At 68.4% G+C, this 225,264-nt stretch carries 214 protein-coding genes (2 of these 214 cut by a window edge); 92 read left to right on the forward strand and 122 right to left on the reverse strand.

Going from position 1 to position 225,264, the window contains the following annotated elements; genetic code table 11:
- The 5 genes from HDC34_RS10440 to dhaK all read right to left on the reverse strand — a co-directional run.
- Positions 1–1,137 carry the 5' portion of a flotillin family protein gene (locus HDC34_RS10440; RefSeq protein WP_104311870.1) on the reverse strand. It extends 342 nt beyond the left edge of the window, so the window shows 1,137 of its 1,479 coding nt (coding positions 1–1,137); the start codon lies at positions 1,135–1,137; its stop codon lies beyond the left edge, outside the window.
- Between the two features lie 87 nt (positions 1,138–1,224).
- Entirely contained in the window at positions 1,225–1,692 is a 468-nt protein-coding gene (locus HDC34_RS10445; RefSeq protein ID WP_104311869.1) for an NfeD family protein, read from the reverse strand.
- Between the two features lie 133 nt (positions 1,693–1,825).
- The gene (dhaM, locus tag HDC34_RS18220) at positions 1,826–2,539 is read right to left on the reverse strand and encodes a dihydroxyacetone kinase phosphoryl donor subunit DhaM (protein ID WP_179556797.1); all 714 of its coding nucleotides are present in this window, start codon (positions 2,537–2,539) and stop codon (positions 1,826–1,828) included.
- Entirely contained in the window at positions 2,536–3,168 is a 633-nt protein-coding gene (gene dhaL, locus HDC34_RS17825; protein WP_179556798.1) for a dihydroxyacetone kinase subunit DhaL, read from the reverse strand. The genes dhaM and dhaL overlap by 4 nt, the downstream gene beginning before the upstream one ends.
- A gap of 3 nt (positions 3,169–3,171) precedes the next feature.
- A complete protein-coding gene (gene dhaK / locus HDC34_RS10460) occupies positions 3,172–4,173 on the reverse strand; it encodes a dihydroxyacetone kinase subunit DhaK (RefSeq protein ID WP_179556799.1) in 1,002 nt (333 codons plus the stop codon).
- A 189-nt stretch (positions 4,174–4,362) separates the two neighbouring features.
- Between dhaK and HDC34_RS10465 the strand changes: the two genes are divergently transcribed.
- Both HDC34_RS10465 and glpK read left to right on the forward strand, forming a co-directional pair.
- Complete coding sequence (locus HDC34_RS10465) at positions 4,363–5,148, forward strand: MIP/aquaporin family protein (protein ID WP_179556800.1); 786 nt, start codon at positions 4,363–4,365, stop codon at positions 5,146–5,148.
- Between the two features lie 154 nt (positions 5,149–5,302).
- Complete coding sequence (glpK, locus tag HDC34_RS10470) at positions 5,303–6,817, forward strand: glycerol kinase GlpK (protein WP_104311865.1); 1,515 nt, start codon at positions 5,303–5,305, stop codon at positions 6,815–6,817.
- Positions 6,818–6,904: 87 nt separating this feature from the next.
- On the opposite strand, the gene trpD is transcribed toward glpK, so the two are convergent.
- On the reverse strand, positions 6,905–7,963 hold the full coding sequence (gene trpD, locus HDC34_RS10475) for an anthranilate phosphoribosyltransferase (RefSeq protein ID WP_179556801.1): 1,059 nt from the start codon (positions 7,961–7,963) through the stop codon (positions 6,905–6,907).
- A 106-nt stretch (positions 7,964–8,069) separates the two neighbouring features.
- Between trpD and HDC34_RS10480 the strand changes: the two genes are divergently transcribed.
- The 4 genes from HDC34_RS10480 to HDC34_RS10495 all read left to right on the forward strand — a co-directional run bounded on the left by HDC34_RS10480 (position 8,070) and on the right by HDC34_RS10495 (position 12,298).
- Entirely contained in the window at positions 8,070–8,702 is a 633-nt protein-coding gene (locus HDC34_RS10480; RefSeq protein WP_211890514.1) for a heme-copper oxidase subunit III, read from the forward strand.
- 22 nt (positions 8,703–8,724) lie between these two features.
- On the forward strand, positions 8,725–9,558 hold the full coding sequence (locus tag HDC34_RS10485) for a c-type cytochrome (RefSeq protein ID WP_104252851.1): 834 nt from the start codon (positions 8,725–8,727) through the stop codon (positions 9,556–9,558).
- A 72-nt stretch (positions 9,559–9,630) separates the two neighbouring features.
- On the forward strand, positions 9,631–10,710 hold the full coding sequence (locus tag HDC34_RS10490) for a ubiquinol-cytochrome c reductase iron-sulfur subunit (protein ID WP_104311862.1): 1,080 nt from the start codon (positions 9,631–9,633) through the stop codon (positions 10,708–10,710).
- Complete coding sequence (locus HDC34_RS10495) at positions 10,694–12,298, forward strand: cytochrome bc complex cytochrome b subunit (protein WP_104311861.1); 1,605 nt, start codon at positions 10,694–10,696, stop codon at positions 12,296–12,298. The genes HDC34_RS10490 and HDC34_RS10495 overlap by 17 nt, the downstream gene beginning before the upstream one ends.
- Positions 12,299–13,307: 1,009 nt before the next feature.
- Here HDC34_RS10495 and HDC34_RS10500 read toward each other — a convergent pair.
- From HDC34_RS10500 to HDC34_RS10520, 5 genes are all read right to left on the reverse strand, one after another.
- Positions 13,308–13,730: a cytochrome c oxidase subunit 4 gene (locus tag HDC34_RS10500; protein ID WP_104252848.1), complete on the reverse strand. Its 423-nt coding sequence runs from the start codon at positions 13,728–13,730 to the stop codon at positions 13,308–13,310.
- On the reverse strand, positions 13,727–15,448 hold the full coding sequence (gene ctaD, locus HDC34_RS10505) for a cytochrome c oxidase subunit I (RefSeq protein WP_104311859.1): 1,722 nt from the start codon (positions 15,446–15,448) through the stop codon (positions 13,727–13,729). The genes HDC34_RS10500 and ctaD overlap by 4 nt, the downstream gene beginning before the upstream one ends.
- Before the next feature lie 11 nt (positions 15,449–15,459).
- Positions 15,460–16,413: a cytochrome c oxidase subunit II gene (gene coxB, locus HDC34_RS10510; protein WP_104311858.1), complete on the reverse strand. Its 954-nt coding sequence runs from the start codon at positions 16,411–16,413 to the stop codon at positions 15,460–15,462.
- A gap of 128 nt (positions 16,414–16,541) precedes the next feature.
- Positions 16,542–16,907: an iron-sulfur cluster assembly accessory protein gene (locus HDC34_RS10515; RefSeq protein ID WP_068476349.1), complete on the reverse strand. Its 366-nt coding sequence runs from the start codon at positions 16,905–16,907 to the stop codon at positions 16,542–16,544.
- 100 nt (positions 16,908–17,007) lie between these two features.
- Entirely contained in the window at positions 17,008–18,426 is a 1,419-nt protein-coding gene (locus tag HDC34_RS10520) for a dipeptidase (RefSeq protein WP_179556802.1), read from the reverse strand.
- A 41-nt stretch (positions 18,427–18,467) separates the two neighbouring features.
- Here HDC34_RS10520 and HDC34_RS10525 point away from each other — a divergent pair, with 41 nt between their 5' ends.
- Positions 18,468–19,052 carry a DUF3043 domain-containing protein gene (locus HDC34_RS10525; RefSeq protein WP_104311856.1) on the forward strand — a complete coding sequence of 195 codons (585 nt, stop codon included), beginning with the start codon at positions 18,468–18,470 and terminating at the stop codon, positions 19,050–19,052.
- Positions 19,053–19,222: 170 nt separating this feature from the next.
- On the opposite strand, the gene HDC34_RS10530 is transcribed toward HDC34_RS10525, so the two are convergent.
- The 24 genes from HDC34_RS10530 to HDC34_RS10645 form a co-directional block, all read right to left on the reverse strand.
- Positions 19,223–20,254, reverse strand: coding sequence for a quinone-dependent dihydroorotate dehydrogenase (locus HDC34_RS10530; protein WP_179556803.1), 1,032 nt, complete (start codon positions 20,252–20,254; stop codon positions 19,223–19,225).
- On the reverse strand, positions 20,251–20,760 hold the full coding sequence (gene nrdR, locus HDC34_RS10535; RefSeq protein WP_179556804.1) for a transcriptional regulator NrdR: 510 nt from the start codon (positions 20,758–20,760) through the stop codon (positions 20,251–20,253). Before nrdR ends, HDC34_RS10530 begins: the two co-directional genes overlap by 4 nt.
- Complete coding sequence (gene hisD / locus HDC34_RS10540; RefSeq protein WP_179556805.1) at positions 20,760–22,064, reverse strand: histidinol dehydrogenase; 1,305 nt, start codon at positions 22,062–22,064, stop codon at positions 20,760–20,762. Before hisD ends, nrdR begins: the two co-directional genes overlap by 1 nt.
- Before the next feature lie 61 nt (positions 22,065–22,125).
- Entirely contained in the window at positions 22,126–25,635 is a 3,510-nt protein-coding gene (gene dnaE, locus HDC34_RS10545) for a DNA polymerase III subunit alpha (RefSeq protein WP_179556806.1), read from the reverse strand.
- Between the two features lie 76 nt (positions 25,636–25,711).
- Positions 25,712–26,638 carry an RluA family pseudouridine synthase gene (locus tag HDC34_RS10550; protein WP_104311851.1) on the reverse strand — a complete coding sequence of 309 codons (927 nt, stop codon included), beginning with the start codon at positions 26,636–26,638 and terminating at the stop codon, positions 25,712–25,714.
- Positions 26,638–27,189, reverse strand: coding sequence for a signal peptidase II (gene lspA / locus HDC34_RS10555; protein WP_308807307.1), 552 nt, complete (start codon positions 27,187–27,189; stop codon positions 26,638–26,640). The genes HDC34_RS10550 and lspA overlap by 1 nt, the downstream gene beginning before the upstream one ends.
- A gap of 10 nt (positions 27,190–27,199) precedes the next feature.
- Positions 27,200–27,946 carry a DivIVA domain-containing protein gene (locus HDC34_RS10560; protein WP_104252838.1) on the reverse strand — a complete coding sequence of 249 codons (747 nt, stop codon included), beginning with the start codon at positions 27,944–27,946 and terminating at the stop codon, positions 27,200–27,202.
- Positions 27,947–28,170: 224 nt separating this feature from the next.
- Complete coding sequence (locus tag HDC34_RS10565) at positions 28,171–28,455, reverse strand: YggT family protein (RefSeq protein WP_104252837.1); 285 nt, start codon at positions 28,453–28,455, stop codon at positions 28,171–28,173.
- A gap of 120 nt (positions 28,456–28,575) precedes the next feature.
- A complete protein-coding gene (locus HDC34_RS10570; protein ID WP_104311850.1) occupies positions 28,576–29,082 on the reverse strand; it encodes a cell division protein SepF in 507 nt (168 codons plus the stop codon).
- Between the two features lie 33 nt (positions 29,083–29,115).
- Positions 29,116–29,832 carry a YggS family pyridoxal phosphate-dependent enzyme gene (locus HDC34_RS10575; protein WP_179556807.1) on the reverse strand — a complete coding sequence of 239 codons (717 nt, stop codon included), beginning with the start codon at positions 29,830–29,832 and terminating at the stop codon, positions 29,116–29,118.
- A 7-nt stretch (positions 29,833–29,839) separates the two neighbouring features.
- On the reverse strand, positions 29,840–31,066 hold the full coding sequence (gene ftsZ / locus HDC34_RS10580) for a cell division protein FtsZ (protein WP_179556808.1): 1,227 nt from the start codon (positions 31,064–31,066) through the stop codon (positions 29,840–29,842).
- 263 nt (positions 31,067–31,329) lie between these two features.
- Complete coding sequence (locus HDC34_RS10585; protein WP_179556809.1) at positions 31,330–32,052, reverse strand: FtsQ-type POTRA domain-containing protein; 723 nt, start codon at positions 32,050–32,052, stop codon at positions 31,330–31,332.
- Positions 32,049–33,458 carry a UDP-N-acetylmuramate--L-alanine ligase gene (gene murC, locus HDC34_RS10590; RefSeq protein WP_179556810.1) on the reverse strand — a complete coding sequence of 470 codons (1,410 nt, stop codon included), beginning with the start codon at positions 33,456–33,458 and terminating at the stop codon, positions 32,049–32,051. The genes HDC34_RS10585 and murC overlap by 4 nt, the downstream gene beginning before the upstream one ends.
- Positions 33,459–33,547: 89 nt before the next feature.
- Entirely contained in the window at positions 33,548–34,633 is a 1,086-nt protein-coding gene (gene murG / locus HDC34_RS10595) for an undecaprenyldiphospho-muramoylpentapeptide beta-N-acetylglucosaminyltransferase (RefSeq protein ID WP_151423397.1), read from the reverse strand.
- Positions 34,630–35,877 carry a putative lipid II flippase FtsW gene (gene ftsW / locus HDC34_RS10600; protein ID WP_179556811.1) on the reverse strand — a complete coding sequence of 416 codons (1,248 nt, stop codon included), beginning with the start codon at positions 35,875–35,877 and terminating at the stop codon, positions 34,630–34,632. Before ftsW ends, murG begins: the two co-directional genes overlap by 4 nt.
- The gene (gene murD / locus HDC34_RS10605) at positions 35,819–37,363 is read right to left on the reverse strand and encodes a UDP-N-acetylmuramoyl-L-alanine--D-glutamate ligase (RefSeq protein ID WP_308807308.1); all 1,545 of its coding nucleotides are present in this window, start codon (positions 37,361–37,363) and stop codon (positions 35,819–35,821) included. The genes ftsW and murD overlap by 59 nt, the downstream gene beginning before the upstream one ends.
- Complete coding sequence (gene mraY / locus HDC34_RS10610) at positions 37,360–38,457, reverse strand: phospho-N-acetylmuramoyl-pentapeptide-transferase (protein ID WP_104311842.1); 1,098 nt, start codon at positions 38,455–38,457, stop codon at positions 37,360–37,362. Before mraY ends, murD begins: the two co-directional genes overlap by 4 nt.
- Positions 38,454–39,872, reverse strand: a complete 1,419-nt coding sequence (gene murF, locus HDC34_RS10615; protein ID WP_179556813.1) for a UDP-N-acetylmuramoyl-tripeptide--D-alanyl-D-alanine ligase — start codon at positions 39,870–39,872, stop codon at positions 38,454–38,456. Before murF ends, mraY begins: the two co-directional genes overlap by 4 nt.
- Before the next feature lie 4 nt (positions 39,873–39,876).
- Complete coding sequence (locus HDC34_RS10620) at positions 39,877–41,409, reverse strand: Mur ligase family protein (protein WP_104311840.1); 1,533 nt, start codon at positions 41,407–41,409, stop codon at positions 39,877–39,879.
- A 23-nt stretch (positions 41,410–41,432) separates the two neighbouring features.
- Entirely contained in the window at positions 41,433–43,202 is a 1,770-nt protein-coding gene (locus tag HDC34_RS10625; RefSeq protein ID WP_179556814.1) for a penicillin-binding protein 2, read from the reverse strand.
- Between the two features lie 71 nt (positions 43,203–43,273).
- A complete protein-coding gene (locus HDC34_RS10630; RefSeq protein WP_104311838.1) occupies positions 43,274–43,834 on the reverse strand; it encodes a hypothetical protein in 561 nt (186 codons plus the stop codon).
- Complete coding sequence (gene rsmH / locus HDC34_RS10635; protein ID WP_374757240.1) at positions 43,831–44,775, reverse strand: 16S rRNA (cytosine(1402)-N(4))-methyltransferase RsmH; 945 nt, start codon at positions 44,773–44,775, stop codon at positions 43,831–43,833. Before rsmH ends, HDC34_RS10630 begins: the two co-directional genes overlap by 4 nt.
- A 250-nt stretch (positions 44,776–45,025) precedes the next feature.
- Positions 45,026–45,457 carry a division/cell wall cluster transcriptional repressor MraZ gene (mraZ, locus tag HDC34_RS10640; RefSeq protein ID WP_104252823.1) on the reverse strand — a complete coding sequence of 144 codons (432 nt, stop codon included), beginning with the start codon at positions 45,455–45,457 and terminating at the stop codon, positions 45,026–45,028.
- A 272-nt stretch (positions 45,458–45,729) separates the two neighbouring features.
- The gene (locus HDC34_RS10645; RefSeq protein WP_104311835.1) at positions 45,730–46,110 is read right to left on the reverse strand and encodes a DUF3040 domain-containing protein; all 381 of its coding nucleotides are present in this window, start codon (positions 46,108–46,110) and stop codon (positions 45,730–45,732) included.
- Positions 46,111–46,198: 88 nt separating this feature from the next.
- On the opposite strand from HDC34_RS10645, the gene HDC34_RS10650 reads away from it, so the two are divergent.
- Positions 46,199–47,281: a polyprenyl synthetase family protein gene (locus HDC34_RS10650; protein ID WP_179556816.1), complete on the forward strand. Its 1,083-nt coding sequence runs from the start codon at positions 46,199–46,201 to the stop codon at positions 47,279–47,281.
- A gap of 79 nt (positions 47,282–47,360) precedes the next feature.
- Here the strand turns inward: HDC34_RS10650 and HDC34_RS10655 are convergent, their stop codons facing one another.
- Positions 47,361–47,705, reverse strand: a complete 345-nt coding sequence (locus HDC34_RS10655) for an Rv2175c family DNA-binding protein (protein ID WP_179556817.1) — start codon at positions 47,703–47,705, stop codon at positions 47,361–47,363.
- Between the two features lie 134 nt (positions 47,706–47,839).
- Between HDC34_RS10655 and pknB the strand changes: the two genes are divergently transcribed.
- Positions 47,840–49,855 (forward strand): Stk1 family PASTA domain-containing Ser/Thr kinase, encoded by a 2,016-nt coding sequence (pknB, locus tag HDC34_RS10660; protein ID WP_179557155.1) that lies wholly within the window; start codon positions 47,840–47,842, stop codon positions 49,853–49,855.
- 103 nt (positions 49,856–49,958) lie between these two features.
- Here the strand turns inward: pknB and HDC34_RS10665 are convergent, their stop codons facing one another.
- Positions 49,959–51,344: a class II 3-deoxy-7-phosphoheptulonate synthase gene (locus tag HDC34_RS10665; protein WP_104311831.1), complete on the reverse strand. Its 1,386-nt coding sequence runs from the start codon at positions 51,342–51,344 to the stop codon at positions 49,959–49,961.
- Positions 51,345–51,502: 158 nt separating this feature from the next.
- On the reverse strand, positions 51,503–52,222 hold the full coding sequence (locus HDC34_RS10670; RefSeq protein WP_104252817.1) for a 1-acyl-sn-glycerol-3-phosphate acyltransferase: 720 nt from the start codon (positions 52,220–52,222) through the stop codon (positions 51,503–51,505).
- Positions 52,223–52,397: 175 nt separating this feature from the next.
- On the opposite strand from HDC34_RS10670, the gene HDC34_RS10675 reads away from it, so the two are divergent.
- Positions 52,398–54,218, forward strand: a complete 1,821-nt coding sequence (locus tag HDC34_RS10675) for a long-chain fatty acid--CoA ligase (protein ID WP_179556818.1) — start codon at positions 52,398–52,400, stop codon at positions 54,216–54,218.
- Positions 54,219–54,257: 39 nt separating this feature from the next.
- Here the strand turns inward: HDC34_RS10675 and def are convergent, their stop codons facing one another.
- The 3 genes from def to HDC34_RS10690 are packed head-to-tail and all read right to left on the reverse strand — an operon-like array spanning position 54,258 to position 59,639.
- Complete coding sequence (def, locus tag HDC34_RS10680; RefSeq protein WP_179556819.1) at positions 54,258–54,821, reverse strand: peptide deformylase; 564 nt, start codon at positions 54,819–54,821, stop codon at positions 54,258–54,260.
- Entirely contained in the window at positions 54,818–56,224 is a 1,407-nt protein-coding gene (locus HDC34_RS10685) for a mycothione reductase (protein WP_179556820.1), read from the reverse strand. Before HDC34_RS10685 ends, def begins: the two co-directional genes overlap by 4 nt.
- Complete coding sequence (locus HDC34_RS10690) at positions 56,217–59,639, reverse strand: pyruvate carboxylase (protein ID WP_179556821.1); 3,423 nt, start codon at positions 59,637–59,639, stop codon at positions 56,217–56,219. The genes HDC34_RS10685 and HDC34_RS10690 overlap by 8 nt, the downstream gene beginning before the upstream one ends.
- Positions 59,640–59,716: 77 nt before the next feature.
- Between HDC34_RS10690 and HDC34_RS10695 the strand changes: the two genes are divergently transcribed.
- A complete protein-coding gene (locus tag HDC34_RS10695; protein WP_179556822.1) occupies positions 59,717–60,580 on the forward strand; it encodes a ParA family protein in 864 nt (287 codons plus the stop codon).
- Between the two features lie 16 nt (positions 60,581–60,596).
- Here the strand turns inward: HDC34_RS10695 and HDC34_RS10700 are convergent, their stop codons facing one another.
- The 3 genes from HDC34_RS10700 to HDC34_RS10710 all read right to left on the reverse strand — a co-directional run bounded on the left by HDC34_RS10700 (position 60,597) and on the right by HDC34_RS10710 (position 62,603).
- On the reverse strand, positions 60,597–61,139 hold the full coding sequence (locus HDC34_RS10700; protein ID WP_104252811.1) for a MerR family transcriptional regulator: 543 nt from the start codon (positions 61,137–61,139) through the stop codon (positions 60,597–60,599).
- Positions 61,140–61,410: 271 nt separating this feature from the next.
- Positions 61,411–62,058 (reverse strand): MerR family transcriptional regulator, encoded by a 648-nt coding sequence (locus HDC34_RS10705; protein ID WP_104311825.1) that lies wholly within the window; start codon positions 62,056–62,058, stop codon positions 61,411–61,413.
- 44 nt (positions 62,059–62,102) lie between these two features.
- Positions 62,103–62,603 carry an FHA domain-containing protein gene (locus HDC34_RS10710; protein ID WP_104252809.1) on the reverse strand — a complete coding sequence of 167 codons (501 nt, stop codon included), beginning with the start codon at positions 62,601–62,603 and terminating at the stop codon, positions 62,103–62,105.
- A gap of 236 nt (positions 62,604–62,839) precedes the next feature.
- Between HDC34_RS10710 and HDC34_RS10715 the strand changes: the two genes are divergently transcribed.
- Complete coding sequence (locus HDC34_RS10715) at positions 62,840–63,655, forward strand: DUF3097 family protein (protein WP_104252968.1); 816 nt, start codon at positions 62,840–62,842, stop codon at positions 63,653–63,655.
- Here the strand turns inward: HDC34_RS10715 and HDC34_RS10720 are convergent.
- Positions 63,627–64,199: a CDP-alcohol phosphatidyltransferase family protein gene (locus tag HDC34_RS10720; protein ID WP_179556823.1), complete on the reverse strand. Its 573-nt coding sequence runs from the start codon at positions 64,197–64,199 to the stop codon at positions 63,627–63,629. The two genes, HDC34_RS10715 and HDC34_RS10720, sit on opposite strands and share 29 nt — an antisense overlap.
- A gap of 126 nt (positions 64,200–64,325) precedes the next feature.
- On the opposite strand from HDC34_RS10720, the gene HDC34_RS10725 reads away from it, so the two are divergent.
- On the forward strand, positions 64,326–64,754 hold the full coding sequence (locus HDC34_RS10725; RefSeq protein WP_104311823.1) for an RNA-binding S4 domain-containing protein: 429 nt from the start codon (positions 64,326–64,328) through the stop codon (positions 64,752–64,754).
- A gap of 85 nt (positions 64,755–64,839) precedes the next feature.
- On the opposite strand, the gene HDC34_RS10730 is transcribed toward HDC34_RS10725, so the two are convergent.
- The 8 genes from HDC34_RS10730 to HDC34_RS10765 all read right to left on the reverse strand — a co-directional run bounded on the left by HDC34_RS10730 (position 64,840) and on the right by HDC34_RS10765 (position 74,536).
- On the reverse strand, positions 64,840–65,628 hold the full coding sequence (locus HDC34_RS10730) for a DUF1684 domain-containing protein (protein WP_179556824.1): 789 nt from the start codon (positions 65,626–65,628) through the stop codon (positions 64,840–64,842).
- Positions 65,555–67,597, reverse strand: a complete 2,043-nt coding sequence (locus HDC34_RS10735) for an FAD/NAD(P)-binding domain-containing protein (RefSeq protein ID WP_218854954.1) — start codon at positions 67,595–67,597, stop codon at positions 65,555–65,557. Before HDC34_RS10735 ends, HDC34_RS10730 begins: the two co-directional genes overlap by 74 nt.
- A complete protein-coding gene (locus HDC34_RS10740) occupies positions 67,594–69,258 on the reverse strand; it encodes an ABC transporter ATP-binding protein (protein ID WP_179556825.1) in 1,665 nt (554 codons plus the stop codon). Before HDC34_RS10740 ends, HDC34_RS10735 begins: the two co-directional genes overlap by 4 nt.
- Positions 69,255–70,250, reverse strand: coding sequence for an ABC transporter permease (locus HDC34_RS10745; protein ID WP_179556826.1), 996 nt, complete (start codon positions 70,248–70,250; stop codon positions 69,255–69,257). Before HDC34_RS10745 ends, HDC34_RS10740 begins: the two co-directional genes overlap by 4 nt.
- Entirely contained in the window at positions 70,247–71,284 is a 1,038-nt protein-coding gene (locus HDC34_RS10750; RefSeq protein ID WP_179556827.1) for an ABC transporter permease, read from the reverse strand. The genes HDC34_RS10745 and HDC34_RS10750 overlap by 4 nt, the downstream gene beginning before the upstream one ends.
- Before the next feature lie 3 nt (positions 71,285–71,287).
- Complete coding sequence (locus HDC34_RS10755; protein ID WP_104311818.1) at positions 71,288–72,889, reverse strand: ABC transporter substrate-binding protein; 1,602 nt, start codon at positions 72,887–72,889, stop codon at positions 71,288–71,290.
- A gap of 118 nt (positions 72,890–73,007) precedes the next feature.
- On the reverse strand, positions 73,008–73,655 hold the full coding sequence (locus tag HDC34_RS10760; protein ID WP_179556828.1) for an alpha/beta hydrolase: 648 nt from the start codon (positions 73,653–73,655) through the stop codon (positions 73,008–73,010).
- Complete coding sequence (locus tag HDC34_RS10765) at positions 73,652–74,536, reverse strand: VOC family protein (RefSeq protein ID WP_104311816.1); 885 nt, start codon at positions 74,534–74,536, stop codon at positions 73,652–73,654. The genes HDC34_RS10760 and HDC34_RS10765 overlap by 4 nt, the downstream gene beginning before the upstream one ends.
- 60 nt (positions 74,537–74,596) lie before the next feature.
- On the opposite strand from HDC34_RS10765, the gene HDC34_RS10770 reads away from it, so the two are divergent.
- The gene (locus HDC34_RS10770; protein ID WP_179556829.1) at positions 74,597–75,295 is read left to right on the forward strand and encodes a MarR family winged helix-turn-helix transcriptional regulator; all 699 of its coding nucleotides are present in this window, start codon (positions 74,597–74,599) and stop codon (positions 75,293–75,295) included.
- A gap of 42 nt (positions 75,296–75,337) precedes the next feature.
- On the opposite strand, the gene HDC34_RS10775 is transcribed toward HDC34_RS10770, so the two are convergent.
- Positions 75,338–76,735 carry an NtaA/DmoA family FMN-dependent monooxygenase gene (locus tag HDC34_RS10775; protein ID WP_179556830.1) on the reverse strand — a complete coding sequence of 466 codons (1,398 nt, stop codon included), beginning with the start codon at positions 76,733–76,735 and terminating at the stop codon, positions 75,338–75,340.
- On the reverse strand, positions 76,732–78,006 hold the full coding sequence (locus HDC34_RS10780) for an LLM class flavin-dependent oxidoreductase (RefSeq protein ID WP_179556831.1): 1,275 nt from the start codon (positions 78,004–78,006) through the stop codon (positions 76,732–76,734). Before HDC34_RS10780 ends, HDC34_RS10775 begins: the two co-directional genes overlap by 4 nt.
- Positions 78,007–78,198: 192 nt before the next feature.
- On the opposite strand from HDC34_RS10780, the gene HDC34_RS10785 reads away from it, so the two are divergent.
- A complete protein-coding gene (locus HDC34_RS10785) occupies positions 78,199–79,899 on the forward strand; it encodes a sodium:proton antiporter (RefSeq protein WP_179556832.1) in 1,701 nt (566 codons plus the stop codon).
- A gap of 70 nt (positions 79,900–79,969) precedes the next feature.
- Here the strand turns inward: HDC34_RS10785 and HDC34_RS10790 are convergent, their stop codons facing one another.
- A complete protein-coding gene (locus tag HDC34_RS10790; RefSeq protein ID WP_146080779.1) occupies positions 79,970–81,100 on the reverse strand; it encodes a hypothetical protein in 1,131 nt (376 codons plus the stop codon).
- 110 nt (positions 81,101–81,210) lie between these two features.
- On the opposite strand from HDC34_RS10790, the gene HDC34_RS10795 reads away from it, so the two are divergent.
- From HDC34_RS10795 to HDC34_RS10805, 3 genes are read left to right on the forward strand one after another with little or no spacing between them, the layout of a single operon-like run.
- The gene (locus tag HDC34_RS10795) at positions 81,211–82,233 is read left to right on the forward strand and encodes a 3-oxoacyl-ACP synthase III (RefSeq protein ID WP_104311810.1); all 1,023 of its coding nucleotides are present in this window, start codon (positions 81,211–81,213) and stop codon (positions 82,231–82,233) included.
- Positions 82,230–84,881, forward strand: coding sequence for an alpha/beta fold hydrolase (locus tag HDC34_RS10800; protein WP_308807309.1), 2,652 nt, complete (start codon positions 82,230–82,232; stop codon positions 84,879–84,881). The genes HDC34_RS10795 and HDC34_RS10800 overlap by 4 nt, the downstream gene beginning before the upstream one ends.
- Complete coding sequence (locus HDC34_RS10805) at positions 84,878–85,876, forward strand: NAD-dependent epimerase/dehydratase family protein (RefSeq protein WP_179556834.1); 999 nt, start codon at positions 84,878–84,880, stop codon at positions 85,874–85,876. Before HDC34_RS10800 ends, HDC34_RS10805 begins: the two co-directional genes overlap by 4 nt.
- Here HDC34_RS10805 and HDC34_RS10810 read toward each other — a convergent pair.
- Both HDC34_RS10810 and mgtE read right to left on the reverse strand, forming a co-directional pair.
- On the reverse strand, positions 85,873–88,362 hold the full coding sequence (locus tag HDC34_RS10810) for a LuxR C-terminal-related transcriptional regulator (protein WP_179556835.1): 2,490 nt from the start codon (positions 88,360–88,362) through the stop codon (positions 85,873–85,875). The genes HDC34_RS10805 and HDC34_RS10810 overlap by 4 nt on opposite strands.
- Before the next feature lie 303 nt (positions 88,363–88,665).
- Entirely contained in the window at positions 88,666–90,018 is a 1,353-nt protein-coding gene (gene mgtE / locus HDC34_RS10815) for a magnesium transporter (protein ID WP_179556836.1), read from the reverse strand.
- A 112-nt stretch (positions 90,019–90,130) separates the two neighbouring features.
- On the opposite strand from mgtE, the gene HDC34_RS10820 reads away from it, so the two are divergent.
- Positions 90,131–92,380 carry an excinuclease ABC subunit UvrA gene (locus tag HDC34_RS10820; protein WP_179556837.1) on the forward strand — a complete coding sequence of 750 codons (2,250 nt, stop codon included), beginning with the start codon at positions 90,131–90,133 and terminating at the stop codon, positions 92,378–92,380.
- Positions 92,381–92,445: 65 nt separating this feature from the next.
- Here HDC34_RS10820 and HDC34_RS10825 read toward each other — a convergent pair whose 3' ends face one another.
- Positions 92,446–93,381, reverse strand: a complete 936-nt coding sequence (locus HDC34_RS10825) for a DUF4031 domain-containing protein (RefSeq protein ID WP_179556838.1) — start codon at positions 93,379–93,381, stop codon at positions 92,446–92,448.
- A gap of 28 nt (positions 93,382–93,409) precedes the next feature.
- On the opposite strand from HDC34_RS10825, the gene HDC34_RS10830 reads away from it, so the two are divergent.
- The 3 genes from HDC34_RS10830 (at position 93,410) to HDC34_RS10840 (ending at position 96,559) form a co-directional block, all read left to right on the forward strand.
- Positions 93,410–94,495 (forward strand): S-(hydroxymethyl)mycothiol dehydrogenase, encoded by a 1,086-nt coding sequence (locus tag HDC34_RS10830; RefSeq protein ID WP_104311803.1) that lies wholly within the window; start codon positions 93,410–93,412, stop codon positions 94,493–94,495.
- A 65-nt stretch (positions 94,496–94,560) separates the two neighbouring features.
- Complete coding sequence (locus HDC34_RS10835) at positions 94,561–95,133, forward strand: MBL fold metallo-hydrolase (protein ID WP_179557158.1); 573 nt, start codon at positions 94,561–94,563, stop codon at positions 95,131–95,133.
- On the forward strand, positions 95,123–96,559 hold the full coding sequence (locus HDC34_RS10840; protein ID WP_179556839.1) for an NAD(P)/FAD-dependent oxidoreductase: 1,437 nt from the start codon (positions 95,123–95,125) through the stop codon (positions 96,557–96,559). The genes HDC34_RS10835 and HDC34_RS10840 overlap by 11 nt, the downstream gene beginning before the upstream one ends.
- Positions 96,560–96,978: 419 nt before the next feature.
- Here the strand turns inward: HDC34_RS10840 and HDC34_RS10845 are convergent, their stop codons facing one another.
- Together HDC34_RS10845 and HDC34_RS10850 are read right to left on the reverse strand one after the other, a co-directional pair.
- Positions 96,979–97,557, reverse strand: coding sequence for an MOSC domain-containing protein (locus tag HDC34_RS10845; RefSeq protein WP_104311801.1), 579 nt, complete (start codon positions 97,555–97,557; stop codon positions 96,979–96,981).
- 7 nt (positions 97,558–97,564) lie between these two features.
- Positions 97,565–97,921: a DUF5997 family protein gene (locus HDC34_RS10850; RefSeq protein WP_179557159.1), complete on the reverse strand. Its 357-nt coding sequence runs from the start codon at positions 97,919–97,921 to the stop codon at positions 97,565–97,567.
- Positions 97,922–98,035: 114 nt separating this feature from the next.
- Here HDC34_RS10850 and HDC34_RS10855 point away from each other — a divergent pair, with 114 nt between their 5' ends.
- On the forward strand, positions 98,036–98,845 hold the full coding sequence (locus HDC34_RS10855; RefSeq protein WP_179556840.1) for a LysR substrate-binding domain-containing protein: 810 nt from the start codon (positions 98,036–98,038) through the stop codon (positions 98,843–98,845).
- A gap of 268 nt (positions 98,846–99,113) precedes the next feature.
- On the opposite strand, the gene HDC34_RS10860 is transcribed toward HDC34_RS10855, so the two are convergent.
- Positions 99,114–100,976, reverse strand: coding sequence for an HNH endonuclease signature motif containing protein (locus HDC34_RS10860; protein ID WP_179556841.1), 1,863 nt, complete (start codon positions 100,974–100,976; stop codon positions 99,114–99,116).
- A 43-nt stretch (positions 100,977–101,019) separates the two neighbouring features.
- Between HDC34_RS10860 and HDC34_RS10865 the strand changes: the two genes are divergently transcribed.
- Positions 101,020–101,583, forward strand: a complete 564-nt coding sequence (locus tag HDC34_RS10865; RefSeq protein ID WP_179556842.1) for a dihydrofolate reductase family protein — start codon at positions 101,020–101,022, stop codon at positions 101,581–101,583.
- A gap of 30 nt (positions 101,584–101,613) precedes the next feature.
- Here the strand turns inward: HDC34_RS10865 and HDC34_RS10870 are convergent, their stop codons facing one another.
- On the reverse strand, positions 101,614–102,657 hold the full coding sequence (locus HDC34_RS10870) for an LLM class flavin-dependent oxidoreductase (RefSeq protein ID WP_179556843.1): 1,044 nt from the start codon (positions 102,655–102,657) through the stop codon (positions 101,614–101,616).
- Between the two features lie 84 nt (positions 102,658–102,741).
- On the opposite strand from HDC34_RS10870, the gene HDC34_RS10875 reads away from it, so the two are divergent.
- A complete protein-coding gene (locus tag HDC34_RS10875) occupies positions 102,742–103,305 on the forward strand; it encodes a dihydrofolate reductase family protein (protein WP_179556844.1) in 564 nt (187 codons plus the stop codon).
- Here HDC34_RS10875 and HDC34_RS10880 read toward each other — a convergent pair.
- The 3 genes from HDC34_RS10880 to HDC34_RS10890 all read right to left on the reverse strand — a co-directional run bounded on the left by HDC34_RS10880 (position 103,290) and on the right by HDC34_RS10890 (position 106,726).
- A complete protein-coding gene (locus HDC34_RS10880; protein WP_179556845.1) occupies positions 103,290–104,786 on the reverse strand; it encodes a hypothetical protein in 1,497 nt (498 codons plus the stop codon). The genes HDC34_RS10875 and HDC34_RS10880 overlap by 16 nt on opposite strands.
- Positions 104,740–105,441: an ABC transporter ATP-binding protein gene (locus HDC34_RS10885; protein WP_179556846.1), complete on the reverse strand. Its 702-nt coding sequence runs from the start codon at positions 105,439–105,441 to the stop codon at positions 104,740–104,742. The genes HDC34_RS10880 and HDC34_RS10885 overlap by 47 nt, the downstream gene beginning before the upstream one ends.
- A 106-nt stretch (positions 105,442–105,547) precedes the next feature.
- A complete protein-coding gene (locus HDC34_RS10890; RefSeq protein WP_179556847.1) occupies positions 105,548–106,726 on the reverse strand; it encodes an aminotransferase class I/II-fold pyridoxal phosphate-dependent enzyme in 1,179 nt (392 codons plus the stop codon).
- Positions 106,727–106,824: 98 nt separating this feature from the next.
- Between HDC34_RS10890 and HDC34_RS10895 the strand changes: the two genes are divergently transcribed.
- Positions 106,825–107,730 carry an NAD(P)-dependent oxidoreductase gene (locus HDC34_RS10895; RefSeq protein ID WP_179556848.1) on the forward strand — a complete coding sequence of 302 codons (906 nt, stop codon included), beginning with the start codon at positions 106,825–106,827 and terminating at the stop codon, positions 107,728–107,730.
- Here the strand turns inward: HDC34_RS10895 and HDC34_RS10900 are convergent.
- Positions 107,720–108,259, reverse strand: a complete 540-nt coding sequence (locus tag HDC34_RS10900) for a hypothetical protein (protein WP_179556849.1) — start codon at positions 108,257–108,259, stop codon at positions 107,720–107,722. The genes HDC34_RS10895 and HDC34_RS10900 overlap by 11 nt on opposite strands.
- A 191-nt stretch (positions 108,260–108,450) precedes the next feature.
- On the opposite strand from HDC34_RS10900, the gene HDC34_RS10905 reads away from it, so the two are divergent.
- The 5 genes from HDC34_RS10905 to HDC34_RS10925 all read left to right on the forward strand — a co-directional run bounded on the left by HDC34_RS10905 (position 108,451) and on the right by HDC34_RS10925 (position 114,521).
- Positions 108,451–109,266, forward strand: coding sequence for an AfsA-related hotdog domain-containing protein (locus tag HDC34_RS10905; protein WP_179556850.1), 816 nt, complete (start codon positions 108,451–108,453; stop codon positions 109,264–109,266).
- A gap of 73 nt (positions 109,267–109,339) precedes the next feature.
- Complete coding sequence (locus HDC34_RS10910; protein ID WP_104311789.1) at positions 109,340–110,014, forward strand: ScbR family autoregulator-binding transcription factor; 675 nt, start codon at positions 109,340–109,342, stop codon at positions 110,012–110,014.
- A gap of 111 nt (positions 110,015–110,125) precedes the next feature.
- Positions 110,126–111,232 carry a DNA alkylation repair protein gene (locus HDC34_RS10915; RefSeq protein ID WP_179556851.1) on the forward strand — a complete coding sequence of 369 codons (1,107 nt, stop codon included), beginning with the start codon at positions 110,126–110,128 and terminating at the stop codon, positions 111,230–111,232.
- A gap of 9 nt (positions 111,233–111,241) precedes the next feature.
- A complete protein-coding gene (locus HDC34_RS10920; RefSeq protein WP_179556852.1) occupies positions 111,242–111,721 on the forward strand; it encodes an SRPBCC domain-containing protein in 480 nt (159 codons plus the stop codon).
- Positions 111,722–111,818: 97 nt separating this feature from the next.
- A complete protein-coding gene (locus HDC34_RS10925) occupies positions 111,819–114,521 on the forward strand; it encodes a phosphoenolpyruvate carboxylase (RefSeq protein WP_179556853.1) in 2,703 nt (900 codons plus the stop codon).
- Positions 114,522–114,603: 82 nt separating this feature from the next.
- Here the strand turns inward: HDC34_RS10925 and HDC34_RS10930 are convergent, their stop codons facing one another.
- Positions 114,604–115,062 (reverse strand): YchJ family metal-binding protein, encoded by a 459-nt coding sequence (locus tag HDC34_RS10930; RefSeq protein ID WP_179556854.1) that lies wholly within the window; start codon positions 115,060–115,062, stop codon positions 114,604–114,606.
- A complete protein-coding gene (locus HDC34_RS10935) occupies positions 115,059–115,358 on the reverse strand; it encodes a DUF4287 domain-containing protein (protein ID WP_104312558.1) in 300 nt (99 codons plus the stop codon). The genes HDC34_RS10930 and HDC34_RS10935 overlap by 4 nt, the downstream gene beginning before the upstream one ends.
- Before the next feature lie 122 nt (positions 115,359–115,480).
- On the opposite strand from HDC34_RS10935, the gene HDC34_RS10940 reads away from it, so the two are divergent.
- Positions 115,481–116,746 (forward strand): S9 family peptidase, encoded by a 1,266-nt coding sequence (locus HDC34_RS10940; protein ID WP_179556855.1) that lies wholly within the window; start codon positions 115,481–115,483, stop codon positions 116,744–116,746.
- A 55-nt stretch (positions 116,747–116,801) separates the two neighbouring features.
- Here the strand turns inward: HDC34_RS10940 and HDC34_RS10945 are convergent, their stop codons facing one another.
- Positions 116,802–118,529, reverse strand: coding sequence for a long-chain-fatty-acid--CoA ligase (locus HDC34_RS10945; RefSeq protein WP_179556856.1), 1,728 nt, complete (start codon positions 118,527–118,529; stop codon positions 116,802–116,804).
- Positions 118,530–118,712: 183 nt separating this feature from the next.
- On the opposite strand from HDC34_RS10945, the gene HDC34_RS10950 reads away from it, so the two are divergent.
- Positions 118,713–119,414 (forward strand): YceI family protein, encoded by a 702-nt coding sequence (locus tag HDC34_RS10950; protein ID WP_179556857.1) that lies wholly within the window; start codon positions 118,713–118,715, stop codon positions 119,412–119,414.
- A 239-nt stretch (positions 119,415–119,653) separates the two neighbouring features.
- Here HDC34_RS10950 and HDC34_RS10955 read toward each other — a convergent pair whose 3' ends face one another.
- Complete coding sequence (locus tag HDC34_RS10955) at positions 119,654–120,970, reverse strand: RNA polymerase sigma factor (RefSeq protein WP_179556858.1); 1,317 nt, start codon at positions 120,968–120,970, stop codon at positions 119,654–119,656.
- 37 nt (positions 120,971–121,007) lie between these two features.
- Positions 121,008–121,436, reverse strand: coding sequence for a YciI family protein (locus HDC34_RS10960; RefSeq protein ID WP_104311782.1), 429 nt, complete (start codon positions 121,434–121,436; stop codon positions 121,008–121,010).
- A gap of 216 nt (positions 121,437–121,652) precedes the next feature.
- Between HDC34_RS10960 and HDC34_RS10965 the strand changes: the two genes are divergently transcribed.
- Both HDC34_RS10965 and HDC34_RS10970 read left to right on the forward strand, forming a co-directional pair.
- A complete protein-coding gene (locus tag HDC34_RS10965; protein WP_218854955.1) occupies positions 121,653–122,090 on the forward strand; it encodes an SRPBCC domain-containing protein in 438 nt (145 codons plus the stop codon).
- Positions 122,087–122,527 carry a VOC family protein gene (locus HDC34_RS10970; protein WP_151423333.1) on the forward strand — a complete coding sequence of 147 codons (441 nt, stop codon included), beginning with the start codon at positions 122,087–122,089 and terminating at the stop codon, positions 122,525–122,527. The genes HDC34_RS10965 and HDC34_RS10970 overlap by 4 nt, the downstream gene beginning before the upstream one ends.
- A 95-nt stretch (positions 122,528–122,622) precedes the next feature.
- On the opposite strand, the gene HDC34_RS10975 is transcribed toward HDC34_RS10970, so the two are convergent.
- Positions 122,623–123,471, reverse strand: a complete 849-nt coding sequence (locus HDC34_RS10975) for a hypothetical protein (protein ID WP_179556860.1) — start codon at positions 123,469–123,471, stop codon at positions 122,623–122,625.
- A gap of 14 nt (positions 123,472–123,485) precedes the next feature.
- Positions 123,486–124,067 (reverse strand): hypothetical protein, encoded by a 582-nt coding sequence (locus HDC34_RS10980; RefSeq protein WP_179556861.1) that lies wholly within the window; start codon positions 124,065–124,067, stop codon positions 123,486–123,488.
- An 87-nt stretch (positions 124,068–124,154) separates the two neighbouring features.
- On the opposite strand from HDC34_RS10980, the gene HDC34_RS10985 reads away from it, so the two are divergent.
- Entirely contained in the window at positions 124,155–124,523 is a 369-nt protein-coding gene (locus HDC34_RS10985; RefSeq protein WP_179556862.1) for a hypothetical protein, read from the forward strand.
- A gap of 31 nt (positions 124,524–124,554) precedes the next feature.
- On the opposite strand, the gene HDC34_RS10990 is transcribed toward HDC34_RS10985, so the two are convergent.
- The 8 genes from HDC34_RS10990 to HDC34_RS11025 form a co-directional block, all read right to left on the reverse strand.
- Positions 124,555–125,577, reverse strand: a complete 1,023-nt coding sequence (locus tag HDC34_RS10990) for a LacI family DNA-binding transcriptional regulator (RefSeq protein ID WP_179556863.1) — start codon at positions 125,575–125,577, stop codon at positions 124,555–124,557.
- Between the two features lie 11 nt (positions 125,578–125,588).
- Positions 125,589–125,870 carry a muconolactone Delta-isomerase gene (locus tag HDC34_RS10995; protein ID WP_179556864.1) on the reverse strand — a complete coding sequence of 94 codons (282 nt, stop codon included), beginning with the start codon at positions 125,868–125,870 and terminating at the stop codon, positions 125,589–125,591.
- Positions 125,867–127,450 (reverse strand): NAD(P)/FAD-dependent oxidoreductase, encoded by a 1,584-nt coding sequence (locus HDC34_RS11000; protein ID WP_179556865.1) that lies wholly within the window; start codon positions 127,448–127,450, stop codon positions 125,867–125,869. Before HDC34_RS11000 ends, HDC34_RS10995 begins: the two co-directional genes overlap by 4 nt.
- Positions 127,447–128,460, reverse strand: a complete 1,014-nt coding sequence (locus tag HDC34_RS11005) for a membrane dipeptidase (protein ID WP_179556866.1) — start codon at positions 128,458–128,460, stop codon at positions 127,447–127,449. The genes HDC34_RS11000 and HDC34_RS11005 overlap by 4 nt, the downstream gene beginning before the upstream one ends.
- Before the next feature lie 54 nt (positions 128,461–128,514).
- Positions 128,515–130,017, reverse strand: coding sequence for an aldehyde dehydrogenase family protein (locus tag HDC34_RS11010; protein ID WP_179556867.1), 1,503 nt, complete (start codon positions 130,015–130,017; stop codon positions 128,515–128,517).
- Positions 130,018–130,067: 50 nt separating this feature from the next.
- Positions 130,068–130,811 (reverse strand): ABC transporter permease, encoded by a 744-nt coding sequence (locus HDC34_RS11015; RefSeq protein WP_179556868.1) that lies wholly within the window; start codon positions 130,809–130,811, stop codon positions 130,068–130,070.
- A 103-nt stretch (positions 130,812–130,914) separates the two neighbouring features.
- Positions 130,915–131,715, reverse strand: coding sequence for an ABC transporter ATP-binding protein (locus HDC34_RS11020; RefSeq protein ID WP_179556869.1), 801 nt, complete (start codon positions 131,713–131,715; stop codon positions 130,915–130,917).
- Positions 131,716–131,723: 8 nt separating this feature from the next.
- Positions 131,724–132,758, reverse strand: coding sequence for an ABC transporter substrate-binding protein (locus HDC34_RS11025; RefSeq protein WP_179556870.1), 1,035 nt, complete (start codon positions 132,756–132,758; stop codon positions 131,724–131,726).
- 226 nt (positions 132,759–132,984) lie between these two features.
- Here HDC34_RS11025 and HDC34_RS11030 point away from each other — a divergent pair, with 226 nt between their 5' ends.
- Positions 132,985–133,476 (forward strand): histidine phosphatase family protein, encoded by a 492-nt coding sequence (locus HDC34_RS11030; protein ID WP_179556871.1) that lies wholly within the window; start codon positions 132,985–132,987, stop codon positions 133,474–133,476.
- Between the two features lie 99 nt (positions 133,477–133,575).
- On the opposite strand, the gene HDC34_RS11035 is transcribed toward HDC34_RS11030, so the two are convergent.
- Complete coding sequence (locus HDC34_RS11035) at positions 133,576–134,760, reverse strand: cation:proton antiporter (RefSeq protein ID WP_179556872.1); 1,185 nt, start codon at positions 134,758–134,760, stop codon at positions 133,576–133,578.
- 129 nt (positions 134,761–134,889) lie between these two features.
- Between HDC34_RS11035 and HDC34_RS11040 the strand changes: the two genes are divergently transcribed.
- The 7 genes from HDC34_RS11040 (at position 134,890) to HDC34_RS11070 (ending at position 140,235) form a co-directional block, all read left to right on the forward strand.
- Positions 134,890–135,621, forward strand: coding sequence for an alpha/beta hydrolase (locus tag HDC34_RS11040; protein ID WP_179556873.1), 732 nt, complete (start codon positions 134,890–134,892; stop codon positions 135,619–135,621).
- A gap of 124 nt (positions 135,622–135,745) precedes the next feature.
- Positions 135,746–136,312, forward strand: a complete 567-nt coding sequence (locus HDC34_RS11045; protein WP_179556874.1) for a hypothetical protein — start codon at positions 135,746–135,748, stop codon at positions 136,310–136,312.
- An 88-nt stretch (positions 136,313–136,400) separates the two neighbouring features.
- A complete protein-coding gene (locus HDC34_RS11050; protein WP_179556875.1) occupies positions 136,401–136,964 on the forward strand; it encodes a hypothetical protein in 564 nt (187 codons plus the stop codon).
- Positions 136,965–137,108: 144 nt separating this feature from the next.
- A complete protein-coding gene (locus HDC34_RS11055) occupies positions 137,109–138,527 on the forward strand; it encodes an FAD-dependent oxidoreductase (RefSeq protein WP_179556876.1) in 1,419 nt (472 codons plus the stop codon).
- 20 nt (positions 138,528–138,547) lie between these two features.
- Positions 138,548–138,907 carry a hypothetical protein gene (locus tag HDC34_RS11060; protein ID WP_179556877.1) on the forward strand — a complete coding sequence of 120 codons (360 nt, stop codon included), beginning with the start codon at positions 138,548–138,550 and terminating at the stop codon, positions 138,905–138,907.
- A gap of 31 nt (positions 138,908–138,938) precedes the next feature.
- A complete protein-coding gene (locus HDC34_RS11065) occupies positions 138,939–139,190 on the forward strand; it encodes a helix-turn-helix transcriptional regulator (RefSeq protein ID WP_179557160.1) in 252 nt (83 codons plus the stop codon).
- A gap of 97 nt (positions 139,191–139,287) precedes the next feature.
- A complete protein-coding gene (locus HDC34_RS11070; protein WP_308807310.1) occupies positions 139,288–140,235 on the forward strand; it encodes a HipA domain-containing protein in 948 nt (315 codons plus the stop codon).
- Positions 140,236–140,253: 18 nt separating this feature from the next.
- Here the strand turns inward: HDC34_RS11070 and HDC34_RS11075 are convergent, their stop codons facing one another.
- From HDC34_RS11075 to HDC34_RS11085, 3 genes are all read right to left on the reverse strand, one after another.
- Positions 140,254–140,679 carry a hypothetical protein gene (locus tag HDC34_RS11075; protein WP_179556878.1) on the reverse strand — a complete coding sequence of 142 codons (426 nt, stop codon included), beginning with the start codon at positions 140,677–140,679 and terminating at the stop codon, positions 140,254–140,256.
- 228 nt (positions 140,680–140,907) lie between these two features.
- Positions 140,908–141,786: a GIY-YIG nuclease family protein gene (locus HDC34_RS11080; RefSeq protein ID WP_179556879.1), complete on the reverse strand. Its 879-nt coding sequence runs from the start codon at positions 141,784–141,786 to the stop codon at positions 140,908–140,910.
- Between the two features lie 7 nt (positions 141,787–141,793).
- Positions 141,794–142,987, reverse strand: a complete 1,194-nt coding sequence (locus HDC34_RS11085; protein WP_179556880.1) for a DNA cytosine methyltransferase — start codon at positions 142,985–142,987, stop codon at positions 141,794–141,796.
- Between the two features lie 407 nt (positions 142,988–143,394).
- Here HDC34_RS11085 and HDC34_RS11090 point away from each other — a divergent pair, with 407 nt between their 5' ends.
- The gene (locus tag HDC34_RS11090; RefSeq protein WP_179556881.1) at positions 143,395–144,207 is read left to right on the forward strand and encodes an HNH endonuclease; all 813 of its coding nucleotides are present in this window, start codon (positions 143,395–143,397) and stop codon (positions 144,205–144,207) included.
- A 609-nt stretch (positions 144,208–144,816) separates the two neighbouring features.
- On the forward strand, positions 144,817–145,260 hold the full coding sequence (locus HDC34_RS11095; protein ID WP_179556882.1) for an excalibur calcium-binding domain-containing protein: 444 nt from the start codon (positions 144,817–144,819) through the stop codon (positions 145,258–145,260).
- A 33-nt stretch (positions 145,261–145,293) separates the two neighbouring features.
- Here the strand turns inward: HDC34_RS11095 and HDC34_RS11100 are convergent, their stop codons facing one another.
- Positions 145,294–145,854: a hypothetical protein gene (locus HDC34_RS11100; protein WP_308807311.1), complete on the reverse strand. Its 561-nt coding sequence runs from the start codon at positions 145,852–145,854 to the stop codon at positions 145,294–145,296.
- Between the two features lie 320 nt (positions 145,855–146,174).
- Here HDC34_RS11100 and HDC34_RS11105 point away from each other — a divergent pair, with 320 nt between their 5' ends.
- Positions 146,175–147,005, forward strand: a complete 831-nt coding sequence (locus HDC34_RS11105; RefSeq protein ID WP_179556883.1) for a DUF4190 domain-containing protein — start codon at positions 146,175–146,177, stop codon at positions 147,003–147,005.
- Positions 147,006–147,277: 272 nt separating this feature from the next.
- Positions 147,278–148,603 (forward strand): esterase family protein, encoded by a 1,326-nt coding sequence (locus HDC34_RS11110; RefSeq protein WP_179556884.1) that lies wholly within the window; start codon positions 147,278–147,280, stop codon positions 148,601–148,603.
- Positions 148,604–148,628: 25 nt separating this feature from the next.
- Here HDC34_RS11110 and HDC34_RS11115 read toward each other — a convergent pair whose 3' ends face one another.
- The 4 genes from HDC34_RS11115 to HDC34_RS11130 form a co-directional block, all read right to left on the reverse strand.
- Positions 148,629–150,080 (reverse strand): amino acid permease, encoded by a 1,452-nt coding sequence (locus HDC34_RS11115; protein ID WP_179556885.1) that lies wholly within the window; start codon positions 150,078–150,080, stop codon positions 148,629–148,631.
- A gap of 264 nt (positions 150,081–150,344) precedes the next feature.
- The gene (locus HDC34_RS11120) at positions 150,345–151,145 is read right to left on the reverse strand and encodes a tryptophan-rich sensory protein (RefSeq protein WP_179556886.1); all 801 of its coding nucleotides are present in this window, start codon (positions 151,143–151,145) and stop codon (positions 150,345–150,347) included.
- 124 nt (positions 151,146–151,269) lie between these two features.
- Complete coding sequence (locus HDC34_RS11125) at positions 151,270–151,794, reverse strand: pyridoxamine 5'-phosphate oxidase family protein (protein WP_179556887.1); 525 nt, start codon at positions 151,792–151,794, stop codon at positions 151,270–151,272.
- A gap of 181 nt (positions 151,795–151,975) precedes the next feature.
- Positions 151,976–153,007: an NUDIX domain-containing protein gene (locus HDC34_RS11130; protein WP_308807312.1), complete on the reverse strand. Its 1,032-nt coding sequence runs from the start codon at positions 153,005–153,007 to the stop codon at positions 151,976–151,978.
- Positions 153,008–153,236: 229 nt separating this feature from the next.
- Here HDC34_RS11130 and HDC34_RS11135 point away from each other — a divergent pair, with 229 nt between their 5' ends.
- Entirely contained in the window at positions 153,237–153,662 is a 426-nt protein-coding gene (locus tag HDC34_RS11135; protein ID WP_179556888.1) for a hypothetical protein, read from the forward strand.
- A gap of 35 nt (positions 153,663–153,697) precedes the next feature.
- On the opposite strand, the gene helR is transcribed toward HDC34_RS11135, so the two are convergent.
- The gene (helR, locus tag HDC34_RS11140) at positions 153,698–155,863 is read right to left on the reverse strand and encodes an RNA polymerase recycling motor ATPase HelR (protein ID WP_308807313.1); all 2,166 of its coding nucleotides are present in this window, start codon (positions 155,861–155,863) and stop codon (positions 153,698–153,700) included.
- Between the two features lie 52 nt (positions 155,864–155,915).
- Positions 155,916–157,121 carry an FUSC family protein gene (locus HDC34_RS11145; protein WP_179556889.1) on the reverse strand — a complete coding sequence of 402 codons (1,206 nt, stop codon included), beginning with the start codon at positions 157,119–157,121 and terminating at the stop codon, positions 155,916–155,918.
- A 256-nt stretch (positions 157,122–157,377) separates the two neighbouring features.
- Here HDC34_RS11145 and HDC34_RS11150 point away from each other — a divergent pair, with 256 nt between their 5' ends.
- From HDC34_RS11150 to HDC34_RS11165, 4 genes are all read left to right on the forward strand, one after another.
- The gene (locus tag HDC34_RS11150; RefSeq protein ID WP_179556890.1) at positions 157,378–158,394 is read left to right on the forward strand and encodes a siderophore ABC transporter substrate-binding protein; all 1,017 of its coding nucleotides are present in this window, start codon (positions 157,378–157,380) and stop codon (positions 158,392–158,394) included.
- A 166-nt stretch (positions 158,395–158,560) separates the two neighbouring features.
- Complete coding sequence (locus HDC34_RS11155; RefSeq protein WP_179556891.1) at positions 158,561–159,574, forward strand: ABC transporter permease; 1,014 nt, start codon at positions 158,561–158,563, stop codon at positions 159,572–159,574.
- Positions 159,567–160,616, forward strand: a complete 1,050-nt coding sequence (locus HDC34_RS11160; protein ID WP_179556892.1) for an iron chelate uptake ABC transporter family permease subunit — start codon at positions 159,567–159,569, stop codon at positions 160,614–160,616. The genes HDC34_RS11155 and HDC34_RS11160 overlap by 8 nt, the downstream gene beginning before the upstream one ends.
- A 34-nt stretch (positions 160,617–160,650) precedes the next feature.
- Positions 160,651–161,409 carry an ABC transporter ATP-binding protein gene (locus HDC34_RS11165; RefSeq protein ID WP_104311737.1) on the forward strand — a complete coding sequence of 253 codons (759 nt, stop codon included), beginning with the start codon at positions 160,651–160,653 and terminating at the stop codon, positions 161,407–161,409.
- Between the two features lie 30 nt (positions 161,410–161,439).
- On the opposite strand, the gene HDC34_RS11170 is transcribed toward HDC34_RS11165, so the two are convergent.
- Positions 161,440–162,141, reverse strand: a complete 702-nt coding sequence (locus tag HDC34_RS11170) for a glutamine amidotransferase (protein WP_179556893.1) — start codon at positions 162,139–162,141, stop codon at positions 161,440–161,442.
- A gap of 83 nt (positions 162,142–162,224) precedes the next feature.
- Positions 162,225–162,893, reverse strand: coding sequence for a GntR family transcriptional regulator (locus tag HDC34_RS11175; RefSeq protein ID WP_179556894.1), 669 nt, complete (start codon positions 162,891–162,893; stop codon positions 162,225–162,227).
- Positions 162,894–163,074: 181 nt separating this feature from the next.
- Here HDC34_RS11175 and HDC34_RS11180 point away from each other — a divergent pair, with 181 nt between their 5' ends.
- The 5 genes from HDC34_RS11180 (at position 163,075) to HDC34_RS11200 (ending at position 169,112) form a co-directional block, all read left to right on the forward strand.
- Positions 163,075–164,367, forward strand: a complete 1,293-nt coding sequence (locus HDC34_RS11180) for an NRAMP family divalent metal transporter (RefSeq protein ID WP_179556895.1) — start codon at positions 163,075–163,077, stop codon at positions 164,365–164,367.
- Positions 164,368–164,396: 29 nt separating this feature from the next.
- On the forward strand, positions 164,397–165,209 hold the full coding sequence (locus HDC34_RS11185; RefSeq protein ID WP_179556896.1) for a LamB/YcsF family protein: 813 nt from the start codon (positions 164,397–164,399) through the stop codon (positions 165,207–165,209).
- 9 nt (positions 165,210–165,218) lie between these two features.
- Positions 165,219–166,868 (forward strand): 5-oxoprolinase/urea amidolyase family protein, encoded by a 1,650-nt coding sequence (locus HDC34_RS11190; RefSeq protein WP_179556897.1) that lies wholly within the window; start codon positions 165,219–165,221, stop codon positions 166,866–166,868.
- Positions 166,865–168,652 carry a biotin carboxylase N-terminal domain-containing protein gene (locus HDC34_RS11195; RefSeq protein WP_218854959.1) on the forward strand — a complete coding sequence of 596 codons (1,788 nt, stop codon included), beginning with the start codon at positions 166,865–166,867 and terminating at the stop codon, positions 168,650–168,652. The genes HDC34_RS11190 and HDC34_RS11195 overlap by 4 nt, the downstream gene beginning before the upstream one ends.
- Positions 168,653–168,731: 79 nt before the next feature.
- Positions 168,732–169,112, forward strand: coding sequence for a VOC family protein (locus tag HDC34_RS11200; protein WP_104311730.1), 381 nt, complete (start codon positions 168,732–168,734; stop codon positions 169,110–169,112).
- A 51-nt stretch (positions 169,113–169,163) separates the two neighbouring features.
- Here the strand turns inward: HDC34_RS11200 and HDC34_RS11205 are convergent, their stop codons facing one another.
- Positions 169,164–170,159 carry a Gfo/Idh/MocA family protein gene (locus HDC34_RS11205; protein WP_179556898.1) on the reverse strand — a complete coding sequence of 332 codons (996 nt, stop codon included), beginning with the start codon at positions 170,157–170,159 and terminating at the stop codon, positions 169,164–169,166.
- 172 nt (positions 170,160–170,331) lie between these two features.
- Between HDC34_RS11205 and HDC34_RS11210 the strand changes: the two genes are divergently transcribed.
- Complete coding sequence (locus HDC34_RS11210) at positions 170,332–170,898, forward strand: dihydrofolate reductase family protein (RefSeq protein ID WP_104311728.1); 567 nt, start codon at positions 170,332–170,334, stop codon at positions 170,896–170,898.
- A 22-nt stretch (positions 170,899–170,920) separates the two neighbouring features.
- Here HDC34_RS11210 and HDC34_RS11215 read toward each other — a convergent pair whose 3' ends face one another.
- Together HDC34_RS11215 and HDC34_RS11220 are read right to left on the reverse strand one after the other, a co-directional pair.
- Positions 170,921–171,628, reverse strand: a complete 708-nt coding sequence (locus HDC34_RS11215) for a response regulator transcription factor (protein WP_308807314.1) — start codon at positions 171,626–171,628, stop codon at positions 170,921–170,923.
- Positions 171,629–171,651: 23 nt separating this feature from the next.
- The gene (locus HDC34_RS11220) at positions 171,652–172,857 is read right to left on the reverse strand and encodes a sensor histidine kinase (RefSeq protein WP_179556899.1); all 1,206 of its coding nucleotides are present in this window, start codon (positions 172,855–172,857) and stop codon (positions 171,652–171,654) included.
- Between the two features lie 117 nt (positions 172,858–172,974).
- On the opposite strand from HDC34_RS11220, the gene HDC34_RS11225 reads away from it, so the two are divergent.
- Complete coding sequence (locus HDC34_RS11225; RefSeq protein WP_179556900.1) at positions 172,975–173,772, forward strand: GAP family protein; 798 nt, start codon at positions 172,975–172,977, stop codon at positions 173,770–173,772.
- Positions 173,773–173,832: 60 nt separating this feature from the next.
- Here the strand turns inward: HDC34_RS11225 and HDC34_RS11230 are convergent, their stop codons facing one another.
- Genes HDC34_RS11230 through HDC34_RS11240 form a run of 3 tightly spaced genes read right to left on the reverse strand, consistent with a single transcriptional unit; the run spans position 173,833 to position 175,261 of the window.
- Entirely contained in the window at positions 173,833–174,273 is a 441-nt protein-coding gene (locus tag HDC34_RS11230; RefSeq protein ID WP_179556901.1) for a thioredoxin family protein, read from the reverse strand.
- 53 nt (positions 174,274–174,326) lie between these two features.
- Complete coding sequence (locus tag HDC34_RS11235; protein WP_179556902.1) at positions 174,327–174,758, reverse strand: thioredoxin family protein; 432 nt, start codon at positions 174,756–174,758, stop codon at positions 174,327–174,329.
- 11 nt (positions 174,759–174,769) lie between these two features.
- Complete coding sequence (locus HDC34_RS11240; protein ID WP_179556903.1) at positions 174,770–175,261, reverse strand: DUF4395 domain-containing protein; 492 nt, start codon at positions 175,259–175,261, stop codon at positions 174,770–174,772.
- Between the two features lie 195 nt (positions 175,262–175,456).
- Here HDC34_RS11240 and HDC34_RS11245 point away from each other — a divergent pair, with 195 nt between their 5' ends.
- Positions 175,457–176,386: an aldo/keto reductase family oxidoreductase gene (locus tag HDC34_RS11245; protein WP_179556904.1), complete on the forward strand. Its 930-nt coding sequence runs from the start codon at positions 175,457–175,459 to the stop codon at positions 176,384–176,386.
- Between the two features lie 204 nt (positions 176,387–176,590).
- Here HDC34_RS11245 and HDC34_RS11250 read toward each other — a convergent pair whose 3' ends face one another.
- Both HDC34_RS11250 and HDC34_RS11255 read right to left on the reverse strand, forming a co-directional pair.
- Positions 176,591–178,054: an FtsX-like permease family protein gene (locus HDC34_RS11250; RefSeq protein ID WP_257023106.1), complete on the reverse strand. Its 1,464-nt coding sequence runs from the start codon at positions 178,052–178,054 to the stop codon at positions 176,591–176,593.
- On the reverse strand, positions 178,051–178,800 hold the full coding sequence (locus HDC34_RS11255; protein WP_104252958.1) for an ABC transporter ATP-binding protein: 750 nt from the start codon (positions 178,798–178,800) through the stop codon (positions 178,051–178,053). The genes HDC34_RS11250 and HDC34_RS11255 overlap by 4 nt, the downstream gene beginning before the upstream one ends.
- A 130-nt stretch (positions 178,801–178,930) precedes the next feature.
- Here HDC34_RS11255 and HDC34_RS11260 point away from each other — a divergent pair, with 130 nt between their 5' ends.
- The 15 genes from HDC34_RS11260 (at position 178,931) to HDC34_RS11330 (ending at position 192,816) form a co-directional block, all read left to right on the forward strand.
- Positions 178,931–180,292 (forward strand): deoxyribodipyrimidine photo-lyase, encoded by a 1,362-nt coding sequence (locus tag HDC34_RS11260; RefSeq protein WP_179556905.1) that lies wholly within the window; start codon positions 178,931–178,933, stop codon positions 180,290–180,292.
- A gap of 123 nt (positions 180,293–180,415) precedes the next feature.
- The gene (locus tag HDC34_RS11265; RefSeq protein WP_179556906.1) at positions 180,416–180,835 is read left to right on the forward strand and encodes a VOC family protein; all 420 of its coding nucleotides are present in this window, start codon (positions 180,416–180,418) and stop codon (positions 180,833–180,835) included.
- A gap of 54 nt (positions 180,836–180,889) precedes the next feature.
- Positions 180,890–181,276 (forward strand): DUF4342 domain-containing protein, encoded by a 387-nt coding sequence (locus tag HDC34_RS11270; protein ID WP_179556907.1) that lies wholly within the window; start codon positions 180,890–180,892, stop codon positions 181,274–181,276.
- A 116-nt stretch (positions 181,277–181,392) separates the two neighbouring features.
- Positions 181,393–182,220, forward strand: coding sequence for an NAD-dependent epimerase/dehydratase family protein (locus HDC34_RS11275; protein WP_104312548.1), 828 nt, complete (start codon positions 181,393–181,395; stop codon positions 182,218–182,220).
- A 67-nt stretch (positions 182,221–182,287) separates the two neighbouring features.
- Positions 182,288–183,088: an AraC family transcriptional regulator gene (locus HDC34_RS11280; RefSeq protein WP_308807315.1), complete on the forward strand. Its 801-nt coding sequence runs from the start codon at positions 182,288–182,290 to the stop codon at positions 183,086–183,088.
- Positions 183,089–183,354: 266 nt separating this feature from the next.
- Positions 183,355–184,392: an iron-siderophore ABC transporter substrate-binding protein gene (locus HDC34_RS11285; protein WP_104311718.1), complete on the forward strand. Its 1,038-nt coding sequence runs from the start codon at positions 183,355–183,357 to the stop codon at positions 184,390–184,392.
- The gene (locus tag HDC34_RS11290) at positions 184,389–185,435 is read left to right on the forward strand and encodes an iron ABC transporter permease (RefSeq protein WP_104311717.1); all 1,047 of its coding nucleotides are present in this window, start codon (positions 184,389–184,391) and stop codon (positions 185,433–185,435) included. The genes HDC34_RS11285 and HDC34_RS11290 overlap by 4 nt, the downstream gene beginning before the upstream one ends.
- A gap of 50 nt (positions 185,436–185,485) precedes the next feature.
- The gene (locus tag HDC34_RS11295; RefSeq protein ID WP_257023271.1) at positions 185,486–186,544 is read left to right on the forward strand and encodes an iron chelate uptake ABC transporter family permease subunit; all 1,059 of its coding nucleotides are present in this window, start codon (positions 185,486–185,488) and stop codon (positions 186,542–186,544) included.
- Positions 186,541–187,401 (forward strand): ABC transporter ATP-binding protein, encoded by an 861-nt coding sequence (locus HDC34_RS11300; RefSeq protein WP_104311716.1) that lies wholly within the window; start codon positions 186,541–186,543, stop codon positions 187,399–187,401. Before HDC34_RS11295 ends, HDC34_RS11300 begins: the two co-directional genes overlap by 4 nt.
- 54 nt (positions 187,402–187,455) lie before the next feature.
- Positions 187,456–187,917 carry a LexA family transcriptional regulator gene (locus tag HDC34_RS11305; RefSeq protein WP_104311715.1) on the forward strand — a complete coding sequence of 154 codons (462 nt, stop codon included), beginning with the start codon at positions 187,456–187,458 and terminating at the stop codon, positions 187,915–187,917.
- Positions 187,910–189,214 carry a Y-family DNA polymerase gene (locus HDC34_RS11310; RefSeq protein ID WP_179556908.1) on the forward strand — a complete coding sequence of 435 codons (1,305 nt, stop codon included), beginning with the start codon at positions 187,910–187,912 and terminating at the stop codon, positions 189,212–189,214. The genes HDC34_RS11305 and HDC34_RS11310 overlap by 8 nt, the downstream gene beginning before the upstream one ends.
- A gap of 197 nt (positions 189,215–189,411) precedes the next feature.
- Positions 189,412–190,959 (forward strand): HNH endonuclease signature motif containing protein, encoded by a 1,548-nt coding sequence (locus HDC34_RS11315; protein WP_179556909.1) that lies wholly within the window; start codon positions 189,412–189,414, stop codon positions 190,957–190,959.
- 163 nt (positions 190,960–191,122) lie between these two features.
- On the forward strand, positions 191,123–191,845 hold the full coding sequence (locus HDC34_RS11320; protein WP_308807316.1) for a DsbA family oxidoreductase: 723 nt from the start codon (positions 191,123–191,125) through the stop codon (positions 191,843–191,845).
- A complete protein-coding gene (locus HDC34_RS11325; protein ID WP_104311710.1) occupies positions 191,842–192,030 on the forward strand; it encodes a hypothetical protein in 189 nt (62 codons plus the stop codon). Before HDC34_RS11320 ends, HDC34_RS11325 begins: the two co-directional genes overlap by 4 nt.
- 36 nt (positions 192,031–192,066) lie before the next feature.
- Positions 192,067–192,816, forward strand: coding sequence for an SGNH/GDSL hydrolase family protein (locus HDC34_RS11330; protein ID WP_104311709.1), 750 nt, complete (start codon positions 192,067–192,069; stop codon positions 192,814–192,816).
- Between the two features lie 61 nt (positions 192,817–192,877).
- Here HDC34_RS11330 and HDC34_RS11335 read toward each other — a convergent pair whose 3' ends face one another.
- Positions 192,878–193,396: an SRPBCC domain-containing protein gene (locus HDC34_RS11335; protein WP_179556910.1), complete on the reverse strand. Its 519-nt coding sequence runs from the start codon at positions 193,394–193,396 to the stop codon at positions 192,878–192,880.
- 360 nt (positions 193,397–193,756) lie between these two features.
- On the opposite strand from HDC34_RS11335, the gene HDC34_RS11340 reads away from it, so the two are divergent.
- Complete coding sequence (locus tag HDC34_RS11340) at positions 193,757–194,002, forward strand: hypothetical protein (protein ID WP_179556911.1); 246 nt, start codon at positions 193,757–193,759, stop codon at positions 194,000–194,002.
- Between the two features lie 167 nt (positions 194,003–194,169).
- Here HDC34_RS11340 and HDC34_RS11345 read toward each other — a convergent pair whose 3' ends face one another.
- From HDC34_RS11345 to HDC34_RS11360, 4 genes are all read right to left on the reverse strand, one after another.
- Positions 194,170–194,451: a hypothetical protein gene (locus tag HDC34_RS11345; RefSeq protein ID WP_179556912.1), complete on the reverse strand. Its 282-nt coding sequence runs from the start codon at positions 194,449–194,451 to the stop codon at positions 194,170–194,172.
- 154 nt (positions 194,452–194,605) lie between these two features.
- A complete protein-coding gene (locus tag HDC34_RS11350; protein WP_179556913.1) occupies positions 194,606–195,031 on the reverse strand; it encodes a hypothetical protein in 426 nt (141 codons plus the stop codon).
- Positions 195,031–196,335, reverse strand: a complete 1,305-nt coding sequence (locus HDC34_RS11355) for an alpha/beta fold hydrolase (RefSeq protein WP_179557171.1) — start codon at positions 196,333–196,335, stop codon at positions 195,031–195,033. The genes HDC34_RS11350 and HDC34_RS11355 overlap by 1 nt, the downstream gene beginning before the upstream one ends.
- Before the next feature lie 122 nt (positions 196,336–196,457).
- Positions 196,458–197,675 (reverse strand): MFS transporter, encoded by a 1,218-nt coding sequence (locus tag HDC34_RS11360; protein WP_179556914.1) that lies wholly within the window; start codon positions 197,673–197,675, stop codon positions 196,458–196,460.
- 121 nt (positions 197,676–197,796) lie between these two features.
- Here HDC34_RS11360 and HDC34_RS11365 point away from each other — a divergent pair, with 121 nt between their 5' ends.
- From HDC34_RS11365 to HDC34_RS11400, 8 genes are all read left to right on the forward strand, one after another.
- Complete coding sequence (locus HDC34_RS11365; RefSeq protein ID WP_104311703.1) at positions 197,797–198,243, forward strand: MarR family winged helix-turn-helix transcriptional regulator; 447 nt, start codon at positions 197,797–197,799, stop codon at positions 198,241–198,243.
- A gap of 135 nt (positions 198,244–198,378) precedes the next feature.
- Positions 198,379–200,028, forward strand: coding sequence for an ABC-F family ATP-binding cassette domain-containing protein (locus HDC34_RS11370; protein WP_179556915.1), 1,650 nt, complete (start codon positions 198,379–198,381; stop codon positions 200,026–200,028).
- 45 nt (positions 200,029–200,073) lie between these two features.
- The gene (locus HDC34_RS11375; protein WP_179556916.1) at positions 200,074–200,811 is read left to right on the forward strand and encodes an MSMEG_4193 family putative phosphomutase; all 738 of its coding nucleotides are present in this window, start codon (positions 200,074–200,076) and stop codon (positions 200,809–200,811) included.
- A 16-nt stretch (positions 200,812–200,827) separates the two neighbouring features.
- Positions 200,828–201,436: a DUF3090 domain-containing protein gene (locus tag HDC34_RS11380; RefSeq protein WP_179556917.1), complete on the forward strand. Its 609-nt coding sequence runs from the start codon at positions 200,828–200,830 to the stop codon at positions 201,434–201,436.
- Between the two features lie 146 nt (positions 201,437–201,582).
- The gene (locus HDC34_RS11385) at positions 201,583–202,350 is read left to right on the forward strand and encodes an SCO1664 family protein (protein WP_308807336.1); all 768 of its coding nucleotides are present in this window, start codon (positions 201,583–201,585) and stop codon (positions 202,348–202,350) included.
- Positions 202,351–202,562: 212 nt separating this feature from the next.
- Complete coding sequence (locus HDC34_RS11390; protein ID WP_179556918.1) at positions 202,563–203,027, forward strand: SRPBCC domain-containing protein; 465 nt, start codon at positions 202,563–202,565, stop codon at positions 203,025–203,027.
- Between the two features lie 124 nt (positions 203,028–203,151).
- Positions 203,152–203,637, forward strand: a complete 486-nt coding sequence (locus tag HDC34_RS11395; protein WP_104311698.1) for a DUF2975 domain-containing protein — start codon at positions 203,152–203,154, stop codon at positions 203,635–203,637.
- On the forward strand, positions 203,637–203,852 hold the full coding sequence (locus HDC34_RS11400; RefSeq protein WP_104311697.1) for a helix-turn-helix transcriptional regulator: 216 nt from the start codon (positions 203,637–203,639) through the stop codon (positions 203,850–203,852). The genes HDC34_RS11395 and HDC34_RS11400 overlap by 1 nt, the downstream gene beginning before the upstream one ends.
- Before the next feature lie 16 nt (positions 203,853–203,868).
- Here the strand turns inward: HDC34_RS11400 and HDC34_RS11405 are convergent, their stop codons facing one another.
- The gene (locus HDC34_RS11405) at positions 203,869–205,062 is read right to left on the reverse strand and encodes a zinc-dependent alcohol dehydrogenase (protein WP_179556919.1); all 1,194 of its coding nucleotides are present in this window, start codon (positions 205,060–205,062) and stop codon (positions 203,869–203,871) included.
- Positions 205,063–205,224: 162 nt separating this feature from the next.
- Between HDC34_RS11405 and HDC34_RS11410 the strand changes: the two genes are divergently transcribed.
- The 3 genes from HDC34_RS11410 (at position 205,225) to HDC34_RS11420 (ending at position 207,705) form a co-directional block, all read left to right on the forward strand.
- The gene (locus tag HDC34_RS11410; RefSeq protein ID WP_179556920.1) at positions 205,225–205,842 is read left to right on the forward strand and encodes a maleylpyruvate isomerase family mycothiol-dependent enzyme; all 618 of its coding nucleotides are present in this window, start codon (positions 205,225–205,227) and stop codon (positions 205,840–205,842) included.
- Positions 205,839–206,822: a carbohydrate kinase gene (locus HDC34_RS11415; protein WP_179556921.1), complete on the forward strand. Its 984-nt coding sequence runs from the start codon at positions 205,839–205,841 to the stop codon at positions 206,820–206,822. The genes HDC34_RS11410 and HDC34_RS11415 overlap by 4 nt, the downstream gene beginning before the upstream one ends.
- Positions 206,823–206,952: 130 nt before the next feature.
- Positions 206,953–207,705 (forward strand): sulfite exporter TauE/SafE family protein, encoded by a 753-nt coding sequence (locus HDC34_RS11420; RefSeq protein ID WP_308807317.1) that lies wholly within the window; start codon positions 206,953–206,955, stop codon positions 207,703–207,705.
- A gap of 64 nt (positions 207,706–207,769) precedes the next feature.
- On the opposite strand, the gene HDC34_RS11425 is transcribed toward HDC34_RS11420, so the two are convergent.
- The 9 genes from HDC34_RS11425 to HDC34_RS11465 all read right to left on the reverse strand — a co-directional run bounded on the left by HDC34_RS11425 (position 207,770) and on the right by HDC34_RS11465 (position 216,073).
- Positions 207,770–208,063, reverse strand: a complete 294-nt coding sequence (locus tag HDC34_RS11425; RefSeq protein ID WP_179556922.1) for a hypothetical protein — start codon at positions 208,061–208,063, stop codon at positions 207,770–207,772.
- A gap of 56 nt (positions 208,064–208,119) precedes the next feature.
- Complete coding sequence (locus HDC34_RS11430) at positions 208,120–209,151, reverse strand: DUF3445 domain-containing protein (protein WP_308807318.1); 1,032 nt, start codon at positions 209,149–209,151, stop codon at positions 208,120–208,122.
- Complete coding sequence (locus tag HDC34_RS11435; RefSeq protein ID WP_179556924.1) at positions 209,148–210,173, reverse strand: PDR/VanB family oxidoreductase; 1,026 nt, start codon at positions 210,171–210,173, stop codon at positions 209,148–209,150. Before HDC34_RS11435 ends, HDC34_RS11430 begins: the two co-directional genes overlap by 4 nt.
- Positions 210,170–210,886, reverse strand: coding sequence for a dimethylamine monooxygenase subunit DmmA family protein (locus HDC34_RS11440; protein ID WP_179556925.1), 717 nt, complete (start codon positions 210,884–210,886; stop codon positions 210,170–210,172). Before HDC34_RS11440 ends, HDC34_RS11435 begins: the two co-directional genes overlap by 4 nt.
- Positions 210,887–210,897: 11 nt before the next feature.
- Positions 210,898–211,299 (reverse strand): ethanolamine utilization protein, encoded by a 402-nt coding sequence (locus tag HDC34_RS11445; protein ID WP_218854962.1) that lies wholly within the window; start codon positions 211,297–211,299, stop codon positions 210,898–210,900.
- 87 nt (positions 211,300–211,386) lie between these two features.
- Positions 211,387–211,719 (reverse strand): biopolymer transporter Tol, encoded by a 333-nt coding sequence (locus HDC34_RS11450; RefSeq protein WP_179557175.1) that lies wholly within the window; start codon positions 211,717–211,719, stop codon positions 211,387–211,389.
- A 95-nt stretch (positions 211,720–211,814) separates the two neighbouring features.
- Positions 211,815–213,632, reverse strand: a complete 1,818-nt coding sequence (locus HDC34_RS11455; RefSeq protein ID WP_257023107.1) for an ABC transporter ATP-binding protein — start codon at positions 213,630–213,632, stop codon at positions 211,815–211,817.
- A 66-nt stretch (positions 213,633–213,698) separates the two neighbouring features.
- A complete protein-coding gene (locus HDC34_RS11460; protein WP_179556926.1) occupies positions 213,699–215,027 on the reverse strand; it encodes an enolase C-terminal domain-like protein in 1,329 nt (442 codons plus the stop codon).
- A 146-nt stretch (positions 215,028–215,173) separates the two neighbouring features.
- Positions 215,174–216,073 carry a LysR family transcriptional regulator gene (locus tag HDC34_RS11465; protein WP_104311687.1) on the reverse strand — a complete coding sequence of 300 codons (900 nt, stop codon included), beginning with the start codon at positions 216,071–216,073 and terminating at the stop codon, positions 215,174–215,176.
- Positions 216,074–216,220: 147 nt separating this feature from the next.
- Between HDC34_RS11465 and HDC34_RS11470 the strand changes: the two genes are divergently transcribed.
- From HDC34_RS11470 to HDC34_RS11480, 3 genes are all read left to right on the forward strand, one after another.
- Positions 216,221–217,180 (forward strand): 5-dehydro-4-deoxyglucarate dehydratase, encoded by a 960-nt coding sequence (locus tag HDC34_RS11470; RefSeq protein ID WP_104311686.1) that lies wholly within the window; start codon positions 216,221–216,223, stop codon positions 217,178–217,180.
- A gap of 97 nt (positions 217,181–217,277) precedes the next feature.
- Complete coding sequence (locus HDC34_RS11475; RefSeq protein WP_179556927.1) at positions 217,278–218,636, forward strand: enolase C-terminal domain-like protein; 1,359 nt, start codon at positions 217,278–217,280, stop codon at positions 218,634–218,636.
- Positions 218,637–218,698: 62 nt separating this feature from the next.
- Positions 218,699–219,673, forward strand: a complete 975-nt coding sequence (locus HDC34_RS11480; protein WP_179556928.1) for a 2-hydroxyacid dehydrogenase — start codon at positions 218,699–218,701, stop codon at positions 219,671–219,673.
- Positions 219,674–219,891: 218 nt separating this feature from the next.
- Here the strand turns inward: HDC34_RS11480 and HDC34_RS11485 are convergent, their stop codons facing one another.
- The 4 genes from HDC34_RS11485 to HDC34_RS11500 form a co-directional block, all read right to left on the reverse strand.
- The gene (locus tag HDC34_RS11485) at positions 219,892–220,620 is read right to left on the reverse strand and encodes a sulfite exporter TauE/SafE family protein (protein WP_179556929.1); all 729 of its coding nucleotides are present in this window, start codon (positions 220,618–220,620) and stop codon (positions 219,892–219,894) included.
- 70 nt (positions 220,621–220,690) lie between these two features.
- Positions 220,691–221,731: an ABC transporter permease gene (locus HDC34_RS11490; protein ID WP_104311682.1), complete on the reverse strand. Its 1,041-nt coding sequence runs from the start codon at positions 221,729–221,731 to the stop codon at positions 220,691–220,693.
- Positions 221,724–222,770, reverse strand: a complete 1,047-nt coding sequence (locus HDC34_RS11495; protein WP_104311681.1) for an ABC transporter permease — start codon at positions 222,768–222,770, stop codon at positions 221,724–221,726. Before HDC34_RS11495 ends, HDC34_RS11490 begins: the two co-directional genes overlap by 8 nt.
- Positions 222,771–222,804: 34 nt before the next feature.
- Positions 222,805–224,421: an ABC transporter substrate-binding protein gene (locus tag HDC34_RS11500; protein WP_179556930.1), complete on the reverse strand. Its 1,617-nt coding sequence runs from the start codon at positions 224,419–224,421 to the stop codon at positions 222,805–222,807.
- 276 nt (positions 224,422–224,697) lie between these two features.
- On the opposite strand from HDC34_RS11500, the gene HDC34_RS11505 reads away from it, so the two are divergent.
- Positions 224,698–225,264, forward strand: the 5' portion of a protein-coding gene (locus HDC34_RS11505; protein WP_179556931.1) for a 2-hydroxyacid dehydrogenase. The gene runs 462 nt beyond the window's last position; only the first 567 of its 1,029 coding nucleotides appear in the window; its start codon is at positions 224,698–224,700; the stop codon falls past the right edge of the window.

A 225,264-nucleotide genomic window follows, 5' to 3' on the forward strand; every position in this document is an offset into this window, starting at 1 on the left:
CGCGGCGGCGCGAGCGTCACCCTCTGCACGAATACCGGCTGCGAGCGCGATCTGGCGGTCACGGTCGGCCTCACCGGAGTATCGGACGGCGGCGGCCGCTGCTTCAGCGTCCTGGACGGCGGCCACCTTGTTGGCCTCTGCCGTGCGGGTGCGCTTGTAAACCTCGGCGTCGGTGGCCGCGTTCTCGGTGTCGCGGATGGCGTTTGCCTGCTGGACCTTCGCGTAGGCGTCCGCTTCGGCAGGCTTGCGGATCTCGATGTCGAGCCGCTCCTGCGTCACGAGCGCCTGCTCGATGAGCGCTTCGCGCTCCTGCTGTGCGACGAGGCGGTCCTGCTCGGCCCGTGCGAACTGGCCAGCGGCCTCGGCTTCCGCGTTTGCGCGGTCGGTCTCGGCCTTGATGGAGGCCTGACGGAGACGGAGTTCCTTCTCACGCTCTGCGATGCGCTCAGATGCCTCGATCTTCGCGAACTCGGACACGCGGGCCGCTTCGGCCTCGCTGACCTCCGCGACCTGACGGGCGCGAGCGGACTCGGAACGCCCGAGGTTCTGCAGGTAGTCGCTGCCGGGCGTGGAGATGTCGGAGATGTTGAGGAGGTCGACCTGCAGACCCTGCTCGATGAGGTCGGCCTTCGTCTCGGACACGACGCGGTCGGAGAGGCTCTTGCGGTCGGAGATGATCTGCTCGATCGTCATGTCTCCGACGATGGAACGAAGCGAGCCCTCGAGCGACTCGCGGATGATGTCGGTGAGCGCTTCCTGCTGGTCCAGGAATCGCTGGGCCGCGCGGCGCACGCCTTCCTCGGTGCCGGACACCTTGAAGTTGATGGACGCCTTGATGGCGATCTTGATGCGGTTCTTGTCGACACCCTCGACCTGGATGCCGATCTGGCGCTGCTCGAGCGAGAGCGCGAAGCCCTGCTGCAGAATCGGCCAGACGAACGTGCGGCCGCCGATCACGACGCGCTGTCCCGTCATGTCGCTCTGGGCCTTCTGCCCGGCGCCGCGGCCGACGATGATGAGGGCCTCGTTCGGTGGGACGCGGCGGATGCGGGATGCGATGAAGACACCGAGGGCGAGCAGCGCGATGATGATCGCGATGACGCCGATCACGGAGACGTTGGCAGTTATCAAGTCCATATGGTCGATTTCCTGTCGTGGAGGTCGTGGTTGGTCATGCTGTGGTCGTGCCGCGCCTGCCGCCTCGTCCGGTGAGCGCGACAGGGCTTAGTTCGATTCGCGTTCGACTTTGACGCGCGAGCCGAGGTGCTGCACGACGCGGATGCGCGTTCCCTGCTCAATGTCCCCGTCGGCGAAGGCGAGGCGTCGTTCGATCTCGTGGGAGCCGTCGAGCGCGACTTCGCCGCTGGCGTTCGTGATGCGGGACATCGCCGTTCCGGTATCCCCGGTCACGTCGCGCGGCACGCCGTCGCTGCTCTTCGAGAGGTTGCGCACGAGGAGGGCAGATCCGACGTAGGCGATCAGACCGATCACGATCGCGACGATGTAGGCCCAGAACTGCGGGAGTCCCATGCTGTCCGTGATCGCCCCGGAGGCGCCGAAGACGACGAGGGCGACCGCGAGGCCAGGTACCGAGAGCAGTCCACCGGCATCCACGTCGAGGATCTCTCCGAAGAACATCGAGAAGACGAGAAGTCCGAGGCCGATCGCTCCGATGATGATGAAGACGGTCATGACGGTGAGCTCCCTGGTGGCCGCGTGTGGCGGGGTGTGCCCCCGCCTGGCATTGATTCTACCGAAGGCGCGGACGCCGACGCGCGGGGACTTTTCCTCGGCGCCGGTGCCGCGTGCTGCGGTTGCGTGTTCCTCAGGCTTCGCCGAAACCGGAGCTGATGAGCTCGGCGAGTTCTCGCACGGCCTGGTCCGCGTCCCTGCCGGTCGCGGCGACCTCGATCTCCTGACCGTGTGATGCCCCGAGCGAGATGATGCGCAGGAGGCTGTCCGCGTCGGCCCCGCCGATCGTGATCTTCGCCTCGAATCTCGCCGCCGCCGCCGCGAGCTGCGCCGCCGGCCTCGCGTGGAGCCCCTGCTCGTTGACGATCGTGACGCGAGCGCTCGCGTCGGGCACCGTGGCATCCGACGCTGAATCCGCGGCGACCTCATGCGAAGCGCCCTCGCCGAGGCCGGTCGACTGCTCAGCTGGGCGCAGCCAAGCGGACTCTCCAGCAGCGACGACCTCGTCGAGAGAGGCACCGCCCGCCGCAGCGACGGCGGCCGCGACCGTGCCCTCGACCAGTGGCGCATCCACGAGCCGGACCTCGTCGGCATCGTCGTCGAGCATCTCGAGGACCGTCTCGGCGGTCATGACGGCCGAACCGAGGTCGGTGAAGACCGCGACTCCGTCGCCGTACCGTGCCTGTGCCACGGCGCTCTCGATCAGCTCGAAGCTCGTGCCGACGCGACCGTCCTCCGTGCCGCCGGCGGCGATGATCGCCACGTCAGCGGCCATCTGGCCGGCCAGCTCGACGAGCCCATCAGCGATGCGGGCCGAGTGAGAGACGACGACGATGCCGACTGTCACGAGGCGGCCTCGACCGCGGCCCCGAGGAGGTAGGCCGTCGACTGCGCTCCAGGGTCGCGGTGCCCCGCACTCCGCTCGCCCAGGTAGCTCGCCCGCCCCTTCCTCGCGACGAGCGGCTCCGTGGCCGCGGCGCCTTCGACGGCGGCGAACGCCGCGGCGCGCAGCACCGAGACGGCATCCTCGCCTGCGTCCGAGGCTTTCTGCGCCGCGGACGCGGCCGGGGACCATGCGTCCACCATCGTCTTGTCGCCTGGCTGCGCCTTGCCGCGCTGCTGGAGTCCGGCGCTCGCCGCCTCCACGAACACCGCGACGTCAGCCGGGTCGAGTTCCGCCTTGCCCTTGAGGGCAACCGCGCCCTTGAGGAAAGCTGTCCCGTACAGCGGCCCCGCAGCACCGCCGACGGTCGAGATGAGGGTCGTCGCGAGCAGCTTCAGCACATCCGCCGGCGTCGCGCCGTCCTCGAGCGTCGACAGCTTCCCGAGAGCCGCCTGGAATCCTCGGTCCATGTTCTCGCCGTGATCGCCGTCACCGATGTTCCTGTCGAGGTGGATCAGCTCAGTCCGATGCTCGGCCATAGAGGCCGCGGAGAGCTCCACCCATGTGCGAGCCCAGTTTCCGTCGAGTGCCATGTCCTACCTTCCCCACCGAAGCGCCGCCGTGTGGACGGGCGCATCCCATAATTCGGTCAATTCGTCGTCGAGTCTCAGCACGGTGATCGAGCATCCCTGCATCTCCAGCGAGGTCGTGAAGTTCCCGACGAGGTGACGAGCCACGGAGATCCCGTGCTCTGCGAGTACCGCCGCCGCCCTCCGGAACACGATGTAGAGCTCGATTTCCGGCGTGCCCCCCATTCCGTTCACAAAGAGAAGAACATTGTCGCCGGATGCAAAAGGGAGGTCCTCGAGAATCGGGGCCAAGAGGCGATCGACAATCGCATCCGCAGGCTCGATCCCGATTCGCGCGCGCCCGGGTTCCCCGTGAATGCCGATGCCGATCTCGATCTCATCGTCAGCGAGGTCGAAGCTCGGCTCCCCCGCGTGCGGAACCGTGCACGCCGTCAGGGCGACGCCCATCGATCGCGTCTGCGCGTTCACGCGCTCCGCGAGGCCCGCGACGGTGTCGAGGTCGTCGCCGCGCTCGGCCGAGGCACCCGCGATCTTCTCCACGAGCACCGTGCCTGCCACGCCTCGACGCCCCGCCGTGTACAGCGAGTCCTTGACGGCCACGTCGTCGTCGACGATGACGCTGCGCACCTCGATGTCCTCGGCGAGCGCGAGGTCGGATGCGGTCTCGAAGTTGAGGACGTCACCCGTGTAGTTCTTGACGATGTGGAGCACCCCGCGGCCTGCATCGACCGCCTTCGTCGCCTCCAGGATGGGGTCAGGCGTCGGGGAGGTGAACACGGGCCCAGGAACTGCCGCGTCGAGCATCCCGTACCCGACCAGGCCTCCGTGCATCGGCTCGTGACCAGAACCGCCACCGGACACGATGCCGACCTTGCCGGCCACCGGCGCGTCGTTGCGCACGAGGAACGCCGGCTCCGGAGCGACCCGGAGAATGTCGGCGTGTGCGAGCGCCATGCCTTCCAGCGCTTCTTTGACAACGTCCTTCGGATCGTTGATCAGCTTTTTCACGATCATCCTCTCGACGAGATATTGGCGGCAGCATTGCAACCAGGCCCAGCCTAGTGCCGCCGACTTGTCACGATTCGGGGAAATTCCCTCGTAACACGCGCGTATTAGTTCGCGCTGTGCCTAGGGTGAGGCACCGCTCAATCGCGGCACGGGCTCGCCCCGTATCGAACTTCCCAGAAAGGCAATCCCGTGGATCTAGGATCGATCTTCTTGGCCGAGCTGGTGGGCACCGCAGTGCTCGTCCTCCTCGGTTGCGGTGTCGTCGCCAACGTCGTCCTCAAAGGCACGAAGGGCAACGGCGGCGGCTGGCTCCTCATCAACTTCGGCTGGGGCTTCGCCGTCTTCATCGGCGTGCTCTCGTCTGCGGCCTCCGGCGGCCAGCTCAACCCAGCAGTGACGCTGGGCCTCGCGGCCAACGCCCTCGCGAACGGCGACCCGATCGACGGAGGAGAGATCGGGCTGCGCATTCTCGCCCAGCTGATCGGTGCCATCCTCGGAGCCGTCATCGTGTGGCTCGCCTACAAGCTGCACTTCGACGACGAACCCGACCCGGCCTCCAAGCTCGCGGTCTTCGCCACCGGCCCGGCGAAGCGCAGCCTCGGCTGGAACACCGTGACCGAGATCATCGCGACGTTCGTCCTCGTCCTCGCGGTCATCGCCTTCACGAACTTCCCGGGGATCCTCGGCAGCGACCTCGGATCGACCGCACCCGATTCGACGAGCCTCGGCAACCTCGCGCCGCTCGCCGTCGCGATCGTCGTGGTCTCCATCGGCGCGAGCCTCGGTGGCCCGACCGGATACGCCATCAACCCAGCACGTGACCTCGGGCCCCGCCTCGCGCACGCCTTCCTCCCCATCAAGGGCAAGGGTGGCAGCGACTGGAGCTACTCGTGGGTCCCCATCGTCGGACCGATCATCGGCGGCATCCTCGCGGGCCTCGTCGGCACCGCGATCCTGCCAGGCGTCACCGCCTAGCACCCGCGAGCACACCACCACGTCTTCGGGGCCGGACTCCTCACAGATCCGGCCCCGAAACTGTCTGCATGACACCACCCGCGATGCTCGCGCCAGGTCGGCATCGCTGTCACCACCACTGGCACATCACCATCTCTGACAAGGGAGTCATTCCGTGAGCAAGTACGTCATCGCCATCGACCAGGGCACCACCTCCTCTCGAGCCATCGTCTTCGACCACTCAGGGTCGATCGTGTCCACGGGGCAGCTCGAACACGAGCAGATCTTCCCGCAGGCCGGCTGGGTCGAGCACGACCCGAAGGAGATCTGGAACAACACGCGAGAGGTCATCGGCCAGGCGCTCTCGAAGGCGAACATCACCAGGCACGACATCGCCACGATCGGCATCACCAACCAGCGCGAGACGGCCGTGGTCTGGGACAAGACCACCGGCGAGCCGGTCTACAACGCGATCGTCTGGCAGGACACGCGCACTCAGGCCATCGTGGACCGCCTGGCGGCCGACGGCGGCGTCGAGCGGTTCAAGGACACCGTGGGCCTGCCCCTCGCCACCTACTTCTCCGGCACCAAGATCGTCTGGATCCTCGAGAACGTCGACGGAGCGCGCGAGCGAGCCGAGGCAGGCGACCTCATCTTCGGCACGACCGACAGCTGGGTGCTCTGGAACCTGACGGGCGGGGTGAATGGGGGCGTGCACGTCACCGACGTCACGAACGCCTCCCGAACGCTCTTCATGGACCTCGAGACGCTGGCCTGGGACCAGTCGATCCTGGACGCCTTCGGTGTTCCAGCGTCGATGCTCCCCGAGATCAAGTCCTCGTCCGAGGTCTACGGACACGCGAGCACGCAGTCGCTCCTCCGCGAAGTCCCGATCTCCGGCATCCTCGGCGACCAGCAGGCGGCGACGTTCGGGCAGACAGCCTTCACGTCCGGCGAGGCCAAGAACACCTACGGCACCGGGTCCTTCCTCATCTACAACACCGGCGAGAAGATCGTGAAGTCCGAGAACGGGCTCCTCACGACGCTCTGCTACAAGCTCGGCGACGCGGCTCCCGTCTACGCGCTCGAGGGCTCGATCGCCGTGACCGGCTCGCTGGTCCAGTGGCTCCGCGACAACCTGGGTCTCATCAACTCGGCACCGGAGATCGAAGAGCTGGCGAGCAAGGTCGAGGACAACGGCGGCACGTACATCGTCCCCGCGTTCTCGGGCCTCTTCGCGCCGTACTGGCGACCGGATGCACGAGGCGCCATCGTCGGTCTGACGCGCTTCGTCAACAAGAACCACATCGCGCGTGCAGCGCTGGAATCCACGGCGTACCAGACGCGCGACGTCCTCGAGGCGTCGAACGCTGACTCAGGCGTGCCCCTCGCCGAGCTCAAGGTCGACGGCGGCATGGTCGCCAACGACACGCTCATGCAGTTCCAGGCCGACATCCTCAACACCGATGTCGTTCGCCCCGTGGTCACGGAGACAACCGCACTCGGCGCCGCCTACGCGGCCGGCCTCGCAGTCGGGTTCTGGAAGGACCTCGACGAGGTGTCCGCCAACTGGCAGGAGGACAAGCGCTGGACCCCGCAGATGCCGGAAGAGGAGCGCGAGCGCCTCTACCGCAACTGGAAGAAGGCCGTCTCGAAGACGCTTGACTGGGTCGACGACGACGTCTCGTAGTCCGGGCAACGCAGAGAACACGTCGAGGCCCTCAGCAGCACCTGCTGAGGGCCTCGGCCGTTCTCCGTGGTCTGAGCTGCGTCGGGGTCAGGCGGCGCGTGTCGCGGCGACCCAGGCGTCGAGGGTCTCGATCGCCCGCCCGCTGTCGATGCTCGCCGCTGCATCCACGATCCTGGCTGACAGCCGCTCCCGGAGGGGCCGCTCGGCGGCCTCGGGATTCTGCGCGAGGTCGTAGGCGACGAGGCCAGCGGCGGCGTTGAGCAGCACGATGTCGCGGACGGCACCGTGTCGCTTCCCGGACAGGACGTCGCGGGCGATGGCGGCGTTCTCCTCTGGCAGGCCTCCGAGGAGCTCCTGCATGTCGTACGTGCCGAGGCCGACGTCGCGCGGATGAAGGTCGTGCTCCGTGATCGCGCCGTTCGAGACCTCCCAGATGTGGCTGTATCCCGTGACGCTCAACTCGTCGAGCCCGTCGTCTCCTCGGAAGACGAGTGCCGTCGCACCGCGCGTGCGGAACACGCCGGTGATGAGGGGGATCGCCGCCTGGCGTGCCACGCCGACCGCCGAAGCCTCCGGTCGTGCTGGGTTGGTGAGCGGGCCGAGCAGGTTGAACACGGTGGGGACGCCGAGCTCGCCGCGCACCTTCCGCGCGTGCCCGAAGCCCGGATGGAACTGCGCCGCGTACACGAACGTCAGGCCGACCTCCTCGAAGATCCGCTTCACGCGCACCGGATCGGCCGTGTGCACGGCGCCGAGCGCCGAGAGGACGTCGCTGGAGCCCGACTTCGCGCTGGACGCACCGCCGCCGTGCTTGACGACCGGCACCCCGGCCCCAGCGCAGACCATCGACGACATGGTCGACACGTTGACGGTTCCGACCATGTCACCGCCGGTGCCGACGATGTCGAGCGCCATCGGCGGCACATCGAGCGGCACCGCGTGCTCGAGGATCGCGTCCCGGAAGCCGACGACCTCCTCGACCGTCTCCCCCTTCGCACGGAGCGCCACGAGGAACGCCGCGAGCCGAGCCTCGCTCACCTCGCCCGCCATCACCTGGCGCATCGCCCACGTCGCCTGCGCGACGCTCAGGTCCTCACCGCCAAGCAGCTTCTCGAGCAGTCCGGGCCAGGTCTCGGTCGAAGTCATGCAGGAAACGATAGTCGTCCACCACCCAGGCACACCTAATCGGACGCGACCCGCCGGTCGGGCCCGCCTTGTCTCGGGAGCCTGGGAAATCGGTCATAATGGTCAGGTGACTGCTGCAACCTCCGCTCAGGCCGTGCACACGGTCCATCGCCCCAATACGACTGCCATCGGCGTCATCGTTTGGCTCGGTAGCGAAGTGATGTTCTTCGCTGGGCTCTTCGCGATCTTCTTCACACTGCGCTCAATGGCGCCGGAGCAGTTCGCCGAAGGCCACAGCGTGCTGAACGTCCCCTTCGCGACCATCAACACGCTCATCCTCGTGAGCTCGTCGTTCACGTGCCAGTTCGGCACGTTCGCGGCTGAGCGCGAGCAGGCGCGTGCGACCGGCAAGAGCCCCAAGCACTGGGGCGCCATCGAATGGTTCTACCTCACGGTCCTTCTCGGCGGCATCTTCGTCGCGGGCCAGGTCTGGGAGTACGCCACGCTCGTGAGCGAGGGCTACGTCCTCAACCTCAACGCGTACACGAGCGCCTTCTACATGACGACCGGCTTCCACGGCCTGCACGTGACCGGCGGACTCGTCACGTTCCTCCTCGTCATCGGCCGCATGTACTCGGCCAGGCGCATGGGCACCCGCGAGGTCAGCAGCGCGCTGGGCATCTCCTACTACTGGCACTTCGTCGACGTGGTCTGGGTTGCACTCTTCTTCGTCATCTACCTGCTGCCCTACTTCTCGTAGCCCGATCCTGGAGAACACCCAAATGTTCCGAACCACCAAGCCACGGACTGCGAAGACGGCGACCCGCAAGACGGCACGCCGCCGCACCCCTCTCGCCACCGCCGCACTCCTCGGAGCCGGCCTCCTCCTCACCGGAGGCGCGTACACCGCGATCGACTCCGCGACGACGGCGGCCGCAGCACAAGGTGCCGCCCCCGCCGCGGCGAGCGACATCGAGAACGGTGCTGCGCTCTTCGGCGCGAACTGCGCGACCTGCCATGGCATGAACGCCGCCGGTACGGAGAACGGTCCGAGCCTCATCGGCGTCGGAGCAGCCGCCGTCGACTTCCAGGTCGGAACCGGCCGCATGCCGATGCAGGCGAACGCCGCCCAGGCGCCCGCGAAGCCCGTCCAGTTCGACGAGCAGGGCATCAGCGACCTCGCGGACTACGTGGCATCGCTGGCTCCCGGCCCCGCTGTCCCGGACGAGCAGTACCTGCAGGCCGACGGCGACGCGGCACGCGGCGCCGAGCTCTTCCGCATCAACTGCGCGATGTGCCACAACGTGGCCGGCGCTGGCGGCGCCCTGACCGAGGGCAAGTTCGCTCCCGAGCTCATGACCGTCGAGCCGGTGCACCTCTACGAGGCCATGATCACCGGCCCGCAGAACATGCCCGTCTTCAACGACGCGAACCTCACCCCCCAGGACAAGGCCGACATCATCACGGCCATCCGCTGGCAGACCGAGGTCACGGGCACGATCGGCGGCAACAGCCTCGGATCGCTCGGACCCGTCTCCGAAGGCCTCTTCATCTGGATCTTCGGGATCGGTGCCGGCGTCGCCATGGCGGTCTGGATCGCCACTCGACCGAACTAGTGCTGGCTGAGACCTGGCACAGGCACCCAAGACATACTGCAGCTGAACAGACACACCCAGAAAGGGATCACCATGGCTGATGGCGAACACGGCGGAGAGCTTCGCACTGCTCCTTCGTCGGAGCGGGCGCCTCACATCGGGACCGCGATCCTTCCCAAGGACGGCTTCGAGAACCCTGGCATGCCGGCGCACCGCGACCGGATCACCGACGTAGACCCCGCACAGGCGAAGCGCACCGAGCGCATCCTCGTCGCGCTCTTCGTCTTTTCGGCGCTCGCCAGCATCTTCGCTGTCGTCGCCTACTTCGTGTGGCCTATCAGCCGCGAGGACATCTCCACGGTGCGGGCGAACAACATGTTCCTCGGCATCGGCATCGCCCTCGCCATGCTCGCCATCGGAATCGGCACGGTCGCCTGGTCGAAGTACCTCATGGCCGACCACGAGATGGCCGAAGCACGCCACCCCGGCAAGGGTTCGCCCGCGACACGCTCGCGCGCCGTCGAGATCTTCGCGCAGGCCAACGAGGAATCCGGCTTCAGCCGCCGCAAGCTGTTCCGCAACTCGCTCATCGGTGCGCTCGTCGCGATGCCGCTTCCCGGCATCGTCCTCTTCCGCGACCTCTACAACGGAAACAACCCGGACCCGGTCGAATCCCTCTCGCACACCATGTGGGAAGAAGGGACGCGCCTTGTCCGCGACCCTACGGGCACGCCGATCCGCGCAGCTGACGTCACGTACGGCTCCGCGTTCCACGTGATCCCGGACGGCCTCATCGACCTCGAGCACCACCTGCTCGAGGAGAAGGCCAAGGCCGTCGTCCTGCTGATGCGTCTCCCCGCAGACCAGCTCAACGAGCGCGAAGACCGAGCGGGGTGGTCGTACGACGGCATCGTCGCCTACTCCAAGGTCTGCACGCACGTCGGCTGCCCTGTCGCTCTGTACGAGCAGCAGACGCACCACCTGCTCTGCCCCTGCCACCAGTCGCAGTTCGACGTCAAGAACCACTGCGAGGTCATCTTCGGACCCGCTGGTCGTCCGCTCCCGCAGCTGCCGATCGCCGTCGACGACGAGGGCTACCTGATCGCGCAGAGCGACTTCACCGAACCTGTCGGACCGAGCTTCTGGGAGCGACGCCATGACTACAACGTATAAAGCTCCGGTCCGCGAAGGCGGCTTCATCGCTGGCGCCGCCAACTACCTCGACGAGCGCACCACGATCTCGGGCGCGGTCAAGGAGTTCGGCCGCAAGATCTTCCCGGACCACTGGTCTTTCATGCTCGGTGAGATCGCGCTCTACAGCTTCGTCGTCATCCTGCTTTCCGGCACGTTCCTGACGTTCTTCTTCGACCCGTCGATGGCGCACGTCGAATACGAAGGCTCCTACCTGCCCCTCAAGGGCATGGGCATGTCAGCCGCGATGGCATCCACGCTCGACATCTCGTTCGACATCCGCGGCGGCCTCCTCATGCGCCAGGTGCACCACTGGGCGGCCCTGCTGTTCGTGGCCTCCATCGGCCTGCACATGCTGCGCGTCTTCTTCACGGGCGCGTTCCGCAAGCCGCGCGAGCTCAACTGGGTCGTCGGCTTCGTGCTCTTCATCCTCGCGATGGCTGAGGGCTTCACGGGCTATTCGCTCCCCGACGATCTGCTCTCCGGCAACGGCCTGCGCATCATCGACGGCATCATGAAGGGCATCCCGCTCGTCGGAACGTGGGTCTCGTTCCTGTTCTTCGGCGGCGAGTTCCCCGGCACCGAGATCGTCGGCCGCCTGTACTCCTTGCACATCATGATCCTGCCCGCGATGGTCATCCTGTTCATCGCGCTGCACCTTGCCCTCATGGTGATCAACAAGCACACCCAGTGGCCTGGACCCGGCCGTACGAACGGCAATGTCGTCGGAAACCCGGTCCTGCCGGTCTTCGCCGGCAAGGCCGGAGGATTCTTCTTCCTCATCTTCGGCCTCATCTTCCTGATCGCGTCGTTCTTCTCGATCAACCCGGTCTGGAACTACGGCCCGTACGACCCGTCCCCCGTGTCCGCTGGAACCCAGCCTGACTGGTACATCGGCTTCGCCGACGGAATGCTCCGCCTCATCCCACCGGGCTGGGAGGTGTACTGGTTCAACCACACGTGGTCGTTCGCGATCCTGACACCGCTCATCGTCATCGGCATCTTCATCGTGCTGGTCGTCGTGTACCCCTTCATCGAGGCCTGGATCACGGGCGACAAGCGCGAGCACCACCTGCTTGACCGTCCGCGCAACGCTCCGACCCGTACCGCCATCGGTGCTGCCGGTGTCACGTTCTACGCGGTCATGTGGGCAGCGGCAAGCTCGGACCTCATGGCGACGCACTTCCACCTCGCGATGGAACATGTCATCCACTTCCTCCAGGTGATGCTCATCCTCGGCCCGATCATCGCGTACATCGCCACGAAGCGAATCTGCATCGGCCTGCAGAAGCGTGACCGTTCGCTCGCGCTCCACGGTGTGGAGTCGGGTCGTGTCCTTCGCCTCCCGCACGGTGAGTTCGTCGAGGTTGAGGTTCCTCTGGACAAGTACGACCGCTGGGAGCTGGTCTCCTACAACGAGCAGGCTCCGATCATGCTTCGTCCGAATTCGGATGGCAAGATCACGGCGCCTATGCGCGTGCGTGCCGCCCTGTCCCGATGGTTCTTCGAGGACCGTGTCGAGCCGGTCGCCAAAGGCGAGCTCGAGCAGGCACACCACGGCCACCACTAGGTCGTAGCCAACTCCTGTGGCAGCCTCCTGGGCTGCAAATGGGGCTGTCAGATCCGCACACATGCGGTCTGGCAGCCCCATTCTCGTCTGAGCTCGAAGCTCGAGCCAGGATGGAGCAGCTTGCCTCGTGGATGGAGGCGAGCGATACTTGCTTGGCCGTCGGCGTCACTGTCGGCTTCAGCGTCCGCCCCGACGTGGCCGAGGTCGAGGTCAGCACGGAGCCGGCCTGCTGCGGGCGCCCCGGGGCGCAGGGCGCAGAAGCAGCATGGCCAAATGTTGTCGACCGAGCAGTCCCAGAGCCCCGCCGCCTTTGGGGGTAGGAAACGACCGTGGACGCAGGCTCGGCGTTCCAGGGGCCACCTGTGGTCGCCTCTCCGCACGAAGGAGAGCTGCAACTGCTCCCCGATTCGAGCCGGTGCGTGTCATCGATGCGCGCGCACCCGTTGCGGACTGGATCTCGAGCACCCGGGCTCCCCCATCACTCGTGTTGACCGGCCGTAGGAGGCACCGCAGCCGCAGTCTCTGCATCGTCACGGGCGGGACGCTGTTCGTCCTCGCCCCGTGGCCCAGCGCTCGGCCCCTCGAGGGCTGAAATTCGACGTTCTTCGTGCAACGTCGACGGGGTTCAGGACTCCGCATAATCAGCAGCGAGGGGTTCGCCTGCCCCCGCTTCTCTGCACCGCTCCACCAGGCCGAGACGCGCTCATGGTCCCCTTGCGAGAAGTCTGTGCCCCCTCGGATGATGAGTGCCTGTCTCCTCTTCCTCCTGGCTCAGGTCGCGGACAACCCAGCCGCACGTGCCTGTCCCGCCGATGACCGGATACGGGCCGGGCAGACGCCGTGCACGCGCACGTGGGGCCCATGTCGAGGCCCATATCCCCCGGCCCTCACCAGCGCCACGCAAGCACTGGATGGCACTCCCCTACCGCGTGGACCCGGCGTGCGGGGAACACAGGCAAAAAGGCCCGCCCCTCGTGAGAGGGACGGGCCAGAAGCCTTAGGACAGCGCCTAGTGGGCGTAGCGTCCGCGGTAGTACTCGAACACCCAGCCGACGATCGCGATGATGAACAGCGGGGCCGCGAAGTACGCGAACCACCATCCACCGATCGACAGGCCCAGGAAGATCAGGCCGACGGCGAGGGCCAGCACGAACGGCCACCAGCTCTGCGGCGGGAAGAACCCGAGCTCGGGGTCGGCGTCAGCGATCTCCCCGTCGAGACGATCCTCCGGGAGGACGTGCACGCGGAAAGGCTTGGCGGAGCTGCCCAGGTAGAACGCGACGAACGCCACGAACAGACCAGACAGCGCCAGTGCGACGATGCCGACCCACTCGTAGTGGCCGAGAGCCGCACGAGTCCACAGGACGTAGATGACGGTCACAACCGCGTAGAAGACGGCGAGGACCCAGAGGAGGCGGGCTGAGGTCTTCACTCTCGTTCTCCGATCTTGTCGTTGACGGGCGTCAGGTCACGGTATCCGTGTGGTGCGACCTCGGGGTGGTTGAGGTCGAACGCGGGGCGCTCCGAACGGATGCGCGGGATGGACGTGAAGTTGTGTCGCGGCGGCGGGCAGCTGGTTGCCCACTCGAGCGAGGAGCCGTAGCCCCACGGGTCGTCGACCGTGACCTTCGGCGCATTGCGCGCGGTGAGGAAGATGTTCAAGAAGAACGGCAGGAGCGAGATGGCGAGCACGAACGCGCCGATCGTCGACAGCTGGTTCATCCACGTGAAGTTGTCCTCGGGCTGGTAGGTGGCGTACCTACGCGGCATGCCCATCACACCGAGCCAGTGCTGGATGAGGAACGTCATGTGGAAGCCGATGAACAGCAACCAGAACTGGATCTTGCCGAGGCGCTCGTTGAGCATCTTGCCGGTCCACTTCGGCCACCAGAAGAAGGCACCGGCGAACATCGCGAACACGATGGTGCCGAAGACCACGTAGTGGAAGTGCGCCACCACGAAGTAGGTGTCCGACACGTGGAAGTCAAGCATCGGCGAGGCCAGGATGACTCCGGTCAGGCCACCGAAGACGAACGTGACGAGGAAGCCGAGCGAGAAGAGCATGGGCGTCTCGAACGTCACCGAGCCTCGCCAGAGAGTTCCGATCCAGTTGAAGATCTTCACTCCGGTGGGCACGGCGATCAGCATCGTCATGAGCGCGAAGAACGGCAGGAGCACGGTGCCGGTCACGTACATGTGGTGCGCCCACACGGACGCTGACAGGGCGGCGATCGCGATCGTCGCGTAGACGAGGGTCTTGTAGCCGAAGATCGGCTTCCTGCTGAAGGCCGGGAAGATCTCGGAGACGATGCCGAAGAACGGCAGAGCGAGCACGTAGACCTCTGGATGCCCGAAGAACCAGAACAGGTGCTGATAGAGGATCGCACCACCGGCCTCGACGTCGTAGATGTGCGTGAGGAACACGCGATCCATGAGGAGACCGAACCAGGCGGCAGCGAGGACCGGGAAGGCGAAGAGAACGAGGATCGACGTGATCATCGCGTTCCAGGTAAAGATCGGCATGCGCCACATCGTCATGCCGGGCGCGCGCATGGTGATGATCGTCGTGATGAAGTTCACGGCACCGAAGATCGTCGCGAAGCCTGTCGCCGCGAGACCGGCCACCCAGAGGTTGCCGCCTACGCCTGGGGAATAGGTGGTCGTCGACAAGGGGACGTAGGCCGTCCAGCCGAAGGATGCCGCACCTCCTGGCGTGAGGAAGCCGCCGACCGCGATGAGCGCGCCGAAGGTGAAGAGCCAGAAGGCGAAGGCGTTGAGTCGCGGGAAGGCGACGTCGGCCGTGCCGATCTGCAGAGGCACGAGGACGTTCGCGAAGCCGGAGAACAGCGGCGTTCCGAACATGAGCAGCATGATCGTGCCGTGCATGGTGAAGAGCTGGTTGTACTGCTCTTTCGTGTCGATGATCTCCATGCCCGGCTCGAAGAGCTGGGTACGGATGACCAGCGCCATCACACCACCGATGCAGAACCAGACGAAGCTGGAGATCAGGTACATGTACCCGATGGTCTTGTGGTCCGTCGAGGTGATCCAGGAAACGAGGACATTGCCCTTGCGCTCGACTGAGCTGCTAGGAGCGGTGGTCGCCTCAGAGACCGGGGTGATGCCTGGACGGTTCAGCGTTGACGTCATATTCGTCGCCCCTATTCCGACTCGTGGTTGAACTCGGGAACATCAGTGCCCGGAAGGTTCTGGTTGCGGTTGTAGTCGTCTCCGTGGGAGCCGACGTTGCCCGCCGCGCGAAGCTCGGCGATGTAGGCGTTGTACTCGGCCTGCGAGACGACCTCGACCTGGAAGAGCATCATCGAGTGGTACTCGCCGCAGAGCTCGGCGCACTTGCCCATGTACGTTCCTTCACGCTCTGGGACGAACGACATGGTGTTGGTGTGGCCGGGGATGTTGTCGATCTTGTAGTGGAAGTCGACGATCCAGAAGGAGTGGATGACGTCGCGCGACTTGATGTCGAGCGTGACGTTCGCACCGACCGGGAGGACGAGCTTTGGCAACGCAGCCTCGTCGACCTCTCCGGTGGCGGCGCCGCGCTCGCCGCCCTCGGACGGCTCGCGGATCTCCTGCGCCTGGATTCCCTCGTAGTAGACACCGGAGTCGTACTCGGTGTTGCTCGTGGGCAGGTAGTTGAAGTCCCACGCCCACTGCTTGCCGTAGACCTCGATCTTCACGTCCTGCTCTTCTTCGGCGAAGTTGGAGACGACCGGGGCCTCCTCACGCACGGTGAAGGCGAAGAAGCCTGCGACCAGGATGACCGGGACCACGGTGAAGAGGATCTCGATGGGCATGTGGTAGCGCAGCTGCGCCGGCAGGCCCTTCTCGCCCTTGCGGCGGCGGAACAGAACTGACGCCCAGATGATGAGACCCCAGGTGATCCCTCCCACGACGAGGAGGATGATCCAGGAGTTCACCCAGAAGTTCGTGAAGGCGTCGGAATGGTTGGTGACACCAGGGTCACCGGGCATGTAGCCCCGTAGTTCTTGCGACGTGCAGCCAGCCAGGATCAGAATCAGGGCTGCTGCAATTGGAGCGGCGAACCACTTCACGCGGCGGGTGTCTCGCACGGCAAACCTTTCGAGGTGACGCATACAGGTTGCTGTCAGTCTAGTGCGAATCGGAAGGGTCGATGACCCGGGGCGCGCGGGGACGACAAAACGGCGCGGTCAGAGACCGCGCCGTTTCGGGTGTGTCGCGAAGGTGAGCCCCGCGTGTCGAGTCAGTGGAAGGAGTCGCCACAAGCACAGGAACCCTGCGCACTCGGGTTGTCGATCGTGAAGCCCTGCTTCTGGATCGTGTCCTCGAAGTCGATCTTCGCGTTGTCAAGGTAGGGAACGCTCATCGGATCGACGATGACTTCCACGCCATCGAAGTCGACCGTCGCGTCGCCGTCGAGGATGCGCTCGTCGAAGAACAGCTGGTAGATGAGGCCGGAGCATCCTCCTGGCTGGACGGCGATGCGCAGTCGCAGGCCACCCTCGCTCTCCTGGCCGATCAGGTTCTTGATCTTGTCAAGGGCCGCCTGGGTCAGGGTCACGGAGTGCGTGGCCTCGCTCACGGTGATGCCTTCAAGAACTGCGCTCATGGATTCTCCTCGTGCTGCTGGGCGGGACGTCCTGCTCCCGCGCTCTTCACCTCAGTAACGGCGTATGGCTCCAGGGTATTCCTCCTCAGCCGGAATCGCATCAGCTGATGTCGGCATCCGGCCGCGCGAAGCGGAGGAGGAAGAGGCCTTCGGCCGAGATCGCGCGACGCATCACGCCGAGGTCCTGCGACTCGTTGGGGCTGTGCGCCATCGTGGCCGGGTCCTCCACTCCGGTCACGAGGATCTCGGCGTCGGGGTACACCTCTGCGAGGGCGGCGATGAATGGGATCGACCCGCCGATGCCCGTCTCGGCAGGCTCCGCGCCCCACCCGTCGCGCATCGCGGACTTCATGAGGCCGACCGCGGGTCCCGCGGTATCGACGAGGAACGGCTGCCCGACGTCCGGCTGGGTGATCTCGATGTGCGCTCCGAATGGGGCGCGCTCGGTGAGGTGACGCTCGATGGCAGCGTAGGCCTCCGCTGCGTCGTCACCTGGGGCGATGCGGGCCGAGAGGCGGACCGACACGACAGGAAGGAGCGTGTTGGACGCTTCAGCGACGCTCGGCGCATCGATGCCGGTGATGGTGATCGCGGGCTGGTTCCAGAGCCGATCGTGCATGCTCCCCCGCCCGATCGTCGAGACCCCCTCGAGGAGCTCTGCGTCGCGCCGGACGTCCGCCTCATCCCCGCCTGCTGGTCCCGCGCTGCGCGTGCCGAGACCAGCGACGGCGACCGCGCCATCCGCATCCCAGAGCGTGTCGAGCAGGCGCACAGTCGCGAGCATCGCGTCCGGCACGGCACCCCCGAGCATCCCTGAGTGAGAGGCATGACCGAGCGTTCGAACGGTGACCTTCATCGTCACGTTGCCGCGCAGGGAGACGGTCAGACCAGGAGTGGTCGTGGAGGGGTTGTCGCTGTCGGCCACGATGATCGCGTCAGCCCCGAGAGTTGCCCGATGCTTGGCGAGGAAGTCCGAGAAGCTGCGCGAGCCGTTCTCCTCCTCGCCTTCGATGAACACGGAGATGCCGATTCTGGGTCTCCCTGACGTGGCCGTGCTGAGCGCCTCGAGAGCCGCGATATGCGTCATGACTCCCGCCTTGTCGTCACTCGCGCCGCGCCCGTAGAGCCGCCCCTCGCGCAGCGTCGGCTCGAACGGCGGGGTTCGCCAGTCGTCGGCACTCCCCTGCGGCTGCACATCGTGGTGCGCGTAGAGCAGGACGGTGGGCTGACCCGGTTCGGCCTGTCGCGTCGCGATCACGGCAGGCTGGCCCGCGTAGCCCTCGGACGTCTCGACGCCGTCGATCTCGACGGAGTCGAACAGCTCGAGCTCACGCAAGAGCTCCGCTGTGCGTTCGGCGCTGCGCTGCACGTGCGCTCGGTCGAAGGCGTCCCAGGAGACGGACGGGATGCGGACGAGGCCGGAAAGTCGGGCGATCGTGCTGGGAAAACGGTCCTCGACCGCTTCGAGGAGTCGCTGTTCCTGATCGTGTGCATCGAGTGGGGCTTCGGGGAGAGTCATAGCGGTTAGGCTAAATCACACCAGAGTTCTTGAGAGGCATCATGTCGAAGCACGAGTCCAAGAGCGCCGAGACAGCATCGCTTCCCGCGAAGTCTCCGGCGAAGAAGCAGCAGCCGACCCCCACGAGGCGCGAGCGCGAAGCGCAGAACCTGCGTCCCCTCGTCCCAGAGGACCGCAAGCAGGCCAAGCGCGAGATGCAGGCGAAGGTCCGTATCGAGCAGGCGAAGGCACGTGAGGGGCTCGCCAAGGGCGACGACCGCTACCTCCGTCCGACCGAGCGTGGTCCGCAGAAGCGCTTCATGCGCAACTACATCGACGCGAGGTACTCGATTGGCGAGCTGCTGCTGCCGATGATGTTCCTCGTGATCTTCGCGACGTTCATCCCGAGCCAGTCGATCGGCATCTGGGCGATGAGCTTCATCTGGGCGTTCCTCGCCGTGTGCATCCTCGAGGCCGTCATGGTCGCCAACATGATCAAGCGCCGCATCGCCGCGGTCGTCGGCAAGGACAAGGTCGAGAAGGGCATCATGATCGGCACGATCGCCCGCTGCCTGCAGCTGCGAGTCATGCGCATGCCCAAGTCGCAGGTCAAGCGCGGCGCGAAGATCGAGTTCACCGGCAAGTAGTCGCGTCAGGGGCGCGACCGGCTGCCCGCAGAAAAACTCGAAGGCCCGAACGGTATTCCGCTCGGGCCTTCGCTGTTTCACAATGTAGACCCGCAGGGGGGCCCGAAGGTGTCAGGCGGCTGGGAATCCGACATGGTGCCCAAACTGAGACCTTCGCGCGGAAGCGTTGGTCAGCGTGCGAGGCGTGCGAGTCCGCGATTGATGCTGGCAGCCCACATGGGACCCGCGTAGAGGAACTCGGTGTAGCCCTGGACGAGGGTTGCGCCCGCATCGAGGCGTCGGCGAACCTCGGCCGCGTCCGCGACCCCTCCGACGGAGATGATGCACAGCCGGTCCCCGGACGCCTCCTTGACGATGCGCAGGACCTCGAGTGAGCGCTCGGTCAGCGGACGACCGGACAGGCCTCCAGCGCCGAACGCCTCCACGATGCGTGCCGACGTGCGCAACCCCGAGCGCGAGATCGTCGTGTTGGCCGCGATGATTCCGGCCAGACCCTCGTCTATGGCCAGCTGAGTGACCTCCCTGATCTCCTCGTCGTCCAGGTCTGGAGCGATCTTGACCAGCAAGGGGACACCGGGTGCCGCATCCCGTGCCGCTCGAAGGATGGGCGTCAGCGATCCAAGGGACTGCAGGCTGCGCAGGCCGGGCGTGTTCGGCGAGGAGACGTTCACGACCAGATAGTCCGCGACATCCTTGACCGTGGCCGCGGCGGCCGCGTAGTCGAGATGAGCGTCGTCAGCCTCGGTCGTCTTGTTCTTGCCGATGTTGACGCCGACGATGACGGAGCGGTTGCGACGAGCCGCGATGTTGGCGGCTGCGAGTTCCGCTCCGCGATTGTTGAAGCCCATGCGGTTGATGAGCGCGCCGTCGGCCACGAGCCGGAAGAGCCGCGGGCCGGGGTTGCCCGGCTGCGGGCGGGGCGTCACGGTGCCGACCTCGACGTGGCCGAAGCCGAGCGAGGCGAGGCCGTCGATGTCCTCGGCGTCCTTGTCGAAACCGGCCGCGAGACCGAACGGCGACGCGAAGCTGAGGCCCATCGTCTCGACCCTGAGCGATTCGGCAGGCGCGGCGAGCGGCGAGAGCAGCGCAGCTGGGCCGCGACGACCGAGCGCCCGGATGACCCCGGAGGCGAGCGCGTGCGCGCGTTCCGGGTCCATCTTGGACAGGACGTGCCTGAACAGCAGACGATAGGCGGCGTTCATCGGGTCTCTCCCTTGACTGTCGACTCGCCGTCGGCTGACTCGGTGGCGTACTGGGCCCTGATGCCGTCCTCGTGCATTCGATCGATGGCGGCACGGAAGTCGTCAAGGCCGGCGAAGCCTTGGTAGACGCTCGCAAAGCGGAGGTAGGCGACGTCATCCAGCTCACGCAGCGGCGGCAGGATGGCCAGGCCGATGTCGTTGGCTTCGATCTGCGAGGCCCCGGTCGCGCGGATGCTCTCTTCCACGCGCTGCGCGAGGAGCGCCAGGTCGGTATCGGTCACGGGCCGTCCCTGGCAGGCCTTGCGGACACCCGCCACGACCTTGTCGCGTGAGAACGACTCGACGACGCCGTTGCGCTTGATGACCGTGAGGCTCGCCGTCTCGGTCGTGGAGAATCGGCGCCCGCATTCCGGGCACTGCCTCCTTCGACGGATCGCGAAACCGTCGTCGCTCGTGCGCGAGTCGATGACCCGTGAATCAGGGTGACGACAGAACGGGCAGTGCATCAGCTGAACCTCGCCGTCACTGCCTCACCGTGCGCCGGAAGGTCCTCGGCGTCTGCGAGCGCCACGACATGCTCGCTCACGGCGCGCAGGGCCTCCCTGTCGTAGCGGATGATCTGTTGCGGGCGGAGGAACGTGTGCGCCCCGAGACCGGGCGTGTGCGCGGCCTGGCCGCCCGTCGGCAGCACGTGGTTGGAGCCAGCGAGGTAGTCCCCGAGGCTCACTGGCGAGTTGGCGCCCATGAAGATGGCTCCAGCGTTGTGGAGCATCGCGAGTACCGCCTCCGGCTCGCGAGTCTGCACCTCGAGGTGCTCGGGCGCGTAGGCATTCGACACCCTGGCTGCTGCGGTGAGGTCGTCGACGAGGATGACGGCGGACTGGCGGCCGCCGAGCGAGACGCGCACGCGCTCGGCGTGCTTGGTCGCCGCTGCTCGGGCCTCGACGCGCTCGAGCACACGCTTCGCCCAGTCCGCGTCGGGGGTGACGAGAAGCGCCGACGCGAGCTCGTCGTGCTCGGCCTGGCTCACCAGGTCCGCGGCGACGTGGTCCGCATCTGCGGAGTCGTCGGCGATCACGAGGATCTCCGTCGGGCCCGCCTCGGAGTCGATGCCGACGAACGACTGCACGATGCGCTTCGCTGCAGCGACGTACACATTGCCCGGGCCCGTGATGACCTCGACCGGTTCGAGGCCGATGTCAGGGACCCCGTGCGCCAACGCGCCGATGGCGCCTGCCCCGCCCATGGCGTAGACCTCGGTGACCCCGAGGAGGCCAGCTGCGCCGAGGATCGTGGGGTGGACACCCCCACCGAACTCCCGCTGCGGCGGCGACGCGATCGCGATCGAGGAGACGCCCGCCGCCATCGCGGCGCAGACGTTCATGACGACGCTCGACGGATAGACGGCCTTCCCGCCAGGGACGTAGAGCCCGACGCGCTTCACCGGGTGCCAGCGGAGCTCGACGACGGCACCGTCGCCGAGAGTCGTGACCCTGGGGTCGGGAACCTGGGCAGCCGAGCCAGCGCGGACACGCTCGATCATGGCCTCCAGGCCAGCCCGGACCTGGGGGTCGAGACTCGCCGTGGCTTCGTCGATCGCCTCCTGCGGGACCCGCAGGTGCGGTGGCTCGACACCGTCGAGGCGCACCGCCTGCTCACGGAGCGCGAAAGCTCCCTGCTCGCGGACCGACGAGATGAGCTCGGCGGCCGTGCCGAGCGCACGCCCGACGTCGAGCTCGGCACGAGGGAGGATGTTCCGAAGCTCGGAGGCGCTGAGCGCAGAACCACGCAGATCGATGAGTTGCATCATGGTGTCTCCATCGTAGTCAGGCGGGAGTAGGGGCCGTCTCGTCCGCGACACGCGACCGGGACTACTCGAGGCAACTGGGCCCGAGCAGAGCCTTCAGCTCCCCGTAGAGGTCCTGGGTGATCCGCACACGGTGCGGCAGCTCGAAGCGGCGGATGACACCCGGCGTGCGAAGTCGGAGCCGCACCTCGCTCTCCCCCGAGTGGCGGCGCAGAACCTTGCCGAGCGCATCCACGACCGGCTCCGTTGCCCGAGTATCCGGGATGGTGAGCGTGAGCGTGCCCGCGTCCTCGGCCGCTGCGATCTTCGGCAGCGTGAGGCCCTGCGCGTGCAGGTTCATACCGTCGTCTCGCTTCGACACGCGACCCTTGACGGCCACGATGACATCGCCTTGGAGCTGTGTCTGGAACTCCTGGTACGTCTTGCCCATGAACATGACGGTCATGGTGCCGCCGAAGTCCTCGACCTCGATCATCCCGTAGGGATTGCCCGAGTTCCGGGCCACCCGATGCTGCACGCTCGTGATGAGGCCGGCGATCGTGACCTGCTGCCCGTCCTCCAGGTGCTCGGCCTGCGTCAGGTCGAGGATGCTGGTCGTCGCCAGCTTGGCGAGATCTCGCTCGAGCCCCGCAAGCGGGTGGTCGGAGACGTAGAGCCCGAGCATGTCCCGTTCGAAGGCGAGCTTGTCGCGGCGATTGAACTCGGGTCGGACGGGAACGTCGTCCTCCTCGGCTTCGAACTCGTCGAGACCCGCGAAGAGGTCGACCTGCCCGTGCGCCTCGTTCCGCTTGCGCGACACCGCGACGTCGATGGCGTTCTCGTGCACCTCGACGAGGGCGCGGCGAGTGTTGCCAAGCGAATCGAAGGCGCCGGCCTTGATGAGCGACTCCACGGTGCGCTTGTTGGCGACCGTCGTCGGCACCTTCTTCAGGAAGTCATGGAACGAGACGAACGCGGTCTTCGACTCGCGCGCTTTCTGGATCTCCTCGACGACGTTCGCTCCCACGTTCCTCACCGCGCCGAGACCGAAGCGGATGTCCTCCCCCACCGCGGTGAAGTTGACGAACGACTCGTTGACGTCGGGGGCGAGCACCGTGATGCCCATGCGGCGGCACTCGTTGAGGTACATCGCCAGCTTGTCGCGCGAGTCGCCGACGCTCGTGAGCAGAGCGGCCATGTACTCAGCGGGGAAATGGGCCTTCAGATACGCGGTCCAGTAGGAGACGACGCCGTAGGCGGCGGAGTGTGCCTTGTTGAAGGCGTAGTCGGAGAACGGCAGCAGGATGTCCCAGAGCATCTTCACGGCTTCATCGGAGTAGCCGTTGGCGTGCATTCCGCCCTGGAAGCCGGCGAACTGCTTGTCCAGCTCCGACTTCTTCTTCTTGCCCATGGCGCGGCGGAGGATGTCGGCCTGGCCGAGCGAGAATCCGGCGACCTTCTGCGCGATGGCCATGACCTGCTCCTGATAGATGATCAGGCCGTAGCTGGTCGAGAGGATCTCCTGGAGCGGCTCCTCGAGTTGCGGGTGAATCGGGGTGATCTCCTGCTCGCCGTTCTTGCGCAGCGCGTAGTTGATGTGGGAGTTGGCACCCATCGGCCCGGGACGGTACAGCGCGATGACCGCGGAGATGTCCTCGAAGTTGTCGGGCTTGAGGAGGCGCAGCAGGGAGCGCATAGGTCCACCGTCGAGCTGGAAGACCCCGAGCGTGTCACCCCGCGTCAGCAGCTCGTAGGCGCCGACGTCGTCCAGTTCGAGGTCCTCGAGGACGAGATCGATGCCGCGGTTCGCCTTGATGTTGACCACCGCGTCACTCACGATGGTGAGGTTGCGCAGTCCGAGGAAGTCCATCTTGATGAGCCCGAGGGACTCGCTCGCCGGATAGTCGAACTGGGTGACGATCTGGCCGTCCTGCTCCCGCTTCATGATCGGGATGATGTCGATGAGCGGGTCGCTCGACATGATGACGCCGGCCGCGTGCACGCCCCACTGGCGCTTCAGGTTCTCGAGCCCGCTCGCGGTGTCGAACACCTTCTTCGCGTCCGGGTTGCTCTCGATGAAGGCGCGCATCTCGGCGGCCTCCGAGTAGCGCTTGTGCTCCTTGTCGAAGATCCCGCTGAGCGGGATGTCCTTGCCCATGACGGCGGGAGGCATGGCCTTCGTGAGCTGGTCGCCCATCGAGAACGGGTAGCCGAGCACGCGCGAGGCATCCTTGAGCGCCTGCTTGGCCTTGATCGTGCCGTAGGTGACGATCTGGGCGACGCGCTCCGAGCCGTACTTCTCGGTGACGTACCGGATGACCTCCGACCTGCGGCGATCGTCGAAGTCGACGTCGAAGTCGGGCATCGAGACTCGGTCCGGGTTGAGGAAGCGCTCGAAGATGAGGCCGTGCCGCAGCGGGTCGAGGTCGGTGATGCCCATGGCGTAGGCCACCATGGACCCTGCACCGGAACCGCGACCTGGCCCGACGCGGATGCCGTTGTCCTTCGCCCAGTTGATGAAGTCGGCGACGACCAGGAAGTACCCCGGGAAGCCCATCTGGTTGATGACGCCGATCTCGTAGTCCGCCTGCTTGCGGACGTCGCTCGGGACCCCGGCCGGATACCGCTTGTCGAGACCCGCGTCGATCTCCTTGATGAACCAGGTGCTCTCCGTCTCGCCCTCCGGCACGGGGAAGCGAGGCATGTAGTTCGCGCTCTCGTCGAACTCGGCAGAGCACCGCTCGGCGATGAGCAGCGTGTTGTCGCACGCTTCCGGGTGGTCGCGGAAGATCCCGCGCATCTCGGCGGCGGACTTCAGGTAGTACCCCGTGCCGGAGAACTGGAAGCGGTTCGGGTCGTCCATCGTCGAACCGGACTGCACGCACAGCAGCGCCGAGTGGCTGTCGGCGTCGTGCGAGTGCGTGTAGTGGAGGTCGTTCGTCGCGACGAGGGGAAGGCCGAGGTCTTTGGCGAGCTTGAGCAGGTCGGGCATGACGCGCCGCTCGATGTCGATGCCGTGGTCCATGATCTCGCAGAAGTAGTTCTCTGCGCCGAAGATGTCGCGGAACTCAGCTGCCGCTGCTCTGGCCTCGTTGTACTGCCCGAGCCGAAGCCGCGTCTGCACCTCGCCCGAGGGGCATCCGGTCGTCGCGATGAGCCCCTTGGAATACGTGTTCAGCAGCTCGCGGTCCATACGCGGCTTGAAGTAGTACCCCTCCATGGAGGCCCGACTGGAGAGCCGGAAGAGGTTGTGCATGCCCTGCGTGGTCTCGCTGAGCATGGTGATGTGCGTGTACGCACCGGAGCCGGAGACATCATCGCCCCCGCCGTTGCCCCACTTCACGCGCGTGCGGTCACCGCGGTGCGTTCCCGGCGTGAGGTAGGCCTCTGTGCCGATGATCGGCTTGATGCCGTGCTCCTTGGCGGCCTTGGCGAACTCGTAGGCACCGAAGACGTTGCCGTGGTCGGTCATCGCGACCGCCGGCATGCCCTGCTCGACGGCGGCCTTCATGAGTTCGCCGATCCGGGCCGCCCCATCGAGCATCGAGTACTCGCTGTGGACGTGGAGGTGGGCGAACGAGTCTGCTGAAGGCAATGTCTCTCCGAGAAGATGGGTGGATCGGCGCACCCATCTTAGGTCGCCGGAGCGCCTCTGCGGACGAGCCTGTGGACTACAGCTCGCCTTCGCGGAGCAGCTCGAGCGAGTGCGCCAGGTCGTCTGGGTACTCGGTCGTGAAGCGCACGGGCTCGCCGGTCCGCGGGTGGGCGAACCCCAGCTCCTTGGCGTGCAGCCACTGGCGTCTCAGCCCGAGCTTGCCGGCCAGGGTCGGGTCGGAGCCGTAGAGGGGGTCGCCGACACACGGGTGCCGCTGGGCGGCCATGTGCACGCGGATCTGGTGCGTGCGTCCGGTCTCCAGGTGAACCTCGAGCAGCGCCCCGCGCCGGAAGGCCTCGAGGGTCTCGTAGTGCGTGACGGAGGGCTTCCCCTCGCTGGTGACGGCGAACTTCCAGGAGGAGCCTGGGTGGCGACCGATCGGCGCGTCGATCGTTCCCGAGAGCGGGTCCGGGTGTCCCTGCACGACCGCGTGGTAGACCTTCTCGACCTGACGATCGTGGAACGCCTTCTTGAGCTGCGCGTACGCGAGCTCGCTCTTCGCCACGACCATCAGGCCACTCGTGCCCGCATCCAGACGGTGCACGATTCCCTGGCGCTCCGACTGCCCGGAGGTCGAGATGGTGAACCCCGCGGCGGCGAGCGCGCCGAGCACCGTGGGGCCGTCCCAGCCGATCGAAGGATGGGCGGCAACGCCGACTGGCTTGTCGATGACAACGAAGTCGTCCTCGTCGTGCACGATCTTGAGGTCGGGCACGGCGATCGGGACGACCTCGACCGGTCCGGCCTGCTCCCACTCGACGGAGATGACGGCGCCGGCTGTCATCCGGTCGGATTTGCCGACGAGCTTTCCGTCGATCGTGATCCCGCCCGCCGCCGCGATATCGGCGACCTGTGTCCTGCTCAGACCGAGCAGCTTCGAGACGCCTGCGTCGACACGGGTGCCCTCGAGGCCGTCAGGGATCGGGATCGTCCTGGATTGCATTACGCGTCCTTCTTCGCCTTGGGTCGGCGCTTGCCGTCGAAACCGATGTCGAACAGGGTGAGCAGCACGAACGCCGACATCCCAACGACGATGCACATGTCGGCGACGTTGTAGATCGCCGGGAGCATCCACGGCGTGTAGATGAAGTCGATGACGTGGCCGACGCCGAAACCGGGCTCGCGGAAGAGCCGGTCAAAGAGGTTCCCGAGAGCGCCTCCGAGCACGAGCCCGAACACTGCGGCCCAGCGCTTCGACGCGAGCCTGCGAGCGATGACCAGGATGACGATGACCATGATCGTCGACACGCCCGTGAAGATCCACGTGGAGCCTGCGGCGAACGAGAATGCGGCGCCCGGGTTCCTCACGAAGTGCCACTGCAGGAAGCCGCCGAGCGCCTCGACGGTCTGGCCCTCGGTCATCGAGGAGACGACGAACGCCTTGGATATCTGGTCGAGCGCAAACGCGCCGACGGCGACCGCGGCGAGCATCGCAAGAATGCGGATGCTCGGACGCGATCGCCGTTCGGTGGTCTGCAGAGGTGTGTCCTCCACGTTCCGAGTGCTACTGGCCCGCTGGTGCGGAGCCTTCGAGGACGTCGCTGGCCTGACGGTTCAGGTCGTTGAGCTGGCCTTCGATGTAGGAGCGGAGGTTGTTGCGGTACTCGCGCTCGAAGATGCGGAGCTCCTCGATACGGGCCTCGAGCTTGGTCTTGGCCTCCTCGAGTCGACCGATGGTCTCGCGTTCCTTGGCCTCGGCCTCGGTGACGATCGTGCGGGCACGACCCTCGGACTCGACCGTGATCTCGCGGGCACGCTTCTCGCTGTCGCCTTCGATCTGGCGGGCGCGGGTCTCGGACTCGGCGATGATCTCGCGAGCACGGGTCTCACCCGTGGCGATGATCTCGTCGCGCTTGCGCGTTCCCTCTTCGACGTGCTCGTCGTGGAGGCGGCGGGCGAGGGCGATGAGCGAGCTGCTCGTCTCGGCCTCGTCTGCACCCTCTACGGCGACCGGAGCGGGAGCTGCAGGCTGCGCGAGCGGCGCGATGGGCTCAGGCTCGGGCTCAGGAGCTGCCTCAACCTCGACGCTGGGCTCTTCGACCGGGGCGGGAGCTGCGGCCGCAGGCGCGCTGCTGGCGCGTGCCTCTGCCTCTTCGAGCTGCTGACGAAGCTGCTCGTTCTCCCCCACGAGGCGGCGCATCTCTGCAACGACCTCGTCGAGGAAGTCGTCGACCTCGTCCTGGTCGTACCCCTCGCGGAACTTGGTCTGCTGGAAGCGTTTGTTGATGACGTCCTCAGGAGTGAGTGCCATGTCGGCCACCTTTCGACTCTCTCTGCGATTGGTCTGTATCTGGAAAAGACTCTGGGTCTGACGAGCAGACTCCGGGTCCGGCGTGACAACACTAGCGTTGCCCAGATGTGCACGCAGAACGTTGCTGTGCTGCGCAGCACATAAGTCACATTACGGCACTTGGGTCCCGCGCGTCACATTCTGTCGGGAAAGTCGCCATTCACCTAATGGAGAACGCTCGGCGCTTAGAGCAGGCGCACGAGATTCGATGTGATCACCAGCGCGAACATGACGATGATCCACGCGAGATCGAGGGCGATGTTGCCGATGCGGAGCGGGGGCACGACTTTCCGGACCGCACGAAGGGGCGGGTCGGTCAGCGAGTAGACGCCCTCGCAGAGGACGAGCACGAACCCCTTCGGCTTCCACCGAGGCGCGAACATGCGAGCGTAATCGAGGATCAGCCGACCCCACATCACCATGATGTAGAGGCCGATGACGAAGCCGAGGATCGCGCCGAGGATATTCATTCGTTTCCTGAGATGTTGTCGCGCAGACACGGCGACGGTGCACCCTCAGGATGCACCGTCTCACCGTTCGCGCGAAAGCGGGCCGCTCTGCTGCTCAGCAGAGTCAGGCTGGTTGGGGGTCTACTGGAAGAACGAGGCTTCCTTCTCCGCCTCAAGCTTGCTCGACTCGCCGTGGACGGCGATGTGCTGAGGCGAGAGCAGGAACACCCGGCTCGTCACGCGCTCGATCTTGCCATAGAGGCCCTGGGAGAGCCCGCTCGCGAAGTCGATGAGGCGACGCGCCTCGGCTTCGTCCATCTCGGAGAGGTTCATGATGACGGGGACGCCATCGCGGAAGTTCTCGGCGATGACCTGCGCGTCTTTGTTGTAGGCCTTCGGGTGGACCGTGAGGATCTCGTTCATTTCCGCCATCGCCGGGGTCGAAGTGTGCTTGGGTGCTTTGGTGATCGGGGTCACGGGTGCCGGCTTCGGGCGCTCGGTGACCACCGGAGAGAGCTGCGGCGAAGGTGCCGCGGCTGGCGACTGCCTCTGCTGCTGCTGCGCCTGTGGCGTCTCGTCGTGCAGATTCTGCTCGTCTTCGTCAGCAAGGCCCAGGTAGACCATGGCATTGCGCAGCGGGTTGGCCATTGTGCTCCTCCGTGTGTTCGGCGTGCACCCACGCTACGTCCGGTCGGGTCGCTTTCCCGTGATTGCCGCGCCGATTCTGAGGTGTGTCGCACCGTTTTCGATGGCGTCGGCGAAGTCGTTGGACATGCCCATCGACAGCGAGGTCGCGGAAGGCGCCAGCGATTGGATGCGCTGCCCGAGGGCCTGGAGTTCGGCGAAGGCCGCGCGCGGATCCCCCCCGAGTGGCGCCACGCACATGAGGCCCTGGAGTTCGAGGGATTCGGTGCGCAGCACCTGCTCGACAAGCGCCTCGAGCTCCGTCGGCTGAACGCCGCCTCTGGCAGGGTCCGGCGTCATGTTGACCTGCACGAACGCCCGCAGCGGGTGCGCCCGCTCGACGCCCGACAGCGCGTCGACGAGGCCTCCTCTGTCGATCGAATGGACGGCATCCACGTACTGGGCGATCTGGCGCGCCTTCTTGGTCTGGATCTGACCGACGAAGTGCCATTCGAGGTCGGCGCGCTCTGCGAACGCCGCCGCCTTGTCTCTGGCCTCCGGATGCCTGCTCTCGGCGAAGCGACGAACGCCGAGGTCGACCAGATCGGCGACGAGCTCGGGGCCGTGGAACTTCGTGACGGGGATGAGAGTGACGTCCGAGGGATCGCGTCCCGCGCTGACACAGCTCTGGTGGATGGCGGCCTGAACCGCCGAGAGGCGCTCGGCCAGCGTCTGATGACCCTGGCCGAGCGCCTCTCCAGCTTGCTCTGGCATGCGCGCTCTACTTGAGGAAGTCCGGGACGTCGAGGATGTCCTCGGCGTCGTCGTAGGCGGCTTCCGGCTCGCGGCGAGGTGCGATGGTGGGCGCCTCGGCCGTCGACCAGGCCGGAGCCTGCGCGACCGGTGCTGGCGCCTGGACGGGCTCGCGCTCCACGGGCACGGAGGGTGCGGAGGCGACTGCGGCTGCGGCTGCGCCGAGCCCGATGGCACCGGTGTTCGCCTGCTGGACAGGCGCGGCCGCGGGTGCCGGCACAGACTGCTGCTCCTGCAGCGTCTTGGGCTCTCCCCCGGCGAAGCCCGCTGCGATGACCGTGACGCGCACCTCGTCGCCGAGGGTGTCGTCGATGACCGCGCCGAAGATGATGTTGGCCTCCTGGTGGACGGCCTCCTGCACGAGCTTCGCAGCGTCGTTGATCTCGAAGATGCCGAGGTTCGATCCGCCCTGGATGGAGAGCAGGACGCCGTGGGCGCCCTCGATGCTCGCCTCGAGGAGCGGCGACGCGACGGCGAGTTCCGCCGCCTTGATCGCCCTGTCGGCGCCCCTGGACGAGCCGATGCCCATGAGCGCGGAACCAGCACCCTGCATGACCGACTTCACGTCGGCGAAGTCGAGGTTGATGAGACCCGGGGTCGTGATCAGGTCGGTGATGCCCTGCACACCGGCGAGCAGCACCTGGTCGGCCGTCGAGAACGCCTCGATCATCGAGATGCCGCGGTCGCTGATCTCGAGGAGGCGGTCGTTCGGGACGACGATGAGGGTGTCGACCTCTTCTTTCAGAGTGGCCACGCCCTGCTCGGCCTGCTGCATACGGCGGCGGCCCTCGAAGCTGAACGGCTTCGTGACGACACCGATGGTGAGCGCACCGATCGACTTCGCGATGCGCGCGACGACGGGAGCACCCCCTGTACCGGTTCCGCCACCCTCGCCAGCCGTGACGAAGACCATGTCGGCGCCGGCGAGCGCCTGCTCGATCTCCTCGGCGTGGTCCTCGGCTGCACGGCGGCCGACCTCGGGGTCGGCGCCTGCACCGAGACCGCGCGTCAGCTCGCGTCCGACGTCGAGCTTGACGTCGGCGTCGCTCATGAGCAGCGCCTGGGCGTCGGTGTTGATCGCGATGAACTCGACACCGCGGAGGCCGAGCTCGATCATTCGGTTGACTGCATTGACGCCGCCGCCGCCGATGCCGACGACCTTGATGACGGCGAGGTAGTTGTTGGTGTTCGACACGTGTCCGGCCCCTCGTTGGCGTGTGGTGTGGTGGAAGAACGGATGCACACCTCGACACGTCGCCGCTGGCGAATGTCTGCGAGCTTCAACCTCTACTTGAAGCTCAGAGATATGCTGTTTCCTGGTTGCTTGCTTCGACGCTAGGTCGCGAACGTCGCACGATCCGTGCAGTCAGCAGGTGTGTTGCGTTTTGCGCGCCGAATGTCGGCGAGTTGCTTCAACCGGAGCTTGAAGGTTGCCGCACCCGCCGGCCGAGGAACTCCTCAGCGGGTCACGGGGGTCTCGGGACTCGAGACGTCGTAGCTGGAGATGGACTGGTCGGCGGTGGCCGTGACGAGCGCGGCGAGCACCTCCGCCTTGCGGTCGGACTCCTCCGCGCTCCCCCATACGACCTCGGCACCGCTGCGCATCGTCAGACGCACATCGTCGATGCTCTTGGCCGTCACTGCAGCGACGCCAGCCCTGAAGTCGACCGGCAGGGCGAGCGACACGGCCGCCGCTGAGGCGAACGCCTCGGAGTCGACCCCCTCGCCGCCCAGTTCGAGAGTCGGGATGTCCCCTGCGGGCTCCGACTGCGTCCAGAGCACCACGCCGGCCGCATCCATGACGTCGTACCCGGATGGCACCGCGACCGCGCCGATCGGCGACCGCTCGACGATCGTGACGACAAGACGGCTCGGCGGCTCGACGCGGATCGAGTAGCTCTGCACCATCACGTAGGACTGGAGTCGACTCTCGACGTCGTCGTTCGTGACGAGCGCAAGCGGCTGTCCGTGCAGGTCGGCGAGCGATTCGTCGACCTGTGTCGCATCGACACGCTGGGTGCCGGCGACGACGATCTCACGCACGGACATGATCGGACTGTAGACGGCGACCGCGACGAACGCGACAAGTGCGGCCACCGCCGCCGCGACCCCGATCAGGATGCGGCGGCGTCGTCTGGCGCGCCAGGTGAATCGGCGCGCATCGTCGCCGAGCACGCTCACGGCTTGCCTGGCTCCTTCGCGCCGAGCGCCTCGAGGAGCTGGGGCACGATGAGGTTGACGTCGCCGCAGCCGAAGGTGATGACGAAATCGCCGTCCTGTGAGATCTCGGCGACCGTGTCGGCCGCATCCTGCCAGTCGGGGCGGTAGGCGACCTTGCTGCGGTCAGCGAACGCCTCCTCGACCAGCGCTCCCGTGACACCGGGGATCGGGTCCTCACGTGCGCCGCACACGTCGAGCACGACGGTCTCGTCGGCGAGACGCTCGTACACCGCCGCGAAGACGTCGCTCATGTCGCGCGTCCGCGAGTAGAGGTGCGGCTGGTGGACGGCGATGAGGCGGCCGGAGCCGACGACGGTGCGCGCAGCCGTGAGCGCCGCTTCGACCTCGGCAGGGTGATGGGCGTAGTCGTCGTAGACGCTGACGCCGCTCACCGTGCCGTGGAGCTCGAAGCGTCGCTTCGTGCCCCCGAACGTCGAGAGCGCGTCAAGGACGGCGGCGGGCTCGAAGCCGAGCTGGACGAGGACGACGAACGCGCCGGTCGCGTTGAGCGCGTTGTGGACGCCGGGAACGTGCAGGAGCGCCGGGTAGTCGACACCCTGCCAGGTGACGGTAAAGCGGGTCTCCCCTCCCTCCGACGCGATGTCGGAGACGCGCGCGTCGGCCGTCGGAGCCTGGCCGAAGGTCAGCACCCGCTTGTGGGTGAGCTTCCCGGTCAGCTCGACGGCAAGCGGGTCGTCGCTGGAGATGACCACGGCCTCGCTGGCCGCATCCGCGAACTGGACGAACGCGGCTTCGAAGGCCTCGACGCTGCCGTAGTGGTCGAGGTGGTCGTTGTCGACGTTCGTGATGAGGGCGATCGCCGTGTCGTAGAACAGGAAGGACCCGTCGGACTCGTCGGCCTCGACGACGAAGGCCTCGCCGCTTCCGACGGCGGAGCTCGTCCCCAGGGCCGAGATAATGCCGCCGTTGACGAAGCTCGGCGACGCGTCGAGGGCGTCGAGGGCCGTCACGACCATGCCGGTCGAGGTCGTCTTGCCGTGCGCTCCGGCGACGGAGACGAGGCGGCTCCCGCGCGTGAGCCAGACGAGCGCCTGCGAGCGGTGCAGGATGTTGAGCCCACGCTCCTTCGCCAGGACGAGTTCGGGGTTGTCGGGCCAGAGCGCGCTGGTGACGACGATGGTGTCCGCGTCGCCGAGGTGCTCTGCCGCGTGGCCGATCTCGACGCGGGCGCCGCGATCGCGCAGCTCTCGTGTCGCGTAGTTCTCTGTCCGGTCGCTTCCGGAGATCGTGAGGCCGCGGTCGAGCATCATGCGCGCGATGCCGCTCATGCCTGAGCCGCCGATGCCGATGAAGTGCACGTTCCCGATCTCGTCGGGAATCTGCGCGGTGGCGTCTGGATTGATCATTGCTGCTCCTGAGTTCGCTCGATCTGCGAGCTGCGCGGTCTCTTCCGCGTCGATGGTCGAGGGTACTCCGCCTTCACGTCCGAAGGCGCCTAGCCGGTCCGAGCGTCCTCGACCGCCTGGTCCAGCAGTGCAACGACCCGAGAGGCCCCGTCGCGCTGGGCTGATGCGCGAGTCGCCTGCTCCATGCGGGCTCGGCGGTCATCGTCGCGGGCGAGGGCGAGGAGCTCCTTCGACGCCCACTCGGGCGAGAAGTCCGCGTCGGCCACCCGTATGGCACCACCTGCGGACAGGACGGAGCGGATGTTGGTGGTCTGGTGGTCGCCGGTGGCGGCAGGGTACGGGATGTAGACGGCCGGGAGGCCGACGACACCGAGCTCGCTGACGGTGGATGCGCCCGCACGCGCGACGACCAGGTCGGCGGCGGCGAACGCGAGGTCCATGCGGTCGCAGTACTCGAGCACGTGGTAGCCCTCGACGTGGTCGTGCTCGAACTTCGAGAGCCCCCCGACGAGGTGAAGAACCTGCCAGCCCTCGGAGATGAGTTCGGGGACGACGGCTCGGACGGTCTCGTTGACGCGCCTCGCGCCGAGCGAGCCGCCGGTGACCAGCAGCGTGCGACGGTCGGGGGCCAGCCCGAAGAACTCGACAGCCTCGTCGCGCTTCGCGGCGCGGTCGAGGTGCTCGATCTCAGCCCGGAGCGGCATCCCGACGGTCACGGCGCCGCGGAGGGGCGTGCCGTCGAAGGCGACGCCCACGCGCTTCGCCCAGCGCGCCCCGAGCTTGTTGGCCATGCCGGGATGGGCGTTGGCCTCGTGGACGACGGTCGGCACGCGCCCCCTCGCGGCCAGGTAGGCGGGGGCTGCGGCATAGCCGCCGAAGCCGGCGACCGCGTCGATGCTGTGCTCGTCGAGCATGCGGCGCACGGAGGCAACCGTCTCACGGAGTCGAGGCAGGAAGGTCAGCACCTGCATGCCCGGGCGGCGCGGGAAGGGCAGCTTCGGAATCGTGAGGAGCTCGTAGCCGCGCGCGGGAACAAGCCGGGCCTCAAGGCCCTCCTTCGTGCCGAGCACGAGGATCTTCGAGTCGGGGTCGCGCTCGCGCAACGCATCCGCGACCGCGAGCAGCGGGTTGACGTGGCCGGCCGTGCCGCCTCCGGCGAGCAGGTAGTTGGTCACGTGCGGGACTCCGATCGCTTCGGGTTGCGGGCGATCGACAAGACTATGCCGATTGCGAAGAGGGTCGTGATGAGCGCCGATCCGCCGGAGGAGACGAGCGGCAATGGCACACCGAGGACCGGCAGGAAGCCGATGACGACGGCGATGTTCACGAACGCCTGGAAGATCAGCCAGGTGGTCACTGCACCGACGATGGTCTTCGCCGTCCAGTCTTCCGCCTCGTGGTAGATGCGGACGAGGACGACCGCGAGCAGGACGAAGACGCCGATGACGATGATCGCCCCGACGAGCCCGAGCTCCTCCCCGATGATCGCGAAGATGAAGTCGTTGTCGGCCTCCGGCAGCCAGGACCATTTGGCCTTCGAGTTGCCGAGCCCCGAGCCGAACAGGCCGCCAGCTGCGAGGGCGTAGAGCCCGTGCGCGCTCTGCCAGCCCCAAGTCTCGTAGTCGACGTCTCCGCCGAAGAAGTTCGTGATGCGGGCCATGCGGTTGTCGCTGAAGATCGACAGCAGGAGCGCGGCAGCCACGGCGATGAACCCGGCGAGCCACAGGAACTTGGATGCGACGCCGCCGAAGTAGAGCGCTCCGAGAACGAGCGCGCCGACGACGATCATCGTTCCCAGGTCCTTGCTGAGCGCCATGACGCCGAAGCTCAGGGCGAGGACGGGCAGGATCGGAACCGCGACCTCCTTGGCGACGTGCAGCTTGCCCTGCTTGCGCCCGAGGATGAGGCCGAGCCACAGCACGAGCGCAACCTTGAGCGCCTCCGCGGGCTGCATCGTCGTGAAGCCGAGGTCGATCCAGGCCCGGTTGCCGTTGACGTCGACACCGATGGGGGTGAAGACCAGCGCTTGGAGGATGACGGCGACGAAGAGGGCTGGCCAGGCGATCCGCTTCCAGAACCGCAGCGGCATCCGGGAAGCGAACAGCATGAGCGGGATGCCCAGCGCCGCGAACGTGGCTTGGCTGACGAACCGCGCCGAGACGGCGTTGCCACCCGCGAACTCCTCGACCGAGGAGCTCGAGAGCACCATCACGATGCCGAAGGCGACCAGGAAGAGCGTGATCGAGAGCAGGAGCACGAAGTTGCGGTTGACGCCGCGGATGCGCTTCCCGAGCGAGACGACGACGGCGCTCGAGGAGCTCTTGCGTGCGGAACCGCCAGCCGTCGCGCCCGTGCTTGGCCTATTCGGCGCTGGCGTCCGGCTCGGAGGTGCGGTCCTGGGAGCCTTCTGTCTCGGCATGCCGGCCCCCTTCAAGGTGCGACGCGACGGCGAGCGCGAAACGCTGGCCGCGGTCGCTGTAACTCACGAACTGATCCATGGAGGCGGCCGCCGGAGCGAGCAGCACGGTGTCGCCGTCCTGCGCGAGCCGCGCGGCTTCCGCCACGGCGCGTCCCATGATGGAGTCAGTGTCGCTCACGTCGATCTCGATGAACGCGACCTCCGGGGCGTGTTGCGCGAACGCGTCGGCCACTTCGGATCGAGATGTTCCAAGGGCCACCGCACCGCGGAGGCGCCCGGCGTGCTTGGCGACGAGCGGCGCGATGTCGACTCCCTTGAGGAGCCCTCCCACCAGCCAGACGACGCTGTGGTGCGCGGCCAGCGAGGCGTCGGCGGCGTGGACGTTCGTCGCCTTCGAGTCGTCGACCCAGAGGACCCCGGCGGCCTCAGCGACGATCTCGTGGCGGTGCCGATCGACCGAGAAGGTAGAGAGCGCCTCGGAGATCGCGGCGACGGGGACACCGACGGCCCGCACGAGGGCGGCCGCGGCGAGCACGTCCTCCACGAGGTGCTTCGAGGAGAGACCGCGCGGGCGCAGCTCCTCGAGCGTCGTCAGCTCGAGGGCGGTGCGGGCTCGGTCGTCGAGGAACGCACGATCGACCAGGATTCCGTCGACCACGCCGAAGTCGCTCGGCCCCGGCACATCGGTCCCGAACCCGATAGCGCGGCATCCTTCGACGACGTCGGCCGCCTCGACGAGGTCGAGTGTCGCCTCGTCGCCCTTGTTGTAGACGCACGCGATCTGGGCTCGCTCGTAGACGCGGCCCTTCGCTGCGCGGTAGGCCTCAGTGCCGCCGTGCCAGTCGAGGTGGTCGTCGGCGATGTTGAGGACGACCGCGGCGTGCGCCGACATGGAGTGCAGGGAGTGGAGCTGGAAGCTCGAGAGCTCGACCACGAGCAGTTGGAACTCGGCGGGGTCGCGGAGCACATCGAGGACGGGGACGCCGATGTTGCCGCAGGGGGCCGTGCGGATACCCGCGGCCAGTCCCATGCGCGCTGCGAGCTGGGTTGTCGTCGTCTTGCCGTTCGTCCCCGTGACGGCCAGCCAGGGGGCGGGGTCGCCGAACTTGTCGCGGAGCCGCCAGGCCAGCTCGACGTCACCCCACACCGGCGCGTCGAGGGCATCGGCGGCGACGATGAGCGGGTGGCTCGGGGCGAAACCAGGAGACGCGACGATGAGGTCGGCCTCCAGGGCCCTGAGCGCGTCGACGGCGGACTCGTCGCTGTCGGCGATCGTCACGGGAACGTCGAGCACCTCGAGGATGCGCTCACGCTCGTCATCGTGCGACTGCGCGATGACGTGCGGCTTGGCGCCGAGCTCAGCGAGGGTGTCCGCGACGGAGAACCCCGTCTTGCCCAGGCCGAGCACCGCGACCGACAGGCCGGTCCAGTCGTCGTGCCAGCTCCGGAGACCGTCGACCTCGCGGCCTGCTCCCCCGCGGGTCACGTCGTGACTCCCCACTCGGCGTAGAAGAGTCCGATGCCGAGCGCGGCGCAGAGTCCGGCGATGATCCAGAACCGGACGACGACCGTGGTCTCGGCCCAGCCCTTGAGCTCGAAGTGGTGGTGGATGGGGCTCATGAGGAAGATGCGCTTGCCCTTGGTGAGCTTGAAGTAGATGCGCTGCACGATCACGGAGCCGGTCGTCATGACGAAGAGGCCGCCGATGAGGACGAGCAGCAGCTCGGTGCGGGTGATGATGGCGAAGGCGGCGATCGCGCCGCCGAGACCGAGCGAACCCGTGTCTCCCATGAAGATCTGCGCAGGCGAGGTGTTCCACCAGAGGAACCCGATGAGCGCACCGGCGATGCCTGCCGCCACGATGGCGACGTCGAGGGGCGCGTATGCCGTGTAGCAGGCCGACTCGAGCGATTCGGCCAGGCGCTCCGTGCCGCAGGCCTGGTTGAACTGCCAGTAGGCGATGATGCCGTAGGAGCCGATCGAGATGATCGACGCACCGGTCGCGAGGCCGTCGAGGCCGTCCGTCACGTTCACCGCGTTCGACGTCGCCGTCGTGATGACGACGATCCAGACGATGAGGGCGATCGTTCCCGCGATGGCGCCGAGCGCCATGAAGTCGATCGGCAGGTCTCGGATGAACGAGATGTGCGTCGAGAGGACCGGGACGCCGTCGGGGTTGCGGTACTGCAGGCCGATGACGGCGAACAGCCCGGCGACGATCACCTGCCCGACGATCTTCGACCAGCCACCGAGACCGAGGGACTGCTGCTTGCGGACCTTCAGGAAGTCGTCGATGAAGCCGATGACACCGAGACCGACCATCATGCCGAGGATGAGGAGTCCGGCGGCCGTGACCTGGTCGCCCGTGGCCAGCGTCGCGATGAAGTACGCCAGCACGGAGCCGACGATGAAGACGATGCCGCCCATGGTCGCGGTTCCGCGCTTCGAGTGGTGGGCTTCCGGCCCATCTTCGCGGATGAACTGGCCCCACTCGAGCTTGTGGAACAGGCGGATGAAGAGCGGCGTCATGAACAGCGTGAACGCCAGCCCGACACCTCCGGCAATAAGGATCGCAATCACGCGAAGTGCCCCCTGAGGTGCTCGGCGAAACGGTCTCCAAGGTGTCGGAGGCCCGCTGAGTTCGAAGACTTGACGAGGACCAGGTCACCCGGGCGCGTCTCACGGACCAGCAGCTCGTACGCCTCGTCCATGGACTCGACGAAGATCGACTCCCCATCCCAGGAGCCCTGGGCGATCGCTCCGAGGTGCAGCGCGCGGGCGTCGCGGCCGACGACGATGAGCTGGTCGATGCCGAGGCGGACGGCGAGGAGTCCGAGGCGGTCGTGCTCCTCGATGGAGGCATCCCCGAGCTCGCTCATGGCGCCGAGCACCGCGACCGTGCGGGCGCCGCTCGGCGCGATCTGAGCGATCGTCTTGAGGGCGGCGGCCATGGAGTCTGGGCTCGCGTTGTAGGCATCGTTGATGAGGTGCACGGAGCCGGCGTGCTGGAGCTCCATGCGCCACTGCTCGGCGCGTGTCACGCGCTGGAGGGCGTCACGGATCTCCGTGGCCGGCACCGCCTGCGTGTGGGCGGCCGCCACCGCGGCGAGCGCGTTGGTGACGTGGTGCTCCCCGATCACGTTGAAGCGGACGACGACGGGTTCCTGCTCGGGAAGGTGCAGCGTGAACTCCGTCCCGTCGAGGCTCGTCGAGACCTCGCTCGCGCGAACGTCCGCTCGCTCGCCTCGACCGAACCACAGCACGTTCGCGTCGGTCTTGTCTGCCATCGAGGCGACGCGCGCATCGTCGGCGTTGAGCACGGCGGTGTCCCCCGCCACGAGCCCTTGCACCATCTCGGTCTTCGAGGTGAGCGTGACCTCGATGCCGCCGAACTCGCCCGCGTGCGCGAGGCCGACCGTCAGCACGATGCCGACGTCCGGCTTCGCCATCGAGATGAGCCTGCGGATCTCGCCCGGAGCGCTCGCGCCCATCTCGGCGATGAGGGTCTGCGTCTCCTCTGTGAGCTTCAGGAACGTCAGCGGGGCGCCCACCTCGTTGTTGAAGCTGGCGATGGGCGCGACCGTCTCGCCTCGGGCCGAGAAGATCTCGTTGAGGAGGTTCTTCGTCGTCGTCTTGCCGTTCGACCCGGTGACCGCGATCGTGACGAGCTGTCCGCGGGACTTCACGCGCGTCACGACCTCGGTTGCGAGGCGTCCGAGGGCGAGGACGGCGTCGTCGACGACGACCTGCGTGACGGGAAGGTCGAGGGCGCGCTCGACGATGAGGAGCGAGGCGCCGTTCTCGACAGCCTTCGGGGCGAACAGGTGCCCGTCGGTGACCTCGCCCGGCTTGGCGACGAAGATGTCGCCCGGACGGATGAGTCGGGAATCGGTGTCGACGGTGCCGCTGAACACGCTCTCGAGCGTGTCGTCACCCACGGGACGTGCCTCTCCCCCGGTGATGTCAGCGATCTCGCGAAGTCGGAGTTCGATCATCCGCTCACCACCCTGCTTCCCTGAGCGCCGCTCTGGCCTCGTCTCGTGCCGAATACTGGATCTTGGTGCCCGCGACCTCGGTGTAGCTCTCGTGGCCTGGGCCGGCAACGAGGATAGTGTCCTCCGGCCCTGCGAGCGAAACCGCCTTGCGGAGCCCGAGGCTCGCGTCGGCGATCTCGTGCAGCTCCCGGTCAGGGTGGCTCGCCTTCACGCTCTCGACGAGCACCTTCCTGATCTCGTCAGGGTCCTCGGTGCGCGGGTTGTAGTCGGTGATGATGACGACGTCGCTGCCAGCTGCCGCGACCCGTGCCATCTCCGGGCGCTTGGTGCGGTCACGGTCGCCATCGGCGCCGAAGACCATGAACAGGCGGCCGGTGGTCATCTCCCGGAGGGCGCCGAGCGTCTGCTCGAAGGCGTCGGGGGTGTGCCCGTAGTCCACGTAGAGGCGCGGCCCCTTGTCTCCGGAGACCAGCTCGAGTCGTCCGGGCACGAAGGCGTCGATGCCGCCGTCACGTTCGAGCACTTCCGCGATCTCGCCGAGGTCGTAGCCGGACTCGACGAGCATCGCGATCGCCAGCCCGGCGTTCGCCGCTGAGAACCAGCCGGGCATCGGGATGCTCGAGTGCAGCACCCGGTCGTCCGGGCTCGTGAGCGTGAAGCTCGTGCTGCCGCCTTCTGCGCCCGTGACGACGAGGTTCCAGTCGGCCTCGGTTCCGGGCTTGGAGGAGATCGTCGTGACGGGGATGCGGGAGTCCTCGACGACCCGCGCGCCCCACTCGGAGTCGAGCGAGACCACGCCGCGCCGCGCGCGCTCCGGGGTGAAGAGCTTGAGCTTCTCGCCGAAGTACTCCTCGAAGTCGACGTAGTCGTCGAGGTGGTCGTGCGAGAGGTTGATGAAGCCGACGACGTCGAACTCGATGCCGTCGACACGGTGACGCGTCACGGCCTGGGCGGACACCTCGATGCTCGCCGCGTGGACCCCGACTTCGCGCATGCGGGCGAGCAGAGCGTGGAGCTCGCTCGCCTCCGGGGTGGTCAGGTTCGCCTCGATGCGCTCCTCGCCGATGCGGCGTTCGACCGTGGTCGTGAGGCCCGTGACGACGCCGAGCTGCAGCAGGAGCCCGTCGAGGATGTAGACGACAGAGGTCTTGCCGTTGGTTCCTGTGACGCCGAAGAGCTTCGGCTGGTCGGGGTCGGTCCGGTAGATCCAGGCGGAGACGTCGCCGAGCGCCAGGCGGGGCTCCTCCGTGACGAGCACGGGAACGCCGAGCTCGCCGGCGAGTGCAGCACCGGCCGCGTCGGTGAGGATGGCGACGGCGCCGGCTTCCTCGGCCTTCGCGGCGTAGCTGGCGCCGTGCACTCGCGCGCCGGGCAGCCCCACGTAGAGGTCGCCGGACTCGACATCCATCGAGGAGATGGAGACGCCGGTCACCTCGACCTGGTCGACGCCTTCTGGGGCGTCGAGTCCGAAGTGCGCGCACAGCTCAGAGAGCGAGCGCGGCACTGGATGGGATGGACGGATGCTTGCTGCGGGCATGACTTCCTGTGCAGTAGTGCGGATCAGAACGTGGTCGGTATGGTCGGCCACGGACTCGGCGATGGTGCCACCCGGTTGGATTGGAGTACGTACGCCATGACATCGTGCCACGCTGGCGCGGTGGCGGCGCTGCCCCTCATCGTAGTTGGCTTCATGATCGAGACCGTCACGACGTACTTGGGGTCGTCGATCGGGGCGACGCCGGCCATCGACGTCATGAAGCTGCCTTCCACGTACTGCCCCTGGCCGTCAGAGACCTCCGCGGTGCCCGTCTTGATGCCGACACGGTAACCGGGGATCGCCACCTCGTTCGCGAGGCTCCCGCTCTGTGCCGTGGCCTCGAGCAGCGTGAGCGTGTCTGCCGCGGCTTCCGCGGACACGACCTGACGCGGCTCGCCCGGTTCCGTCTCCTCGAAGCCGTCCTCGGTCTCACAACCTTCGACGAGCTGGACCGGGAGCCGCTGCCCGCCGTTGGCGATCGTCTGGTACGCGCTCGCCATCTGAGGAGCGGTGACCTCGAGGCCCTGGCCGAACATCGTGGCGTAGTTGGTCTGCGGGTCCCACTCGTCATATGGGCGAACTGTGCCGGACTCCTCACCGAGGAAGTCGGCCTCGGTGTCGGCATTCAGGCCGAAGTCGAGCATGTAGTCGTAGCGGTCGGCGGCACTCAGACGCTGCCCCATCATGGCGATGCCGATGTTGGAGGAACGCGTCATGATGCCCGCGGCGGTCCAGCGCTCATCGCCGTGCGCCCAGTCGTCGCCGAAGCTGACATCCGTCTGCTCGAAGCGGCCGGGAACCGTGATCTGCTCGCCCGGCGTTGAGAGCCCCTTGTCGAAGACCATGGCTGCGGTGAGGGCCTTCATGGTCGAGCCCGGCTCGAAGGGCGCGGTGAAGGCGCGGGAGCCTCGGGCCTCGGTCGCGGTGGCCCCTGGGTCATTGGGGTCGACGGACGGCCAGTCCACGGCGGCGCGGATCTTGCCGGAGTCGACCTCGGTCACGACTATGTGCCCCCACTGGCCGCCCATCGCGGTGACCTGCTCGGCGAGCACCTGCAGGGCGTACCACTGCAGGTCGGCGTCGACCGTGAGCTTGAGCGTGCCGCCCTGCTTGGCCTCGGTGAGGGTGACCTCGGTACCGGGGATGCGCACGTTGTCCGCACTGCGCTCGTAGGTCTCCTCGCCGTCGATGCCGGCGAGGCACTGGTTCTCCGAGAGCTCGAGGCCGGCGAGGGGCTCGCCGTCTGCACCCAGGAAGCCGGTGAGGTTGCCCGCCACCTGCCCGTTCGGGTACACGCGGGCGGCTTCACGTTTCGGGTAGATCCATGGGATCTCGAGCGCACGGATCTTCTCGTAGGCCGCGAGCTCGAGGCCTCGGCTGAGGTACGCGAAGTTGCTGTTGGGGTCGATCGCGAGGGCCGCATCCACGACGCCGACGAGCTCTGCCTGCTGCTGGCCGGTGATCGCGGCGATCTCACCGAGCGCCTGCTCGCGCGAGACCTCGCTGGTCTTGCCATCGTCACCGGTGCGGTCGAACTCCTTGACGTTCACGGGAGCGACCGTGAGGTCGAAGCGGTCGGCGGAGTCGGCGAGGATCTCACCGTTCTTGTCGACGATCGACCCGCGCTCGCTGAAGATCGTGCTGGAGACGCCGCGCTTCGATTCGGCGTCGGCGTTGATGGTCGAGGCCGAGACGAGCTGCACGTCGATCAGGCGGACCCCGAAGGCGATGAGCACTGCGGTCACCAGGATGATGACGAGGCCAGCCCTGCGCCTGGACACTTTCGGTGACACGGTACTCCTCCCCCTTGTTCGGCTCTGCTCCCAGCTGAGTGGCCTCTCGGCGCCTCAGCCTCGTCGTGGTTCTACCTCGTCGAGGGAGAGCGCAGCTCGGTGACAGACGGTACTTCAGGCGCGGCTGCCTGCTGCGGTGAAACTCCGTCGGCGGCGGGAGCCGGTGCCGGCTGCGTCACCTCGTTGGTGACGAGACCCGTGTTGATGGGCGCGGATGTGCCGGTGGAGCTCGCGTCCGTCGCGAGTGAGGCACTCCCGACCTGCAGGAACGCCTGCGAGTCGGTGGGGACCATGCCCAGCTTCGTGGCCTCGACGGCGAGGTTCTGCGCCGAGGACATGGCGCTCAGCTCCTCGAGCGCGGCCGACTCCTCGCGCTGCAGCTCCGTCTGGGTCTGCTCGAGGCCGCTCACCTCGTAGGCCCCCTGCGAGATCGCGATGCTCAGGGCGAGCTGGGTGACGAACACGCCCGCGAGGATGCCGAGCGAGATCATGATCGAGCGCAGGCTCGGCAGGCGCCGAGCGCTCGGCGCCTCGACGAGGCGCAGCCGAGGAGACTGCGCCTGCTTCTTGGGGGCCGCCTTGGACCGACGGGGTGCCGTGGATCCTCGAAGGATGCTCGTTGCTGCCGTCATGCCCGTGGACTCCTTACTCGTTCAACCGCGCGCAGGCGCACGGGCAGTGCTCGTGGATTGATCTCGCCTTCTGCGGCACCGGCGCGCTCGGCTCCGCGCACGAGGCGCGAGAACTCGGGCTTGTGCTCGGGAAGCTCGACCGGCAGTCCGCTTGGCGCGGTCGACGTGGTCTTCGCCTCGAAGAGTCGCTTCACGAAGCGGTCCTCGAGCGACTGGTAGGCCTCGACGACGACGCGGCCGCCGACGACGACACGGTCGAGCGCCTGTGGCAGCGCGCGCTCGAGGGCGCCCAGTTCGGCGTTCACCTCGATGCGAAGCGCCTGGAAAACGCGCTTCGCCGGGTGACCCGCGTCGCGCTTGGCCGCCGGGGTCGCGCGCTGGAGCACATCGACGAGCTGCCCGGTGGTCTCGATCGGCGCCTGGGCGCGCTCTCGCACGATCCAGCTCGCGTACCGGGGCGCCAGCTTCTCGTCGCCGTAGCGGTAGAAGAGCTCCTTGAGCTCGTCCTCACCGTAGGACGCGACGATCTCGGCTGCCGTGACGCCCTTCGTGGCGTCCATGCGCATGTCGAGCGGCGCATCCTGGATGTACGAGAAGCCGCGACTGGCCTCGTCAAGCTGCAGCGAGGACACCCCGAGGTCGAACAAGACGGCGTCGACCGTGCCGATGCCGAGGTTGTCGAGTGACGACGCGAACTGGTCGTAGACGGCGTGCACCAGCGTGACGCGGTCGCCGAAGCGAGCGAGCCGACGGCCGGCGAGCCCAAGGGCCTCCGAGTCGCGGTCGAAGCCGACCAGCCGGGCATTCGGGCAGCGATCGAGGACGGCCTCGCTGTGCCCGCCCATGCCGAGTGTCGCGTCGACGTAGATGCTGCCGGGGTTCTGCAAGGCCGGCGCAAGGAGCTCAACGCATCGCTCGAGGAGCACCGGCGTGTGCAGCATCGCGGGGTCGCGCTCGCTGCCCCCACTGTCCTGGACGTTCTGGTTGTTCTCTGTCATGACGTTTCGGGTTCCTCCCTGATCACTGATTCCCATCCGTTCTCTCTCCCCGCCGGGGAGGGCGAGGGGAGCGAAGTGGAGATTCCATCTGCCGCCGGGGAAGTGGCTTCAGATGGGGCTCCTGCGGTACTGCTGTGCTCTGCTGCGAGGGAAGGCGCTTCAGAGCGGAACGGCTGAGAATCGGCGGTCAGGGTCAGAAGAGTCCCGGGATCACCTCCTCAGCGGTCTCGGAGAAGGCGGCCTCGTTGGCCTCGACGTAGGTGTTCCAGGCCTCGGCGTCCCAGATCTCGGCGCGCGTTCCGGCCCCGATGACGGCCAGTTCGCGGTCCAGTCCGGCGTACTGCCTGAGCTGCTGCGGGATCGTGACGCGGTTCTGGCGGTCTGGCGTCTCCGCGTGCGCGCCGGACAGCAGGAGGCGCAGGTAGTCGCGCGCCTGCTTGCTCGTGACGGGTGCCTGACGGATGCGGTTGTGGAGCTCCTCGAACTCGCTCGTCGAGAAGACGTAGACGCAGCGGTCCTGCCCACGGGTCAGCACGACGCCCTCCGCGAGCTCATCCCGGAACTTGGCCGGAAGGATGAGCCGCCCCTTCTCATCGAGCTTGGGCGAGTACGTGCCAAGGAACATGCACGCCTCCCTCCCCGTCGCTGAATCCCCACAAGCTCCACTTTACTCCACAACCAACCACCTAGCTACGCAAACACCCGATTTGCTCCCTGTGAATGCGAAAAGAGGCCAGTAAATTACTGGCCTCTGCATGGTGGAGGGAAGTGGAGCTAGTTGGCGCCATTCAGGGCGCAAAAAACGGGACCGGCCAGGTGGCCGGTCCCGATGGTGGTGCGAAGTGGTGATGGGTGACGGTGGTGGTGCGAGGTGGGGCCGCTGGGCGCCCGCTCCCGCTACTCCCCCTGCTGCCGCTTGTCCCAGCGATTGCCGAGCTTGTCCATGAAGGACCCATCCGAAGACTCGCCGCGCTTCGGCGACGGACGACCGGTCGGCAGCGGATCGGATTCCGAGGCGCCCTTCGGGGCCGCGAACGCGTAGACCACGCCCGCGAGCATCAGGACGAACCCGACGACCCCCAGGACAGGGATGTTGGTGGCGACGCCGGCGACGACGACGCCGATGCCGACCGCGACGGAAAGAAACGCGACGACGACGGCTCGCGTGGTGACCGCAGCACCGCTTCTCGGCGATGTGGAGACAACGTCCGCATCGTTCTGATAGAAGCTGCGCTCCATCTCATCAAGCAACCGCTGCTCTTGCTCAGATAGTGCCATGTTGACCTCGTGCTCAAGGGGGCGATCGGAGCCCCGCTCCGAAGTATTGCGCCCATTGTAGGCGCGCACACCTGGGTAGAGTGGTGTCGTGTCTGAGAGTTCCTCGCTGTCCTCCAAAGTCCAGCGTCGTCTGGACGCAACAATCGACGAGAACCTGCGAGTTCTCGGCCCGATCGGCGTCGACGTGCCCGCCTTCCTCGAGCAGGCCGCGAGCTTCACGACGGGCGGCAAGCGACTTCGCGCGTCCTTCTGCGCCGCAGGCTTCGGCAGCGCGACCGGCACGAGCGAGCACACTGAGGCCGTCGTCCGCGCCGCTGCCTCGATCGAGTTCTTCCACGCCGCCGCTCTCGTCCACGACGACATCATCGATCGCTCTGACACGCGGCGAGGCGCCCCCTCCACGCATCGCGCCTTCGCCCGCCATCACCGCGCGTCGGCCTGGGCAGGCGACGAGACGCACTTCGGCCTGAGCGCCGCGATCCTGCTCGGTGATCTCCTGCTCGTCTGGAGCGACCAGCTCTTCGTCGAGGCCTGCGCCCTCGTCTCCCCTGAGAACGCGGTTCGTGCACGGGCGGAGTTCAGCAAGATGCGCAGCGAGGTGACCGTCGGGCAGTACCTCGACCTCGTTGAAGAGGTCGCGTGGCCGGTTGTGCCCATCGATGCACGAGCCTTCCGAGCGAAGACCATCGCCATCTCGAAATCGGCGCGATACAGCGTCGAGGAGCCGCTCGTGCTCGGCGCGCTGCTCGGCGGGGCATCCGACTCGCACGTCGAGCAGATCCGGTCGTTCGGACTGCCGCTCGGACTCGCCTTCCAGCTCAGGGACGACGTCCTCGGCGTCTTCGGCGACGAGGCCGTGACCGGCAAGCCGAGCGGTGACGATCTGCGGGAGGGAAAGCGCACGCTCATGATCGCCGCGGCGCAGGAGCTGGCGGCACCGGATGATTCGGCGCGTCTCGACGAGCTCCTGGGCGACCCGGATCTGAGCGACGCCGACATCACGTGGATGCAGTCCCTCATCGCCGAGTCAGGTGGACTTCAGCGCACCGAGGATCTCATCAGCACGTCGTTGCGCGAGGCGCTCACCGGCCTGGCGGCGATCGAACTCGACAGCGAGTCGCGGCAGCTACTCGAGGACCTCGCGGAGCGCACCGCGCACCGCGCACACTGACAGGGCCGCAGACCCGCAGCGCAGCAGCCACGAGCGCCCAAGGACGTTCGGTCCCCGTCCATGCCGGCGCGCGGGCGCCTCAGATGGCGAGGAGCTGCACCGCGTGACGAACCTGCGTCTTGCGGCCCTCGACGAGCGCGTCCACGGGGGCGATGCCGAGCGTCTCGTCGACGCTCAGGAGCCAGACCATCTGCTCGTGTGCGCTCAGCCCCGCGTCCGCGAGCAGGAAGAGCGTGCCACGGAGGCCGACGAGCGGCTCCCCGTCCTTGATGAACTCTCGCGGGATGCGCGGCTCGCGTTCGATGCGGAACGAGAGCAGCTGCTTGTCCTCGATCAGGGTCGACACGCGCCCCGTCGAGACGCCGAGCTCGGCAGCGGCCTGGGGAATCGTGTACCACTCGCGGGTACTGAAGACGTCACTCACGTCTCACATCGTCGCAGACGCCGCCCGCGGATGCGAGCCGATGCGATTGATCGGCGGCGTCCGGTGTTTCATCCGGGGGCTGACCGCCTGCTCGGGCTATCCTGCACGACGTGAGTCCCGTTGGTCCCGACGACATGATCGGCCGTCTGATCGACGGCCGATATCAAGTGCGCTCTCTGATCGCCAAGGGCGGCATGGCTACGGTCTATGTCGCCACTGACCTGCGCCTGGAACGCCGCGTCGCCATCAAGGTGATGCACGATCACCTCGCTGCCGACGAGCGCTTCCGCGAGCGATTCATCCGCGAGGCTCGCTCCGCTGCGAAGATCACGCACCCGAACGTCGTGAACGTCTACGACCAGGGCGACGACGAGATCTTCGCGTACATGGTGATGGAGTACATCCCCGGCATCACGCTGCGGGACCTCCTGCACGACCACCACAAGCTCACCCCCGAGCAGTCCATCGATGTCATGGATGCCGTCCTGGCGGGCCTGCAGGCCGCGCACAAGCTCGGCATCGTCCACCGCGACCTCAAGCCGGAGAACGTGCTGCTGGCCGACGACGGCCGCATCAAGCTCAGCGACTTCGGGCTGGCCAGGGCGGCGAGCGCGAACACGGCGACGGGCCAGGTGCTCCTCGGAACGATCGCGTACCTGAGCCCGGAGCTCGTGACCAAGGGCACGGCGGATGTGCGCAGCGACATCTACTCGCTCGGCATCATGCTCTTCGAGATGCTCACCGGTGAGCAGCCGTACCGCGGCGATCAGCCCGTGAACATCGCGTACCGCCATGCGAACGAGACGGTGCCTGCGCCCAGCGAGGTGAACCCCAACGTCCCCCACGAGCTCGACGAGCTCGTCGCGTGGTCGACGGAGCGCGACCCGGAGCTGCGCCCCGCCGACGCTGGCGTCATGCTCGAGGCCCTCCGTCGTGCCGAGGCCGAGCTCGGGCAGTCCGCGCGTCCGCTCCCGCCGACGGCTGTGATCGCCCAGGCGGGCGACGAGGACATCGAGGACACCGACCCGACCGAGCTGGCGGCCATCACCAGCCAGCTCTCCTCGGCGTCCTCACCTCCCGACGCGTTCGATGGGCACGTCGAGCCCTTCACGCCGGGCTCGCCGCCTGTGATGGCCAGCCCTGCCCTCTTCCCCGAGGAGACAGCGACCGACCTCTCCCCCAAGCTCCCTCCGGCGACCACGACGGCAGAGTCGGGCGCGCGCAAGCGGCGCCGCTTCGGTGCCGTGATCGCCGTGATCGTCATCGCGCTGATCGCCGCCGCCGGCGGTGTCGGGTGGTGGTTCGGTCTCGGGCCGGGGTCGTACGACACGGTTCCCCAGGCGGTCTCCTTGACGCAGGCGGATGCCGAGGCGGCCATCACGGCCGCTGGTTTCACCGTCGGCGACGTGACGCAGGAGTTCTCGCTCGACGTCGCGGCGGGCACGGTCATGGATATGGACCCGCAGGCGGGCACTTCCCTCGCGCCGGAGACCCCGATCTCGCTGGTCGTGTCTGCTGGACCTGAGATGCTCGACGTGCCTGATCTCGAAGGGCTCACCCTCGACGAGGCCGAGGGTGCGATCACCGAGGCTGGGTTCACCTACGATCCCGCGACGACGCTGCGGCAGTTCTCCGATCAGGAGGCGGACATCGTCCTCTCCGCGACCGACAACAACGGGGCTCCGCTGCCCGCGACCCTCGCTGAAGGCCAGCCGATTCGACTGATCGCCTCAGCCGGCGTCGTTCCCGACGTCGCAGGCGAGACGGAAGCCAACGCGACCCAGCTGATCGAAGAGGCTGGCCTCGTGGTGAACGTCTCCAGCCGCGAGTACTCCGCATCGGTTGCGAGCGGCGTCGTCATCGCGTTCTCCACGACGACGGACCCGGTTGTCCCGGGAGACACGATCAACATCTCCGTCTCACGAGGTCCCGCACCCGTCACGCTCCCCGACGTCGTCGGGAAGCCGATCGCTGAGGCGATCTCGCAATTGGAGGGGCTCGGACTCACCGTGGGCCACAACGTGCCCCCTGGCATCGTCAACGACCCGAACCCGGTCATCAAGTTCGTGGTGTCCACACAGTCTCCAGCGGCCGGGGTCGAGGTTCCTGCGGGCTCGAACGTCACGCTGACCGCGACGGCGACGCTCTAGCGGCCGGGCTGCTGCTGAAGGCAGCAGGGCCGGCTGCGCCGCTCGAACAGAAGAGGCGCATCCCGTCTCCGGGATGCGCCTCTTCTGTTTGCTTCGACTCGGCTCAGCGCTTCGCGGCGCGGAGCTCCTCAGCGACCAGGAACGCGAGCTCGAGGGACTGCATGTGGTTGAGGCGTGGGTCGCAGAGCGACTCGTAGCGCGTCTCGAGCGTCTTCTCGTCGATCTGCTCGGATCCGCCCAGGCACTCCGTCACGTCATCGCCCGTGAGCTCCACGTGGATGCCGCCCGGGTGCGTCCCCGCGGCGCGGTGCGCCTCGAAGAAGCCCTTGACCTCGTCAACCACGTCGTCGAAGCGACGCGTCTTGTAGCCGTTCGGGGTCGTGATGCCGTTTCCGTGCATCGGGTCGGTGATCCACAGCGGCTGCGCGTCTGCGCCCTTGATGGCCTCGAGCAGGGGCGGAAGGGCGTCGCGGATCTTGCCGGCGCCCATGCGCGTGATGAAGGTCAGGCGCCCCGGCTCACGGTTCGGGTCAATCTTGTCGATGAGCCGCAGCATGGTGTCCGGAGTTGTCGAGGGCCCGAGCTTCACACCGATCGGGTTCTTGACGCGGCTGAAGAAGTCGACGTGCGCCTCGTCGAGGTCACGCGTCCGCTCGCCGATCCAGATGAAGTGACCGGAGGTGTCGTACGGCTGGCCGGTCCGCGAGTCGATGCGGGTCATGGGGCGCTCGTAGTCCATGAGGAGTCCCTCGTGGCCCACGAAGAACTCGACATCACGCAGCGCGTAGAAGTCGGCACCGGCGGCCGCCATGAAGCGAACGGCGCGATCGATCTCAGCGGCGAGCTGCTCGTAGCGCGCGTTGGCGGGGTTCGCGGCGAAGCCCTGGTTCCAGGAGTGCACCTCGCGGAGATCGGCGAACCCGCCGGTCGTGAAGGCGCGGACGAGGTTCAGCGTGGATGCCGCCGTGTGGTACCCGCGGAGCATGCGCTCGGGGTCCGGCGTCCGCCCCTCCGTCGTGAAGTCGAAGTCGTTGACGATGTCGCCGCGGTAGGCGGGCAGCGTCACGTCGCCGCGCGTCTCGTTGTCGCTCGAGCGGGGCTTCGCGAACTGCCCGGCCATCCGGCCCATCTTGACGACGGGCATCGAGGCACCGTAGGTCAGGACGACGGCCATCTGCAGGATCGTGCGGACGCGCGCTCGGATCTTGTCGGCGGTCGCCCCCGCGAAGGTCTCGGCGCAGTCGCCACCCTGGAGGACGAATGCCTGACCGGCCGCGGCCGTGGCGATACGATCGCGCAGCCTGTCGACCTCGCCCGCGAAGACGAGCGGCGGCAGGGACGCGAGCTCACCGGAGACGCTCGCGACCTTCGTCGCGTCGCCCCATTGCGGCTGCTGCCTGATCGGCAGCTCGCGCCACGCGTCGAGGCCCTCGAGCACGCCGGGAGGCGTCGGGATCGACTCTGTGCGGGTGGAGGTGAATTGGCTCATGCTCGCTTCTCTGATCTCATGTCTCGGATCTCACGCTGACAGCTCACGCGCTGCAGCACTGGTTGTTCTGAATCTCACGCCGGACGGCCCGACACTACCCGGGGCAGCGCGCGCTGTGCTCGTCTGATCGCTGACAGCAATCACCGGCTCTCGCGCGTTCAGGGCTTCTGCGCGGCGGCGAGCGCCTTGGCCTCTGCATCCATCTTGGTTCGGATGGACGAGGCGTAGATGTCGCGATAGTCCTGGTTGCTGAGGGCGTGCAGCTCGCTCATGATCTCGTCCGTGATGGAGCGGAGCACGAACCGGTCGGCCGCCATGCCCTCGTAGCGCGTGAAGGTGAGCGGCTCGCCGAAGACCATGCCGACCTTGCGCAGCCGCGGCACCTTCGCGCCGATGGGCAGGACACGCTCGGTGTCGACCATGACGACCGGTACGACGGTGACCGGCTTGTCCGCCTGCATGATCATGCGGGCGATGCCTGTCCGGCCGCGGAACATGCGCGCGTCCGGGCTGCGCGTTCCCTCCGGATAGATGCCGAGCACGCGGCCCTCGCTGAGGACGCGGAGCCCGGTCTGGAGGGACGCCTCGCTCGCGGCTCCGCCGCCTCGATCGATGGGGAGCATGCCGGTGGACTTGAAGAACTGCGCGGTCAGCCAGCCCTTGATGCCGGTGCCGGTGAAGTACTCCTTCTTCGCGAGGAAGTACACGCGGCGGTCGATCGAGAGCGGCATGAAGAACGAGTCGACGACCGAGAGATGGTTCGACGCCAGGATGACCGGCCCCTTCGCGGGGATGTTCTCGATTCCCCGCACCCACGGGCGGAACGTCGCGCGCACCAAGGGCCCTGCGAAGAGATGCTTGAGCACCCAATACAACATGCGTGGCCTCCCGATAGGCGATGGCACATCAGTGTACTCGGGACATGCCACGCACCGGTGCGCCGCTCGCCGTGTCCGGAACGGTAGGGTTGAAGGCCACTGGACGTGAAGCCGGATGACCCCGGCCGATGGACGTCCAGGCGGCTCACGACCAGGACCACACTCAGGAGTTGCAATGAAGCTATCCGAGACCCCCGCCGTAGTCAGCCCGGAGCCGAGCTGGAACACCACCGATCTGCTCCAGTACAGACTTCGAGAATCGCCGGATCTCGCCCTCTTCGGACTGCCGGACGGCGATCGCTGGCGCGATGTCTCCGTCAAGGAGTTCCACGCCAAGGTGAACGACCTCGCGAAGGGCTTCGTCGCCGCCGGCGTCGAGGTCGGCGAGCGCGTCGCGTTCCTGGCGAAGACGAACTACGAGTGGACGCTCGTCGATTTTGCCCTCTGGTACGCGGGCGCCGTCATGGTGCCGGTGTACGAGACGAGCTCGTCGGCGCAGATCGAGTGGATCCTCGAGGACTCGGAGGCGGTCGGCATCATCTCCGAGCTTCCCGAGCACGACGACAAGCTCGACGAGATCGCCGACACCGTCTCGAGCCTCCGCGTGCGCTACGCACTGCATGCAGGCGCCATCGATGAACTCGCCAGGCTCGGGGCCGACGTCGACGACGCTGAGATCGAGCGCAGGCGCGGCATCGCGAACGGCGACGACATCGCGACGCTCATCTACACGTCAGGATCCACGGGGCGCCCCAAGGGGTGCGTCATCATGCACTCGAACTTCGTCGAGCTCTGCCGGAACGTGAAGGACCCGCTGGGCGCGCTCATCTACCCTGGCGCATCCACCGTGCTGTTCATCACGCTCGCGCACGTGTTCGCGCGGTTCATCTCCGTGCTCTGCATCTACGGCGGCGTGAAGGTGGGACACCAGCACGACACCACGAAACTGGTCGAATCGCTCGGCACCTTCCACCCGACCTTCCTGCTCGCAGTTCCGCGCGTGTTCGAGAAGGTCTACAACTCTGCTGAGCAGAAGGCGGAAGCCGGTGGGCGCGGCAAGATCTTCCGGAAGGCGGCGGATGTCGCCGTGCGCTACTCGGAGTCGCAGGACGCCGGCCGCACGCCGCTCGTGCTCGGACTCCAGTACAAGCTCTTCGACAAGCTCGTCTACTCGAAGCTTCGCGAGGTGATGGGCGGCCGCGTGAAGCACGCCGTCTCCGGCTCGGCACCGCTCGGCTCGCGCCTCGGCCACTTCTACCGCGCCATCGGCGTGAACATCCTCGAAGGCTACGGCCTCACCGAGACCACGGCCCCGGCGTCCGTGAACCTCGCCGAGAAGTCCAAGATCGGGACCGTCGGCCCCGCGCTGCCCGGCGTCGCAGTCCGCACGGACGAGCACGGCGAGCTGCAGGTCAAGGGCATCAACGTCTTCCGCGAGTACTGGAAGAACCCCGAGGCGACGGCCGCGGCGTTCGACGGCGAGTGGTTCAAGACCGGCGACCTCGGCTCGATCGACGATGACGGCTACATCACGGTGACGGGTCGCATCAAGGAGATCATCGTCACCTCCGGCGGGAAGAACGTCTCCCCCGCGGCGCTCGAGGACCCGATTCGCGCCGACCCACTCGTCGGGCAGATCGTGGTCGTCGGGGACCAGCGTCCCTTCATCTCCGCGCTCGTGACGCTCGACCCGGAGATGCTGAAGACCTGGCTGAGCAACAACGGCGAGAATCCGGACCTCACGGTCGCTCAGGCGGCCGAGCACCCCAAGGTGCTCGCCGAGATCCAGCACGCGGTCGATCGGGCGAACACGCGCGTATCGCGGGCCGAGTCGATCCGGAAGTTCGTCGTGCTCGACGGGGAGTTCACCGAGGCCAACGGAACGCTCACGCCGAAGATGTCCATCAAGCGCCACGTGATCCTCGAGAAGTACAAGGGGATCATCGAGGGCATCTACAACGCGGCGCCAGCGACCCAGGGCATCACGCTCAAGTAGATCGGCAGAGCCTCGATCCTGCGCCTTCGGCCATGCCCCTCAGCGAGTCGGGCGGCCGAAGGCGCTTGCCGTGGTCCTGCCCGCCGTGGACGCACTGGCCGCCGTCGCGGGCGCGAACCACTCACTGCCACGGATCTCGCGCATGGCGGCCTTGCGGTGCTCAGCGGCAAGCGTGTCGATGTAGACGACGCCCTTGAGGTGGTCGGTCTCGTGCTGCAGCATCTGCGCCATGAGCCCGGCTCCCTCGAGCACCACGGGCTCGCCGTCCAGGTCGATGCCGGTCACACGCGCGTGCTCGTACCTCGGCGTCTTGTTCCAGAGGCCAGGAACCGACAGGCAGCCTTCGTCGATCTCCTCGAGCTCGCCCCACGTGCTCTCGAGAACCGGGTTGAGCACGTAGCCGGTCTCGCCATCGATGTTGTACGAGAACGCCGCGAGTCCCACGCCGATCTGCGGCGCGGCGACGCCTGCCCTTCCGTCGAGCGATGTCGTGTCCAGCAGGTCGGTGACGAGGCTGCGGATGCGGTCATCGACGACGGTGATCTGCTCTGCGGGCGTCCGGAGCACCGGGTCACCGTAGTAGCGGATGGGGCGAACGGTCACAGTTCCTCCTCGGCGCGCAGCAGCGCGTTCTCGACCACCTCGCTCGCTGCGGGGTGAGGCCAGTACTGGCCACGCGCGAGGCCCCTGATGGAATGCCCGAAGCTCGCCGCGAGGACGAGGGGCTGGAGCAGGACCGCCGCATCCGGACCCACGATGTGTGCCCCGAGGATGGTCGCGCTGCCCCGCGCGATGACGAGTTTACAGAAGCTCCGCTCGTCTTCGAGCGCCCACCCCCAGGCGGTCGAGCCATATTGGTGCGTCACCTCGAAGGCGTCGTAGCCCAGCTGCTCGGCGCGTTCGAGCGTCACTCCGAAGCTCGCGATCTGCGGCTCGGTGAAGACGACGTCCGGCACGGGGCCGAGCGTGTTCTTCATGAGACGGCGCCCGGGCTCGACCGCGATGTTGTGCGCGACGACTCTCGCCTCGTGGTTGGCGACGTGCTTGAGCTGGTGCTCCGAGTCGATGTCACCGAGCGCGAACACCCCGGAGACCGGGTGGCCGTCGCGCAGCACCCGCTGGTAGGCGTCCACCCGCAACCGGCCGTCATCGTGGTGGTCGAAGCCGACCTCGTAGGTGCCGAGCGTGTCCGTGTTGGGGATGCGTCCGATCGCCACCAGCACGGCGTCGACCTCGATCTGCTCCCCCGCGTCCGTCGTGAGCGTCGCGACTCGACCGTCTTCGGAGAAGCCGACGACCGAGGTGCCGGTCTCGACCCGCCACCGCTCACGGGCGGCCTCCGTGAACGTCGCGGCGACGTCCGCGTCGAGCGAGGAGAGCACGCGCCCACGCACGAGCTGCGTGACCTCGGAGCCGAAGGCGCTGAAGACATGGGCGAACTCCGATGCGATGGACCCGCCGCCGATGATCGCGAGGCGGCGCGGCACATCGTCGATGCGCATGATCGTGTCCGAGGTGTGCACGAGCGTGGAGTCGAGGGGCACCACATCGTGGTGGCGTGCCCGGCTGCCCGCGGCGATGACCAGCGTCTCGGCGCTCAGCCTCCGCCCGGAGGCGGTCAGCACCTCGCGGTCGCCGAGCATCTCGACGCGCTCGCGCACGAGCGTCACGCGCGGGTTCCCGTGCTCGCGGTAGCTCTCCCCGCCCTCGCTGATCTGGTCGATCCGCCCGAAGACACGGTCGCGCACCTCCGGCCAGGACGGACGCAGGCGGACGTCATGGACGCCCAGCCGCTGCGCATCCCGCGCGTTTCGAACCACGTCGGCGACGTGCACGAACATCTTCGTGGGAATGCACCCGACGTTGAGGCACGTGCCACCGAAGTGCGGTCCGTCGTCGACGATGGCCGTCCTCGGCCCGCCCTCGTCGCCGGGCGGGAGCGTGTTGCCGGAGCCTGCACCGATGATGAGCAGCTCGAAGTGCTCAGCGGCTGGGCGCTCAGTCATCTGCACGCTCAGCGCCAGGGCGGACGACGACGAGGAGGTCGCCGTTGCCGACCTCGAGCGGCGAGGAGATGGCGAGGCGCTCGACGACGCCCGCGACAGGTGCCGTGATGCCGGCCTCCATCTTCATAGCCTCGATGGTCGCGACGGTCTGCCCCTGCGCCACGCGTTCGCCGACCTCGACGCGGAGCGTCACGACGCCGGAGAACGGTGCGGCGACGTGCCCGGGGTTGCCGCTGTCCGCCTTCTCGCGTTCGATCGTGTCGACCTTGATGCTGCGATCGCGGACGAAGACCGGGCGCAGCTGTCCGTTGAGGGTCGCCATGACCGTGCGCATGCCGTCAGCGTCCGGCTCGCCGATGGCCTCGAGGCCCACGAAGAGCTGCACGCCCTTCCCGATGTGGATGACGTGCTCCTCTCCGGGTTCGAGCCCGTAGAGGTAGTCGAGGGTGTCGAGCACGGAGAGGTCGCCGAAGAGCCGGACGGTGTCCTCGTAGCTTGCCGTGGGCTGTGGGAACAGGAGGCGGTTCAGGGTCCGTCTGCGCTCGAGGCTGTCCCCCGCGAGCCCGGCTTCGTCGGTGTCGGAGAGCGGCGTGACTTCGATCTTGACGTCGCGCCCCTCGAGCACCTTGCTGCGGAACGGCTCCGGCCATCCGGCCGGCAGCTCGCCGAGCTCACCGGCCATGAAGCCGATGACCGAATCCGGGATGTCGTACTTTCCTGGGTTCTCGGCGAAATCGGCCGGGTCTGCGCCGACGGCCACGAGGTGCAGGGCCAAGTCGCCCACGACCTTCGAGGACGGCGTGACCTTCGGGATGCGGCCGAGGATCTTGTCGGCTGCGTCGTACATGTCCTCGATGCGCTCGAACTGGTCCGCGAGGCCGAGCGCGATGGCCTGCTGCCGGAGGTTCGACAGCTGACCTCCCGGGATCTCGTGCTTGTAGACGCGACCCGTCGGACCCGGGAGCCCGGATTCGAAGGGACGGTAGACGAGCCTGACCGCCTCCCAGTATGGCTCGAGGTCGGTGACGTTCGTGAGGCTGATGCCCGTGTCCCGCTCTGTGTGCTCGAGGGACGCGACAAGCGCCGAGAGGCTTGCCTGACTCGTTGTTCCCGACATGGGGGCGCTCGCGACGTCGACGGCGTCGACACCGGCCTCGCTGGCGGCGAGGAGTGTGGCGAGCTGTCCGCCCGCCGTGTCGTGCGTGTGCAGATGAACGGGCAGATCGAAGCGGTCGCGGAGCGCGGTGACCAGCTTCGAGGCTGCCTGCGGGCGGAGCAGCCCGGCCATGTCCTTGATGGCGATGATGTGCGCGCCCGCGTCGACGATCTGCTCCGCGAGGCGCAGGTAGTAGTCGAGCGTGTAGAACGGCTCGTTGGGGTCGGCGAGGTTGCCGGTGTAGCAGAGGGCGACCTCGGCGACCGCCGTTCCCGTCTCGAGAACCGCGTCGACGGCGGGTCGCATCTGGGAGACGTCGTTGAGGGCGTCGAAGATGCGGAAGATGTCGACCCCGGTCGCAGTCGCCTCGTGGACGAACGCCTTCGTCACGGCCTCCGGGTACGGCGTGTAGCCGACGGTGTTCCGGCCCCGCAGCAGCATCTGGAGTGGGATGTTGGGGACGGCTTCGCGGAGACTCGCGAGGCGCTCCCACGGCTCCTCGCCGAGGAAGCGGAGCGCGACGTCGTACGTCGCACCGCCCCAGGCCTCGATGGACAGCAGCTCGGGCGTGAGTCTCGCGAGGTAGGGCGCAGCCGTGACGAGGTCGCGGGTGCGGACGCGCGTCGCGAGCAGCGACTGGTGTGCGTCACGGAAGGTGGTGTCGGTGACCGCGAGGCGCTTCTCGGAACGCAGCTGGGCTGCGAACCCCGCGGGGCCGAGGTCCAAGAGCTCCTGGCGCCGCCCGGCGGGAAGCGGGACAGAGGTGTCGAGCGCGGGCAGCTTCGTCCGCGGCTCGACGGAGGTCGGGCGCACGCCGTGCGGTGCGTTGACCGTGACGTCGGCCAGCCAGTTCACGATCTTCGTGCCGCGGTCGCCCGGGCGACGGTATTCGAGCAGCCCCGGGCGCTTCTCGATGAAGTCGGTCGCGACGTCCCCGCGCTGGAAGTCGGGATCGTCGAGCACACCGAGGAGGAAGGGGATGTTCGTGGCGACGCCGCGGATGCGGAACTCGGACAGCGCGCGTCGAGCGCGCCGCACCGCGGCCGGGAAGTCGCGCCCGCGGGCCGTGAGCTTCATGAGCATCGAGTCGAAGTGCGGCAGGACCTCGGCTCCCGTGGCGATGGTGCCTCCGTCGATGCGGATGCCGGAGCCTCCCGCGGAGCGGTAGGTCGTGATGACCCCCGTGTCCGGGCGGAACCCCTGAGATGGGTCCTCGGTCGTGATCCTGCACTGCAGCGCGAAACCGTGCAGCTCCAGCTGGTGCTGCTCGAGCCCCATGTCGTCGAGGCGCTCGCCCGAGGCGACGCGCATCTGTGCCTGCACGAGGTCGACATCCGTCACCTCCTCGGTGACCGTGTGCTCGACCTGGATGCGCGGGTTCATCTCGATGAACACGTGCTGCCCGGCACGGGGGCCGGCCGTGTCGAGGAGGAACTCGACGGTGCCCGCGTTCACGTAGTCGATGGACTTGGCGAAGGCGACCGCGTCGGCGTAGAGCTGCTCCCGCACCTCCTGCGAGAGGTTGGGCGCAGGGGCGATCTCGACGACCTTCTGGTGGCGTCGCTGAACGCTGCAGTCGCGCTCGAAGAGGTGCACGACGTTGCCGTGCTCGTCGGCGAGGATCTGGACTTCGATGTGGCGTGGGCGGAGCACGGCCTGCTCGACGAACATCGTCGGGTCGCCGAAGGCGCTGTCCGCCTCCTTCATCGCAGACTCGAGCGCTTCACGCAGGTCCTCCGGGCGCTCGACGCGCCGCATACCCCGCCCGCCGCCGCCGGCGACCGCCTTGGCGAAGATCGGGAAGCCGATCTCCTCGGCGGCGGCGCACAGGGCGTCGAGGTCGGTGGAGGGCTGGCTCGAGGCGAGCACCGGCACCCCCGCGGCGATCGCCTGGTTCTTGGCCGTGACCTTGTTGCCCGCCGATTCAAGGACCCGAGGGGGCGGCCCGATGAAGGCGATTCCCGCGTCCTGGGCGGCCCGCGCGAGTTCTGGGTTCTCACTCAGGAAGCCGTAGCCGGGGTAGATCGCGTCGGCACCGGATTCCTTCGCGACGCGCAGGATCTCCGCGACGTCGAGGTAGGCCCGGACTGGCTGTCCCACGGTGCCGATCTGGTATGCCTCGTCAGCTTTCAGGCGGTGAAGCGAGTTGCGGTCCTCGTAGGGGTACACCGCGACCGTCCGTGCTCCGAGCTCCACAGCGGCACGGAATGCGCGAATGGCGATCTCGCCTCGATTGGCAACCAGGATCTTCTTGAACACCGGTGTTCCACCTTCCGACAACAACGACAGGGGCTTGCAGCAACGTGACGCCAGCCTAGTGAATGTAGCCTGGGCTGGTGTTCGTCCTCAGCATCAGTTCTCTCAAGGGCGGCGTCGGCAAGACCACGGTGACCCTGGGCCTCGCTTCCGCCGCCTGGGCCCGCGGGCTCAGAACCCTCGTCGTCGACCTGGATCCCCAGTCGGATGTCTCGACTGGGCTCGACGCGCGCGCGCAGGATGGCGCCACGATCGCCGACGTCCTCCGCTCTCCCAAGCCGAGCACCGTGCGTGCCGCGATCGCCCGCTCGTCATGGGGCGAAGGTGGCCACGGCGTCATCGACCTCATGGTCGGAAGCCCGGCAGCGCTGAGCTTCGACACCCCGAACCCGTCGATCCGCGAGATCTGGCGCCTCGAGGAGGCTCTGGCCATCGTCGAAGCCGACTACGACCTGGTGCTCATCGACTGCCCGCCGTCACTCAACGCCCTCACCAGGACAGCCTGGGCGGCCTCTGACCGTGTTGCCGTCGTGACGGAGCCGGGACTCTTCTCGGTGGCGGCGGCAGACCGCGCGCTCCGCGCGGTGGATGAGATCAGGCGCGAGCTCTCGCCGCGGCTGCAGCCGCTCGGCATCATCGTCAACCGGGCGAAGCATCAGTCGATCGAGCACCAGTTCAGGCTCGGCGAGCTGCGCGACATGTTCGGACCGCTTGTCCTCTCCCCCGCGTTGCCTGAGCGGACGTCGCTCCAGCAGGCCACGGGCGCGGCCAAGCCCGTGCACCTGTGGCCCGGGAGCTCCGCCGAGGAGATGGCCGCGAGCTTCGACACGCTCCTCGAGCGCATCATGCGTGCGGGACGCCTCGGCCCGTATGCCAACGCCGCAGGTACCGACGACGAAGCCCCGGTGACGCGTGGGCGTCAGCGGGGCCGGTCGAACAGCTAGCGAGCGGGGTCGGCGGCTAGCTCGCGCGACTCGCGCGACGAGCTGCGAGCTCGTCGACTGGGTCGATGGTCTGCTGCTCGAAGTCCACGAGCGTCGATTCGACCTCTCGGAGCACCTGGCCGACGAAGATGCCGAAGACGCCCTGACCGCGGTGCACGAGGTCGATGACCTGGTCGTTCGAGGTGCAGAGGTACACGCTCGCGCCGTCCGACATGAGGGTCGTCTGCGCGAGGTCGACGACGCCGGTCTCGTGCAGCTGGTCGACCGCGGTGCGGATCTGCTGGAGCGAGATGCCGGTCTCGAGCAGCCGCTTCACGAGCTTGAGGACGAGGATGTCCCGGAACGAGTAGAGACGCTGGGAGCCAGACCCCTTCGCACCGCGCACGGTCGGCTCGACGAGTCCCGTTCGAGCCCAATAGTCGAGCTGGCGGTAGGTGATGCCGGCGGCTCTCGCGGCAACGGCGCCGCGGTAGCCGGAACCCGGATCGAGGTCCGGAATGCCGTCGGTAAAGACCAACTCGCCGCCGGTTGGCGCGTCGCCCTGTCCCTGCTCGCTCATGCCTGCACCTTTCACACGTTTTCGACTGGCTCAGCTCCCAGGAGAACTGGGGCGGAAGCAGTGGGTCTTACCACAGGGGAACTTGAGGTAAGTCCCGAGCCGTCTGAGTTGATTCTATTGGAGCGCGTGCGACTCGGCTACTTCCGAACGACAACGATGTGATCCCGACCCGACTCGCCCTGTATCTCGGGCTTCGGGATGCGCGCAGCGGCGTGTCGCGGAGAGGGCTTGCGCCGTTCGAATCCACCTGACGTTCAAGTGGAGGGTGAAGCTACCTGCGACCGCGGACGGCCTGACGGATGAGCGACCGTCGGACGGACTCGAGGTGCTCAGCGAGCTCGTGCGCCCGCTCGTGCGCCTCGCCGCCCGAACGAGCCCGTCGAGTGCTGGTCGACAGGGCCTGCTCGATGAGACCGAACTCGTGGTGCGCGGCGGCGCGGAACGGTCGGAGGTGTCGCGGCTCGATGCCCACCTTCTCCAGTTCGACGAGTGTGCTCAGCATCGTGAGCTCGTCCTCCTGGTATCGGCTGGCCGCCGGAATCAACCCAGCGCTCACGGCCTGCTCGAGGAGTGCAGGCTTCGCGCCGGAGCGCTCGAGGAGCTGCGCGCGGTCGAGCACGGTGCCCGCGGCGAGCATCGTCTGCCGCTGCGGTGCCCTGGACCCCGGGAGTTCGGGCTCGAGCCCGCGGTCGAGCGCGTCGAAGTACTCAGCGATGACCTTGAGCGGCAGGTAGAGGTCCCGCTGCATGGTGAGCACTTCCCGCAGCCGAGCGACGTCGCCGGCGGAGAACTTGCGGTAGCCCTTGGGCGTGCGCTCGGGATGCACGAGCCCCTTGTCCTCGAGGAACCGCAGCTTCGACGGGCTCAGCTCGGGGAACTCGACGTTCAGCCGCTGGAGGACCTGTCCGATGCTGAGCATGCGGCCCTGTCCACTGGAAGAAGCCGCCGCGATAGCGGCCACCGTCAGTTCCCGGCAGACGCGGACGTCAGGCTCGTGTCGAGCGGCGAGCTGTAGAACGTGAGGCGGAACTTGCCGACCTGCACCTCTCCGCCGTTCGTGAGCACTGCAGAGTTGATGCGCTCGCCGTTGTAGTAGGTGCCGTTGAGCGAGCCGAGGTCGCGCATGTGGAATTCGCGGCCGTGCCTGGTGAACTCGGCGTGACGACGAGAGACGGTGACGTCGTCGAGGAAGATCTCGGCGTTCGGGTGGCGACCGGCGACCTGGAGGTCGGTGTCGAGCAGGAACCTGGCCCCGACGTTGGACCCCCTGCGCACGATCAGGAGCGCGGAGCCGGAGGGGAGAGCGCTGATCGACTCCATCTCCTCCTTCGAGACACCGCCGGCGATGAGCGCGGCGAGTTGCGCGCTGAAATCGCCAGTGAACGACATCGTCGACGATTGCGTCTGTTCATCGACGACGCCGTCGCCGTCAGGGGTTCGCGCCTCAGCGTCAGACCCAGCCATATTTGCCTCCTCGAGTCGGTGCTCAAGCGTAGCGGAATCGGGGGTGCCCGAATTCCGGTCGGTGAACTGCACAAGCACCGCCAGCCATTGTGCGTCAGACGACTGAGTGTTGTCGAAACGAGCGACCGAATCGTTGCCGGTTTTCACCCTCGGCGTACACTCCGTGGGTGGCAAACCTGTCTTCCTCTGACGAAAACGCGTTCGACGACCGCTACGGCGGTGATCCCGTCGCACAGATGCGGGCGCGCAAATCCGCCCCGCTGACGCGCAAGGTCCCCATGGCCAGCGGCATGTGGCTCGAGGACGCGGCCACCGGCTTCTACGGGCGCCTCGCCTCCGCCAACAAGCAGACCGTGACGCTGCTGGACTTCGACGGGCAGCGGAAGGCGTTCCCGGCGGATTCGATCTTCCTCCTCGAGGACGAGCCGGTCCTCCTCGGCCCTCCGGTCGCGAAGCAGCCGTCCGGGCGCGCGAGGAGCGCATCCGGGTCGTTCCACGTCGCCGACGCGAAAGCGCGCACCGCGAGGGCTGGTCGCATCTTCGTCGAGGGAAAGCACGACGCGGAGCTCGTCGAGAAGGTCTGGGGCCACGACCTCCGCATCGACGGCGTCGTCGTCGAGTTCCTGCAGGGAGCCGACCACCTCGCCGAGGTGCTCACCGTCTTCGGCCCGAGCCAGACGCGGCGCGTCGGCGTGCTGCTCGACCACCTCGTCAAGGGCTCCAAGGAGCAGCGCATCGCGGACGACATCACGAAGCGCTTCGGCGCCTCTCACGTCCGCGTCGTCGGGCACCCGTACGTCGACGTGTGGCAGTCGGTCAAGCCCGAGCGCCTCGGGCTCAAGGCCTGGCCGGTCATCCCCCGTGGGCAGGACTGGAAGAAGGGCATCTGCCGGGCGCTCGGCTGGCCAGCCGAGGAGCAGGCGGACACCGCGAGGGCGTGGCAGCGCATCCTCGAGCAGGTCCGCGACTACCGCGACCTGGAGCCGTCCCTGCTGGGCCGCGTCGAGGAGCTCATCGACTTCGTCACGGAGCCCGGCGGCGCAGGTACCTGACGGCGTAGACCGCGCCAGCGGCGACGTGCAGGACCGTGCCGATGGCGAGCATCCACCACGTGATGCCCCGCAGGGGCTCAGCGGGCACCTGAGCGGCGTAGGAGAGCAGGTGGAGCGGCATCGCGACCATGATGAACGCCGACCTGGCCTTGCCGAGCAGGTTGACTCTCCCCTCGCGGACGCGGTCGAGTCGGGTGAGCCCGATCACGAGCAGAGCCACGTCGCACACGAAGATCGTGATGAGGACGAACCACGGGAGATAACCCAGGAGGGCGAGCCCGAGGCCGATGGCGATGATGCCGAGTCGATCCGCGACCGGGTCGAGGATCTCCCCCACCCGTGAGACCTGGCCGAGCCGGCGAGCGAGGAACCCGTCGATCCAGTCGGTCGCGCCGAAGGCTGCGAGGCTCAGGGTCGCCGCGAGTGCTCTGCCATCGGCGGCGAGCCAGATGGTGAGCGGCACGAAGACGAGCAGCCGCGCCACCGAGATGGCATTCGGCAGCGTCGCCCACCGCATCGGGGCTTCCTGCTCTCTGCTCGCCATGCGCCCATTGTCTCAGCGGGCGCAGCCCAGCGACTGGGTGGCCCAGCGTGTCGCCGGGATGGTCGCGTCGTTCGCCGCCGGCGCACCGAGATCCGCGGACGGCCCCGGACTCGCTACGATCAGCGGATGGACCCCGACGAGCATGGCTCCCCCCAAGCCGGCCCCGCGTCCGTGCGCGTCGACGTGTGGCTCTGGGCCGTGCGCATCTTCAAGACGCGCAGCGCCGCCACAGCCGCCTGCAAGGCCGGGCACGTGAAGATCGACGGCGACCGGGCGAAGCCCGCCCAGCGCATCCACGTCGGCGACGAGGTTCGCGTGCGCACCGATCGTGATCGGATCCTCGTCGCGCAGCAGCTGCTCAAGAAGCGCGTGGGCGCACCGATCGCGGCGAAGGCGCTCATCGACAACTCACCGCCACCTCCCCCGCGCGAGTTCGCCGCGCCCATCGCGTTCCGCGACCGAGGTGCTGGCAGGCCGACGAAGCGCGAGCGGCGCGAGATCGATCGCATCCGCGGGCGCGACATCGAACCGGAGCCCTGGGACGCGGAGGACTGAGCCGGCGGCCGACGCGTGTCGGCCGCCCGCGGATGGTCCGAACCAGGCTCCGGCGGGACGAAGCTCCCGTCGGGAACGTCGAGTCCTACGCCGTGATCGCGTTGCGCTCCCCCGCTCGCACCGGCACCGTCAGGCGGTTGTCTGCGGCGGGCGTGGGGCAGACGAACTGGTCGCTGAAGGCGCACGGCGGGAGGTACGCGCGATTGAAGTCGATCGTGGTCGTCCCGTCGGCCTCCGGCGCCGGGACGGTGAGGAACCGGAACCGGTAGCTCTCGTCGCCGCTGGTCGCATCCGCGAAGACGACCTGCAGTCCAGCCTCTGCGTGGTCGGCGTCGATCGAGAACCGGGCTCCGCCGAGCGTGAAGTCGAGCTTCCCGCCGAGGTCCTTCCTGGACACGTAGCCGTCGGCCTGGAGCACATCGACCTGCTCGGTCGACGGTCGGAAGGTGGCGGAGACGACGTAGCCGTCACCGGGCGCGTAGCTGTCGATGCCGAGCAGCGCCGCGCGTCCGGGCGCGGCCGGGTCCAGTACGCGAAGTGCGCGCTGGTCGTCGCGAGCGAAGGCCCGAAGGATGCGCTCGCCGTCGCGGAGCTCCTCGCCCGCGGTGAGCGTGACCCGATCTCCGACTGCCTGACCGGATGCATCCGTGTATCCGCTCGAGGCGAGGCCAGTGCCGACGACAGCCCCGTCCTCGATCGTCCAGGCGCCCGCTACGGTGTCGAGCTCGAGCTCGACGCCGTCGGCGAGCCAGTTCGTGGCGACGAGTGCCGCCGGCCCATACGGGGCTCGGACCGCGCGTTCACGACTGTCGTGCCAGGCCGCCCAGCGCTTGCCGAACTGGTCTCCGGTGGTGGTGCTCTGCTGCGTGCTCATGCTGCTCCCGATCCTGGTTCTCTCTGCTGATGTCGCCGACAAGTCTCAAGGTACTCAGCGCGACGGCGTCGTTCTCGCGAAATGACACGGCATTCGTCCTCGGGCGCGAGAAGGCCCCCACGAACGGATTCGAGGTGTACGGCCCGACGGCGAACCGTCGCGGATGCGCCGTGCCGTCGCCCCGCACGATACGCGAGTCAGCGCGCCGCACCTCGATGACGCCGGTGGCGAGGCTGCCCTCCGGCGTGGCCGCGATCCGCTCGCGCCCCTCGCCGGATGCTATGAGCTGGCGCAGGGCGTCGTTGTCGGTGTGCGCGACGTCGGAGTCCGGGAGCCAGGCGTCGATGAGCGCGCGGGCCGAGACCCCCTGCTCGAGCGTGCTCCCCTTCGCGTGGAACACCCCGGTCTCCTCGTCTTCCCAGACCCGGAGGTCGCCTCCGAGGAAGTGCACGACACCGGCCTCGCTGAGCGCGAGGAGCTCGTCGAGGCGGTGCCCCGGTGGGCCGGAGGCGACATAGCTGAAGAAGCCCTTCCACCAGACGCGCACGTCGCCTGCGAGGGAAGCTGGTGACCAGTTGGGCGCGTCCTGGAACTCGACGAAGGTCATGAACGAGAAGAGCAGCGCCAGGAAGAGCCCCTGGCTCTCGCTGTGCTCCTGCCGGTTCCTGCGCCGCAGGTCCTCGCGAATGTACTCGTGCAGCGAGGCCGAGACCGACCCGACGTCCGTGGCGACGGCACCGCGGAGGGGGTGGTCGAAGGTCTCGATGTCGAGTTCGTCGCTGGGGTCGACGAGCGCCGCGACGACCGCGTCGTGGAGCTCCGGAGACTGCGCGCCGAAACGGTCGAGGTCAGCCCGGAACTCGACCCAGGAGATGCGGACGCGCTCCGGGTGGCCCGTGAACAGCTCCCGGTAGTAGCCGTGGAGCATCTCCTTCGCGAGCAGCGGCCAGAAGTGCGTGCGGAAGTCGAGGATCTCGTGCCCCGCGACGACCTCCCGTGCGATGTCCGGCGTGAAGTACCGCGTCTCGAAGGGCTCTCCCTGCAGCACGCTGGTGACCTTCGAGTGGTAGGGGACACCGCGCCTGGAGCCGACGAGGATGCGCGGCTCGCGCCCTGAGGGAAGGTACGTCAGACGTCCCTCGTCCACGCTCGGCACGAACGTTCCGCCCCGGCCCTCGGTGAGCAGCACGAGCAGGTCCACGGCGGCGAGTCCGAGTCCGCGGACGATGACGGGCTCCCCCGCTCGAACGGCGCTGAAGTCGGCGTCCGCCGTGAACGAGGGCGGCACGTACGCGAGCTCGTGGCGCGCCGCGAAGTCGCTGAGCTCGGCGGTCCTCGTCCCTTCATGCACTCGCGTTCCCGAGTGGCCCAGGGCGTAGACGACCACGTCGACCGTGAGCCCGTCACCCGTATCGAGCTCGACCCGCTGGGAGCCGTTCTCGAGCGTCGTGACGCCCGTCACCTGCGCGGTGTGCACCAGCACGGTCAGCCCTTCCGGCGCGGCGTCTGCGGCCTGCTCGAAGAACCAGCCGAGATACCGGCTCTGGAGCCGCCTGGTGGGGAAGCTCGCGGGACCCAGTGCCCGGATCTCCGCGGCGAGCTGCGGGTCTTCCGCGTCGAGCTCGTACCCGGGCAGGGCGCCGCGCGTCGCGAGCTGCGCCCACTCGACCAGCGATGGGCCCTCTCGGATTGGCCCCTCGATGGTGCTCGTCTCGTCGGTGAACATCGTGACGTCGGCCGCGAGCGAGTTGAGCTTGAGGAGCCCGGACTGCGCGTCGCGCCAGATGCGCCCGGCGCCCGGCGGGTGCGGGTCGATGAGGTGCACGACCAGCTGACCGGTGGCGTCGGCGTCGTAGTTGGCGACGATGCGCTCGAGCAGTCCGGCGCCGCGCGGGCCCGCGCCGAGCACGGCGATGCAGCGCGCCCCCTTGCTGCTGTCGCTGTCGATGAGCCTGGCGGCGGAGGTCATGCGATGGGCTCCAGGACGCGCTCGGCGGGCCGCCCGCCCGGGATCGCGTCGACGAGCGCCCGCGTGTAGTCGTTGGTGCTGCGCTCGAAGACCTCGTCGACCGTGCCCTCCTCGAGCAGCTCTCCCCCGCGGAGCACGCCGACCCTGTCCGCGATCTGCCTCACGACGCCGAGGTCGTGGGTGATGAAGAGGTAGCTCAGCGAGTGCTCTGCCTGGAGGTCGACGAGCAGTTGCAGGATCTGCGCCTGCACGGAGACGTCGAGCGCCGACACCGCCTCGTCGAGCACGATGAGCTCCGGTTTGAGCGCGAGCGCCCTGGCGATGGCGACGCGCTGGCGCTGCCCACCGGAGAGCTGCGCGGACCGCCGCTCGGCGAAGCTCGCGGGCAGCGCGACATCGTCGAGCAGCTCGAGCACGCGTGCCCGCCGTGAGGCCTTGTCGCCGACACCGAAGGCGCGCAGCGGCTGCTCGATGGACTCGGCAACGGTGAACCGCGGGTCGAGGGAGGAGTACGGATCCTGGTGCACCAGTCCCGTCCTACGACGGAATGCCCTGAGCGCGCCGCCTCGTGCTCCGGCGACCTCGACGCCGTCGAGGCGGATGCTGCCCTGGTCTGGCCGTTCGAGCAGCAGCGCGAGTCGCGCCGTCGTGCTCTTGCCTGAGCCCGATTCTCCGACGAGCGCGTAGCTCTCGCCGCGCGCGATCGAGAACGCGACGTCCTTCGTCGCATCCACGCGCGCCCCGCCGGGCAGCCGGAAGGTCTTGCTGAGGCCGGAGACCTCGAGCACTGGCCTGCTCCGGTCGATCGCGAGGGCGCCCTGCGCCGGCGCGAGCCGGGTCGAGGTCCTCGTCGGCGCGGCCGCGACGAGTCGCTTCGTATACGGATGCTGTGGGTCCTCGAGCACCTGCTCGGCAGGTCCCGCTTCGACGATCACGCCGTGCTGCATGACCAGGATGCGGTCCGCACGGTCGGCGGCGACGCCGAGGTCGTGGGTGATGAAGAGCACCGACGTGGAGGCGACGGCGGCGCGTTCCGCGATGAGGTCGAGGATCTGTCGCTGCACGGTCACGTCGAGGGCGCTGGTCGGCTCGTCCGCGATGATGAGGCCCGGTGAGGCGGCGAGCGCCGCCGCGATGAGGACACGCTGCCGCATGCCGCCGGAGAACTGGTGCGGGTACTGGGCTGCTCGCTTCGCAGCGTCCGGGATGCCCGCATCCGCCAGCAGCTCGACGGCTCGCGCGCGCGCATCCTTCTTCGTCGCGAGGCCGTGGATGAGCAGCACTTCGGCGACCTGCGAGCCGACCGTCTGCAGCGGGTTGAGTGACGCGGAGGGGTCCTGCGGGATGAGGCCGATGCGTGCGCCGCGCACGGCGCGCCACTCGAGCGGGGTGAGGGCGGTGAGGTCGAGCCCGTCGTAGCGGAGCGCGTCCGCGCGGACGTCGGTGCTCGACGGGAGGAGGTCGACGATGGACTTCGCGACGCTCGTCTTGCCGGAGCCGGACTCGCCGACGATCGCGACCTGCTCGCCCGGGTAGACGTCGAAGGAGACACCGGCGACGGCGAGCGTCGTGGCCCCCTTGTAGGCGAGCCGGAGGCCGCGCACGGAGAGCAGGGGCCCGGCGGGAGCTTCGCCGGGGACGGGTGACTGCGTTGACGTCATGAGCGGTCTCCTCGGTCTTGGAGCCAGCGGGAGAGGCGGGCGGTGGAGAGCACGACGGCGACGATCACGAGGCCGGGCAGCGTCGTGAGCCACCAGGCGGCCTGCAGGTAGTCGCGTCCCTCGGAGATGAGCGCGCCCCACTCGGGCTGGGGCGGCGGGGCGCCGAAGCCGAGGAAGCTGAGCGCGGAGATGGCGAGCACCGCTGCGCCGAACTCGATGGCGGCGAGGGCGAGCACCGGGGTGATCGCGGCGGGCAGCACCTGGCGGAAGATGATGCTGGGCCAGCGGGCGCCTGACAGCTTCGCCGCTTCGATGTACCCGGCCGTCGCGACCGAGAGCACCTGCGAGCGCATGATGCGCGCGAAGGCCGCGGTCGAGGCGAGGCCGACCGCGATGGCGATGTTGAGCGTCCCGAAGCCGAGCCCCGTGATGATGGTGAGCGAGAGCAGCAGCGCCGGGATCGCGAGGATGACGTCCATGAACCGCATGATCGCCTCGTCGACGAACCCGCGAAGGTAGCCCGCGAGGAGGCCGAGGAGCGCGCCGGTGCCGAGGGCGATGACCACGGCGAGGCCGGAGGCCAAGAGGGTGGTCTGCGATCCGTAGATGAAGCGAGCGAGGGTGTCCCGGCCGAGGTTGTCCGTACCGAAGGGGTGCGTGGCGCTCGGCGACTGCAGGCGGTCGAGGAGGGTTCCGTTGACGGCGTCGTACGGCGTGAAGACGGACGGGATGATCGCCCAGGCGATGACCGTGGCGAGCACGACGAGCGCGAGGATGAGGGACGGGAGGCGCAGGAGGCCGCTGAAGCGTGCGAACGACGACGGCTTGACCGGCTCCGGCACCGGCTGCGGCGTCCGCTCGGCGGTCCCGTGCCCTCGCCCTTCCGGGTTGTCGCGGAAATCCGGGTTGTCGAGGCCGCTGGGTGCGACGTAGCGTTCCGTGCGGCTGAGCGGGGTGACGCCCGGCACGGTCTCGAGAAGAGCCTCGCTCATGCTGGGACCCCCTTCTTGCTTGCGTCGGCTGGTTCGCTCGGGGCGAGCCCGGGTGTCAGCGTCGGCGTCGTGCGGCGCCTCGATGAGGGTCGCTGCTGTCTGGTGGAATGCGTCAGGCGCGGGTCGATGAGCGGGTAGAGCGCGTCGACGATGAGGTTGGTCACGACGAACACGACCGCGGCGAAGACGACGGCGATCATGACGAGCGGGATATCGCGGTTCGCGACGGCGGTCACGATCATGCGGCCGACGCCGTCGCGGGAGAAGACGGTCTCGGTGACGACGGTGCCGGCGAGGAGCTGGCCCACGAGCACACCGCCGATCGTGAGGGTCGGAAGGGCTGCGTTGCGAAGAGCGTGGCGGACGAGGATGCGCGTGTCGCCCGCGCCCTTCGCCTTGGCCTGCTCGATGAACGGACGCGCGAGCGTCTCGTGGAGGCTGCGCGTCAGCACCTGCGCGAGGTAGGCCCCCGTCGGGATGGACAGCGTGAGCGCGGGCAGGATGAGCCCCACGAATCCGGTGCTCCCGAAGGCGGGCACCCAGCCGAGCTGGAAGGAGAAGACCTGCAGGAGGAGCAGGCCCAGCCAGAACGTCGGGACGGCGATGGCGAGCGACGGCAGCGATTGGAGGATGCCGCGCAGCCAGGTTGATCGGACGAGGTTGCTGACGATCGCGAGGCCGACGCCGCCGACGACGGAGAGGACAAGCGCCGCCCCGGCGAGCGTCGCCGTGGACGGGAGGGCACGGGCAAGCACCTCGGTCGCGGGAATGCCGTTCTGCACGGAGCTTCCGAAGTCGAGGACGAGCGCGCCGCCGAGGGCCGCGAGGTACTGCTCGTGGAACGGGGCGTCGAGCCCGAGCTCCGCTCGCAGCGCCTCGACGGCCGCAGGATCGGCCGCGCCCTCACCTCCGCCGGCCGCGGCCACTGCGGCCGCGTCACCGGGAAGCAGGTAGAGCAGGAGGAACGACAGCGTGAAGGCCGCCCAGAGGACCAAGATCCCCAGGGCGAGCCTGGCGGCGAAGTAGCGGACCATGAACTACTCCGCGGCCTTCCAGGCTGCCGAGAAGTCGAGCCGGCTGGAGGCTTCGAACTGCGTGCCCTGGACTCCGGGTGCCTGGACGAGGTTCGTCGAGAGCTGGATGACGGGAACCGCGTAGCCCTCCTCGAGCAGCTGCGTGACGGCGGCGTCGACCGAGGTCTGGCGCGCATCCGCGTCGATGACGGCTGCCTGCGAGTTGAGGACCTCGTCGATCGGGCCCACCTCGCGGTAGTTGTACTTGTTGCCGCCCTCGGCTGAGAAGAAGATGCGGAGCGCGTCTGGGTCGGCTCGCGTGATGTTGGCCCAGGTGAACGGCTGCGTGCCGTCGTTGATGGCGGTGACGTCGGCAATGGGCGCCTCGCGGAGCTGCAGGTCGATGCCGACGGCCGCCAGCTGCACCTGCACCTGCTCGAGCACGTTCGTCGTCGGCTGCCAGTAGGCGAGCTCGAAGCTCAGCTTCTGCCCGTCCTTCTCGCGCACGCCGTCCGCTCCTTCGGTCCAGCCCGCCTCGTCGAGCAGCTTGGCGGCTTCCTCGGTGTTGAACTCGAGGATGTCGCTCTTGTCGCTGTAGTACGGGGTCGACGTTGCGAGCACGCTGGTCGCCGGGCTGTCCTCCGGCGTCAGGAGCGCGAGGAGCTCCTCGCGGTTGATGCTCTTCTGCACGGCGAGACGCACCTTCTCGTCCGACAGGATCGGATGAGATGCGTTCGGGATGAGGTTGTACACGACACCGGGGTTCGCGCGGTTCTCGACGCTTGCTCCTGCGCTCTTGAGCGGGTCGAGGTCGACGAAGGAGACGTCGGTCGACACGTCGAGCTGGCCGGACTGGAGCGAGCCGGTGAGCGTCGATGCCTCGGGGATGACGGAGTACGTGATGGTGTCGAGGTACGGGCGCCCGGTGTTGCCCGTCGTGGATGCTCCCCAGGCGTAATCCTCACGCGCTGAGAGCACCGTCTCGGCGTTCGGCGTGTAGGACTCGACGGAGAAGGGGCCGGAGCCGACGAGGTCGCCGGCGCACCGATCCTCCTGGCTGAGCTTGCTGCTCTCCGTGGAGACGAGCCCGAGCGTGAAGGTCGAGGTCGCCTGCAGGAACTGCGCGGAGGGCTCGGCGAACGTGTAGGTGACGGTCTGCGGGTCAACGACTGTTACCGATTCGAGGCCGGCCAGGTAGAGATTGCCCAGCGGCGACTTCGCGCCGAGCGCCTGGATCCCCTCCGCGTTCGCCTTGACGGCCTCCGCGTCGATGGGGGTTCCGTCGGCGAAGGTCGGGCCTTCGGCGAGGGTGAAGGTGAACTCCTTGGCGTCGTCGGAGATCTCCCACGACTCGGCGAGCCACGGAAGCACCTCACCGGTCTCGACGTCCTGCGTCGTGAGCGACGCGACGGTCTGGCGGGCGATGTTGACGTTGTTGTTGTTGCCGACCTGCGCCGGGTCGATGCATCCGATGTCGCTGAGGATGCCGACGCGGAGGTTGCCGCCCTGCACGGGGTCCGCATCCGCCGCCGGAGTCGCCCCAGACTGCCCGGCGCACGACGCCAGGGCCATCATGCCGACTGCAGCGAGGGCGGCAGCGGAGAGGGATCTGGTCGAGCGGGTCATCTGGACTCCTTCGTGGTGGGGATGTCCAGAGACTAGGAAGACGGCCGCCCGCGGAAGCGGGCGGCCGAAATCTCGAGTACCAGGGGGACACGCGGGGTCACATTCCGCGCGGCGGCCTTCAGGCGAGGAAGGCCGCGAGGTCCTGGAGTTCCCGCGGCGAGATGCCGTGCGCGAGCCCCGGGTAGACCTTCTCAGTCGGGGTGGCGTGGTCCGCGAGCCAGCCCGTGGTGCGCTCGAACGTCTCGTCGCTGATGATCTGGTCCCGGTCTCCGCGGCCGAAGAACACCGGCGGGCGGAGGCGCGCGAGCTCAGCGTCACCGGGTTGCTCGCCCTGGAGGGAGAAGCCGGAGAGCACGGCGCCGCGCGCGAAGCGCTGCGGGTCGCGTCGAAGGAGCTGCGTCACCATGAGCCCGCCCTGGGAGAACCCGATGGGGATGATGCTCGCGGTGGGCGCGGTGTGCTCGTCGAGCCAGGCCGTCACCGCGTCGGTCGCGGCCGCGGCCTGCCCCGGGTCCGGCAGTCCAGGACGATCGATGGGGACCCACGCGTAGGAGCCGACCTCGGCGGGCGTCTGCTGGCGGAGGACGAGCGGCGCGCGAAGCGAGGCCCAGGCGAAACGGTCGCCGAGCGACGGGAGCAGGCTGGTGAGGTCGTCCTCGTGCGAGCCGTAGCCGTGCATGAGCAGCAGGATCGGACGGTCGGCCGCATCGTCCTGGAGGCTTCCCCCGGCGGAGGTGAGGGCCGTCGTGATGGCGAGGTGGCTCACGCGGCGACCGCCTGGTCGCGTGTTCGGAGCACCACTTCGGAGCGCCACGGGTCCAGCACGGTGATGGAGGCGCCGTCGTCGGCGAACTGCAGGCCTGCGCCGCGCAGCCGCTCGGCGACCGCGTCGAGCTCATCCCGCGCTGGCACCTCGATGGTGAGCTGGCCGAGTCCGAGGGTTGCCGCGCGGGGGCCGGCCCCTGCGCTGTTCCACACGTTGAGAGCGACGTGGTGGTGGTAGCCGCCCGCGCTCACGAAGAGGGCACCCGGATAGGTTGTGGTCGTCTCGAAGCCGAGGGTGTCGACGTAGAACCCCTTGGCGGTGTCGACGTCGCCGACCTGCAGGTGCACGTGGCCCACGTCGGCAGCCGCCGTGTGCGGCGCATCCGCGGTCGCCTCGACGAGGTTGGCGCGCAGGTAGGCGTTCGGGTCCAGGAACTCGGTCGACATGGCGATGCGGCCGGAGGCGTCGAGCCACGTGTCGCGGGGCCGGTCGGTGTAGAGCTCGATGCCGTTGCCCTCTGGATCGGTGAAGTAGAACGCCTCGCTCACGTGGTGGTCGGAGGAGCCGACGAACTGCGAGCGCTGGTGCTGCGCGGCTCGGTAGACGGTCGCGGCGAGGTCGCTCGGCGTCTCGAAGAGGAGCGCGGTGTGGAAGAGTCCCGCGGCACGGCGCGAAGGAATGGGGAGGCCTGGGGTGTGGCGCAGGCGCACGAGCGGCACCCGTCCACGGCCGAGCGTGATCTCGCCGTCGGCCTCGGCCATGGGCTCGAGCGCGAGGGCCGTTCGGTAGTACTCGGATTGCGCGGCGAGGTCGCCGACGTGGAGGGAGACGAGGCCCATGCCGGTGCCTGCGTCGAGCTTGTCGCCGTCTGTTGTCGTCATGCCTGGAACCGTAGCACTCAAAAACTTGCATCTACAAGTAAAAGTCGGGAGAATGGGGCCATGAGCGAACCGAGATGGCTGACCGCAGACGAGCAGCACTCGTGGCTGCACTTCATCGGGGTCGTCGAGCTCCTCCCAGGGGCACTCGACACTCAGCTCGGCAACGACGCCAGCGTCACGCACTACGAGTATCTCGTGATGGCCGTCCTCTCAGAGTCGCCCGGGCGCAGCCTGCGGATGACCGACCTCGCCACACGCACCAACGCGACGCTCCCCCGCCTGTCCAGGGTCGTCCTCGGCCTTGAGCAGCGAGGCTACGTGGAGCGCACGAGCCACCCAGACGATCGACGGGCGAAGATCGCCAAGCTCAGCGACGAGGGGATGTCGTTCCTCGAGGAGACCGCGCCAGGGCACGTCGCCAAGGTGCGCGAGCTCATCGTCGACGCGCTCACCCCGGAGGAGTTCAGCACGCTCGGCCGTCTCTCCCAGAAGCTGCTCGGCCGGATCGACCCAGAGGACCGTTTCGGCGTGCACCGGGTCCCGGCCGAGCCGTCGGCCGCCGACACGGAGCCGCTCGCGCGCCTCGGGATCGGCGCACCGGCAGCGCGCGCGCTTGCCGAGGCGGGTCAGACGATGCTCGGAGATGTCGCTGGCGCGAGCCGCGAGCACCTCCTGTCGCTGCACGGCGTGGGACCGAGGGCCGTCGGTCTCCTGGAGACCGCGCTCGACGCGCGAGGCCTCGCGCCGCTGCGGCGCTGACATCCGGCCGCCCGCGGGATGCTCATCGCCGCACCCTGACCTTCAGGCCCCGACGGCCCCTCCAGCGCCGAGCAGCTGGCCGCTCGGGGCCTCTGCCGATGGCGGCTCGGATGGCAGGCCGAGGGTTTCCCGCAGGGTCGCACCCGGCGTGTACTCCTCGCGATAGACGCCGCGCTCCTGCAGCTCGGGAATGACCTCGTCCACGAACCGGTCGAGCCCGTTCGGGATGAGCGAGGGGACGATCACGAAGCCGTCGGCGGCACCACCCTGCACGTAGCGGGAGATCTCTTCGGCGATGTGCGCGCCGGTTCCGACGAACGTGTGGCGCGTGTTGAGCTTCAGCATGAGCTCTCGGACACTGAGCGACTCGCGCTCCGCGATCTCCCGGAACTTCGAGATCTGGGCGCGCTGCTTGGAGAGGTCGTTGGCCTGGCCTGCACGGATGAGCTCGTCACCCGGCTCGAGGTCGGGAAGCGGGCCGTCCGGGTCGACGCCTGACAGGTCCCTCCCCCAGACCTGCTCGAGCATCGCGATCGCCGTCTGCGGGCTGATCTGGGCGAGCGCTTCCGCGCGGGACCGCTCGCGTGCATCCGCCTCGGAGTCACCCACGACGAACGTGGCGGCGGGCATGATGAGGAGCGAGTCCTTCGACCGCCCGACGGCGGGGAGGCGAGACTTGACGTCGTCGAAGAAGCGCTTGCCGTCCTCGAAGGCCGCGTGCAGCGAGAAGATGATCTCGGCGTTCGCGGAGGCGAAGTCGCGCCCGGCCGGTGAGTCGCCGGCCTGCACGATGACCGGGTACCGCTGCGGGCTTCGCGGCACGTTCGAGATGGTCTCGATGTCGAAGTGCTTGCCGACGTGGTTGACGCGGTGCACGCCGTCCTGGCGCAGGTACTCCCCTCGGCCGGGGTTCGCGGCGATCGCGTCGGACTCCCAGGAGTCCCAGAGTCGCTTCGAGAGCCGCACGAACTCCTCGGCCCGCTCGTAGCGTTCCGCGTACTCGAGGAAGCCTCCGCGGCGGAAGTTCTGGCCGTGGAAGGCGTCGCTTGAGGTCACGACGTTCCAGCCCGCCCTCCCACCGGAGAGGTGGTCGAGCGTCGCGAGCTGCCGTGCGAGGTCCGCCGGCTCGTTGAAGGTGGAGGAGAGCGTGCCGACGAGGCCGATGTGCGTGGTGAGGCTCGCGAGGGCGGCGAGGATCACGAGCGTGTTGGGGCGACCGACGACGTCGAGCTCGTGGATGCGCCCCTTGTGCTCGCGGAGCCGCAGCCCTTCCGCGAGGAAGAGGTAGTCGAATCGGCCGCGCTCCGCTGTCTCCGCGAAGGCGCGGAAGGAGGCGAGGTCGATCTGGCTCCCGGCGTCCGGGTCGGTCCAGATGGTCGTGTTGTTGACGCCGGGGAAATGCGCGGCGAGGTGGACCTGCTTGAGCGCTGGGCTGGTCATGCGCGGTGTGCCTTTCGTGCGGATGCCGGCTGTGCGGAGCTCCTGGCATCTCGAGTCGATGCAGAGCCAGCTGTTCCGGGCCGCTCCGCGTGGGAGGCCGCGAACCGGTTTGCCGGGCGCGGGACGAGGCCGAACGTCTTGCGCAAGCTCGGCGACTTCTCGCGCGGATTGGGAGGTGCGACGATGCCCCTCGCCTCGAGCATCGGCCGAACGCGGTCGACGAACTCGGCGACGTCGCCGTGGGTGAGCGGGCGGACGCGGACGCCGTCGAGGCCGGCATCCGCGTACTTGGCGATGAGCTCTGCCGTGATGACGTTCGAGCGCACGACGACCCTCGTGTCGCTGCGATACCCGGAGTCCGCGCGGACGCGCTCGTCGAGGGCGCGGAAGTGCTCTTCGGTGGAGCCGTCCTCGTCGCCGAGGAAGATCTCCAGGTCGGCGACGATGCGCAGCGGCTCCCCTGTGCGGCCCACACGCAGCTCGGCGTCCCGGATGGCCGCCACCAGCTCGGCGACCGTCGAGCGACCCGGCGTGATGAACACGACGTCTGCCTGCCGAGCCGCGAAGTCGAACGACTCCTGGGCCTGCGCGAGCGCGAAGACGGGAGGCTGGCCCTGCGGCGAGCGGGGCACGATCGACGGCCCCTTGACGCTGAAGTGCTCCCCCTCGAAGTCGGCGTAGTGCAGGCGGTCGGCGTCGATGAAGCGGCCGGTGCTCGCGTCGCGGATGACGGCGTCGTCTTCCCAGCTGTCCCAGAGCCGGCGGATGGCCTCGATGGAGTCGGTGCCCTCGGCGAAGATCGCGTCGAGACCGAGTGAGCTCTTGCGGCCGAAGCTCGCGGCCTCGGCCGCGCTCGCGCTCAGTTTCGCGCGCAGGCCGGCACGGCCGAGGGAGACGAAGTCGAGGGTCTGGATGCTCGTGGCCGCGTGGAAGGGCTCCGCGTGCGTCAGACCGATGGTCGGGACCAGCCCGATGCGCATCGTGAGCGGCGCGAGCGACGCTGCCAGGAGGGTCGCGTCGAGCGACACCTCGGCGAGGTCGCGGGGGGCCTCCCAGTCCGGTGCGCTCCCCTCGATCTGGTAGGCGTCCTCGAAGGTGACGTAGTCGATGCCGGCTCGCTCGGCGTGCTGCACGAGGTCGCGCCAGTAGCCGAGCTCGGTGAGCCTGGTGCCGTCGCCGCGCGGCAGGACCGTCCAGGCGGCGGGGTGCCAGCCCGCTCCCTGGAGGGCGAGTCCGACCGTGAATCGTCCGGGTCCTTGGCGTCTCGACATGGTGCCTCTCTCACGGGATCGGGGTCCCACGCACGCCGGGGCAGCAGCGCTGACGGTGCGGGGAGTTGCCCGATCGTAGGTCCGCGCGCGGAGCATGGGCGTCGGGTCGCGTCACCGACCGAAATGGAGTGCAACATTCCGACGCGCGTACCGGAGCGGCCCATCTCCCCCAGCCGATTAGTCTGCTGTTCCATGGAGCTCGAACTCGCAGTCTTCGGCGTCGCCGCGATCCTGATCATCGTCGCGGTCGCCGCGGTCGCCCCGAAGCTCGGGGTTGCCGCGCCCATCCTGCTGGTCATCGTGGGCATCGGCGTCGGCTATCTCCCCGGGGTCCCCGACTTCGAGTTCCCGCCGGAGATCATCCTCACGATCGTGCTGCCGCCGATCCTCTACTCGGCCGCCGTCAACGTTCCGCTGACCGACTTCCGCCGCAATCTGCGATCCATCACCGGCCTCTCGGTGCTGCTCGTCATCATCTCGGCGTTCGGCAGCGGCCTCCTGCTCTTCGCGCTGCTGCCCGACCTCAACTTCGCCGCAGCTGTCGCCCTCGGCGCTGTCATCAGTCCCCCGGATGCGGTGGCCGCGACCTCCATCGGCAAGCGCCTCGGGCTGCCGCCGCGCCTCGTCACGGTGCTCGAGGGCGAGGGGCTCGTCAACGACGCGACGGCGCTCGTCATGCTGCGCAGCGCGATCGCCGCGACGGCCGGTGCGCTCTCGTTCTGGGGTGCCGTCGGCGACTTCGTGCTCGCCGTGACGCTTGCCGTGGTGCTCGGTGCCCTCGTCGGGGCGGTCACGGTCTTCGTGCGGTCGAGGTTGGGCAGCCCCGTCCTGACGACTGCGATCTCGTTCACGGTTCCCTTCCTGGCGTATGTGCCCACCGAGGAGATCGGAGGCTCCGGCGTCCTGGCCGTCGTCGTCGCCGGCCTCGTCACGGGGCACGCGAGTGCCAGCCGCTTCAGTCCGCAGGACCGCATCAGCGAGCGCACGAACTGGCGCACGGCGCAACTGCTCCTCGAGAACGGCGTCTTCCTCCTCATGGGATTCGAGCTCTCGGCGCTCATCGAGTCGGTCGACGGCGACGAGGACGGCATCGGCCTCCTGCACGCGGTCGGGATCGGGCTCCTCGCGACGGCCGCGCTCGTCCTCATCAGGGTCGCGTTCGTGATTCCCCTAGTGCTGATGCTCCGAAGCGAACAGCGAAGGGCCACGCTCGTCGCTCCTCGCCTCGACCAGTTCCTGGAGCGGGTCGCCGGCAAGGACAACGTGCGGCCACGCCTGCTCGACCGGGCGAAGCGGGCCAGCGCGGACATGGCCTTCTACCGGGACGAGGGACTGGGCTGGCGCGGCGGAGCCGTGCTCGCCTGGTCGGGGATGCGGGGTGTCGTGACCCTCGCCGCCGCACAGTCGCTGCCCTCGGACTTCCCGTACCGCCCGCAGCTCGTCCTCATCGCGTTCACGGTCGCGATCGTCACGCTCGTGGTCCAGGGCGGCTCGCTCCCCTGGCTCATCAAGCGGCTCGGCGTGACCGGGACCGACGCGCAGGCAGACGCGCGGGAGCTCTCGAGCCTCGCCGACGAGGTCTTCGACGTCGCGCAGGAATCACTCGCGAACCCCGAGCTGCGGCGCGCGGACGGGCAATCGTACGACCCAGAGGTCCTCGAGCAGGTGCGCACGCTGGCGGCTCGCATGGGTGGCCTGCTCGCCAACCGCGCTGAGCTCGACGAGGATCTCGACGACGCGCACCTGCAGCGCCGCGAGCTCACGCGCATCCTGCTCGACAACGCCCAGCTCGCGCTGCTCGACGCAAGGTCATCCGGCACCTACTCGTCGCGGACGATCGAGCAGGCGCAGAACCGCCTCGACACCGAGGCGCTCCGATTCGGCGGCGCGTAAGGGGGCACACGGGAAAGGGTGGGGCGCCGACTCGGTCCGAGTCCGCGCCCCACCCCGTCGGGTCGCGGGTCTACGCCGTGGAGTCCAGCGGGTACCGCAGCGTCGCGGCCACTTCCGCGCCGTCGACCAGGTCGCCCCTGCGCACGGCCCTCACCTTCGCGCCGTGCTTGAGGGCGCGCGCCGCGATCTCGTCGACGATCGCGTAGGTGTGCGGGCCGGGCGTCTCGGCACGCGTCAGCTTGCCGTGCTCGTCGAGCTCCCCCTCGAGCGTGGAGTCCATGTCGAAGTAGAGCTCAGCAACCGCGCCCTGCGACGCGGCCCTCGCCACCTCGTTGATCGAGGTCGTCGCGTGGCCATTGCTGCGCTTCGTCCCGAACTCCTCGCGCCAGGCGTTGATCTCGCTGCGGTAGTGGTCGTCGAGGATGCCGCGCGCCTTCGCGTCGAGCTCACCGGCCGCCAGCGACCCCGGATGCGCTCCGATGCGCTGCTCGAGGAGCCCCGGGTACTCGTTCACTGCTCGGTACGCGGTGTCGAAGTCTCCCGTCGCCGCGAGGATGAGCGGTGCGCCCGACTCCCGGAGGATCGGGATGACCTGCTCCTGGACGATCCTCGCGAAACGCTCATGGCCGATGCGATCGCCCGTCGTGCCCTGCGCTCGCTGCCGGTCGAAGCGTCCGCCCGTCGTCGTGTGCTCGAGGACCAGGGGCAGGTCGTCGGGAAGCCCCTCGATGGGCAGCTGGCGCGGCTTCGCGTCGGCGAGCACCTCGAAGAGCGTCACCTCTCCTCGGGAGAGCCCGAGCACGAACCCGCAGTTGGGGAAGGTGGTGGCACGCAGAAGCGCGCCGACGTCGAATCGGTCGCCGACGGCCACGTGCTGGCCGAGGCGGTTGGCGAGGCGGAAGGTGCGGAAGCGATCGGGGGCCGCCAGAATGACGAGCGACCGGGATTGTGCCCGCCAGAACTCCGGATCGGACTCCAGCTGCTTCGCGGGATCGAGGGTCTTCGCGATTCGCGCCCGGTCCAGGCCGAGCGCCTCGAGCTCCTTCGCCGCCTGGCTCACCGCCGCGCGCAGCTCGAGTCGCAGAGCCTCCGACTCGCTCGGCGCGCTCGATGCCGGGATGGCGATGCTCACGCTGCCCTCGCCCCGGTACTCGGTCAGTTCAAGCAGATCTTCATGGGTGGGAATATCACTTGGCAACATCTCTGCACGCTATTGATTCGGCCTGAGAGTTCGGTCACCGTCGAACACCTAGACTGACGTGGTTACGCCCCTCCACACCCCTCGTACGGCTCAGGACGCAAATCACATCTATGACAGGTAACGCGACTACTCGCTTCCACAACGTCTCGCTGCTGTCGGTCGCGAGCCGCCTTCCGTCGAAGGCCACCGCCTCCTCGGACATCGAAGGCCAGCTGGCCGCGGGCTTGAAGCGGTTGAAACTGCCCGGCAACCTCCTCGAGCGCGTCGCCGGGGTCACGGAACGGCGCAACTGGGCCGACGGCGAGTCCTTCACCGACGCGACCGTGGCCGCGGGACAGGAGGCACTGCGACGTGCCGGTGTCGACGCCAGCGACGTGGGCCTCCTCATCAACACCTCGGTCACCCGCACGCACCTCGAGCCCTCGGTCGCCGTCCGCATGCACCACGGGCTTGGGATGCCGAGCTCGGCCGTCAACTTCGACATCGCCAATGCGTGCCTGGGCTTCGTGAACGGCATGACGCTCGCTGCCCAGATGATCGAGGCCGGACAGATCCGCTACGCCATCATCGTCAACGGTGAGGACGCCGACGAGATCCAGGTCAACACCATCAACCGCCTGCTGCGCGACGACATCGGCCGCGAGGACTTCATGAGCGAGTTCGCGAGTCTCACGCTCGGCTCTGGGGCCGCCGCGGCCGTCCTCGGCCGCACCGACGAGCATCCGGAGGGCCACCAGATCCTCGGCGGCGTGACTCGGGCGGCGACCCAGTTCCACGAGCTCTGCGTCGGCAGCGTGCAGGGCATGTTCACCGACGCGAAGGCGCTCCTCAAGGGAGGACTCGACCTCGTCGTCTCCGCCTGGAAGGAAGCCCAGGCCGACTGGAACTGGTCGTCGATGGATCACTACATCACCCACCAGGTCTCCCGCGTGCACACGAACGCGATCGTCAAGGCCGTGGGGCTCGACAAGAAGCGAGTGCCGACGACGTACCCGACGCTCGGGAACGTCGGCCCCGCCTCCATCCCGATCACGCTCGACCTGCAGTCGAGCACTCTTAAGCGCGACGACCGAGTGCTGCTCATGGGCGTCGGCTCCGGACTCAACACTGCCATGATGGAGCTCAAGTGGTGAGGTCGGCCACACGCCCACCCGCCGGCCTGCCAGGCCTCCAAGACCGGTTCAGCCGCATCGTCGATGCGCCGGGTGTCGGCGCGGACGCGGGCACCAGGCGGGGCTGGCACCTCCTCGACACCGGGCCGGCCCTCGCGCAGCTCGGCATCGAGCCGGCCGGCACGGTCCTGGCCGTGCACGGCAACCCGACGTGGTCCTACCTGTGGCGTGCGCTTGCCAACGAGTCGCTCGCAGCCGCCGAGGCCGGGGGCACCGCCTGGCGGGTCGTCGCGGTGGACCAGCTCGACATGGGCTTCTCGGAGCGAACCGACGTGCGACGCACGCTCGAGCAGCGCATCCTCGACCTCGGCGCCCTCACCGACGAACTCGCGTTGGAAGGCCGCGTCGTCTCGCTCGGCCACGACTGGGGCGGCGTCGTCGCCTTCGGCTGGGCGGTCCGCCACCCGGAGCTGCTCACCGCCGTCGCCTCACTCAACACCGCCGTCGACCAGCCGAGCGACCTATCCATCCCGGCGGCCCTCCGGCTCGCGCGCTTCGGGCCGGTGCTGCGCGCCTCCACGTCGACCAGCCCGGCGTTCCTGCAGACGACCCTCTCCCTTGCGAACCCCCCGCTGTCGGCCGAGGTGAAGGGCGCATACGCCGCGCCGTACCTGGACCGCGCGTCGCGTCTCGGCATCGAGCAGTTCGTCGCCGACATCCCCGTCGACGAAGACACCGAGAGCCACGACGCGCTGCTGGAAGTCTCCTCCGGCGTCGCGAAGCTCGAGGTGCCCGCCCTGCTGCTCTGGGGCCCCCGCGACCCGATCTTCACCGACCTCTACCTCGGCGACCTCATGCGACGCCTCCCCCACGCCGAGGTGCACCGCTTCGAAGGCGCCGGCCACCTCATCGCCGAGGACGCCCCGTACGCGACGCATCTCCTCACCTGGCTCGACGACGTCGCCGCAGGTCGTGCGCGCCGGCGCGAGCAGCCGGCGAACTCGCCCGCCGCAGGCAGCTCCCCCAGCTCCGCACCCATGTGGGCGGCCCTCGACCAGCACCGTGACGACCCGTCCGTCGCCGCGCTCGAGATGGGCCGCGGAACCGACGGGGCGCCGCTCGCCGTGTCCTGGCGCCAGCTCGCCGCCCGCGTCGACGAGCTGGCCGCGGGGCTGAGCGCCGTTGGCGTCCGCCGCGGCGACCGCGTCTCGCTGCTCGTGCAGCCTGGCGTGACCCTCACGGCCGTCGTCTACGCCTGCCTGCGCATCGGCGCGGTCGTCGTTGTCGCGGATGCTGGCCTCGGCGTCAAGGGCCTCTCGCGTGCCGTCCGAGGCGCATGGCCGGACGTCGTCATCGGACAGGTCCCCGGACTGACCGCGGCGAAGGTGCTCGGATGGCCCGGCCTGCGCATCAGCGCCACGAGCATCCCCGCCAGCAGCCGCGCGGCCCTCGGCGTCGCCCACTCGCTCGCCGAGGTCGCCGAGCTCGGGCGCGGCGCGGCCCTTCCCGAGGCCCCCGGCCCCGACGACCTCGCAGCGGTGCTCTTCACCTCAGGCTCCACGGGGCCTGCCAAGGGCGTCGTGTACACGCATCAGCAGCTGCAGGCCGTGCGAGACACGCTTCGAGAGACCTACGGCGTCACCGCCGACTCCGGCCTCGTCACCGGGTTCGCACCGTTCGCGCTGCTCGGCCCGGCCCTCGGGACACGGTCCGTGACCCCAGACATGGATGTCACCTCGCCCCGCACGCTGACCGCGACGGCTGTTGCCGATGCGGTCATCGCGGCGGATGCCCGCATCGTGTTCCTGTCGCCGGCGGCGATCCTCAACGTCGTCGCGACCCGCGACGGGTTGGACGCGGTTCAGCGTGCGGCGCTCGAACGCGTCCAGACGTTCCTGTCCACGGGCGCGCCCATCGGCGCAAGACTGCTCGACGATGCGTGCGCCCTCATGCCGAACGCCGAGGCGCACACGCCGTACGGCATGACGGAGTGCCTGCTCGTGACCGACATCGACCGTGACGGCATCTCGGCCGCGGCGCTCGCCCCCGACGACGGGGTCTGCGTGGGCGCGCCCATCGGCAGCAACGTGGTGCGCATCAGCGCCCTCGACTCCTCGGGAGCCGCGCGGGGCGAGCCCTCGGCCGAGCCCGGCGTGCTCGGTGAGATCGTCATCAGCGCCCCGCACCTCAAGGAGCGCTACGACCGGCTCGCGATGACGGACCGCGCCGCCGCTCGCGAGCTGCCCTCCGAAGGGCGCTGGCATCGCACGGGCGACGTCGGACACCTCGACGACGAAGGCCGCCTCTGGGTGGAGGGCCGACTCCCCCACGTGTTCGTGACGGCAGACGGGCCCCTCGCGCCCGTCGGAACCGAACAGGACCTCGAGACGCTGCCCTGGGTGCGGCGCGCAGCAGTCGTCGGCGTGGGCCCAGCCGGCACGGCGCAGGCGGTTGCCGTGCTCGAGACGCGGGAGCCGACCCGTCGGGTGCGTGTCGCCGAAGCGGAACTCGCCGACGCCCTGCGCGCATCCACGACGCATCCCCTCGCGGCCGCGTTCATCGTTCCTGAGCTCCCCACCGATATCAGGCACAACTCGAAGATCGACCGGAGCGCGCTGGCCGCCTGGGCTGAGCGCGCGCTCTCCGGGGAACGGGTCTCGGCACCGTGAGGGTCCTCGTAACTGGCGCGAGCGGCATGCTGGGGCGTGCCGTCGCGACCGAGCTGCGCGACGGCGGCCACGAGGTCACGACGATGCAGCGAGGTCCGAGTGGCATCGCCGGGGTGACGGATGCGCTCGGATCGATCACGGACGAGGCGGCAGTCGAACGGGCCGTCGCCGGCGCCGAAGGCATCGTGCACCTCGCCGCCAAGGTGTCGCTGAGCGGCGCAGAGCACGAGTTCGAGGCCGTCAACGTCACGGGCACGAAGCATCTGCTCGCACACTCGAAGGCTGCGGGTGCCACCCGCTTCGTCATGGTGTCCTCCCCGTCGGTGGCGCATTTCGGCGCCGCCATCCACGGGGCGAGCGCCGACGAGGCGAGGCCCGATCTCGCGCACGGCAGCTACGCGCGCACGAAGGCGACGGCAGAGCTGCTCGCCCTCGCGGCAGACGCTCCCGAGTTCGCGGTGGTCGCCGTTCGCCCGCACCTCGTCTGGGGGCCGGGCGACACGCAGCTCATCGGGCGCATCCTCGAGCGTGCGACGAGAGGGACCCTCCCGCTCCTCGGACGCGGAGCGGCGCTCATCGACTCCTGCTACGTCGACAACGCCGCCACCGGGATCGCGGCGGCGCTCCGTCGAGCGCCCGCCGCGCACGGGAACAGCTACGTGATCACGAACGGCGAGCCGCGCACGGTCGCCGAGCTCATGGAGGGCATCTGCCTGGCCGGCGGTGCGCCGCCACCGCGACTGCGCGTCCCCGCCGGGGTGGCCCGTGCAGCGGGGTCGATCATCGAAGGCGTCTGGCGTATCCGACCTGGTCAGGATGAGCCGCCTATGACGCGCTTCCTCGCCGAGCAGCTCTCGACCGCGCATTGGTTCGACCAGCGCCGCACCCGCGCCGACCTCGACTGGTCGCCTGCGGTCTCCCTCGAAGAGGGACTGCAACGTCTCGCCGATCACACCGCGGCGACGCGCAGCACGGCGCAGGCCCAGCGAAGCTAGTCGAGCAGCCCCCGCCGTTCCGCTGCCGCCACGGCCGAACGGCGATCGCTGGCGCCCAGCTTGCGGAACACGCTGCGCAACTGAGCGCGGACCGTGTGCACGGAGACGAAGCGCTGGGCCGCGATCTGCGCGTTGGTCCAGTTCCTCCCCACGAGGCGGAGCACTTCTATCTCGGCGCTCGAGAGCTCCTCGCCGACGGTGGAGTCGGAGAGCGGCCGCGAGTCCAGTGCGGAGACCACAAGCAGGTCGGCGATGCGCTTCGGCAGCTTGTCGCTGATGGATGTCATGAGGGCGGCGTCGGTTGTTGTCGCGAAGCGCAGCGCGAACCTCGCGTTTCGATCGTCGAGGCACTGCGTGGCCATCGTCGCGATGCGGTTGGCGGCCGCATCCAGGTTCCCGAGCCGGAGCATGCAGAGTGCCGCGAGCGTGCGCGCGATCGAGGCGAAGCGCGGGGCGATCTTGTCATCGGCGAGGGCGGCCTCGGCGTGCGCGAGCGCCTCCCCGGGGCGGCCGTTCGCGAGCTCGACGAGGGCGCGCGAAAGGCTCACGTAGCAGTCGCCTTCCGCACCGGAGTAGTCCGCCGCCTTCTGTGCGCGCACACTCTGCCCACGCGTGAGGTAGAAGGTCGTCGCCGACAAGGTGAGCAGCGTGGATGGGAGCCCGTCGCGCCAGGATGCCGCGCTCAGCTCGAGGAGCTCATCGACCTCGGCGATCGGGTCCTCATCGCCCACGAGCGCCTCGAGGAGGATGCGCACGCTCGCCCCGGTGTCGTGTGGGAGGACGGAGCGCGGAAGGTCGCGGAGCTGACGCGCCAGGTCGCGGGCCTTTGCTTCCTCACCGTTGTCGAGCAGGTCGAAGCAGTCCGCGAACCCCGGCAGGGAGCGACCGGTGAGCTTGGCTGCGTCGGCCTGACGCACGCCGGAGATGACCCCGATGATCTCGATGTGCCGCAGCGCGTCGATGTCGGTGCGGTTGAAGCTCTGGCCGTGCTCGGCAGCGATGGTCGACAGTTCCAGAGCAAGCGGCATGTCCTCGAGGAGCGTTGCCGCCCAGACCAGCACGAGGCAGTCGGCCGCGAAGCGCCCTCGAGCGATGGCCGACGCGTAGAGGGCGGCGTGCAGTTTCCCGTCAGCATCACGGATGAGGGCCTTCGCGTCTCGAAGGCAGCGTTCGGCCGCGGCACGATCTCCCCCGAAGGAGGTGGCCAGGGAGTGCCTGGTGACCTGCGAGAACAAGCCGATCGGGTCGCTGGCGGCGATGCGAGTCGTGGCGATGCTGGACTCGCGCAGGCTGTGCAGCACGCTCCGCGTCGCGCCGAATCTGCGCCAGCGGAAGAGGGCGATGAGCAGGTTCGTGCTCACGAGGCGCGGGAGCACGCTTGCCGGGGCCTGGAGCATCTCCTCGACGGTCTCGCGCGGGGCGTACTCGTAGATGGTCCGGAAGTGGCGTTGCGCGATCGACTCGACCTCACCCCAGGCGCGGGCCCGGAGGGAGAGGAAGAGCCGCTGCATGACGTTGCCCTCGCCCGGGAAGGCCGCCACGGCGCGCGCGGCGAGCGCGCGGACCTCGTGGGGTGAGCGCTCAGCGCTGAGGCGGGCGAAGGTGTCGGCGTGCCAGACGAACTCGACGTCGAGGGAGACCGGGTTGATCTCCGTGACGCCGTACGGGGAGGACGCGAGCTGGTCGAACCAGTAGTCGTCGATGAGGTCCGGTGCGAGCAGGTGGAGGTCTTCTCTTGAGAGGCGCCGGAGGACGCTGGTGGCGCGCATCATCCGTATGGCGTCGACGCGGTCGAGCTCAGCGGGGTCGAATCGACGCAGCTCTTGCAGGGTCATGGCGGCACTCGAGCTGCCGCTGACGACGGACCAGCCCTCAGCGTGGGCGTTGGCGCGGAATCGCTCCAACGCGACGCGAGTCGTGAGCGGATGACCCGAGAACGAGTCGAGGAGCTGCATCCGCAGTTCCTGAGGCGCGCCCGGCGCGTTGGCTGCGAGGACCGCATTCAGCTCCGACGCGTCGAAGGCGAGGTCACGAGGCCGGAGGACCACTCCGGCAGCTCCGTGCGCGGAGGCCCAATCCGGCATCGACAGCGACGCGATGAGAAATCGCGGGGCGCTCCCCTGGTCCGCAGCCCCATCGTCGTCTCCGGGTATGACCAGCCGTCTGATGCGGTCCCAGAGCTGGTCGTCCTGCGCGACGATGACGTCGTCGAGGAGCAGCGCGAGACGCCCCGAGCGCTTGCCGGCTGCGAGGTCATCCAGAACACGTTGCAATTCAGAACGTGACGAGCACCAGACATGCGCCTCGCCGACGGTCTCGAGCTTCGCCTGCATCTGCCGGAGCAGCGTGGTGCGTCCGCTTCCCGGCATGCCGACGAGGAAGGTCAGGGCATGACCCTCGAGCGCAACGCCGGAGAGCCGGTCGCGTTCCGCGATCTGCCACGGCTCTTCCCCGCGTTGATCGCCGTTGAGCGTGGTGCTGGACATTCGTTTCTCTCCTGCTGATTCTCAGCGCCAGGCGCTGTGGACTCCCCCCAGAGTCCGGCACGGTCGCGGAATACTTTCTCCGCTCCCACGCCTCGCTCCCACGATACGGTTTTGGGGACACGCGCGTTGTATACGTTCACTCGGCGCCCCGGGCCGCTTCGCCGGATTCGGAGATCAAGCGGGGGTTTTGCTGCCCCATTTCTCCTATTTGCGACGCGAAAGCGCGCGAACGACCATGAATTCACCGGGTCTCGGGCTGACGGAGCGCATTCTTGGATTGCGTTCGCTCGGGCGTGTCTCGGCTCAGATGCCCAGAACCGACTTGGCGATGGAGAAGTACACGATGAGTCCCGTCGCGTCGCAGAACGTGGAGATGAATGGCGTCGAGAACACGGCGGGGTCGACCCCGATGGACTTCGCGACGAGCGGCATGACGCCGCCGACGGTCGCCGAGATCGTGCAGACCGACAGCAGGGTGAGCCCGATGACCGTGCCGATGCCGGCACCGTAGAAGGTCGTCGCCACGGCGAAAGCGACTGCCCCGAGGGTGACACCGAGGACGACTCCGGTCCTCAGCTCCTTGAGGGCGACCGGCCAGGCGTTCCTGGGGCGTACCTCCCCCATCGCGAGGGCTCTCGTGACCGTGGTCGCCGCCTGGGAACCCGTGTTGCCGCCGATGCCGGTCAGGAGCGGGATGAACAGGGCGAGCGCCACCTGCTGCTCGAGGGTCGCCTCGAAGAGCTCGAGCACGCTCACCGTCAGGATCGCGGAAACCGCCAGCACGAACAGCCAGACGATCCGGGAGCGGACGACGGCGAAGACCGGTGTCGTCAGATACGGGCGCCGGAGGGGTTCGGCTGCGCCCGCGTGAGCCTCGTCCTCGTCTCGAGCGGCCTCGACCATCCGGTGGGCGTCGTCGCTCGTGAGCAGCCCGATGAGTCTGTTCTCGCGGTCGACGATCGGCATGGCCAGAACGCCCCGGTCGACCAGGGTGCGTGCGGTCACCTCAGCGTCGTCGTCGGCGTGCGCGTAGAGGGCCGTCGCCATGTGCTTCTCGACCGTGTCGTCAGGGCCGGCGAAGAAGAGCTCCCGAAGGCTCACGACACCGAGGAGGTGCCGCCCGTCGTCGATGACGGGGATCGTGTAGATGGTCTCCGCGCTGCCGCCACGCTGCTGGATGCGCTCAAGGGCGACCCTGACGAGCTCGTGCGGGTAGACGTGCACGTAGTCGGGGGTCATGCGCCTGCCGACGGAACCGACCGGGTAGCCCAGGATGATGGCCGTCTCGCCGCGCTCATCCGCCGGCAGCTCCTGGATGAGCCGCTTCGCGATCTTCGCCGGGAGCTCGTCCATGAGGGCGACCCGGTCGTCGGGGTCGAGCTCCGAGAACACCCTCGCGACATCGGTATCGGAGAGCTGCGTCACGACCTCGCGCTGCGCGGGTGCGTCCATGCGTTCGAAGACGGTCATGGCTTCGTCCTTCGGCAGGAGCCGGAACGCGACCCCGGCGTCGCCGGCAGGTAGCCGTTCGAGCAGCACGGCGACGTCGGGCATCGGCGCGTTCGCCAGCGCAGACGCGACAGCGCTGAGGTCTCCGCGGGCGAGTTCGGTGGTCACGAATTCGACGAGATCATCGAGAGAGTGGAACGGGGGCATATGGGGAATGCAAGCACACTGAGGCGTCGCGCCGGTTGCCCGCGCCGCATCCGGTCCATACCAAGGTCCGGCTGCCCGCTCCGATCCGCGTCCCGCTCGCTACGATCACTGCATGTATGAAACCATCCGCGTTCGCGGTGCTCGCGAGAACAACCTCAAGGGAGTCGACGTCGACATCCCGAAGCGCAAGCTGACGGTCTTCACCGGCGTGTCCGGCTCGGGAAAGAGCTCGCTCGTCTTCGGCACGATCGCCGCGGAATCCCAGCGGCTCATCAACGAGACGTACACCGCGTTCGTGCAGTCGTTCATGCCGAGTCTGGCGAGGCCCGACGTCGAGGTGCTGGAGGGGCTGAGCGCGTCGATCGTCGTCGACCAGGAGCGGATGGGCTCGAACGCGCGCTCCACGGTGGGCACGGCCACCGACGCGCACACCATGCTGCGCATCATCTTCTCGAGGCTCGGGACGCCCTCGGCCGGGCCGGCCGGACACTTCAGCTTCAACCTCGCGGAGGGCATGTGCCCGCGCTGCGAGGGAATCGGCCGCGTCACCGACCTCGATCTGGACGAGGTCGTCGACCGCTCGAAGTCGCTCAACGAGGGCGCCATCACGATCCCCGGCTACAAGATTGACGGGTGGATGGTGCGCGGCTACTCCGAGGCGCCGTTCCTCGACGGCGACAAGAAGGTCGCCGAGTACTCCGACCAGGAGCTCCAGGACTTCCTCTACAAGGAGGCGACGAAGGTCCATGTTCCCGCCCTCAACATGAACATGACGTACGAGGGGCTCGTCCCGCGCATCCAGAAGTCGATCCTGTCGAAAGACCCCGAGGCGGTCCAATCGGCGATCCGCGCGTTCATGGATCGGGCTGTCACCTTCACAGCCTGCCCAGACTGCGAGGGGGCGCGCCTGAACCAGGCGGCCCTCGCCTGCCGCATCGACGGCACGAACATCGCCGACTGCTCGTCGATGCAGATCAGCGACCTGGCCGTCTTCATGGCGGGCGTGCAGGACCCGGAGGTGGCGCCCGCCATCGCGACGCTCCAGGAGACCCTCGACTCGCTCGTGAACATCGGGCTCGGCTACCTCAGCCTCGACCGCGAATCAGGCAGCCTCTCCGGCGGTGAGGCGCAGCGAGTGAAGATGGTGCGCCACCTCGGCTCCAGCCTCACCGACATCACCTACGTGTTCGACGAGCCGACGGTCGGGCTGCACCCGCACGACATCCAGCGCATGAACGAGCTGCTGCTGCGCCTGCGCGACAAGGGCAACACGGTGCTCGTCGTGGAGCACAAGCCGGAGACGATCGCGATCGCCGACCACGTCGTGGACCTCGGCCCGCGTGCAGGTTCGGGCGGCGGCGAGCTGATGTTCGAAGGCACGGTCGAGGGGCTGCGCGTCTCTGGCACGCTCACGGGCAAGCACCTCGACGACCGCGTCTCGCTGAAGGAGACGACGCGGACCTCGACGTCGAGCCTCGAGATCCGCGGCGCGACGCGCCACAATCTCAAGGACGTGGACGTCGACATCCCGCTCGGGGTGCTCACGGTCGTGACCGGAGTCGCCGGGTCAGGCAAGAGCTCCCTCATCCACGGGTCTCTCCCGAAGTCGGCGAACGTCGTGGTCGTCGACCAGACGTCGATCCGCGGGTCTCGACGGAGCACGCCGGCCACGTACACGGGGGTGCTGGACGCGATCCGCACGGCCTTCGCGAAGGCCAACGGCGTCAAGCCCGGCCTGTTCAGCGCGAACTCGTCGGGGGCCTGCCCGAAGTGCAACGGCCTCGGGGTGATCTTCACCGACCTCGCGATGATGGCGGCCGTGTCGACCGTCTGCGAGGAGTGCGAAGGGAAGCGCTTCCAGGCTGAGGTGCTGCAGTACACGCTCGACGGGAAGAACATCAGCGAGGTGCTCTCGATGTCGATCGACGAGGCCCACGACTTCTTCGCCACGGGACCGGCCAACAAGGTGCTCGCGCGGCTCGTCGACGTCGGGCTCGGCTATCTCGGCCTCGGCCAGCCGCTCACGACGCTCTCGGGCGGTGAGCGCCAGCGCCTCAAGCTCGCGATCCACATGGCCGAGAAGGGCGGCGTCTACGTGCTCGACGAGCCGACGACGGGCCTGCACCTCGCGGATGTGCGGCAGCTGCTCTCGCTCCTCGACCGGCTCGTCGAGTCGGGGAAGTCGGTCATCGTCATCGAGCACCATCAGGCCGTCATGGCGCACGCCGACTGGATCATCGACATCGGGCCGGGTGCCGGGCACGACGGGGGCTCCGTCGTGTTCGAGGGAACCCCTGCGCAGCTCGTCGACGACTCCTCGACGCTCACCGGGCAGCATCTGGCGCGCTACGTCGGCGCGTAGAGGCGCGGAGGCAGCCGCTCGCGCGGCGGCTTGAGGGGCCGACGCAGGTCAGCCGGCGCGGCCGGTCAGCTCGCGCTCGCCTCGAGACCCTTCAGCTCGCGCTCGAGGTTGCGTCGTGCTCGCGGCTCCCAGTCCTCGGGGGCCGCGGGCGAGACGAAGAGGCGTGCTGATCCGAGGAGCGCGCGAAGCACCGACGCTCGGCCGACGCGCCACCGCTCGTCGGTGACGTGCGCGTAGTCGCGCCGCACGAGGGCGACGTAGCGCGCGTAGCCGTCCTCGGTCCTGGCGAGCACGGCGAGGTCCGCGTCCATGAGGATCTCTCCCGCCGCATCCCCTCGCTGGACCTCGTGGTCGATCGTCGCCAGCACGAGGCGCTCGACGTCGCCGACGAGCTCGGGTGCCAGGCCCAGGGCGCCGAGCCGCTCCACGGCGAGGGCGGCGCTCGCTCGCTCGTCGTCGCCCGCGGCGCCCTCGTAGACGGCGTCGTGGAACCAGGCGGCGAGTCGGGCCGTGAGCAGTTCCCGCTCGCTCAGCGAGGCGCCGAGCTCGGCGGCCCGGAGGCGCATGGTGTCGATGGCGTCGAGCACCGAGAGCAGGTGTGTGGCGTCGTGGTAGTGGCGGGCGGGGCCTGACCAGGCGTCGAGCAGGTCGTCACGGAGAGCATCCGTCGCCGACTGCTGATCGTCCCCCATTCCGAGCTCGTCCCAGCGGCGCATCAGGGTGAGGCGGGCTCGCTTCGGCCGGTCCCTGGCTGGCACCCGCACGCCACCGGCGACGAGGCGGCGCACGAGCGTGGAGCCCGAGACCGGCTCGGCCCCGAGCGCGACGAGGGCCTCGTACTGCTCGGCCGGCACGTCGTAGTGGTCGACGTCGAACGCCCGGTCTCGAATGCCGGCCCGCGCCGCGAACTCGTGCAGCTCTCCGAGGGCCGAGTCGGAGACGAGATGCGAGAAGGTCGTGCCGTGCGCGGGCCAGACGGGCGGATCGATCAGGATGACCATCCAGAGAGACTACGACTACCCTTGCCACATGGTCTCCCGTGTCAAAGGTGCAGTTGTCCGTGGCAAGAACGAACCGGTGTCGATCGAGACGGTGCTGGTCCCCGATCCGGGGCCAGGCGAAGCCGTGGTCGACATCATCACGAGCGGTGTCTGTCACACCGATCTCCACTATCAGCAGGGTGGGATCAGCGACGACTTCCCGTTCCTGCTCGGTCACGAGGCCACGGGTCGTGTGTCGGCGATCGGCGAGGGTGTGACCGAGATCGAGGTCGGCGACCGGGTCATCCTGAACTGGCGCGCCGTGTGCGGCGAGTGCCGCGCCTGCGCGAAGGGGCAGCCGCAGTACTGCTTCAACACGCACAACGCGACGCAGAAAATGACGCTCGAGGACGGGACCGAGCTCTCCCCCGCGCTGGGCATCGGCGCCTTCATCGAGAAGACGCTCGTCGCCGCCGGACAGTGCACGAAGGTCGACGAGGAGTCGGACGCGGCGGCGGTCGGCCTCCTCGGCTGCGGTGTCATGGCCGGCATCGGAGCCGCGATCAACACCGGTGAGGTGAAGCGCGGCGAGTCGGTCGCGGTCATCGGCTGCGGTGGCGTCGGCATGGCGGCCATCGCCGGTGCCGCCCTCGCAGGGGCCACCACGATCATCGCCGTCGACATCGACGCGGCGAAGCTCGAGCGTGCGGCGCACTTCGGCGCAACCCACACCATCAACTCCCGCGAAGAGGACGTCGTCGAGGGCGTCCGCGCCCTCACGGGCGGCTTCGGCGCCGACGTCGTCATCGAAGCGGTCGGACGGCCGGAGACGTACAAGCAGGCGTTCTACGCGCGCGACCTCGCTGGCCGGGTTGTCCTGGTCGGGGTGCCGACCCCCGAGATGAGCCTCGAGCTCCCGCTGCTCGATGTGTTCGGTCGAGGCGGTTCGCTGAAGTCTTCCTGGTACGGCGACTGCCTCCCGAGCCGCGACTTCCCGATGCTCGTCGAGCAGTACCGTCTCGGCAGGCTGGACCTCGACGCGTTCGTGTCGGAGCGCATCGGGATCGAGGACATCGAGGCGTCGTTCGAGCGGATGAAGGACGGCACCGTCCTCCGATCGGTGGTGGAGCTGTGAGCGGCCACGGGAAGGTGCGCATCGATCGCATCGTGACGAGCGGCACGTTCTCCCTCGACGGGGGGATGTGGGACGTCGACAACAACGTGTACCTCGTCGGCGACGACGACGACGTGGTGGTCATCGACCCTGCCCACGACGCGCAGGCGGTCCGGGACGCGGTGGGAGATCGGCGCGTGCGCCGGGTCCTCCTCACGCACGGGCACGACGACCACATCGCGGCGGCACGGGAGTTCGCTTCTCTCGTCGACGCGCCCATCGCGCTGCACGGCGGCGACCGGATGCTCTGGGACGCCGTCTACCCCGACACGGCACCCGACATCGAGCTCGCCGACGACGACCGCATCCTGATCGACGAGGTCGACCTGCAGGTGCTGCACACCCCGGGCCATTCGCCCGGGTCGGTGTGCTTCTACGCGCCGGCGCTCGGAACGCTCTTCAGCGGCGACACGCTCTTCAACGGCGGCCCGGGCGCTACGGGACGCAGCTACAGCGACTTCGGGACGATCATCGCCTCGATCTCGGAGCGGCTGCTGACCCTGCCCCCGGAGACGACGGTGCTCACGGGACACGGCGACGCGACGTCGATCGGCGCGGAAGCTGGGCATCTCGAGGAATGGATCGCGCGTGGTCACTGACACACAGGCCGGGGCAGCCGACGCATCCGCCTACGACGTGATCGTGATCGGCGCGGGCCCAGTCGGCGAGAACGTCGCGGACCGCGCGGTGCGTGGCGGCCTCAAGGCGCTCATCGTCGAGAAGGAGCTCGTCGGCGGCGAGTGCTCGTATTGGGCATGCATCCCGTCGAAGGCGCTCCTCCGCAGCGGTTCAGCGCTCCGCGCGGCGCGCGCGGTCCCCGGCGCTCGGGAAGCCGCGACCGGCGACCTCGACGTCTCGGCCGTTCTCGCCCGGCGCGACTCCTACGTCTCCGATTGGGACGACGAGGGTCAGGTGAAGTGGCTGTCTGGCGCAGGCATCGATCTGGTCCGCGGGCACGCGCGTCTGACGGGAGAACGTCAGGTCACCGTCGGCGACACCACGTACGCGGCGAGGGTCGCCGTGGTCATCGCGACCGGTTCGGCGGCGCTGCTGCCCGATATCCCCGGCCTCGCCGACGCGTCCCCGTGGACGAGCCGAGAGGCGACCGCCGTCAAGCGCATCCCCGAGTCGATCACGATCATCGGCGGTGGTGTCGTGGCGGTCGAGATCGCGACCGCGTACACGGACCTCGGTGCGAAGGTGACGCTGCTCGTCCGGAGCCGCGTGCTCGGCGGGTTCGAGGAGTTCGCCGGGAAGGCGGTGGCTGACGCCCTGCGCTCCCGGGGTGCGGAGGTCATCCTCGGCGCTTCGCCGTCGAGCGTGACCCGGGACGCTGCTGGCCGCGTCGCGGTGAGTGTTGACGATGGTCGCGTCCTCGAGAGCGATGAGCTGCTCGTCGCGACGGGCCGCGTCCCGCGCACCGACGACGTGGGCCTCGAGGTGGCCGGGCTCGAGCCTGGTTCGTGGATCGACGTGGACGACACGATGCTGGTGCGAGGCAGCGACTGGCTGTACGCGGCGGGCGACGTGAACCATCGCGCGCTCCTCACCCACCAGGGCAAGTATCAGGCTCGGGCTGCAGGCGACGCGATCGCGGCTCGGGCCGCGGGCCGTGCTCTCGACGACGGGCCGTGGGGCGCCCACGTGGCCACGGCCGACCACGTCGCGGTGCCGCAGCTGGTCTACTCGGACCCCGAGGTCGCGGCGGTCGGTCTCACGAGCACGGCCGCGGAGAAGCAGGGCCTTCGTGTGCGGTCGGTCGACGTCCCGATCGCCAAGGTCTCCGGGGCGTCGCTGCACGCCGAGGGATACGAGGGCACGGCCCGGATGGTCGTCGACGAGGACCGAGGCGTCATCGTCGGATTCACCATGGTCGGGCCAGACGTGGGCGAGCTGCTGCACGCGGCGACGATCGCAGTCGTCGGGGAGGTGCCGTTGTCGAGGCTCTGGCACGCGGTGCCGTCGTTCCCGACGATGAGCGAACTCTGGCTGCGTCTCCTCGAGGCCTACGGGCGCCCCGAGTAGCGGACGGCGCACGGGGGCAGCGCTGGGCGGCCCGGGGGCTGGCGGCACGGGGGCGGGTGCTCGATGCACGCTCGCCTGCCCCCGGCCCCTATCCTCGGGCGCCTGCCTTGGGCGAGTGTCCGCGCTCGCCTGTCCTCGGGCGCCTGCACTCGGGCGCGTGCCCTGAGGGCCTGCCCTCAGACGACTGCACTCGGGCGCCTGCCCTGAGGGCCTGCCCTCAGACGACTGCCCACGGACGCTTGCCCTGAGGGCCTGCCCTCAGACGACTGCCCACGGACGCTTGCCCTGAGGGCCTGCCCTCCGACGACTGCCCTCGGGCTCCCGCCCTGAGTGCCTGCCCTTGGACTCCTGCCCTGACTGCCTGCCTTGGGCGCCTGCGTAGGTGCCTGTCCGTCGCGTTCCTGACGCGGGGCCCGGCTTCAGGCGCCAGCGCCGGCGAAGACCTCTCGCACGGTCGGCGCTCCGACGGCACCCGGAACGATCTCGATGGCGTCACCCGCGGCGACCCTGCCCGTCTTCGCGACGCGCAGGTACGCGCCAACACGGCCGGTCGAGCCGAATCGTCTGACCCAGCCACGTTCGTCGTGGCCGCCGACCCAGCGGGCGAAGGTCTGGCACGGAACCCGTGGGGCGGTGACGACGAGCTCGACGCTGCGGGACGAACTCGCCGAGGTCGGGTCGCCGATGCGGAGGGTGTCGCCGACACGGAGCTCGTTGACGTCGAGCCCGTCGATGCGGAGGTTCTCGCCGAAGAACCCCGGTGGGAGGTCTCGTCCGAGCTCTGCCGCCCAGTAGTCGGCGTCGGACTGAGAGTAGGCGTAGACCGCCTGGTCGAGGCCGCCGTGATGCTTGCGGTCCGCTTGCACGTCGCCGTAGACCCCGTAGCGGCCAACCTTGACGGCCCCATCGACGGGGCGCTTGTCGATGGCGGTCACGCCGATGGCGCCGGGGTCCCGGCGGAGCTGCGCGACGGCGCAGACGGCGAGCAGACTGGCCAAAGTCGGCTCAGTTGGCGCGCTTGGCGTGCAGCTTGGCGACGCGGGCGTCCTCGGCGCGGACCTTCGCCTGGACGCCGCGCTCGTGGGAGAGCCATGACGGGGCCTCTTCGAGGAGCGCCTGGATCTCGGCGGTCGTGAGTGCTTCGGTGACGCCGCCCCTGGCGAGGCCGGAGTTGGTGATGCCGAGTTTGCGGGCGACGACGTCGCGCGGGTGGGGGCCGGTGCGGCGCAGCTCTTGGAGCCACTCTGGCGGGGTCTCCTGCAGTTCGAGGAAGGCGCTGCGGGTGAGCGGGGTCTCCTGGAACGTCCCCGGGGTGGCCGGCAGGTAGATGCCGAGCTTCTTGGCTGCGGTGGCCGGTTTCATGGTCTGTTCGGAACCGCGCTCGGCTGCGGTCTGGTTCTCGTCCGTCGGCTGGTTGTCGGTCGAGGTGCCCTCTGATTCGCTCATCTGTGCATCGTACCCAGTAGCCTTGCGGGCATGGAGACTCCGACGCACCTCACGGTCGCTCTCGCCCCCGGCATCAATCCACGCAAGTGGTCTCGTGTGTGGGAGGAGCGACGAGCGGAGACGCCGCTGGAGTTCACGACCGTGCACGCGGCCGAGGCTCGCCAGCTTGTCCTCGACGATGCTGCGCAGGTCGCTTTCGTGCGCCATCCCTTCGACCGTGATGGCGTGAACGCCATCGACCTGTTCGCCGAGGATGTGGTGGCCGTGGTCGCCGTCGAGTCGGACCTCGATGTCGACGAGCCGCTGCGGCTCGAGGAGCTCGACGACTGGCAGCTGGTGCTGGCAGCTTGGACGCCGGATTGGGCGGAGGCCGCTGAGCGGCTCGGTCTCGACTCGGGCGCGTCGGCCATGACCACCGACGCGGCGGATGCGATGGAGCTGGTGGCTGGAGGCGCTGGAGTTGCCGTCGTTCCGCAGTCCGTCGCTCGGCAGCACGCGCGGAAGGATGTCACCTACCGGGTCATCAGCGATCTCCCCCGGGTTCCGGTGTCGATCATCTGGGCCGCTGAGGATGATCGCCTCGACACGGAGGAGTTCGTGGGCATCGTCCGGGGACGGACGGCCGGGAGCTCGCGAGGCCGCACGGGCGCGAAGTCGGCGGCGTTGCAGCGGGAGGAGCAGCAGGCGCTCGCCGAGGCTGAGCGCCGGGTGAAGGAGCAGCAGAAGAAGCGGGCGACCGCAAAGCGGATCGGCACGTCGTCCGGCACGAGCCGTGGCGCCCAGCTGGCTGCGAAGCGGGCCAAGGCTGGCGGCTCGGGCGGGAAGCGCAAACGCCGCTAAGCCCGGCAAAGATTCTGTACGCGTCTCGGACGCTGCCCGTCCTCCTCCGTCGGGTCTGCGCGCGCCAGGCGCCGAATCAGGGGCACACGGCGCATGTCGTGTCGCCCGGCCAACCGGTGTCGCCCGGCCAACCGTTGTCACCCGGCCAAGCGGTGTCACCCGGCCAACCGCTGTCGCCCGGCGAAGCGGTGTCGCCCGGCCAACCGAAGCGTGTCGCCAATCGGTAGCGCCTGTCCGCGCTGCCGGGCCGCGAACCCTGGGGCCTCGGTCAGAACGGAGCTTCATCTGCTGCTCTCGTTTCCGGGGGCTCGGCAGCGGGCGGACTCGTCCCGCGGTTTGCTGGCGATGACTCTCCCGGCGTGAGGTAGTCGTCGTTGGGGGTGAAGTAGACGTCGTGGTGCTCGGGTCTGTCTGTGCGCGCTTTGCCGCTTGGGGTGCGCCAGTCGAGGATGCCGCCGCCGAGTTGTTCGACACTCCAGGCGGTGGAGTGTTTCATGACGTGGTGGTGTTCGCAGAGCCCGCAGAGGTTCTCCAGGGTTGTGGTGCCGCCGTGTTCCCAGGCGTGGGTGTGGTCGAGGTCGCATCTCGCGGCGGGTTGTCGACAACCGGGCCAGCGACAGTGGATGTCGCGCGCGGCCAGGAAGTTCCGCATGGCCGCCGTAGGGCGATAGCTGTCGACGGCTTCGACGGTGCCCGTGATCGGGTCGGTGAGGATCCGGAGGAACGACGGCGCATTCGCGGCGAGACGCATCGCCTCCTCGAGCGGAACCGGGACCATGCCGTCGAGCAGAGCTGGAGCCGGGGTGAGGCGGGTAGCGCCTGACGCGCGGCTGGCGCCGGCAACGACGCCGCCCGTACCATCAGGGCCGCTCACGCCGGCACCGGCAACAGCACTGGCATCACGGGCCGCGCCGTTTCTTCCCGGCGCGGTGAGGGCAGAGAGGATCGGGATCGTGAAGGCGACGTTCGCCTGAATGCCCGCCGCAGTGGCGCAGGACATCGGGTCGGACGTGAGCAGCATATCCGCGAACAGGTCGGCCTTGACCTCGCCGATGGTGCGCTCATCGGGCGCATCCACGGCGGGGTCGGCAGCTGCGTCGATATCGGCGTGGGCGCCGGCATCGACATGGGCGTCGGCACGGGCGTCGACATCGGCGGCGACATCGGTGCGGGCGTCGACATCGACATGCGCCTCGGCGCGGGCGCCAGCAGCGGCATCGGCATCGGCATTTGCCCCTGCCCCGAACGGGCCTCGCCTCCCGGCTGTACCGGCGCTCGTCGCGCTCCTGGCGAATTTCGCGTTCGCGGGTTTCGGTCGCGCCTTGATGAGCGCCTTGCCCTGCTTCCGCAGCCGGTCGGCGATCGCCGTCCCCTCGATCAGCGGGAGCCTCGCCCGCAGAAGGCACATGCCGTTCTCCGTTGCCGTCACCGACACATAGCGGGTCTTCCGCGCCCGCTCGTGCCGCTCGGACACCGATTCCTCCGTCAGCGACTCCGCGACCCGAGCCGCGGCCATCCGCAGCGCCTTCGGCGGCAGCACACGCGAGCCCAGCTCGGCGAGCATCACCCGCACGAACTCTCCCCGCCGCGCCCCCTGCTCGACCGAATCGACATGCGAGACCGACAACCCGGCACCCGTGAGCACCCGCAGCTGCTCTTCGCTGATGCTCCCCTCACCGAGCGCATCGACCAGACCAGGGAACTCGCGAACGGCGATGCCAGCATCCGACAGCGCGCCTTCGGCCGCCGACTGCCCGACCTGCTCGATCAATGCGACCTCCGCCGCGACCGACTGCACGTGCATGGCATGCTCCGCGGTGCCGTCGAGCGCATCGAGAACCGACGCCATCTCCGCCAACTTCGCGCGTACCCGCACCTGGTCGGCAGCCACGATGGCTGCCATGACAGCGAGGTCCGCATCCCAGTCCAGCAGGAACTTCCGCCACGCCTCGACCGAAGCCGGGTCGTGGGGGTCAAGCCCCAGGACCTTCAGCGGTTCACCGTCGTACGAGTACATACCTGCATGTTGGACCGGACCACCGACATTTAAGGCGGCCGCGGAAAATCCAGCAGAAAAGCCCAGGTCCCGTGCGTGTCTCGCGCACCACTCGCACGCTTCGAGCGGCACCATTCGCCGGTGGTAGGTTCAGACCCTCGAACAAGGAGGTTCGCTCATGCGGAAGGTCACGTACTCACTCGCCCTCACGCTCGACGGCTACATCAAGGACGAGGACGGCAGCTTCGACTGGGGCGACCCCAGCGAGGAGGTGTTCCGCATGGCGACCGACGAGGTTCGTGGTGCCGACGCCCACCTGATGGGGCGTCGGCTCTACGAGACGATGGTCTACTGGGAGCCCACCGATGAGGAGCGAGAGTACGGGCAACTCGAGGAGGAGTTCGCAGAGCTCTGGCGTGCCCTCCCGAAAGTGGTCTTCTCGAACACGATCGCCGAGGTCCGCGGCAAGACTCGGATCGCTGGCGGCACGCTCGCCGAGGAGATCGCCCAGCTGAAGAACGAGCCAGGTGATGGCGCGATCGCCATCGGTGGCGCGGAACTCGCACACCAGGTCGCCGACCTCGACCTGATCGACGAATACCTGCTTCGCATCTGCCCGGTCCTCGTGGGAGGCGGAACCCCGTTCTTCTCCCGGAACAACCGCCGCACAGCGCTTGAGCTGCTGGACTCGCGCACCTTCGAATCAGGGGTCGTGCACCTCCGCTACCGCGTCATCCGGTGATCTGGGCCGCCGCGGCGATGACCTGAACCATCATGCTTTCCGCGACCAGCCGATCGCGGGGGCAATGTGTTCGGCGATGGTCGCAAGCAGGCGCGTGTTGTAGGCGACTCCGAGCTGGTTCGGCACCGTGAGCAGGAGCGTGTCTGCGGACTGGACCGCCGCGTCCGCTGCCAGCTCTTCGGCGATGCGGTCAGGGGCACCCTGGTACGTGCGCCCGAACCGAGAGCGCATGCCCTCCAGCATGCCGACCTGGTCGCCTTCGCTGCCGCCGCGTCCCCCGAAGTAGGTGACGTCTTCATCGGTCGTGATGGGAATGACGCTGCGGCTGACGGAGACGCGCGGCTCGCGCGCGTGTCCTGCAGCCGCCCACGCGTCACGGAAGCCCTGAATCTGCTCGGCCTGCAATTCGTCGAATGGCACACCGGTGTCTTCGGTGAGCAAGGTCGAGCTCATGAGGTTCATGCCCTGCTCGGCGACCCAGACCGCGCTCGCACGGCTCCCGGAACCCCACCAGATGCGGTCGTCGAGGCCCGCCGAGCGCGGCTGGATGGGCAGTGGGGCCTTGGATCCCGTCATCTGCGGGTTGCCCTCGACTAGACCTGCACCCGTGATGGCCGCGCGGAACAGCTCAGTCTTCGCGCGGGCCAGATCGTCGTCGGTCTTCCCCTCCGGCGGGGTGAAGCCGAACGCGTGCGCGCCGTTCCGGGCAGGCTCCGGTGAGCCACGGCTCAGCCCGAGCTGCAGTCGGCCTTCTCCGCCGGAGTGGGCGCTGATGAGGTCGGCCGCGGCGGCCTCCTCCGCCATGTAGAGGGGGTTCTCGTAGCGCATGTCGATGACGCCCGTGCCGATCTCGATCCGGCTCGTGCGCGCCCCGACGGCTGCGAGCAGCGGAAACGGCGCGGCCAGCTGCCGCGCGAAGTGGTGGACCCGATAGTACGCGCCGTCGATGCCGAGCTCCTCGGCGGCGACGGCGAGCTCGATCGACTGGACGAGCGCATCACCGCCGGTCCGTGTTCCCGACTGGGGTGACGGGTGCCAGTGTCCGAATGAGAGGAAGCCGATGTTCTTGCGCATGCAGGACACAGCGTTCGGGCCCTGCGTGGCATTCCCGGTCCGTCCTCCACCGGATTTGTCGGTGGCCGCGGGTACCGTGCCGACATGACGAACGTGATCTACAACACCGCGACAACGCTTTCCGGATTCATCGCAGACGACGACAACTCGCTCGACTGGCTGTTCGTGGTCGAGCAGCCTGAGGACAACAGCTTCGGCCCGTTCCTCAAGGGCGTCGGTGCCCTCGTCATGGGCTCGACGACCTACGAGTGGGTCTACAACCATGAGGGGCTCGACGAGCATCCCGAGAAGTGGCGAGACTCCTACGCCGAGCGTCCCGCGTTCGTGTTCACGACACGTGAGCTCCCGGTCCCGGAAGGACTCGACATCCGCCTGGTCCGAGGCGCCGTCAGCGACCACTTCGGCGAGATCGCAGAGGCGGCCGGCGATGGCGATGTGTGGGTGGTCGGTGGCGGCGACCTGGCTGGTCAGTTCTACGAGGCCGGGCAGCTCGACGAGATCCGACTCTCCATCGCCCCCGTCACCCTCGAGTCAGGGGCGCCGGTGCTCCCCCGTCGCATCGAGGCGGATGCGCTCCACCTGAAGTCGGCGCACGTCGAAGGCCAGTTCGTGCACGCGCACTACGAGGTCCGTTACCCGCGCCCCTGACGTAGCCTCGCCGACGTCGCGAGGGCGAGCAGCAGCGTCGCGACCGCGAGAGTCGCAATCGAGAGCGCCGGCGCGCCTGCCAGCCACGGCAACGCGAGGCCGAGACCGAGGGCAACGGAGAGGAGCACGTCATCGAACTGCCAGGCGAGACGCGCGATCACCGACAGGTCACCGACCTCGCTCGGCATCGGCGTCAGCAAGAGGGGAGGCAGGTGACCCCGCGCGGCATCGAATGCTCGGACGGCGACCAGGGCCAGGGCCACGAGGAGTGGTACCGGACCACCCCCTGACACCGCGACGACCGCGCCGACGACGAGCACGACGAGGGCCACTGGGAACACCGCGTGCAGGAGAAACTGCTCTCCGACCGGGGTTCCGAAGACGGCGGCGCCGACCGCAGCGTCGGCGGCGTGCCGGAAGCCGTCTGCGAAGGTCCCCAGCGCGAGATACATGAGCACGGATGCGACGGCGGCGATGCCAGCGATCGCGCCGGTCGACGCGGCCGCGCCCGCAAGCTCGGGAGCGCCCGAATGTCCCGTGGCCGACCCGAGCAGCACGGCTCCGACCGCGAGGCCGAGAATGCCGAGAACCGTGCGCTGGGGCGTCCGCATCGCGCCGACCGCGTCGCGGACCAGCATCCGGAGGACACGTGGTCCACCGACCACAGCGCTGAGCCTTCTTCCTGTCGTGGGGCGCTCTCGGTACGTCGCCGCAGCTCCCGCCAGCTCGCCGGTGGCAATCGCGACAGACGCCGACTCGCGGCGTCCCGCCTGCAGCAGCAGAGCGTCACCGCGCAGACGATTGAGGAGGCAAGGCACACCGGCGAGTGCGACAACCGCCGAGGCGACCAGCAGAACTGTGCCGGTGATCCCGGCACTGGCGTCGCCGACAAGACCGGCCCAAGCCGCCGCGAACCAGTGACCCGCACCGAAGGGAGACGCACCCCAGACCGCCAGGAGCAGGGCGCCAGCCCACACCCGCGGGCCGACGAGCAGCTGACCGAGCAACGCCGACACGACGCCGAGCGAGGCCACCGCCACGGCTGCGACAGCACAGGCCACCACGGCCAGAGGCCGAGCGCCGAGGCCCACCACCAGCGCGGCTCCAGGCAGACACACGACAGCGGCGGAGACCGCGGCCGCGACGATCAGGCTCTTCACGAACGGGCGCCGCAGCGTGAGCATCCTAGGGAGATGGTTCGAGCCGAGCGTCACCGTCGCGAACGGGGCAAGGAGGGCCGGCCCTCGCACAGTACCCACGAGCATGCCGACGGGGCCGACTGCGGCCGCGAGGAGACGAAGCTGCTCGAGGAAGTCCGCAGAGGTCAGCCAGCCGATCGACGCAGGTTGCAGGAGCGCGAGGAAGAGCATCCGCACGATGGGAGCAACGGCGATGAGCCCAACGGTGACAGCGAGGTAGACCCGGTAGGCGCCCTCACGCCGCCGCGGGGTCATCGTCACCACCAGTCCTGCGACCGTCATCCGGGGTGCCGCCTCGGGCACCGGGGCTGCCCCCGAGACGCAGCTCGGCTGCACCAAGCTCATCGATGAGGGGACGACTGTGGGTCGCCACGACGATCGCAGCTCCCCGCTCGCGCTCCTCGGTCAGGATGCGGGCGAGCAGCTCGCGCCTGTGCTCGTCGAGGCGCTGCTCCGGCTCATCGAGCACCAGCACCTCGAACGGTCGTGCAAGTGCGGTGGCCAGCGAGAGGAGCTGGAACTGGCCGGACGACAGCTCGTGCGGGAAGCGATCGGCAAGGTCCAGGATGCCGAGACGCACGAGCACCGCATCGGCGCTGGCATTGGCGTCGCGGACCGAGGCACCCCAGGAGGCGGCCACCGCGGTGAGATGCTCCCGCGCGGTCATCGTCATGGAGAAGGGGACGGACCCGAGCAGCGCCGCGAGCCTTCGCCGGAACTTCGGGCTCCGTTCATCGACGGGTTCCCCACCGACGAGGACGTGGCCGGAACTCGGTGAGACCTGTCCCGTGAGCGTGCGCAGCACTGTGGTCTTTCCAGAACCGTTCTCGCCGGTCAGGCACAATATGGAGCCCGCCGCCACCTCGAACTCGACTGAGGCGAGCACAAGGGTGCCGCCGCGTCTCACGGACGCTCCTTCGACGCGGACCGCTGGCATGCGATCATCCTCCCGTGCCCACAGGCCCTGAGCAAGTCACGTCACCAGCAGCTGGCCCACGGCGTTCGTCTGGACCTCGACGTCACGAACGCGGTGTCGCCCGCGATCAGCCGCGAAGCGTCTCCAGGAAATGACCGAGGCGCTCCAGGCCCTCCACCAGTTCAGTCGTGGAGGCGGCGTAGGAGAGCCGCACGTGCGTCTCCCCCGTCGCTGCCCCGAAATCGCGCCCAGGCGTGAGGGCTACGTGTGCCTCCTCGAGCGCTCGGTCACAGAACTCCCACGCGGAGAGACCGGTCGATGCCACGTCGAAGTACACGTAGAACGCCCCGTCTGGAAGGACCGGGACCGGCAGCCCGATACGGGTGAGCCCATCCAGCACGAGGTCGCGTCGCGCACGCAGCTCAGTGCGCCGCGCTTCGCAGAGGTCGAGCGACTCGGGCGTGAACGCGGCGAGCGCCGCTAGCTGCGCGGGTGCCGACGCCGAGAGGAAGTAGTTGGTTGCCAGCTTCTCGACGGCGGGCACGAGGACCTCCGGCAGCACCGCCCAGCCGAGCCGCCACCCCGTCATGCCGAAGTACTTCGAGAAGCTGTTGATGACGATCGCGTCCGGGTCGACGCTGAGGACGCTCCGCGGAGGCGTGCCGTCAGCACCGGGGTCGGAGAGGTTCAGGTAGATCTCGTCGACGATGCGCCACGCGCCGCGTTCGCGGGCGAGCGCGCAGATCGCCTCGAGTTCATCGAACGGTATCGACGTTCCGGTCGGGTTCGATGGTGTCGCGACCATGAGCGCGTTCGTGAGCTCGCTCCAGGCGGCCCGCACGCTGGCGAGGTCGAGCTGGTAGCGAGACCCGACGGTCGACGGCGCGCTGACGACTCGGCCGCCGAAGCTCTCGACCAGCTGACGATTGCACGGGTAGGAGGGGTCGGCCATGAGGACGTCGTCGCCGTTGTCGGTGGTTGCGGCGACGACCAGCAGCAGCGCTGCGGACGCTCCTGAGGTCACGATGATGCGCGCCGGGTCCACGTCGACACCGTGGCGGAGCTGGTAGAAGCCGCTGATCGCCTGGCGGAGGGCGGGGAGCCCGAGCGCAACCGTGTAGGGCAGCGGACGACCGTCCATGGCTTCGCGCATGGCGTCGCGCACGGCTGGCGGTGCCCCGAAGTCAGGTTCGCCGAGCGAGAGCTTCACGATCCGGTGACCAGCGGCCTCGAGAACCGCCGCCCGCTGCCCGAAGGCCATGGCGTGGAACGGCTCGACGGTCTGGGCGCGATGCGAGAGCTTCATGGTCCAAGGATGCCAGGAGCTGCACCGCGGCCGTCGCTGCGCGGTGCCGTCGGTGGTGCCAGCTACGCTGATCGGAACGGTTCAGAGCTGGGGGCGGCATGGAGATTCTTCTGACGGGGGCGACGGGATTCGTGGGCACGGCCGTGCTCGCTCGGCTGCGCACGATGCCGGACGTCACTCGTGTCCGGGTGCTGTCGAGAGGACCTGACCGCGCCCCGCGAGGCGTGGATGTCGTGCGCGGCGATCTCGCCGAGACCAGGACGATCGTCGGTGCCGCCGAGGGGGCAGATGTCGTGATCCACGCAGCCGGCTACGTCGGGAACGACCCGCGCATGGCCACCTCCGTCAACGACGCGGGAACCCGTGCTCTCGCTGGCGAGTGCACACGGTCGGGGGCGCGACTGATCGCCGTCAGCACGACCGCCGTGTACGGCCCCGGCCCGCACCGCCTCGCCCGTGAAGGCGAGGTCGCGATGCATCCGGTTTCCGCGGCGAGCGTGTCGCGGAGCGCCGGCGAGGCCCATGTGCTGTCGGCTGGCGGCACGGTCGTCAGGGCCGCCCTGACGTATGGGGGCGGCGACCGCTGGTTCATCCCGACTGCGCTTGCGGGCGTTCGCGCCCTCGGTGGATGGGTGGGCGGTGGGAACGCGCGCCTCTCGACCGTCCATGTCAGCTCGCTGGCGGCGCAGATCGTCCTCCTGGCCACTGACTCCGGGGAGCTTCCTGACGCGATTTTCCATGCCGCAGACCCCGAACCCGCGACATTCCGGGAGATGCTCACGAGCGTGGCGCGTCGGCTCGGCCTCGACCTCCCCAAGGTAGACATCCCGGTCGACGACCCGCGCCTCGCTGAGGTGCCTCCGCAGCTGCTGCAGCGAGCCTTCGTCGAGCACACCTACGACGGCGAGCTCCTGCGTCGACGAACCGGCTGGCGTGGGCATCGCGACCGCGACCTCAGATTGTCTCGCGCAGACCTGGACTGGTATGCCTCCGTCACACGGTGATGACGGCACGCAGGCGAGGGGTCGCCCCCTCGATCACGTGCAGCCACATGCCCGTTGGGATCGCCCTGATGACCGCGAGCCCGCGGCCTCCATCAGATGCTGCGTCTGACCGGAAGACCGCAGCGAGGAGCGTCCTGTCGTCGCTCGCGAAGACCATCGACCCAACGTCGACCCACGCTGCCCGCCGACCGCCGGCTCGCGGCCCCTCCACGCGAACCGCCCCCTGCGCGTCCTTCGCGATGATGACTGCATCGCCCGAGAGGAGCGAGGGAAGGTCGGCCAGCTCGTCCAGGGAACGCCGCCCCTGAGCCAGGAGCACAACTGCCGTAGCCGTCTCCCCCTCGAGGCGACTGAGGATGACCAAGTCGAGGTGCCTGGTCCGGACCTCCGTGAGCGCGTGGTCACCGGGCCGCGCAAGCAGCCACGGGTTGCCACCGCGATGCTCGGCGACCACCCGAAGACGTCCATCTGCAACGGCCGACCGCACGGCGAGGTGCATCTGACGGTCTGGATGCACGAGCACTCCCATGTGTCCCCTCTCGGATCGTGAGCAGTTGGTTTCCCGATCGGCCCAGGGCAAGCTAACATACAGAACACTCTGTTTTGTACGTCACTCCTCGTGGGCCCCTCTGCCAACTGGCGCAGATGACGCCGCGCCGTGATGTCTGCTCACCGAGATCACGGGCGTCGTGGCGCAGAGCGACGCCGAAGGGGGCATTGATGCGGGTCAGCCGAGAACTCGTCCACAAGGACAGCGAAGAGTCGATGCTCATCGCCACGATGGATGAGGTGAGTCCGGATGCGTACCTCGCTCGTCTGCGCACGATCCCGACTGTCGTGCAGGCGGCTGGCGCCCGGTCGACCGCGGTCTCATCACCGACCCTCCTCGGGCTCGAGATCACCAGGCAGCTGGGCCTCCTCATGGGGCACCGAGCGGGCGGCATCCCGCTCGATTGGGCCTTCCTCCTCAACGAGCTGACCTTCAAGGGGTCGGATGCGTTCGGGCTCGGCATCGCGACGAACGCGGCGGCGATGACGGCCTCGGTTCGCATCAGCAGCGCGCGCGTCCGAGCTGGGCGCTGCGACGAGATGACGGCATTCGCGGTCTTCGAAATCGATCACGACGTCGTCGCGGAGGGCTCGGGCTCGTTCCGGTGCGTGCCCAGGCGCACCTACTCGGCACTGCGCCGACGTCAGCTGCAGTCCCCCCGCCAACCCCGCCCCAGCAGCAGCGGAGCCCTCGCCGAGGTCTCCGTGCACGGTCTGGACCTCCAGGCGCACCTGGGCTGGCCATCCGCCAACCGGCTCATCTTCGACCACGAGGTCGACCACGTGCCCGGCCTGCTCTTCGCCCAGGCAGGGATCGAGGCGCACGAGCACCTCACGGGGACAGCGCCCCATGAGGTGGCGCTTGTCTGCCCTCGGTTCGCCGAGATCGGAGAGGTCGTCTCCATCAGCGCAAGGCGTTCGGGCCACCAGGTCTCTACGGCGGCAGACCAGGCGCACGAGCGTGTCGCCCAGGTTCGATGCGCGTGAGGCCCTGGCGAATTCGGCCCCTCCCGCTCGCCCTCCCTCGGCGGCGGGGTCTTCGTCACTACACTCACTGGCTATGACCGCCCTCCCCCGACCGTCCAACGCGCCCCAGCAGCAGCGGAGCGTCGAGACGCGGAGTCGGCTGGTGCTCGCGGCCGCCACGACCTTCGTGGAGTTCGGCTTCGCGGGGTCGACGCTGGCGCGGATCCGCGAGCACTCCGGGGTGACCAACGGTGCGTTCTATCACCACTTCGCGACGCGCGAGGCGGTCGCCGAGGCGGTCCTCGCCGAGTACGCGGAACGCGCGACGCGCTCGGTGACGGATGCGACGACCTCCGCGACGAGTGGAATCGAGGCTCTTCTCAAGGTTTCGCTCGCGTTCGCCCAGCTCCTGCGCAGCGACGTCGTGGTGCTTGCTGGGGTCCTGGTCACGACGGAGATCGGGTCGAACTTCCTCGCTCACGGCCCGTATCTCGACTGGCTCGCCCGCCTGAAGCCGCTCATCCAGCTCTGCCAACGCGAGGGAAGCATCCGCCGCGATGTGGCGGCGGCGGACCTGAGCTCGCTCCTCGTGTCGACGTTCACGGGGACCCAGCTCCTCTCGGGCGCCGTGAGCAGCCGACAAGACCTTGTGACCCGGGTCGCCACGCACTGGCGGATCATCCTGCCCAGTCTGACGACGCCCGAGGAGGCTGCGCGCGTCACTGACCTCCTCGACTCGGTGTTCGATGACGACGTTGCTGCCCGCTGACCGACCAGCCGAGCCCGACAGCCCCGACAATCCCGACAATCCCGTGACGATCCCGTGACGATCCCGTGACGACCCCAACCGAGCTGGCGTCCGGCTGAGAGGAGATGACGCATGCCGTTCGCAGACGAACTGCTCGGACGACAGCAGGCCTCCGCCATGACGGACCTGCTCGAAGCGGCGGCCGGCGTTCGCCTCACCGAGACACGCAGCGCGGCCCTCCAGCTCGATGACCTCGCGCTGGGTGCTCGGAGCGCGCACCTCGCCGCCTCGCTTGCCGTCGACCTCCCTGTGCCGTACCCGGCCTTCGCCGCGATCGTGCGCCGGGCGCTGGAGTCCGCATCCCTCACCGGGTGGATGATCTGGCCCGTCTCGGTCGCCGTTTCCGCTGCAGCGATCGCCGACGGCGGTGAGGAGGCGTTCGACGACGGCATGCAGCTGCTCGCCGAGCTGACCCATCGGCTCACGTGCGAGTGGGCGGTTCGGGCGATGCTTCGTGCGCGCCTCGAACGGGCCCTGGGGATCATGCTCGCGTGGACCCGCAGCCGTGATGAGCACGTGCGTCGCCTCGCGTCCGAGGGGACGCGCCCATACCTTCCGTGGGGAACGAGGGTGGCTGGGATCACTCGCGACGCTCGCCTGACCGCACCGATCCTGAACGCTCTCTACAGGGACGAGAGCGAGTACGTCCGCCGCTCGGTCGCGAACCACCTCAACGACATCAGTCGGCATGATGCGGGACTCGTCTGCGAACTGGCCACGGCGTGGCTCGCGGAGGGCGACGAGAACACACCGAAGCTCGTACGGCACGCCCTCAGGACGCTCGTGAAGCGCGGCGACCAGGAGGCGCTGGGCATCCTCGGCTTCGTCGCGGCCGACGTGATCGTCGACGGGCCGACGCTCGACCGCAGCAGCATCGTGCTCGGCGAGGAGCTGCTCATCTGCGGAGCGATCCGGAACAGCGGTCAGGAGCCCGCGAAGCTGGTCGTCGACTACGTGGTGCACCATGTCAAGGCGGATGGGAGCAGGACCCCGAAGACCTTCAAGATCTCGACGACCACGCTCGCTCCGGGCGAGACGCTCGAGATCGCGAAGCGTCACAAGATCGTGCCGATCACCACACGCCGGTACCACCCTGGAGTCCACGCCATCGAGCTGCAGGTCAACGGCGTCCGATTCGGCTTCGCCGAGTTCGAGTTGCTTCCCGACGTCGTGTGCTGAGATACGGACATGTCCGAGACACCAGCCGACGATGTCGGCACGCAGACCATTCGCATCGAGCGCGTCGTCGCCGCTCCCCGGGAGGAACTGTGGCTGTGGTTCACGGATAGCGACCGGACTGCGCAGTGGATCGGCCCCTGGCACTACACCGATGAGGATGCCAGGCAGATCGGACTCCAGCTGGTGGCTGAGGAGGGCACCCCGGCGAGCAGCGCGACGATCGGTCGCTGTGAGGCGCCGGGAGTGCTGGAGGTCACGACCGAGGATGCTGCAGGCGTGTGGCATCTGCAGGTCTCGCTGGAGCCTGAAGGCCCCGGTGGAGCATCGACGCGGCTCATCTTCGAGCACTTCGATGTGCCCGTCGGCATGCTGACGGACATCCGTGCCGGTTGGAACTTCTACCTCGACACGATGCTGGCGGCGAAGGATGGGCTCGAGAAGCCCGTATTCGAGGACTACCTCGAGCCGCCGACCCCCGGTGCCGACTGAGACGGGACCCCAGCAGCCACCCGCCGAGGAATGTCATTCCCGGTCATGATGGATGGCGTGTCACATTGTCGAGACACAGCCTCGGTAGCCTGTGCTCATGCTCGAAGCCCCTACGAACTCCCCCGCCAGCCGAACTGAGGCTGGCGCAGAACTGCCGGACGAACTGCGCTCGGATGTGCACCTCCTCGGCACCCTGCTCGGTCAGGTCATCACTGAGACGGGAGGCCCGGAGCTCCTTGACGACGTCGAGCGGCTGCGCCGCCTCACGATCGCGGCGTACGAGCATGGGGCCGAGGCGGCGGACGACTCGTTCGCGTCCGCCGAGGAGCTGGTAGATGGCCTCTCGCCGGCGCGTGCGGATGAGGTCGCCCGCGCGTTCACCTGCTACTTCCACCTTGTGAACCTCGCCGAGGAGCACCACCGGGTTCGCGTGCTCCGGTCCCGCGGCGCCTCCCCAGCGAAGCAGCAGGAAGACACGATCTCGCAGGCGTTCGCGCGACTCAGCGCGGAGATCGGTGAGGACAAGGCGGCCGAGCGCGTCCGCAGCCTCCGATTCCACCCGGTGTTCACGGCGCATCCCACTGAGGCCCGCCGCCGGGCGGTGTCGTCCGCGATCCGCCGCATCAGCGACCTTCTCGAGGAGCGCGACGAACTGCGTTTCCTCGGCTCCGATTCCGACGGCAGCGCGGCTGCCCAGGAACTCACGCGTCGCCTGCTCGAGGAGATCGACCTCCTCTGGCGCACGTCACCGCTGCGCAGCGACAAGCCGACTCCCGTCGACGAGGTGCGCACCGTCATGGCGGTCTTCGACGAGACGCTCTTCACGACCGTCCCCCGCGTGTACCGCCGGGTCGACGAGGCACTGCAGGGTGGCATCTCCGGCACGGTCGCTCCGCTCGCGAAGCCGTTCGTGCGAGTTGGCTCCTGGATCGGCGGCGACCGCGACGGCAACCCGTTCGTGACCGCCAAGGTCAGCCGACAGGCGGCCGTCATCGCCTCCGAGCACGTGCTGCTGGGCCTCGAGCGCGCATCCGCCCGAATCGGCCGCACGCTCACGCTCGGCTCCGACACGACCCCGCTCGATGCGGCCGCGGCAACCCTGCTCGCGCGCCTCGGGAGCGCCGACGAGTCGGCCGCCGCTGAGATCGCACAGCGCTCGCCCGGTGAGCCGCACCGCCGAGTGCTGCTACTCATCGCGCGTCGCATCGAGGCCACGCGGCGCCGCAACGCCGACCTTGCGTACACGGTGCCGGACGAGCTGCTGCGCGAGCTGCGCATCCTGCAGGCCTCGCTCGTCGCAGCGGGCGCGGGCCGGCACGCGTACGGCGAGCTGCAGCACCTGATCTGGCAGGTGGAGACGTTCGGCTTCCACCTCACGGAGCTCGAGGTGCGCCAGCACTCCCAGGTGCACCGCAAGGTGCTCGCCGAGCTCGCCGAGCTGGAAGCCGGGGACGAGCCGAGCGAGCTCGCCGCCGAGGTCCTGGACGTGTTCCGCTCGGTCGCGTTCATCCAGGAGCGTCACGGGCCTCGCGCAGCGGGACGCTACATCGTCTCCTTCACGCAGTCATCCGAAGACATCGCCAACGTCTTCAAGCTCGCCCTGGCGGCGACGGGTCCGGGCGCGACGCCACCCGCGCTCAACGTGATCCCGCTCTTCGAGACGTTCGCCGATCTGCAGGCGGCTCCCCGCATCCTCGCCGAGATGCTCGAGCAGCCTGAGGTCGTCGAGCTGCTCGCCGGCAATGGCCGCAGGCTCGAGGTCATGCTCGGCTACTCCGATTCCTCGAAGGATGTCGGCCCCGTTGCCGCGACGCTCGCCCTATACGAGGCGCAGAGCCAGATCGCGGCGTGGGCGCAGGAGAACGGCATCGAGCTGACGCTCTTCCACGGCCGCGGTGGCGCTCTCGGGCGTGGCGGCGGCCCCGCGAACGTCGCGATCCTCGCCCAGCCGCCGCACTCGGTCGACGGCCGCTTCAAGCTGACCGAGCAGGGCGAGGTCATCTTCGCCAGGTACGGCGACCCGGACATCGCGGCCCGCCACATCGACCAGGTCATCTCCGCGACGCTGCTCGCCTCCGCACCCTCAACGGAGTCGCGCAACGCGAACGCCGCCGAGAAGTACGCCGGCGTCGCGGCCACGATGGATGCGGCCTCGCGTGAGCGCTTCTTCGCGCTCGTCAAGGCGCCCGGCTTCGCGCCCTGGTTCGCCCGCGTCACCCCCATGGAGGAAGTCGGGATGCTCGCCCTCGGCTCGCGTCCGGCCCGCAGAGGGCTGTCGGTCGAGTCGCTCGAGGACCTGCGCGCCATCCCCTGGGTCTTCGCGTGGACGCAGGCTCGCATCAACCTCACCGGGTGGTTCGGTCTGGGCACCGCCCTGGAGGCGGTCGGTGACCTCGAGCAGCTGCAGGCCGCCTACGCCGAGTGGCCCCTCTTCCGTTCGATGATCGACAACGTCGCGATGAGCCTCGCGAAGACGGATGCGCGTATCGCGCGCCGCTACCTCGAGCTCGGGGATCGGCCGGAGCTCGCGGGACTCGTGACGGACGAGCTTGATCTCACGGCCAGCTGGGTCACCCGCATCACGGGCGGTGCCGAGCTGCTTGAGCGCAAGCCGGTGCTGCAGCGTGCCGTGAAGATGCGCAGCCCGTACGTGGACGCGCTCTCGCTGCTGCAGCTCCGCGCACTGCGCCGACTGCGCGACGACGCCAGGAAGCCCGACAGCGACGAGGCGGCGGAGCTTCAGCGCCTGCTGCTGCTCTCGGTCAACGGTGTCGCAGCCGGACTGCAGAACACCGGCTGACGCTCCGCGGCGGCGGGACGTCGTCGCGCGAAGCCGGCAGAGCATGGCCGTCACCCGTCTGGGTGGCGGCCATGCTGTCGATTCAGCTCCCGCGGATCTGCCCGTCGAGGTAGACCCAGCGGCCCTCGTCGCGGATGAATCGGGCGCGCTCGTGGAGGAGGCCCGCGCCGTCAGGGTCCCGGTACGCGGCCCGGAACTCGACGACCCCGGATTCGTCCTCCGGGCCTCCGTCGAGGGTGTCGACGATCTGCAGGCGTCGCCAGACGGTCCCGTCGTCGAGGTCGATCTCGTCGGGCCTGGTCGCCTCCGCCCACGTCTCCGCGAGGTAGCCGGGCAGGCCGAGCGCAAACGCCGAGTAGCGGGAGCGCATGAGCGCCTCGGCTGTCGGCGCGGGACGACCGGCGTGGAATGCTCCGCAGCACGACTCATATGTGAGGCGGCTACCGCACGGGCAGACGTCAGCAGCAGGCGGGGCCGTGTTCCCAGCGTCTTCGGCAGCGGCTCGCGAAGAGCCTCGGGGCGACCCCTCCGGTGCGCTCACTCCCCCGCCGCTGGCTTCGTCGCCACACCGTCGAGCCAGAGCGTGTCGGACTCGTCGCCGTGTGCCCCGGCCTTGCCGACATGCTTGGCGCTGATCTGCGGGCCGTTCTTGATGACGTGCACCAGCGCCATGCCGTGCCCGCGACCTAGGTCGTAGTCCTCCTTCAGCCAGGCCAGGATGTCGCCCGCCTTCGTGTCTGGCGCGTCGAGGCCCTTCTCCTGCGCGATGGCGATGAACTGACGCGGCGTGAGGCCCGTCTTGCCCTCGATGTTGTCGAGGTACGACTGGAACGACATGGATGCTCCCTCCCTGGGTTCGCCGCTGATCGGCGACCGTGCTGGCATCCTAGCGATCGGTGCTTCCTCCCAACTCCCTGCGGATCGGACCGGGCCGGTGGCGACAGGAGGATGATGTGGCTATGTCGCACCATCCAGCACTGTCGCGGCCGTTGTTCCACGACGCAGACCAGAATTTCGAAGCCAAGATCGTTCTCGGATCCGTCGGCGCAGGCGCTGGCGACCTCGGGGAGATCTTCGCCACGCTCGCCGCTGTCGAGGACGGCAAACGAGAGTCGTGGGTCAGGGCCTGGTTTGCGAGAGCGCAGGCCACGCAGCAGCTTGCGCAGGTCTCCGAGAGCAACGGGCGGACCGCCACCGCGGCCGCGCAGTGGCTGCGAGCATCCGCCTACTACGGCCACGCGCTCAACGCGATCGCGGCCATCGGCGACACCGACGGGTACGCCAACGCGTTTGCCATGCACCGCGCGGCCTGGGACCGCTTCGCATCGCTCAGGCGTGTCCCTCTCGAGGGTCGTTCGATCCGCTACGGAAAGGGCTCCCTTCCCGGGTACCTGCAGCGCCCGGATGTGCCGCCGCGGGACGGACGGTCACCCCTGCTCGTGCTGGTCAACGGCAGCGACGGGACGCTCACGGATCTGTACTCGACGATCGGTGCGGCCGCGGCGGCCCGCGGGTACGCCGTGCTGTACTTCGACGGGCCAGGGCAGCAGAGCCAGCTCGTCACCGGCACCCACTTCAGGCCGGACTTCGAAGCAGTCCTGACACCGGTGATCGACCACGCGCTGGGCCTGCCCGGCATCGACGGGTCCCGCATCGCCGTCTACGGGGTCAGCCAGGCGGGGTACTGGGTGCCGCGGGCGCTGGCTTTCGAGCACCGCGTGGCAGCGGCGATCGTCGACCCCGGGGTGACGGACGTGTCGACCTCATGGGCCGGACACCTGCCGTCTCCGCTGCGCCACGAGCTGGAGAAGGGCGACTCGAAGCACTTCGACCAGTACATGAAGCTGGGCCTCGGCCACAGCGCCGCCGAACGAGCCGTGTGGAACTTCCGCGCCAAGCCCTACGCGAGCACCGGCTACTTCGCGGTCTATCGGGAGGTCGGGAAGTACCGGCTCAGTCCGGAGACCGCCGGCTCGATCACCACGCCGCTGCTCATCACGGCGCCGGAGAACGAGCAGTTCTGGCCGGGACAGTCCGACGAGCTCGCCAGCTTCGTGCCCGACGCAGAGCTGGTTCGGTTCACGGCCGTCAACGGTGCCGATTCGCATTGCGAGCCCCTCGCCCGAATCGCCGTCAACGAGGTGCTGCTCGACTGGCTCGACGCGCGCCTCGGGGTGCCCGAGGGCACGCGCGAGGCCGTCGCTACGGAGTCGGCGGTCCGGTGATGCACCTGGTTCCCGGCGGCAGTCGCGGGCCGTGCGGGATGCAGGCCGCGGGACGCTACTCGCTGCGCTTGGCGACGAGTCGGTCCCGGACCTGACGACGGAGGACCTTGCCGATGAGCGACTTCGGGAGTTCCTCGACCTGCACGACTCGCTTGGGCACCTTGTAGGACGCGAGTCGTGAGCGGCAGAAGTCGCGGAGCGCGTCCGCGTCGAACGTGGCACCGTCGCGGAGCACGACCGCGGCGGTCACGTCCTCACCCCCGGAGCTGCGCGGCAGGCCGACGACGGCTGCGCCCTCGACGTCCGGGTGCGCCGTGAGGGCTTCCTCGACTTCGGAGGGGCTCACGTTGAAGCCGCCCGTGATGATGAGCTCCTTCTTGCGGTCGACGACCGTCACGAAGCCGTCGTCGGACACGGTGACGATGTCGCCGGTGCGAAGCCAGCCTCCGGCGAGGAGCACCTCGCGGGTCTCATCCGGCCGCTTCCAGTAGCCCTGGAAGACCTGCGGCCCGCGGATGAGGAGCTCGCCCGATTCGCCGGCGGCGCGGTCGATGCTCGGGTCGTCCGGGTCGACGACGCGGATGTGCGTGCTCGGGAACGGTACCCCGACCGTCCCGGGGCGCCTGGTCGGGCCGACCGGGTTGCCGAGCGCGACCGGCGAGGTCTCGGTCATGCCGTATCCCTCGACCAGGAGCCCTCCGGTGACCTCTTCCCAGCGTTCGACGGTCTTGACGGGCAGGCTCATGGCTCCGGAGATCGCGAAGCGGATGCCCGTGAAGCTGACCCCCTTGCGGGAGGCTGCCCTCGACAGGGCGTCGTAGATGGGAGGGACAGCGGGCAGGAAGGTCGGCGGGGAGCTCTTGGCCGCCGCGACCACGAGGTCGACGTCGAACTTCGGGAAGAGGACGAGCCTCGCGCCGATGCTCATGGCGAAGGTGAGGCACAGCGTCATCCCATACGCGTGGAACAGCGGGAGCACGCCGTAGAAGACTTCTCGCCCCTCGGTGAGCCCCGGCACCCAGGCGCGGCCCTGCGCGGCGTTCGCGCGCAGGTTGCGGTGGGTGAGGATGGCACCTTTGGGGCTGCCGGTGGTTCCGCTCGTGTACTGCAGCAGGGCGACGTCATCCAGTGCGGGCTTGGGCACTCGCTTCGAGATGCGCTTCGCATTCGCGACGCGCTCCCACTTGAGCACGCGGCGATCCGAGGGGGTCGCCGTCATGGCCTCGCGGGATTCGCGGGCCTTCGCGACGGGGAGGCGCAGAGCGAGCCGCTTCCCGAATGGCAGCGCGCTCGTCATGTCAACCGCGACGATCGTGTCCGGGACCACGTCGCTCGGCAGCTCCGAGATGAGATCGGCGACCTTGTCCCACACGATCGCGATCTTCGCGCCGTGGTCCTCGAACTGATGCCGCAGCTCGCGTGCCGTGTAGAGCGGGTTGTGCTCGATGACGATCGCCCCGAGGCGGAGCGCAGCGTAGAAGGCGATGACGTGCTGTGGGCAGTTTGGGAGCACCAACGCGACGCGGTCGCCCGCTGCGACCCCGAGCTTGCGGAGGCCCTCGGCCGCACGAGCCACCTGCTCCCCGAGCTCGCCGTAGCTGGTCTCGGCGCCGAAGAACTCGAGCGCCGGCCGAGAGCCGAAGTGCTTCACCGAGTTCTCGAGGAGGTCGACGAGCGACTCCCGCACCTCGGCGATGTCGTGGGGCACGTCATCGGCATACGCGGCCAGCCAAGGCCTGGACGCGAGGTCGGACGTGCTGCTGGTCTCGTTGGCGTCGTTCACCGGGGTCCTTTCGACGAGCACGGCTGCGCGCACAGCGGTGCGCTCGAAGCCTAAGTCGCCGCGCTTGTGCTGAAGCCGTGTGTGCCGGAGTCTCTCCGGCTCCCCTCAGCGCGCATCCGCTTCCTCACGCGATCGACGAAGAACTCATAGTCCAGCCATAGGAAAGTGCTTCAAGCTACAACTATGAAGAAGCCATCGAAGAAAGCCACCATCGGTATCGTCATCGCGGCCGTTGTCGTGGTGATCGGCATCGCCGCCGCAGTGTTCGGCCCCATGATCTACCGTGACGTGATCGCCGAGCCCGCAGCCGAGGCGCCGGCCCTCGAGATCGAGTCGACGACCCCGAGCGCAGCCGACGCCAGCACGCTCGCCGGCTCGTGGACCGTCGCCTCCGGCTCCTACGCCGGCTACCGGGTGGATGAGGTGCTCAATGGCACGGACGTGACCGTCACCGGCCGCACCGAAACCGTCTCCGGCACGCTCACGACCACCGAGACTGAGCTCACAGCCGCCGACATCACGGTCGACGTCGCATCCATCGCCACCGACGAGGAGCGCCGCGACGAGTACTTCCGCAGCGAAGCGCTCGACACCGCCGCGAACCCCGAGGCGACCTTCACGCTCGACGAGCCAGTCGCCGCACTCGACGGACTCGCGGATGGCACGCAGGCGACGATCCCTGCCACCGGAACGCTCACGCTCAACGGCGTCAGCCAGCAGGTGACCATCGACCTCACGGCAGGCCTTGACGGTGACAACGTGCAGGTCGCCGGCAGCATCCCCGTGACCTTCGCCGACTACGGGGTCGAAGCCCCGAACCTTGGCTTCGTCTCCGTCGAGCCCACCGGGTCGGTCGAGTTCCTGCTCGTCCTCGAGCGCGCGTAGGCGCTGAACGAGCCCGAACCGCCAGCCAGCCGGCCGACTCCCCCACCGCACCTTTCCGCTGACCAGCTTGCGTGACGAGACCGGCTCCTCCGGGCCAGACCCAGCCCAGAGGCCAAGATTGTCACGCAAGTTGGCCATCGCGCTGCGTGGTGCGGGGGTCTGATCGTCCGGCCGCGCTGTCCCGTGGAGGTCCCAGGCGAACGCTGGTGACGGCGTCGGGCCTTGGCCGACGACGTTCGTCAGGTGCGTGCTTCGAGGGCGTCGAGCTTGCCCTGCAGCACGCGACGCTGCTGCTCGTTTGCGGTGAGCTCCACCGCGACGCTCAACTCGGATCTCGCTTCGTCGATCCTCCCGAGCTGCGAGAGCAGCTCCCCGCGCACGCTCGCGAGCAGCGGGCCACGGGCCAGGGCACCGGATGCGCCGAGCCGGTCGACGATGGCGAGTGCGGTTGCCGGTCCCGTCGCCATGGAGACGGCGACGGCCCGGTTGAGTTCGACGATGGGGCTCGGGGCCAGGCGTCCGAGGACTTCGTAGAGCAGGACGATCTGCGCCCAGTCGGTGTGCTGCACGGACGGCGCCACTGCGTGCCGCTCGGCGATGGCGGCCTGCAGACAGTACGTGCCGCGCCCCTTGCCGAGGGCGTCGGCTCTGGACAGAAGGGCGCGACCGCGGAGGATCGCCGAGCGGTCCCAGCGTCGCCTGTCCTGGTCGGCGAGGAGGATGGGGGTGCCGTCGGCCGACTCACGGGCCGCGAAGCGCGAGCTCTGGAACTCCATGAGGGCGACGAGTCCGAGCACCTCAGGCTCTCTGGGGAGCATGCTGGTGAGCGCTCGGCCGAGGCGGAGGGCTTCCGCAGCGAGGTCGGATCGCAGCCAGCGGTCTCCGGAGCTGGCCGCGTAGCCCTCGGTGAAGATCAGGTAGATGACGGCGAGGACGCCGCCGAGGCGCGGCGTCCACTCGCTCGGGTCGGGCGTCTCGAAGGGCACTTTGGCGGCGGCGAGGGTCTTCTTGGCCCGCACGATGCGCTGCTGCACGGTCGCGACCGGGATGAGGAAGAGGCGCGCGATCTCGTCGGTTGTGAGTCCGCCCACGATGCGCAGCGTGAGCGCGACCTGCGCCTCGCGGGAGAGCGCGGGGTGGCAGGCGACGAAGATGAGGCGGAGGACGTCGTCACCGATGGGCACCCAGGGGTCGCTTGCGGTCGCATCCGCGTCGCCCAGGTCGCGTGCGATGGCGCTGTAGCGGTCGTCGAGTCGCTCGCGGCGGCGCCACCCGTCGATGGCCTTGCGTTTCGCGACGGCGGTGAGCCAGGCGCCCGGGTTGACCGGGACGCCTGACTCTGGCCACTGGGTGAGCGCGTCGGCGACGGCTTCCTGCGCGAGGTCTTCGGCAAGGCCGACGTCGCCGACCATTCTCGTGAGGGTCGCGACGATGCGGGCGCTCTCGATGCGCCAGACGGCGTCGATGGCGGCGGCGGTCGCGGGCTGGCCCTGCGCGCGAGCGGCGACGTCGTCGCTGTCCGCTCCGTGGCCGCCGCCGGGCTCTGCCGAGATCATCGCCGAGGCCTCTGCCCGCGTCCGTGTCCGGGTGCGCTCAGGCGCCGGCCTGCTGCTCGCGCCAGCCCTCTTCCTTCTGGATGAACTCGTTGTCCTCGTGGCCGGCGAAGTCGCTCATGTCGGTGACGCGGCGCACTTCGAGCTTCGACCCCGGCCCCTGGAGCGGGGCGCGGGAGGCCCATTGGATGGCTTCGTCGCGGGTGGCGGTCTCGATGATCCAGAAGCCGTTGAAGAGCTCGTGGGTCTCGCCGTACGGGCCGTCGGTGACGACGGGCTGCTCGCCAGAGAAGTCGACGACGAAGGCGGTGCTGAGGTCGTCGGCGAGGCCCTCGCCTGCGAGGAGGACGCCGGCCTCCATCATGGACTCGTTGTACTTGCCCATGGCGTTGATGATCTCGGTGAAGTCGGTGTTCTCGTAGGCGTCCTTGGCTTCGTCGGTGGCACGCATGATGAGCATGAACTTCATGATGGTTCTCCTTGTCTGCAGCCCCGCAGGGCCGGTTGCAGGGTGCTGATCTGCACCCGTCTACTATTGCGTCGAACGGCGGCCGGGGAAATCGACACGTGCCGTGAATGTTCTTGAGAATCTTTTCTGGGGGCCGGTCGGCGCATCTTCAAGTCGGCTTGCTAGCTTCCGGGCATGACGAGCGATTTCGAACCACGGGTCGACCGAGTCTCGCGAGTGCTGCCGGCGAGCGCATCCAAGATCTACGGGGCGCTCCTCGATCAGCGGGCGCTGGAGACCTGGTTGCCGCCGGCGGGGATGACGGGCAGGTACACGCGTTTCGAGCCGCGGGTGGGTGGGCGCAGTGTGCTGGAGCTCACGTATTCGGAGGTTCCGGTCGGTGGTGGCAAGACAGCTGAGTCGCGGGATGTTTCGGAGTCGGTGTTCTTGGAGCTGGTCGAGGGTGAGCGCGTTGCCCAGCAGGTCGTATTCAAGTCGGATGATGCGCGGTTTGCGGGCACCATGACGATGGTGTGGGAGTTGGCGGAGTTTCCGGGTGGCACGCTCGTGACGGTCTCGGCGTATGACGTGCCGAGCGGCATCAGTCAGGCGGATCACGTGGAGGGCATTTCGTCGTCGTTGGAGAACCTTTCGACGTTTGTGGGTCGTTCGTGAAGCAGCAGGTGAACTTCGTGACGTTCGCGACTCGCGATCTCGACGATGCGCGGCGCTTCTACGTCGATGCGCTCGGTTGGGAACCGCTGCTCGATGTCGAGGGCGAGATCGTGTTCTTCCAGCTCGGGGCGGGGCAGGTGCTCGGGTTCTTCGATGCGGAGAAGTTCAACCGCGATCTGGGGACCGGTGAGGATCGTTCGCAGGTGTCCGGTGTGACGTTGGCGCACAACGTGGGGAGCCGCGAGGAGGTCGTCGCGGTGGTGTCGGCGATGGCGGCCGGCGGTGGGGTGACGTTGAAGGTGCCGCAGGAGGGTGACTTCGGCGGTGTGTTCCACGGCTTGGTCGAGGACCCGAACGGTGTCGTCTGGGAGGTGGCGCACAACCCTGGGTGGAGCGTGCTCCCCGATGGTTCGGTCGTGTTCGGGGAGGGCGAGTAGAGATCCGGGGTACCGGTACGCGGCCGACGCGGTCTCCGTGGGCGGGGTCGCTGCGTCGGCGACGGCGTCATCGACGGCGGGGTGGGCTGCGGGGGTCAACAGCGGGGCTGCTGGGGGTGCTCGTTGCAGTCGCCGACGGTGATGACGGTGTCGGCGGTGAAGAGTTCCAGCGTGACGGTGGTCGATGCGCGGTTGAGGGTTCCGGTGACGGGGATGTTCGTGCCGTTGGCGAGGGTCACGACGGCGGTGTAGACGACGGTGACGGATGCCTGGACCGTCGTCTTCTCGGTGTAGACGTGGCTCGTCTCGGTGGCGGTGAAGTCTTCCTGGCCGAGTGCTTGCCAGGGTGAGCCGGCTGTTGTCGTCTCCTGCATCGTGCCGTCGCCGTAGTCCCACCGGTACGTGGTGGGGGTGAAGGTCACGGTGATCGGGTGGCCGAGGACGCTCCCGGCCGCGGTGTGCTGGGCGGCGGCAGTGTAGAAGTTCGTGTGGGTCCCGACGATGCTCCACGTGGAGGGCTCGGCCGTGAGGGTCACGGATGCGGGCGCGAGGGTGAGCACGTCGCTGATCGTGAAACTCGTGGGTGGCCTCGGCGCGGTCGTGGTGGTGCCGCCTCCCCCGCCGCCGCCGCACTCCCTGCACTGCACTGTCGCCGGGGCGACGAGGGAGCTCACGGGGGATGCGAGCGCGTTCGCGTTCGGTATGAACGGAGGCGGGCCGCCACCGCCGCTCGTATCGTCTCCTGAGCCTCCGCCGTCAACCCAGCTGTCGTCCGGCGAGTAGTCATCCCCGGAGCCCCCGCCATCGTACGAATCAGAGGGACCCGGCTCACCCACGTAGGTCTCCTCGACGTTGACGGAAACGCCGCTCCCGTCATTCGAGACGCCAGGGTCGTCATCGAAGGTGAAGTCTCCCGCGACCGGCGCAACCCCCACTTGGGTCACGGCAAGCGCGGCGATCAGCAGAAATCTTCGCCCGGCCAAGGTTCATACCCGTCTACCTTGTAGGTTCCTTCGGACGAATCCACTACGGCTTCGACTGGAATCCGAATCCTGGCGTCGTCAGAAAGAACAGGTTGGCCATTTGAATCAAAGGGGACGTAGGAGGTGCGATCAAAACACGCATAGAAGCGAATTTCTACAACTCCCGCGCTGTCCTGCACCTGCTGGAGTCTGATGGCATCGGCGGTGGGAGCCCCCGTCACCACGTAGCCACGGTCAGCTCCTTTGCCGTGCGACTCCTCGATGGTGGCCACCATGTCGGCGGTCGCAACTACTTGGAGTTCCTCCAAAGTCAGCTCATTGCGCATGAAAGCACCTTGCGCTTCAAGAAGTTGCGGATATAGTTCCTCCACGATCGCCAGGGCTTCCTCGTTACTCGGCAGGACCGCAGTTGAGGCCGACGCGGTGGGGCTCGGGGGCGGGCTCGATGTCGTGCCTTCGTCGGGCGCGCATCCGCTCACACCGGCAGCCGCCCCGAGACTGAACATGACGAGCAGAACGGCGCCGATGGCCCGCCTGCGCTTCCCCCTTGGTTGCATGGCCGTCAAGGTAGCCGCTCTCGAAAATGCTCGCAGAAGTTATCCACAGATCGAAGGTTCGGGCCGCGTGCTGGGTAGCATCGTGGGGTGACGAGCCCCAGCGATTGGATCGAGCATCGCCGTGGAGACGGTGAGCTCCTCGGTTGGATGCGCCCGCACGGCGATGGTTTCGTGGTCATCGATCTGCTCGGACGGGAATGCTCCGGGGAACTCGACTGGTTCGAAGCTGAGACGCTCATCGAAGAGACGGGCATCGGCTATCTCGCCGACCCCTACGAACTGCGCCTCGGGGGCTGCGAATGGGTGCGCGTTCGAATCACGGAAGTCTCGGTGAGCCAGGTACGTGTCAAGCTCGAGGACTGGGGCGACGTAAACGTGCCCACTGTCGAGCACGTTCTTGCCTTCCCGCCTGGGGATGACCTTCGGCGACACGAACCGCACAAGCCAGGCATGTGAAAGATGTAAAGCGGTGCTCGGATCAGACGACTCAGTCGGCAGTCGAAGTTGACTCCCGATGCACGATCTGCCGAGTATGAATACGCTCCACCGCGTCTCCAGATCCGTCAATCCGCGCGAGAAGCGCTTGCAATGCGTCCGCGGCGACCAGGTGGGCGTCGCCACTCACCGACGAGAGGGACGGAGTCACATAGGGCAGTACATCTATGTCGCCGTAGCCGAGCACCATGAGGTCGTCCGGGACGCGGATGCCGAGTTCGCTGGCGAATCTGCAGACGCCGAGCGCGAGCTCGTCGTTGACGCAGAAGACGCTTCCGTACGCTCGCAGCCCCTCTCCTATCCCGCTTGCGGCAGCGTAACCGGCCTCGAAGTCCATGCTCTGCCCGAGTTCGTAGAAGCGCGAGTCGTCGCGCAACGTCGGAAACTCGAGCAGAGCGCGGCGCACTCCGATCGACCGTTCTTCTGCCAGGTAGGACCGTTCAGATCGACCGATGAAGAGGAGCGGACGATGCCGAGCCCGCAGCAGTTCTCGGGCAGCATCTTCAGAGGCCCTCGCATCGTCGAACTGCACGGTAGACCACTGTGCTTCCGGGAGCTTCTGGCCGATGACGACGAGCGGAACCGTCGCGGCCAGACGTTCGAGCGAATCGCGTACGTCGACTCCATCGAGCCGGTCACCTGTCGCGATGATCATCCCCGCGAGCTTCAGCGTCCGTGCGCTCTCGGTGTGCTCGATCAGAACCCTGCTGTTGTGCTCGAGGTCGTAGACGACCGTGGTGTAGCCGTGCTCGGTGATCGCGTTTCGAAGCTCGCGAATCAGCTTCACGTACCAGGGTTGCGAAATGCTGGCGACAGCAAGCCCAACGGTCTTGCTGCGACCCCGCCGTAGCGTGGAAGCTGACACGTTCAAGCGGAAGTCGTGGCGGTCGATGACCGCCATCACGTGATCACGAGTCCTTTCGGAGACTTTTGCGGAGCCGTTGAGGACTCGCGAGACTGTCGCCGTGGAGACTCCTGCCTCTCTGGCGATGTCAACCACACCGACGCTCTTCATAGCCTTGGAGTCTAGGCCGGATCGACGGGGTGCTTGGCGAGCGGATGCACGGTGAGGTCCATGTAAGGCCAGACCGGCAGTGCGCTGAGTATCCCGTGCAGTTCGGTTGCGTCTGCGGCCCTCCAAAGGCCCCAGTTCTCACGGCGGCCAGGAACCCTCCACATCCGCACAAGCGTTCCAGCATCGGCGAGTGTCGCAGCCATCTGGCGTTCTGCGACGGACAGCTCGTGGATTGTCTGCGCCGGCAAGTCTCGCGGCCATTCGATCTTGATGTTGACCAGGTACTCGTTCATCGTGTCCCGACTTTCGTTCGTTTTCTTATGGAATGGGCGAGGACTGCTGCATTGCGACCGGGGATGCCCGTGACATAACCACCGGGCCAGGTTCCCGCCCCGCCCAGCACGATTCCGTGGTTCAGCAGCTCCGCGCTGAGCTCGGCACCGGGTCGCTCACCGAGCATCTGCGTGGGCAGCATGTCGCCGTGCGTGATGTTGCTGCCCGTGAGGTTGTACTCGCGTTCGAGGTCGTGCGGCGAGAACCAGTGGGCGTCGGTCACTCGATCGGTGAGCCCTGGCAGCCTGGGCTCGAGCTCCCGGAGGCACCGATCTACGAACTCGTCACCGTGCTCCCGCCAGTGGTCATGTCCGAGGCTGTGTGGCGCGTGCCACACGTTCAGGCTGAGCAGATGTTTGCCGTCAGGAGCGAGGCCGGGCGACCCGAGGCTTGGGATGAGACCCCAGATGATTGGCGCGTCGGACGCCTTCCCGGCGAGGCCGTCGTCGACTGCCTTCGTGATGTAGGACGAGCTCGGCCCGATCCGGAACTGGGCTTCGAGGAGGGTTTCGATCGGCACGCCAGGAGGCGCATCTGCGAGTCCGGGCAGGCCGTCGAGAGCGAGACCGATCTTGAACGCGGATCCAAGCGGCGGTTTCGGCCAGCACGACTCGTCGAGTGTTGCCGACGGCAGAAGTGCGCGCAGTCTGGAAGGCTCCAGCGTGACCACGGCCGCATCGAATCCTGTGAGCCGTTCTCCTGTGTCGAGCACCACAGCCGACACGTGCTCGTCTGCATCCAGCTCGATGTTGGTGACGGCGCTTCCGGCACGGATGTTGACACCATTCGCTCTCGCCGCGAGGGCCAGAGCATCCACGATCGACCCCATAGATCCGAGCGGCAATCCAACGGACCCACGAAGCGGGGAGTCGCCGATGCCCAAGACATCCTGCGCGGACGAAGCCCTCGAGATGGGCCGCATCAACAGCCCGAAGGCGGACCCCGGCGACCGGGGAGAGACGAGCTGCCCGTTGAGTGCGAGCATCATCATGAGGCTCTTGGCGGCGTCGCTTTTCAGCGACTCGTCGAGGAGCTGCGAAAGAGATCCCTCGACGCCTATCTCGAGGAACTCGACACGACTGCTCGCGTCCATGGCGGCCACGACGTCCTCGAGGGTTCCCGGGGCATCCCAGACTGAGAGGCGCGTGGACGCGCCGACTCTGTCCAGCCGCTCGATGAGGGCGCGGTGACGCTCGGCTTCACCCTCACTGAATGCGTCGAGCTGCGCAGCGACCCGTGCCCGGTCCCTCCAGCCGACGAACAGCCCGTCGTCCATGGGGTGCAGAAGCGTGATTTCTGGGAAGTGAAAGCGCAGACCAAACCGGTCGAGTTCTAACTCTTGGATGATGCGACCTTCGAGAGAACCAGGCGAGTTGGTGATGGATGCCGAATAACCGGGCATGTACTCGATGCGACCGACGACCCCACCGAGCTGTTGGCGTGCTTCGATCAGCGTCACTTGGGACCCGGCGCGGGCCAAGTAGTTGGCCGCGACCAGTCCGTTGTGGCCGCCGCCTATGACGACGACGTGCGAGTTCATGCGGTCGGCTTGTCGAAGATCTGGTCGAACAGGCGAAGCCAGTTACCCCCGAGCACTTTGTCCAGATCGGCGTCTTTGAAGCCAGACGCCCGCATCGTCTCGACGAGCGTAGGGAAGGCGGTCGGTGATTCGAACCAGGTCGGCCACTCGACGACTGGCTTCGCTTCGTCGATTGGAACGGGGCTCTCCCGAGCCCACCGTCCCATGCGCCACCATTTGACTGCCTCGATTCCGTACCCGGTGTAGAAGTCCGTGCCGAGGGCCACATGTTCCACGCCCAAGGTGTCAACGGTCCACGAAATCATGTCGACGAATTCCCGCTCGGTCGTCTGCATTCCGTTCTTGAGCATGCGCACGTATGGGCTCAGTCCGACGACCCCGCCGCGGGCCGCCAGTTCCCGAAGGACCAGGCTCGATTTCGGCCGTCGGTTCAGCTCGACATCGGCACCGACGAATTCGAGCGGGTTCGCGTGCGTGACTGCAACTGGCTCGCGGCTTGCCTCGATGGTGTCGAGACAGGTGCGTTCCGAGCAATGCGAGAGATCGATGAGCATGCCGACGTCGTTTAGTTCTTTGACGAACTGGCGGCCAACGTGGGTGGAGAGGCCTGCGTCCTCGTCTTCCCAGCAGCCCGCCGCGATGCTGTTCTGTGTGTTGTAGGTGAGCTGAGCGATGCGCACCCCCAGGTCGTGGAAGACCTTGACGAGCCGAATGTCATCCTCAAATGGCGCTGTGTTCTGGAAGCCGAAGACGACGGCAGTCCTCCCGGATGCGACGACGGTACGGATCTCCGCGGCCGTGCGCGCCAGCGCAACAAGGTCGCCGTTCTCAGCGAAGAGATCGTTCCACTGACCGATGACGCTGAGCGTTTCCCTGGCCGTCTCCCAGACCGCGAGCGTCACGTGCACGCAACCAACGCGACCGTGCTTCCATTCGAGGAAGCGCTCTCTGGATGGCTTGCTGTATTGAAGGCAATCGACGACGATTGCGCGAGTTGTCGTTGTTTCCATGTTCTGCGTCTCTGCTTTCTGCCTGAGGCGTTTTGCCTGAGCGGGTCGGAGGGCCTAGGCGAGCCCGAACGGATCGGCGGCCGGGGCGAAGTCCTGCACTATCGACTTGGTCTGCTGGAATTCTCGAAGCCCTTCAATGCCGTTCTCTCGACCAATGCCCGACTGCTTGACTCCCCCGAACGGCGTCTGCCAGTCCATACCGCGGTAGGTGTTGAGCCACACTGTGCCGGCGCCGACGCGTTGGCCGAATCGTCGCGCGCGCGACATGTCGGTGGTCCAGCATCCGGCCGCGAGCCCGAAATCGGAATCGTTGGCGATTGCGATCGCTTCTTCCTCGCTGTCGAACTCGATCAGTGTGAGCACGGGGCCGAAGAGCTCGGTCTGGCAGATGTCAACGCTGTTACTGGCGACCTTCAGTACGGTCGGTGACATCCAGTAGCCACCGTCGAAGGGCGCCGGGAGCTCCGGAACGTCTGACCCTCCTGCCAGCACCTCGGCTCCGTCGGCCTGCGCCTGGTCGATGAGAGAGCGGATGCGCTCTGCTTGCTGACCAGAGACGAGGGGTCCGAGGTGTGTTCCAGGGTCCGCGGGATCGCCTAGGCGCAGGCGGGCGACTCGTTCGAGAAGAGCTGCCGTGAATTCGCCCGCGATCCCGCTGTGCACCAATACCCGGGATCCCGCGACGCAGGTCTGTCCGGTGGCGGAAAAACCACCTTGTACGACGGCCGTCACTGCGTCGGTGACCGATGCGTCTTCGAAGACCACGTGGGCGGACTTCCCACCTGCCTCGGCGACGAAGTGTCCGAGCCTGCCCGAAACGGCGGCGCCGACGCGCCGAGCAGCTCCGGTGCTCCCGGTGAAGGAGACCATATCGACATCGGGATGCTCAACGAGGCGCTGGCCGACTTCAGTGCCTCCCTGGACGATCTGGAGGACTCCGTCCGGGATTCCGGCGTCGCGAGCGATCCGGAGGAGGACGGTCGTGGACGCTGGCGAGTTGATCGGTGGTTTGATGATGACCGAGTTGCCGGCTGCGAGTGCTGGCGCGAGCTTCCACACGCCGAGCGAGAAGGCGCCGTTGAAGGGTGTGACGAGTGCGACGACGCCGAGAGGCTCGTGGGTGACGGTCGCGTCCTTGGTCGCCGACATCTGGATGCGGGCATCCCTGAGGGTGCGCAGCAGTGCCGCGCCGTACTGCCACCAACGCGCGCTCACGGCCACCTCGGCCCTGGTCGCTGCGATCGGCTTGCCATTCGCGAGAGTCTCGTACTGGGCGATCTCGTCGACGTGTTCTGCAATTCCCAGACCGATCCGATCAAGGACATCGGCCCTCTGCATGGCGGTGAGTGACGCCCAGTCGCCGGCACGGCGCGCGGCCACAGCGTTCTCGACAGCGAGGTCAACGGTGTCCTCGTCCCAGGTCACAGTGCCCCAGGCGCGTCCAGTCGCGGGGTCAGTGAGGACTTCTGAGTTCGCCCGAGGGGCTGCGCCTGTTCCCAGGATGGAGTGGAACTGCGTGGTGGATACGGTGTGGCGGGTCAGGATTGAGGTGGTCATGTGCGCCTCTCGGTTCGGTTCATGAATGCGGGGTGAAGGTGTTCTGCGTCTCAACTGCGGTTTCGGAGCATGAACTTTCCAATGAGTTCGACCGCGTAGTAGAGCAGCAGGCCCATGGCGGTGAGCACGACGAGGTCGGCGAAGAGGAGGTCGGTGCGGAGGTTTCCCTGGGTGACGATGAGGAGGTAGCCGAGTCCTGAATCGCTGCCGACGAATTCCCCGACGATGGCCCCGACGATGGCGAAGGCGATCGCGAGCTGAAGGCCAGTCATGATGTGCGGCAACGCGCTTGGGAACCTCAGGTAGCGGAAGACCTGCCATTGGCTGGACCCCATGGATCGCATCAGGTCGACGGAGGAGTCCTGCACCGATTTCATGCCGAGCGTCGCATTGACGACCACGGGGAAGAACGCCATGACAAAGGCGATGAGGGCGGAAGTCGTCATCCCAGTGCCGATCCAGACCACCATGAGGGGAGCGATGGCGACCTTGGGGATGACCTGGGAGGCAACGACGATCGGGAAGATCGCGGCTCCGACGAGTGGCCACATGACGATGACGACCGCAAGCGCGATGCCGACGACGGCGCTCAGAGCGAAGCCGATCAGCGTTTCGACGATGGTGACGCCAGCGTGCCCCATGAGGAGCGCCCAGTTGTCTACGAGCGATGCGCCGACAGCCGAGGGTGCCGGGAGCAGGAACGCCGGCACCTCAGAGAGCCGGACCCCGATCTCCCAGATCGCGACGATGGCGACGAGAGTGACCGTGGGGGCGAGCCAGGGTGCCCGACGCATTAGGGCTCCGAAGCCAGCTCGGCGTGATCGCGCGCGGTCCAACGGCTGCTGGGAAGCGCTGGCCCTGACCAACATCGGGACCGTGTTCTGGTTGACGACCATGTTAACTGGCACCTCTCGACGCGGGGACGTTCCCGAAGACGCCAAGCGATTCGAAGATCGCCGTGGTTTCGGCGACCTTCTCCAGGAAGGCAGGTTCGAGTCTGTGGTGGAGGACTCGGGGTTTGGAGGTCTCTATGCGGACTTCCGCGGCGACCTTTCCCGGCCGCGCAGACATGACGTAGATGCGGTCAGACAGGAACACAGCCTCTGGGATCGAGTGCGTGACGAACACGATGGTCGTTCCAGCCTTTTCGGCGAGTGCAGACAGGTCCATGGAGATCTGATCTCGGGTCATGGCATCCAGCGCAGCAAACGGCTCATCCATCAGGAGGAGGCGAGGTGCGTGGAGCAGACCTCTGCAGATGCCGACCCTTTGCTTCATCCCACCGGACAGCTGGTGCGGAAAGCTATCCCCGAAGTCAGCCAAACCGACCTGCTCGAGGAGTTCTCGTGCCCGGGCTTCGACGGCTGCGGAGCGGGTCTTTCGCACGTCCGCCTGCAGCAAAACGTTCTCGAGGACAGTTCTCCACGGCATGAGGAGGTCGGTCTGGAAAACGATGCCAAGCTCGGGGTGGGGCGCGGTGACGTCCTCTCCGTCGATCTGGAGTCGCCCCGACGAGGGCGCCTCGAGCCCGCCGATCAGGCGCAGCAAGGTGGTCTTGCCGCAGCCGCTCGGACCGAGGAGCGAGACGAACTCACCGGGGGCGACGTGCAAGGTGACGTCGTCAAGCGCGACGACGTCCCCTTTTCGGGTTCGGTATGTCTTGGTGACGTGCTCGCTCGTGATCTCGATGGGTCTCATGACGCAACTCAGCTCGCGGGGAGGTAGTCGTTTGTGAACATGGAGTCGGGCGCCCGGTCGCCTGTTGCGTCGCCGTGCTCCTTGAGGATCGAAACGGTGGACTCCCATTCGCCTGGGACGTTCCTCCCCCACTCGGCGTCGTCGGTGGGCGTCACGAGCGGGAGCCAGAGGTCGAGCTGCGACTCGCAGTCGTCCTGCAGCAACGCACCGTCAGCCTTCGCAACCAAGGTCTCGCATGCGGCGGCCGGATCGTCGATTGTGATCTGCAGCGCTTCCCGGTAGGCGTCGAGGAACTTCGTGATCGACTCGGGGTTGGATTCGATGTACCCGTCGCTGGACACAAAACCGTGGTCAAGCATCTCGAGCCCAAGCTCCGAGTAAGAGAGGCCGCTTGCTTCTTGGCCCTGCGCTCTGGCGTTGCTCACTGAGAAGTAGACCTGGCCGCTGATGGCGTCTACCTCGCCGGTCATCAGGGCCGCGAATTTGCCGTTCGCGGGAAGATTGACGATCTGCACCTCGTCTTCGGAGATGCCGTTGGCGCTCAGGAACGCGCCAACCAGCGTCGAGTCGGAGCCGCCCGGTGTCGATCCGATGCGCATCCCTCTCACATCGTCCGCAGACTCGAGGGGGGTTCCCTCGAGAACGGTCAGGCCGCTGGCATTGCTCGCCTGAACTTTGGCGACTGACGTGACCGGGACGCCCTGCAACATCGACGCCGCGGCGGTCGAGAGATCTGCCCACGCAATGTCAGTCTTGTTTGTTCCGACTTCGATGAGAGCATCCCCGGAACCGCCCGGGAGTGTCTCGGTCACGTTCAGACCGTGAGCCTCGTAGATGCCTTGCTCTTCGGCGACGGCGAAAGGGGCGTGGTAGGCAACGTACGTGCTCCAGTCGAGGGAAAGGCGCAGATCCTCCATCGCACCTGCGTCGGTACTCGTACTGGCGGGGGCACCGCCGGAGCAGGCTGCAAGTAGCCCGCCACTGGCGATGAGGGCGGTCGCGATCATCAGACGACGACCATTGGTGGGTGTCTCGGTGCGCATTGGAGCTCCTTGGGTTGGGGGAACATGCAGCAAATGTAAACGTGTACATAACCTAGCCATCCACCCGCGGGGCAGTCAAGGAATCAAGGTGAGCGAATGTAAAGGTTTACATAACTGAAACGAGTTCAAGCAACGCCACTCGCGTCCCGATGTTGCGCCAGGAAGAATGCGCGTCGACGCGGTCAGCCTTCTCCGCGTTGCTTGGTCCCTTCCCTAGGCTGGCTCCATGCCCCGCACTCTGATCCTGCTCCGTCATGCCAAAGCCGAGCATCCGATGACGATCGACGACCGCCAGCGTTCGCTTGCTGACCGTGGCGTACGTGAGGCCGCGGAGGCGGGCGACTGGCTGCGCGAGCACGCGCCCAAGGTCGACAAGGTGCTGTGCTCCCCCGCTGCGCGCACGCGGCAGACGTTGGAGACTGCTGAGATCCTGGCACCGGCCGAGTTCCCGAGTGCCCTGTACATGGGTGGCGAGGACGACTACCTCCAGCAGGTCAGGGAGACCGACGCCGAGGTGCAGACGCTGCTGGTCATCGGACACGAGCCGACCGTGTCGGGCACGGCGATCGCGTTCGCCGCCGACAAGGAGTCGGACCTGGCGCGGGAGATCCGCCACGGCTACCCGACGTCAGGCATCACCGTGCTGACGTTCCACGGTGAATGGGATGCCCTGCGCTGGAATTCGGCGAACATCACCGCGTTCCACGCACCCCACTAGGCCCGTCTCGCGCGGCGGCTCGCATCCACACGACAAACGCGGGTTCGTTCGCCACCGGAGCGTCATCTGCCGTGTGGATGCCCGGACCCGCGCCTTGGGTCAGGTGGACGCGCGCGACGTTCGCCGTGCGTCCGCTGGCCGCAGCGCCATGCCGACGAGTGGGAACAGCAGCACGGAGAGCATCCCGGCTCCGACGAGCGACGAGGCGAGGGCGGGATCGAGGACCTTCTGGTCGACGCCGATGGCGGTCACCGCCACGATGATGGGCAGCGCGGTCGCGCTGAGGAGCCCGAGGCTTGAGCGCTCGCGCGGCGCCGCACCCTTGGGCGCGACCAGCTGCGCGGGGATACCCCTGATGACAAGCAGCAGCGCGAGGAACACGGGGAGCAGGATGAGCGCCTGCGCGCTGCCGAGCAGCGCGTCGAGGTTGAACGTGACGCCCGTGTAGATGAAGAAGAGCGGCACGAGGAAGCCGAACGCGATCGCCTCGATCTTGCTCTCGACCTGCTCGCGGTCCGCCTCGGGCGCGCTGCGCATGACGATCTGCCACATGACGCCCGCGGCGAAGGCGCCGAGGAGGATGTCGAGGTCGAGCATGGCGCTCAGCGCGACGAGGCAGGCGAGCGTGAAGATGACCACCCGCACCGCGAACTGGCCCGAGGTGTGGAGGCTCGCGCTGACGAGCCGGTGCAGGTGCCCGTGCTGCATGCGTACCGCTACGAGGATCGCGACGCCCGTGATGACGACGAACAGCGCGAGCACCAGCGCCGAGATGCCCGGCGAGCGGGTGCCGAGGAACACAGAGATCGCGACCAGGGGTCCGAACTCGCCGACGGCGCCCATCGCGGTCGTCGCCTTGCCGAACGGTGATCCGAGCTCGCCAGCGTCGCGGAGGATCGGGATGAGTGCGCCGAGCGCCGTCGAGCTGAGCGCGATCGCGATGATGACGGCCGCCTCCCCCGGCGCGATGAGGAATCCGGCGGCGAGCCCCAGGCCGAGGCTCACGACCCACGCGAGCGACGCCTTCCCGAGCAGTCCGCCGCCGAGGCTGCGGAAGCGGATCTCGTTGCCGGCGACGAAGAAGAGCGCCGCGAGGCCGAACTCGGCGAGCCAATCGAGGAGGACCGATTTCTCGACCCAGCCGAGGAAGCTCGGCCCGATGGCGATGCCGAGCAGCAGTTCGAACACGACGATGGGCACCTTGACCCAGGGCGAGATGCTGCGCGCGAAGAGGGGAGCCAGCACTGCGAGGGCCGGGATGAGGAAGACCCCGGGTTCCGACACGCGCTCAGCGTAACAGCGGGGCGCGAGGCGACCGGAGGGTCGCACGAGGCGTCTTCAGGCGTCGGACGCGTAGCGTGAGACCGGGCGGCGCGCGCTCATCCACCACCCCGACCTGCTGGGAAGGCTCCCATGAAGCTGCACACGATCACCACCGGCGACGGACCGAAGAAGGTCGCGTTGGTGCACGGCATCGGTGCGAGCGCCGAACTGTGGGGTTCGCTCGCCGAGCGCATCGCGGAGTCTGGGGAGTTCACGGCGATCGCCGTCGACCTGCGCGGCCACGGGGACAGCCCTCGGGCCCAGAGCTACCGTCTCTGCGAGTTCGTCGACGACCTCATCGAGACCCTGCCTGGCGACTTGCACAGCGCGGTCGGGCATTCGCTCGGGGGCGCCCTGCTCGTGCGCGCCGTGCCGCGACTGCTGCCGAGGCACGCGATCTACCTCGACCCCGGCTTCAAGCTCGGACTGCCGAGCGAGGGCGCCGGCGCCCGCGTCTTCTGGGCGCTGTCCGGGGTGACGCTGCCGCTTGTGATGCTGGCCAGCGCAGCGACCGGCACCGGCGACAGCAAGCGCTACTCGGAGGCGACGCGTGTGCTGGACAAGCGCGCGAAGCAGCGCTTCGACAAGAAGATGACGGTCGGCATCTTCGATCAGATCACACACGCCCCCACCGCCTCCGCGGCCCCGGTTGTCCCGTCGACGCTGGTGCTCTCGGCGGAGGGCAAGGCGGTTGCCCCTGCGCCGATCCCTGCCGAGCTCGAGGCGCTGGGGTGGGATGTGCGTCAGCTGCCGCAGGTCGGGCATCCGTTCTGGCTGCACGACGCCGACGCGACGTTCGGCGCGATCCTCGACGTGCTCTGACGGGGCAGCCGGACGGGCTCGAGCGGCTCGAGCAGATGCGCGCGGGCACTTCTCCCCGGCGCGAACTCGCAGTTACTCCGGCCCACTCCCCTAGGCTGAGCGGCACGTCGATGAAGGGGTGCGCATGCTGTCCGTCGAGTTCCCGAGAGATGTCATCTTCACTGCGGCTCTGTTCGGCTTCGCGACGTTCGTGTGGGCCGGGTGGGCGCAGGAGCGTCCGCGGCACTGGGCGTGGCGCATCGTGTTCGGCGTGCTGAGCCTCGCCGGCGTCGCACTGGTCGGCATCACCCTGCCGACGGCGATCCGGAACTGGACGAGCGCGACGGCGCTGCAGGTCGACTCGGTGCCGTTCACGATCTACATCGTCATGGTGGCGCTCGAGGTGGTCGGCGGTCTTATCGCGGCGTTCATCCTGCTCAGGCGCAAGAAGGGCGAGCTGATGGCGCCCGTCATGCTGCTCATCGTCGGGGTGCACTGGGTGCCGATGATCTGGGTGTTCGAGCAGCCGTTCCTCGCACCCGTCTCGGTCTGGACGATCGGGGTGGCGATCGCGACGTTCTTCCTGCCGAGCGAGAAGCAGGCGCCGAGCTTCTGGTGCGGCATCCTGACGGCTCCGGTCTTCCTGATCACGGGCATCATCTTCGCGATCGTGGGTCTCAACGAGTTCGCGGGCATGACCTGCGCCTGCTGAGCGCGCGGAGAGCTGACGTTGAGCGGGCCGTGATTTCGCGTTCACGGTGCCCACGGCCGCCCGCGGACTGGGCATAGCATCGGCCGTCATGGAGTTTCTTCCGCTTTTCGCGCTGGCCGCGCTCTTCGCCGCCGCCGGCGTGTGGCAGGCCGGTTGGCCCGCATCCGCCGCTTCGACGGGGCAGCGGTGGATGTTCCGCGACCGCGAGCCGAACTGGAGCGACGCGTACCTCGGCTACGTCAGGTTCGGCGGCGTGGTGCTCTGCGTGCTGGCGATCGTCGCGACGGGTGTGGCGTTCACGTTCACGTTCCGTGCGACGCTCGCCGAGCGGTGCGAGTCGGAGTTGAAGCCGGCGCTGGATGCGACGCGCAGCGACGTGGGTTGGACTGCGTCGTCGATGGAGGCGTTCGCGGCCGAGCACGAGCTGGACCTGCAGACGGGCACCACGAAGGTGGATCTGCCGGAGCTGCCCGACTTCGGTTCCGTCTACGGGCTGGACACGGAGGCCCCTTCGAAGCCGACACCGCTGGTCACGACGACGTACACGTTCTCGACGATGGGGACGGCGGTCGTGGCCGCGTCGGTGCAGACGGGCGGGTACGAGTCGTCGCGGCCGGAGCCCGAGGCGGACTCGGCGGTCTGCATGCCGTGAGCCGCGCATCCGGTGCCCCGCCCTCTGCGAGGTGCGCCGGCTTCGACCCGCTTCGTCGCTGCATAGAGCGACTTGTTAACCTGGTGGTCAGTACTTCGTCATACGTAACTCGACCAGACATACAGAACCAGGGAACAACAGAACATGAGAATTGCGATCATCGGTGCGGGCCCGAGCGGCATGGCACAGCTTCGGGCGTTCGAGTCGGCAGCTGAGCAGGGGCGGGAGATCCCTGAGATCGTCTGCTTCGAGAAGCAGGCTGATTGGGGCGGCCAGTGGAACTACACGTGGATGACGGGCCTCGACGAGCACGGCGAGCCCGTCCACTCGAGCATGTATCGCAATCTCTGGTCGAACGGGCCGAAGGAGGCCCTCGAGTTCGCTGACTACAGCTTCGATGAGCACTTCGGTCGACCAATCTCGTCGTATCCCCCGCGCCCCGCGCTGTGGGATTACATCTCGGGCCGCGTCGAGCGGGCGGGCGTCCGCAAGCACGTGCGCTTCAGCACGGTGGTGCGCTGGGTGGACTTCGATGAGGCGACGCAGCAGTTCACGCTGGTGAGCGAGGACCTGGAGTCGAAAAAGACGAGCCGTGAGGTGTTCGACCGCGTCATCGTCGGATCCGGGCACTTCTCGTTCCCGAAGATGCCGTCGTTCGAGGGCCTCGAGACGTTCCCAGGCCAGGTGAGCCACGCCCATGAGTTCCGTGGTGCGGAGAACCTGCTTGGCAAGGACGTGCTCGTGATCGGGTCGAGCTATTCGGCGGAGGACATCGGCAGCCAGGCGCACAAGATGGGTGCGCGCTCGGTGACGGCCAGTTACCGCACGGCGCCGATGGGGTACGACTGGCCGCTCGGCTTCGAGGAGCGCCCGCTGGTGACGAAGTTCGACGGTTCGACGGCCTACTTCGCTGATGGCACCGAGAAGGAGTTCGACGCGGTTGTGCTGTGCACGGGGTATCTGCACAAGTACCCGTTCTTGCCGAACGAGCTGGCGCTCGACTCCCCCAACAACGTGTATCCGGAGGGCCTCTACAAGGGGGTCGTGTGGGAGCAGAACCCGCACCTGTTCTACCTTGGCGCGCAGGACCAGTGGTTCACGTTCAACATGTTCGACGCGCAGGCGTGGTTCGTGCGTGACGTCATCCTGGGCGATGTCGTGCTGCCTGGGGTGGATGCGCGGCAGGCCGACATCGCCGCGTGGCTGGAGCGTTTCCACGCGATCGGTGGGGCTGCGGATGAGATCCGCTTCCAGGCGGACTACGTGCGCGATCTGATCGAGGCGACCGACTACCCGATGTTCGATCTGGATGAGGTCGTGGAGATCTTCCTCGAGTGGAAGCACGACAAGGCCGAGGACATCATGGGGTACCGCGATCGCGCGTACCGTTCGGTGATGACGGGCACGATCGCATCCACGCACCACACGAAGTGGGTGGATGAGCTCGATGACAGCCTCGCTCGGTACCTTGCGCCGCTGCCGCCTGCTGGTGCTGCTTCTGGCTCTGCCGCTGGCGCGACGGCGGATCCGGCGGAGGATGCTGCTGGCGCGCCTGCCCTCTAGCCTGGCTTTAGGCTGTCGGGATGAAGCTCAGCCGACATGACGCCGCGATCCGTCTCGACATTCCGCTCGAGATGGCGAAGCGGAACGGCCTGCCCCCGTATATCGCCGAGGAGGCGTTGGCGGAGCTGGATGCGAATCCGCCTGCGTGGCTCGCTCAGTCGCGTGCGAACCGCACGGGCAAGCGTCCTGTGTGGGCGACGCTGACGTGCGAGGTGTGCGGGACGGTCGAGAAGGTGCGGCCAAAGAAGTGGTGGCCGGAGTTCACGTATGTGTCGTGCGACAACCACGATCTCGACGAGCTGCCGGACCCTGCCCCTGGAACGACGCGCGAGTTCTCGTACGGCATCGGCACTCGGTTCACGGGCGTCGTCGACGCGTAGGCATATCTGAATATTCAGATAGGAGTTCGTCCTGGCGGCACGCGCGCGGCTCACTGCACCCGCCGACTTCGGCTTGGCCGTGCAGCAGGCGCGCCTCGAGGCCGGTCTCAGCCAGGCTGAGCTCGCCGAGCGCCTGCACTTGTCGCAGAGTGCGGTGAGCGAGATCGAGAGCGGGAAGACGACGATCTATCTGCGGCGCCTGTTCGACCTGATGCACGAGTTGGATATCGAGTTGTCTGCGAGCTGGGAGCAGCGGGCTGACGAGTCGACGGGGCCGCGCTGATGCGCTTGGCGGTGGAGCTCTACGGCGTCGAGGTGGGGCTGCTCGAGGGTGACGATTCTCGATCCTTCGACTTTGTGGCCGTGACGTGGCGGGTGCGGTGCAGCTCTGGGATGTCGATGATCCAACGGAGCCGCGGACGCCCGGCACGGGAGCCGTCGACGACAGTCAGATTCGGCCGCTTCTTGAGAACCCGCTGTCTGCTTCGCTCGGGAATCTCGCTGACGTGGGCAAGTCGTTGTTGGCGGGCGTGCAGCCAAAGATCGTGCTTGCGGCGACGGAGTCCGCGACGGGTGGGACGCTCTGGAGCCAGGCATTTGGTGGCATCCCGTCGACGCACATCCTGAAGCCGAGGGTGTCGTCGAACCCGATGGTGATCTTCGACGAGGAGTATGGTGCGCGGCTGGCGCGGCGGCTTGGTCTGGCGTCCTTCTCGACGACTGTCGCCGAGTTCGATGGCCTGCCGGCACTTGTTGTCGAGAGCTTCGACCGGATCGATGCTAACCGGGTCCACCAGGAGGATTTCAGCCAGGTGCTCGGGGCGTGGGGCAGTCAGAAGTACCAGGAGCTGGGTGGCGTCACGAGCTTAAAGCGTGTCGCTCAGGCGTTGCGTGGTCAGTCGCGTTCGACAGATCTGATCTTGCTGGCGCAGATGCTCGTGCTCGGTATCGCCGTCGGCAACCTGGACATGCACACCAAGAACCTCGGGCTATTGCACCCGGTTGACGGTCGCACGCGATTGGCGCCCGCGTACGACGTGGTGCCGCAAGCGCATCAGGCTGGGGTGGATGGTCGACTCGCGTTGGCCGTGAATGGTCGCTACGAGCATCACCAGATCGAGCGTTCCGATGTCGTCTCGGAGGTCACGTCGTGGGGGCTGCGCGGCGCAGAGCGGCTTGTCAACAAGACTCTCGATGAGGTTCTCGCCGCGGTCGCAACCGAGCAACCGCTCGTGGGCTCGCGCCCGAACCTGGCCGCGCAGATCCGGACTTTTGCGGAGCGATTGCGGACGGGCGAAGCAGCCGGGCGCCCAGTGCTGGCGGAGTAGCGCCTAACGTTCGCGTCCTTACGACTCGCTGTTCGCCGGCCGCCATCCGCCGTCGACGGAGAGCAGGTGCAGCTCCCGGCCGATGGAGGCATACTGCGTGAACTTGGTCGCCGACATGTCGTTCCAGATGGACCCGATGATGCGGTCTTCCGCCGTGTAGTTTGCGATGAGTTCCATGAAAAACTGGTCGTGCTGGATGAAATCGTCGTGGAAGTCGGAGGCGAGCCAGAACCGTTCGGTGTCTGCGGTCAGGCCGGGGGCCAGGCCGCAGGGTACGCCGGTGAACCAGTCGCGCTCGGGTAGGTACTCGGCCCACTGGTAGAACGGTGCGCCGGCCGCCAGGTCGGGACCGCGGCCTGCAGCCGGGTTCTTAGAGACGACCGCTTGCAGGTACTCGGTCACCCAGGCGGGCCGTTCTCTGCCGAGTTGGGTCTGGATGGTCATTGAGATCGCGTAGCTCACGCGACCACCCTACTGAGCGGGGTTCCGGCTGGTTCTTCGCTCATCTTGGGATCAGGCGCCGTGGCCTCGATACCCGCCGGAGAACGGCTGGAGGGGCGGGGACCCTTCTCTCGAAACCGTTGAACGGTGTTCACTGCAAACGGTGCAATGGTTTCGAGAGGCCCCATCGCATCGTTTCAAGCTCGCGTACTAGGCCGGCCGAGCGCAGAGCTACAGTTCGAGATTCCCATCGTCTACGCGGAGACCTTCGAGTAGCTCCAGGGTGTCAGCGTGAATGAAATCGACTGGACCGTAGTTGTGATCGCCCTGTTCATGTGAGTTGTCGTCCGAGAGTTCGTCGTCCCCGGCCTGCCCTGGCAGCATAAGACCGAAAAGGGCTTCTGAATCGATGACCGACTCGGATGGCAATTCCCGACCCTCCGCCTCAGCTAGCCGCACGGCGCTCAGATGGGTTAGCCGTACTGCTTGAATGACAATGGCGCGACGTAGACCAACCGAAACGTCACCACGTTCCCTAGCCACGTCCGCCAGACGACTCACTGCCTCAGCTCTGCGCGCGATGCGTACGTCTGCGTTTCGGAGTGCCGTCAATTGGTCCCCGTCGTACAGCTTGACACTGAAGGGAACATCCAGATCAGGTTCAGGTCCGAGAAGCGGGGGAATCTTCTCGTTTAGAACTGCGTGAAACTTACTCCCTCGAACCGCACTGGCATAAGCTGCGTGCTCGTAATTGTTCAGCAGCACCTTTAACTGTTCCTGACGAGCTTTCTTCGCTTGTTTATTCTCCTCCGGCGGCGCCTCCGACCACGCTCGCTGAAGTTCCCATAGCGGCCAAACTCGGACCTCTGCGACCTCTACCGGGTCAAGAATTCTCATGGCGACGGCATCTGTCCGCTGGTTGGTCAGGTGCCGATTCACTCTAGTCCCGAGAGCTTCCCTGGTCTGGCCAACGTAAATTGGTTCCCCAAAGAAATCGAAGAAAGCATAAACACCCCACTTGCACGCGCCGAGATTCTTATCCCAGCCGGCTAGTTTTTGCCTGAAGAACTCCGATAGCTTGCTCCGCATCATCACCACGTCAGCGGGCAAGGTGGACTTATCTAGCGGCGGAAGCTCTCCGCGAAGTGTGCTCGTGCTTCGGCTCGACATAAGTTTGGTCCTTTTGTTTGGCTGCCACCCCGGTCACGAGTGGCAACAGGTACTCCTCCGCGAGCCACCCTACGGCTGGAACTGCCACCGCATCGCCGAACGCAAACTGGACTTCGGAATCGCGGAAGCCATCAATGCGATACTCACCCGCACCCATCAACCGAGCGTACTCGACACCGGTCATCCAACGCACTTGCATACGCCCGTGCCCGAGTCTGACGACCGCCTGCTTACTCGAACCTCCGCGAGCAGTTCGAAGACAGCCCGCGATGTCGTCCGGGCGGACTTCCCAGACCGGGACACCGTTTCGCGTCCGCCTATACGCAGTTCGATAAGAGGTTCGCGGGGACGACCGTAGACGCTCTACTCTCTCGCGTTGAATAGGCGAGAGACTCGCATCAAATGCCGCCGTGCGCTGATCGTCCCACCAACGCGTGTCATCGAGCGGAATTTGCTCGGTGATGTTGCCAAAACCTTGCGTGAGAGGAACCGGCGGTGCAGAAATCGGCATCTGATGTGTCAGCAAGGTGGGATCCCCAAAGACGCGCTGCAGATTATCCAATCGAACACCGGCGTCGTCGCCTACAGCGTGAGGAACATTCGGGCCTCGGTGTCCCACAACGAAAAGCCGGGGCCGCGACTGAGGAACCCAGCGCCGCGCGTCGAGCGCGAGTACGTCACAGGAATACTCGAGTTCGTTGAACTCCCGTACGACGGCCGCGAGATCCTCTCCTTCATGCGATGACGCAAGTCCGACAACGTTTTCGAGCACAATTGTCTGCGGCCGACGCTCCCCCATCTCGCGCAAAGCCTTTGTAAACCCGAAGAAGGCGTTAGATTCTCGCCCCGCGAGCCCCGTACGCTGGCCGGCTAGCGAGAGGTCGGTGCAAGGCGAGGATGCCCATGCGAGCTCGGCGTCCGGAAGCGTTGCACCGTCCACGTCGAACACGTTGCCGACCTCGTAGTGGCCGCCATCGCCGAACTGCGCCCGGTAGAGAGCTGCCTTCTGCGACGAGTAGTCGTTAGCCCAGACTGTCTTGAAACCTGCCTGCTGCAAACCCATGCGCGCCAGACCCACACCTGCGAAAAACTCCAGGACTCGAGGCATCGTTGGGGTGGGGAAGGGCAAGATTTCAGACATGGCTTCGTTCGCTAGTTCTACGGGTGAGGCAGTGATCTATCCTCGCACGAACCACCTCCAGCATCCGGTCGTGTCGAAGGACGACCATCGTGGTCAGCGCTTCGCCGCATTGGCCCTAGGCCTCGCATTGCTCGGTCAGACGTGAGCTGGCACAGGCCTGCCAACCGAGAGTGTCCGTAGCGCAGTAGGCGCGTGTTCCTCGGGCCTGAGTCTCATGACAGAGCCGTCACCTCAGGTGATCTGCAGCAGCGCTACCGTCTCAACGCTCCGCTGCGTCAAGCGACGTCGCGGGTCGGAACGCGATCAGACCCCTCCGGTTGCTCAGAGCTCCCTCCGAGAGCTTCGTCTACAGCTCCTGTCCGAAAACTCTTATTTCAAGGTTAGATCATGCGCACTAGCCTGAGAACATGGCCGCCAACCCGCCCTGGACAGACGAAGAACTACTGCTAGCCCTTGCCATCGCTGATGCCCGTGGATGGCGCGGCGGAAACCGATCAACGCCTGAGTTTCTCGCACTTTCGGTGTTACTCCGCAGGGCGAACTTCCCTGGTGCGACGGAGATCGATGAACGGTTTCGCTCAGTCAACTCAGTGAGCATGAAGATCGCCAACCTCGTGGGCGCAAACCCGGGTGCTCCTGGCGGTATGCGGAAGAGTAAGAAGGAAGTCGTCCTGGTCGAGACGTTCATGGCGAACCGTGAAAACATGCTCGCCGAGGCTGCGGCTTTGCGGGACAGTCTCACGATTGAGCTGCCAGCCGCCAACGTGTCCTCGATTGACGTCGCGGACGAAGAGCTCGCGCTGGTCGCAGCTGAGGGTGACAGTCGCTACGTGCTCGCGCTCAGAAGAGAACGAAGCCGTCCGCTACGCGAGGCGAAAATTCGGACGCTGCACCGTGCGTCGCGGCCCGTAGCCTGCGAAGTCTGTCGATTCGATTTTCTGGCCATGTACGGCGAGCTAGGACGCGACTACGTCGAAGTCCATCACCGAACACCCTTGCACGTCAGCGGAGAAACCAGTAGCAACCTGGACGACCTCGCGGTTCTGTGCGCCAATTGCCACCGTATGATTCACCGCCGCGGCTGGATAGCAGTCGACCAACTCTCCTCCATACTGCGAGAACAGGAAGCACGGCTGGCGATGCCTGACATCCTCGACCACGACGCAACCGTCATTGTCGAATCTGTGGGTGGTTCGGTGTTGCCCTCACATCGTCCATGAAATCATCGTGCTTGGGTTCCGCACGTCCCAAACTTGACAGCATCCTGATGGTCCGGGCTTTCAGTTGATGAAGAGAATTTACTGTTTCGGAAAGAATGGCAACTAAACTCCCATTCCTTCGTGGGTTTCACACCCGACGTAGGCGCGTCCGGGGGGGCGTCCACGTCCGCTGCCCAACGGTATCGAGCCAAGAGCAGCACGATTGTAGAGACCAACGTCGCGACAAGAACGGGCAGATCTGAGACCCCCCGTGCCCGCACCAAGCCCGCTCACACGCCTCAACCGGATTTTCCTTGGCAGCCCCACTGCGGTGCTTGTCGCCGCGTCTATGCAATTCTCGCTACCGCCGAACAAAATGCGCACGGCATTGGCTCCCAGCTCAGCGCCGGACCTGCCGCCGCCTCCGCAGTCCTGAACTCTCCTCACCCACCCCGAGGTCGTCCAGTGCCTTCACATTCACGTTCATTCTCCCACCGTTGCGCGATCGATGGTATTCAGGGACGCGGTGACCGATGATTCCCCTGCACCCGGGTATTTCACGACATGAACCCGAGTCACATAAGCTCGCTCGGTCCTCCTCGCTCTCCCCCATTCTTGGAGCCCCTCCTCATGCTTCCCCCTCGCGCCGCGCAGTCGCGCCTGCCCCGCCATACTCTGACCGCTGCGGCGGCAGCCCTCTCGATCATCGCGTTCGGGGTGCTCAGCGGTTGCTCGTCCGCAGCCGAGCCTTCCGCAGAAGCAGCCCCAACAGTCACGGTCACGACGACGGCCACTCTGCCCGTCGAAACGGTGACGGTCACGATCACAGAGACACCAGAGGTCGTGGTACCCGCCGAAGAAGTCAGCGCTCCTGAACCAGCGCCCGTTACGGCAGAACCGGAACCGGAACCAGCACCAGTGCCGCTCGCCGCGGTGCCCGTCGAACAGCCCTCGAACGTCTACTACAAAAACTGCACCGCAGCACGGGACGCAGGCGCAGCACCCGTGTACGCAGGAGAGCCTGGTTACGGCCCGCACCTCGACCGTGACGGTGACGGCATCGGCTGCGAGTAGCCGCCCCTTTGCAGGCCGGTAGAAGGCTGGGCCTTAGCTCCCGTGCACGCACCCCGCCGGCAGCGAGTTCCCGCTGATCGAGAAGTCGTCGCAGGTGAGGAAGTGCGCCTGGTTGAGGCCGAGCACGTAGGCGATGACGACGATGCCGCCGACCACGGCGACGATCAGCCAGCGGCGGCGCCTCGTGGTGCTGGACGCGAAGTCCGGCCACACGATGCGCAGCAGCACCCACAGCGTGAACGGCACGCAGATGAGCACCACGAGCAGCGCCGCGAAGTCGACGAGCGCGGTAGCGACGTCGTCCGAATCTGCGTCGACGAGGAAGTTCAGGACCAGCCACGCCGTCGGCACCAGCAGCACGGCCGCACGACCGATTCGGCCCCAGACAGGTCGCCGCTCGAGCAGCACGAACACGAACGCCGCCGTCGACGCCGCCCAGAAGCCGAGGATGTCGTCGAAGAACACCTCACCCCACGCACCAAACGTGAACGCCGGCCACCAGGCCACCGCCGCCATACCTACCATGACGACCCCGAGCGGCACGTCGCGCTGCCCATCGGCCTGACGAATTGCAATGTTCTCTGGGCTGCTCACACTCGAAGGTAACCTCAGGTCAGCGTCCCGGGAAGCCAACGCATCGACCCGTCGAACAAGACAAGACTTAAACACGGGGCGTTCATACCGCGCGACCCCCCTCCCTCCCGCGGTCACAGCCCTGGCATTTCGAACTTCGCTCCGCGGGCGTGGGAAGGAGCACACCAGCTTGACGTGCCATCGGAGTTATTCTCGCGCTCAATTATTTCTCCGAAAGTTATCGGCAGATCACCCGGATAAATAGCACGAGAAGGCATTTCGAAATCGAGTCGTTATCAAATTTGTTCAGCGGGCCGTCACTACGACCCGAGCATTGACTCATGACCCAGTACTCCCCACCACCTGGCCCGCCGCAGTACCAGGTGCAGCAACCGCAGAACTACTACCAGCCCCCAGCACCCGTTGCTCGAGGACTGGCAATCGCCGCACTCATTGTGGGGATCGTTGCCTTCTTCACGAGCCTGATTCCGATCTTCGGAATCATTGTTGCTCTCGCAGCAATTGCCCTCGGTATCACAGCCCTCATTCGACGACAGCCGAAGGGCTTCGCTGTCACAGGGCTGGCTCTAGGTGCCGTCGCGCTGGTTACTGCCATCATCGCGGCGCTTGTTGTTGGTGTGTTCACCACCGCAGTTGTGGAAACCGCCGAAGAGGCAACAGCCGTGACGGCCGCGCCTGTCCCCGACACCAATGGATCCAACACGGAACAGCAGGATGCAGACGCAGCTGACCAGGGAACTCGCGACAACCCCTACCCGCTCGGAACCACAATCTCTTCAGCAGACTGGGATGTAGTCATCAACAGTGTTCAGCTTGGCGCCGATGACGCGATCGCGCAGGCTAACACCTTCAACCAGGCTGCGACGCCGGGCAACCAGTACATCGTCGTGAACGCAACTCTTACCTACAAGGGTGCCGACTCCGCCTTTGCGAATCAAGTCTCGTTCTCCTACGTGGACGCGGGAGGCAACGTGTCCAATAGCTACGACACAGTGATCGTCCCGCCGGAGCCGACTCTGACGATGGAAGAGCTCTATGCGGGTGCCAGCACAACCGGAAACGAGGCACTACAGATCCCGATCGATGCGACGGGTGTTCTTCGCGTGGAAGCCGGATACTTCGTGGACCCAGTCTTCGTCGCGCTTTCGTAACCGATCCTCGAGAAGCGGCCCGCGTCCTGGCTTGGATGCGGGCCGCTGCCGGTAGATCCACCAGGCTTGGAAACATGCGGCCCGACTAACTTGCATGCACGTAGGACTCGCAACGCACATCCGCCCGCCGCCACCCAGCCAGGCGCCCCGTAACCGCGTGTAGCTTTCTCTCACCCCGTGTGAGAAGTTGAGTCGACCAGCGCCGCAGCTTCGCCGGAATCCCCCGTCACGCTTCGCCTGAAGGAGCACCCGATGTCGTTCCCCGCACGCGCATGAGCGCCATCCTCGAGTTGCCCATCATCAACTCTCCGGCGATGTGGATCATCTACCTCGTCGCCATCGCCTTCACGGTCACGCTGCTCATCCGCAAGAACAGCAAGAGCAAGCACGGCAAGACCAAGAGGTGGCTGCCGCGCGCACTCATCGGCGTCGTCGCCGGCGCCATCGTCGGGTTCCTCATCTACCTCGGCGGCAACGCCCTCGACCTGTTCGGCGTCGAGCTTCCAGGCCCCGTCGGCACGTGGGCCGCCGCCACCTTCGCCGGCATCGGCCTCGCCATCGCGTCCTTCCCCCACTCGAAGCCCTGGCGCAAGATCGTCGCGGCCATCTCGATCCTCGCCCACCTCGTCGCCGGCGCAACCGGCATCAACGCGCTCTACGGCCTCAACCCAACCCTCGGCTCCGTGTTCGGCATCGTCGAAGAAGACCAGATCACGCTCCCCGACTTCAACGCCGACAACCGGCAAGCCCCGACGCAGCCCCTCGCTTCGACCTGGCAGGCCCCCGCAGACATGCCCTCGGTCGGCGAACGCGGCTCCGTCCCCATCCCCGGCACCACTTCGGGCTTCGTCGCCCGGGACGCGGGCATCTACCTGCCCCCGGCGGCCCTCGTCGAGAACGCACCCGCCCTCCCCGTCGTCATCATGATGATGGGCTACGTCGGCAACCCCGACCCCACGATCATCAGCGACGTCCTCGACCAGTTCGCCGCCGACCACAACGGCCTCGCACCCATCGTCGTCGTCGCCGACCAGCTCGGCGGCCAAGGCGACGTCGACCCTGCCTGCGCCGACTCCGCCAAGTACGGCAACGCCGAAACCTACGTCACGACCGACGTCGTCAACTGGGTCAACGCGAACCTCAACGTCATCCAGGACCCCAAGTACTGGACCGTCGCCGGCTACTCCAACGGCGGCGGATGCGCAGCGAAGTACGGCGCGAAGGACCCGGGCACGTTCAAGAACATCATCAGCGTCTCCGGCGAGCAGTACCCGGGCTCCGAAACCCCCGACGCCGTCCAAGCGGACATCTACGGCGGAGACGCCGCAGCCTTCGAAGCGTCGAAGCCCGTCAACATCTTCCAGGCCGCCCCAGCAGGCACCTACGCGGGCATGACCGCGACCTTCACGGCCGGCAGCGAAGACCCCGACTTCGTGTCCATGGCCACCACCGTCTCCAACGCCACGCAAGCCCTCGGCATCGCAACCACCCTCTTCATCGTGCAAGGCGCCGACCACGGCGGCGACGCCGTCAGCGGCGGTCTCACCGAAGGCTTCAACGTGCTCTACCCGGTGCTCGGACTGTCGACCGGCACCTGAGCGAGCATCTGCAAAGCTCGGCGGGCTACGCGCGAGGCAAGCCCTCGGGCGCACTGGAGGCCGCGACCCAACGCGCTCGGCGTCGCACGAGCATCCACGCGATGCCGAGGATCACGAACCACACCGGGGTCAGCAGCAGCGGGCCGCGAGTGTCCTCGAACAGGCCGAGCACCACGAGCATGAACGCGAAGAACCCCAGCACCACCCACGTCAGGGGAACGCCGAAGCATAACCGGTAGGCGGATGCGGCGTGCAGCTCGGGCCGCCGGCGCCGGTACACGAGGTACGACGCGAGGATCATCGACCACACGAAGATGAACAGGATCGACGACACGGCCGTCACCAGCTGGAAGGCGTCATCGAAGATCAAGCCGAGCGAGCCACCCAGCAGCACGACCCCGCACGACAGCAGCAGGGCGTTGCCCGGGACCGCGGTGCGAGTGAGCTTCCCGAAGACGGATGGCGCCTGCCTCGTCGTCGCGAGGCCATACGCCATGCGGCTCGACGAGAAGAAGCCGCTGTTCGCGGCGGAAACCGCCGAGGTCATGACCACGGCGTTGATGAGGGCCGCCGCCCCACCCAACCCGATGAGCAGGAAGAGCGCCACGAACGGACTCTCGCTCGGGTCGATCTCACTCCACGGCGTGACGCACATGATGACGCCGAGCGCGAGCACGTAGAAGAACAGGATGCGCAGCGGAACCTGGTTGATGGCTCTCGGCAGGTTCTTCTCAGGGTCCTTCGCCTCGGCGGCGGTCGTGCCGACGAGCTCGATGCCGGCGAACGCGAAGATCGCGATCTGGAAGCCGCCGAGGAACCCGACGAAGCCGTTCGGGAAGAAGCCGCCGTCGTCCCAGAGATGCGCGACACTCGCGGTGTCACCGTTCGGAGCCTTGAACGACGTGACGATGAGGAAGAGGCCGACCACGATGAGCCCGAGAATCGTCACGACCTTGATGAGCGCAAACCAGAACTCGGCCTCGCCGAATGCCTGCACCGCGATCAGATTCAAGGCGAGGACAAACGCGACCGCGACGACCATCGGCACCCAACCAGGAAGGTCGGGCCACCAGAACCTCGCATACGTCTGCACACCGACCATATCCGCGGTCGCGATCGAGATGAGGCAGAGCCAATAGGTCCAGCCGATGAAGAACCGCGCCCATTCCCCGAGATAGTCGGCCGCGAAATCCTGGAACGTGCGATAACCGAGATCGGAGAGCAGCAGCTCCCCCATCGCTCGCATCATCACGAAGAGCATCGCTCCGACAACCACGTACACGAGCAGGATCGACGGACCCGCCTTATGGATGCCGATGCCGGACCCCAGGAACAGCCCGGTGCCGATCGCACCGCCGATCGCGATCAGCTGGATGTGCCGATTGCTGAGGCCGCGCTCGAGCCCCACTCCCGGCGGGGCGTCACCCGCGTCAACACCCCTCGCCGAAGACGAGGTGGAGCGGCGTGCGGCTGTCATCGAGGCGACAACCGCGGATGGGGGAAACAGCACACGGTGCTCATGGCCAGAGCTTAGAACTCGTCCGAAGAAAAAGCACCGATAAAGAATTGGTGGAGGACTCTGGAATCGCACCAGACAAGGCGTCTCAAGAACGCGTCCCCCAAGGGTTCCGAGTGTAGGCGTCGGTTCAGCGGAACGTCAAGGATTCGATGATCGATTCCCGTGTCGTCCGCTATCTCGGTGGTAATGCCGACGCGAGACAGCGGACGAACGGGGCTCAGCTCAGGCGAGCGCCGGTGTCGAGCTCTTGGCGCTGCGCCAGTCGATGGACTTCGCGAGCAGGCCGGTGACGGCGATGAGCACCGCAACCGCGAGGGCGACGACCCCGACAAGCGTCGACTCGGGTGCATCCGAGAGCCGCCCGAAGCCGACCCAGGCGACACCCCAGATGATGGCGGCCGAGACGGCGAGGTTCTTCCAACGCCAGATGTAGAACGTTGCGAGGCCGAGGACGGCGACAAGTGCGGCGGTCGTGGAGATCTCGCCGAGCGTGCTCTCGGCTTCGACACCTGTCGAGACGATGGCGGCGCCAAGGTTCGCGAGCGTGGCGACCGACACCCAGCCCAGGTAGAGGCCGAACGTGGTGTCGACGGCGAGGCGCTCACCCCAGTTCTCGGCGGGATGCGCGGCGATACGGCTCACGAGCACGATGCAGACGGCGAGCAGCGCGACGATGACGCCGACGCTCACCCAGATGAGGCCGAACTGGGTTACCAGCAGCCACCCCGCGTTGAGGAGCATGGAGAGGGCGGCCCACCAGCCGGTGGCTCGCGCCTTGGCGGAGTGCGCCTGCTTCGGCAGCCACTGCCACACGACGTAGGCGAACAGGCCGAGGTAGATGACCGACCAGATCGAGAACGCGGTACCGGCGGGAGCGATGAGTGTGGCGTCGGCGGCGAGGTTGCCGCTCGACGACTGGTTGACTTCGGTGCCGCCGAACAGGCCCACCCCGAAGAGGGTCCCGACGACGCAGAGGATTCCAGAGACGGTCACGAACAGACGACGAAGCAGATCGGAGGACATGCAAAGAAGCTAAACGATCTAACTGAATGAGCCGTGGGTGGTGACGAGCCCGTGCCCGCACAGACGAGTGGCCCGGCCCCCCTTGAACGAGGGACCGGGCCACCGAAGCCTGATGCAGTTCGACCTACAACTCGACCTTGCCGTTGTCACCCTCGAGCGGCTCGCCAGACACCTTCGACTTGATGAAGCTAAAGGCCGTCGCGATGCGCCCACCCGGGCTGTCCCAGTACTCGCCGCCGCTGGCCGTGAACTTCAGCACGCCCACGTTCGGGTCCTCTGGTCCGTTCGGGAACCACGCCTCAGCCGCGGGGTTCCACAGCTCGCGCAGCTTCTCCGGCGCATCCACGAGCCCGGCAGTGCCCGACAGCGAGACCCACGAGTCGTTCGAGCTCAGCGACACCCCGGCGCGCGAGTCCGCGCCCAGGTTGCGCACTGTCGTCGAATCCTTCTGGATCAAGAACCACAGGTCGCCGTCGAACTCCGCCTCCTGGATCGTGAGCGGATGCGCAACCAGCGAACCCGAGCCCTCGATCGTCGTGAGCATGGCGAAGCGGAAGTCCTTGACGAGCTTCGCGATCTTCGCGACCTCATCGGACTGCGTCGCGTTCGAGTGCGTGCCGTGGCCGTCATGCGTGGTGTGGTCAGTCATGTAATGCTCCTCGGGGTCGAATCCTGCACGCTGAGGCGCCCGCTCGGGGCGCTCCCGTTACCGGGACTCCGCGAACGTACGCACGGGGCATCCGAAACTCCCTCGTGTCGCCCGGGTGCCCGCCGTGCACTCCCGGCGCGCCACCTGGGAGGACCGCGCAGGCCGAGTGATACGGCTCGAGCTAGCGCCGGGCCCCGTAGCCGACCAGATCCCGCAGCCACCCCACACCGCGCACGCTGGCACCGACCGCCGCAGCACGTTCGCCCAGCTCCCGGTCGCTCGTCGCGACCGTCACGGACTCCCCCATCGCCAGGCGACGACGAGCCTCGTCGACGATCGCGTCGTCTCCGGAACCCTCAGCGCGAACAACGCTGACCCCAACGTTCGTCGCCGATGCACTCGCTCCTGGGCAACGAGCATCCCGCGCGGCGCCCTCGACGACGACAGCGAACTCCGGGAACCACCGATCCCCGGTGAGTCCGAGGTCCGCCGCTGGGACGCCCACGCCGGTGGCACTTCGGGAGGTCTGAGAGGGAGCGCCCGAGGTCGACCCGGAGGCCGCGGTCGGGACGCTGGATACTGCGGCTCGCGCTCCGGCGAGCGCGAAGGCGTGCACCTTCGCGAGCAGACGCTCGGCAGCTCCCGCGCGGTCCCGCCACCAGCCGTCCGGCACCGAGCCGACGACGTTCGCCGCATCGACGATGACCACCGGCCGCACCGCGAGCGCGGACCGAAGCTCGGGCCAGGCGGCAGCGAACCCGTGATGGAGGGGCAGGTCGTCGACCTCGTCGATGGGGACCCACCGCAGCTCGAGGCTCTCCGCGTCGGCGATCACGGGCTCGAAGGGGTGGACGACGCGGGCGACGAGCGTCGTGTATCGCCAGAAGCCGAGCTCCAGCACGCTGGTGAAGAGCGGAGTCATGGCCTCGGCAGGCACTCCGGCCTCCTCGGCGGCCTCGCGCAGCGCCCCGACGGTCGGCAGCTCACCCTCGTGGAGGGCGCCGCCCGGAATGCCCCAGGTGCCGCCGTGGTGGCTCCACTCGGCACGGTGCTGCAGGAGGATCCCGCGTTGCGGGTCCACGGCTACCAGACCTGCCGCGCCGAACCTGCCCCAGTAGCGCTGACCGGTGTCGGAGTACACCCACGCGTCACCCGGATCGCGTGGGCCGTGCAGGCGTCGCGAGACCTGTTTGCTGGCGGGGGAAGTCGTCACCAAGTCAGCTTCACACGGCGCGGCCACCCTGCCAAGGCCCGCGGGTGCTCGGCGTCACAGACCTCGGCGCCCGTCCACCGTCTCGAGGCCGCCCCCACCTGCCTCCGCCCGAGCTCGCCACGCAGGTGCTCCGCTCGACTTCGCAGGCACCTGGGCTGTGGATGCGGGCCCGTGCACAGCGGGCGAGAAAGGCGGCCGCGTCCCGAGTCGCCGAGCGCAGACTCGTGCCATGACAGCGATCCCAGCCCCGATGACCGACCCCATCACCACCGACGAGGACGTCCTGCGTCATGTGACCGCTCTTGTCGGACAGGCCTACCGGCGCCAGCTCTGGCTCATGTTCCTCGACGCCGACGATCACGCGCTCCCCGTGCTCATGCCGATCGAGGCCTACCCGCAACGCCCGACCCACCCGCAGCTCGAGAGGATCGCCAGCGTCATCTCCCTCATGATCGACGAGCTGCAGGCCGCGAGCGTCATGCTCACGTGGGAGAGACCCGGTCCCGGCGATTCGACTTCAGATGAGCGGCTCTGGGCTGCCGCGCTCGGCATCGTCTGCGAGGTGCGAGAAGTGTCCGTTCGGGCGCAGCTCCTCGCGTCCAGGGAGGGCGTGCGCCTGTTCGAGAAGGCCGAGTACTTCGCCGTCGCCGCGTGAGCTGCACCGTGCAGGCAGGACCCGTCGCGGCACCGTCATTCCGAGGTCAGCACCACCAGCTGCTGCGTCGCCCTCGTCATCGCGACGTAGCGGTCGACGGCACCCTCGATGCCTGTTCCGAAGCGGTCAGGGTCGATGAGCACCACGAGATCGAACTCGAGGCCCTTCGCGGTCTCCGGAGTGAGCGAGCGCACCCGCCCGCGGTTGTCGTAGGCGAGGGACCGGTCGCTGCCCACCGCGGTGATGACGCACGCGATCCCGTCGAGGTGCTCGTCGAGCCACGCGTCCAGCACGCCCTGCAGGTCAGCGACACCGCCGTACGCGACCGGGCGACCGCTGCTGCGCACCGAGACTGGCACGTTCGCGTCCGGGAGTGCCTCGAGGATGACGGGTGCGGCCTCGAGCATGACCTCCTCGGGCGTGCGGTAGTTGATTGTCAGCTGGGCGACCTCGGCCTTGGGCAGACCGATGCGCGCCAGCCGCTCCTCCCACGTCTCACGGAACCCGTGACGCGCCTGCGCCCGGTCGCCGACGATCGTGAAGCTCCTCGACGGGCACCTCGCGAGCAGCATCGCCCACTCCGCATCCGTCAGCTCCTGCGCCTCGTCGATCACCACGTGCGCGAACGGCCCAGCAAGCTCGTCGAAGTCGACGGGCGGCAGGGAATCCTCGTCGATAAGCGAATGCTGCGCGTCCTCAACCCGCAGCATCGTGACCAGCCCCTCCCCGTCGTCATCGCCCTCGATCAGGTTGTCGACAACGTGCGACATGTTCTCCTGCTGCGACGCCAGCGCCTCAGCCCGTCGCGCCCGCTGACGGAACTCGTTCGGGTCGCCCGTGAGGCGCCTCGCCGCATCGATGAGCGGGAGGTCCGAGACAGTCCAGGCACGAGCATCCGGGCGCTGCAGCCTGCGCACCTCATCCGCACCCAGCTCCGGAGCGCACCACTGCAGGTACGCCGGCACCGACCACAGGTCGGCGATCACCGAGGCCGGGTCGAGCAGCGGCCAGGCCTTCGCGAAGGCGACCCGCAGCCGCTCGTCCCTCAGGAGCGTCGCCCGCACCGAGTGCTCCGACGCGCTCGGCGAGCGCTTGTCGACAAGCAGCCGCAGGACCTCCTCCCACACCTGCTCCCGAGCCTCGTTGTGGGTGAGCCCAGGCTCGTAGGCCACGAACGCTTCCGCCCAGTCGGCCGCGTCGAGCGTCAGCTCCTGCGAGTCCGTCGTCGTCACCGTGAACGGTGCACGTGGCGGACGCTGGTGGTAGCGCACCGCCTTGCCCACGGCGCGCACCAGATCGAGCGACGACTTCAGGCGCGCGACGGATGCGTCGGCCTCGTCACGCGCATCCGCCCCCTCGGGCAGCAGGTCCCGCAGAGTGCACAGCTGCACGCTGTCCTCCCCCAGGCTCGGCAGCACGTTCGCGACGTAGTTCAGGTAGGGGCGGCTCGGCCCGACGAAGAGCACCCCGCCGCGGCCCTGCTTGAAGCGCGGGTCGGAGTAGAGCAGGAACGCCGTGCGGTGCAGGGCGACCACCGTCTTGCCGGTTCCCGGCCCGCCATCCACGACCAGGGCGCCGCGCGAACCCGCCCGGATGATCGCATCCTGATCGGCCTGGATCGTGCCGAGCACATCCCGCATCTCGCCAGACCGCGCGGAGCCGAGGCTCGCGATGAACGAAGACTGGTCGTCGAGCGCCACCCGCCCCGCCATCTCCTCGGGCACGAACACCTCGTCCCAGTAGTCGACGACCCGCTCCACGTTCCACCGGTACCGCCGCCGACTCGCCAGGCCAAGCGGATTCGCGTGCGTCGCCGCGAAGAACGGCTCAGCCGCCGGCACCCGCCAGTCGATGAGCAGGCGCCGCCCGTCCTCATCCGCGAGCCCGAAGCGCCCCACGTAGACATCCGGAGACCCGTCCGCTGGCGTCATACGCCCAAGGCACGCGTCCACCCCGAACCGCTCGAGCCCGCGAAGCTGCCGCGACAGGCGGTGGATCTCCGTATCGCGGTCAAGCGCCTGCTGCCCCGCCCCTCCATCGGTGAGCCGAAGCTCGTCGAGCCGCGACGCCAGCTCACGCTTCTGGCGCGACAGGGCCCCGGCGATCGCCGCGAACTGGCTGGCATCCTCGCCGACGAGTTCGGGGTCCGACTTGAACGACAGGTGCGGCGGAAGGGCAAAGACTTCAACAGGAGATGTCACGATCGCTCATTCTGGTGCCTCGACGGGGTCTTGCGGCAAGCCCCCTGGTGATCTATACCTTGGAAGAGGCAGGCGACTGCCATCTGGGCCTCCACTCGAGCAGCACCGCGATGCCGATCGCGACCGCCACGCCGATGGCCGTCTCGACGCCGCGCTCCAGCAGCAGCTGGCCCGCAGAGACGTCACCCGCGAGGCGGCCCATGACCAGCACCAGCGGCGTCAGGAACAGCAACCCGATCGTGTAGTTGCGCACGATGAACAGCTCCACCCCACCCTGCAGCGCGATCACCAGCAGCACCACGACCAAGCCGCTCGGCTCGAACGCCAACAGCACCGCTGCCACGCCAAGACCCAGCACCGTGCCCACAAGTCGATGCGTCGCCCGCAGCACCCGATGGAACCCCGTCGCCGCAGACAGACCCGCGATCGCAGACACCATCGCCCAGTACGGATGCCCGATGCCGATCAGCAGCGGGATGGCACCGGCGATGAGGGTGCCGACCGCGAACATCGTCGCCCGACCGAGCGCCGACGAACGCGCCGGGCGGACCGACCGAATCGACCCCGTCACCGGCGCCAGACCCGAACGTGCCTCGTCGGCACCAGCACCCGCGGCCCCAGCGCGTGCCGGATCGGCCCCAGCGGCAGCGGCGGCGGTCCCAGCGGCAGCGGCACTCGACGGCTGCGACGTCGCGGCTGCCCCGGTGCGCGCACGCGCCCGATCCACGACGGCACCGACAGCGCCGAACGCGAGCCCGAGCAGCAGCGACCATGCCGCCGTCACGACCGCGACGCCGATGCCGATGCCGACCAGCAGCACCTCGCCACCCACCGCGAGCGCCGCGATGGCGGCCAGCGCGAAGATCTGGAACATCGGGCCTGGTGGAGCCCACCGCACACGGTCGCCGAGGAGCGACATGAGGAACGCCCACACCGCCGCGGCGGGCAGCACGAGCAGAGCCCGGCCAGGCGAGAGCGCGATGACGGCGCCCACGCCGACCGACGCGAGGAGCGAACCCGCCGCGATCGACTGCATCCGGAGCCGACCGAACACGCTGAGCCCACGACCGTAGACGCTCGTGAACGCCCCGAAGACGGCGAAGATCGCGAGCGGCATCGACCCCGTCGCCCACAGGAGCACCAGCGGCACCCCGATCGCCAAGGCGACCCGAAGCGCCACCCAGTGATCGCGGCGGTAGGGGCCCATCGTCGTGAGGTCACGCCAACCGGGGATCATCGAAGGACGAGGAGAAGGCATTACCCCATTGTCTCGCGCCTGTCACGCGCCGGGCCCTTCTCCCCCGAACTCAACTCAAGGTCGCCCAACCCGACCCCGAAACTTAAGATAGGCTCGCCTTACTCGAAGCCGAGTCGCGCTGGATGATCAGCACGATTCGCAGGCTTGGCCCGTCCGCCCACGAAGCGCCCGTGCGGCCCCTGCAGCGGCTTCACATCCGTGCCCGAAACATCACCTGTGCGCGAAACACAGCCCATCCCCGAACCGAGGATCCGCCATGCCCAAAACGCTCACCACCCCCACCCGGCGCACCGCCGCCCGTATCCAGGGAGCCGGCCTCCTCGCCATCTCGGCGCTCCTGCTCGCCGGATGCGCCCCGGCCGACTCCGCACCTGCCGCCGATGCGGATGCCGCGGCAGCAGCGTCCGGAACCGTCACGATCACCGACAACCACGGCGAGATCGAAGTGCCCGTGAACCCGGAGCGCGTCGTCGCCCTCGACAACACCACGTTCCAGACGCTCAGCGACTGGGGCATCGACGTCGTCGCGGCCCCCAAGCCGCTCATGGAGAGCGTCTGGCCGGACCTCGCCGGTGGCGACGAGGTGCTCGACGTCGGCCTCCACCGCGAGCCCGACCTCGAGGCCGTCATCGAGGCAGACCCCGACCTCATCATCGGCGGCTACCGCTTCCAGGACTACTACGAGGACCTCAAGGCGATCCAGCCGACCACGATCGAGATCAACGCCCGCGACGGCGAAGAGGCGACGAGTGAGCTGAAGCGCCAGGTCGAGATCCTCGGCCAGATCTTCGACAAGGAAGAAGAGGCCGCAGAGACGATCGCCGCCTTCGACACGGCCATCGCCGACGCGAAGAGCGCCTACAACGGCACCGACTCGGTTGTCGGGCTCATCACCTCCGGCGGCGAGATCGCCTACGCGGCGCCGGGTGAGGGCCGCGGCGTCGGCCAGCTCTTCCCCACGATCGGCCTCACCCCGGCCATCGACCAGGCCGCTGAAGACGCCTCCCACGGCGACGACATCAGCGTCGAGGCCATCGCGCAGGCCAACCCCGAGTGGATGATCGTGCTCGACCGCGACGCCGGCACCGGCGAAGAGGGCGCAACCGCAGCTGCCGACCTCATCGCGGGCGCCGAGGCACTCCAGAACGTGCCAGCCGTGCAGAAGAACCAGATCGTCTACCTCGACCCGACGTTCTACCTCGACGAGGGCATCCAGGCCTACACCGGCCTCTACACCGACGTCGCCGCGGCGTTCGCCGGCGCCAACAGCTAGGCAGCGCCCCGCCCTGTGCCCCGCCGCTCGGAAGGCGCCCCCACGTCGTCCGGGCAGCGGGGCACAGCGCAGTGCACACCAGACAGCACACACAGCGCAGCACACACAGCGCAGCACCCCAGCTCACTCGCACCCGAGCACACCGCCAGCCCATGACAGCGAGCGAATGACAGCAACAGCCCAGCCCCCAGCCGCACCGGCGCCGCGGATCACCCCCGCGCCCCGCGTGCCGCTCCTCAACCGCAGAGGCGCCCTCCCGGTCGGCATCGCCGTGGTGCTCGGCCTGGCCGTCCTCTCGCTCTTCGTCGGGGCCTACGACATCGCGGGCAACGAGTTCGGCGGCGAGATGATCTGGATCTCCCGCGTCCCCCGCACCGTCTCGCTCGTGCTGGCGGGCTGCGCCATGAGCGTCTCCGGCCTCATCCTGCAGCTCCTCACCCAGAACCGCTTCGTCGAGCCCACCACGACGGGCACCACCGAGTGGTCGGCGCTCGGCCTGCTCGTGAGCTACATCGTCGTGCCCACCGCCGGCCTCACGACCCGCATGGTCATGGCCAGCGCCTCCGCCTTCATCGGCACCATGGTGTTCCTCGCCGTGCTGCGCCGCGTCGCGCTGCGCTCGGCCCTCATCGTGCCGCTGATCGGCATCATGCTCGGCGCCGTCGTCTCGGCCTTCACGACGTGGCTCGCGATCGAGACGAACTACCTGCAGATGCTGGGCACCTGGTTCATGGGCAGCTTCACGAGCGTCGTGCGCGGCCGCTACGAGGTGCTGTGGATCGTCGCCATCATCGTCGTCATCGCCTACTTCGTCGCCGACCGCTTCACCGTCGCCGGCCTCGGCAAGGACATCGCCACGAACTTCGGCGTCAACTACAACCTCGTGATGTTCATCGGCACCGCGCTCGTCGCCATCGCTACCGGCGTCACGACCGTCGTCGTCGGCTTCCTGCCGTTCCTCGGGCTCATCGTGCCGAACCTCGTCTCCATGGCCCGCGGCGACAACCTCAGGTCGAACCTGCCATGGGTGTGCGTGCTCGGCGTGGGCATCATCATCGTCTGCGACATCATCGGCCGCGTCATCCGCATGCCCTTCGAGCTGCCCGTCTCGATGATCCTCGGCATGGTCGGCGCCGCCGTCTTCATCACCCTCCTGCTCCGGATGCGGCGCGATGGCTGACACCGTGCCCCGCTCCCCGAGATCTACAGCCCGCCGCGTCGGCGACAAGCTCAGCGACGCGTCCAAGCCCGCCAAGCCGCCCCGCCTCTGGCTGCGCTTCAGCATCCTCGGCGCCCTCGTCGTCCTCTCGGCCGTCGGCGTGCTCACCTACGACATCGCCATGGAGCCCGGCAGTCGCGGCTTCTGGCTCGCCGTCAACCTGCGGGTCGTCACGGTCGCGACCGTCATCATCGTCGCCGCCTGCCAGGCCGTCGCCACGGTGCTCTTCCACACGGCGACCGGCAACCGCATCCTGACCCCATCGATCATGGGGTTCGACGCCATCTACGTCGTCTTCCAGACCGCCCTCGTGTTCTTCCTCGGCGGCGCGGCCCTCGCCTCGACCGACGGCCTCCCCAAGGTGTTCCTGCAGAGCTTCCTCATGGTGGGCTTCGCGACCGTGCTCTACACGTGGCTCTTCTCCGGCAAGCGCGGCAACCTGCACATCATGCTGCTCATCGGCGTCGTCTTCGGCGTGGGCTTCGGCTCGCTGTCGACCTTCATGCAGCGCCTCCTCACGCCGAGCGAGTTCGACGTGCTCTCGGCGAAGCTCTTCGGCAACCTCAGCAACTCGAACCCCGAGTACCTGCCGTGGGCCGCGCTCATCATCGCCGTCGTGCTCGCCTTCATCTGGCGCACCAGGAACACCCTCGACGTGCTCGCCCTCGGCCGCGACACCGCCGTCAACCTCGGCGTCGCCTACAAGCGCAAGGTCACGGTGCTCCTCATCCTGACGGCCGTGCTCATCTCCATCTCGACGACCCTCGTCGGCCCCATGACCTTCTTCGGGTTCATCGTCGCGACCCTCGCCTACCAGCTGACCGGGTCATCGCAGCACAAGCACGTCATCCCGTTCGCGATGCTCCTCGGCATGCTCACCCTGCTCGGCGGCTACTTCGTGCTCCGCCACGTGTTCTACGCGGCCGGCACCCTCTCGATCATCATCGAGTTCGTCGGCGGCCTCTTCTTCATCTGTTACCTATTACGTAAAGGTGCGCTGTGACTCCGCTTAGCTACCTGCTCCGAAAGGGCGCCCTGTGATCTCGCTCTCGAACGTCACCAAGACCTACGGCAAGGCGACCGTGCTCGGGCCCGTCACCCTCGACATCCCCGCAGGCGGCATCACCGCCCTCGTCGGCCCGAACGGCGCCGGCAAGTCGACGCTCCTGACGATCGTCGGCAGGCTGACGGATGCGAGCACCGGCACGGTCACCGTCGGCGGCCACGACGTGACGAAGGCGAAGAGCCGCGACCTCGCGAAGGTCGTCTCCATCCTCCGGCAGGAGAACCACTTCGTCACCCGCCTCACGGTGCGGGAGCTCGTCGGCTTCGGCCGCTTCCCCCACTCGCAGGGGCGGCTCACGCCAGCAGACAAGCAGCACATCGACCGGGCCATCGAGTTCCTCGACCTCACGACCCTCGAGCACCGCTACCTCGACCAGCTCTCCGGCGGGCAGCGGCAGCGGGCCTACGTCGCCATGGTGCTCGCGCAGGACACCGACTACATCCTCCTCGACGAGCCCCTCAACAACCTCGACATGAAGCACGCCGTCGCCATGATGGGCCAGCTTCGCCGGGCCGCGGACGAACTCGGCAAGACGTTCGTGATCGTCATCCACGACATCAACTTCGCCGCCGCCTACGCCGACAACATCATCGCCCTCACCGACGGGCAGCTCGCGCACTCCGGCAGCCCGAAGGACCTCATGACGACCGAGACCCTCGAGCACGTCTTCGGCACCCCCATCGAGGTGCGCCACGACGGCGACTACCCGCTCGCCGTCTACTACCGGTAGGCGCCCGGGGGTCGCTGCGCTGGGGGCTCGCTACGCCTCGAGGCCGTCGACCCAGGCACCGACGACCCCGCGCGCGGCCGCCGTCAGGCGCGGCGCGAGCTCGAGCGCATCCGTCCTGATCTTCCGCGGGTCGAGGTCGTGCATCGCCAGCTCGTAGGCGTTCGCGATGAGCCACGTCTCGACCATCCGCGGGTCGACCTCGAGGTGGAACTGCAGGCCGAGCAGGTTCGGGCCCGCGGCGAACGCCTGGTTCGGGAAGCCCGGGGTCTCGGCCAGCCGCGCGGCGCCGGCGGGAATCTCGAACTGGTCGCCGTGCCAGTGCAGCACCGGCACGTCGCGCAGCCCCTCGAGCACCGAGCCCGCTCCGTCTTCCGTGAGCGTCAGCGGCGAGAAGCCGATCTCGACCCTGCCCGTCGGCGCAACGGCGGCGCCCATGGCTGCCGCCATGAGCTGGGCTCCGAGGCACACGCCGAGCGTCGGGCGATCGGCCTCGACCCGAGCTCCGATCGCCGCGATCTCGGGCGCGAGGAACGGGTAGTGCTCCGCATCCCCCACCCCGATCGGTCCGCCGAGCACCACGACGAGGTCGGCCGCGAGCAGCTCGTCCGCGGTGATCTCGTCCTGCCCGGCTTCCAGGTAGCGGATGCCGTACCCGCGCGCGGTGAGCACCTCACGGAGCAGGCCGAGGTCCTCGAAGACCACGTGGCGGACGACGAGGGCGGTGAGCGACACGGCGGGCTCCTTCAAGGGGGCGGGTTGGGACGTCAGATGCGTGGCGGTTGGATCGGCGCAGAGCGCCGGACGTGGTCTTCGGATCAGATCGTCGGCTCAGGCGCGATGCGCGCGTAGGCCGCGAGCACGGTGCGCTCGGACCTCACGAGGTACTCGTCGAGCGCCTGGGCGGCGTCCTCGGTGTCGCCCGCGGTGTGGAGCGCGAGCACCCGCTGGTTGAGCTCGATGTACGGGGCGTGCAGGTACTCGAGGTCCTCGAGGAACCCGAAGGCGAGCCGGAGCTCGGCGGAGACGTTCGCGTAGACGCGGTCGAGCCGCTCGCTGTCCGCGAGCGCGACGATCGCCGTGTGGAACTCCATGTTCGCGGTGCCGACGGCGGCCCAGTCGCCGGCCTCGCGACCCCGGAGCGCGCGCTCGACGGCTTCTCGCATCCGCGTGCCTGCCGGGTGCCGACCGGGGGCCGCGCGCAACGCCTGCACCTCGATCATGCGTCGCACCCGGTAGATGTCGAGGATGGATGCGAGCGAGGGGACGGCCACGAAGACACCGGCATTGGGGCGGCGGGTGAGCAGTCGCTCCGCCGTGAGCATGCGGAACGCCTCGCGAAGGGTGTTGCGCGAGACCTCGAGCCGCTCCGTCATGGCGCTCTCCGAGAGGCGCTGGCCGGGAACGATCTCGCCCGCGACGATCATCTGGCGGAGGCTCGAGGCCGCCCGCTCGGCCCTGTCGAGGGTCTCGTCGGCTGCGTTCACGCTTCGAACTCTACCGGCGGGCTCGGGCGTCGAACTCGTCGATCGGATTCCGGAAACAACCCCGATACATCTTGTAACAAGACATTTACGCGTCTATCGTTGAACAATCTGTTGCTCAGCGTTGAACAACCGTAGGGTTGCCGCAATCACTCGCTGCTCCCCTACCGAACTGGAACGAGTCATGTCCTCTACACCTCCTCCCGCATCATCGGCCTCACCCGCCGGCAGCTCCGCCGCCGCCGACGAGGCGAGCACCCCCGAGAAGCTCAAACAGTACGCGAAAGCCCGCCGCACCTCCCTGGTCGGCGCCCTCTTCCTCATGGCCACCTCGGCCATCGGCCCCGGCTTCATCACGCAGACGGCGACCTTCACCCAGCAGCTCGGCGCGGCGTTCGCCTTCGGCATCCTCATCTCGGTCCTCATCGACCTCGCCGTTCAGCTCAACATCTGGCGCATGATCACGCTCTCCGGGAAGCGCGCGAGCGCCCTCGCGAACGACGCTCTGCCGGGCAGCGGTTACGTCCTCGCCGTGCTCATCGTCATCGGCGGCCTCGTCTTCAACATCGGGAACATCGGCGGTGCCGGGCTCGGCCTCAACGTGCTCCTCGGCCTCGACGTGAAGATCGGCGCCGTCATCAGCGCCGCGATCGCCATCGCGATCTTCCTCATCAAGCGCGCAGGCATCGTCATGGACCGCGTCGTCATCGTCGCGGGCGTCGCCATGATCCTCCTGACCGTCATCGTCGCGATCGTTGCCCAGCCGCCCATCGGCGACGCTCTGCGCCAGACGATCCTCCCCGACACCATCAACTTCGCCACCATCACGACCATCGTCGGTGGCACCGTCGGCGGCTACATCGTCTACTCGGGCGCGCACAAGCTCCTCGACTCCGGCAACGCCGGCCCCGAGCACATCAAGGAAGTCAACCGCGCGGCCGTGACCGGCATCCTCATCACGGGCGTCATGCGCTACGTGCTGTTCCTCGCCATCCTCGGCGTCGTCGCGAGCGGCGTCGTGCTCGACACGACCCTCAACCCGGCGGCCGACGCCTTCCAGGCAGCGGCCGGCGAGGCTGGCTTCCGCATCTTCGGCGCCATCTTCTGGCTTGCCGCCCTCACGAGCATCATCGGCGCCGCCTACACCTCGGTGTCGTTCCTGCCCGTCTTCTCGAAGCGCATCGCGGGCCGCACCGCGGACTTCTGGACCGTCGGCTTCATCGTCTTCTCTCTCGCCGTCTACCTCTCCATCGGCACCCCGCCGGCAACGCTGCTCGTCTTCGTCGGCGGCTTCAACGGCCTCATCCTGCCGATCGGCCTGACGCTGTTCATGTACATCGGCTGGTTCCGCCCGTCGAAGCTGGGCGGCGCGAAGTACCCGAAGTGGCTGCTCATCGTCGGCACGCTCGCGACGGTCATCACCTGGTACATGGCGGTCAACGCGGTCGGACCGATCTTCGACCTCCTCAACACCTGATCCGCGACCCCGAGCGAAAGGCTGACCACATGAACGCACGTGCCATCGACCTCAACAGCGACCTCGGCGAGGGCTTCGGCCGCTGGACCCTCGGCGACGACCAGGAGATGCTCGGCATCGTCACGAGCGCCAACGTCGCCTGCGGCTTCCACGCCGGCGACCCGCGCGCCATCCGCTCCACCGTCAAGGGGGCGGCGGATGCGGGGGTCGCGATCGGCGCGCACGTCGGCTACCGCGACCTGGCCGGCTTCGGGCGCCGCAACATCGACGTCGCCTCTGACGACCTCGTCGCCGACGTGATCTACCAGATCGGCGCGCTGCAGGCACTCGCGGCCGCCGAGGGGACCAGCGTCAGCTACGTGAAGCCGCACGGCGCCCTCTACAACACGATCGTGCACGACGAGCGTCAGGCCGCCGACGTCGTCGAGGCCGTGCGCCTCGTCGACCCGAGCCTCGTGCTCCTCGGCCTGCCTGGCTCGGCCGTGCTGCGGCTCGCGACCGAGGCGGGCCTGGCCACCGCGATCGAGGCGTTCGCCGACCGCGCGTACACCCCGCAGGGCACCCTCGTCTCCCGCCGGGAGCCGGGAGCCGTGCTGCACGACGTCGACGAGGTCGCGAAGCGCATGGTGCGCCTCGCGACGGAAGGCCTCCTCGAGGCCATCGATGGCAGCACGCTCGAGCTGCGCGCCGACTCGATCTGCGTGCACGGCGACAGCCCCGGAGCCACCGACATGGCCAGGCAGGTGCGGCACGCGCTCACCGAGGCCGGCGTCGAGCTGCGCCCCTTCGCGCCAGCAGCGGCGGCGACAGCGGCCACCACGTCCGCGACCGCGAGGAGCTGAGCCCACCCCATGAGAGTCCTCACCGCCCGCGACGACGCGGTCCTCATCGAGTGCGACAGCCTCGACGAGACGATCGCGCTCTTCGACGCCATGACCGCCCTGCGCATCCCCGGCGTCGGCGAGATGGTGCCGGGTGCCCGCACCCTGCTCGTCCCGTTCCGGCCTGCACGGGTCACCGCCGACGAGATCGAAGCCGCCGCCCGGGCGGCCGACCTCAGCGGCGTGCGTGCGGGAGAACCGCGGCGTCTCGAGATCCCGACGCGATACGACGGTGAGGACCTCGCGGAGGTCGCCGACCTCCTCGGCATCTCCGCCGACGAAGTCGTGCGCCGCCACACGAACGCGACCTTCACGGTCGGGTTCGTGGGCTTCGCGCCCGGCTTCGCCTACCTGACGGGCGACGACCCCGTGCTCGACGTGCCACGCCGGTCGACCCCGCGTACCCGCATCCCCGCAGGCTCGGTCGCCCTCGCCGGCACCTACAGCGGCGTCTACCCCCGCGAGAGCCCCGGCGGCTGGCAGCTCATCGGCACCACGGAGGTCCCCATGTGGGATCTCGACCGCGACCCTGCCGCCTTCATGGCGCCGGGCGACATCGTCACGTTCAGCGTCGACGCCGCGACCGAGCGGACGCGCGCGACCGTGAGCGCTGAACGCTCCGAGGCGCCTCGAGAGGCCGAACCCGCGCACCCCGCGGGCGACGATGACCGTGCCTCCGGCCTCGAGGTGGTCTCCCCCGGCCTGCAGACGCTGTTCCAGGACCTCGGGCGCGACGGCTACGCCAGCATGGGCGTCTCGGCCTCCGGGGCACTGGACGCGCCCGCCCACCGGCAGGCGAACCGCCTCGTCGGCAACAGCCCGGGCGGCCCCACCCTGGAGGTCGCCTACGGCGGCCTGCGCCTCCGGGCACACGGCCCGCAGGTGGTGGCCGTCGCCGGCGCCGAGGTCGAGCTGACCGTGGACGGCGTCCTCCCTCGCACCGTGCCGTTCGGCGCGGCCTTCGCCCTCGACGACGGCGACGAGCTGCAGCTCGGCTCCCCCACGTTCGGCGTCCGCAGCTACCTCGCGGTGCGCGGCGGATTCGACGCACCTCCCGTGCTCGAGAGCCTCGCGACCGATCTCCTCGCGGGGCTCGGCCCCGACGCACTCGAGGCCGGTGACGTGCTCGGCGTCCGCGAGCCCGCGGCGCCCCTCGCCCCGGCGATCTCCGTCGCCGACGCGGCGCACCGGGACCTGCCTGCCGCGGGCGGCGACAGCGTCGAGCTGCGCATCGTGCTCGGACCGCGCGACGACTGGTTCTCCGCCGAGGAGATCACCCGCTTCACGAGCCAGAAGTGGCAAGTGACGCCGCAGTCGAACCGCGTCGGCGTGCGCCTCGAGGGCGACGCCCTCACTCGCGCGAAGGGCGGAGAGCTGCCGAGCGAGGGCTGCGTCAGCGGGGCCCTGCAGATGCCGCCCAGCGGGCAGCCCGTGCTCTTCCTCGCCGACCATCCCCTCACGGGCGGCTACCCCGTGCTCGGCGCCGTCATCACCGACGACCTGCCCCTCGCTGGCCAGCTGCCCGTCGGCGCCACCGTGCGATTCCGCATCGTCGAACCGCGCATCCACCAGCCACGCACCCAGACCCCACTCACCCAGACCCCAGGAGAACTCCGATGACCCGCATCAGCAAGGTCCTCATCGCGAACCGCGGTGAGATCGCAGGGCGCGTCGCCCGCGCCTGCGCCGACTACGGGGTCGCTTCCGTCGCCGTCTACTCCGACTCCGACGCCGACGCCCTGCACGTGCGCCTCGCCGACGAGGCCGTGCCGCTCGAGGGCGAGACCTCGAAGGAGACCTACCTCGACGCCGACAAGCTCCTCGCCGCAGCCAAGGCGACGGGCGCCGACGCCGTGCACCCCGGCTACGGCTTCCTCTCCGAGAACGCCGACTTCGCGCGGGCCGTCGAATCCGCTGGCCTCGTGTGGATCGGGCCGCCGCCAGCGGCGATCGAGCTCCTCGGTGACAAGATCTCTGCCCGCCGCCTGGCCGAGCGCGTCGGTGCGCCCCTCGTCGCCGGAACGAGCGGCCCCGTCGACTCCCCCGCGGAGGCGAGCGCCTTCGCCGAGGAGCACGGCCTCCCCATCGCGATCAAGGCTGCGTTCGGCGGTGGCGGCCGCGGCCTCCGCGTCGCGCGCCGACTCGACGAGGTCGAGGAGCTCTTCGCGGCAGCAGGTCGCGAGGCCGTCGCCGCGTTCGGTCGCGGCGAGTGCTTCGTCGAGCAGTTCCTCGAGTCGCCTCGCCACATCGAAGCGCAGGTGATCGCCGACGAGCACGGCAACGTGGTGGTCGTCGGCACGCGCGACTGCTCGCTGCAGCGCCGCAACCAGAAGCTCGTCGAGGAGGCCCCCGCGCCCTTCCTGACTCCCGAGCAGCGGGAGCGCATCCACACCTCAGCCCGTGACATCTGCGCCGAGGCCGGCTACCGCAGCGCCGGCACGGTCGAGTTCCTCCTCGACGCGAACGGCATCATCTCCTTCCTCGAGGTCAACACGCGCCTGCAGGTCGAGCACCCCGTGACCGAGGAGACCGCGGGCGTCGACCTCGTGGTGCAGCAGCTGCGCATCGCCGACGGGCTCGCGCTCGAGGCGGCCGAGTTCGAGCCCCGCGGGCACGCGTTCGAGTTCCGCATCAACGCCGAGGACCCGGCGCGCGGCTTCCTGCCAGGGCCGGGCACCATCTCGCTGTTCCGCGCGCCGTCGGGTCCAGGCGTGCGCATCGACACCGGCGTCGAGACCGGCTCCGTGGTCTCCGGGCAGTTCGACTCGATGCTCGCGAAGCTCATCGTCACGGGGGCCACCCGTGAGGAGGCGCTCCGCCGCGCACGCCGCGCGCTCGCCGAGTTCGAGGTCGAGGGCGTGCCGACCGTGCTGCCCTTCCACCGCGCGGTGCTCGACGACTCAGATTTCATCGGCGGCGAAGGCCCCGACGGCGAGCCGGGCTTCGGCGTGCACACGCAATGGATCGAGACGACCTTCGCCGAGCGCATCCCGGAGCAGTCGCTCTCGGTCCAGCCGACGGACCCGTCCGTCGTGTCGACCTGGATCGAGCTCGACGGGCGACGCGTCGCCATGCGGCTCCCCGCGACGCTCTTCGCCGCGGGCGGCTCGGCTGCCGGGGTTTCGCCCGCCGGCGCGGCAGGTTCGGCGTCTTCTGCAGGGGCAGCGGATGCTGGCAGCGGGTCCGGCTCGTCGGTCGCGGCCCCCATGGCGGGCACGCTCCTGCGGTGGCTCGTCGATGACGGTGCTGAGGTCGAGGCGGGCACCGCGGTGGCCGTGGTCGAGGCCATGAAGATGGAGACGCCCGTACAGGTGAAGGCCGCCGGCACCCTGCGCCACCGGGCCGAGGCGGGCAGCCCAATCGCGGCCGGTGAGGTGCTGGCGGAGGTCGCTCAGGCGAGCTGAGCTCCGAGCCGCCGCGCCCCGAGCCAGACGAGGTGCCACCCGGAGCCGATTGTCGGTGGGTGCGGGCAGACTGGTTCGCATGACGGAACCAGCTGCCCGCGCCCACCATTCGATCGACTACCTCGAGTTCGGCGTCACCGACCTCGCCGTCGCCAAGCAGTTCTACGGCGACGCCTTCGGATGGACCTTCAACGACTACGGCCCCGGCCCCAACTACGTGGGCATCCGTCGACCGGGTGGCGAGGAGACCGACGAGGTGGGCGGCTTCCGCCTCGACCCGCAAGTCACTCCCGGAGGTGCCCTGGTGCTCCTCTACTCCGACGACCTCGAGGCGAGCATCGCCCAGGTGCGCTCGGCGGGTGGGGAGATCGTCAGCGGACCGTACGAGTTCCCGGGCGGCCGGCGCTTCCACTTCACCGACCCGGCGGGCAACGAGCTCGGCGTCTGGTCGAGCTCCTAGCGCGCTCCGGTCGAGCTTCCGGCGGGTCTTGGTCCAGCCCGCGCGAGCTCGCTACGGCGCTGCCGCCTGCGCGGCGATGCTGGCTCGCACCTCGTCGAGCACCGCCATGATGGCGACCGACTCGTCGAGCGGCATGCGCGGGCTCTCAAGTTCTCCGGCGTGCAGGCAGCGCTCGACCTCGAGCGCCTGGAACTGCATGCCGCGACCAACGTGCTGCGGTCGGTCGAAGCGCAGCAGCTCACGCTGCGGCCCGCCGCCGTCGTAGACCGTGAACGAGGTCGACGCGTAGAAGACGGCATCGATGTCAATCCACCCGTCGGACCCGACGATGGCTGCACGGTTCGAGCCCGGCGCATCCATGCGCGTGAGCGTCGCCGAGCTACGGCCTGCGCCGTGCCGCATCAGCACGGAAGCGGAGAGGTCGACGCCGAGCTCGGACGCCTCGCCGTCGACGAGGATCGTCGTGGCGGGCCCGAGCAGCTGTGAGGCCATCGAGATGCCGTACACGCCGAGATCGGCCATCACCCCGCCGCCGAGCGAGGGGTCGCCGTGCCGGCTCGTCGGAGACACGTCGAGGTTCTGGAAGTGCGAGCTCGTGAAGCTCACGAGCTCGCCGATCGCCCCGCGCTCCAGCACGTCGCCGATCGCGTCCGCCGTCGGCAGGAAGCGGGTCCACATGGCCTCCATCGCGAAGACACCCTTGGCACGGGCGGCCGCGACGACGTGCTCCGCCTCGGCGGCCGTGCTGGTGAACGACTTCTCGACGAGCACGGGCTTGCCGGCTCCGATCGCGAGCAGCGCCTGCTCCGCGTGGAGCGTCTGCGGCGTCGCGATGTAAACCACATCCACGTGCGGGTCGGCGACGAGGTCCTCGTAGCTGCCGTGAGAGGCGGGGATGGAGAACTCGGCGGCGAACTCGGCCGCCTTCGCCGCATCCCGCGATCCGACAGCCGCGACCTCGAGCCCCTGGGCCAGCAGGTCGGACACGAAGGTCTTCGCGATGTTGCCTGCCCCGAGAACTCCCCATCGAACGCGTTGTGTCGTCACGGGAAAAACTCTAGCGACGCGACCAACGAATCCGCCACAGCTCGAGCCGCGATGCCAGCCGCGAGAGTCGTGCGTCACGCTCTCTTGCTGGCCCCCGACCTAGCCGCAAGTGATCTAGCATTTCCTACGGTTCGCGAGGAGCGAATCAACCGTACGCCGTCAGGAGAACCCCATGCGCCAGCTCATCGTCACCGCCTTCGTCTCCGCCGACGGGGTCATGGAGGCCCCCGGAGGTGAAGAGGGCTACCGCAACTCGGGGTGGACCTGGCAGGACATCGACTTCGATCCGGCCGCCTACACGATCAAGGGCACCGAGCAGCTCGAAGCCGGAGCGCTTCTCCTCGGCCGCACGAGCTACGAGGCATTCGCGCCGGTCTGGCCCGGCATGACGGAGGAGTTCCCGAAGTACAACACCATGCCGCGCTACGTCGTCTCGACGACGCTCGAGACCGACGACCCGCGGTGGCCCGCCACCGTCCTGCGCTCCATCGACGACGTCGCCGCCCTCAAGGACGGCGACGGCGACCCGATCATCGTGCACGGAAGCGCCGAGCTCGGCCAGGCGCTCGCCGACGCCGGACTCGTTGACCGCTACAACCTGCTCGTCTTCCCGCTGCTCCTCGGTGCAGGCAAGCGGCTCTTCAGCGAGACCGACAAGGCCACCCAGCACCTCAAGCTCGTCGAGCACGAGGTCTATTCGAACGGCATCCAGAAGCAGGTCTTCGACGTCATCCGCTAGGGCAGGCGGATGCGGGGACGCATCAGTCCGCGAGTCCCGCACGCCTCGCGAGCACCGCGGCCTCCATGCGCGAGGTGACCCCGAGCTTGGCGAGCACCCGGGAGACGTGTGTCTTCGCGGTCGACCCGCTGATGTGCATCCGCTGGCCGATGCCCACGTTCGAGAGCCCCTCGCCGAGGGCGGTGAGCACCTCCCGCTCCCGTGCCGTGAGCTGCTCGATGCCGGGCACCGCCGGCGTTGCCGTGGGCGCTTCCTCTCGTGTCTCGGCGAAGCGGTCGAGGAGGCGCCGCGTCACCTCAGGCGAGAGCGCGCCGTCTCCCCTCGCCACTGCCTGCACCGCCGCCTGCAGCGCGGGCCCGGTCGTCGACTTGAGCAGGAACCCGGCCGCACCCGCGCGAACCGCGCCGAAGACGTACTCGTCGAGGTCGAACGTCGTCAGCACGAGCACCTGCGAGAGAGACTCGGCGATGATCGCCCGTGTGGCCGCGATGCCGTCGGTGCCGGGCATGCGAACGTCCATGAGCACGACGTCCGGTCGAAGCGCCCGCGCGTTGCCGATCGCCGCCGCACCGTCAGCGGCCTCACCCACGACCTCGATGTCGTGTGCCTCCAGCAGGAGCCGCAGCCCCGCCCTGATCGCAGCGTGATCGTCGGCGATGAGCACGCGCACTCGTGGCCGGGCAGCACCGACCGCCCCGGTTGCTTCGCCGCCCAGGTGGGCCTGGTCCACCTCGCCTGCTTGATCGGCTCCGTTCACGATGCCCTCTCGGTTCGGCGACCGGCCCCGCGCTCCGCGCCTCCCACGTTCCGTGGCACTCGCGCGCTGACGCGCCACCCTCCACCGCCCGCGATGGGCCCCGCCTCGAGGCGCCCGCCGAGACGCTCGGCTCGCTCGCGGATCAGCCCGAGCCCGTTCCCGGTGCCCGGGGCGCCGTCGACGAGCGTGCCGCCCACGGACGTGACGAGCACGGAGATCGACTCGGTGTCCTCCTCGAAGCGCACCTCGACGTCGGCCCCGGGAGAATGGCGCTCGCTGTTCGCGAGAGCCTCCGCCACGACCCGCGCGAGCGCTTGCTCGGAGGCGGCGGATGCGCTCGGCACCTCGCCGACGACCGTCACGTCGACCGCGCGCGTGTCTGCGACGATCTGCGCCACCTGAGCGAGCCGCGGCGGTGCGGCCAGCTCCTGGCTGTCGCTCTCACCGTGACGCAGGATGAGGATCATCGACCGCATCTCGTCGAGTCCCTCGAGGGCGGAGGCGCGGATGGCCTGGAGGGCGCCGGCCTCCCGGGGAGCGATCGCGGGCCCCGCGAGCGCCGCCTCGGAGGTGATCGCGATCGCCGAGAGGTTCGCGGCGACGACGTCGTGGAGGTCGCGAGCCATGCGCTCTCGTTCAGCGCGCACCGCTTCTTCGCGTTCCAGCACGAGCAGACGCTCGGCGTCATCGGCGCGCGCCTCCTGCACACGAGCCAGCTCCGCGCTCTGGCGAACCGAGCCCGCCCACCACAGCGGGGTGCAGAAGATGGCGAGGGCCTGCAGGCAGAAGAAGACCGCTTCCCGGAGTGTGGCCCCGAGCAGCAGGGGCGCGACGAACGCTGCCAGCACGGCCGCGACGACGACCCACTCCACGACCCGGAGCGCACCCCTCGAAGCGAACCTCCCCACGACATACAGCGCGTCGAGGACCAGCACGATCACGCCGAGCGCGCCGCCGACGACGAGCGTCAGCGCCGCCAGTGCGACGCAGACGGTGAGCACGGCCACCGGGAACCTTCGCTTCTGCGTGAGCGCTGCCGCGCCGATCGCGATCGCCACGAGCGTCGGACCGAGCTGCTCAGCGGAGTCGAAGAGCGCCAGCACGACGGCGATCGTCACGACGACGACGGTCGACGTCGTGTCCTCGTCGAGGTGCCGGATGCGCGTCTTCGCTGCCGCGAGCGTCCCACCGGGTTCCGTCATGCGACCATCCCAGCACACAGACGCAAGGAGGGTGTCCGCCGAAGGATGTAGCCCGGCGGCCGTGTCGACGCCCTTTGGCGGACGCGGGCCCGCGCTCACGCGCCTGAGGCTTGCCCCATGACCACAGAACTGCTGCTCTCGCTCCTCGGACTCGCGCTCGTCGACAGCCTGAGTGCAGGCACGCTGCTCATCCCGATCTTCTTCCTGCTCGCGCCCGGCCGCATCCGCCTCGGGCGCATGCTCACCTACCTGGGCACGATCGCCGGCTTCTACTTCCTCGTCGGTCTCGCCCTCACGGCCGGCGCGTCCGTGCTGCTGGACAGTGCCGCCGCGGTGCTCGAGACGCCCACGGCGTACGCCGTGCAGCTGTTCCTCGGCGCAGGCCTGCTCGCCCTCGCCATCCTCATGCCGACGAAGAAGAAGGAGCCGCAGCTCTCGCCCGCTGAGGTCGCCCCGGCCGGGAGCGGCGCTCCTCCCGCACGCCGGAACCCGCAGTCCGAACCGGCGCCGGCCGCTCCCGGGCGCCTTGGCCGCTGGCGCGAGCGGGCGCTCGGCGGTGGCTCCCCGGCGACCGTCATCGTGCTCGCCCTCGCGGCGGGTCTGATCGAGCTCGCGACGATGATCCCCTATCTCGCGGCCGTGGGCCTGCTCACGAACTCGGGACTCGGCGTCGCCGGATCGGCTCCGCTGCTCGCCGCGTACTGCATCGTCATGATCGTCCCGGCGCTGCTGCTCCTGCTCGGACGGGTCGCAGCGCGCCGCACCGTCGAACCCCGCCTCCGTCGTCTCTCGGACTGGCTGAGCCGGAACGCCGCCGAGAACACGGCCTGGATCATCGGCATCGTCGGCTTCCTGCTGCTCCGCGACGCGCTCTCGCATTCCGCGGGCTTCGAGCTCTGGCCCTTCAACTCCTGATCGGCGTCGAGCGTCACGCGAGGCCCGCGAAGCTCTGGGACAGCGGAGGCAGCCGCCCGGTCAGCGCACGCTGAGCTCGATGAGCTGCGCCTCCACCGACTCGCGCAGCGGCGCCCCGTCGAAGCGGCCGGCGCGGTTGCCGTGGGCGTCGAGCAGCAGCACCGTGGGAGTGACGACGATGTCGTACGGCAGCACGAGCTCCGGGCGGATGCTCGTGTCCACCTCGGCGAGCACGACCCCCGCCGAGGTGGCGGCGACGTCCTGCAGCATCCACCTCGTCACGGCGCATTCGGGACTGTCCGGGGCGGTGAAGAGCACGATGGTCGCGCGGCGACCCGGCAGCACGCCCTCTGGCAGCAGTTCGAGGTCGATCTCCGACTGCTCGGGCTCCGGCTCCCCCTCGCCGTCGAAACGGCTCACACCGCGCCTCGCGACCCAGCCGACCACGGCCACGATGAGCACGAGTGCCATGATCACGAGCAACACCACTGATGCGTCCACGCGGACAGCCTCGCATATCCGGGGGTCGAACGGTGAGGTCTGTGGCGCCGGGATCAGGCGCTCAGCTGCTGGAGCTGCGCCTGCAGCTCGGCTCGCCTCGGCGGCCCGCCGATGCGAGCGACCCGCGTGCCCGCGTCGTCGAGCACCAGAACCGTGGGCGTCTGCCTCACGTCGTAGCTGCGCGCGAGGTCCTGACGATCGGTGAGGTCGACTTCGGCGACGACCACGCCGGGCGTCTGGGCCGCGAGGTCCTCGAGCATCCGCTTGGTCGCGGGGCATCTGGCGCAGAACGCGGTGGAGAAGAGGATGAGCGTTGCGCGCTCCCCCTGCGGCGGCCCGTCGGCGAGCAGGTCCAGGTCCGGGGCACCGTCGAGCTGCTGGGCTGCGCGCTTCAGGCGCCCGCTCGTGCGCTGCATCGCCACTCCGACCACGGTGGCGATCACGACGAGCGCACCGACGAGCAGCGCAGCGGTGGTGGCGTCCATGCTGGTGCGGCTCAGCCCTGCGCAGCCCGGCGGCGGATGATCCCGCCGCGCAAGAGCAGCACGTACAGCTGGCAGCCGAGGCAGTAGCCGAAGACGGCGTTCAGGAACGCCGCGATGAACGCGGCCCCCGCGGCGACCGGCACGGCGAGCGGCACCCCGAGGAGGTGCAGGATGACGCCGCCCAGCGTGACCGCGAAGCCGACCCCCTGCGCGAACGTCGGCGGGGCCGCGTCCTCAGTCTCGGCCGGAGGGGCGAGACGCGGCCGGATGAAGCGGGCGAAGAAGCGGCCGTACGGGTGGCGCTGGATGCCCGCGAACGAGCCCCACGCGAACAGCGCCGACAGCGCGACCAGGAGGAGAAACCCTGGCTGCACGACCCGGTCGGGGAACGAGGCCCCGGCCGGTGCCACGAGGCCGAGATACACCGTCACGAGAAGGAGCAGCGCCGAGATGGCCGCGCCGAAGCGCGGCCCCCGGGGGTCGATTCGAGTCTGTGCCGACATGATGCTCCGTCGTGGGGGTGGCTTCTGGAGGATGCTCCTGGAACGCCCCGGAAGGGTGCGCTCCTCTCGACGGCGGATGCCGTGCCGAAAGGCTAGGCGTGTGCGGCGAGCGGGGGAACGACTGTGACGCTCCGCGACGCCCGAAGTCCTCGATGCAGCCAGGTTCCTCGGCAACGGAGTTGAGATGATGCCAGCATGAAGACCTTCACACTCCCGCAGACCGACGTGCGTGCATCCAGCATCGTGCTCGGCCAGATGCGCATCATGGACCTCGACGACGAGCAGCTGCGCACCCTGGTCGGCACGGCCCTCGACGCCGGCGTCAACGTCATCGACCACGCCGACATCTACGGCGGGGAACGCCACGCCTGCGAGCGCCGCTTCGGCGAGGCCATCCGCTTCTCCCCCGTCGAGCGCGAGAACGTGCTCATCCAGTCGAAGGTCGGCATCCGCGAGGGCTACTTCGACTTCTCGGCCGAGCACATCATGCGCACCGTCGACGAGTCGCTCGAGGCCCTCGGCACGGAGTACCTCGACGTGCTCCTCCTCCACCGCCCCGACACGCTCGTCGAGCCAGACGAGGTCGCCACGGCCTTCAGCGAGCTCCACAACCGCGGCAAGGTCCGCCACTTCGGCGTCTCCAACCACACGCCGGGCCAGGTCGACCTGCTGAAGTCGGTCGTCGCGCAGCCGCTCATCATCAACCAGGTGCAGCTGAGCGTCACGCACGCCCCGATCATCGCGTCGGGCATCGCCGCCAACATGGTGGGCCTCGACCAGTCCATCGACCGAGACAACGGCATGCTCGACTACGCGCGTCTGAACGGCATCACGCTGCAGGCCTGGTCGCCATTCCAGAAGGCGTTCTTCGACGGCGTCTTCATCGGCGACCGCGAGAACTTCGCCGATCTCAACGACGTCCTGGATGCGCTCGCCGAGAAGTATGGGGTCACGCCGACGGGCATCGCGACGGCCTGGATCACCCGCCACCCCGCGAACATCCAGGTGGTGCTCGGCACGACGACCCCGTCGCGCGTCGCAGAGTCGGCGGCTGGCTCGGACGTGCATCTCACGCGCGAGGAGTACTACAGCATCTTCACGGCGGCCGGCCACACGCTGCCGTAGCCCGCGCTGCCGGCGCGAGGCCGCCGCTGGCCACCTGGCGCCGCTGACGCCTCGCAGAGTTGTGGCCCGTTGCTGTTCCCGAGTTCGGGAACAGCAACGGGCCACAACTCTGAGATGCGGGAGCGAGGTGCGCGCGGGACCGGAGCGCGGACCGCGAGCGTAGACCGGAGCGCGGACCGCGAGCGTAGGCCGGTGCGCAGGCCGTCAGTCGACGGCGAGGGCCGCGACCGGGGAGACGCGCGTCGCGCGGCGAGCCGGCAGCAGCGACGCCGCGACCGTGATGAGCAGCGTCACGAGCAGCACCGCCGCGACCGTCACCCACGGGATGCTCGGCATCATGAGGCGTCCCACCATGGACCCGAAGGTGGCCTGCGCGCCCACCCACCCGTAGAAGACGCCGAGCAGCAGGCCGAACAGCGCCGACGACGCGATCATGGCGACGGCCTCGGTCACGATCATCCGCCGCACCTGCCCCGCCGTGAACCCGAGGGCCCGCAGCAGGCCGAGCTCGCGCCTGCGCTGCATGACGCTCAGCGACAGCGTGTTGACCATGCCGACCGCGGCGAGCAGCACCGAGAAGCCCAGGAGCACGCTCATGATGGCCGTCGTGACGTCGATGACCTGCTCGAACGCGGCGTACATCTCAGGCTCCATCTGTCCGAACTCGAGAGTGATGGTGCGGAACGTCTCCGTGGCGACGGCGAACATCGTGACGAGCGTGATGCCGATGACGAGGCCGATCACCGCCCGGCTGCTGCGTGCCGGGTTGCGCACGGCGTTGGCAGCCGCGAGCCGCGTCACGGGGCCGCGCCCGAGGGCCCTCCCGGCGAGGCTCATGAGGGGCGGGAGGATGACGGGCGATCCGATGACGACACCGACGAACGACAGCATGCCGCCGACGACGCTCACGAGCACACCGGTCGGGCTGGAGAGGCCCAGGTAGACACCGCCGACGAGCATGGCGACGCCCAGTGCGATGAGGATGACGGCCGTGATGCTGCGCCCGCGCCCTGCGCGCAGCTCCTGCATGGTCGGCTCGGCCGTGGACGAGGTCGCCGCGATCGGGGACACCGAGAGGACCCGGCGCGAACCGACCCAGGACGCGGTGATCGTCGCGGCGGTCACGGCGATGACGGGGGCGAGCACCGCGGGATGCACGATGGGGAACGCGAACGGCTCGAGTGCCCCGTTCATGATCGCGAGCTGCGCACCGAGGGCGGTCAGCCCGACGCCGAGGACGGCTCCCGCGAGCGCGCCGGATGCTCCCTGCACGAGTCCCTCGCGGACGGTGCGGGCTCGGAGCGACTTCCCCGAGGCGCCGATGAGGCGCAGCAGCGCGATCTCCTTCGTGCGCCCGGCGATGACGGTCGCGACCGAGTTGGAGGTGACGACGGCGCCCACGAAGAGGGCGATCGTGAAGAACAGGGCCGCGACGGTGCCGAGCACCGTCGCGAGCTGACCGATCTCGCTGAGACCCATCGCGTCGAAGTAGGCGGCGAGGTCGGCGACGATCATGATGAGCACCGTGCCGAAGGCGGCCGAGAGGGCAGAGACCAGCACGACGGCCGCGCCGCCGCTGTTCTGCTGCGACTCCGGGGCGCGGCGCGGCTTGCCGGCGCTCCTGGTCCCCGCACTGCTCGCAGCGGTCGCGGTTCCGGCGGCGCTCATGCTGCGGTCTCCATGGAGAGCATGAGGTTGGAGATCTCGGCGGCGCTTGTGCGGGGCCGGTCGGCGACGACCTTGCCGTCGGCGAGGAACACGACACGATCGGCGTGGCTGGCGGCGATCGGGTCGTGCGTCACCATCGCGATCGACTGGCCGTACTGACTGCTCGCCGTGGAGAGCAGCGAGAGCACCTCTCGCCCCGTCTTGGAGTCGAGGTTTCCCGTCGGCTCGTCGGCGAAGATCAGCTTGGGCCGTGTCGCGAGGGCTCGCGCGATGGCGACGCGCTGCTGCTGCCCACCGGACAGCTCGTAGGGGCGGTGCGCGAGTCGCTGCGCCAGGCCGAGGGTCTGGATGAGGTGCGTGATCCACTGCTCCTCGTCGCGGGAGACGGACCGGCCGTCGAGGTCGAACGGCAGCATGATGTTGCCTCGCACATCCAGCGTGGGCACGAGGTTGAAGGCCTGGAAGATGAAGCCGACCGCTCGGCGTCGGAGCACGGTCAGCTCGGCGTCGTTCATGCCCGTGATCTCGGTGTCGCCGAGAAACACGCGGCCGGAGGTGGCGCCGTCGAGCCCCGCCATGACATGCATGAGCGTCGACTTGCCGGAGCCGCTCGGGCCCATGATCGCCGTGAACTCGCCGCTTCGGATGCCGAGGCTGACGCCATCGAGGGCCGCGACGCTGCCGTGGGTGCCGTAGATCTTTCGAACGTCGACGACGCTCGCGACAAGGGAGGATGTGGTGTTCATGTCCACGACGCTACGGATGCGCCCCGCTCGGCCGCGTCCGCCCCTGGTCGCCCGCGCATGGTCCTCTGGGATGACACTGCCGCGCCTCGCGTCCAGCCTCCGGCCGAGGTTCGAGCAATAGCCTTGGCGCATGGCCTCCCCTACGCTCGTCTGGTTCCGTGACGACCTGCGCCTCCACGACCACCCGGCGCTGCACGTCGCGCTCGAACGCGGCGGGCCCGTCATCGCGCTGTTCGTGCTGGATGAGGAGTCCCCCGGCGTGCGTGCGCTCGGAGGGGCAGCGAAGTGGTGGTTGCACCACAGCCTCGATGCCCTGCGCGCGAGCCTGGACGAGATCGGCGGCTCGCTGGTGCTGCGGCGCGGGCGCGCGGAGGAGATCGTGCCGAGCGTCGCCGAAGAGGCTGGCGCGGGGCTCGTCGTCTGGAACCGCCGCTATGGCGGGGCCGAGCGCGACATCGACGCACGCATCAAGCAGGGCCTCATCGATGGCGGTGCCGAGGCCCACAGCCTCCCCGGCTCGCTCCTCACGGAGCCGTGGCAGATCCAGACCGGGCAGGGTGAGGCGTACCGCGTGTACACGCCCTTCGCCAACGCCTGCCAGAGCCGCTTCGACAATGAGCCCCCGCGGTTGCCCCTGCCGGCACCGGACGCGCTCCCCCGCGGCTCGAAGGCGACCTCGCTCGACTCCGACGCGCTCGACTCCTGGCAGCTGCTGCCGACGAGGCCAGACTGGGCCGAGGGACTTCGGGAGGAGTGGACGCCCGGAGAGCGGGGCGCCCACGACCGGCTCGAGGAGTTCCTCGACGGGGTCGTCACCGACTACAAAGCGGACCGCGACCGACCGGACCTCGTGGGCACGAGCCGGCTCAGCCCGCACCTCCGCTGGGGTGAGATCTCCTCCGCGCAGGCCTGGCACGCCCTCGATGGGCGCACCGGAGAAGGCGCCGCGACCTTCCGTCGCGAGCTCCTCTGGCGCGAGTTCGCCTGGCACACGCTCTACAGCTTCCCCGAACTCCACACGCGCCCCTGGCGCGCGTCCTACGAAGACTTCCCGTGGCCGGAACTCGACCGCGACGCGCTCGAGGCGTGGCAGCGGGGCACCACCGGGATCCCCATCGTGGATGCGGGCATGCGGGAGCTGTGGCGCACCGGCAGCATGCACAACCGCATCCGCATGGTCACCGCCTCTTTCCTCACCAAGCACCTGCTGACCGACTGGCGGCGCGGCGAGGAGTGGTTCTGGGACACGCTCGTCGACGCCGACCAGGCTTCGAACCCGTTCAACTGGCAGTGGGTCGCGGGTTCCGGAGTGGATGCCGCCCCGTACTTCCGTGTCTTCAACCCGGAGCGCCAGGCCGAGCGATTCGACCCGCACGGGGCCTATGTGCAGCGCTGGGTGCCTGAGGCGGGAACCGACGAGTATCCGGCACCGATCGTGGGCCTGAAGGAAGGTCGCGAGGCTGCGCTCGCGGCTTGGCGGGAGGTTCGGTGACCTGCATCCCGCTGCAAGAGCCGTGACTGTCCGAACTGTCGGTGGCCGGTGCTACATTGCCCGCACGTTCGAGTCGCAGGGGACTCGAGCGCCGCAGGACTCATGCACGAAAAGGGGAACACCATGGTTGAGTACCGCATCGAACTCGTCGGCCTCCCGGTCGCCGACGTCGACCGCTCGCGAGCCTTCTACGGCGACACGCTCGGCTGGCCGGTCGACCACGACCAGGTGGTGAGCGACGAGATCCGCTTCGTGCAGGTCACACCTCCCGGCTCCGCCTGCTCCATCGCCTTCGGCAACGGCATCAGCGACATGCAGGCCGGTTCGCTGCGCGCCCTCCAATGCGTGGTCACCTCCATCGAGGAAGCGCACGCCGATCTCACGCGCCGCGGCGTCGAGGTCAGCCCCATCGACGACCAGCCCTGGGGGCGCTTCGTGTACTTCGCGGACCCGGACGGCAACACCTGGTCGATCCAGGAGCTGCCCGACTACTCGAAGATGGCCGAATGGCAGGAAGAGCAGGGCGCTGGAGCGCCCAGCTGACCGGCCTCCACGCAACCCAGCAGTCCCACCACAACCGAAAGAAGGACGCAGAACATGACTGAGAAGAAGAACGGCTACGAGGAGTTCAAGGTCTCCGGCGAGAACCTGCTCGGCAAGGTCAAGGAGCTCATCCACGAGGGCAACGTGCGTCGCGTGTTCATCAAGAACGACGACGGCACCACCCTCCTCGAGATCCCGCTGACCGCGGGCCTCGCGGTCACCGTCGTGGCGGCCGCGCTGGCCCCCGTCCTGGTCGCCGTCGGGGCCATCGCGGCGCTCGTGACGCAGGTGACGGTGGGCGTCGACCGACGTGAACCCGGATCCGGGTCTGACGCGGACGAGAGCCCCGTGGGCGCCGATGGTGTCCCCAAGACCGACTCCGTCGCGCCCGCACCGACGGCGCAGGCAACCGACCCCGACCTGGGCCCGACGACGTCCTAGCCCACTGGGCCCTCGGGAACAGACCACGACCGCGGGCTCTGCGACGACCCGGAATGCCGACGGCATCCGGGTCGTTGCACCCCGCAGTCCACTTCGACACGACGGAAGGCGACCACATGAAGGTGTTCCTCACCGGGGCGACCGGTTATATCGGCTCTGCAGTGCTTCGGGCGCTCCTCGCGAATGGTCACACCGTGACCGCCGCGGTGCGCACCGAGGAGAAGGCGGCAGCCGTGCGGGAGGCGGGCGCGCGGGCCGTCGTCGTCGACCTCACCGACCGCGTCGCCCTGGCGCCGCTGCTCCGCCAGGCGGAGGGCGTCATCCACACGGCGTCGGCGCCAGACGTCGACCCGGTCTTCGTGCCCATCGTGCTCAACGAGCTCGTGCACTCCCCCACCCAGTTCGTGCACACGAGCGGCATCTGGCTGTTCGGGAACAACCCGGCCATCACTGAGGAGTCCGAGCCTGAGCCGCCCGAGATCGTGTCGTGGCGCGTGCCTCTCGACCGACAGGTCATCAACAGCAACGTCAACACGGCCATCGTCGCGCCCGCGGTCGTCTACGGGGGGCAAGGTGGTGTCACGCAGCTCCTCGCCGGGAACGGGTCGGCTCCGACAGCTCTGGTCGGCGACGGCGGCCAGCGGTGGACGCTGGTGCACGTCGACGATCTGGCTGAGCTCTACGTGCGCGTCCTCGAGAAGGGCGCCGCCGTCGGCTACGTCATCGGTGCGAGCGGGGAGAACCCCACAGTCCGGGAGATCGCCGAGTCGGCTGGCCCTGGCACCCAGGTGCTGGAGGAGGCTCCGGATGCGAGCCGCGAGCGCCTGGGCGCACCCTTCGCCGATGCGCTCCTGCAGGACCAGGCCGCGACTGGCGCGTACGCGAAGGCGGCCTACGACTGGGCGCCATCGCACGGCGACTGGCTGAAGACGGAGCGTGCCTGACCTCGCCAGGAACGGCCGGACACGCGCCCGCACCAGCACCCGCAGGTCGACTCCGTAGGCTTGCCCCGTGTTCCCCCTGAAGCCAGTGGATGTGCCCGACGTCGACCGGCGCAGTCTTCCCGTCTTCGAGGCGGGCTCCATCGACGTGCCGTACGTCATCGACGGCATGGACGAGGCCATCAGTCGGAACACGTTCTGGGAAGAGCATTCGCATCCGACGCACGAGCTCATCTGGAACACGCGGGGCGCCTCCTCACTGACGGTCGGCTCCCGCACCTGGACTATCACGCCGACTTTGGGCCTCTGGATCCCGGCTGGCGTCCGCCACACGGCTTGGACGCCAGCCGGCACCTGGTACCGGACCGCCATGTTCAGCGTGCAGAGCACCGCCCCCATCGCAGACGGCCCGGTCGCCGTCGACGTGACCGACCTGCTGCGCCTCCTCCTCGACCGACTGGCCGAGCCGAGCCTCGAGGGCAGTTCGCGGGCGACGACCGAGGCGATGGTGCTCGACGTGCTCACCCCATCCCCGCACGAGCTGCTCCTGCGCATCCCCGACTCCGAGCTCTTGGCTCCCATCGTCGAGGCGGTCCGTGCGGATGTGCGGGATGCCGGCACGCTCGAAGCGTGGTCGGCGCGGCTCGGGGTGAGCTCGCGCACCATTACCCGTCAGTTCCGAGCCGAGACGGGTCTCGGCTTCAGTCGCTGGGTGGCCGCGTTCCGAATCCAACGCGCGATCGTGTTGCTCGCGGACGGCGACAGCATCGACGAGGTGGCGATGACGGTGGGGTTCCGCTCGGCGAGTTCCTTCGGGACGGCGTTCAGACGGGTGACCGGGACGAGCCCCGGTCAGTTCCGCGTGCGGTGACGTCGCGCGCCGAAACGCGCACGGTAGTCACCCGCACCTCCATGCGGCAGCCTCACCGGATCGTGTCTGTTTCGCGAAGATTCGTGTCGTTTTGGCTCGATTGCAAAGCAGACCCGCGTCGCCTAGCTTTGGTAAGGCACGCCTAACCGGACCCGCTCTCGGGTCGAGGCTGCCATCGACTTCGACGACCCGTCCGCCGTCGCTGCCGTACTGCGGCGGCGATCACTGTGCGGGAAGCTCCTCAGGTCCACCCCCGAAAGGACACCATGCCCCGCGCCTCCAAGCTCGTCGCGCTCGCCGCGACCGCGTTGCTCACCGCAGGCCTCGCCGCCTGCTCGACCTCCCCTGCCGCCGACACCGGCGCGGAGCCCGGTTCGGCGAGCGGCGACTTCACGCCGATCACCATCGAGCACGCGCTCGGCACGACCGAGATCACCGAGAAGCCGGAGCGTATCGCGACCGTCAACTGGGCGAACCAGGAAGTCCCCCTCGCGCTCGGCGTCGTCCCCGTCGGCATGGCCCGCGCGGACTTCGGCGACGACAACGGCGACGGCATCCTCCCCTGGGTGAGCGAGAAGCTCGACGAGCTCGGCGGCGAGACGCCCGTGCTCTTCGACGAGACCGACGGCGTCGACTTCGAGGCCGTCGCCGACACGAACCCCGACGTCATCCTCGCCGCCTACTCGGGCCTCACGCAGGAGGACTACGACACGCTCTCCGAGATCGCACCGGTCGTCGCCTACCCGGAGACGGCCTGGGCGACCTCGTGGCGCGACATGATCCGCCTCAACAGCCAGGGCATGGGCCTTCAGGCCGAGGGTGACGCGCTCATCACCGAGCTCGAGGGCGAGATCGAGGCCACGGCCGCGAAGTACCCGTCCATCCAGGGCAAGAAGACGATGTTCCTCACGCATGTGGACGAGACCGACCTCAGCCAGGTCAGCTTCTACACGACGCACGACACGCGCAGCGCCTTCTTCGAGGACCTCGGCATGACCTTCCCGCAGAGCCTCGTCGATGCCTCCGCGAGCACCGACCAGTTCTCGCAGACCATCAGTGCCGAGCAGACCGACACGCTCGCCGACGTCGAGATCATCGTCACCTACGGCGGCGAGGAGCTCGTCCAGACCCTCCAGGGCGACCCGGTCCTCTCGCAGATCCCCGCCGTCGCGAACGGCTCGATCGTCAACCTGCCGGGCACCGAGCCCCTCGGTACGGCCGCGAACCCCACGCCGCTCTCCATCTCCTGGATCCTCGACGACTACGTCGCACTCCTCTCGCAGGCAGCCGACAAGGTCCAGTGACCCTCACCGCTCCTCCCGCAGCCGCCGGGGGTGTCGCCACCGTGCGACGCCCCCGGCGGTTGCGGGCGCTGTGGTTCGTCCTCGCGCTGGCCTCGTTGGGGGCGCTTGTCGTCGTCTCCGTCATGATCGGCTCGCGCGACGTCAGCTGGGCGGATGCGGTGGCCGCGCTCGGCGGTTCGACCGACGGCTTCGACGAGGCCGCGGTCGCGAAACGCATCCCGCGTACCTTCCTCGCCGTCGCGGTGGGCGCCGCACTCGGTGTGTCCGGCGCTGTCATGCAGGGCGTGACGCGCAACCCGCTCGCCGACCCGGGCATCCTCGGCGTCAACATGGGAGCATCCCTCGCCGTCGTCACCGGCATCGCCTACTTCGGCCTGACCTCCGCGTCCAGCTTCATCTGGGTCGCCATCACGGGCGCCGCCATCGCGGCCGTCTTCGTCTACGTGGTCGGCTCCCTCGGCAGAGGCGGCGCGACACCGCTCAAGCTCGCACTCGCGGGCGCGGCGACCTCCGCGGCGCTCGCCTCATTCGTGACGGCCATCATCCTGCCCCGCGGCGACATCAGCCAGAGCGCCAGGTCGTGGCAGATCGGCGGCGTCGGCGGCGGAACCTGGGACAGCATCTCGCAGGTGCTCCCCTTCCTCGTCGTCGGGTTCCTCATCAGCCTCCTCTCCGCGAAGGGGCTCAACTCGCTCGCGCTCGGCGACGACCTCGCGGCGGGCCTCGGCGAGAAGGTCGCGCTCACTCGAGGCGCCGCGGCCCTCGGCGCCGTCATCCTCTGCGGTGCCGCCACCGCCGTCACGGGACCCATCGCGTTCGTCGGCCTCGTCGTGCCGCACGCCTGCCGCCTCATGTTCGGCGTCGACCACCGCTGGGTGCTGCCGTTCTCCGCCGTCGTCGGCGCGTCGCTGCTGACGGGGGCCGACGTGCTCGGGCGGATCCTCACGCGCCCCTCCGAGATCGACGTCGGCATCATCACGGCCATCATCGGAGCCCCCATCTTCATCTGGATCGTCCGTCGCTCGAAGGTGCGTGCCCTGTGACCGCAACGCGTGCATCCGGGCAGCGTTCTCCCGCCTCGTCCCCGAAGTCCCTGGCACCGTCCTCGCCGAATTCGGCGATCGAGGCGACAGCCCGCGCCGTCGCCGCCAGCCGCGGCCGACGCGCGGCGCGCCGCCGCCTGCTCATGCTCGTGCTGGTCACGCTCATCGCAGCCGTCTTCGTGTTCTCGCTCATGTACGGGCAGACGTTCTACGGCATCGACCAGGTCGTCGCCGTCATCCTGGGCCAGGACGTGCAGGGCGCGACCTTCACGATCGGGCGCCTCCGGCTCCCCCGCGCCGTGCTCGCGATCCTCGCCGGCCTCTCGTTCGGGCTCGCCGGCGTCACCTTCCAGACCATGCTGCGCAACCCGCTCGCGAGCCCCGACATCATCGGCATCTCCTCCGGCGCGAGCGCTGCGGCCGCGTTCGGCATCATCACCCTGTCGCTCGGCGCGAGCGAGGTGTCGTTCTTCGCGATCTTCGTCGGGCTCGGCGTCGCGATCCTCATCTACGTGCTGTCGTTCAAGGGCGGCGTCACCGGCACGAGGCTCATCCTCATCGGCATCGGCATCGCGGCCATGCTCGACAGCATCACCAACTACGTGCTCTCGCAGGCGGCGCAGTGGGATCTGCAGGAGGCGCTGCGCTGGCTCAACGGCAGCCTGAACGGCGCATCCTGGAACGCCATCACGCCGGTGGCCATAGCGGTCGTCGTGCTCGTGCCCATCCTCCTCGCGCAGAGCCGCAGCCTCGCCGCGACGCAGCTCGGCGACGATACGGCGGCCGCCCTCGGGGTGCGCGTCAACCGCACGAGGCTCGTCGTCATCGTCACCGCGGTCGGCGTGCTGTCGTTCGCGACGGCCGCTGCCGGCCCCATCGCGTTCGTCGCCTTCCTGGCCGGCCCCATCGCCGCGCGCCTCTTCGGCGGGGGCGGTTCGCTCCTCATCCCCGCGGGGCTCGTCGGCGCGCTGCTGGTGCTCGTCGCGGACCTCGTCGGCCAGTTCCTCCTCGGCACCCGCTACCCCGTCGGCGTCGTGACCGGCGTGCTCGGCGCACCGTTCCTCATCTACCTGATCATCCGCACGAACCGCGCGGGAGGCTCACTATGACCGCAGACCACACCCTCCTCGTCGAGAAGCTGAGCCTCGGCTACGGCGACCGAGTCGTCATCGATGAGCTCGACCTCCTCGTGCCGCCAGGCAAGGTCACGGCCATCGTCGGCGCGAACGCGTGCGGCAAGTCGACCCTGCTGCGCTCCATGTCGCGGCTCCTCTCGCCGCGAGACGGGCACGTGCTCCTCGACGGCAAGGAAGTGCACAAGACGCCGGCGAAGCAGCTGGCACGGATGCTCGGGCTCCTGCCGCAGTCGCCGATCGCCCCGGAGGGCATCACGGTCGCCGACCTCGTGGGCCGCGGCCGCCACCCGCACCAGAACCTCCTCTCCAGGTGGAGCCACGACGACGACCTCGCCGTCGCCGCTGCCCTCGAGGCGACCGAGACGACGGCACTCGCCGACCGGCACGTCGACGAGCTCTCCGGCGGGCAGCGCCAGCGTGTGTGGATCGCGATGGCGCTCGCCCAGCAGACCGACCTCCTGCTGCTCGACGAGCCGACGACCTTCCTCGACGTCAGCCACCAGGTCGAGGTGCTCGACCTGCTCACCGATCTGAACCGCTCGCGGGGCACCACCATCGTCATGGTGCTGCACGACCTCAACCTGGCCGCACGCTACGCCGACCACCTCATCGCGCTCGCCGACGGCGGACTCCACGCGGCCGGTCGGCCCGGTGACGTCCTCACGGTCGACACCGTTCGCGCCGTGTTCGGCCTCGAGAGCCTCGTCGTCGAGGACCCCGTCTCCGGCCGGCCCCTCATGGTGCCGATCGGACGACACCACGCGCCGGGCGCATCCGTCACGCACTCCGAAGGTTCATCCGCGACAATTGGTGCTCGCACAACCGTGTGATGCACGCGCGCCGACACCGGGCCCGCCTGCCGGACGAAGGACAGGAGGCGGCGCATGAGCGATGCAGGCGTCGAAGTCCTCGCCTCCGTCTCGCTGCCCGCTGAGGGCGCGAGCAGCTCGGAGTCGCGGGCGCCGCTCGCGGAACGTGCCGAGGAGGCCGTGCCCGCCGGCTTCCCATCTCCCGCGCAGGGCTACTACTCGGGCCCCGTCGACCTCAACCGGCACCTCATCAACGATCCCGCTGCGACGTTCATCGTGCGCGTCAGCGGTGACAGCATGATCGGGGCCGGCATCTTCGACGGCGACGAGATCATCGTCGACCGATCACTCGAACCGCACGACGGCAACGTCGTCATCGCCGTCGTCGATGGCGAGCTCACCGTCAAGCGCCTTCGATTCGACCACGGCCGCGTACGGCTGGTGCCCGAGAACCCCGCCTACGCCGACATTGTGCTCGAGGAGCTCAGCGAGCTCACCGTGTGGGGCGTCGTCACGAGGTGCCTGCACCGTGTCTGAGGCGAGCCAGACTCGCGACGCGCCACAGTCATCGATCGCGATCGTCGACGCCAACAACTTCTACGCATCCTGCGAGCGCATCTTCGACCCGAGCCTCGAGGGCACGCCCATCGTCGTGCTCTCCAACAACGACGGATGCGTGATCGCGCGCTCAGAGGAAGCGAAGGCCGCGGGAATCCCGATGGGCGCCCCCTGGCAGGCCATCGCGCCGGAGGCCGCGATGAAGGGCGTCGTCGCCCGCTCGAGCAACTACGAGCTCTACGGCGACATCAACGCGCGCACAATCGAGCTCCTCGGCCGGTACACGCCGTCGCAGGAGGTCTACTCGATCGACGAGAGCTTCATCCGCCTTCCGGGCAGCCGCGCGGAGGCGCTCGCCGTCGCGCGCGAGATCAGGGTCGCCATGCGCAAGCTCATCGGCATCCCCGTCAGCATCGGCATCGCGCCGAGCAAGACGCTCGCCAAGCTCGCGAACCGCGGCTCCAAGTCCGAGCCGTCGCTCGGCGGGGTCTGCCACCTCGACGCCTACGGTCGGGAGCAGCTGAGCGGCATCCTCGGCACGATCGACGTCGGCGATGTGTGGGGCGTCGGCCGCAAGATGGCCGCGAAGTACGTGGGACTCGGCATCCGCACCGCCCTCGACCTCCGCGAATCGTCGCCGACCGCGATCCGGCGACGCTACGGGGTCGTGCAGGAGCGTGTCGTGCAGGAGCTCCGCGGCATCGACTGCCTCCCCATGGATGAGGTGCCGTCGGAACGCGAGCAGATCCAGTTCTCGAGATCGTTCGCCGTGCCCATCTCGACGGTGCAGGAACTCGAGGAGGTGCTCTCCGTGTACACGCAGCGCGCCTCAGCCCGCCTGCGGTCCCAGGGCTCGCTGGCCCGGGCGATGAGCTGCTACGCGGCCACCTCCCCCTTCCGCGAGGGGCACGAGTCGCATGCCGTGTCCGTCGCCTTCCCCGAGCCGACGGACGACCCGGTGGTGCTGTTCCGGGCGGCCGCCACGGCCCTGGGCCCGCAGCTGCGCAGCGACCTGAAGTACGTGCGCGTGGGCGTCTCGCTGTTCGAGTTCGTCGCTCGCGACTCGTACGCCGCGCTCGACATCTTCGGCGAGCGCAGCGAGGACCGGCGCGTGGGAGAAGCCCTCGACGCCGTCGCCGCGAAGTTCGGGCAGGAGTCGCTTGGCCTCGGCGTCGCCGGTCTTCGAGGTGGACGCAGCTGGACGATGCGTCGCGAGATGATCTCGCCGCGCGCCACGACGCACTGGGATGAGCTGGCCGTCGTCAAGGCGGAGTGAGTGCGGGGACCCCGGAGTTACAGCAAGTTCACTTGCTTGAACTGCTCGCCTTCGTGGCATACATACGAACACAGCTCGCTGAAGTCGCGTCCAGATCAGGTGATAGCCAGCGCGTGAGCCCGTGGAGAGCAACTCACGGGTGAGGAAGTTATCCACGAACCCGCAGAATGTCGGTGGTGCTCCGTAGGGTTGGGGGCATGCAGCAGCACCGCGATGGCCACGTTCCGGACCTGGGGTTCGATCCCTCGGATCCGGGGTCGGTCGCGGCGCGGCGGTCGGAGGTTCTGGCTCTGGAGGAGGCGGCTGCGGCGATGCTGGCGGCTGGCACCGCGCTGCAGTTGCGGGCGCACGCGGCGGCGTACGAGTTCGGGCACGCACTCGATGTCGCTGAGGGATGCGCGGAGTCGGCGATGCACGTGAGGTCGATCGCGAACGAGGTGGGGCTGCTCGTGAAGCTCGCCGCTGGCACCGCGCAGGGGCACCTCGCGTCCGCGTCGGTGACGTTACGCGAGTTCCCGGCACTGGCCCTCGCGCTCGAGGAAAACCTGGCGACTCCCGCGCAGGTGACCACGCTCGCGAGTGTCGGGTTGAAGGTGAACCATGCGGACCCCGCCGAGCAGGCGCTGCGGCGCGCGGAATTCCTGCAGGTCATGCTGGAGCGGGTGCGGGTGGAGCCGTTGCCGCCGAGAGCGTTGCAGAAGGCGGCCGAGCGGGTCGCGGAGGAGCTCACCGGGGAGTCCATCGACGAGCGCTACGAGCGAGCGAAGAAGCGCCGCCGCGCGACGGTCGAGGATCTCGGCGACGGCGTGAGCGTGCTCTGCGTGCTGATGAGCTCGTTCGTCGCGAACGCGGTCCTGGACCGGGCACGGAAGCAAGGGAAGGCGATCATCAAGGCCCGCCCCAAGCCCGGCGCGCAGGCGGCAACCGGAGCGGGCGCAGCAGCCGACGCGAACGCGAACCCGTCGAACGCGGCGAGCGGTGGAGACAGCACGGCCCTCGCGCCCGACGAACGCACCCTCGATCAGGTCATGTCCGACGTCATCGCGGACATGCTCCTCACGAGCGACCCCATGGCGGCGAGCCTCGCGAAGGGCATCCAAGCCATCGCGCACATCAGCATCCCCGCGACGACGATGCTGGCCGGCCCCAACACCGGCGGCCCAGGCAGCACGGGCCTTGCCCCGGCGCTGCTCGATGGCATGTCCCCCATGCCGCTTGAGGAGGCGAAACGCCTCGCCGCCACCGCCCCAGCCTTCATCCGCGTGCTCACGCACCCCGTGACGGGCGCAGTGCAGGCCGTCGACTCGTACAAGCCGACCACGGCGATGCGGGCGTTCCTCCAAGCCCGCGACATCCACTGCCGCTTCATCGGCTGCCGACAACCCGCAGCCAGATGCGAACTCGACCACACCAAAGACCACCAATACCGCGGCGAGACCGCCGTCTGGAACCTCAGCGATTTCTGCCTCGCACACCACATCGTGAAACACCACACCGCCTGGAAAGTCCGACAACTCGGCGGCGGCGTCCTCGAATGGACCACACCCAGCGGGAAGATCTACATCGACCGACCCGAACCCTACGACGTGATCTTCAGACCAAGCGACGAGCTCCCACGGATGGCTTCGGGGAGCCCAACGCCCGGAGCAGCATCAGCGACGGCGACTACGACGACGACGGATGACCACCCGCCAGGGGATGACCCGCCTCCGCGCCAACACGCTCCAAAACCACCGCCTTTCTAGGCTCGCCGGTTGCGAGAGAGCATGGCGAGATGGTTCCTGTCCGGTGCGGGCAGCCGAGTGGGGGTATCTGCGAAGGGGGCCCGGAACAGCTGCGAACGGCAGCTGGGAACAGCTGCGAACGGCAGCTGGGAATAGCTGCGAACGGGCGCCTGTTGCATCGCGTGTGACGACAGCAGCGCAGAACGCACCCCAGACCTCTCCGCATGCCAGCCCAGAGCAGGCACCGATCCGCATCGACATCTGGTCGGACATCGCGTGCCCCTGGTGCTACATCGGGAAGCGGAAGCTGGAGAGCGGTATCGAGCAGTTCTCCGCGTCGGGCGATGCCCCGGCCGTGGAGATCGAGTACCACAGCTACGAGCTCTCCCCCGATACGCCCATCGACTTCCACGGGTCGACGACCGAGTACCTCGCCGAGCGCAAGGGACTCCCCCTCGTGCAGGTGGAGCAGATGCTCGACCGTGTGACCGGCATCGCAAGAGACGTCGGCCTCGACTACGACTTCGACTCCGTGCAGCACGTGAACACTGTGCGCGCCCACGAGCTCATCCACTTCGCCAAGGCGAACGGCCGCCAGCTCGAGGCCAAGGAACGCCTCCTGAAGGCCTATTTCGTCGAAGGGCAGGACCTCAGCGACATCGGCGTGCTCGCCGACCTCGCAGAAGAACTCGGCCACGACCGGGCCGCGGCCGTCCACGCTCTGGAGGAGCGTGTGCACCACGACGACGTGCTCGCCGACCAGCAGCAGGCGCAGGCCTACGGCATCCAGGGCGTGCCGTTCTTCGTCATCGACGGCATGTACGGCGTCTCCGGCGCGCAGGAAGCAGCAACCTTCGCGGAGGTCCTCGCCAAGGTCACGAGCGACCGCGACGAGGCGAACGCATGAACGCCGAGACCGGCATGAGCGACACCAGCACGAGCGACACCAGCACGACTACGACCACGACGCTCGAGGAGCTGCCAGGAGCAGGCGCAGCGGCCCCGGCCGACGGGGTCGCGCCGGCCGCCGGTGGCTTCACGATGCTCGGCGTCGCGGGCACAGCCTGCGAGGGCGACTCCTGCCTCATCTGAACGTCACCTCGCCTCCGGTGTGATGGACTCTCCCGCATGGGATTCACGAGTTTCGCGGCCGTCGGAGACAGCTTCACCGAGGGTGTCGGCGACGAGCTGCCGGATGGACGCGTTCGTGGGTGGGCCGACCTGGTCGCGCAGGGCCTCGCCGTCTCGTCGGCGGAACCGGTCAGCTACGCCAACCTCGCGATCCGCGGTCGTCTGCTCGACGCGATCCTCGAAGAGCAGCTTCCCGCCGCCATCGCGCTCAAGCCACAGCTCCTGAGCCTCAACGGCGGCGGCAACGACATCCTGCGCCCGCGCGTCTCCATCGACGCCGTCGCCCAGCGCCTCGTCGACGGCGCCAAGCAGGCCCTCGACGCGGGCATCCATGTGATCCTCCTCTCGGGCGCCAACCCCTCCGACCACCTGCCGATGGGCAAGCGCATCAGCGCCCGCGGTGACGCCCTCGCGGCCGCCGTCCACGCGAAGATCCCCGCCCAGCCGGGCCTCACCTTCGTCGACAACTGGGCAGACCCCGAGCTCACGCACCTCGACTACTGGTCGCGGGACCGCCTCCACATGGGCGTCAGCGGGCATCAACGAGTGGCGGCCAACGTGCTCGCCGCCCTCGACGTTCCCGCGCCGGACTTCGGCCCCCGCGCCCCGAGCATCCAGCGCCCCCGCAACTCCGCGTACTGGCGCGAATACGTCCTCCCATGGATCGGCCGGCGCCTCACCGGGAAATCGTCGGGCGACACCCGCACGGCCAAGTACCCGACGCTCGAACGCGTCATCACCGAGTAGGCAGCCGACACCACGACCCCGAAGGCCGCAGCGCCGGTCAGGGAGACCCGGGCTTGGCCAGTTACCTGTAGAACCCTTCGCGGAGACGAATACCGTGCTCGAGCCACACCTTCATGGCCGCGAGCATGCCCGTCCACCCCATCGAGTTGCCAAACGCAGCCTTCGCACCGGCATCGCTCAGGCGCCAGGCCGCCTCGCTGATGCGCACCCTCGTGCGGGATCCGTCGTCAACAGGATCGAACTCGAACGTCGTCGTCGTGAAGCCTTGCCTCGCGCTGTCCTCATCGGCCTCCCACCGGACGACGATGCGGCTCGGTGCAACCGCCTCGATGACGTCGACGGGGAACGCCCCAGGGAAGTCCGCGAAGTCCCACTGCACCTCCGCTCCGGCCTCCAACCGCCCCTTCGCGCCTCCCGTCGTGAAGTACTCGGAGAGGACAGAGGGGTCGGCGACCGCCTCGTAGACCTCTCGCACACGCTTCGAGATGAAGCCCGAAACCGTGAAACCAAGCTCCGTCAACTCACCGCTCTCGCTCGCGCCGCCATCCTCGCCGACGCTGCTCTTCGTGCCATCGCTCATAAAAAAACCCTCTCACTCAGGCTTTGTGCCGTATAGTCGTGGAGTCGACGCATGATCACCCCGCTTCTCGCGGACATTCCAGATCTTGCCAGTCGCCATCCGCGCCACCGGATCCGTGGCCACCAGGACCCAAGTCCGAGACGCCGTTCCACTCAACAGCAGACACTGCTCGCGAAGACGCTCTCCACGAGAGCACACGGCTGACCAGCACGCGCCCACCCAGGCGCACACATGCTTGAAATACCGCGCCCCGCCAACGCAGGCGGGCTGCGCCGCAACGAAACGAAGATTCGCATCACACTCGCACTACCATTCACTCTGCCCGCACCTCGAGTCTCCTGGCGACAAGCCGACGACGACGTGTACGCGGCAACCATCAGCGACGAGTTCGCTGGCTTCATCACGATCGCAGACACCGGTCTGCACACGCTGCAGGGCCCTCAAGGCCAGAGCATCGGCGACTTCGGGACGCTCGACGAAGCCCAGGAGGCACTCGCCGCAGCCCTGTTCCCGCTCGAGCACGACCAGTCCGACGTCGCGGCAGCACGACCGCGTCGCCGCCGCGCGGGCCGACGCAGCGCCGTTGGCACGCGCACTGCCGGATAGCTAGGCGAACTGCTGGATAGAGCTTCCGGCGCAACGGCCCCTCGAACGGGGCCGCCGAGGAGTCAACGCCGTCGCCGACAGCAAGTAGCCGCAGCCCATTTCCGGGCTGCGGCTACACCTGTACCAGGGGCTAGAACTCGGCGTCAGGTTGAAACCGAGACGGCCGCTCAGCCCTCCCCCGGGTCGTCGCTTTCGGCCACTGCGACCGTCGTCGGCGCAACGGCCGGGTCCGCCGCCTCCGGACGCGCCTGTCCCGGCAGCACCGGGTCAGGCCGCCAGCCGTGCGCGTGAAAGTGCGTGCTCTCCCCAGAACCGCCCTCGTCTCTCCAGCGCTCCTCGCCCTCGGGAACTCCCTCTTCGATGCTGTCTTCACCCATGATCGTCGCCGCCTCACTGCGCTCGGATCCCGCGGGCGACTGACTGTCGCCCGACTCATCCCAGAGAAGCACTCGAGGCTCCGAACCGGATGCACGCGAGTCGAGCAGTCGCTCCGCATCCGCACCAGCGCTCGCACGCCCACCCGCATCCAGCACCAGGCACCGGCAGCAGCACCAGCACCAGCACCAGCACCCGCACCAGCACCGGCACCGGCACCGGCCGGAGCTAGTCCGCGAGCGGCTCGATCGCAGTGATCTTCGCCGACCACGGGCAGTACACGTCGCTCGTGACGGTTCCGTCCTCGACGTACTCGGGAAGACCGTCGCAGACCTCCGTCGTGAAGTCTGCGAACTCGAGCGTTGCCGGGTCGATGTGCCACGTCCACGGTTCGTTGACGGACGCGTCGCCGCGCACGACGGTCCCCAGAGGGATCGCCGACACGTCCTCGCCGTCGAGGAGCTTCTGCGCGTGCTCGACGAGCTCCGGGGTTGCGAGCTCGACCTTGAAGCTCTGATCGACGACCTGGAACGTGGCGACCGCCCGCGTGAGGGGCGCGTCCGCTTGCGGCGAGCATCCGCTCAAGGCGGCAACCGCCCCGGCACTCAGGAGCACCGCGAGGCCAGTGGATGCGGCGCGACGGGTCTTGGACATCAGGAGCCTCCGTTGTCGGGGACGTGCTGTTCGAGCCAGCGTTCCAGCTCGGGAAGCGCTTCATAGGCGATCGTGCCGTGGCTCGCGCCTGGCACGGTCACGGCATGGACGTCGACCCCGATGGATTCCTCGTGGGCGACGAACGCCGCGGTATCGGCGGGCAGCACCAGCTCGTCCGCGCTCCCCTGCGCGACGAAGAGCGGCGCCTCGAACGCCTTCGCCCCGGCCGAGTTCTCTGCAAGGAGCGTCGCCCAAGGCTCAACCGTGGTCGGGTCGTGCAGCGTGAAGTCACCGACGAGCGGCTGCCCGATGTCGTGCAGTTCGGTGAGGCTCGTGAGCAGGCACAGCGAGTTCATCTGCGCGACCTTCGCGATGGCAGGTGGAGTGAGGATGCCCGAGAGCTCCACCCCCGGCACGTCCGCGTAGACCTCGGCGAAAGCCGGGAACGCGTACGAGCCGATCGTCACGCCCGAGATATCGTCGAGGTGAGAGCCCATGAGTTTCGTCAGGTCCGCGGCGGGTGCCGCCGCCGCAACCGCCACGACCTTGAGCTCGGGCGCGTAGCTCGGCGCTTCCTGGGCCGCGAACAGCACAGCCTGGCCGCCCTGCGAGTGCCCCCAGAGCACAACCTCGGTCCCGGCCTCTGCTGCTTCGATCTGCTGCGCCGCGCGCACCGCGTCCAGCACGCTTCTGGCCGCCGTCTCTCCCACGAGGTACGAATCCTGCCCGGCGTGCTTGCCGTCGGCGGTCACAACGCCCATCCCGAGGTAGTCGGTCGCGACGACCGCATAGCCGCGGTCGAGCATGAGCCGCATCCCCTCGATTCCGAGGAACGGATCGAACGCGCGTGAGGGAGCGCACGACGGGTCGGTGCCGGTCGTGGGGTGCCCCCAGGCGAGCACCGTGCGGCCCCCGGCGGGCGCCTCCCCATCCGGGACGACGACAACGCCCGTGACCAGCACCGGCGAGCCGTTGAGATCGGTCGACGAGTACATGATGCGCCACGCCTGCGAGCCGAGGGGTGTGCCGAGGAGCTGCTCGCTCCGCACGAGGATGCCAGGCTCGCTCGGCGCGTCCCCGCCCGGCAGCTCGTAGAACGCGGCAAGCTCACCCTGCTCGATCGTGTCACCGCTCACACGCAGCACCTCGGCGCCCACGATGATCGCGACGAGAGCGAGCGCCCCGGTCAGGACGAACGCGGCAGCACGCTTCGGAGCTCGATTCCGGGTCCGAGCCCCGCTCGGCTGGGGCGGGCGCGAACCGGTCGCTCGACGCGGGGATACCTCTGGCGGGTTCGCTGGCATCTCGGCCACTGGTGGTCCTCTTCTGAACTGCTCCGGCCTCAACTGCTTCCTGAGGCGAGCTTCGACGCAGCCTGCGGGGATTCGGGGCTACGAGATCAGTGTCGGCCCGCCCAGGCAGGCGGTCAAGCAGCAGGCGTTACCGCGAGCGCCGGTTGCTCGCGCGGCACCTCTCCCCCTCGCGAACCGCGCCGGAGTTCACCGCCGGGCATGACGCCGGCGATCACCAGTGCGGCGAGCCCGGCAAGCGTCACCGCGGCGCCGGCCCAGAGCGGCGAAGCGTAGCCGAGCCCGGCAGCGATGGTCAGCCCGCCGATCCACGCGCCGAACGCGTTCCCGACGTTGAAGGCGGCGATGTTGGCGCCGGAGGCGAGCGTCGGGGCGTCACCAGCGAAGTTCATGATGCGCATCTGCAGTCCGGGGACCGTCGCGAACCCGAGGCCGCCCATGAGGACGAGCAGCACCAGCGTCGCGACCTGGCTCGACGCGAGCAGCGCAAACGCGACGAGGATCACGATGAGTCCGGCCAGCAGGACCAGCAGGGTGCGCCCAAGGTTCCGGTCGGCGGCCCTGCCGCCGACGATGCTTCCGACGAAGAGGCCGACGCCGAAGAGCACCAGGAGCCAGGGCACGGTGGACGCCGCGAACCCGGACACCCCGGTCAGCGTGAAGGCGATGTAGCTGAACGCCCCGAACATGCCGCCGTAGCCGAGCACCGTGATGGCCATCGAGGCCCAGACCTGCCCGGAGCGGAAGATGCGGAACTCGGCGAGGATGCTGCCGCCGCCGCTGCGCCCGGCGGACGCGGGGATCAGCACCGCCATGCCGACGAGAGCGACGACGCCGATCGACGCGATCACCCAGAACGTCGAACGCCACCCAGTGGCCTGTCCGATGAACGTCCCGATCGGCACGCCGAGCACGTTGGCGACCGTGAGACCCGCGAACATCAGCGAGATGGCCGCTGCCTTCCTGTTCGCGGGAACCAGGTTCGCGGCGACGACCGCGCCGATCCCGAAGAAGGCGCCGTGACTGAGGGCCGCGACGATGCGCCCGAGCATCATCACCTCGTAGCTGGGTGCCAGCGCCGAGAGCACGTTGCCCGCGATGAAGATGATCATGAGCCCCACCAGCGCCTTCTTGCGGTCCAAGCGGGTGAGAGCGACCGTGAGTCCGATCGCGCCGACTGCCACCGCCAAGGCGTAGCCGGAGATCAGGGCGCCGGCGACAGCCTCCGAGACGGCGAAGTCGGCCGCGACCTCGGGGAGCAGCCCCATGATGACGAACTCGGTCAGACCGATTCCGAACCCGCCGAGTGCGAGCGCGAAGAGCGCGATTGGCATGTTTCCTCCAGCGATATACGGCGTGTGCAGTAGTTGCACACGCAACGAAGAAGATCGTTGCACACGCGCTATATCCGCGCAAGTGGAGTAGTATTGGCAGCCACGCACCTGAGGAGGGCACATGGGAATCGCCGACGACGCCGTGGAGATCCGCGCCAGAGGCTGGCGCACGCTCGCGGCCCTACACGGACTCATCGAGATGGAGCTCGAGCGCTCCCTGCAACGCGAGCACAAGCTCTCGGTCGTCGAGTTCACCGTCCTCGACGCCCTGAGCCGCCAGGACGGATGGCACATGCGGATGCGTCAGCTCGCCCGCGCCGCCGCACTCTCGAGCAGCGCGACCACTCGCCTCGTGACCCGCTTGGAAGACCGGAAGCTGCTGACGCGCATCCTGTGCGACGACGACCGACGTGGCATCTACACGGAACTGACGCCGCTCGGCCGCGACCTCCTCGAGCGTGCACGTCCCACGCACGATTCAGTGCTCGAGCAGTCCTTGTCCGAGGCAGCAGAGGTGCCTGAGCTCGCACCACTCGTCGGAGCCCTCCACGCCGACACCCTCGTGTAGCCACTCCCGCCGCAAGGACCAACGGCCGGGGCTCGACACCAGGCCTCGGACCGCGGGCCCGGAACCGAGGCTGCGACCGGGCGCTGAACAGGGGCGCCGTCGCCGCGCAGCGCCGGAGTGCGCGACCATAGAACAATGACCGCAACCCTCGTCGCCAAGGACCTCGCCGGTGGCCACGACCACCGAACGCTCTTCTCCGCCCTCGACCTCGTCGTCGCCCCGGGCGACGTGGTCGGAGTCGTGGGTGCGAACGGTGCCGGCAAATCGACGCTGCTGCGCCTCCTGGCCGGCATCGACGAGCCCCAGGAAGGCAGCGTCTCGCTCGCACCCGCCGACGCCTTCATCGGCTGGCTGCCACAGGAGCACGAGCGCGTCGCCGGCGAGAGCGTCGCGCAGTACGTGGGCCGCCGAACCGGCACCACCGAGGCGACCAGGGAGATGGATGCGGCCGCCGAAGCCCTTGCCGAGGAGGCGAAGCCCGGCGCCCCCGACCCCGGCGAGATCTACGCGGTCGCCCTCGAACGCTGGCTCGCGAGCGGCGCTGCCGACCTCGAGGAGCGCCTCCCCGCGGTCCTCGCCGAGCTCGGCCTCGAACTGAGCGCCGACGCCCTCATGACGTCCCTCTCCGGCGGGCAGGCGGCCCGAGTCGGCCTGGCAGCGCTCCTCCTCTCACGATTCGACATCGTGCTCCTCGACGAGCCGACCAACGACCTCGACCTCGACGGGCTCGATCGCCTCGAGGCGTTCATCCAGGGCCTTCGCGGCGGAGTGGTCCTCGTCAGCCACGACCGCGAATTCCTCGCCCGCAGCGTCACGCGTGTGCTCGAGCTCGACCTCGCCCAGCACAGCAACCGCGTCTACGGCGGCGGCTACGAAGCCTTCCTGGAGGAGCGCGCCACCGCGAAGCGGCACGCGCGCGAAGAGTACGAGGAGTTCGCCGAGAAGAAGGCCGACCTCGTGGGGCGCGCGCGCACGCAGCGTGAGTGGTCGAGCCAGGGGGTGCGCAATGCGATGCGAAAGGCTCCAGACAACGACAAGATCCGTCGCAAGGCGTCCACCGAGTCCAGCGAGAAGCAGGCCCAGAAGGTGCGCCAGATGGAGAGCCGCATCGCCCGCCTCGACGAGGTCGAGGAGCCGCGCAAGGAATGGCAGCTGCAGTTCACGATCGGCTCGGCTCCGCGTTCGAGCAGCGTCGTCTCCACCCTGTCGCGCGCGGAACTCCGCCTGGGCGACTTCACGTTCGGCCCCGTGTCCGTGCAGGTCGACGCCGGCGACCGCATCGGCATCACTGGCCCGAACGGCGCTGGCAAGTCGACCCTCCTGCGCCTCCTCCTCGGGCGCATCCAACCGGATTCGGGCACCTCGAGCCTGGGTTCGAGCGTCGCCATCGGCGAGATCGACCAGGCCAGGGCGGCCCTCGCGGGCCCCACGCCGCTCGCCGAGCAGTTCGAAGCGCAGGTGCCCGACTGGCCAACCGCCGAGGTGCGCACCCTCCTCGCGAAGTTCGGGCTGAAAGCCGACCACGTCGGTCGAAGCGCCGACGAGCTCTCCCCCGGCGAGCGAACCCGGGCGGGCCTCGCCCTTCTCCAGGCCCGCGGCGTGAACCTGCTGGTGCTCGACGAACCCACCAACCACCTCGACCTCGTCGCCATCGAGCAGCTCGAGCAGGCGCTCGAAAGCTACGACGGCACCCTCCTGCTCGTCACGCACGACCGGCGGATGCTCGAGACCGTGCAGCTGAACAGGGCCTGGCACGTCGAAGGCGGGCAGCTCACCGAGCGCTGACGCCGCGCAGGGACTTCCCGTGACGCACCGATTAGGGTGACTCGCATGGCCACCGTCATCCTCGTCCGCCACGGACGCACCACGGCGAACGCGAGCGGACTCCTCGCGGGACGCACCCCGGGAGTCCTCCTCGACGAGACCGGGCGGGCTCAAGCCGCCGCGACCGGGGCGAGGCTCGCGTCGGTGCCCCTCGCCCGCCTCGTCACGAGTCCTCTCGAGCGATGCGTCGAGACCGCGGCCGCGATCCGCGCGCAGCAGCCCACCGACCCCTTCGACGCCCCTCACGTCGACCCCTCGCTCGACGTCATAGACGAAGACCTCACCGAGTGCGGCTACGGGGCCTGGCAGAACCGGAGCCTCGCCGACCTCGCCAAGGAAGACCTCTGGGCGACCGTCCAGACGCAGCCGTCCGCCGTCACGTTCCCCGACGGAGAATCGATGGCCGCGATGCAGTCGAGGGCGGTCGCCGCGGTGCGTCGGCACGACGCCGACGTCGAGCGCGAGTTCGGGCCCGGCGCCGTCTGGGTCGCCGTGAGCCACGGCGACATCATCAAGGCCGTGCTCGCCTACGCGCTCGGGATGCACCTCGACCTGTTCCAACGGCTCGCCGTCGGACCCGCATCGACCTCGATCATCAGCTACGGCAAGGCACGCCCGAGCGTCCCCATCATCAACTCCGATGCCGGAGACCTGTCCTGGCTCGCCCCGTCGCACGCTGCCGCGGCAGGTGGCCCCCAGACGGGAGACGCGACCGTCGGCGGCGGCGCGGGCAGAGCCTCCTGAGCATAGGCTTGAGACCATGACGACCCTCGTGCACGAATTCGACTGGCCGGACCGACTTGTCGTCGGCACGCTCGGCAAGCCCGGCGAGCGAACCTTCTACCTGCAGGCACGCGACGGCTCCCGCGTCGTGAGCGTCATCCTCGAGAAGGAGCAGTCCGCTCTGCTCGCCGAGAAGGTCGACGAGATCCTCGACCAGCTCATGCTCGAAGACGGCAACCGCTACAGCGTTCCGAGTTCGACCCCCATCGAGCTCATCGATGAGGAGCCGCTCGACACTCCCGTCGACGGCCGCTTCAGAGTCGGCACGATCGGCCTCGGCTGGGAGCCGGCAACCGCGCAGGTCATCCTCGAGGTGATCCCCGTCGTCGAGGTCGAACTCGAGGTCGACGCGGACGTGGACACCGAGGCTCTCGAGGCTGAGCTGGCCCGCATGGCCGGCCTCGACGAGCTCGTCGAGGCGGCCGAACCCGAGGAGCTGCTCCGCGTGCGCATCCCCGTGGGCTCGGCCCGTGCCTTCGCGAAGCGGACCCTCGAAATCGTCGGCGCCGGCCGATCGCTGTGCCCCCGCTGCGGCCTCCCGATGGACCCGGAAGGCCACGACTGCCCGGCAGACGACGGCCTGTGACCGAACCCGAGCCGAACGAGGGAACCGCGGACACGGCTCAAGTGCCCGAGTCCGAGGGGCCGACGGCGTCCACGTCGATCGCCTCCGACCCGGGCGACGCCGACCCGGGTGACACCGCCTTTGGTGACGCCGCTCCGAGCGGTCCGGTGCTCGAGCTCACCGCCCGGCTCATGAGCGCGTCGAACGCGACCTTCGTCGGCACCTACACCGTTCCAGGTGCCGACCCTGTCGACGTCGTCTACAAGCCATCCCGCGGCGAGAAGCCGCTCTGGGACTTCCCGAACAACGACCTCGCCAATCGCGAGGTTGCCGCGTACCTCGTCTCAGAGGCCCTTGGCTGGAACATCGTGCCGCGAACCTGGCTCGGTGACGGCCAGTTCGGGCCCGGGATGCTCCAGCTGTGGCAGGACATCGACGAAGCGCAAGACCCCGTCGATCTCGTCGCCGCGACCGAGGTGCCGGGAGACGGTTGGCGGACCATCCTCAGCGGCGAAGACGAGACCGGTCGCGAGGTCGTCCTCATCCACGAGGACTCCCCCATCATGCGGCGCATGGCGATCTTCGACGCCATCGTCAACAACGCTGACCGCAAGGGCGGCCACGTGCTCGCCATGCCGGACGGGCACCGCTACGGCGTCGACCACGGCCTCTCATTCCACGTCGAGCCGAAGCTGCGGACCGTCCTGTGGGGGTGGGTCGGCGAGCCGATCAGCGACGATGAGACGACGAGCATCCGAAAGCTCCACGAGGCGCTTGCCGACACGCGTGACGGCGGTCTCGGAGCCAGGCTCGCCGAGCTCCTCTCGGTCGCCGAGCTCGGGCAGCTCGCCGCCCGCGTTGAACGCCTCACGGCCGAACGCGAGTTCCCGGCCCCGGAGGGCGACATGCCCGCGGCGCCCTGGCCGCTCTTCTGAGACACGACCCTCGGTTGCCGGGCTGCACGGCGCGCCGCCCAGTGACGAGGCACGGGGCCCCGGTGACGCGCGTTGTCGAGGAGACTCCAACCCTGGGTGCCTAGCCTTGCTGCAGGCCGACGAGCTGACCCCACCGTGGCCAGCCGCGACCTGAGTCGCGGTGACGCAGCGTCGATGAAGACCGCGTCCACGAACACGCAGAGGAGTCAGCCATGACCAGCCCGGAAGCCGTCGCACAGCCGGAGTTCGCCCTCAGCCGCACCGTCGCCGCTCCTCGCGAGCGCGTCTGGCGCGCGTGGACGGACGCCGACGACCTCAGCCACTGGCACCACCCCGTGAGCGTCTCGACGCCTCGCGAGACCATCAACCTCGATGTCCGAGAAGGCGGCGCCTACGCCTACACGATGGTGAACGACGACACCGGCGACGAGTATCCGACGGCGGGCACCTACCTGCTGGTTGCCGAACCGGAACGCCTCGTCTTCACGTGGGGCTCGCCCGACGACGATCCGGCGGCATCCCCTGTCGTCAGCGTCGACCTCACGACGGGCGACCATGAGACCGGCACCGAGGTCGCACTGCACGTCCGGGGAATCCCCGGCCAGCCCGGTGACGACAACGTCTACGACGGCTGGATGCAGGCGCTCGACAACCTCGCCGCATACCTCGCCCGATAACCACACCAGTGTCAACGTGCTGAGGTGAGCATGGACAGGTGATCGTGTCGCATGTCAGCGTCTACCTGCTGTAATCTATCGAAAATCGATAGAAAAGCATCGCTAGACAGCAGGAGGTCACACCGTGGGCACCGTCACCATCTTCGTACTCAAGGCCGTCATCGCGGTCTCGCTCCTCGGGTCGCTCGCAGTCCAGCTTTTGCTCCTGCCGCTCGCCTGGGCGGACCTCGCGGGCGTTCCCACGCCGGCCCGGGTCGCTCTCGTCGCGCTCGCCGCGATCTTCGTGCTCACCCTGCAGGTCAGCGCTGTCAGCATCTGGCGTCTGCTGACGATGATCCGCCGAGGCTCGGTCTTCTCCGCAGGAGCCTTCCGCTACGTCGACACGATCATCGGCGCGATCGCCGTCGCCTCTTTCACCATCCTCACGCTGGCCATCCTGCTCGCTCCGGGACCCGCGGCTCCCGGCCTGATCGGCCTTCTCTGCGGTGCCGCGCTCGTCACGGCCGGCGGCGCCCTCCTCATGGTGGTGATGCGGATGCTGCTGCGCCTCGCCACCAGGCGCGAGGCCGAGGCCGAGGCGCTCCGCGGCGAGCTCGGCGAGGTCATCTGATGCCGATCGCCATCGATATCGACGTCATGCTCGCGCGCAGGAAGATGTCCGTGGGCGAGCTCGCGGAGCGGGTCGGCATCACCCCGGCCAACCTCGCCGTCTTGAAGAACGGCCGAGCCAAGGCAGTGCGCTTCACGACGCTCGAGGCGCTCTGCGTCGCCCTTGAGTGCCAGCCGGGCGAGCTCCTCCGCTGGGAACCCGCCGCGGCCGAGTGACTCCTCTGGACGAAGCTCAGCCGCGAGGCTTCAGCACGACCTTGATGCACCCTTCGGCCTTCTTCTGGAACACCTCGTACATCCGTGGCGCGTCTTCGAGCGGCATGCGATGCGTCACGAGATCCTCCGTGCCGAGCGGGTCGCTGCGGTCTTCCACGAGCGGCAGCAGCTCCGGGATCCAGCGCTGCACATTGCACTGGCCCATGCGCAGGGTCAACTGCTTGTCGAACATCGTCATCATCGGCATCGGGTCGGCCGTGCCCGCGTATACACCGCTCAGCGAGACCGTGCCGCCCCGGCGCACCGCGTCGACGGCGAGCATGACCGCCGACAGCCGGTCGACACCGGCGGTCTTGATGACCTTCTTCGCGATCGCGTCCGGCAGCAGGCCAGCACCCTTCTGCGCGAGCTCCGCGAAGCCGGAGCCGTCTCCGGAACCGTGCGCCTCCAGGCCGACCGCATCCACGACGGAATCGGGGCCACGCCCGTCGGTGGCGGCACGCAGCGCATCAGCCGTCTCGTCGTCGTAGTCGAAGACCTCGACCCCGTAGCGCTCCGCGAGCGCTCGCCGCTCGGGCACCGGGTCGACCCCGAGCACCCGGTAGCCCAGGTGCTTCCCGATACGGGCCGCGAACTGGCCGACCGGTCCGAGGCCGACGACGGCGAGCGTCCCGCCGTCGGGAACGGCAGCGTACTTCACGCCCTGCCAGGCCGTCGGAAGGATGTCGCTGAGGAAGAGGTAGCGTTCGTCGGACAGCTCGTGCCCGACCTTGATGGCGTTGTTGTCGGCCAGGCGAACCCGCAGGTACTCGGCCTGCCCGCCGGGCACCGAGCCGTAGAGCTCCGTGTATCCGTAGAGGTCGGCACCGGTGCCCTGCTCGGTGTTCTGCGTCACCTCGCACTGCGTGGACAACCCTGAATGGCAGGCGACGCAGTCGCCGCAGGCGATCACGAAGGGCACGACGACTCGGTCGCCCACGCTGAGCTTCGTCACGGCAGAGCCGACCTCCTCGACGATGCCCATCGTCTCGTGGCCGAGGATGTCGCCCTTCGCGAGGAACGGCCCGAACACGCTGTACAAGTGCAGGTCGGAGCCGCAGATGGCCGCAGACGTCACGCGGATGATCGCGTCGCCCGCCTCCTCGATCGTCGGTTTGGGGACCGTCTCGACGGACACTTCGCCGGTCGACTGCCACGTGAGCGCGCGCATGGGGATTCCTCTCGTCGGGGGAGGCGCCATCGTCGAGCGGGCGCCGGACATTCGGGGGTACGCCTCGAGGCTACGAAGGAAGGCCCCTCGGATGCGCGGGGTTGACTTCACAGGCGCGCCCACGGCTCGCCGACGGGACGTCGACGCGGTAGCGTCAGGGCTGTGAGTCGACCGGGAGCCCATTGGCGCATCGTGCACGCGGAGCGTGCGGCGCTCATCGCCGACCTCCGCAACCTCGACGACGCCGACTGGGGCACCCCATCGCTCTGCACGGGGTGGACGGTGCACGACGTCCTCGCGCACCTGGTCAACGACGCGACGACGACTCGCCTCGGCTTCGTCGCGCAGCTCACGGCCGCACGCTTCGACTTCGACGCCCTCAACCAGCGAGGAGTCGAGGCGGAGCGTCGAGCGCATCCCCTCGACACGCTCGTCCGATTCGGTGAAGTCGCGGACCGCACGTCGAGCGCGCCGACGCCGGCCGCGACGCGCTACGTCGAGGCCATCGTGCACGGTGAGGACATTCGCCGCCCCCTCGGCATCGCCCACGACTATCCGCAGGACGCCGTCCTCGCCGCGATCGCTCATCAGCGCAAGACCCCCGTCTCGATGGGCGGCGGACACGAACTCGCCGCCGGCCGCAGACTCGTCGCAACCGACGCGGTCACAGCGAATGGAAAGCCCCTCGCGCTCGGCGAGGGCCCCTCCGTCCGGGGAACCGCCATCGACCTGCTCCTCTGGCTGAGCGGTCGCGACATCGAACCGGAGGCGATCTCATGAACGAACGCGCAGCATCCGCCGCAGACACGCAGAACGACGCCGCGGGCAGCGAGCTGGCGAGCGCGCTCGTGATCGGCGAGGCGCTTGTCGACCTGCTGCCCGGTGACGAGCATTCCCCAGAGGGGCGGGCCCTCCCGGGAGGCTCCCCCATGAACGTCGCCGTCGGCCTGGCCCGGCTCGGCCACCGCTCTCAGCTCGCCGCGCGGCTCGCCGACGACGAGCTCGGCGGGCTGGTGATCACCCACCTCGCGGAGTCCGGCGTCGAACTCGTCGATGGCGCGCTCGACGGCGAGCGCACCTCGACCGCGAGCGCCACCCTCGATGAGCACGGCAGCGCGAGCTACGAGTTCGATCTCGACTTCTCGCTGCCCACGCCAGATCTCACGCGCGTCGACGTGCTGCACACGGGGTCCATCGGCGCGGTCGTCGACCCCGGAGGCGCAGTCGTCCGAGCCGTGTTCGAGGAGGCAAGGGACCGCGGCGGCATCCTCACGAGCTACGACCCCAACGTGCGCGCGGCCATCATGGGCGAGCGCGAGGCGGTCGTCGAACGCGTCGAGGCCCTGGTCGCCCTCAGCCACGTCGTGAAGCTCAGCGACGAGGACGCCGCCTGGCTGTACCCACAGCTGAGCCCCTCCGACGTGCTCCTTCGCCTCACCGAGCTCGGCGCCCGCCTCGCCCTCATGACGCGCGGCGGCGACGGCGCCCTCGCACGCACGGCCGAGCGCGAGTTCACCGTGCCGGCCCCGGCCGTCCGAGTCGTCGACACGGTCGGCGCGGGCGACGCCTTCATGTCGGGCCTCCTCCACGCCGTCTCCACCCCGAACATCCGCAGGGTGATCCTCGGTGGCGCTCACGGCAGCACCTTCGACGACTCCTGGGTGGATGCTGCCCTCGCGACAGCCGCGCAGAGCGCCGCCGTCACTGTGGCCCGCGCTGGCGCGAACCCGCCGTGGCCGGAAGAGCTCGACCGCGCGTGACGACGAGCCCCGCGTGACGACGAGCCGCGCGTGCCGACACTCGAGGCGTGGCGGGACCGATTCCATCCCCGCCAGCACCGCGCTTGTCGTCACGACAGGACAAGGACGGCCCCGGCCCTAGACTCGACAGGTGCCCGAGCTGATCCCCCAACTCCCCACCTTCGGATGGGTCCTGCTCGCAGTGGCCGCCTTCGCCGTCGGAATCTCGAAGACGGCACTGCCAGGCGTCACGACGCTGTCGGTCGCGACCTTCGCGGCCGTGCTCCCCGCCAAGCAGTCGACCGGGGCCCTGCTCGTGCTGCTCATCGTCGGCGACATGTTCGCGCTGTGGACGTATCGCCGCCACGCGGACTGGTCAACGCTCGTCAAGCTCATCCCGGCAGTCGCGGTCGGCCTGCTCGCGGGCGCCGCCTTCCTCGCCTTCGCCGACGACGACTGGGTGCGCCGCGTCATCGGCATCATCCTGCTCATCCTCGTCGCCATCACCGTGTGGCGCCGCTACCGCACCCCGGAGACGCCGAGCGATCGCGCCGCCAAGATCGCACGTGGCGGCTACGGATCGCTGGGCGGGTTCACGACGATGGTCGCCAACGCCGGCGGTCCCGTCATGGCGATGTACTTCCTCGCCGCCAAGTTCCCCGTCAAGGCGTTCCTCGGAACGGCCGCCTGGTTCTTCACGATCGTCAACATCGCGAAGCTGCCGTTCTCGATCGGGCTGGGCCTCATCACGCCGAGCACCCTCGTGCTGGACCTGCTGCTCGTTCCGCTCCTCATCGGCGGCGCATTCCTCGGGCGCTGGCTCGCCCCGCGGCTGAGCCAGCAGCTCTTCGACCGCATCGTCCTGGTGCTCACGATCGCCGGTGCCGTCTACCTGCTCGTGTGAGGCACGCGGCGCTGTGCGAGCGCACCCGGCGCTCCGCGAGGGCAGCCGAGGCTCGAGACGCCGCCTACTTCGCGCGACGGAAGAGCGACTTCAGCCGCGACACGTGACGGTCGGTGAAGTCGTTCGAGAGCTTCATCGTCTCGGCGGTGAGATTGCCACCGGACATGATGGAGCGCAGCGTGGCCTCGGCCCGCTCCTGCTGCGTCAGCTCGAGCGGCTCCGCCGCGGTAGGGGCGGCTGAGTCCACAGCCGAGTCCTCTGGCCTGTCCTCGCCATTGCCCTCAGCGTCGTGCCCGGGAGCGCGCTCACGTCCAACCCCGTGCTCCCGCTCGCTCGGGACCTGCGCTGCATCAGCCATGTCGGCCAGGCTACACAGGAACGGGAGCGCCCCGACCCGCGGCGAGAGCACCAGCATCACGCCGCCCCCGCCGCGCTCCCCTCGCAGACTCCCCCGTACTCGCGCAGCCACCTGATGCCCACCTCGCGGGTGCGCGTCACTCCCTTATACTCGGCCATGTCGGCTGGCAGCTCCTCGAGCACCTCCACCGTTCTCGCCGCCCACTCTGGCACGGTCGCCAGGGCCGCGAACGGCAGCAGGTAGCTGCGGATCAGGAACATGATGGCGTTCGACTCGGGGAGGCGGATGAGGTGCTGCACCTCGGTCCGCAGGTGCAGCCTGTCGCCGACCGCGACGAGCGGGCCGTCGACAAGCGAGGTCCGGTCCGGACCCCACTGCGGGTACGTCTCCGTCGACGTGTCGAGCTTGCCGTCGACGGTCAGTGTCCAGTTCGTGCGCCGGTAGCTCTGCCCGGGCTCGAGCCGCATGATGAAGGCCTGCGCCCGTGGGATGACCCCTTCGTCGTGGACACGCGGCACCGGTCCGTGGATCTCGAGGAACGACATCCCGACATCGAACCCGAACGACCAGTCCGCGGCGAACGTCACGAGGCCGGCGTCGGCCCACAGCTCCCCGTCACGCTGGTCGAGGAGCACGACGTCCTCCTGCAGCTGCTGGTCGATGAACCCGAGGGGCCCTTCGGGCATCGACGAGGTCTCGCCGACCGCGAAGCACCGGTCGATGCCGAGGAGACCGTTGTGCCAGTGCCAGCCGCCGCCCTCCCTGGTGAGGCTCATGTGCTGCGGGTACGCGTCTGCGAGCTGCTCCATGAGCACGAACATCGCATCCCACGCGGCTGGCACCATGTGCGGCAGGCACTGCAGACGTGACGGGTCGGCGCTCAGGATGCGTGCCCGCTCGGCGAGCTCATCGCCATAGCAGTGGTCGATGTCGACCGGATGCTCACCCCAGGAGCCGGCCGCCGTCGGCCGCGGCACCGAGGCCGGCTCCACGTTGGTGCTGTAGCGGTAGGTCTCTTTCGGGAAGGGGAACGGGAAGCCGGCGACGGCGACGGAATGGTCGGCCTTGCCGGTGGCGGATGCGGTCACAGTTCGATCTCCAGGATCTCGCCTCTCGGGCGGGAGACGCACGGCATGAGGCAGTCGCCGCGGTCCTTCTCCTCATCGGTGAGGAAGCTGTCGCGGTGGTCGATCCCCGCGGGGCCGCGCGCGTCAGCGCACTGGGAGCCGGACGGCGCGCGGACGGCGACGCGGCACTCGCCGCACACGCCTTGCCGGCACAGGTTCGGCACTGGCACGTTCTCGGCGAGCAGCGCATCGAGCAAGGTGACGCCGGACTCGACTCGGATCGTCCGACCGAGGCCCAGGAGCCGCGCCTCGAATGGCTCGCCCGGGTCGAGGGCGGGCGGGGTGAACGCCTCTGCGTGGAGGCGCGCCTCGGGCCAGCCGGCCGCGCGAGCGGCTGCCTGCACCGCGTCGATCATGGCGACCGGACCGCAGACGTAGAGGTGCGCGCCGAGTGGCTGGTCGAGCAGGGCCGCCGCGAGGTGCGTGTGCAAGGCGGCGCGGCTCGCGCAGGCGGTCAGGCGGCCCCCGCTCAGGCGCTCCAGTTCATCCCGGTGCGCTCCCCCGCCCTCCCCGTACGCGTACACCACGTCGAAGGAACGCCCCCACTCGGCCGCGGCCCTGGCGTGCGAGAGGATCGGGGTGACCCCGATGCCGCCCGCGATCAGCAGGTGGTGGCGTGCCGCGAGCACAGGCGGGAACGCGCTGGATGGGACGCTCACCGTCACCTCGTCGCCGACGCTGAGGCCGTGCATCCATTTCGAGCCGCCCCGGCCCGCGTCGTCGAGGCGCACCGAGATCGCGTAGTGGTCTGGGCGCCGCCCACTGCCGGTCAGCGAGTACGAGTTTCGGCCGCCGTCGCCGAGCTGCACCGCGATGCTGCTGCCCGGCGCGAAGGATGGAAGGGAACGGCCCCGCGGGTCGCGAAGCGTGAACGAGCGGACGCCCCTGCTCAGCTCCGCGATGCCGGAGACGACGAGGTGAAGCGCGGCGCCGGCAGCAGGACGGCGGGTCGTCGCAGCGTCGGCTGCGGGAGCGCCGGTCACGCGAGCACCGGTTCGCTCTGGCTGCGCTCTGGCGCGATGTTCCTGGTCCGGATACCGGCATCCAGGTCTGGTTCAGCAACCTCGGCCTCAGCGAAGTACCCGAGGTAGGCACCCTGGCTGCGCGAGAAGTGGGGGTAGACCGTGAGGTGCAGGCCGCATCCCGAGCACGGCACGCTTCCGCCTGTCGGCGCACTCGTCTTCGCCTGGCAGTGTCCGCAGTGCACGAGGACCTCGGCGACGCCTGGCTCCGGGGCCGTGAGCGCGAACTCGATCTCCTCGTCGAGCACGCCGGCGTCGTGCAGGATGGCCCGCAGCGCGCCGAGCGCGAGCTCGTCGCCGACGACTCGGAACCGCCACCCCGTGCGCGCGGCCCGGAGCGCCTCGAGGATCCGGGCTCCCGACGCGGCCGAGGTCGCGTCCTCGAGCTCGACCGGCACCGTGTCACCGGACGTCGACCGCGCCGTCTCGGCGGGCCAGGAGTCGCTGGAAGTCGTGTCGCCTGGCCCTGACTCGTTGGGAGCACCGCGTTCGGGCACCCCGCCATCTGGCGCTGTGCCGACCACGAACGTCATGGTGCGCGCTGGGCAGACCGCGTCGCATCCGGAGTCGGTCGCCTGCTGGTTCCCCGCTTCGAGCAGCTGCCGCCATCGAGCTGAACTGGTGGCGGTTGCGCTCACGCCCGGCCCGACCTCGGCCGGTTGCATGGTGGACATCGCCATGATCGTCAGGGAGCGACGGAGCGGTGGCCGACGTAGAACGCGAGCGCCGAATCCTCGGTGCTGAAGAGGATGCGCGACCCCTTCGGGAAGAAGATCGCGTCCTTCGGGCCGGCATACGACACCTGTCCGGTGTCGACGTTCTCGAGCCGGAACGTGCCGGAGATGACGACCTTCATCTCGTCGTAGTCGTAGAAGTAGTCGAGCGGGGCGTCGCTGTGGGTCAGGGCGAAGTAGCCGGCCGACATGGCGGAGTCGTCCGGGTTCGAGTAGACGTCGGCGATGTAGCCCTCAGTGCCCGGGTACTGCTCGAGCGGCATCCTGGGCAGCTGTGACCAGAAGTCCGGGGTCACGCGGAACGGTGGAACGGCGGTGGCCACGGCATCGGTGCTCATGAATTCTGTGCTCATGAACCAAGTATCGAGTGAACGGAGTTTCCTGGGTGTAAACACTGGTGGTCGATCATGTGCCCGAGCGACCCGCCGCGATCGGCAGCGTCAGACGCTCTCCGGGGTCGTCCGGTCGAGCTCGTCGAGCTCAGCGAGCGCCTCCCGGGCCCGCTCGAGTCGAGCCGCCTCCGGTTCCTCCCACCAGCGCGGACCGCGCTCGCCCAGCCCGTGCTTCGCGAGCCCGACGCGCTTGCGCGACGCCGCCACCGCGGAGTCGTCGCCCCGACGCTTCGCAGCACCCACGCCCGATCGCCCGCGGCCGAGATGCGACTTCAGCCGTTCGACGACGTCGGTGGGGAGACTCGGATCGGTGCGCCGCCAGCGCCGGCCCTTGACGACGAGCCAGCGCTCCTCGTCGGAGTACTCGTCGCCGACCGCCAGACCATCGACCCCACTGCTCGTCCCGCCAGTCGTGCTGCCAGCACCCCCGGCGGCACCTCCTCCTGCCCCGCTCGCCTCGCCCATAGGCGCCGAGCCTACGCGGCGTGCGAGCTTCCGTGACCGGGGATGGCGTCGATGAGCTTGCGCGTGTAGGGCTCCTGCGGCTTCATGAGGATGTCGCCGGTCTTGCCCAGCTCGACGAGCACGCCGTTCTTCATGACGGCGACCCGGTCTGAGATCTGCGCGACGACGGCGAGGTCGTGCGTGATGAACAGGTAGGTGAGGTCGTTCTCCTGCTGCAGCTCAGTGAGCAGGTCCAGGATCTGCGCCTGCACCGACACGTCGAGCGCCGAGACTGCTTCGTCGAGCACGATGAACTCGGGCTCGAGGGCAAGGGCCCTCGCGATCGCCACGCGCTGGCGCTGCCCGCCGGACAGCTCGTCCGGGCCGCGGTTCAGGAACAGCTGCGGCAGCTGGACCTGGTCGAGCAGCTCCCGCACCCGCTTGGCTCGCGACTTCGAGTCGCCGAGCTTGAACGAGACGAGGGGCTCTGCGATGAGCTGCTCGATGGAGAAGCGGGGATTCAGTGACGCGTACGGGCTCTGGTACACCATCTGGAACCTGCGGCGAAGGGCTCGCAACCGTTCACCCTCGAGGTCGGTGATGTCCTGGTCGTCGAAGACGATGCGGCCGGAGGTCGGCTTCTCGAGGCGCAGCACGAGGCGCGCCGTCGTGCTCTTGCCGGAGCCGGACTCCCCCACGACCGCGAGCGTCTCGCCGCGGTGCAGGTCGAAGCTCATGTCGTCGACCGCGGTCAGCGTGCGCTTGCCACCGCGCCCGCCGGGAAGCGCGAACTCCTTGGTGAGGTTCTCGACCCGCAGCAGCGGCGCGGTGATGTCGGGAGCCCCAGCACGCGCATCCGCCGCTCGACTCGACGCCTTGCCCGTCGCCTTGTCGGTCACGAGCACGGTGCGCGCCTCGTGGCTGTGCAGGCTCGGCGCGGCACGCAGGAGCTTCTTCGTGTAGTCGTGCTGGGGGCGGAGCATGACGTCGTCGGCCGTGCCCGTCTCGACGATCTCGCCCTTGCGCATCACGATGATGCGGTCGGCACGGTCGGCCGCGACTCCGAGGTCGTGCGTGATCATGAGCACGGCGGTCCCGAGCTCCTTCACGAGCCCGTCGATGTGGTCGAGGATCTGCTTCTGCACTGTCACGTCAAGGGCACTGGTCGGCTCGTCGGCGATCACCATCTCCGGCTGACCTGCCAGCGCCGTCGCGATGAGCGCGCGCTGCTTCATGCCACCCGAGAACTCGTGCGGGTACTGCTGAGCACGGGCCGCCGGCTCGGTGAGGCCTGCCATGTCGAGGAGTCGCACTGCCTCGGCGTGCGCGTCCTTGCGGCTCGCGAGTCCGTGGATGAGGAGCGGCTCGGCGACCTGGGCGCCGACCTTCGTCGTCGGGTTGAGGGAGAGGGCCGGGTCCTGCGGGACGAGGCCGATGCGCCGACCGCGGATGCCGCGCCACTGCGCGTCGCTGAACCCCTGGATGGGCTCCCCGTCGAACTTGATCTCTCCCGAGGTGACCGTCGCATTCGGTGCGAGGAGGTTGATGAGCGCGTGGGCCACCGTGCTCTTGCCGGAGCCGGACTCGCCGACGACCGCGAGCACCTCGCCGGCGTACAGCTCGAACGAGACGTTCCTCACGGCATCGACGGCGCGTCCGCCGATGCCGTAGGAGATGCAGAGATCGCGCACCGAGAGGAGCATGGCCTTCTCCACTTCTTGATCGGATCGAACCTGATCGGGTTGAGCCTGGCCGTTGAGGGCCTCGCCATTCGGGGCCACCTCGTCCCGGCTTCCGGCCTGGCCGGCCGTCGCGGCCAGTTCGTCGGCCTGGAGCTGCTGCTGCGTCATTCGCTGGTCCATTCTCACACCTCGTCGTGTTGGATTGGTTGCTCTGGGGTGCCTGTGCCGCGTCCGCTAGGCGCGGATGAGGGCGGGCCGCTTCGGGTGGAATGCCCACTCGGGCATGAAGGTCTTCATCGCGAACGCGTCGTCGCGCGCCGAGTTCTCGAGGCTCAGGTAAAGCTCGTGAGCGCGGTTCACCGCGCCGTCATCGAGCGTGACGCCGAGGCCGGGTGCCGTCGGCACCTGGATGACGCCGTCCTCGATCTTGGGTGCGGCCGTCGTGAGCTCCTCGCCGTCCTGCCAGATCCAGTGCGTGTCGATCGCCGTCGGCGTTCCAGGGGCCGCCGCTGCGACGTGCGTGAACATCGCGAGACTCACGTCGAAGTGGTTGTTCGAGTGCGAGCCCCAGGTGAGGCCGAGCTCGTCGCACAGCTGGGCGACGCGCACGGAACCGCTCATGGTCCAGAAGTGCGGGTCGGCGAGCGGGATGTCGACGGCCTGCGAGCGGATCGCGTGCCCCAGCTCGCGCCAGTCGGTCGCGATCATGTTCGTGGCGGTTCGCAGCCCCGTGGCGCGGCGGAACTCCGCCATCACCTCGCGTCCCGAGTAGCCGTTCTCCGCGCCGACCGGGTCCTCGGCGTACGCGAGCACGCGCTTCAGGTCGGGGCCGAGGCGCAACGCCTCGGCGAGCGGCCAGGAGCCGTTCGGGTCGAGCGTGATGCGCGCATCCGGGAACTCGGCGGCGAGGTCGGTGACGACGGCGGCTTCGACGGCCGGTTCGAGCACGCCGCCCTTGAGCTTGAAGTCGCGGAAGCCGTAGCGCTCCTGCGCGGCCTTCGCGAGCCGCACGACCCCCTCGCTGTCGAGGGCGCGCTCGCGGCGCACCGTGCCCCACGCGTCGCTCGTGTCGTCGCCGCGCAGGTAGTCGAGTCCGGTCGCGTCGGGGTCGCCGACGAAGAAGAGGTAGCCGAGCACGTCGACGGCCTCGCGCTGCCTGCCGTCGCCGAGGAGCGACGAGATCGGCAGGCCGAGCTGTTGCCCGAGGAGGTCGAGGAGCGCGCACTCCCAGGCGGTGACGACGTGCACGGTCGTGCGGAGGTCGAAGGTCTGGGCGCCGCGGCCGGCGCTGTCCTGCCACGCGAATTCCTGGTGGATGCGGCGCAGGATCGCGCGGTAGTCGGCGACGGGCTTGCCGACGATGAGTTCAGCCGAGGCGATCAGCGTCGATCGGATGCTCTCCCCGCCGGGGACCTCGCCGATGCCGACGCGTCCTTCGCTGTCGGTGAGCTTCACGAGGTTGCGAGTGAAGAGGGGCGCGTGGGCTCCGCTGAGGTTCAGCAGCATGCTGTCGTGGCCCGCGACCGGGATCACTTCCCACGTCTCGACCGTCACCTGGTTCATAGCTCCGCCTCCATCGCCGCGCTGAGTGGTCACGCGTGGCTTGGGCCACGCCGTATTGCCACTCTAAGGAGCCGCATCCATTCGATCGAGAGCGTATTCGGCATGACCGGATGCGCGTTGAGCATCAATGCCGTCCGAGGCCGCGCTCACGCGTTGCGCTGCATGAGCTCGACGACCGCCGCTACGAGCGGGTTGTCGGAGTCCTCCCGCCACGCGATGTCGAGATGCACGCGGTTGTACGGCTCCGACCGGTCACCGTCGGCAACCGGCCGGCAGATGACGCCGTCGGGCGCGAGCTGCGTCGCGGACTCGGGGATGAGCGCGACGCCGATGCCAGCGTTCACGAGCGCAAGCAGTGCAGGCACCTGGCCCGCGTACTGCACGATGCGCGGGTGGCTGGACGAGGCGACGAACATGCTGAGGAGCAGGTCGTGGAAGTAGCGAGCCCCGCCGGGCGAGTACATGAGGAGCGCCTCATCGTTGAGGTCGCTCAGGAAGATGGGCCCGGTGAACTCCGCGAGCCGCGACCCCCGCGGGAGGGCGAGCACCAGGCGCTCGGTGAGCACCGTCGTCGACTGGACGCCTGGGCGGTCCCGCATGGGACGAAGGAGGCCGATGTCGACCGTGCCGCGCTCCAGCTCGTCCATCTGGTCGACGGTCACCGACTCCTGCAGGATGAGCTGCAGCCCGGGCAGCTCCTCCGCCGCCGCCCGCAGCAGCTTGGGCAGCACGCTGTGGGCCGCGACCGCCGTGTACCCGACGGTCAGCGTGCCGGTCGCCCCCTCTCCGACGGCGCGGACATCGGCCGCGGCCTTCGCCGAGAGGTCGATGAGCTTGCGTGCGCTCGGCAGGAGGGTGCGCCCGGCCTCGGTGAGCGCGACACGGCGGCTCGTGCGGACGAACAGCTGCGTGTCGAGCTCGCGCTCCAGCTGCTGGATCTGGCGGCTGATGGGCGGCTGCGTCATGCGGAGGCGCTCGGCGGCCGCGCCGAAGTGCAGCTCCTCGGCGACCGCGACGAAGCACTCGAGCTGAACGAGGGTAAACATCAATTCACTCCCAACATTGATTCATCCACACTTTAGTTTGTTTGCGCATCCATAAGACCATAGCGTCGCAGATAGCCGGGCAACCAACTCGGAACAGCCGCACCGTGCAACGACGCACCGCGGAGACACGCAACTAAGGAGATCGACGTGCTCGACAGAATCCTCTTCTTCCCGGTCACCCCCTTCACGGCCGACGATGCCGTCGATGTCGCAGCCCTCGCGCAGCACCTCGAACAGGGGCTCGCCCATGAGCCGGGCGGAATCTTCATCGCCTGCGGCACCGGCGAATTCCACGCGCTGAGCCTCGACGAGTACACGACCGTCGTGGACACGGCCGTCACGACCACCAAGAAGGCCACGCCGGTGTTCGCCGGGGCCGGCGGGACGCTCGCCGACGCCAAGGCGCAGGTGCGCAGCGCCGAGGCAGTCGGAGCGGACGGCATCCTCCTCCTCCCGCCATACCTCGTCACCGGCCCCAGCGAAGGCCTCGTCGCCTACGTCGAGCAGGTCGCGGGTGCCACGACGCTGCCCGTGATCGTCTACCACCGCAGCACGGCCCGGTTCGACGAGCACACCGCCGTCGCCGTCTCCCGCATCCCGAACGTCATCGGCCTCAAGGACGGCGTGGGCGACATCGACCTCATGTCCCGCATCGTGCGCTCCGTCACCGACGAGACCCAGTCGCGCGGCGAGGACTTCCTCTTCTTCAACGGCCTCCCCACGGCAGAGATCGCCCAGGAGGCGTACAAGGCCATCGGCGTTCCCCTCTACTCTTCGGCGTCGTTCGCGTTCGCCCCCGACATCGCCCTCGCGTTCTTCGACGCCGTCGAATCCGGCGACAAGGAGCGCCTCGCCGAGCTCAACCGCAGCTTCTACCACCCCCTCGTGCGCCTCAGGAACTCGGTCCCCGGGTACGCCGTGTCGCTCGTCAAGGAAGCCACGAAGCTCGCCGGCATCAACGCCGGCCACGTGCGCGCGCCCCTCATCGACGCCAAGCCCGAGCACGTCGAAGAGCTCAAGAAGCTCATCGACGACACCAGGGCCCTCCTCGCGAAGCGCGCGGCCACCCCGGCCGAGCAGGACCGCGTCGCGACCCCCGTCGCCTGAGCCTGAGCGCACCCGGTTGCGCTGACGAAGCGCAACCGGGCGCGCTCGCCCGCAACGACGAACACACCTCGTTCAACGACGAACACAGGGAGACGACATGACCGCGCAGAGCACGTCCACCGCATCCACGACCGCATCCGAGTTCGCGTCCACTTCGACTGCCGCCGCGGCGGCGGCCTTCGACCGGAACCCGCAGAACGAGATCGCCGCCGTCACGATCACGCCGGTCGCCTTCAAGGACCCGCCCCTCCTGAACACCGTCGGCGTGCACGAACCGTACGCGCTCCGCGCGATCGTGCAGGTCACGACCCGCTCGGGCCTCACCGGACTCGGCGAGACCTACGGCGATGCACCCCACCTGCACCGCCTGGCCCTCGCGGCGGATGCCGTCGTCGGCATCAACGTCTTCGACACCAACCGCCTGCGCTTCGCGGTCGCGCAGGCGCTCGCGGCCGACACCTCGCAGGGCGGCCACGGCATGAGCGGCATGGTGACCGGCTCAAGCACGGCCGACCGCGTCCTCTCCCCCTTCGACGTCGCGGCGCTCGACCTGCAGGGCAAGATCCTCGGCGTGCCCGTGAGCTCGCTCCTCGGCGGCGCGATCCGCCCGGAGGTCGCGTTCAGCGGCTACCTGTTCTACAAGTGGGCCGGCCACCCCGGCGCCGGCGCCGACGAGTTCGGCGAGGCGCTGAGCCCAGAAGGCATCGTCGAGCAGGCACGCCAGCTCGTCGACGGCTACGGTTTCTCCGCGCTCAAGCTCAAGGGCGGCGTCTTCGAACCCGACCAGGAGATCGCCGCGATCCTCGCCCTCGCAGACGCCTTCCCCGACCTCGGGCTGCGCCTCGACCCCAACGCCGCGTGGAGCGTCGAGACGTCGCTGCGCGTCGCGAAGGCCCTCGAATCGTCGCTCGAGTATCTCGAGGACCCCACCCCGGGCCTCGCCGGCATGGCCGAGGTGCGCCGAGGCACGACCCTCCCCCTTGCCACGAACATGTGCGTCGTGAGCTTCGCCGACGTGAAGCCCGCCGTCGAGCAGGGCTCCATCGACATCGTGCTGTCCGACCACCACTTCTGGGGAGGCCTCACCCGGTCGCGCACCCTCGGCGGCCTCGCCGAGTCGCTCGACTGGGGCCTGTCGATGCACTCCAACTCGCACCTCGGCATCAGCCTCGCGGCGATGGTGCACCTCGCCTCCGCGACGCCGTCGCTCAGCTACGCGTGCGACACGCACTGGCCCTGGAAGCAGCCGGACGAGGACGTCGTCACCCACGACCTCTCCTTCGTCGACGGCTCGGTGCTCGTGCCGACCGGGCCCGGCCTCGGCGTCGAGCTCGACGAGGACGGCCTCGCGAAGCTGCACGAGCAGTTCCTCGAGAGCGGCATCTCGCAACGAGACGACACGGGCTACATGCAGCGCTTCCAGCCCGACTACACCGTCGCCAGCCCCCGCTGGTAGCGGCAGAGCTCGACTTCCCCGCCCAGCCGCCGACCCACCCCGGAGAGAGTCAGAGACTCCGCATGCGCATCCTCGTCACCGACCCGATCATCGCCCGCTTCGCGGAGCTCCTCGCGCAGACGGAGCGCGCGCACGAGTGGAGCTTCGCCGCCGAGCTCGGCCCCGCGGAGCTGGACGACGCGCTCCGCGGGGCCGACGTCGTCATCGCCTCCGTGCTCACGCCTGAGCAGGCGGCTTCGCTTCGCCCGGACGCGCTCCTGCACGTCACGGGTGCCGGCGCCGACCGCGTGAGCGTCGATGCGCTCCCGCCTGGCGTGACGATCTGCAACACGGGACACCACGGGGCGGCGATCGCCGAGCACGTCGTCATGACCGCGCTCATGCTGCGCCGGCGCGCGCTGGAGGCGGATGCGCAGATGCGCGCGGGCCGGTGGCGCACGATCGGCAACGACGCGAGCATCCCGTTCCACCCCATGCTGCGCGGCACGACGATGGGCCTCCTGGGCCTCGGCGAGATCGGCACGGAGGTCGGGCGCCTGGCGCAGGCCCTCGGCATGCGCCTCACCGCGCTCCGGCAGCGACCGGATGCGCCCAGTCCAGACGGGCTCGACGTCGCCGAGGTCTACGGCCCCGACCGGATGCTCGAGTTCGTGGGGGGCGCCGACGTGCTCGTCGTCTCCATCCCCCTCTCTGAACGCACACGCGGCATGATCGGCGCGGCCGAGCTCGCGGCCGCGAAGCCCGACCTGCTGCTCATCAACGTGGCCCGCGGCAGAGTTGTCGACGAGGACGCGCTCTTCGACGCGCTCTCCGAGGGCCGCATCGGCGGCGCCGGCATCGACGTGTGGTGGGGAGCCCCCGACTCTGAGGGCCGCGTTCCCGCATCCGTCGAGCGCTTCTCGACCCTCGACAACACCGTGCTCACGCCCCACTACTCCGGCCACGCACGCCAGGTCTTCGAGCAGCGCGCCGCCGACATCGCGCGCAACATCGACCTGCACGCGGCCGGGTTGCCCCTGGAGCGCGTCATCCGGTAGCCGGCGCCCCGCTCGCCACCCGCCCCGCCCCGTTGTCCCGCTCGGCGCACAGACATACGTCAGATGCAGGTTCGTCCCCCCACGAACCTGCATCGCTCGCATGTTCGCCCCTCCGCTGGAGGTAGAGCGCGGGTGTCAGCCCAGCAATTGCAGGTTGGTTCTTCAACCAACCTGCACTTCTCGTGTGGCTGCGCCGGGACTCAGGCAGGACGGCGCTGTCACCCGAGCAGCTGCACGAGCTGCGTCGCGACGAGCAGTGCGCAGCCGAGGAGGGATGCGCCGAGCGCGAGCCGCTTCGTGCGCGTCTTGTCGAGGTGCGGGGTGATGAAGCGGCTCGCGACGAAGCCCAGCAGGACGACGGGGACCATCCACAGCACGACCGTCCAGGTCTGCGGTGCGACGGCACCGAACGCGAGCAGCAGTCCGAACGAGATGATCGACCCGACCAGCAGGAACGCCGAGAGCGTGCCTCGCAGCCGCGCCGAGTCGGAGCCCTGCCAGATGATCGCCATGGGCGCCCCGCCGATCGACGTCGTCGTGCCCATGACGCCGGAGGCGGCCCCGGCGACGATCTGCGACCAGCGCGTGACCTCCGGAGCCCAGCCGCGCAGCGAGAAGACCACACCGGTGACGACGGTTGCGACGACGACCCACGAGAGCACGGCGGGCGCCATGACGGTCACGAGCAGGGCCCCCGCGACGCTGCCGGGCACCCGCCCGACCAACGCCCACCCGGCGCCCCTGAGATCCAGCGAGTCCTTCTCCGCGACCGTCACGATCGAGGTGAGGAGGATCGACATGATGATCACCGTCGCCGGCAGCAGCGCCGGGTCGATGAGGGCGATGAAGGGTGCCGCGAGCATCCCCATCCCGAAGCCGATGCCGGCCTGCAGGCAGGAGGCGGCGAAGAAGATGACCGCGAGGGCAGCCCAATCGGCCGGAGTCATGCTGCGACTCCGGCCGATTGGGCGTGCCCGGCGCGTGGCGCCGGAAGGCGTTGCTTCGGGAGGATGAGGGTCACACCTCGCCGGCGGGCTCGCGCGTCGGGAGCGACGGGCGGAGCTTCACCTTGGCGGACTTCTGCATGAGCCGCCACTTCTGGTTCGGGTCGGTCGCGATGCGCAGCCAGGAGGCGAGCACGTTCGCTGCGACGGCCGTGATGACGATCGCGAGGCCAGGGAGCACCGAGAGCCACCACGCCTGCTGCAGGTACTGGCGCCCCTGGGCGACCATGAGCCCCCAGCTGACGTCGGGCGACTGCACGCCGATGCCGAGGAAGCTCAGCGACGACTCCGCGAGCATGACGTAGCAGAACTCGAGCGTCGCGAGCGTGACCAGGGTGGGCACGACGTTCGGCACGATGTGGCGGAAGATGATGCTGCGCGGCTTCGTGCCGAAGTTGGTGGCCGCGTCCACGAACATCCGCGACCGCAGCTCGGCGGCCTCGGCCCGCGCCGTACGCAGGTAGATCGGGATGCGGGTCAGCGCCAGCACGGCGACGATGTTCGCGAGGCTCGGGTTGAAGACGTACAGGATGACGACCGCGAGCAGCAGCGACGGGAAGCTCATGATGATGTCGGCGATGCGCATTGACACCGACTCCCGCCAACCGCGGAAGTAGCCGGCCCAGACTCCCCAGATGGATCCCACGATGAGGGCCACGAGGACGGCGGGGACCGCGACGCCGAGCGTTGTTCCCGTCGCGATCACGAGGCGCGCGAGCATGCTGCGCCCGAGCGAGTCGCTGCCGAGGATGAACGCCCAGCCGTTGTCGAGGCTGAACGGGGCCAGGTTGATGGCCGTGAGGTCCTGCTTGGAGGCGAGCTCCCCCACGAGCAGCGGCCCGAAGACGGCCACGAGGGCGATGAAGGCGAGCACGGCGGCCGCGACCGTCGCGACCTTGTCCTTGAGGAGCAGCGTGAAGAGCGTGGGTCGCTCGGCGCCGTTCCGCTCGCGCTTCTCCTTCTGCAGGAGCACGTTCGTCGTCGCGGGCGGCTGCTGCGGGGCGGCGCCCGTGCTGGGGCCGCCGGGGACCTGTGGGTTCTGCGGGTCAGACATGCGCCTTGCCCTTCTCTGCGTCGCTGCTCTCGGTGCCCTTCGCGGCCGACTTCCGTGCGGCCGCTCCGGCGGCGTCGCGCTTCGCATCCTTGTCCGTAGGACGGATGCGCGACTGCTTCGCCACCGGTCGCACCCGCGGGTCGAGGAGCGCGTAGCCGAGGTCGATGAGGATGTTGAGGATGAAGATGGACAGGGCCGTGATGAGCACCGCGGCCTGGAGCACGGCGAAGTCGCGCTGCAGGATGGAGTCGATCATGAGCTTGCCGATGCCGGGCCAGCCGAAGATGGTCTCGACGACGACCGCACCGTTGATGAGGCCAACCGTGAGGTCACCGGCGACCGTCAGTGCGGGAGCCGCCGCGTTGCGCAGCGCGTGCTTGAACACGACGCGGAGCTGACCCGCGCCCTTGCTGCGGGCCACCTTGATGAAGGGCTGCCCGAGCACGCTCACCATGGAGCCTCGGACGATCTGCGTGAGCACCCCGACGGGCCTCAGCATCAGCGTCGCGATCGGCAGGATCCAGGAGAGGCCACCGCTGTCGACGCCCGAGGTGGGCAGCCAGCCGAGCGTGATCGCGAAGATCCAGATGCCCATGATGGCGAGCCAGAAGTCCGGCACGCTGGCGGCGGCCATCGAGAAGAAGCTCGCGATGCGGTCGGCGACGCCGTTCGGCTTGAGGGCCGCCCAGCTGCCGATGATGATCGCGAGGACCACCGTGAGGAGCATCGTGACGCCGGCGAGCTGCAGCGTGGCCGGGAAGGCCCGCAGCACCATGGCCGCCGCGGGCTCTCCCGTGCGAAGCGACTCGCCGAAGTCGAAGCGCGCCACCCCGGAGAAGTAGTTGACGATCTGCATCCACAGCGGCTGGTCGAGCCCGTTGCGGACCGCGAAGTCCTCTTTCATCTGCTCCGTCGCGTTGAGCGGCAGGTACAGACTCGCCGGGTTTCCGGTGAGGCGGGCCAGCACGAACACGCCGAGGACGACGGCCACGAGTGGCAGCAGACTGGAGACGATTCTGGTTCTGAGATAAGTCCACATGAGCGGCTGCTTTCTCCAGGGTGGCGGGCGGCCGTCAGGCCGCTGGCTTCACCTCGGCGATGCGCAGCTCGTCGCCGCTCGCCGAGTTCGGCTCGTAGGTGATGCCAGACGCGATGCCCAGGAGGCCCGTCTGGTGCGCGATGTGCGCGAACTGCACGATCTCCTCGTTCTGGTCGGCGAAGATCTGCTCGTAAGCGGTCTGCCGCTCGTCGCCGGAGGTCTTGGCCGCGGCGTCGAGCTTCTGGTCGAACTCGGGGGTGCCGAACGTCGACTGCGCGCCCGTGGAGCTCATGTACTGGTCGACCGTGAACTGGGCATCACCGGCCTGGTTGCCGTGCTGCACGAGCAGCGCGATGGGGCCCTCGTTGGTGACGAACGGGCGCAGCTGGTACTGGAGGTGCTGCGTCGTGTCGACCATCCGGAGTTCCACGTTGAGGCCGGCCTGGCTGAGCTGCTCCTGCAGCACCTGCGACAGCTCGTTGACCTTGGGGAACTGCGCCGTGCGGGTCACGAGGGTGATCTTGGTGTCGACGGGGACCCCGTCGGCCTTGGCCTCGGCGACGAGCGCCTTCGCCTGGTCGAGGTCGAACTCCCACGGCTCGAGCGAGTCGTTGTGGCCGACGACGCCCTCGGGGATCAGCTGGGACGCGACGACGTCGCCGTTCGGGTAGAGGGAGGCGATGATGCCGTCCTTGTCGATGGCGAAGTTGATCGCCTGGCGCACCCGGATGTCATCGAGCGGGGCGATGTCGCCGGAGAAGCGGAGCGCGATCGTCTCGTTGTTCGGGTAGCTGACGCCGTTCTCGCCGATGCCGTCGTCCGGGCTGAGGCCCATGGCGATGTCGGCTTCGCCGCCGGTGATCATCGCCGCGCGGACGGTGCCCTCACCGCGCCACTGGTACTCGACCGATGGGTAGGCGGGAGCCTCGCCCCAGTAGCCGTCGTAGGCGCCGAGGGTGAGCTTCGTGCCGACCTCCCACTGGTCGATCTGGTAGGGGCCGGTGCCGACGGGCTCGCGCACCTTGTCGGTGGTGCTCGTCGACGTGGGGACGATCTCGATGAACGAGAGCTTCAAAGGGAGGATGGGGTCTGGTTCGGGCGTCGTGACCGTGAGGGTGGTCGCGTCGACTGCGTTGACCTCGAGGTCGGACTCACCGAACACGTAGCCCTCGACGTTGCAGCCGAGGTCGCTGTTCACGGCCCGGTCGATCGAGAAGGCGGCCGCTTCCGCGTCGAAGGGGGTGCCGTCCTGGAAGGTCACGTCGTCGCGAAGGGTGAAGGTCCACTCGTTGTCGCTCGTCTGCTCCCACTCGGTGGCGAGCAGCGGGTCGAGGTCACCCGTCGTGGGGTTGCGCTCGATGAGCGGCTCGGTGATGTTGGAGCGCACGACGACACCGGTCGACGTGAGGTTCGCCTCGCAGGGCTCGAGTGTCGGCGGCTCCTGCTGGAGGACAACACGGAGTGCGCTGGCCGCACCTCCGCCGCCTCCGGAAGCGCCGTCGGAGTTCGCGACGGCGCAGCTGCTGAGGAGCAGCGCGGCGGCACCGACGGCCACCGCCTTGCTGACGGATGCGAGGGGGCGGCGCGCTGGGGACGGCCTGTTGGATGCGGTGCGCCCGAGTGTCGGGGATGGTTCGTGTGAAGAAGACATCGTTGTTCCTCCGGTGTTGTGAACTCGAGGGCCGAGCCCTGAGTCAGTGGTTCTCCTCGTTGAGACGCCTTCAGCTTGGGCGCGTCGATTCGACTGCGTCAACACGACTGGGCGAGGGAGCCGCGGGGGACGGCGGGAGGCGCGGGGCCGGAGTCAACCCTAGCGACCCGCGTGCCCTAGTGATTACTGGCAAGACTCGCATCCATGCGCCGAGTGGATCAATCAATGCAAAGTGCATCTTGGACCAGCATCGGTCCTGCGACCTACGATCCAGACATGGAATCCCCTCTCGCAACGACGCCAGACGCCGCCCCCGCCAGCACTGCCGCGGCCACCGCCACCCCAGCGGCGACCACCGCGACCCCCACCGTGCTGCGCGTCGGTCCCCTTATGCCGCAGCTCGAGCAGGAGCTCATCGCCGAGTTCGATGCGCCGATCATCTCCGCGGTCGCGAGCGAGCTCACCGCCGAGCAGGAGGCGGAACTCGCCGACGTGCGCGTCGTCGTGACGGGCGGCCGGTTCGGGGTCTCACGCGCACTCATGGAGCGGCTCCCCTCGCTCGAGGCGATCGTGAACTTCGGCGTCGGATACGACACCACCGACACGAGCGCAGCTCGCGATCGGGGCATCGCCCTCAGCAACACCCCTGACGTGCTCAACGACTGCGTCGCCGACACCGCCCTGTCCCTGCTCCTCGACGTCTACCGCGGCATCAGCGCCTCCGACCGCTACGTGCGGGCCGGCTCGTGGGCCAGGTCCGGCAACTTCCCGCTCACGACGAGGTTCACCGGCACCCGCGTCGGCATCGTCGGGCTCGGGCGCATCGGAAGCGCGATCGCCAAG

Source organism: Pseudoclavibacter sp. JAI123 (assembly GCF_013409665.1).
In the GTDB taxonomy this organism is placed as follows: Bacteria; Actinomycetota; Actinomycetes; order Actinomycetales; family Microbacteriaceae; genus Pseudoclavibacter.

What these genes read in the sequence shown, in the direction of transcription:
- HDC34_RS10445 (WP_104311869.1), bottom strand. Translation starts at nt 1,692, where the DNA reads ATGACCGTCTTCATCATCATCGGAGCGATCGGCCTCGGACTTCTCGTC.
- dhaL (WP_179556798.1), bottom strand. Translation starts at nt 3,168, where the DNA reads ATGGCACTCGACGGAAACTGGGCTCGCACATGGGTGGAGCTCTCCGCG.
- trpD (WP_179556801.1), bottom strand. Translation starts at nt 7,963, where the DNA reads ATGACTTCGACCGAGACCTGGCCCGGACTGCTCGAGAAGCTGCTTGGC.
- HDC34_RS10485 (WP_104252851.1), top strand. Translation starts at nt 8,725, where the DNA reads ATGTTCCGAACCACCAAGCCACGGACTGCGAAGACGGCGACCCGCAAG.
- HDC34_RS10490 (WP_104311862.1), top strand. Translation starts at nt 9,631, where the DNA reads ATGGCTGATGGCGAACACGGCGGAGAGCTTCGCACTGCTCCTTCGTCG.
- HDC34_RS10495 (WP_104311861.1), top strand. Translation starts at nt 10,694, where the DNA reads ATGACTACAACGTATAAAGCTCCGGTCCGCGAAGGCGGCTTCATCGCT.
- ctaD (WP_104311859.1), bottom strand. Translation starts at nt 15,448, where the DNA reads ATGACGTCAACGCTGAACCGTCCAGGCATCACCCCGGTCTCTGAGGCG.
- coxB (WP_104311858.1), bottom strand. Translation starts at nt 16,413, where the DNA reads ATGCGTCACCTCGAAAGGTTTGCCGTGCGAGACACCCGCCGCGTGAAG.
- HDC34_RS10515 (WP_068476349.1), bottom strand. Translation starts at nt 16,907, where the DNA reads ATGAGCGCAGTTCTTGAAGGCATCACCGTGAGCGAGGCCACGCACTCC.
- HDC34_RS10520 (WP_179556802.1), bottom strand. Translation starts at nt 18,426, where the DNA reads ATGACTCTCCCCGAAGCCCCACTCGATGCACACGATCAGGAACAGCGA.
- HDC34_RS10525 (WP_104311856.1), top strand. Translation starts at nt 18,468, where the DNA reads ATGTCGAAGCACGAGTCCAAGAGCGCCGAGACAGCATCGCTTCCCGCG.
- HDC34_RS10530 (WP_179556803.1), bottom strand. Translation starts at nt 20,254, where the DNA reads ATGAACGCCGCCTATCGTCTGCTGTTCAGGCACGTCCTGTCCAAGATG.
- nrdR (WP_179556804.1), bottom strand. Translation starts at nt 20,760, where the DNA reads ATGCACTGCCCGTTCTGTCGTCACCCTGATTCACGGGTCATCGACTCG.
- hisD (WP_179556805.1), bottom strand. Translation starts at nt 22,064, where the DNA reads ATGATGCAACTCATCGATCTGCGTGGTTCTGCGCTCAGCGCCTCCGAG.
- HDC34_RS10550 (WP_104311851.1), bottom strand. Translation starts at nt 26,638, where the DNA reads ATGCAATCCAGGACGATCCCGATCCCTGACGGCCTCGAGGGCACCCGT.
- HDC34_RS10560 (WP_104252838.1), bottom strand. Translation starts at nt 27,946, where the DNA reads ATGGCACTCACTCCTGAGGACGTCATCAACAAACGCTTCCAGCAGACC.
- HDC34_RS10565 (WP_104252837.1), bottom strand. Translation starts at nt 28,455, where the DNA reads ATGAATATCCTCGGCGCGATCCTCGGCTTCGTCATCGGCCTCTACATC.
- HDC34_RS10570 (WP_104311850.1), bottom strand. Translation starts at nt 29,082, where the DNA reads ATGGCCAACCCGCTGCGCAATGCCATGGTCTACCTGGGCCTTGCTGAC.
- HDC34_RS10575 (WP_179556807.1), bottom strand. Translation starts at nt 29,832, where the DNA reads ATGCCAGAGCAAGCTGGAGAGGCGCTCGGCCAGGGTCATCAGACGCTG.
- murC (WP_179556810.1), bottom strand. Translation starts at nt 33,458, where the DNA reads ATGATCAATCCAGACGCCACCGCGCAGATTCCCGACGAGATCGGGAAC.
- ftsW (WP_179556811.1), bottom strand. Translation starts at nt 35,877, where the DNA reads ATGCCGAGACAGAAGGCTCCCAGGACCGCACCTCCGAGCCGGACGCCA.
- murF (WP_179556813.1), bottom strand. Translation starts at nt 39,872, where the DNA reads ATGATCGAACTCCGACTTCGCGAGATCGCTGACATCACCGGGGGAGAG.
- HDC34_RS10620 (WP_104311840.1), bottom strand. Translation starts at nt 41,409, where the DNA reads ATGCCCGCAGCAAGCATCCGTCCATCCCATCCAGTGCCGCGCTCGCTC.
- HDC34_RS10630 (WP_104311838.1), bottom strand. Translation starts at nt 43,834, where the DNA reads ATGACGGCAGCAACGAGCATCCTTCGAGGATCCACGGCACCCCGTCGG.
- rsmH (WP_374757240.1), bottom strand. Translation starts at nt 44,775, where the DNA reads ATGCTGCACACGCCGGTGCTCCTCGAGCGATGCGTTGAGCTCCTTGCG.
- mraZ (WP_104252823.1), bottom strand. Translation starts at nt 45,457, where the DNA reads ATGTTCCTTGGCACGTACTCGCCCAAGCTCGATGAGAAGGGGCGGCTC.
- HDC34_RS10645 (WP_104311835.1), bottom strand. Translation starts at nt 46,110, where the DNA reads ATGGCACTATCTGAGCAAGAGCAGCGGTTGCTTGATGAGATGGAGCGC.
- pknB (WP_179557155.1), top strand. Translation starts at nt 47,840, where the DNA reads ATGATCGGCCGTCTGATCGACGGCCGATATCAAGTGCGCTCTCTGATC.
- HDC34_RS10665 (WP_104311831.1), bottom strand. Translation starts at nt 51,344, where the DNA reads ATGAGCCAATTCACCTCCACCCGCACAGAGTCGATCCCGACGCCTCCC.
- HDC34_RS10670 (WP_104252817.1), bottom strand. Translation starts at nt 52,222, where the DNA reads ATGTTGTATTGGGTGCTCAAGCATCTCTTCGCAGGGCCCTTGGTGCGC.
- HDC34_RS10675 (WP_179556818.1), top strand. Translation starts at nt 52,398, where the DNA reads ATGAAGCTATCCGAGACCCCCGCCGTAGTCAGCCCGGAGCCGAGCTGG.
- HDC34_RS10685 (WP_179556820.1), bottom strand. Translation starts at nt 56,224, where the DNA reads ATGACTGAGCGCCCAGCCGCTGAGCACTTCGAGCTGCTCATCATCGGT.
- HDC34_RS10700 (WP_104252811.1), bottom strand. Translation starts at nt 61,139, where the DNA reads ATGAGCGAGCAGGGACAGGGCGACGCGCCAACCGGCGGCGAGTTGGTC.
- HDC34_RS10705 (WP_104311825.1), bottom strand. Translation starts at nt 62,058, where the DNA reads ATGCTCAGCATCGGACAGGTCCTCCAGCGGCTGAACGTCGAGTTCCCC.
- HDC34_RS10710 (WP_104252809.1), bottom strand. Translation starts at nt 62,603, where the DNA reads ATGGCTGGGTCTGACGCTGAGGCGCGAACCCCTGACGGCGACGGCGTC.
- HDC34_RS10715 (WP_104252968.1), top strand. Translation starts at nt 62,840, where the DNA reads ATGCGGGCGCGCAAATCCGCCCCGCTGACGCGCAAGGTCCCCATGGCC.
- HDC34_RS10720 (WP_179556823.1), bottom strand. Translation starts at nt 64,199, where the DNA reads ATGGCGAGCAGAGAGCAGGAAGCCCCGATGCGGTGGGCGACGCTGCCG.
- HDC34_RS10725 (WP_104311823.1), top strand. Translation starts at nt 64,326, where the DNA reads ATGGACCCCGACGAGCATGGCTCCCCCCAAGCCGGCCCCGCGTCCGTG.
- HDC34_RS10730 (WP_179556824.1), bottom strand. Translation starts at nt 65,628, where the DNA reads ATGAGCACGCAGCAGAGCACCACCACCGGAGACCAGTTCGGCAAGCGC.
- HDC34_RS10735 (WP_218854954.1), bottom strand. Translation starts at nt 67,597, where the DNA reads ATGACCTCCGCCGCCAGGCTCATCGACAGCGACAGCAGCAAGGGGGCG.
- HDC34_RS10740 (WP_179556825.1), bottom strand. Translation starts at nt 69,258, where the DNA reads ATGACGTCAACGCAGTCACCCGTCCCCGGCGAAGCTCCCGCCGGGCCC.
- HDC34_RS10745 (WP_179556826.1), bottom strand. Translation starts at nt 70,250, where the DNA reads ATGAGCGAGGCTCTTCTCGAGACCGTGCCGGGCGTCACCCCGCTCAGC.
- HDC34_RS10750 (WP_179556827.1), bottom strand. Translation starts at nt 71,284, where the DNA reads ATGGTCCGCTACTTCGCCGCCAGGCTCGCCCTGGGGATCTTGGTCCTC.
- HDC34_RS10755 (WP_104311818.1), bottom strand. Translation starts at nt 72,889, where the DNA reads ATGACCCGCTCGACCAGATCCCTCTCCGCTGCCGCCCTCGCTGCAGTC.
- HDC34_RS10765 (WP_104311816.1), bottom strand. Translation starts at nt 74,536, where the DNA reads ATGACGACAACAGACGGCGACAAGCTCGACGCAGGCACCGGCATGGGC.
- HDC34_RS10770 (WP_179556829.1), top strand. Translation starts at nt 74,597, where the DNA reads ATGAGCGAACCGAGATGGCTGACCGCAGACGAGCAGCACTCGTGGCTG.
- HDC34_RS10775 (WP_179556830.1), bottom strand. Translation starts at nt 76,735, where the DNA reads ATGACCAGCCCAGCGCTCAAGCAGGTCCACCTCGCCGCGCATTTCCCC.
- HDC34_RS10780 (WP_179556831.1), bottom strand. Translation starts at nt 78,006, where the DNA reads ATGTCGAGACGCCAAGGACCCGGACGATTCACGGTCGGACTCGCCCTC.
- HDC34_RS10785 (WP_179556832.1), top strand. Translation starts at nt 78,199, where the DNA reads ATGGAGCTCGAACTCGCAGTCTTCGGCGTCGCCGCGATCCTGATCATC.
- HDC34_RS10790 (WP_146080779.1), bottom strand. Translation starts at nt 81,100, where the DNA reads ATGTTGCCAAGTGATATTCCCACCCATGAAGATCTGCTTGAACTGACC.
- HDC34_RS10795 (WP_104311810.1), top strand. Translation starts at nt 81,211, where the DNA reads ATGACAGGTAACGCGACTACTCGCTTCCACAACGTCTCGCTGCTGTCG.
- HDC34_RS10810 (WP_179556835.1), bottom strand. Translation starts at nt 88,362, where the DNA reads ATGTCCAGCACCACGCTCAACGGCGATCAACGCGGGGAAGAGCCGTGG.
- mgtE (WP_179556836.1), bottom strand. Translation starts at nt 90,018, where the DNA reads ATGCCCCCGTTCCACTCTCTCGATGATCTCGTCGAATTCGTGACCACC.
- HDC34_RS10820 (WP_179556837.1), top strand. Translation starts at nt 90,131, where the DNA reads ATGTATGAAACCATCCGCGTTCGCGGTGCTCGCGAGAACAACCTCAAG.
- HDC34_RS10825 (WP_179556838.1), bottom strand. Translation starts at nt 93,381, where the DNA reads ATGGTCATCCTGATCGATCCGCCCGTCTGGCCCGCGCACGGCACGACC.
- HDC34_RS10830 (WP_104311803.1), top strand. Translation starts at nt 93,410, where the DNA reads ATGGTCTCCCGTGTCAAAGGTGCAGTTGTCCGTGGCAAGAACGAACCG.
- HDC34_RS10835 (WP_179557158.1), top strand. Translation starts at nt 94,561, where the DNA reads ATGTGGGACGTCGACAACAACGTGTACCTCGTCGGCGACGACGACGAC.
- HDC34_RS10850 (WP_179557159.1), bottom strand. Translation starts at nt 97,921, where the DNA reads ATGAAACCGGCCACCGCAGCCAAGAAGCTCGGCATCTACCTGCCGGCC.
- HDC34_RS10855 (WP_179556840.1), top strand. Translation starts at nt 98,036, where the DNA reads ATGGAGACTCCGACGCACCTCACGGTCGCTCTCGCCCCCGGCATCAAT.
- HDC34_RS10860 (WP_179556841.1), bottom strand. Translation starts at nt 100,976, where the DNA reads ATGGTGCCGCTCGAAGCGTGCGAGTGGTGCGCGAGACACGCACGGGAC.
- HDC34_RS10865 (WP_179556842.1), top strand. Translation starts at nt 101,020, where the DNA reads ATGCGGAAGGTCACGTACTCACTCGCCCTCACGCTCGACGGCTACATC.
- HDC34_RS10870 (WP_179556843.1), bottom strand. Translation starts at nt 102,657, where the DNA reads ATGCGCAAGAACATCGGCTTCCTCTCATTCGGACACTGGCACCCGTCA.
- HDC34_RS10875 (WP_179556844.1), top strand. Translation starts at nt 102,742, where the DNA reads ATGACGAACGTGATCTACAACACCGCGACAACGCTTTCCGGATTCATC.
- HDC34_RS10880 (WP_179556845.1), bottom strand. Translation starts at nt 104,786, where the DNA reads ATGACGGTCGCAGGACTGGTGGTGACGATGACCCCGCGGCGGCGTGAG.
- HDC34_RS10885 (WP_179556846.1), bottom strand. Translation starts at nt 105,441, where the DNA reads ATGCCAGCGGTCCGCGTCGAAGGAGCGTCCGTGAGACGCGGCGGCACC.
- HDC34_RS10890 (WP_179556847.1), bottom strand. Translation starts at nt 106,726, where the DNA reads ATGAAGCTCTCGCATCGCGCCCAGACCGTCGAGCCGTTCCACGCCATG.
- HDC34_RS10895 (WP_179556848.1), top strand. Translation starts at nt 106,825, where the DNA reads ATGGAGATTCTTCTGACGGGGGCGACGGGATTCGTGGGCACGGCCGTG.
- HDC34_RS10900 (WP_179556849.1), bottom strand. Translation starts at nt 108,259, where the DNA reads ATGGGAGTGCTCGTGCATCCAGACCGTCAGATGCACCTCGCCGTGCGG.
- HDC34_RS10905 (WP_179556850.1), top strand. Translation starts at nt 108,451, where the DNA reads ATGCGGGTCAGCCGAGAACTCGTCCACAAGGACAGCGAAGAGTCGATG.
- HDC34_RS10910 (WP_104311789.1), top strand. Translation starts at nt 109,340, where the DNA reads ATGACCGCCCTCCCCCGACCGTCCAACGCGCCCCAGCAGCAGCGGAGC.
- HDC34_RS10915 (WP_179556851.1), top strand. Translation starts at nt 110,126, where the DNA reads ATGCCGTTCGCAGACGAACTGCTCGGACGACAGCAGGCCTCCGCCATG.
- HDC34_RS10920 (WP_179556852.1), top strand. Translation starts at nt 111,242, where the DNA reads ATGTCCGAGACACCAGCCGACGATGTCGGCACGCAGACCATTCGCATC.
- HDC34_RS10925 (WP_179556853.1), top strand. Translation starts at nt 111,819, where the DNA reads ATGCTCGAAGCCCCTACGAACTCCCCCGCCAGCCGAACTGAGGCTGGC.
- HDC34_RS10935 (WP_104312558.1), bottom strand. Translation starts at nt 115,358, where the DNA reads ATGTCGTTCCAGTCGTACCTCGACAACATCGAGGGCAAGACGGGCCTC.
- HDC34_RS10940 (WP_179556855.1), top strand. Translation starts at nt 115,481, where the DNA reads ATGTCGCACCATCCAGCACTGTCGCGGCCGTTGTTCCACGACGCAGAC.
- HDC34_RS10950 (WP_179556857.1), top strand. Translation starts at nt 118,713, where the DNA reads ATGAAGAAGCCATCGAAGAAAGCCACCATCGGTATCGTCATCGCGGCC.
- HDC34_RS10955 (WP_179556858.1), bottom strand. Translation starts at nt 120,970, where the DNA reads ATGATCTCGGCAGAGCCCGGCGGCGGCCACGGAGCGGACAGCGACGAC.
- HDC34_RS10960 (WP_104311782.1), bottom strand. Translation starts at nt 121,436, where the DNA reads ATGAAGTTCATGCTCATCATGCGTGCCACCGACGAAGCCAAGGACGCC.
- HDC34_RS10980 (WP_179556861.1), bottom strand. Translation starts at nt 124,067, where the DNA reads ATGCAACCAAGGGGGAAGCGCAGGCGGGCCATCGGCGCCGTTCTGCTC.
- HDC34_RS10990 (WP_179556863.1), bottom strand. Translation starts at nt 125,577, where the DNA reads ATGAAGAGCGTCGGTGTGGTTGACATCGCCAGAGAGGCAGGAGTCTCC.
- HDC34_RS10995 (WP_179556864.1), bottom strand. Translation starts at nt 125,870, where the DNA reads ATGAACGAGTACCTGGTCAACATCAAGATCGAATGGCCGCGAGACTTG.
- HDC34_RS11000 (WP_179556865.1), bottom strand. Translation starts at nt 127,450, where the DNA reads ATGAACTCGCACGTCGTCGTCATAGGCGGCGGCCACAACGGACTGGTC.
- HDC34_RS11005 (WP_179556866.1), bottom strand. Translation starts at nt 128,460, where the DNA reads ATGGAAACAACGACAACTCGCGCAATCGTCGTCGATTGCCTTCAATAC.
- HDC34_RS11010 (WP_179556867.1), bottom strand. Translation starts at nt 130,017, where the DNA reads ATGACCACCTCAATCCTGACCCGCCACACCGTATCCACCACGCAGTTC.
- HDC34_RS11015 (WP_179556868.1), bottom strand. Translation starts at nt 130,811, where the DNA reads ATGCGTCGGGCACCCTGGCTCGCCCCCACGGTCACTCTCGTCGCCATC.
- HDC34_RS11020 (WP_179556869.1), bottom strand. Translation starts at nt 131,715, where the DNA reads ATGAGACCCATCGAGATCACGAGCGAGCACGTCACCAAGACATACCGA.
- HDC34_RS11025 (WP_179556870.1), bottom strand. Translation starts at nt 132,758, where the DNA reads ATGCGCACCGAGACACCCACCAATGGTCGTCGTCTGATGATCGCGACC.
- HDC34_RS11030 (WP_179556871.1), top strand. Translation starts at nt 132,985, where the DNA reads ATGCCCCGCACTCTGATCCTGCTCCGTCATGCCAAAGCCGAGCATCCG.
- HDC34_RS11040 (WP_179556873.1), top strand. Translation starts at nt 134,890, where the DNA reads ATGAAGCTGCACACGATCACCACCGGCGACGGACCGAAGAAGGTCGCG.
- HDC34_RS11045 (WP_179556874.1), top strand. Translation starts at nt 135,746, where the DNA reads ATGCTGTCCGTCGAGTTCCCGAGAGATGTCATCTTCACTGCGGCTCTG.
- HDC34_RS11050 (WP_179556875.1), top strand. Translation starts at nt 136,401, where the DNA reads ATGGAGTTTCTTCCGCTTTTCGCGCTGGCCGCGCTCTTCGCCGCCGCC.
- HDC34_RS11055 (WP_179556876.1), top strand. Translation starts at nt 137,109, where the DNA reads ATGAGAATTGCGATCATCGGTGCGGGCCCGAGCGGCATGGCACAGCTT.
- HDC34_RS11060 (WP_179556877.1), top strand. Translation starts at nt 138,548, where the DNA reads ATGAAGCTCAGCCGACATGACGCCGCGATCCGTCTCGACATTCCGCTC.
- HDC34_RS11075 (WP_179556878.1), bottom strand. Translation starts at nt 140,679, where the DNA reads ATGACCATCCAGACCCAACTCGGCAGAGAACGGCCCGCCTGGGTGACC.
- HDC34_RS11085 (WP_179556880.1), bottom strand. Translation starts at nt 142,987, where the DNA reads ATGTCTGAAATCTTGCCCTTCCCCACCCCAACGATGCCTCGAGTCCTG.
- HDC34_RS11090 (WP_179556881.1), top strand. Translation starts at nt 143,395, where the DNA reads ATGGCCGCCAACCCGCCCTGGACAGACGAAGAACTACTGCTAGCCCTT.
- HDC34_RS11095 (WP_179556882.1), top strand. Translation starts at nt 144,817, where the DNA reads ATGCTTCCCCCTCGCGCCGCGCAGTCGCGCCTGCCCCGCCATACTCTG.
- HDC34_RS11105 (WP_179556883.1), top strand. Translation starts at nt 146,175, where the DNA reads ATGACCCAGTACTCCCCACCACCTGGCCCGCCGCAGTACCAGGTGCAG.
- HDC34_RS11110 (WP_179556884.1), top strand. Translation starts at nt 147,278, where the DNA reads ATGAGCGCCATCCTCGAGTTGCCCATCATCAACTCTCCGGCGATGTGG.
- HDC34_RS11115 (WP_179556885.1), bottom strand. Translation starts at nt 150,080, where the DNA reads ATGACAGCCGCACGCCGCTCCACCTCGTCTTCGGCGAGGGGTGTTGAC.
- HDC34_RS11120 (WP_179556886.1), bottom strand. Translation starts at nt 151,145, where the DNA reads ATGTCCTCCGATCTGCTTCGTCGTCTGTTCGTGACCGTCTCTGGAATC.
- HDC34_RS11125 (WP_179556887.1), bottom strand. Translation starts at nt 151,794, where the DNA reads ATGACTGACCACACCACGCATGACGGCCACGGCACGCACTCGAACGCG.
- HDC34_RS11135 (WP_179556888.1), top strand. Translation starts at nt 153,237, where the DNA reads ATGACAGCGATCCCAGCCCCGATGACCGACCCCATCACCACCGACGAG.
- HDC34_RS11145 (WP_179556889.1), bottom strand. Translation starts at nt 157,121, where the DNA reads ATGCCTTCTCCTCGTCCTTCGATGATCCCCGGTTGGCGTGACCTCACG.
- HDC34_RS11150 (WP_179556890.1), top strand. Translation starts at nt 157,378, where the DNA reads ATGCCCAAAACGCTCACCACCCCCACCCGGCGCACCGCCGCCCGTATC.
- HDC34_RS11155 (WP_179556891.1), top strand. Translation starts at nt 158,561, where the DNA reads ATGACAGCAACAGCCCAGCCCCCAGCCGCACCGGCGCCGCGGATCACC.
- HDC34_RS11160 (WP_179556892.1), top strand. Translation starts at nt 159,567, where the DNA reads ATGGCTGACACCGTGCCCCGCTCCCCGAGATCTACAGCCCGCCGCGTC.
- HDC34_RS11180 (WP_179556895.1), top strand. Translation starts at nt 163,075, where the DNA reads ATGTCCTCTACACCTCCTCCCGCATCATCGGCCTCACCCGCCGGCAGC.
- HDC34_RS11185 (WP_179556896.1), top strand. Translation starts at nt 164,397, where the DNA reads ATGAACGCACGTGCCATCGACCTCAACAGCGACCTCGGCGAGGGCTTC.
- HDC34_RS11190 (WP_179556897.1), top strand. Translation starts at nt 165,219, where the DNA reads ATGAGAGTCCTCACCGCCCGCGACGACGCGGTCCTCATCGAGTGCGAC.
- HDC34_RS11195 (WP_218854959.1), top strand. Translation starts at nt 166,865, where the DNA reads ATGACCCGCATCAGCAAGGTCCTCATCGCGAACCGCGGTGAGATCGCA.
- HDC34_RS11200 (WP_104311730.1), top strand. Translation starts at nt 168,732, where the DNA reads ATGACGGAACCAGCTGCCCGCGCCCACCATTCGATCGACTACCTCGAG.
- HDC34_RS11210 (WP_104311728.1), top strand. Translation starts at nt 170,332, where the DNA reads ATGCGCCAGCTCATCGTCACCGCCTTCGTCTCCGCCGACGGGGTCATG.
- HDC34_RS11220 (WP_179556899.1), bottom strand. Translation starts at nt 172,857, where the DNA reads ATGACGGAACCCGGTGGGACGCTCGCGGCAGCGAAGACGCGCATCCGG.
- HDC34_RS11225 (WP_179556900.1), top strand. Translation starts at nt 172,975, where the DNA reads ATGACCACAGAACTGCTGCTCTCGCTCCTCGGACTCGCGCTCGTCGAC.
- HDC34_RS11235 (WP_179556902.1), bottom strand. Translation starts at nt 174,758, where the DNA reads ATGGACGCCACCACCGCTGCGCTGCTCGTCGGTGCGCTCGTCGTGATC.
- HDC34_RS11240 (WP_179556903.1), bottom strand. Translation starts at nt 175,261, where the DNA reads ATGTCGGCACAGACTCGAATCGACCCCCGGGGGCCGCGCTTCGGCGCG.
- HDC34_RS11245 (WP_179556904.1), top strand. Translation starts at nt 175,457, where the DNA reads ATGAAGACCTTCACACTCCCGCAGACCGACGTGCGTGCATCCAGCATC.
- HDC34_RS11250 (WP_257023106.1), bottom strand. Translation starts at nt 178,054, where the DNA reads ATGAGCGCCGCCGGAACCGCGACCGCTGCGAGCAGTGCGGGGACCAGG.
- HDC34_RS11255 (WP_104252958.1), bottom strand. Translation starts at nt 178,800, where the DNA reads ATGAACACCACATCCTCCCTTGTCGCGAGCGTCGTCGACGTTCGAAAG.
- HDC34_RS11260 (WP_179556905.1), top strand. Translation starts at nt 178,931, where the DNA reads ATGGCCTCCCCTACGCTCGTCTGGTTCCGTGACGACCTGCGCCTCCAC.
- HDC34_RS11265 (WP_179556906.1), top strand. Translation starts at nt 180,416, where the DNA reads ATGGTTGAGTACCGCATCGAACTCGTCGGCCTCCCGGTCGCCGACGTC.
- HDC34_RS11270 (WP_179556907.1), top strand. Translation starts at nt 180,890, where the DNA reads ATGACTGAGAAGAAGAACGGCTACGAGGAGTTCAAGGTCTCCGGCGAG.
- HDC34_RS11275 (WP_104312548.1), top strand. Translation starts at nt 181,393, where the DNA reads ATGAAGGTGTTCCTCACCGGGGCGACCGGTTATATCGGCTCTGCAGTG.
- HDC34_RS11285 (WP_104311718.1), top strand. Translation starts at nt 183,355, where the DNA reads ATGCCCCGCGCCTCCAAGCTCGTCGCGCTCGCCGCGACCGCGTTGCTC.
- HDC34_RS11300 (WP_104311716.1), top strand. Translation starts at nt 186,541, where the DNA reads ATGACCGCAGACCACACCCTCCTCGTCGAGAAGCTGAGCCTCGGCTAC.
- HDC34_RS11305 (WP_104311715.1), top strand. Translation starts at nt 187,456, where the DNA reads ATGAGCGATGCAGGCGTCGAAGTCCTCGCCTCCGTCTCGCTGCCCGCT.
- HDC34_RS11315 (WP_179556909.1), top strand. Translation starts at nt 189,412, where the DNA reads ATGCAGCAGCACCGCGATGGCCACGTTCCGGACCTGGGGTTCGATCCC.
- HDC34_RS11325 (WP_104311710.1), top strand. Translation starts at nt 191,842, where the DNA reads ATGAACGCCGAGACCGGCATGAGCGACACCAGCACGAGCGACACCAGC.
- HDC34_RS11330 (WP_104311709.1), top strand. Translation starts at nt 192,067, where the DNA reads ATGGGATTCACGAGTTTCGCGGCCGTCGGAGACAGCTTCACCGAGGGT.
- HDC34_RS11335 (WP_179556910.1), bottom strand. Translation starts at nt 193,396, where the DNA reads ATGAGCGATGGCACGAAGAGCAGCGTCGGCGAGGATGGCGGCGCGAGC.
- HDC34_RS11350 (WP_179556913.1), bottom strand. Translation starts at nt 195,031, where the DNA reads ATGTCCAAGACCCGTCGCGCCGCATCCACTGGCCTCGCGGTGCTCCTG.
- HDC34_RS11355 (WP_179557171.1), bottom strand. Translation starts at nt 196,335, where the DNA reads ATGCCAGCGAACCCGCCAGAGGTATCCCCGCGTCGAGCGACCGGTTCG.
- HDC34_RS11360 (WP_179556914.1), bottom strand. Translation starts at nt 197,675, where the DNA reads ATGCCAATCGCGCTCTTCGCGCTCGCACTCGGCGGGTTCGGAATCGGT.
- HDC34_RS11365 (WP_104311703.1), top strand. Translation starts at nt 197,797, where the DNA reads ATGGGAATCGCCGACGACGCCGTGGAGATCCGCGCCAGAGGCTGGCGC.
- HDC34_RS11370 (WP_179556915.1), top strand. Translation starts at nt 198,379, where the DNA reads ATGACCGCAACCCTCGTCGCCAAGGACCTCGCCGGTGGCCACGACCAC.
- HDC34_RS11375 (WP_179556916.1), top strand. Translation starts at nt 200,074, where the DNA reads ATGGCCACCGTCATCCTCGTCCGCCACGGACGCACCACGGCGAACGCG.
- HDC34_RS11380 (WP_179556917.1), top strand. Translation starts at nt 200,828, where the DNA reads ATGACGACCCTCGTGCACGAATTCGACTGGCCGGACCGACTTGTCGTC.
- HDC34_RS11390 (WP_179556918.1), top strand. Translation starts at nt 202,563, where the DNA reads ATGACCAGCCCGGAAGCCGTCGCACAGCCGGAGTTCGCCCTCAGCCGC.
- HDC34_RS11400 (WP_104311697.1), top strand. Translation starts at nt 203,637, where the DNA reads ATGCCGATCGCCATCGATATCGACGTCATGCTCGCGCGCAGGAAGATG.
- HDC34_RS11405 (WP_179556919.1), bottom strand. Translation starts at nt 205,062, where the DNA reads ATGCGCGCGCTCACGTGGCAGTCGACCGGCGAAGTGTCCGTCGAGACG.
- HDC34_RS11415 (WP_179556921.1), top strand. Translation starts at nt 205,839, where the DNA reads ATGAACGAACGCGCAGCATCCGCCGCAGACACGCAGAACGACGCCGCG.
- HDC34_RS11425 (WP_179556922.1), bottom strand. Translation starts at nt 208,063, where the DNA reads ATGGCTGATGCAGCGCAGGTCCCGAGCGAGCGGGAGCACGGGGTTGGA.
- HDC34_RS11440 (WP_179556925.1), bottom strand. Translation starts at nt 210,886, where the DNA reads ATGTCCACCATGCAACCGGCCGAGGTCGGGCCGGGCGTGAGCGCAACC.
- HDC34_RS11445 (WP_218854962.1), bottom strand. Translation starts at nt 211,299, where the DNA reads ATGAGCACAGAATTCATGAGCACCGATGCCGTGGCCACCGCCGTTCCA.
- HDC34_RS11455 (WP_257023107.1), bottom strand. Translation starts at nt 213,632, where the DNA reads ATGACGCAGCAGCAGCTCCAGGCCGACGAACTGGCCGCGACGGCCGGC.
- HDC34_RS11460 (WP_179556926.1), bottom strand. Translation starts at nt 215,027, where the DNA reads ATGAACCAGGTGACGGTCGAGACGTGGGAAGTGATCCCGGTCGCGGGC.
- HDC34_RS11465 (WP_104311687.1), bottom strand. Translation starts at nt 216,073, where the DNA reads ATGTTTACCCTCGTTCAGCTCGAGTGCTTCGTCGCGGTCGCCGAGGAG.
- HDC34_RS11475 (WP_179556927.1), top strand. Translation starts at nt 217,278, where the DNA reads ATGACCGCGCAGAGCACGTCCACCGCATCCACGACCGCATCCGAGTTC.
- HDC34_RS11480 (WP_179556928.1), top strand. Translation starts at nt 218,699, where the DNA reads ATGCGCATCCTCGTCACCGACCCGATCATCGCCCGCTTCGCGGAGCTC.
- HDC34_RS11485 (WP_179556929.1), bottom strand. Translation starts at nt 220,620, where the DNA reads ATGACTCCGGCCGATTGGGCTGCCCTCGCGGTCATCTTCTTCGCCGCC.
- HDC34_RS11490 (WP_104311682.1), bottom strand. Translation starts at nt 221,731, where the DNA reads ATGTCTGACCCGCAGAACCCACAGGTCCCCGGCGGCCCCAGCACGGGC.
- HDC34_RS11495 (WP_104311681.1), bottom strand. Translation starts at nt 222,770, where the DNA reads ATGTGGACTTATCTCAGAACCAGAATCGTCTCCAGTCTGCTGCCACTC.
- HDC34_RS11500 (WP_179556930.1), bottom strand. Translation starts at nt 224,421, where the DNA reads ATGTCTTCTTCACACGAACCATCCCCGACACTCGGGCGCACCGCATCC.